The following is a 230,686-nucleotide window of genomic DNA, read 5'->3' as shown; positions in this document are numbered from 1 at the left end:
TTTATCTTTTAAAAAAAACACCAAAAACTAAATTAAATATAAAGGTAAATAGAAATATAATGAGACATACTACCTCCAAGAACGAAAAAATGAAAAATTGCATGATTGTAAGGAATCTTTTTTATAGAATATAATACTGCACCAATTGTATAAAATACACCGCCAGCAAATAACCAAAATAACCCTTCTGAAGATAGTTTTTCTAATAAAGGAGAAATTGCAAAAACAATTTGCCAACCCATTAACACATACATTATTGTAGATAATTTATCGAATTTTCCAGTAAAAAAAAGTTTTAAAATAATTCCTGTTAAGGCAAATAACCATGTTAGTCCAAAAATGATCCAGCCTGTTTCTCCTTCTAATGTAATAATTGTAAAAGGTGTGTAAGTTCCTGCTATCAAAACATAGATTGCTGCATGGTCAAAAATGTTTAATCTTCTTCTTAATTTTGGTTTTGTAGCAGAATGATAAAATGTTGACGCAGCATACAAAATAATTAAACTCATTCCGAAAATTAGCAAACTAAAAGGTTTCCAAAAGCCTTCAAAATACAATGATTTTAAAACTAAAAAAGGAAATGCAATGATGCTTAAAATCAATCCAAAAGCATGCGATGCAATATTAATTTTTTCTTCTTTCTGACTGTATTTATGGTTGATTTTACTCATGAATTAATCTATTTGTATCTTTCATATATTCCGCGTCATTAGATAATTCATTAAACAAAACAGCAAATGTTTGTTGTTTGATAGTTTTTACACTTTTTTTATCTAATCCTTTGGTAACTATAGGTTTGTGCTGTTTAATTCTTATTGTTCCTGGTCTTCCTTTAAAATATGTCCAAGAAAAGAAACGTTTACAATCGTAATATGTTGCGGGTACAATCGGAATTTGATGTTCAATTGCTAAAGAAAATGCGCCGTTTTTAAACGGACTCAAAATAACATCTTCTGCTGGTACTAATCCTTCAGGAAAAATTGCCACACTAGTTCCGTTTTTTAATCTTCGTTTGGCACTAAAATAAACTTCTTTTCTACTTTTTTGACTACTTCTATCAACCAAAATACAAATTCGTTTGTAAAAAAAACCAAATACAGGAATTTTTTTAAGCTCCGCTTTTCCAACAAATACAATCGGATTTTTGTTCATACTTACTAAAATAAACGGATCTAACATTGAAGTATGGTTTGGACAAAACATATAGCTTTTTGTTTTGTCTAAAGGTTCTTCTATTTGTTTTTGTAACCGAAAACCCATCACAAAAATAAGCGTCTTAGAAAACGCTCTAATAATTTTATATAAAGTAGGATATTGATTTTCGTTAAAGGTTAAAATGAATAAAAAGGGTATCATTAAAAGTAACGATGCTCCAAAAAAAACGTAAAACCAAACGCGCCAAATAGCACGTAAACTATTTTTAAAGAATTCCATAGTCGCCAAATGTAGTAATTAATATTCTTATTGGGTTTTCTTTATTAAAACTGTATTTTTGCTTTAGATTTAAAAATTATTTAAACACAAATTAATGTCGAGAGTTTTAACTGGCGTACAAAGTACAGGAACACCACATTTAGGAAATTTACTAGGTGCAATTTTACCTGCAATTCAAATGGCGAAAGAAGCTAAAGAAGAAACCTTTTTATTTATTGCAGACATGCATTCTTTAACACAAATAAAAGATGCAAAAACCTTAAAAGAAAATACATACAGTGTTGCTGCAACGTGGCTTGCTTGTGGATTGGATGTAAATTCTACAGTCTTTTACAGACAAAGCGATGTGCCAGAGGTAACCGAATTATCGTGGTATTTGAGTTGTTTTTTCCCATTTCAACGTTTAACATTGGCGCATAGTTTTAAAGATAAATCTGATAGATTGGCCGATGTAAACGCTGGATTATTTACATATCCAATGTTAATGGCGGCAGATATTTTATTGTATGATGCAGAGATTGTTCCTGTTGGGAAAGATCAGTTACAGCATATAGAAATGACTAGAGATGTTGCAAGCAGGTTTAACAATATTGTTGGTGAAACCTTAATTTTACCTAATGCTAAAATTAGTGAAGACACAAAACTAATTCCTGGTACAGACGGAGAAAAAATGAGTAAATCGCGTAATAATTTTATCAATATCTTTTTAAATGATAAAAAATTACGCAAACAGATTATGGCAATTCAAACAGATAGCACTCCACTTGAAGAACCTAAAAACCCAGAAACAGACAATGTGTTTGCTTTATATAAATTGCTAGCTTCTGAAGCAGAAATTGCAAAAATGAGAGCAAATTATATAGGCGGAAATTATGGTTATGGTCATGCAAAACAAGCTTTGTACGAATTGATTGTAGAAAAATTTGCTACAGAAAGAGAAAAGTACAATCATTATATGAATAACTTACATGAACTTGATGAAGCTTTAGCAATTGGGGCAGAAAAAGCTAGAAAAGTTGCAGCTGGAGTTTTAAAAAGAGTTCGTTCTAAAATAGGATACTAAAAAAAAGAGGTTGCAAAAACAACCTCTTTTTTTTGTTATGGTGCCGGATTTGGCATTATTTTATGAATTTCATTTATTTCATTTATAATTTCTTCTGACAAATCAATATTGATGCTGTTGATGTTTTCTTTTAACTGACTCATTTTTGTAGCGCCAATAATATTACTTGTAACAAAAGGTAATTGATTTACAAAAGCCAATGACATTTCTACCAACGATAAACCATGTTTCTTAGCAATTTTTTGATATTCAATTACTGCTTTTTCAGATTGCGGAGAAGAGTATCTATTGTAATTTGGAAATAAAATGGCACGAGCATCCACAGGTTTTTTTCCGTTTAAATATTTTCCAGATAAAACTCCAAAAGCAAGTGGAGAATACACTAATAAACCAATATTTTCTCTCAAAGAAACTTCAGACATTCCGTATTCATAAGCTCTGTGAATTAATGAATATGAATTTTGAATGGTAGACATTCTTGGTAGATTATGATCTTTTGCAGTTTGTAAATATTGCATTGTTCCCCAAGGAGTTTCATTAGACAACCCTATTTTAAGAATTTTTCCTTCTTTGATAAGGCTCTCTAATGTTTCTAAAATTTCTAAATGGTTTTCGTGTCGCTCAGTGTGGTTTTTATAAGGATAATCTCGAACACCAAAACAGTTTGCAGCTCTTTCTGGCCAATGCAATTGATACAAATCAATATAATCTGTTTGCAATCTTTTTAAACTGTTTTCAACCGCTTCTTTAATGCCTCTTTTACTAAAACCATCTTTTCTAATATGAGCCGTATAAGCGCCCCAACCAGCAATTTTAGATGCCAACACAACTTTGTCTCTATTTCCTGTTTTTTGAAACCAAGTACCAATAATTTTTTCAGTAGATCCGTAGGTTTCTGCTCTTGCCGGAATTGGATATAATTCTGCAACATCAAAGAAATTAATTCCTTTTTCTAACGCATAATCCATTTGTTCGTGACCTTCTTTTTCTGTGTTTTGCTGACCCCAAGTCATGGTTCCTAAACAAATTTTAGAAACTCTTATATCTGAATTTGGTACTGTTGTGTATTTCATTGTAATAATGTAAAAATGAATTTTATGTAGCAATGAAACAATAAATTGAGACATTGTTACATTAAAAAATTGTTTAATTAAGAATCGCTACAATTCCTGGTAATGTTTTTCCTTCTAACATTTCTAACATTGCGCCTCCACCAGTTGAAACATAACTTACTTTATCTTCAAAACCAAACTGTTTAACTGCAGCAACAGAATCGCCACCACCAACTAAAGAAAAGGCACCGTTTTTAGTTGCTTCTGCAATAGCATTTCCTAGCTCAATCGTTCCTTTAGCAAATTTTTCCATTTCAAAAACACCTAATGGACCATTCCATAATATGGTTTTTGATTTTGCAATTACTTCTGCAAATTTCTGAGTTGTTTTTGGCCCAGCATCTAACCCCATCCAACCATCAGGAATCTTATTTGTATCAACTTCTTGTGTATTTGAATCATTAGAAAAACTATCTGCAATAATGGCATCAACTGGTAAATGAATTGCTACATTTTTTGCTTTTGCTTTTTCTAAAATAGCCAACGCCAATTCTTGTTTGTCATCTTCTACTAAAGAGTTTCCTATTTTCCCTCCAAGTGCTTTTACAAAAGTAAAAGTCATTCCACCACCAATAATAATATGATCTACTTTGTCTAAAATATTTTCAATAACTCCTATTTTTGAAGACACTTTTGCACCTCCTAAAATGGCTGTAACAGGTTTTTCGTTATCGTTTAAAACTTTGTTGATGCTTTCTATTTCTCTTGCTAATAAGTTTCCAAAACATTTATTTTCTGTAAAAAATTGAGCAATAATTGCTGTTGATGCGTGTGCTCTGTGTGCTGTACCAAAAGCATCATTTACATAAATATCTCCCAATTTAGAAAGTTGTTCTGCAAACTTTTTATCACCCGCTTTTTCTTCATTATAAAAACGTAAATTTTCTAATAATAAAATTTCTCCAGGCTCTAATTCTAAAACTGCTTGGGTTACTTTATCGCCAACACAATCGTCAATAAATTTAATTTGAAAGCCTAAAATTTCGGTTGCTTTTTCTACAATATGGCGCAAAGAAAATTGATCTTCTTTTCCTTTTGGTCTTCCTAAATGCGACATTAATATTGCAGAACCACCATCTTCTAAAACTTTGATTATGGTTGATTTAGCAGCGTGAATTCTTGTTGCGTCTGTCACCATAAATTCATCATTTAAAGGCACATTAAAATCAACTCGTATCAGTGCTTTTTTATTCTCGAAATTAAAATCGTTTAGTGTTGGCATTGCTCTTTTATTTTTTTACAAATGTACTTATTTAAGAAGGTTCCAAAAAATAACTCATCAAAAAAGACGAATGCTGTTTTCGATGCTTTAAATTTATATATTTGTGCTATGTTTTTCAAAGATGTAATTGGTCAAGATCATATTAAAAATCACCTAAAATCTACTACAGAAAATGGTAGAATTCCGCATGCACAATTGTTTGTTGGAAAAGAAGGTTTTGGTGCATTACCAATGGCAATTGCTTATGCACAATACTTACTTTGTGCAACTAGTATTGACGAAGATTCTTGTAGGATTAAATGTGAAAAACTAACACATCCAGATTTGCATTTTGCATTTCCAGTAACTTCAAATGATAAAGTAAAAAAACATCCTGTAAGTGATTTGTTTTTAGAAGATTGGAGAACTTTTGTAAAAGAACAACCGTACGGAAGTTTATACAATTGGTTGCAATTTATTGGTGCAGAAAACAAGCAAGGTTTAATTGGTGTTGATGAAGCAGAAAATATTGTAAAATCCTTAAAACTAAAATCTTACGAAGGTGGTTTTAAAGTGATGATTATTTGGATGGCAGAAAAAATGAACATGTCTGCAGCAAATAAGCTGTTAAAACTTATTGAAGAGCCGCCAGAAAAAACCCTTTTTATTTTGTGCACAGAAGACGAAGAGCAAATTATAAATACCATAAAATCTCGTTGTCAAACCATTCATTTTCAGGCCTTATCCGAAGAAGAAATTGCGCAATCTTTGATTACGAATGAACATATTTCTGAAAGTGCTGCATATAAGATTGCACATCAAACAGAAGGAAATTACAACAAAGCGCTGCATTTATTAGTACATGATTCTAGCGATACCATTTTTGAACAATGGTTTATTACTTGGGTTAGAACTGCTTTTAGAGCCAAAGGAAACGCAACTATTATCCAACAATTAATTTCTTGGAGCGATGAAATTGCAAAAAGCGGAAGAGAAACTCAGAAGCGTTTTTTACACTATTGTTTGCAGTTTTTTAGACAAGCAATGTTGTTAAATTACAACTCGGAAGCAATTGTTTTTTTAGAAACCGAAACTGCCGGATTTGACTTAAAAAAGTTTGCTCCGTTTGTACACAGCGGCAATGTCTTAGAAATTAGTGACGAAATTAGCTCAGCAATATATCATATTGAGAGAAATGGAAATGCAAAAATTATCTTGTTAGATTTATCAATAAAGCTAACTCGTTTATTACATACAAAAGAAGCGGTTATCAATTAATTAAAAGGTAAGTCTAAACACCAGGTTTGGAGTAAAACCTAACGAAATTCTATCGGTTTTTACCAATTTTTGTTCTTCAACATTTCCTTGAGAATTCACAAATTTAAGTTCGTAGGTTCTGTCTAAAATATTCTTTTTATTAAAAATGTTTGTTAGCGATACTCCTATTTTTCCTTCCACTTTTTTCTTTTTAGAAAAGTTGAATTTATAGGTTGATGAAAAATCGAATTTCTGATAATTTGGCAATCTTTTTTCATTTACACTTCCGTAAGTAACTCGTAAGTTATTATTTTGATCTTTATGGGTTCCTGTTGCCTCTGTATATGGAATTCCGGAACGCAATTTCCATCCTAAAGAAAACTCAAATTGATTTAATTTATATGTATGAGACCACGTAAAAGAATGTGGAATTCCGTTTATTCCGTCAAAAGAATTTCCGTTATTTAACTCTTTAAATTGCTGTTTTGTAGCTGCGTACGAATAGCTAATCCAAGAACGATAATTACCAAATCTTTTTTTTAGTAGTATATCAATTCCTGTAATATCACTTTCTCCAGAAATATAAAAAGGAACTTGACTCGTTTTTGTATTGCTTGCAATATCGTCGGTCATTAACGTTTGTCCTTTTACCTTTTTTTTATAGAAATCTACATCCAAATTCCAGCCGTTTTTTTGATATAAAAATCCAACAGCCAATTGTTTGCTATTTAAAATCGGAATCGCATTATTTGCTACTGCCCAAATATCATTATCTAAGCCAATTCCGTTATTTCTATATTCAATAATTTGACTTACGGCTTGGTTTTTTATTTCGGCGGATGTTTTAAGTGTAAACGTTTCAGAAAATTTTGTGGAAGCAAAAATTCTCGGTTCAAAAAACCATTCTTTTGCAGCAGAAAAATGATTGACTCTAACACCAAAACTAATAAACGAGTTAGCGTTGTTATACTTTAATTCAGAAAATAAAGCGTTGGTAGTATTCGTACTATTTTCTGCGTTTAACAATTGGTTATTTGGAGTAGAAAAATTAGTGTTATACGTATATAAAATGTTTGTTTTAGAAAACTGATACCCTCCGTTCAATTGAAAATTAGGATTCAAGTTATACGTAAAATCATAATTAATTCCGTTGTCTTTTACATGATTAACTATTTCAAATTCTCTATTTCTATTATCGTTTGCATTATTTCTTGTTTCTTCTCGATTTCCAAAATAATCAAACTCGTATTCTGATGTGTGAAAATCGATGTTTTGTATAAAAAACTCCGACGTTTTTTGATTCCAAAGAAATCTAGTTCCTTTATTTTGATAGGTAATATTATCAACTATTTTCTCCCTAAATCGTTCGTTTTCTGAAGAAAACTCTAATTGATTTTTATTAAATAAATTACTGATTGATAGCTTGCTTTTTTCAGATATATCTGCAACTATTTTCAGGTTGTAATCTTGAAAATAAAAATCGTTGTTTACATTAGATAATTTATTTGGATTATTAACCGCTTCTTCTAAAATTCGTGTATTCTGAAAGACACTTTCAGAAAAGTTTTTATAGGTAATTGTTTCAACAACATCTGTAATTGATCTTCTCACAGAAAAAACCAAACCTACTTTATTATTGAACAAAGGTGTTTTTACAAAAGCATCTGCGTGTGTAAAATTTATTCCAAAACCTGTTTCTAAAGTAGGAACCTCATCGCCAGAAGAAATGTCTAAAACGCCACCAATTCTATCGCCATATTTTGCATTGGTTCCGTTTCTATACAAGGTAATTTTTTTAGTAACGTATGGATTAAAAGAAGAAATCAGTCCAAAAAAATGTCCGCTTTGATACATTTTAATTCCATCAAACAATACCAAGTTTTGATCTGGAGAACTTCCTCTAATTTGTAAACCAGAAGCGGTTTCTGACGGACTTTGAATTCCGGGTAATAATTGCAAACTCAATAAAACATCAGGTTCAATTAGTCCAGGTAAAATTCCTAATTTTTTTGGAGAAACTTCTATAGCGCCATCTTGTTTTTTTGAAATTCCTTGTGTTATATAATCGCTAATTAAGACTTCTTCTAAATGTATATTTTCCTCAACCAATTCAATTGTTATGTTCGGTTGATTTAAAAATTGATAGACTGGAATTGTAACTGAAGTAAAACCAATACTTTGAATTATAATTTGCTGATTTGAAGAAACATTCTCGAGTATAAATTTTCCGTTTTCATCTGCGGTTGTTCCACGTGTAGTTCCTTTAATTATTACGGATGAAAAAGAAGCAACTTCTTTGTTTTTAGCATTGATTAATATTCCACTAATTGTATGGTTTTTTGTGATTTGTTTTTCTGCAATCACAATATACCTTGCATCAATTTGATTGAAGTTTAAATAGGTTTGTTTGCTTAAACTTTCTAATTTTTCTTTTAGTGTTTTTTCATTCTTAAAAGGAAAACACAACACGTTTTTTATCAAGTTAGAACTGTATGAAAACTTTACATCGTATTGCTTTTCAATAGATGTTAAAATTTCTGCTAAAGAAAATTTTTGAGTTTGATTTTGCGCAAAAACAACTCCGACCATAAAAAGAAAACAGCAAGAAAAAAAGGTTTTTTTAAGCATCCTTATTTTTTGGAAAGCACTACAGTAGCATCATTAATTGTAAACTGAATCGCTAAAGGAGCACAAATTGTTTGTAATGCTAAATGTAAGTTTTTATTTGTAAAAGTTCCTGTAAACAACGTATTTACATCAATATTTGTAGAAGTTATTTTTATTTGATATTGTTTTTCTAACTCTTTTAAAACAAATTGTAAAGGCGTGTTGTTAAAACTACTTTCTCCGTCGATCCAATTTGGTTTTGAATTTAAGAAAGTTCCTTTTTCTGGATTCCTTTTTTCTATTTTCCTAAAGGACAAACCTTGAGTTAAAATTGCCGTTTCTTGGTTGTTTTTAACTTGTACTTTTCCTTCGTAACACAGCACTTCAAAATAAGAAGGGTTTGTTTTTACATTAAATTGTGTTCCTAAAACATTTACGCTTCCGTTATCAGAATAAACACTAAAAGTAGCTCCTTTTTTAACTTTAAAATAACCTTCTCCTTTTAATTCTAAAGTTCTTTTCCCATCAAACCAATCGCTCTTTTTATAGGTAATTGAAGATTTTGAGTTTAATAAAACTTCTGATCCATCAGGTAAAACCAACGCTAATTGTTCGCCGAAAGACGTTGAAAAAGTTTCATTAGATTCTGTTAAATAATATACGGTACTTAATAATATTACAACAGAAGCTGCAGCGGCATACATCCAATTCGGAATTAACTTTCTTACATTTTTATCAATCTTTTTTTGGGTAATTTTTTCGAAAACTTTCTGTTTATCAAAATGGGGTGCATTGAAATTTTCTGTAGCGTCAATAATTTTTTGATATTCTTTATACTCTTTGGTTTTTTGAAAAGAAACCAATTCATCATTCGTTAAATCGTTATCTAACCAACGTGATAAAAATGTATCGTCTGTATGTTCGTTTTTCATTTTTAGTTCCTTTGTAAGTATAACAGTTTGATTACCAAATACCCTACTTTTTATTTTTGATGATTAAATGTTTCCTATGGTTTCTCTTAATTGTTTTAATGCTAAATGCATTCTTTTTTCTACAGCTTTTACAGAGATGGATAACATTTCTGCAATTTCTTTATAGGTTTTTTTATCAATTCTATTTAATAAAAAGACTTCTCTTTGTCCTTCTTTTAAATCGGAAATGGCATTCTGGAGCTTGTCCATAAACTCTTTTTCTTCCATTAAAAACTCTGGACTTTCGTTTGTAGCTTCTTTTCCGCCAATCAAAGTATAATTTAATACTACTTTTTGATGTGCAACCTGATTTAAAAATAAATTATTAACTACTGTTAAAAGATATGATTTTGCTTTTTCAAAAATTATTTTTGCACAATTGTTCCACATTTTAATAAATGCTTCTTGTACTAAATCTTCTGATTTTGCTGAGTTTCCTGTTTTATAAAATGCAAAATTGTACACAGATTTTGAGTGCTCTGCGTACAATTCTTCAAATACTTTTGACTCACAAACCGATTTTTTTTCTGACATGAAACCCTTATTATTTCTCAAAAATAGGAGATTTTTTTATTTTTTTAGATTTTTCGGTAGGGTATTCTTTTAATTACCTGTTTTATTAGTGAACATTAAAAAACAAAAATCATGAAAGTATTCGTAAAAAAATTAATAGCGCTAACAATAATAGTCAGCTCAATGGTTGCCTGTCAAGATGCAACAACAGAAGATGCGGAAATTTTTGAAGCTCAAAACTCACTTAATAAAGAAGAAGTTATAAGCATGGTAGAAACTATGATTATCACATATCCTGTTACTGCAATAACTAATACAGAAGCAACTACTACAATTAATAGTGATTATGATATGGAAGATTATGCATCAAAAACAAACAAACCTAAACTTACTTTTCCTTTTGAAATTACAGTTGATAATGAAGTAATTACTGTGAACGATATGAGACAATTAAAAATGTTGATTAAAAGAACCAGGGGAAGAAAAAAACCTGAATTTATTTTTCCTATTTCTGTTGAATTAACAGATGGAAGTCCAAAAGAGATTGCTGATAAAGAGGCATTAAGAGCCTATTTAGATGCTTTAGATGAAGGTGTTAAGCCAGTATTTGTATTTCCTTTATCAATTTTAGTAAACGGAAAAACAATAGAGGTTTCTGACGAAAATGAATTAAAAGCGTTGATGGGAAAACCAGCAAAAGGAAGAAGACCACATTTACTATTTCCTTTATCGGTTGTTTTAGAAGATTCAACTACCTTAGAAATTGCCAATAAAGACGAGTTTAAAGCTTATTTAGATACGTTAGCTGATGGTGTAAAACCAGTGTTTGTATTTCCTATTTCTGTTAAAAGAAACGGAGAAACAATTATTGTAAACACTCAAGAAGAGTTTGATGCATTGGTAAAAAAACCTAAAAAGGGAAAAAGACCAGAATTTGTATTTCCTATTTCTGTAACGTTAGAAGATAACACAACTAAAGAAATTGCAAATAAAGATGAATTAAAAACATATTACAAAAGCTTAGCAAAAGGTGTTAGACCAGTTTATGTGTTTCCTTTATCAATAATTAAAGACGGAACAACAATGGTAATAAATAGCCAAGAAGAATTAGACGCATTGTGTAGTAAATAATAGTTAAAAAATTTGTTTGGAGATTGGATAAGATGCGAGTAATAATATATTGCTCGCATCTTTCTTTTTAGTAGTTTTGCTAGGTAACAAATCTATTTTATGGAAGTATTAAAAAATTACCCAACAGAAATATTAATTCTACTTTTTTTAATTGTCACTTTTTTACAATCTGGAATTGATAAACTTTTAGATTGGAATGGAAATTTATCTTTTATTAAAGAACACTTTTCTAATTCACCATTAAAAAATATGGTTCCTTTATTATTGGCTGTAATTTTAATTGTAGAAATTATTGCTAGTCTTTTTATGATAATTGGAATTTATCAATTAGCGACAAAAGGAATTAAAACGTACGCACTTTTAGGAACAGAATTAGCTGCTTTAACGTTGGTCTTTTTATTAATCGGTCAAAGGTTGGCAAAAGATTATGCTGGCGCGATGACATTAGCCGTTTATTTTGCAACCACAATATTTGGAGTGTATTTATTGAGTAGATAAAGTGTATCAATAATATTGATTACTACCAATACCTTAAATAAATAGAACCTATTAAAAAACGCCTTAAAACATCGCTTTTAAGACGTTTTTTTAATTTTAAAAACAAAGACTACTCTTGAGTTGTTTTTCGTTTCTAAAAGGGCTTTTAAATGCTGTTTTTTGTGTTTTTAATCACATAAATAAGCGAAGAATACTCTGAAGTTGATTTGGCTTTCAAGTTTGAAAGAAATCCGATGTAAAGTGCTTTTATAAAATTAGTTCTTCCAGATTTATATTTTTCACTCAACATAGAAACATAATAGGAATCGTATTTCATCGGAATTGTTTTTTCTACCTTCATAGAAACCTTGGCAAATAATTTTTGTATTGAAGTTTGAGAAAAATGCCAAAGATGCCTTGGAACATCAAAAGCCGCCCAAAACTCTTTATAATATTTTGCATCAAAACTTTTATAATTTGGAACCGCAATTATTAAAACTCCGTTTGGTTTTAATTTCGATTTTAAAACTTCTATATATTCTAATAGATTTTCTACATGTTCTAAAACATGCCAAAGTGTAATTACATCAAAATTATTTTCTTTTAAGAATGAAATATCATTAATAGAATTTATTCCATTTTTTTTTGAAATCGTTCTTGCATCTTCATTTGGTTCAACCCCAAAAACATTCCAATTGTCTTTTTTACAAGTAGCTAAAAAATCCCCTGTTCCAGATCCAACATCTAAGATTTTTTTATCCGAAAATTTAAATGAATTTAAAATTCCTAATTTATTTTGTAAAGTACGTTTTCTTACTTTTTGATAAATTTTATCAACAAGACTTTTACTCGCATTTGTATGAGATATATATGCTTCACTTTTGTAGTAATTTTCTAAATCCGACGGAACAGGCAAAGTAACCATCATATCGAAATCTTCATTCAACAAAAGCTCATACGATTCTTTTGAAACGGTATGATCTACACAACTCATAAAAGGTTTTAATCCTTTGTATAGTTCTTTTTCTCTTTTCATAATAAAGCAATAATTACAATGTTCCACATGGAACTTACGTTTTTTACCTTCCCATATACACCAATAAAACAGAGACATCACTAGGTGAAACTCCACTAATTCTACTCGCTTGTGAAATAGAAGTTGGTTTTATTTTATTCAATTTTTCTCTAGCTTCAAAAGAAAGAGATTTTACTTTCGAATAATCAAAAGCATGAGGAATTGTAACGTTTTCAAGTCTATTTAACTTGTCTGCATTGTTCTTTTCTTTTTCTATATAACCAGAATATTTTAGATATATTTCTACTTGCTCAATAACTTCAGCATCTATATTGTGCTCAGAAATAAAACTACTTAATTGATCAAGATGTACAAAATCTGAAAAGGCTAATTGTGGTCTTGCAGCAACTTTAAAAAGCTTCATCGATTGAGAAACCAATGCTAAATTTTTCTTTTCTAAAATACTATTTAGCGCTTCTTTTTTAACACTTAAATTAGTTAAAAAAGCAATTAATAATGCGGTTTTTTCTCGCTTTTCTAAAACGCGTTTCATACGTTCTTCAGAAGCCAAACCTAATTCGTAAGACCTAGGTGTTAATCTTAAATCGGCATTATCTTGTCTTAATAAAGTTCTATATTCTGCTCTAGAAGTAAACATTCTATATGGTTCTTCTGTGCCTTTTGTAATTAAATCGTCAATTAAAACTCCGATATAAGCTTCGTTTCTTTTTAATATAAATGGTTCTTTATTGTTGATTTTTAAAACCGCATTAATTCCCGCCATTAATCCTTGAGAAGCTGCTTCTTCATACCCTGTTGTTCCGTTAATTTGTCCAGCAAAAAACAAATTTTCTACCAACTTTGTTTCTAAAGAATGTTTTAATTGTGTTGGAGGAAAATAATCGTATTCAATTGCGTAACCATAACGTAGAAACTTAACATTTTCAAAACCCGCTACAGCACGAATTGCTTTGTCCTGAATATCCTCTGGCAAAGATGTAGAAAATCCGTTTACATAGATTTCAACGGTATCCCAACCTTCTGGCTCAATAAACATTTGGTGTCTATCTTTTGAAGCAAAACGATCCACTTTATCTTCAACAGACGGACAATATCTTGGACCGGTAGATTGAATTCTACCATTAAACATTGGTGATCTATCAAAACCTTCTCTTAGCAGCGCATGCACTTCTGGATTTGTATACGTCAAATAACAAGAACGTTGTTTTGTTAATGGTTTTGTAATTGGTAAAAATGAAAATTTTTCAGGATTTTCATCACCAGGCTGTTCTATCATTTTAGAAAAATCTAAGGAACGTGCATCTACTCTTGGAGGTGTTCCTGTTTTCATTCTACCAGATTCGAATCCTATCTTAACTAAATCTTCTGTAATTCCGGTTGAAGCTCCTTCACCCGCTCTTCCTCCTCCAAATGTTTTATCTCCAATATGAATCAATCCATTTAAAAAAGTTCCTGCTGTAATAATTACCGTTGTTGATTTTATTTCTAAACCCAAAACTGTTTTGACACCTACAATTCTATTGCCATCAAACAACAATCCATTCACAGAATCTTGATAAAAATCTAAATTATCTGTTTGTTCTAAAACTTTTCTCCACTCTTCAGAAAAGCGCATTCTATCTGATTGTGCTCTAGGACTCCACATTGCAGGGCCTTTTGATTTGTTCAGCATTTTAAACTGAATAGCAGTTTTGTCTGTAACAATTCCGCTAAATCCGCCAAGCGCATCAATTTCTCTAACAATTTGTCCTTTTGCAATTCCACCCATTGCAGGATTACAACTCATTTGTGCTATGGTTTGCAAACTCATTGTTATTAGCAAAGTATGTGCGCCCATATTTGCGCTTGCTGCCGCTGCTTCACTTCCTGCGTGACCACCGCCAACTACAATTACATCATATGTTGTTGAAAAAAGACTCATTATGCATGTTTCACGTGAAACTATTTTTTTATTTAATTGATTTTCAGCTTTTTAAATTGTTTAAGCACTGATTTTCTTTATTTCTCATTATTAATTTCTCATCTGTTGTTTTATCTTTAAAACCCATGTAATGCAAAATTCCATGAATAATTACGCGATGTAATTCTACATCAAAAGTAGAATTATAGGTTATAGCGTTTTCTGCGACTCTTTCTACAGAGATAAAAACATCTCCACTTATAATTTTACCTAACGAATTGTCAAAGCTAATTATATCTGTATAGGTGTCGTGTTGTAAAAACTCAATATTTAATTTATGTAAATACGCATCGTCACAGAAAATATAATTAATTTCTCCTACTTTAAAGTCGTCTTTTTCAATACAGCTTACAATCCAATCGGTAAGTTCCTTTTCGTTTGATAATTTAAAATCTGTTTCGTAATTAAACTCAATCACTATTATTTTTACTTTTTGAATTACTAAAATACTCTTGTACTTTCTTTTTGTAATTTTTTTGCAAAGGTAATGATTGTCTGTTTAATATTTCTGTTTGATTGTAAAACAGTTTTTTAATCAAAAATTTAGCATTATTTGAGTTGTATATTTGTTGATTAGAATTCGATTTTCTTTTGGTGTCTTTCTCTTGTTCAAACGCTGCTTTATCTAATTTTAAAAGGTTGTACTTAAGCTGCTGCATTTTTTGAAGCGTTGTGGAATTAAATCCTTTTTCTAGAATTTCGTTCTCCAATTCTTCCATTGATTTTAGCACTTTTTTTGCTTCTGGACTATTTCCTAATCCCTTTTTTTGAAGTGCTTCCTGCAATTCTTGTCGTAATTGAGATTGCTGTTGATAGGTTTTATACAATTCTCCATCCAAATCATTATTGCTATTTCCTTTGCTTTCTCCATTTTGATCTCCTTGCTTTTGTCCGTTTTGTTGTTCTCCTTTTTTCTTCCCTTGCTGCATTTTCTTTACAATATCTTCTTGCTTCTGAATAATATCTGGCAAGCTAAACGACTTTCCTCCTTTTTTTCCTTTTCCTGATTTAGACATTTTTGGTTGCTGCATATTGTCTAAAATATCACTTAAAAAATCTGCTAAATTATTCACCGAAGTCATAACATATTGTTGATTTGACAATGCATTATTAAATCTGTTTTCTGCAAAATTTTCTAAAGATTGATCTAAATTATAATGTGCACTTGTAAGATCTTTTTGCACAATTGGCGATATTTCTGTCAATCGCATAGACAAGACATATAAACTATCATCAATATGTTCAAAATAGGTTTTTAAGGTGTTCTGACTTTTTAATTCTTTACCAAAATCTGGATGTTCTACACTTAGTTTGGAAAACGTATTCATCAGGTTTTCTTGTTTAAAAGAAAAATTTAAAAGGTTTTCTAAAATGATTCGTAACGATTTCTCATTCGCTTCTTTCATTTCTCCTTCCATGTCAGACATTGCTTGTTGCATTTTCTGACTCATTTCTTGCATTTTTTGAGATGCTTTTTTCTGATTTTTTTGTTGTTGATTTTTATCCAACGAATTATTTTCTTCTGCTTTATTTAATTGATTGTTCACTTCCTTTTGGTCTTCTTTTGTATCGGGAAGTTGCATTGGTTCTTTCAACGCTGTATTGTCTTTCTCTAAATCATTCAGTTCTTTTTCTATTTCTTTAAAGTCTTTCTTTATCTCTTTTTGTTGGTTTAAATCTGATGTTGGAGATGTAGCAATACTATCTTGTTTCTTTGAAAGTTCTTCTAATTTATTCGCAATTTGCATGGTTTTTTGCTCAACATAAAATCGTTTTGTAAGTTCTAATATTCTTTCTAAACTTCGTTCTTGTTGTTTATTTTGCTCTGTTAATTGCTTTACTTTTTTAAGCAATTCATCTTTATTTAATTTTTCTGCTAATTTTTTTAATTCTTCTAACAATTTTTGTTCTTTTTCTAATTTTTTAAGCTCTTCTATTCTTTTTTTAAGTTGCGCTTTCTTTTCTTTTATTGTTTCAGAGTCTTTTGGTAAATCTTTAATGTTTTCTTGCAGTTTGTCTGTTTGACGATGCATCATTTGTTTGTATTGTTCTTGATGCTTTATATAATTGTCAATCTTTTTTTTATCATTCCAGTTTACATTTTTATTGTTCTGTAAATTTTGCTTTATTTCTTCTAATTCCTTTTTTTGATCATTCTTTTGTTGCAGCGCATTTTCTATCGATTTAATTTGTTTGCGCTGTTGTAAAACCGATTCTTCTTCAATTTCGTTATCTGTTTTATTTCTAAAACGAAACTTTTTGCTTTCACTTTTTTTACTTCCGTTTACAGCATCATTATCAAAAACCTGAAAATAAACTTCGTAATTAATGCCTTTATTGATTTCTAAATCGCCCGGAAAATTATAATAGAACGTTTGGTTTTGTTCTTTATCAAACATTATTTTTTGAGTTCTTTTTTCTGTCGGATTTTCCTCATCATAAAAAACAACTTCTAGTCTTTTAATTCCATAATCATCAGAAAATTTTCCAGCAAATTGCGCTGAATTATTTAAACTATCAATATCAGACAACACTTCTATTTCTGGGAATTCATCTTTTACAACATCAATTGTAAAATAGAGTTTTTCAAACTCTTTTAATTCAGAATTTGATGTTGCAATTTGATACCTCAGCGGTTTTAAAATCCGTTTAGAAAAAGTGAAAAAGTTGTTTTTAGATTCGTTAAAAAATATTTTGTTTTTCGCTGAAATAAAAGCAACAGAATCTGTTTGATTTGTAGCTACGTTCCACGTAGTTTTTGTGCCTTCCGGAATTAAAATTGTTCCCGTATTGTTAATTTTTTCGTTCTTTTTACCAATATATTTCGGATACTTTAAATCAATAGAAATATGCTGAATTGTTGGTGTTTTAATCACATTCAATTCGTAATTTTCTGAAGTAATTCCGTTTGCTTCTACATAAAAATTAATATCATTTCTGGTGTCAGTAAACGTGTACGAAAAGATTCCGTTTTGATGTTGTAAAAAATAACTTTGATTGTTGTAGAAAATAGTAACATCTGACGGTGTCACTTTTCCTTTCGTTTCAATTTCTAGCGTGAATGGTTTACCTTGAATTACTTTTAGATTTTGATTTATTACATAAAACGAAAACGGCGCTGGCGGAACGAATGCAGTTCTGTAATGTACAACTCGTTTAAAAGATGCATTAAACATGTTAAAATTGCCTGTAATGGTAATAATTATCCAAATTAAAACCGGAATTGCAGCGTATTTTAAATAGGTTGTATTTGTTTTAAAATTAACTGCTTTTGTAAACGGAATTGGTTGTAATTCCTTAGATTTTTGCTCGATACTTGCAATTAATAAATCCGATTGATCATTAGATTCTTTAAGTTGTAAAACGTTGATTAACTTATCGCCTACTTTCGGAAAATGATTTCCAATAATTTTTGAAGATTCTGCAAATGAAATTCCTTTTTTTAAACCAATCAATTTAAAAATTGGCGTTAAAATAAATCGGAATGCTAAATACGATTCTACCAAAATAAAAAGCCAAAACAAAATAGTTCTAGCTGTTGGTTGTAACCATAAAAAATACTCGATAAAAAGTGTGAAAAAAAAGTATAGAAATCCTAACGAAAGAAACAAAATAGTTCCTTTTATGAGTTCGTTTGTGTAAAATTTACGCACAAACTGATGTAGTTTTTCTTCTATGTTTTTATACGAATCCATTCTCTAACCAATAAAAATAGTGTTTTTAAAAGATTTTGTTAGAAAGAAAGTGTTAAACCTTACTAAAAACCATTCTTTTTTCTTTTATCTTTTTTCTCTTCTCATCTAATAAAAAGTATCTTTGCGGCATCAAAAAAAGAAAAAATGGAATCTACAGTTCGCGTTCGTTTTGCGCCAAGTCCAACCGGACCTTTACATATTGGTGGTGTAAGAACCGCTTTATTTAATTATTTATTTGCTAAAAAACATGGCGGAACTTTTGTGTTACGTATCGAAGACACTGACCAAACTCGTTATGTTGCAAACGCAGAACAGTACATTATTGATGCACTAAATTGGTGTAATATTCCTTTTGATGAAGGTCCAGGGAAGAACGAAAAATTTGGTCCTTACAGACAGTCAGAACGTAAAGATTTGTATAAAAAATATGCTGATACTTTAATTGAAAAAGGTTGGGCATATTATGCTTTTGATGCTGCAGAAGAATTAGATTTTCACAGAAAAGATCACGAAGAAAAAGGGAAAACTTTTATCTACAATTGGCACAACAGATTAAAGCTAAACAATTCGTTAAGTTTATCTAAAGAAGAAATTCTTGCAAAATTAAATGCTGGCGATAAATATGTCATCCGATTTAAAACACCACAAGACGAAACATTAATCATGAATGATGAAATTCGTGGAACGATAAAAATTGATACAAATACTTTGGATGATAAAGTATTGTTTAAATCAGACGGAATGCCAACCTATCATTTAGCAAATATTGTAGATGATCATTTGATGGAAATTACACACGTAATTCGCGGTGAAGAATGGTTGCCATCGATGCCATTACACCTTTTATTATACAAAGCTTTTGGTTGGGAATCTCCAAAATTTGCACATTTACCGCTGATTTTAAAACCTGTCGGAAAAGGAAAATTAAGCAAACGTGATGGCGATAAATTAGGGTTTCCTGTGTTTCCTTTAGCATACACCAACAAACAAACTGGCGAAGTTTCTCGTGGATACAAAGAAGATGGATATTTTGCTGACGCATTTATAAATATGTTGGCGTTATTGGGTTGGAATCCAGGAACAGAACAAGAAATTTTTTCGTTAGAAGAATTGATTAAAGTATTTGATTTACAAAGAGTGAGTAAATCTGGAGCAAAGTTTAGCCCAGAAAAAACAAACTGGTTCAATCAGCAATACATGCAAACAAAATCTGATGCAGAATTAACTGAATTGTTTTTACCAATTCTATTAGAAAAAGGAATTTCTAAAGATAATAATTACGTTCAAAAAGTAGTTTCATTAATTAAAGAACGCGCTGTTTTTGTGGCAGATTTTTGGAATTTATCAGATTTCTTTTTCCAATCTCCAACAGAATATGATGCAAAAGCTAGTAAGAAAAATTGGAAAGAAGAAACACCAGAGTTAATGAAAGAATTAATTTCTATGATTTCAGATATTCAAGATTTTTCATCAGCAAATACAGAAACTGTAATTAAAGAATGGATTACTGTTAAAGAAATTGGTTTTGGTAAAGTAATGCAACCGCTTCGTTTAAGTTTGGTTGGTGCTTTAAAAGGACCACATTTGTTTGATATTATAGAAATGATCGGCAAAGAAGAAACAGTAAAAAGAATTGAAAATGCTGTTCAAAATTTATAATAATACATCAAAATTACAATTCAAAGCCACTCAAATTGAGTGGTTTTTTTATTTCTATTCTGTAACGTTTCTGCATTTCTCCGTCTTATTATTAAGAGATATTTATTTGTATCTTTAATAAAAATTTCTAACCGTAAAACAAAAAACCATGAATCCAACCTTTATTATATTAATAGTAATTACTTTTTTAATACTATTCGCGTCATTTTTTACCGTTAAACAGCAAACATCAGCGGTTATTGAGCGCTTTGGAAGATTTCAAAGTATCCGTCAATCTGGTTTACAACTAAAAATTCCTATTGTGGATAGAATTGCTGGTAGAATAAGTTTAAAAATTCAACAATTAGATGTAATTATAGAAACTAAAACCTTGGATGATGTTTTTGTAAAATTGAAAGTTTCTGTTCAGTTTATGGTGATAAAAGATAAAGTATATGATGCTTTTTACAAGTTAGATTATCCGCACGATCAAATTACTTCTTATGTGTTTGATGTGGTTAGAGCTGAAGTTCCAAAGATGAAATTAGACGATGTTTTTGTAAAGAAAGATGATATTGCAATTGCTGTAAAAACAGAATTAAACGATGCAATGTCTAATTACGGGTATGATATAATTAAAACTTTAGTAACAGATATTGATCCAGATTCGCAAGTAAAAGCTGCAATGAACAGAATTAATGCTGCAGATAGAGAAAAAACTGCTGCTCAATATGAAGGAGACGCACAACGTATTTTAATTGTAGAACGCGCAAAAGCAGAAGCAGAAAGCAAACGCTTACAAGGAAAAGGTATTGCAGATCAACGAAGAGAAATTGCACGTGGTTTAGAAGAATCTGTTGATGTTTTAAACAATGCAGGAATTAATTCTCAGGAAGCCTCTGCCTTAATTGTAATTACGCAACACTACGACACTTTACAATCTATTGGCGCAGATACAAATAGTAATTTAATATTATTACCTAACAACCCTACTGCGGCGAGTAATATGTTAAATGATATGGTAACAAGTTTGGTTGCTGCAAATAAAATAAACGAAAGTTCTTCTACTCCTAAAACCAAAAAAAGTTAATAGAAATGATTGTATCCACAACAAACACATTAGAAACACATGAGATCAAACAATATTTAGGTATTGTTACAGGTGAAACCATTATTGGAGCAAATTTATTTAAAGATATTTTTGCTGGAATTAGAGATATTGTTGGCGGCAGATCTGGTTCTTATGAAAAAGTATTGCGGGAAGCAAAAGATATTGCATTAAAAGAGATGCAAGATGAGGCAATACGTTTAGGTGCAGATGCCGTAATTGGTGTTGATTTAGATTATGAAACTGTTGGTGCTTCTGGCGGAATGTTAATGGTAACAGCTTCTGGAACAGCAGTAAAACTTTAAAAATAAATTGTATTATGAAATCCATATTTTCTTGGCTTTCTACTCCATATTATTTCAATCCATCAATTAAATTTAAATTAAAAGTTAGTTTTTGTTTTGGTTTTTTTGTGTTTATTTTTTTAAACATTTTTAAACCGTTTAATATAAATACATTAGTAAATTTAATTTTAGAATACACAATTTTTTTAGGGGTTTCTACTACTTTTGGTGTATTTTTTATGTTATATATACCACCTTTATTTTTTAAAAATTATTTTGATGAAGATAAATGGACTGTTGGAAGAAACCTTTTTGTAATACTTATAGGTTTATTTTTAAATGGATCTTTTTTATGGTTTTTTAGTAATTTATTTAAAAACTCTTTTGGTATAGAAAGTTTAAAGTATTTTAATTTTTTGTCTTATACTTTTTTAGTTGGAACCATTCCGTTACTCTTTTTTGTTTTTATAAATGAAAAAAGTGTGCGAGAAAAAAGAAAAAAAAAAGCAAATGAAATTAACACTTATAACAAAGAAAAATTAGTTGAAAAGATTTTAAAAAAAGATGTTACTATTTATTCTGATAACAAGAAAGAAAAAATTGTTTTTAAAGTAGATGATTTAGTATATATATCATCTCAAGGTAATTATGCTAGTTTTTTTATTAGGAAGAATAGCGATTTAAAAGAAATGATATTAAGAGTTACTCTAACTAAAATAGACGAAGAATTACAAGATTATACTTCAATTATACGTTGTCATAAATCATATATTATAAATGTTAACTTTATTACTGATATTAGTGGTAACGCAAGAGGATATTTATTAAAATCAGATGTAATTCCTTTTGATATACCAGTTTCTAGGAATTTTAGTAAGCAATCTTTAAAGGGGTTATTAAGTTAATTACCTTCCTTTTTATCCCAAAAAATAAAAATTTATTCCCTTTTATAACAAAATTAAAAAAAATAGAGAATGCTGTATTTTTCAAATATATATTTGTGATAGTATAATTAAAAACATTGGGGGATATTTTTAATTTGATCAAAAAGAAAAAGCTCAACTATATAGTTGAGCTTTTTTTTATCTTATTTAAGATATGTGTTTATTTTTTATCATCTATTTTATCATTCTCTTCATCTTCTTCTTTAGATGCTTTTTTAAATTCTTTAATTCCGCCACCTAAGCCTTTCATTAATTCAGGAATTTTTTTACCTCCAAAAAGTAATACCACTAATACAACTACGATAGCTATTTGCCATGGACCTGCAAATAAAAATATATTTTGTGAAATCATTTATTTTAAATTTTAAAACAAAGATACAAAAAGCTTTTAATTAATTGTTTGCTTCTTTGTTTTACGTTAAGAACTTTTTAATAATCGTATATTAAATTATTCTTCGATTAATGTAAAATCTAAATGTTTGCGTTCTAAATCGGTCTTTTTAACCTTTACAATTACATTATCTCCTAATTGGTAGAGTTGTTTAGTAGATTGACCAACAATAGCATATTGTTTTTCATCAAAAATATAATAATCACTTTTTATGTCTCTAATTCTAACCATTCCTTCACATTTGTTTTCTTTAATTTCTACATAAATTCCCCATTCTGTAACTCCAGAAATTACACCTTCAAATTCTTGATCTTTATGATCTTGCATGTATTTTACTTGCATGTATTTGATAGAATCTCGTTCTGCTCTTGAAGCTAAATATTCCATTTCAGAAGAATGTTTACATTTTTCTTCATAAATAGCTGCTGTAGGTGAATTTCCGCCATCTAAATAATGTTGTAGTAATCGATGTGTCATCACATCAGGATAACGTCTAATTGGTGATGTAAAATGACTGTAATAATCAAAAGCTAATCCGTAGTGACCAATATTTTGAGTTGTGTATTCTGCTTTACTCATCGTTCTAATCGCTAAGGTTTCTACCATATTCGATTCTGCTTTCCCATGAACATCAAAAAGTAATTTATTTAAAGATTGAGAAATCACTTCTTTAGAATCTGTTTGTAAAGAATAGCCAAACTTACTTACAATACCTTGTAAAGCGTTTAATTTATCAATATTTGGTTCGTCGTGTACACGATAAATAAAAGTTTTTTTACTTGGTTTTCCGTGTTCTTGTCCAACAAATTCTGCTACTTTTCTATTTGCTAATAACATAAATTCTTCAATTAATTTATTAGCATCTTTTGCTTCTTTAAAGTAAACTCCTAATGGATTCGCATTTTCATCTAAGTTAAATTTTACTTCTACTCTATCAAATGAAATTGCACCAGCTTTCATACGTTTTTTACGCATTTTTTTAGCTAATTCATCTAGCTTTAAAGTTGCTTCAACAATTTCTTTTGTTACGGTATATTCTTTATCTGTGATAGAAATATCCGCAGGCATTGTATATTCTTTTATAGCTGATAAAGTACAGTTTTCTATAATATTTTGTGCTTCTTCATATGCAAAACGTTGATCAGAATACGTTACTGTTCTACCAAACCATTTATGTACAACTTGTGCTTTTTCATTGATTTCAAAAACAGCAGAAAAAGTTAATTTTTCTTCGTTTGGTCTTAAAGAACAAACTCCGTTTGATAACATTTCTGGTAACATTGGTACTACTCTATCAACCAAATAAACTGATGTTGCTCTTTCATAAGCTTCATCATCTAAGATGGTTTTTTCTTGTAAATAATGCGAAACATCTGCAATATGAATTCCTATTTCATAATTTCCATTTTCTAATTTTGTAAACGACAACGCATCGTCAAAATCTTTTGCATCTTTCGGATCAATAGTAAACGTTAAATCGCTACGCATATCTCTACGTTTTACAATTTCTTCTTTAGTTATTTCTATAGGAAGATTTTTAGCTTCGTCTTCTACTTCTTTTGGAAATTCGTACGGTAAACCATATTCTACTAAAATAGAATGCATTTCTGTATTATGATCTCCTGGTTTTCCTAAAACTTGTTTTATTTTTCCGAACGGATTTTTAGAATTAGATGGCCAATCTGTTAAAGTTACAACCACTTTATCTCCGTCTTCTGCACCATTAATTTTGTTTTGAGAAACAAAAAGATCTGCATACATTTTATTGTCATCCGGAATTACAAATCCGAAGTTTTTATTGAGTTGTAACACACCCACAAATTCGTTTTTTGCTCTTTCTAATACTTCAACAACATCGGCTTCTAGTTTTTTACTTCCACGTTTATTATACGTGTAAACTTTAACGGTATCTTTATGTAAACCTTTATTTAAATTGATTGATGGAATAAAAATATCTTCTTCAAAATCATCAGAAATAAAATAAGCATTTCCGTTAGATGTAACATCTAAAGTTCCTATATTGTATTTTCTATCTTGATTTATTGAAAATTTTCCTCTATCAATTTCTTTAATTTTTTTAGTAGCTGTAAGCTCAGCTAATTTTTTTAAAACTTGTGTTTTTCCATCGGTATCAGAAATACCTATTTTAGACGCAATTTGTTTATAATTATAAGATGATGTAACATCTTCATTTAATATTCTAAATATATTTTTGGTTAAATCTTTAATGATTCTTCCTTTCTTTTTATAAAATTTCTTCTTTTTAGACATCTGTCTTTTATTGTTTTTATTGATAGCAAATTACATAATTTAAATCGTATTCTTTATTAATTTATTGTTACGAATGCAATTTTTGTATTTTGCTCTTTTATTAATTTTTTATTTTATGAAAACGGACTGGTTTTTAATTATGAATCCAACTTCTGGAAACGGAAAATCTAAAAAAATTTGGCGAGAAATTTCAGCTGAATTAAAAAAACAACACATTTCGTTTTCATTTGCTTTTACTGATTATTCTAAACATGAAGAACAATTAGTAGAAACTGCTATTAAAAATGGTTTTACTAAAATAATTTCTGTTGGTGGAGATGGAACTTTACATCATGTTGTAAACGGAATAATGAAGCAAAAATTAGTAGAAACTAACATTATACAACTTGCTGTAATACCAATTGGTACTGGAAATGATTGGGTAAAAACTTATAATATTCCTGCAAAGATAGAGAATTCTATTGCAATAATCAGTAAAGAAAAAACAATACTGCAAGATATTGGTAAATTAGAAACAGAAAATAACACGATAACGTACTTTAATAATGTAGCAGGAATCGGTTATGACGGTTATGTTGTAAATAAATTAAAAAACTTAAAACGTTTTGGCGGAATTGCATATTTATTAAGTGGTTTAGCTGGTTTATTGTTATATAAACCTGTTGATTTTAGTATAGAAATTAATGGAAATAAATTAAAGGAAAAATGTTTAATGGTGGTTTTTGGAATCTGTAAATTTTCTGGCGGCGGAATGCAGTTTACGAAAGATGTTAATACTTCAGATGGTTTATTAGATATTACTATTGCTAAAAATTTAAACTTATTAGATATGATTTTAAATTTACCAAAACTCTACAACGGTAAAATTGTACATCATAAAAAAGTGGAAACTTATAAAACAACTTCTTTAAAAATTACGTCAATTTCAAAAATAGAAAAACCTTTTATTCAAGCGGATGGTGAATTAATTGGAACAGAATCTATTTCTGTATCTATTATAGAAAAAGCAATTCAATTTATTATTCCTTAAATGTAAAAAGTTAAGGAAATCTTAAATTTTTTGTAACATTTTTAAAAAACTCACGTCTTTAAAGTGTAAGAAGTGTATATGAATGAAACAATTTCCTAAAATAATAGCCTTATTTTTCTTTATATTTATAGCAGGTATTTTTATATCTGTTGTAAAGATAAATACTTCTTTAAATTTAAATACTTCTCCTGAATCAGTAAAAATTCAAAAAGACTCAATTTATTTAAAACAATTAAATACTAAAACTATTTAATTTCTTTTTTTGAGTTATCAACACATTATATAATTATAATCATATTCTTTAATTAAATTTAAAAAAAGATGATGTTAATGATATAGTGTTAACAGCTACAATAACTATTTTATAAATTATTTTTTTATATCACTTATTAAAATTAATAAACATTCTATATATTTTTTAAAAGCTTATAAATCAATTCATTTTTTAGTTTATTAACAATTTTTATAAACAGTTATACATACTTTTTCTTTATTGTTTACTAAAAGTAGAATGTAAAGAAGGTGATAATTTTATGTTGATAAATTGCTATTAGAAAATTAAAAAAAAAGTTGGTAGTTTCATTTACATTCTTGTATTGTAATAATTATTGAAACCATCAAAAAAAGTTTTAAAAAAATAAGAATACTTCTTAACATTTAAAGAAACTAGTTAAAACTCTTATATTTAAAAGGTTATTAAGATTTGTAAAAATTTAATTATTTATACCTGTTGATAACCATCTTTATACTTATTTTTGTGTACTTAATCCTATTAAAAACAACATATTATGACAATTGCAATTGGTAACGATCACGCAGGAACATATTATAAATTTGAAATTATTAAAAAATTAGAAGCTGCTGGTTATACGGTTTTAAATTTTGGTACCGATACAAATAGTTCTATGGATTATCCTGATGCAATTCATCCTACAGCGGAAGCAGTTGAAACAGGTAAAGCTACATTTGGAATTATTCTTTGTGGCTCTGGAAACGGTGCTCAAATGACCGCAAATAAACATCAAGGAATTAGAGCTGCGTTGTGTTGGAATAACGAATTAGTTGCGTTAACTCGTCAACATAACAATGCAAATATTTTAACCATTCCTGCTCGTTTTGTTTCTTTACAACAAGCGTTGGGGTTTGTAGATATTTTTCTTGATACAGAATTTGAAGGTGGTCGTCATGCTACTAGAGTAGCTAAAATTTCTTGCTCTTAAAATGGAATTTTTTATTAAAGAATTTTACCAACTATCTTTAGATGAATTGTATCGTATTTTACAATTACGATCAGAAATTTTTGTAGTTGAGCAAGATTGTGTGTATCAAGATTTAGATTTTAAAGATCAAAAATCTTTACATGTTTTTGGTAAGAAAAATAATTCAATTATAGCGTACACAAGAATTTTTAAACCAGGAGATTATTTTAAAGAAGCAAGTATTGGCAGAGTTGTAGTTGATGCTAAAGAACGTAAGTTTGGTTACGGGCACGATTTAATGAAAGCTTCAATAAAAGCAATTCAAGAACAATTTAATACTTCAGAAATCACAATTTCTGCACAAGTATATCTTCAAAAATTTTACGAAACTCATGGATTTAAAAAAGTAGGAGAAGAATATTTAGAAGACGGAATTCCACATATTGAAATGCTAAAAAACTAAGTTTAAAAAGAAACTCTAAAACTTAAATTAGGAGTAAAAGGTAAAGAATAGCTATTTATTCTTTTTACATTGTTAGTACTATTAGTATCTATAATATAGTAAGAATCTATAGTGTTTTTTCTATCTGTTATGTTTGTAAAACCAAGACGGATTGTAGATTTTACAGCATCAGAAAATTTAAATTTATAACTTCCTGAAACATCAATTCTAAAAAAGTTATCTAATCTTTCTGTATTAGGATTGTTATAATTAACTATTGTTTTATTTCCATTTTGTATGGTTTCATTTCCTTCTACTGGTTTTGTAAATGGTTTTCCAGAACGTAAAACACCCCCAACAGAAACATGTAAATCTTTGGTGAAATTATAATTAAATGCAGCGCTAAGAGAATGTGTTACATCTAAACTATTAGAAAATGTAGCAGGATGAAAAGCAGTAAAAGTATACTCGTTTTTTGAATAAGTATAACTTAACCAAGTACTAATTGTATTTGTTTTTTTATTGATCAAAAATTCTACACCTTTTGTTGCGTAATTTCCAATAGAATTTAAAGTTTGAGTATTGTTATAAAACCCTTGATTTGCAGCAGTAATTCCGTTTACTTTTTTATAAAATCCAGTAATATCTATATATAATTTATCTTTAGAATACTCTGTACCAAAAGAAACTTGTTTGCTTTTTACAATAGGTGTGTTTTTATCATCAGAGAGAATCCATCTTCTTTTTTCGATTCCTAAAAAATTATCTTCAAAATCTATTTTTTGCGCTGTAGTTTGGTTTTTAAACTCGGCCTCTAGTTTTAAAAAGAAATCAGAATTTAACTTTTGTCTGATGTTAATTCTAGGTTCTATTACAAATTTTTGAAACTTATGAAAGTAATTTGCACGCATTCCAAACCGAACATAGGTAGTGTTTTTATTGTATTCGATTTCAGAAAAATAAGCGCTTTTTAACAACACATTTTTAACCGTTTTAGAAAAGGTTGGTGCATTTACAGTTGTGGTATTTCTAATTCCTATTTCATTAAAAACGAGTCCATTTAAAAAATATAAAACATCCGAAAATTCATATTTAGAATTCAGTTTTATTTCTGTTTCTAATACATTATTAAACTGTGTTTGAAACTGATCTGTATCTTTATTATAATCTGAAGAATTTATTTTATAATCAGAAAAAAAAGCAAATAAAGAAGTAGAAAATTTAGCATTCCAGTTTGTATCCCAACTAATTTTAGCTCCTAAATTTTCTTGTTTTAAAGCACTATTTTCTACTGTTGTAGTAGTGTTAGAAGTATATTTTTCTTGATATTCTAAATTATTTTTTATGTGAATAAAATTAGCTCTAACAGCATGTTTGTAATTAATATCGTATAAAAACTTAAAAGAATAATCGTAAAAATAAAAATTTGATTCTGCATTATTTACAGTGTTTGATGCTACAGAATTATCTTGAAAACTTCGCGAAAAATAATTATTATAAGTGGCTGTATTTAAAACATCTGTAAAAGATCTTCTAGCAGAAATATGTAGTTCTAAATTTTCTTTAATTGGCACCTGTACGAAAGCATCGGCACTTAATAAATTAAAACCACTACCCCCAGAAAAACGATTGGTTATTTTATTTGAGGTTTGCATGTTTATGGTTGATGAAACTCCGTCTGAAAAAGCACTACTTGTTCCGTTTTTAGTAACCGTAACTTTTTTTGTTAAATAAGGATTGTAAGCGGAAATTAAACCAAAAAAATGTCCAGAATGATACATTTTAATTCCATCCCAAAGCATTAAATTTTGATCATTTGTTCCACCTCTAACATTGATATTAGAAACTGTTTCGTTAACACTTTCTATTCCTGGTAGAATTTTAATTGTTTTTAAAATATCGGGCGCTATCAATCCAGGAAGAATTCCAAATTTATCTGTGTTTAAAACAGTACTTCCATCTATGCTTTTTTGCAAACCAGATGTTAAATATTGAGGAATTGTAATTTCTAATAATTTTTCAGCTTTTTCTTCTAAAAATAATTGTTTACAATTAGAATCATAAAATAACTCTTTAGCAGTAATTGACAACGTATTAAAGCCAATATAAGAGATGTTTATGATTGAATTAACAGGAACATTTTTTAAATAAAAAACACCTACATTATCGGTAGTGGCGCCTAATTTTAGACCATTAATTTTAACAGAAGCTAAGAGTAAAGGTTCTAAAGACATTTCATTTAAAACAGTACCACAAATATCAATAGTTTTATTTAAAAAAGAGATGGTAATATATCTGTTATCTAATGTTTTAAAATGTAAAAATGTTTTTTCATTTAAATAAGAGATAAGTTTCTCTATAGGAGTTCCTTTTTCAGGTTGTTCTATATAAATGTTTTTCACATCATTATCAGAATAAGAAAATTTAATGTCATAGGTTTTTTCAAGCTCTAATATTAAAGAAGAGAGTGCTACTTTAGTGCTCGAAGTTTGAGTTAAAGCAACATTTACGGATAATAATAAAAAGATGATACTAATATATGTTTTATTCACCATAATTAAATATAGTAATTTTTTTTCCGTCTATTTTATATGATAATTGTTGTGGTATTGTTACAGATTGTAGTGCCATATTTATATCTGTATGACTAAAGCCACCAGAATATAATTTATTTAAATCAATATTTTTTGTTTCAATTTTATAATCAAACTGATTTTCTATTTCTTCTAAAACAAAACGCAATGGGATACTTTTAAAGTTAGATTCTTTTTGTAACCAAGATTTCTCATTTACATCAAAAGTATTTTTTGTATTAATAACTCCATTTATTACTTTAAAAACAGTTCCCTTAGGTAATTTTACAAGCGTATCTTTATACGCAACACTAACTAAACCTTCATAGGTTTTAACCTCAAAATAATTAGCTCTTTCTTTAACATTAAACTGAGTTCCAAGCACTGTTACTTCACCAATTTCTGTATTAACAGTAAATTTTTTTCCTTTTTCTACTTTAAAATAAGCTTCTCCTTTTAGGGTTAAATTTCTATTTACATTCCAATCTTTTTTAGCATAGGTAATTATAGAATTTGCATTTAAAACTACTTCAGAATTGTCTGGTAAATGAAAGTTTTTTGTTTGTGCAAACTCAGTTTTAAAACTAGATGTATTGTTAAAAAATAAGTAATAAGAAGTTGTTAATAAAACAACAATTGCAGCTGCATATTTATAAAAATGCTTAAAATTAAAGGAAACTACTTTGCCTTTTTTTGATTTATTTTGAGTCTTATTTTTTAAATTAGCAAGTGCTTTTTCAACGTCTACTTTTGGTGTTTCTATTTGAGAAGCATAAAAGGCTATTTTTTCTAAAGTTTTAAAATCTCCTGCATTTTTTAAACGCAGTAATTCTTCTTCAGAAATTTCTCTGTTAAGCCAATTAAGTATGTCTTTTTTGTTTTCCATTTTTACACTTCTATATATATAACAACTAAAAGGTTTTTTACCCTACCTAGATACCATCCACCTTATTTCTTAATTTTTTTAAAGCAGAAGACATTCTTTTTTCAACTGCTTTTTGAGAAATTTCTAAGAGTTCTGCAATTTCTCTATATTTTTTGCCATCAACTCTATTCATTAAAAAAACTTCTCGTTCTGCTTCGGTTAAATCTTGTATCGCTCTTTTTAATTTTTCTTTAAATTCTTCTTCTTCCAGTAAATATTCTGGATTTTGATTGTTCACATCTAAATATGGACTACTTTTTGCATATTCAAAAACTACCTTTTTGTGTTTTACTTGATTTAAAAAAAGGTTATTTACCAAAGTAAATAAATATGATTTTGCTTTAGAAAAATCTATTTTTGCACAGTTCTCCCAAATTTTTATAAATGCCTCTTGTGCTAAATCTAAAGAGGTATCTGAATTGCCAGATTTATAATATGCAAAGTTTGTAGCAGACTGTATATGAGAAGCATAAAACTCATTAAAATAAATTTCATCACAAAGAGATTTATTAGGCATAATAGGGTTTTTGAAAAGATAAAATTAAAAAAAATTAAAGACAAAGGTAGGGTAAATTAATGTTTAGTTGTCTTACTCATACAAACAAGAAACATTAATTATTAAAATTTATTTAAAATGAAAACATTAAAATTAATTACAGTAATTGCTTTAACAGCAGTATTAGGTTTTACTTCATGTCAGACCGAAGAGAATTCTGAAGTAGGAACAAACCCTAACACAAACTCTTCAAGTTCTAAAACTACAGAAAATTACAAACGTAGTTCAATGAATGATGGATCTGAAGATGATTTCTTAGACGGAAATTCGTGTACCGAATTATTATTTCCTTTAACAGCAACTGTAAACGGACAAAGAGTTACCTTATTAAGTCAATTAGATTTTTCTACGGTTTTAAACATAATGGGACAATATAATGACGATAGTGATTTAGTAACTTTTGATTTTCCAATTTCTGTTAAATTAAGCAACTATACAGAGGTTGTTGTAAATAATCAAGTAGAATTAAATGCTTTAAAAGCAGAATGTGAAAATGCTGAAGCAACAGGTAAAGACGCAATCTCTTGTGTAGATATTGATTTCCCAATTACCATTTTAACCTACAATATTAGTTTAGAGCAAACAGGAAGCGTAGTGATACAATCTAAACAACAACTGTACTCTTTTATGAACGGATTAGATGCTAATGAACTTTTTGCAGTAAACTATCCTTTTACAGCAACATTAAGTAATGGCACAACTGTACAAATTGGTAGCGATGCAGATTTTAAAAATGCCCTATCAGAATGTGTTCAGTATGAAGATGAAAAAGATCAAGCAGATGAAAATGCAGCAGAAGTAGAAGCAATCTTATCAAAATCAAAGTTTAAAGTAGAGAGCTTTATAACTGCAGGTGTAAATAAAGCGAATGATTATGTTAACTGGTCAATTGATTTTACGAACGATTTAAAATTAGTCGCTAAAAACACCGTAAATACTACATTAGGTGAAGTAGAAGGAACCTATAGTGTAAGTTCAGAAACAGAAGTTTTATTAAACATTGCTTTTACTAATAATACAGCTGTTAGTGCTCTTAATAATGAATGGATCGTTGATACTTATACAACTACCTTAATTACTTTAAAAAGTAAAACAGATGCTTCTACAACACTAACTTTTAAGAAGCTATAAAAAGCAAAAATATTAAGTAACAATTAAAGTTAATTGATGATAACTTTACAACTATTACAAATTTTTGTAATAGTTGTAAAGTTTTAAATAAAGTAAAATGATAAAACATTTTTTTAAGGGAATTTTATTTTGTAGTATTCTTTTTTCCTGCACATTAGAGGTCGAAGAAAATTTTAGAACTATAAATGTTGTAGCTAATAGACAAGCAACAGGAACTGCTGCTAACGATTTACTCTCTGATGTTAATTATAAAAAAATGATTATTGAAATAGGGTATTTACGTGGGTTTAAACCTACAGAAACTGCCTTAAATAATCTAAAAAGTTTTATTGAAAAAAGAACTTATAAACCAGAAGGTTTGGAGTTTGTAACAAAAGAAATTCCATCAACCGGAAAAACAGTTTATACTTTAGACGAAATTGTTAACATAGAAAAAGAATATAGAACAAAATACAATACCAATACCACAATTGCTGTTTGGGCTTTATTTGTAAATGGAAAATCTTCTAGAGACAATAATTCAAGTTCAATTTTAGGAACTGCATATTGGAACACTTCTTTTGTAATATATGAAGAAACTATACACGGATTAAGTGATAGTGCTTTTGAACCCAAAAGAAGTATATTAGAATCAACAGTAATTAATCACGAATTTGGGCATCTTTTAGGATTAACAAATTTAGGAACCAATTTACAAAGTGATCATGAAGATATAGATCACCCTAAACATTGTTCTGAAGAAGATTGTTTAATGTATTGGTCAGCAGAATCTAGTCAAGGAATTGGAAATTTATTTTCTAGTGGACAAGTTCCAACATTAGACGCACAGTGTTTAGCAGATTTAAAAGCAAATGGAGGAGAATAAAATAATTAATCAATAAAAAATCAATAAAAATGAAAACAACGTATACAACAATAGTGTTAATGATTATGACGATTATTTCATTAAACGCGCAAGACCGAAAAAACACATCGACAGCAGGTATAAAAGGAGGTTATAATTTATCTTCTGTAAGTTTTGATGGAACATCAGAAACAGCACAATTACATGGATATCATCTAGGTTTTTATGTAGAATCTTATATTGGTAAACATTTTTCTATTCAACCAGAAATTTTATACTCAAAGCAAGGTTATAAAATTATGGATAACAACGGAACGTATACTCAAAAGTTAGATTATATAAACATTCCTTTGATGTTAAAATTATATCCTGCAAATAGTTTCTTTATAGAAGCTGGGCCACAAATAGGTTTTTCTATTTCACACAAAGAAACTTTTGATTCTGGTTTTGTTTTATATGATACTTCAAAAGAGTTTGAGCCAAGCAACTTTGATTGGGGTGTAAACCTTGGAGCAGGTTTTAAAAGTGATGAAGGAGTAAGTTTAGGAGCAAGGTACCATATTGGTCAAAGTGATATTTATGATCAAGACAAACCAAAAAATAGAGTTTTACAAGTGTATTTAGGATTTGAGTTTTAAAAACAGTAGACTAAAAAAAGAGAAGTAATTTTACTTCTCTTTTTTTATTAAATTGTCTATTTCTTTAACGTCACCAACTTTTAAATCGCCTAGTTTTATAGCGCCAATTCTAACTCTTATTAAACGTAAAGTAGGAAAACCAACTGCCGCTGTCATTTTTCTCACCTGCCTAAATTTACCTTCGTTTATTGTAATTGAAATCCAACTTGTTGGTCCGTGTCTTTCATCACGAATTTTTTGAGTTCTATTCGGAAAGTCTGGCGGTGAAATAATAGATGCTTTACACGGATTTGTTGTATAATTTTTTCCTTCAATACTAATTTCTACACCTTTTTTTAAGATTTCTATTTCTTTTTGAGTGATGCTTCCATCAACTTGAACATAATATTCTTTTTCTACTTTTTTACTTCTAATATGTTCGCTTACTTTTCCGTCTGTTGTTAATAATAACAAACCTTCAGAGTTTACATCCAATCGTCCAATTGCCATGGTTCCTTTAGGAAAATCATACAATTCTCCCAACATTTTTTTCTTTCTTTTTGTTTGATTATTGATAAACTGGGACAAGTATCCATAAGGTTTGTGAAGTATAAAATGTTGGTGAGTTTTCAAAAGTTATTGTTTAAGAATTTTAGAGTTTATTATAGTTCCTTTTTCTGTAAATACTTTGAGTAAATATAATCCAGAAATAAAGTTTTCTAAATTAATTTTATTTTTAAAATAAGTATTTAAAAGTTGACCATTAATAGAGTATAATTCAATTTTCTTAATAGAATTATTAATTAGGTCAATTGTAAAAATATTAGATGTTGGATTAGGAAAAACTTTTATTATTTCTTTATTATTAAAGAAGTTAATGTCTTCTAAATTTAAAGTTGAATTATATATATATATTGACAATAATCCACGTGTCCAAGAGTATGAAAACTCAAAACCATTACCCAAAGTACTTAAACTTACTAAATTATTATCTTTATCAAATTTATAGTTTTTTTCGAATAAATTTTTAAATGAAAATTCACTAACAACATCTAAATTTTCATTTAAAAAAGCTGAATTATTACCATTAGGGTTTGACCACTGTATAAAAAAAGTATTATTTACTAAAGAAAAATCAAAACCACTACAACAATCATTGTACTTAAAGTCGCCTTTTTTTATTAATTTAAAGTTTTCATCATAAAAGTTTATATAACCTCCTTTATCTATGGAGTAAATTTTATCATTAAAGCTTAATAATTTATTTAATTGTTCATTTATTTGAGTAAAAGAATAATTATTATCTAAAGTTAATTTATGGAGTTTTCTTTGAGAAAAATCACTTGATGAATAACTACTAAAAATAAGAGTTCCATCATTTTTGACAATAGAAGAATAAGGATTTATACCCGCATCATATTTTAAATCAATTAAACGTTCAAAAACAAACAAATCTTCTTTAAAAAGACTTAAAGTATGATTTTCATAATAATGACCTTTAGATAAAAAAACAAATAAGTAATCATTATAAATAATATGATTAAAAAAATATTTATTTTCAAATTTCTTTTTTTTAATAAAATCACCATTCTTTAAATTAAGAATCCATAATTCAGACCAATTAAATGTTTCCCATGTTGATGTGTCAGTATATGAAATACCATCAGTCAATAAATATATTTTATTACTATTTTCATTAATTATAACCTCCTTTGATTTAATACTTTCTTTTTTATAAACTAATTTTCCGTCAGAAGAAATTTTGTATAAATAACCTTTGTTTCTTTCTTTATTTTCTAGGTTTAAATAAATATTATTACTAGAGTCGATTTTCAAATTTTCCCCATTATAATTTGAAGTGATATTATTTACTTGACCTGTTAAATCAAACTCCCATAACTTTATTAAATTAGAATTATATTTAATTATTCTATCTCCAGTTGGAGATCCACCACAATTATTAAAAGCACACTTAGGAGACAGGTACTCTCTAGATAAAACAATATAATCATTATTGTTATCTACTTCAATTATATGTTGAAAACTAGCAGAAGTTCCTTCTCCAGAAAAAGTATATCTGTTCAGGATGTTTGTTTTATTAATTTTTTCTGCTACTAGATTCAAATCTGCAGTAAATTTAGAATCTGAATATGTTTTTTTTTCTTCAACCCCAAAAGAAATGATGGTGTTATCATCAATTTTAGAAAAATCCACCAAATTGTAAGTATCAGAGTTATTAAAAGAATTAATTTCATTTAACGTATCAGAAAATAATCTAATATTAGAATTACTAGTGGTGATAAAAAACGTACCATCTTTATTTAATTTATAATCGATAGCTTTCAAAGAAGTAATTTCTTTTTCCTTTATTAACGTGCTGTTTTCATCAATAGATAAAAACAACAAGCTATTGTTAGTTAAGCTATTAACAATTAAAATTAATTTATTTAATGAGTTAATAAATGACCCAATTAAAAAATAATTGTTTTCAGAAGATGTTGAGAAATTGTATTTAAATAAATTATCTGCACCTATTAATGTTATATTAATTTTTTCTTTAGTATCATTATAATGTAAATTTTGAGCAGTTAAATAGATGTTCTGATTAACATCAATATTTATTTTTAAGTTCTCAGTTAGGTTTGTGTTAATAAAATAATCATGAAAATTTCGGTTATCTAACGTGGTATACTTTTCATTACCTTTATCATCAATATTTAAGAAATAATGTAAGAACCCTTCATTTTCATTGTCAGGGTTATTATATTTTTTAAGAATAAAATAAAATTTATCTTCTAATACCTTTCCACTAATTCCATTGTTTATAATCGTTTTATTAAAGAGTTTTGTTGTATTGCCATTAGTATTAATTTTTAAAAAGCGATATTCATTAGTATCATTTTGATAGTTAATAAAAGGAGCATAAATTACATTAAAAGTATCATCATTATTTAATTTTACATCAAAATAAACAAAGCTTTTATAATCAGAACCATCTGTACTACCAATTGTTTTACTGTAAACCTCATCACCATCTTTATTATATTTAATGTAAAAAAGAAGGCCTCTGTAAACAGAATTTTTAAAACCACTACTTCCAAAAATAATAACATCATTAGTAGAACTTATAAAAGCTTTTAAGGGAATATCGTAAGATAAATCAGTTGGCACAGAGTGTCTTTTTTGCCACACTAGTTGATGATTTTGATCTAATTTTGTAACTAAAATATCAGTAAGGGTTGAGTCTCTTTCTGTCGTTCCAACAAGAATAATATTTTTATCATTATCAACAATAGAAATATAGGCATCATCTCTATTGGAAAATTGATTTAACCCAAAAGAAGTACTCTTCGTTAAAGAAAAAGGGTTTTGACTTATGGAAAAAAAAGAAATAAAACAAAAAACAAGTAGCAATATTTTTTTAAACATAAGAGTTGTTATTTTTATCAAAAATAAATAAAAAACATTTAGTTATAACATTCTTATTTTATTAACTTAGTCGTTCTTATTTTTAAAAAAATTTATAGCAAAAAGATATGTCAGCAGATAAAGAAAAAACAGCAAAATTAAAAGCATTACAACTAACCTTAGATAAGATGGATAAGGCTTATGGAAAAGGAGCTGTAATGAAAATGGGCGATAGTAAAGTAGAAGATATTGAAGCGATTTCTTCAGGATCTTTAGGATTAGATTTAGCATTAGGCGTTGGTGGATATCCAAGAGGAAGAGTGATAGAAATTTACGGACCAGAATCTTCTGGTAAAACAACGTTAACGCTTCATGCAATTGCAGAAGCACAAAAAGCAGGCGGAATAGCAGCATTTATTGATGCTGAACATGCTTTTGACCGTTATTACGCAGAAAATTTAGGTGTAGATATCGAGAATTTAATTATATCTCAACCAGATTATGGTGAGCAAGCATTAGAAATTGCAGATAATTTAATTAGCTCTGGAGCTATTGATATAGTTGTGATTGATTCTGTTGCTGCGTTAACTCCTAAATCAGAAATTGAAGGCGAAATGGGTGACTCTAAAATGGGGTTACACGCTCGTTTAATGTCGCAAGCATTACGTAAACTAACAGGAACCATTTCTAAAACAAAATGTACGGTAATTTTTATCAACCAATTAAGAGAAAAAATTGGCGTGATGTTCGGTAATCCAGAAACAACAACTGGTGGAAATGCATTAAAATTTTACGCTTCTGTTCGTTTAGATATTCGTCGAAGAACTCAACTTAAAGATGGCGATCGTGTGATTGGAAACAGTACCAAAGTAAAAGTAGTGAAGAACAAAGTTGCACCGCCGTTTCAAATTGCAGAATTTGATATTATGTACGGACAAGGAATTTCTAAAGTTGGAGAAATTTTAGATATTGGAGTAGAATTAGGAATTGTAAAGAAAAGTGGTTCTTGGTTTAGTTACGGAGAAACAAAATTAGGTCAAGGTAGAGATGCTGTTAAAGGATTGATAAAAGACAATCCAGAATTAGCAGAAGAATTAGAAGCTAAAATTAAAGACGCTATAAATAATCAAGAGTAAGTATTTTTAAAAGTTCTACTTATTTAAAAAGCTATTTCAATTATTCGAAATAGCTTTTTTACATTTACATCATGATACAAGTTACACCTCAAATTTCTTTACAACTTATACAAAACACAGATTGTAAATTGTTGTTTTCTTTAATGAAAGAAATTTATCCACCAGCATATTCTCATTTTTGGAAAGATTATGGAAGTTGGTATGTGGCTTCTCAATATTCAAAATCTGCTGTTTTAAAAGATTTGTTAGAAGTAAAAAGCGATTATTATTTCATCCTATTTAAGAATGAAGTTGTTGGAAATTTTAGAATTGTTTGGGATAAAAAACTAGATGGCTTAACAGCGGAAAAGCAGGTTAAATTGCATCGTATTTACATCCATCCAAAAACCCAAGGAAACGGAATTGGAAAAAAACTCCTTTTTTGGTTGGAAGAAAAAGCAAGAGAAAAGAACTATAAAGTGATTTGGTTAGATGCAATGAATAAGCAACCACAAGCTTTTGAGTTTTATAAAAAACGCGGATTTAAATACCATTCACACGAATTTTTAAACTTTGACTTATTACATGATGACGTTCGTAAAATGAGTCAATTATATAAAAATATTGAGTAGTTTTCTATTTAGAAAACATTTTTACGAGCCACAAAATTAAATACAAACCAATACCAAAACCCGCGAATAAAACACATACAACAAAAGCAATTCTTATGTTTTGTACTTTCCATCCTAATTTACCACTTAACCATTCTGATACTCCTAAAATCATAATTCTACTATTTTAATTGATATTAATTTTTACATTCCTGTACTTCCGAATCCGCCAGCACCACGTTCTGTTTCGTTTAAAACGTCAACTTCTTGCCAGTTTACACGTTCGTGTTTTGCAATGACCAATTGTGCTATTCGCTCTCCATCATTAATAACAAAATCTTCGTTTGATAAATTCACTAAAATTACACCAATTTCCCCACGATAATCTGCATCAACAGTTCCAGGAGAATTCAATACTGTAATTCCTTTTTTAGCAGCCAAACCACTTCTTGGTCTAACTTGCGCTTCAAAACCAATTGGTAAAGCGATAAATAAACCTGTTTTTACAATAGTTCTTTCTAAAGGTTTTAGTGTGATAGCTTCTTCAATATTTGCACGCAAATCCATTCCTGCAGAACCTTCGGTTTCGTATGTTGGTGTTTGGTGTTTTGATGTATTGATAATTTGTACGTTCATAATTTAGCGTTTCAAAAATTGTTTTATGGTTGATTTTTCTATCAAAAAGACAAGCCCAAAGTAACTAAAAATTGTTGAAATTGAAAACCAAATATTCCCTCTAAACAAACTAAATGAAGCCCAACATAAAGCTGTTGCGAAAAGCACATAAAATCCAACTTTTTTTAATTGATACGGAACCGGATAATGTTTTTTACCAACAAAATAAGATAGTATCATCATAAATCCGTAGGTAATTAAGGTTGCCCAAGCAGAAGCCATAAATCCAATTCTAGGAATCATTAAAACATTAAAGATGATAGTAATAATTGCTCCTAAAACAGAAAAATACATTCCGAATTTTGTTTTATCTGTTAGTTTGTACCAAATAGATAAGTTGTTGTAAATTCCTAAAAATAAGTTTGCTAATAAAATGATTGGTACAATTTGTAAGGCTTCAAAATATTCTGGTTTTCCTAATAAAATATGGGCAAAAACATCAATAAAAACTACAACGATTACCATAAATAACGCACCTAATATGGTAAACCAAGTGAGTATTTTAGCATAGGTTTCTTTGGCGTTTTTTTTACCCGCTTGATTAAAGAAAAAGGGTTCTGCTCCTAATCGAAAAGCCATAATATACAAGGTCATAAAAACCCCTAATTTATAACAAGCCGCATAAATTCCCATTTGAGATTCTCCAATTAAATCACCCAACAATAATTTGTCTAAATTTTCATTGGTTACAAAAGCCAAACTTCCCACCATTATTGGCAAACTGTACCGTAACATTTTCTTTAAAAGCTGAAAATCAAAATCGGTTTTAAACTTAAAAACAATCGGAAATAAAAGTAAAAATGTAGTGGCACTTGCAACCGTTCCTGCAACAAAAATATGCATCACTTTTGGGTACGAATGGTAATATTCTACGATAAAATTTGGCAAACTAATTTGATGTTTTATCGCATACGGAACAAACCATAAAAAGAACACATTTAACAGTGCAAAAATTAAAATATTTAAGATCTTATAAATGGTAAAACGCATCGGTTTGTTTGCAACACGTAAATATGCGTACGGAATTACAATAAAAGTATCTAAAGTAATTGTCCAAACTAATAATTTAAAAAATAACGGGTTTTTAAATCCGAAGAAATCAGAAATAGCTGTACTAAAAAACAACATTGCAATTAAAAACAATAAGCTTGTAATCAGCAAACTAATAAAAGAAGTTGAAACAATTTTTCCCTTGTCTTTCTCTTTGGAAAAAAAACGAAAAAAAGCCGTTTCCATTCCGTACGTGAGTAATGCGTTAAAATAAGCTGCATAGACGTAATAATCTGTGTTTACTGCGTATTTATCAGCCTCTAATGTTGAGGTGTGTAGTTTTACCAAAAAGATATTTATAGCTCTTGGCAAAACAGCCGCAATACCATAAATTATGGTGTCTTTAAAAAAGCGTTTTAAGTTACTCAAAAGAAAAAGTCTTGTACAAATATAATAATTAACGCAAGGTTTGTGCGATAGAACTTTGTTTTATTACATTTGACCACTATAATTAATGTAAATATGAATTCAAATCCTAAAATAGCAGTTTTTGGCGGTGGAAGTTGGGCAACAGCAATTGTTAAAATGTTAACCGAAAATTTAGAAAATGTTGGTTGGTATATGCGCAATGTTTCTGCAATTGAACACATTAAGAAATTCCATAATAATCCAAATTATTTAAGTTCTGCTGAACTAATACCAGAAAAATTAGACATATCTAACGATATAAATTATTTTGTAAGTAATTATGATGTTTTAATATTTGTAATTCCGTCTGCTTTTTTAAAAACAGAACTAGAAAAAATTACAGTTTCTTTAGAAGGAAAAACAATATTTTCTGCCATTAAAGGAATTGTTCCAGAAACAGGATTAATTATTGGTGAACATTTTCATAAAACCTATAACATTCCTTTAGAAAATATTGGGGTAATAACAGGTCCTTGTCATGCAGAAGAAGTCGCAATGGAACGTTTATCGTATTTAACATTGGCGTGTTTAGACCAAGAAAAAGCCATCATGTTAAGTAAATTTATTGCGAGTAGTTATATAAAAACGAAGATTTCTGACGATATTATTGGTACAGAATATGCGGCAATGCTAAAAAACATTTATGCAATTGCTGCCGGAATTGCGCATGGTTTAGGATATGGAGATAATTTTCAGTCGGTGTTAATGAGCAATGCCATTAGAGAAATGAAACGCTTTATTAAAAAAGTTCATAAAATGAAGCGAAACATAAATAATTCTGCTTATTTAGGCGATTTGTTAGTAACAGGATATTCTACTTTTAGTAGAAACAGAATGTTTGGAAACATGATTGGAAAAGGATATACTGTAAAATCTGCGCAAATGGAAATGAGTATGGTTGCAGAAGGATATTATGCTACAAAAAGTGCTTTTGAAATCAATCAAAAAAATAACGCAAAAACTCCTATTATTGATGCCGTTTATAATGTTTTATATAACGGAAAAGAAGCAAAAGATCAGTTTGAAAAACTAACACATAAGTTGAATTAGTTGTTTGTTACATTTAATAACTGAATAAAAATTTACGTTTTTAATTTAGCATTCAAACGTCCCGATTGCTTCCGACAACAAATATTTTTCTTTAAATAATTCGTTATTTAACAAGTTTAATGCTGCTATTTTATCGGTTGTTTTTACCAAAAGCGAAATGTTATAATCACTTCCTCCGTAAGAAATCATTCTAACAGGAATATTTTTTAATGCATTAAAAACCAATGCACTAATTCCTTCTTTTTTCTGGGAAAAATCACCAGCAACACAAATTATACTTAAATCAGAATCCACATTTATTTTACCAAATGGTTCTAGTTCCGAAATTATTTCCGAAAGATAAGAAATATCATCGACAGTTAAAGAAATTGCAACTTCAGATGTTGTAATCATATCAATTGCTGTTTTGTTGTTTTCAAAAACTTCAAAAACTTTTTTTAAGAAACCATACGCCATTAACATTCTATACGATTTTATTTTAATCGCTGTAATTCCGTCTTTTGCCGCAATTGCAGTAAAACCACTATTTGCTGATTTATTTTTAATGATGGTTCCTTTAGAAAACGGGCTAAATGTGTTTTTTAACAAGACAGGAATATTGTTTTCTTTTGCGGGAATTAAACTCTGTGGATGTAAAATTTTTGCTCCGAAATAGGCTAACTCAGCAGCTTCATCAAAAGAAATTTCTTCTAAAGAAAAAGTATTTTCTACAAAACGCGGATCATTATTATGCATTCCATCAATATCTGTCCAAATCTGAATTTCTTCAGCACCAATTGCTGCTCCAATTAACGAAGCTGTATAATCGCTTCCACCACGTTGTAAATTTGAAATTTCTTCTGCGTTATCTTTACAGATAAAACCTTGAGTAATCCAAAGTTTTTCTGTTGGATTTTGATTTAGTATTGCGGTTAATTGCGCTTTTATTTTTGAAGTATTTGGTTCATTGTTTTTATGAACTTCCATAAAGGCGAGTGCAGAAATTAATGAAGAGGAAATATTTGACTCTTCTAAATACATCGAAACTAAATTGGTAGATAAAATTTCTCCTTGTGCAACAATTGTGTTTTCTAAATTTAAATCAGTACTTGATAAATTTCTAAGAAAATGAAACTTTCCGAATAGAAATGAAAGTGCTTTGTTTTTATATTGCTTTGAAATAAAAAGGTCACTTATTAAATCCAGATACTCATTTTCTAAACGTTTTATTAATTCTAAAGACTCTTTTAATTGCTTATTTTTGATTGCTTTAGAAATAGCCAATAAAGAGTTTGTTGTACCAGAAACAGCTGATAAAACAACAATTTTTTGAGTTTTACAAGCTGTAATAATTTCAACTACTTTTTTAATGTTTTCTGAGCTCCCAACAGAAGTGCCTCCAAATTTTAAAACAATCATTTTATTCATTTTTGCACAAAAAAACAACGAAATACAAGCAGTAACAATTTTATTTAATATTTTTACATATTATAACACTGTGTTTAAAATTAAACAGAAATGAAAACAATCCAAGAAGCAGTAGAGAGCACCATTCGTAAAACGCCTTTTATAGAAGAAGCGTTGAACGAAAAATTAATTAATGTTTCGTCTTTAGCAAGAATAATATTGCCAGAAGTTACAGAATTATTAAAAAAAGAAATAAAAATTGGTGCTGTAATGATGGCCATAAATCGCTTATCACCAGCAAACGAATTACGAATCAGAAAGAACATAAAAAAGCTCGCTGCCAATCTAGGAGATTTTATCGTTCGATCAGACTTGTGTGATTTTACCTTTAAAAATACTCCTTCTTTATTAAAAGAAATAGCAAAATTACTAAGCAAAGCTTCAGATGATAACGATTATTTTTTAACAGTTTCTCAAGGTATTTTTGAAAGCAATATTGTAATTAGTAAAAATTTAAAAAAATACGTAGAAGATATTTTTAACAAAGAAACATTAATCCATAATGTGTTAGATTTAGCTTCTATAACTATTAAATTACCAAAGGATAATTTAGATCAATCAGGAATTTATTATTTTATTTTAAAACAATTAGCTTGGGCCAATATTCCGCTTCAAGAAATAATTTCTACAACCCACGAAATGACAATTGTGGTTAAAGAAAAAGACGTTAATGAAACCTTTGCTATTTTAATGGATTTAAAATTAAATTAAAGCTTTGAAAAAAACAAAAAAAGATCCTTATGCTGCATTGCGAATAAAAGAATTCAATATTTTTTTATTGGTTCGTTTTGCGCTGGTTTTTGCATGGTCAATGCAATTTATTATTATAGAATGGCAAGTTTATAGCATCACCAAAGATCCATTATCATTAGGAATTATTGGCTTAATGGAAGTGATTCCTGCGGTTTCTATGGCGCTTTTTGCAGGTCATATTGTAGATCAAAAAGAAAAACGAAATTTACTTGCAATTTGTACTGCTGCTTTTTCATTGATTAGTTTAGGGTTGTTTTTCTTAACCTTGCCCAGCTTTGTAGAAGATTGGTCGCAAAAAACAGTATTGTTTTCAATCTATGCATTGGTATTTTTTGGCGGATTTTTACGTTCTTTTTTCGGCCCAACAATTTTTTCTTTAATTGCATTAATTGTTCCTAAAAAACTCTATCCAAATGCAGCAACTTGGAGCAGTTCTACTTGGCAAATGGCATCGGTTTTAGGACCTGCTTTTGCAGGATTTACAATTGCTTGGATTGGTGTACACTGGTCTTTAAGTATTGTCTTTTTCTTAGTTTTACTTTCTTTCTTTTTGGTGTTTTTAATCAAAAAGAAACCAATATTAAATCCGAAGATTGGCGAACCTATTTTTCAAAGTTTAAAAGAAGGAATTCAGTTTGTTTATAAAACAAAAGCAATTTTAGGAGCCATTACTTTAGACATGATTTCTGTTCTTTTTGGTGGCGCCATCGCATTATTACCAATCTACGCTCAAGATATTTTAAAAGTTGGACCTGAGGGATTTGGAGCATTACGAGCAGCTCCTGCAGTTGGCGCGTTTTTAACCATGTTGATCACTGCATATATTCCAATCAGTAAAAATGCAGGAATGAAATTATTAGCAGCTATTTTTGGATTTGGACTTTGTATTATCGTATTCGGGTTGTCTTCCGTTTTTTGGATTTCAATTATTGCATTATTCTTTAGTGGTGTAACAGACGGAATTTCGATGGTTATCAGGCAAACAATTTTACAATTAAAAACGCCAGATAATATGAGAGGAAGAGTTGCTTCTGTAAACTCAATGTTTGTAGGTTCCTCTAATGAGTTAGGTGCTTTTGAAAGCGGATTAACAGCAAGATTAATGGGAACGGTTACAGCAGTTGTCTTTGGGGGAACCATGACTTTAATTACTGTAGTAACAACAGGTTTTGTGAACCCTACGTTAAGAAAATTAGACTTAACTAAAGATTTAGAAGCACATGAAAATTCAACACAATAAAAAATAGCTTACTATGAAAAAAATTATTTTAGTTTTTTTATTAAGTTTTGCAACCTCGTTAATTTACTGTCAAACTTTTGTTGTAAAAGTATTAGATAGTGAAACAAACTTACCAATTGCAGAGGCGCATCTTAAATTTGGAAAAGCAATTTTTTTAACGAATGTTGACGGACTTGCAACAATTTCTGGAATTACATCTACTTATTTAGAAGCTACACATATTCAATACCACAGTAAATTTATCCAATTAAAAAACAGAAAAGATCTCACTATTTATCTTACTGAAAAAAATCAAAAATTAGCAGAGGTTACCATCACATCAAAAAGAGAATTAAAGAAGTACATTCAGTATACAAAACTTCCAGAATTACCTAAAACAATTCACTCTTTTGGAGCTGTTTTAATAGATGATAAATTATATACATTTGGTGGCGATGCTTCTGATGTTCAGTTTTCTAATCAAAAAGGGTTAAGCGAATTAACGGATAGTAGTGGTGGAAGTATAATGGCGTTTTTAACAAAAAACAAACCAAGTAATTTTTATAAATATAGAGAAAAAGTGTTTTTCTATGATTTTAAAAGTAAAACTTGGCAAACAAGTTCTTTAAAACTAAAAGCGAGAGCTTATCATAAAGCCGTTGCGTACAAAGATGAAGTGTATTTACTTGGCGGCAAACAACTTACTTTAAGTAAAATGAAAGAAATGTTAATGCCTCAAATTGAGGTTTTAAATATTAAAAATGATTCAATTTCAATTGATGAAATGAATCCACATCAAGGAGTAAATTTTGAAGCTTTGGTTTTTGAAGATAAACTACTTGTTATTGGGGGATCAATAAAATTACAAGAGAATTTACTTAAAAAATATACTGATAAAATTCACCTTTATGATTTTAAAACAGGCTATTGGTACTTATTAACTACAATGTCTAAAGGAAAAGAAACAAGCGGAATAATTGTTGAAAAAAAGCTGTATTTATTTGGTGGAAACGAAAATAGAAACCTAACAGAAATAGAAAGTTTTAATCTAATTACTGGTAAATGGGAAAAAGAAGGAGAGTTGTTTACCGCAATGGAAAAACCAGCAATTACTAAAAATAAAAACACCATTTACCTTTTTGAGAAAGATTTAATAGTAACATATAATACAATAACAAAAGAGCTAAAAGAATTCAGAATTGATTTAGAATTGTTCTTTTCGCAAATCCAATATAGAAATGATAAATTGTATATTGTTGGAGGAACAAAAACTAAAAACTATCAAAATAGACCACAAAGAAGCTTTTTAGAAATTTCTTTAGACGAGTTTGAAAACACTAGAATTAAGAAAGTTAAAACGTTGTAATTATAGATAAATTAGTTTAAAAGATTTGTTGGCAAACCATCAATACTGGTTTGGTTTTTTTCTTTCCAATACTCTTTAATTCCTGCTGCTCCTTTTTCAGAAGCCCAATTATTTAGTTCGTCTCGCTCGCCTTTATATTCAAAAAACGGAATCGACATTCCGCAAGAAGTTTGGGCGCTTTCAATATCAATCTCAAAAATTTGACGTGTTCCTGGAGTTTTCGGAAACAAAGAAATTACTTCGTTCCAATCAGCATCGTTTGGTTTAATTTCTTTCCCTTTTCCGTACAAACGCAAAATATTTGGCGCACCTTTAAAAGAGCAAAACATAATTGTAATTCTATTATTTTCTTGCAAATGTGCAGCTGTTTCGTTTCCGCTTCCAGTCACATTTAACCACAAAACCTTGTTTTCGTTTACAACTCTAAAAGAATCCATTCCTTTAGGCGATAAATTTATTCTACCATTTGTTGGTGCTGTTGCAACAAAAAACAACTGCTGTTTTTCAATAAAACCTTGCAGTCGTTTTGTAATTGATGTATAAAATTTTGACATATTTTAGAATTAGAGAATAAAAATAGGAATAAACTTCAAAAGAACTTAGATTTTGTTTTAATTAGTATCTTTAAAAAAAAATAAAAACTTTCTTTTATGGATTATGGTTTCTTGTCGGTAGTACCGCCAATTGTTGCAATTATTTTAGCATTAAGAACAAAACAAGTGTATATCGCTTTAATATTCGGAATTTGGTTTTCCTGGTTGATTATTAAAGGCTGGAATCCTTTGGATGGAACCTTAGCAATGATTGAAGGATTGGTCAATGTTTTTAAATCCGAAGGGAACACAAGAACCATTATGTTTAGTGCATTGGTTGGAGCTTTATTAATTTTTATTCAATTTTCTAGAGGTGTAGAAGGGTTTATCAACATTTTAAATAAACTGATTGTAAAAGTTGAAAAAAAACAAGCAGGTTATAGTAGAGTTATGGTACAGCTTTTAGCAACCGTAACGGGTTTATTATTGTTTGTAGAAACAAGTATAAGTTCATTAACTGTCGGAACTTTATACCGTCCAATTTTTGATAAATTAAAAATTCCAAGAGAAAAACTAGCATATATTGCAGATTCTAGTTCTGCGCCATCATCCATTTTAATTCCGTTTAATGCCTGGGGTGCATTTATCATGGGGTTATTATTAACACAAGGAATCGACAAACCTTTTTCTGTGATGATGAGCTCAATTAAATACAACTTTTATCCGCTTTTAGCCATTGCAATTGTGTTCATTATCATTTTTACAAAGAAAGATTGGGGCGCCATGAAAAAGGCCGAAAAAAGAACCAAAGACACAGGTTTATTGATGAACGAAGGTTCTACACCAATGGTTTCTGATGCAGTAACTTCTTTTCCTCCAAAAGAAGGAATCGAAGCAAAAGCATATAATATGATTGTTCCGTTAGCAGTAATGGTTTTTATGATGCCAATCAACTTAATATATACAGGTTGGGCCGCAGTAAAAACATCTACTTCTTTTTTAGATCACGCATCACAAGCAATTGGGAATGGATCAGGTTCTTCTTCAGTTTTATACGCAGTAATTACTTCTTTAATAGTGGCAATGGTTATGTATTTTATTCAAGGAATTATGAAACCAAAAGAAGCGGTAGATTTAACATTAAAAGGAATTAGCGAATTAATGCCATTAGCGTTGTTAATGTTATTGGCTTTTGCAATTGGTGATGCTTGTAAAGCGTTAGAAACAGGTGTTTATGTGGCCAATGCAACTAAAGAATGGTTGTCGCCAGAATTATTGCCAGCAGTTGTTTTTGTAATTAGTTCGTTTATTGCGTTTTCTACAGGAACTTCTTGGGGAACATTTGCAATTATGATGGCAATTTCAATTCCAATGGCAAACATTCATGGAGCAGAAATTCCGTTAATTGTTGCAGCAACGTTGGGTGGTGGAATTTTTGGAGATCATTGTTCGCCAATTTCAGATACTTCCATAATTTCATCCATGGCTTCTGCGAGTGATCATATAGATCACGTAAAAACACAAATGCCGTATGCTTTAGTTGGTGGTGTAATTACTACGCTGTTGTATTTAGCGCTTGGATTTTTGGGATAATTATTCAGCTAAAATTCCACGTTTTTTCAACTCAGGAATCATGCGTAAAGCACCTTCTTTAACGGTGTCTTTTTGAAAGAGAAACGTTTTTTCATGTAAAGTATTTCCTTCAAAAAAAGTTACGTGAAAACGGTTGTGAAGTTTGAATAATTCTGGTTGAATAAACTCCACTTTAGCAAAAGAGTTTGCGGGTAATTTATCGAGTTTTTTTCTCAATATTGATGTAGCTTTTGTCTCGTTAAATCCTTGAGAAACAATAACAACCAGTTCTAAATCAACCTTTTTTTTGTTGATGATGTAAATATTCCAATCATCGGTTTTATATTCATTGTTGAACTCATAAACAACAGCGATTTCTACATCAGTAACTTCTGGAATTTGAATGTCTTTTTTCACTTGTGCTGAACTTATTTCAGTATCTTTTAGAGACACTAATTTAAAAATGTTTATGAGAACCTAAAATAAATTCAGGCTAAATCACCGACTTAAACTGCTCTAAGAAACGCTTATCATTTTCGTAAAACATTCTAATATCAGGAATTTGATATAACAACATGGCAATACGTTCAATTCCCATTCCGAATGCATAACCAGAATATACTGTTGGATCAATATTTGCGTTTTTTAAGACATTTGGATCTACCATTCCGCAACCCATAATTTCTAACCAACCTGTTCCTTTTGTAATTCTGTAATCAGTTTCTGTTTCTAATCCCCAATAAATATCTACTTCTGCACTTGGCTCTGTAAATGGAAAATAAGAAGGACGTAAACGAATCTTAGATTTACCGAACATTTCTTTTGTAAAGTATAAAAGTGTTTGTTTTAAATCGGCAAATGAAACATCAGTATCTATATACAAGCCTTCTACTTGGTGAAAAATACAATGTGCACGCGCAGAAATATCTTCATTTCTAAAAACTCTTCCCGGAGAAATTGTTCTTATTGGCGGCGTATTGTTTTCCATGTAGCGAACTTGCACGGAAGAAGTATGTGTTCTTAATAAAATATCTGGATTTTGTTCAATAAAAAAAGTATCCTGCATGTCTCTTGCTGGGTGATATTCTGGCAAGTTTAATGCGGTAAAATTATGCCAATCATCTTCAATTTCTGGACCTTCAGAAACGGTAAAACCAATTCGGTTAAACACTTCAATAATTTGGTTTCTTACCAATGATATTGGATGACGAGAACCTAATTCTATTGGCTCTGAAGGACGAGATAAATCGCCATAAATATTTTTTTCTTCAGATGAGTTATCTAGGTTTTCGTTTAATTCAGCTACTTTTTCTTCAGCAGATTTTTTAAGTGTGTTTAACGCTTGACCAAAATCCTTACGCATCGTTGCGTCTACATTTTTAAATTCGGCAAACAAACCCTTTAACAAACCTTTGCTTCCTAAATATTTTATTCTGAAAGCTTCAACCTCTTCTTTAGAAGTAGCCTTAAAAGCTTTTACATCACCAATCAGTTCTTTTACTTTATCTAACATTTTCTTTTTTTAAATAAGTAGGTTGCAAATTTATGATTTTTAAACGAAACAAAACACAGCAAAGAGAAAGAGTTCAATATAAGCAAAATAAAATTCAGTTTTAAATTTAAAGATTTGAAAAAGAGTTATATTTGCCCCTATAAATTAATTAAATTTCAAATTAAAATAGATTTAAAACCTATGGAATCTAAAATAAATGCCTTTATGAATTACGTAAAAGAACGTAATTCTAACGAACCAGAATTTTTACAAGCTGTACATGAAGTTGCAGAAACTGTAATTCCATTTATAGAAAAGAACCCTAAATATCAAGGGAAAAAACTGTTAGAAAGAATGGTAGAACCAGAAAGGACAATCTTATTTAGAGTTCCTTGGGTTGATGATAATGGAGAAATACAAGTAAATAGAGGATATAGAGTTGAGTTTAATTCAGCAATTGGACCTTATAAAGGAGGTTTACGTTTTCATCCATCAGTAAATTTATCAATTTTAAAATTCTTAGGATTTGAGCAAGTATTTAAAAACTCTTTAACAACGTTACCAATGGGTGGTGGAAAAGGAGGTTCAGATTTTAATCCAAAAGGAAAATCAGACAGAGAAGTAATGGCGTTTTGTCAATCTTTTATGTCAGAATTATTTCGTCATATCGGAGCAAACACAGATGTTCCTGCTGGAGATATTGGAGTTGGAGGAAGAGAAATCGGATTTATGTTCGGTCAATATAAAAAGTTACGTAACGAGTTTGTTGGAGTTTTAACCGGAAAAGGAGCATCTTGGGGTGGCTCTTTAATTAGACCAGAAGCAACAGGATACGGAAATGTGTATTTTGCACAAAATATGTTAAAAACAAAAGGAGATTCTTTTGAAGGAAAAACAGTAGTTGTTTCTGGATCTGGTAATGTCGCACAATACGCAACTGAAAAAGCAACTGAGTTAGGTGCAAAAGTAGTTACCATGTCAGATTCTTCTGGATATATTTATGATGCAGACGGAATAGATGCTGAGAAATTAGCACACATTATGGAAATTAAAAATGTTCGTAGAGGTAGAATCAACGAATATGTAGAGAAATATCCAAATGCAAAATTCTTTGCAGGAGAAAGACCTTGGTCTGTATCTTGTGATGTTGCTTTACCTTGTGCAACTCAAAATGAATTGAATGGAGAAGAAGCAAAAATATTATTAGCAAACGGATGTATTTGTGTTTCTGAAGGAGCAAACATGCCTTCTACACCAGAAGCGATTGAAGCATTTCAAGCTGCGAATATTTTATTTGCTCCAGGAAAAGCATCAAATGCTGGTGGAGTTGCAACTTCTGGTTTAGAAATGAGCCAAAACTCTTTACGTTTTAACTGGACAAGAGAAGAAGTTGATGCAAAATTACATCAAATTATGAACGATATTCACGCTTCTTGTGTTGAGTATGGAACGCAGGCTGATGGTTATGTAGATTACGTAAAAGGAGCAAATGTTGCTGGTTTTGTAAAAGTTGCTGACGCAATGTTAGATCAAGGAGTGGTTTAAAAACCGACACTATATTTTATAAAAAACGCATCAAATTTTGATGCGTTTTTTGTTTTCACAAAATTAAACGCAATCTTTGGCAATATAATCGAGCAATCAAACTTTATAAATTATGAGTATTCTTTTGCACTTTCTTTTCGGTTTTCTTTCCTCGTTTATAGGTTCTATAACACCCAGTATGTTAAATATGACTACGTTAAAAATTAGCCTAGAAAAGAATAAAAATGAAGCTAATTATTATTCGCTAGGTGTTTCTTTAGTTGTTTTTATACAAGCATATATTGCTGTTTTATTTACGAAATACATTTATGAAAACCCCAGTTTTTTAGAAAGTTTGGAAAAAGCAGGAGTTGTTATTTTTTTTATACTGACAATTTATTTTTTCAAACAATCTAAAAGTAAAAAGGTAAAAGCAAGTAAAGATAGGAAAGGGAATTCGTTTCTATCAGGTGTTTTGCTGTCTTTACTAAACATGTTTGCTATTCCTTTTTTTTGCGGAATAATAGCAACTTTAGAGATGTTTAATTTGATGAGTTTCGATAGGTTTCCGGTTGCTTTTTTTATCATTGGATCTACAATTGGTACTTTTTGTATTTTGTTTTTATATGGAAAATTTGCAAAGAGTATTCAGAAGAAAACAGGTAAATTAACAAAAGATATTAGTTTGATATTAAGCATTATAACAGGATTAGTCGCTGTTTTTATGTTGATAAAAACTGTTGTTTTAAATTGATAGATGATGAAGGTAATTAATAATTTAGTTCTTGAAGGAAAACACAATAAACCCATTTTGGTTGATGTTTTTTATGAAGAAACAAATCAACAAAAACCAGTTGTTATTTTTTGCCATGGTTACAAAGGGTTTAAAGATTGGGGCGCATGGAATGTGATGGCAAAAGCTTTTGCTGAAGCGGGATTTTTCTTTGTTAAATTCAATTTTTCTCACAATGGCGGAACGATAAATCAACCCATTGATTTTCCAGACTTAGAGGCATTCGGAAATAATAATTACACCAAAGAATTAGATGATTTAGAAACAGTTGTTGATTGGATTTCTTCAACTAATGAGTATCAAAATGAAGTTGATGTAAACAATATTTCATTAATTGGACATAGTAGAGCGGGCGGAATTGTAACGATAAAATCGGAAGAAGATGCAAGGATTTCTAAGGTGATTTCTTTGGCTGGAGTTTGCGATTTTGCCAAAAGAACAGCCACTTCTGGTGACTTAGAACAATGGAAAAAAGACGACGTAAAATATGTTGAAAATGGAAGAACAAAACAACAAATGCCACATTTTTATCAGTTTTATGAAGATTTTAAACAAAACGAAGAACGATTAACCATAAAGAGAGCTGTTGAAAATTTAAGAATTCCATATTTAATTATTCATGGAGATAAGGATACCTCTGTTTTTATAGATGAAGCAAAAAACCTATATTCTTGGAATTCAAAAAATCAAATAGAAATTATTGAAAATTCGAACCATGTTTTTAACACTTCTCATCCATGGGAAAAAGAAAATTTATCCGAAGAATTAAAGAAAGTTGTTGAAAAAAGTATTATTTTTTTAAAATGAGCGGAGAGAAAAACCTAAGAATACTGATTAAAAAAATGAAACCAATACAAAATAGTGGAGATTTCGTTTTTGTGACTGTTTCTAATGTTGATGCAATTCCACGGTCAGCGACTATTTTTGAATTTAAAGAAAAAGAAGGAATTACCTTAGTGTTGGAAAAAACAAAAGCAGAAGAATTGGGTTTATCGTATCAATATGTTGCCTCTTGGATTACATTAAAAGTGCACTCAGCGCTGGACGCTGTTGGATTAACAGCTGCATTCTCTAACGAATTAGCGAAATACAACATCAGCAGCAATGTGATTGCAGGTTTTTACCACGATCATATTTTTGTAGATAAAAAAGATGGAGAAAAGACCGTAAAAGTACTAACAGCTTTTTCTGAAAATTATTAATGGAACTTGAGCCGCCTTTTAGAAAAATTATTCATGTTGATATGGATGCATTTTATGCGTCGGTAGAACAATTGGATAATCCAGATTTAAGAGGAAAACCGTTGGCGGTTGGCGGAAATGAAATTCGTGGAGTGGTTTCTGCGGCAAGTTATGAAGCTAGAAAATTTGGAGTAAGATCTGCAATGAGCGGCGTGTTGGCAAAACAAAAATGCCCACATTTACTATTTGTTCCACCTCGTTTTGCTCGATATAAAGAAATCTCAGCAAAAATTAGAGCTATTTTTTATGATTACACAGATTTGGTAGAACCACTTTCTTTAGATGAAGCGTATCTAGATGTTACCGAAAACAAAAAAGGAAATCCGTCTGCAAGTTTAATCGCTCAAGAAATTAGACAACGTATTTGGGACGAATTAGAATTACGAGCTTCTGCAGGAATTTCTATCAATAAATTTATTGCAAAAGTAGCTTCAGATATCAACAAACCAAACGGACAAAAAACAGTAAACCCAGAAGAGGTCATTTCGTTTTTAGAAGAATTATCGATCAACAAGTTTTATGGAATTGGAAAAGTTACCGCAGCAAAAATGCACAATCACGGAATTTTCAACGGATTTGATTTAAAACGAAAAACAAAAGAAGAATTGGTAACATTGTTTGGTAAATCTGGCGGGCGCTATTATCATATTGTAAGGGGAATTCACAATAGCGAAGTGAAAGTAAATCGCGTTCAAAAATCAATTGCTGCAGAACGCACATTTAATGAAAATATTTCTTCAGAAGTTTTTGTGTTAGAGCGATTAGACAACATAGCAAAAGAACTAGAACGACGAATGTTGAAATCAAATACCAAAGGAAAAACCATCACGTTAAAGATAAAATATAGCGATTTTACACAGCAAACAAGAAGCAAAACAGTTGGGTCTTTTATGCAAAAAAAAGAGGAGTTTTTTCCGGTTGTAAAAGAATTATTATATCAAGAAAAGTTAAAAAATTCGGTTCGATTATTAGGATTATCTTTCGGAAATTTAAACACTGAAAAAACAGCACCAGTATTCGTGCAATTAAAATTTGATTTTTGAGACGCATAGCGTCATTGCGAGGAAGCATGACGAAGTAATCTGCCAAGAAATAATGAGATTGCTTCGTACCTCGCAATGACAGAATAGAACGAGAATATGAACATAAAAATTACAAGAACAAATTCGCAAAACAAAGATTTTATCAACCTGATAAAAGAGCTTGATGCATACCTAAAAATTACAGATGGAGAAGATCATGATTTTTACAATCAGTATAACCATATTGATGTGATTAAACATGTTGCTGTGGTTTATGTAGATGCTATTCCTGTTGGTTGTGGCGCAATCAAACATTTTGATGCTGAAACTGTTGAGGTAAAAAGAATGTTTGTAGATGCGAAACAAAGAGGTTTGGGAATTGCACCTAAAATTTTGAACGAATTAGAAAATTGGGCAAAAGAATTAGGATATAAAAAGTGTATTTTAGAAACTGGAGAACGTCAAGTTGAAGCGGTAAAATTATATCAAAAATGCAATTACAAACGAATGAACATCAATTACGGACAATACGAAGGTGTTGTAAATAGTTTGTGTTTTGAGAAAAACATTTAAAATGAATTATAGTTATTGGGAAATAAAAGAGTGGTTTACCAGCGTTGATTTTACAATTGTAGGTAGCGGAATTGTGGGTTTAAATTGTGCTTTAGAATTAAAGAAAAAGCATCCAAAATCTAAAATTTTAGTGCTAGAAAAAGGCATGTTGCCACAAGGAGCAAGTACAAAAAACGCAGGTTTTGCTTGCTTTGGAAGTTTATCAGAATTGGTAGATGATTTAAAAACACACACCGAAGAGGAAGTTTTTAATTTGGTTAAAAAACGCTGGGAAGGTTTGCGGTTGTTGCGAGAAAATTTAGGAGATACAAATATCGATTTTCAACAAAACAAAGGATTTGAATTATTTTTAAATAACGAATTATTTGAAGCATGTGCTTCAAAGAAAAATCAGATAAACAAACTGATTTTTCCAATATTTAAAGGCGATGTTTTTTCAGAATCAGCAAATAGGTTCAATTTTAAAAATATTAAACCAACCTATAGCGTCAATCAGTTTGAAGGACAAATTGATACCGGAAAAATGGTGACACAACTACTTTTAAAAGTTCAAAAAGCAGGAATCAAAATTCTGAACAATATTACAGTTGAATGTTTTACTGAGCAGAATGATACAGTTTCTGTAAAAACCAATCAAATTACCTTTACAACCAACAAACTATTTATTGCAACCAACGGATTTGCAAAACAGTTGTTACAAGAAAATGTGCAACCAGCTCGAGCACAAGTAATCATTACAAAACCGATAAAAAATCTACACATAAAAGGAACATTTCATTTAGACAAAGGCTATTATTATTTTAGAAATATTGACAATCGGATTTTATTTGGCGGCGGAAGAAATCTCGATTTTAAAACCGAAGAAACCACCGAATTTGGACAAACAGCAATCATTCAAAATCAGTTAAAAACCATTTTAAAAGAAACTATTTTACCCAATACAAAATTTGAAATTGAACATTCCTGGAGCGGAATTATGGGCGTTGGAAATCAGAAAAAAGCCATTGTAAAACCAATTTCTACACATGTTTTTTGCGGAGTTCGTTTGGGCGGAATGGGCATTGCCATTGGTAGTTTGGTTGGCAAAGAATTAGCAGAATTAATAGATTAATGTCATTTCGAGCTGAGTCGAGAAATCTTATGAAACTAAAACAAGAACTTTTTAAGCAATGTGAAAAATTTGTAAACAACCGCTTACAAACCATTCAAGAGATTATTTCTTCCAATCAAAAAGCATTGCAATCTGAAACCAAAAGCTCTGCTGGCGATAAACACGAAACCGGACGTGCCATGTTGCAATTAGAAATGGAAAAAGCAGGACAACAACTGCAAGGTGTTTTGCAAATGAAAGAAACTTTGGCTAAGATTGATGTATCTAAAAACTCAACCATTGCACATCTAGGAAGTTTGGTAAAAACCAACCAAGCAACCTATTTTTTAAGTATTAGCGCCGGGCAATTGGTTGTTGCAAACGAACAGTATTTTGCAGTTTCGGTTTCTTCTCCGATTGGTAACTTATTGTTGGGTAAAAAAGGAAAAGACAGCTTTGTTTTTAGTGGAAAACAGATTACAATTACTTGTGTAAATTAGATTTTGTAAAGTTTTTACTTCATTAATTCAATTTGAAATTTTGTTGCATTAAAAGCAACTTCTAATCCTTTTAAATTTGTCTTGGATGTATTGGCTTCGAATAACTCATTCAGATACTTGACTTGTTTATTTACATTATCGTTATTTCTCAAGAATATGAGATATTTTAAAAGAATTAAATTGGTCATTATAGTATCTTTTATAGCTTGATTTTTTTCTTTCATTGCTTCATCAATAGTGCTTTTTATCTTTGAATCATTTTCTGTTAATTCATCAAACAAATAAGAATTTGCTAAGTCAGTTTTATTCATGTTGGAATAATCATTTTGATCGGACATATCTTTTCTGTATGTCATTTTGTTACCATTCAGAAAATACCACCTTGTATATGAATCATTCTCCACTTTAATTTCTTTCTCAAACTTCCTTTTTTTTACACTCCAATTTGTAAATGCAATTAATAACTTGGTTCCGTCACCTTTCTCTAAAATTGTAACTTTGATTTTATAATTTCTATTGCCAGGTTTTTCAATCTCAATTTCCAAAGGTGTTTCAACAGAAACATACTTTTTTATAGCTTTTGTTATAGAGGAAACATCCTCAGAATTTGCACCTGGAAATAAATTTTCTCTTAAGAATAAATCGATATATAAATAATGAGTCAAATAAAAATCATCCACTTTAAGATAATTTGATTCATTAAGGTTATCGGATTTTATTTTTATTTTATCAGATTGAGCATAACCTAAACCTGTTATTAAAATTAATAATGAAACTATAAACTTTCTTTTACTCATTTTCCTCGTTTTATATAATACATAATTAAAGAATTTCGTTCCATTTTATTGAACTAAATTCCGAGTTAGCCAAGTTACCCAAAAACAATTTTAGAAACAAGTAAAAGTAAAAAGCACACTTTTAATTTAATAAGAACTCTAAATTTACTTTTGCCCTCTTTTCTAACTCAGAAGTATGGTTTACAAAGATTTTTTCTTCATCAAAATCAGCTTCAATCAACCAAAAAGAGCCTTTGTAATAACTTTGTAAAACGGTTGCCTTTAAAACTTGTGCTGAACTTGTTTCAGTATCAGATTTTTCAATAACTTTTATTTGATGCGGATAGCATAATTGTGTTTTATGATTGATGGTAATTTCACTTACATCATCAAACAAAGCAGCAATGTATTTTTCTTTTGGATTGTTGTAAATATCTTTTGGTGCGTCGTTTACCAAGATGGTATGATTGCGAATAATCAATAAAGAATCTGCAAAAGAAAGTGCATCATTTTTGTCGTGCGTTGCAACAATACACGCAATATTTTTTTCTTTTAAATAACTAAAAAGCTTTCTTCGAAGCGAGTTTTTCTTAAAATTATCAATCTGACTAAAAGGTTCGTCTAATAAAATCAATTTTGGCTCTTTTGCCAAAGCTCTTGCAATGGCAACACGTTGTTGTTGTCCGCCGCTTAAGGTTTTTACTTTTACGTTTGCAAAAGCAGTCATTTCAATAACTTCTAATAATTCTTGGGTTCTTTTTTGGGCTTCTTCAGGATAAAAACGCGACAAGAATTTCTTGATATTTTCTGAAACAGAAGTGTACGGCATCAAATCGAAATCTTGAGCAACGTGTTTCATAAAATCCATTCCAGGAACCAAATGATGTTTTGGACCCAACACTTCTGTGTCGTCCCAAAAAATGGTTCCTTTATTTAGATCTAACAGTCCATAAATCGCTTTTAATAAAGTAGATTTTCCGCAACCACTTTCTCCCATCACACATAAATGTTCACCTTTTTCAAGTTGAAAAGAGATGTCTTTTAAAACAGGTTTTTTAGATTGATATCGAAAAGAAAGATTGTTTACTGAAAGCATAATACATTTAGATTTTTCATTAGAAAAACAAGCACAAATGTACTATTTTTTAGAGTGTAATTTGGTTTAAAAAAATACGTCTAACTTTGTAAATAAAATGACAGAAAATTTATCAAAAGCAACCTTTTTGGAAAAGGTTTTTAATTTCGAAGAAAACAAAGAATGGAACTTTGAAGGAAACGTTCCTGTACTTATAGATTTTTACGCAGATTGGTGCGGACCTTGTAAAATGATTGCTCCGATTTTAGAAGAATTAAGTGAAGAATATGGCGATAAAATCAACATTTATAAAGTAGATACAGAAGCAGAACAAGAATTGTCTGCTGCATTCGGAATAAGAAGTATTCCGTCGATGTTATTTTGCCCGATGGATGGAGAACCACAAATGGCAAATGGCGCTTTGCCAAAAGCAGAATTAGAACGCATTATTGCAGACGTTTTAAAAGTAACGAAGTAAAAAAAACCCGAGTTGTAGCTCGGGATTTTTTTTTGTGAAAAATGCCACATCTAGCGCTGTCGAGAATTTTTGAAAACCTTTCGACTCCGCTCGAACAGACAATTAAACTGTTTAAGCAGTAATTGTTGCTTAAACCAAATGATTAGCCACCAAATATTCTGCAATTTGAACCGTATTTGTAGCAGCACCTTTTCGTAAGTTGTCGGCAACAATCCATAAATTCAACGTGTTTTCTTGCGATTCATCTCTTCGGATTCTCCCCACAAAAACCTCGTCTTTATCGTGTGCAGTAATTGGCATTGGATACACATTGTTCGCCAAATCATCTTGCACAATAATTCCGCTAGTATTTCTTAAAATTTCACGAACTTCATGTAGGTCAAAATCGTTTTCAAACTGTACATTTACCGCTTCTGAATGTCCGCCTGCTGTCGGAATTCTAACCGCAGTTGCTGTTACAGAAAAAGAATCGTCACGTAAAATTTTCTTTGGTTCTTTTACCAGTTTCATTTCTTCTTTGGTGTAACCATTTTCTAAAAAAACATCACAATGTGGTAAGGCATTTCTTCCAATTTTATGAGGATATGCCATTTCGCCTTCAATTCCGGCTTCTTCGTTATCAAGTTGCTGAACTGCTTTTACACCCGTTCCAGAAACAGATTGGTAGGTAGAAATTACCACACGTTTCATTTTATATTTTAAATGCAAAGGCGCTAATGCCATTACCAATTGAATGGTAGAACAATTTGGATTTGCAATAATTTTATCAGCAACAGTTAACACATCACCATTTATCTCTGGTACAACCAATTTTTTTGTTGAATCCATTCTCCAAGCAGAAGAATTATCAATAACCGTTGTACCAACTTCAGCAAATTTTGGAGCCCATTCTAAAGAGGTTTCTCCGCCAGCAGAAAACAACGCAATATCTGGTTTCATAGTTAATGCATCTTGTAAAGTTACAATGGTATATTCTGTACCTTTATAAGATAATTTTTTTCCTGCAGATCTTTCTGAAGCAACAGGAATTAATTCTGTAATCGAAAAATTTCGTTCGGCTAATACTTTTAACATTACATTCCCTACCATTCCGGTAGCGCCAACAATAGCAACTCTCATTTTGTTTTATTTTTTATAAATGATAAGTGCAAAGATTATGAAAAAACCAATTACTTGTATTTTAATTTTACGATAAATTGACACGTTGTTTGAATAGTTACAAAAAAGGCAGATCTGTTAAGTATTAAACGTTGTAGATTTTCGTAATTACGAGGAAGTATGACGAAGTAATCTGTTTATATTTTATTTCTAATTGAGAAATTGCTTCGTTCCTCGTAATGACGGATTTTAAGATAAAAACAGTAACTTTGCAGTGATTTTACAATCAAAATTTTATAATAACAGAAACTGAATCAAGTTCAGCTTAAAAAAAGTATAGCATGCAACTGTACAACAAGTTAAGCGCAAAAGAACGCGCTGTATTAATTGACGAAGCCGGAAAGGATCGTTTAACCATTTCATTCTATCAATATCACAAGATAGAAGACCCACAAACTTTTAGAGATAAATTATTCCTTGAATGGAATGCATTGGATGTTTTAGGACGTATTTACGTTTCTTACGAAGGCATTAACGCGCAATTGTCAGTTCCTTCGGATAGAATGCTAGAACTGAAAGAGCAATTAGATGCCATTCCGTTTTTAAAAGACATCCGATTAAATGTTGCGATTGAGCAAGACAATAAATCGTTTTTAAAACTGAAAGTAAAAGTTAGAAACAAAATTGTTGCTGATGGTTTAAATGATGACACCTTTGATGTTACTGATAAAGGAATTCATTTAAACGCAAAAGAATTCAACGAAATGTTGGCAAATCCAAACACGGTTTGTGTGGATATGCGAAATCATTACGAAAGCGAAATTGGGCATTTTGATGGCGCTGTAACTCCAGATGTGGATACCTTTAGAGATTCGTTGGATATTATTGAAGAAGATTTAAAAGACAATAAAGAAGATAAAAACTTATTGATGTATTGTACGGGCGGAATCCGTTGCGAAAAAGCATCAGCCTATTACAAGCACAAAGGATTTAAAAATGTTTTTCAGTTGGAAGGCGGAATTATTGAATATACACGTCAAGTAAAATCTGAAGGCATTGAGAACAAGTTTTTAGGAAAGAATTTTGTGTTTGATCACCGACGTGCAGAAAAAATATCTGACGATGTAGTTTCTAATTGTCATCAATGTGGTGCACCTTGTGATGAGCATGTAAATTGCGATAATGAAGCCTGTCATCTGTTATTTATTCAATGCAAATCTTGTCAAGAAAAAATGAATACATGTTGTTCTGATGAATGTAAAGAAATTGCTGCGTTGCCTTTTGAAGTTCAAAAAGAACTCCGAAAAGGAAAAGGAAATAGCAATAAAATTTTCAAAAAAGGACGGTCAGAAGTATTGACTTTTAAGAAGTAAATAGTTCAAATTTTAATCATAGAAAAGACTTCAACACTGAGGTCTTTTTTTATACTCAAAAAACAACTTTTTTACGAATTCTAATTCTATTTGTACGAATTCTAAAGTGCTAATAATTATAACAAACGATGAAACTATATTTGATATAGTATCAAATAAAAAAGTAGATGAGAGAACTTTCATTATCCTGTTTTATGATTCTTTGAGAATCCGTATATTTACAGACTCATCAACTTAAAGTTGATTTTCAAATTATTTAAGAACCCAATAAAAACAAGAGTTGCCACAAAAAGCACATTTGTTTTTTTAAAATATATACATACTATGAGCTGTACAAGTTGCTCAACAAAAGACGGCGGCGTTCCAAAAGGCTGTAAAAGTAACGGAAATTGTGGAACCGGTGGATCTTGCGGAAGCGGAAGTAAATTAGCCGTTTTTGATTGGTTATCAAACATGACTTTGCCAAATGGCGAAGCTCCTTTTAATATTTACGAAGTTCGATTTAAAAACGGACGGAAACATTTCTTTAAAAATACAGAAAACCTAACACTTTCTATGGGCGATGTTGTTGCTGTAGAAAGTTCTCCAGGTCACGATATTGGAACCATTTCTTTAGGAGGAGAATTGGTGAAGGTGCAATTAAAAAAGAAAAACCTTAAAGAAGATAGCGAAGAAATTTTAAAAATTTACAGAAAAGCGTCTCAAAAAGACATTGATATTTGGCAATCTTACAGAGAAAAAGAACAAGAAACACAACGTAGAGGAAGAGAAATAATAAGTCGTTTAAACTTAAAAATGAAACTTTCTGATGTAGAATATCAAGGCGATGGAAACAAAGCAACTTTTTATTATACAGCCGATGAACGTGTAGATTTTAGACAATTAATTAGAGATTTAGCAAGTGCATTTTCTATTAGAGTAGAAATGAAACAAGTTGGTTTGCGTCAAGAAGCAGCGCGTTTAGGTGGTGTTGGATCTTGTGGTAGAGAACTGTGTTGCTCTACCTGGTTAACAGATTTTAGAAAAGTAAACACTGCAGCGGCGAGATATCAACAATTATCGTTAAATCCGTTAAAGTTAGCTGGGCAATGTGGTAAATTAAAATGTTGTTTAAACTTTGAATTAGATACGTATTTAGATGCATTAAAAGCGTTTCCGAAGCAAGATAAAGTATTGAAAACAGAAAATGGCGATGCTGTTTTTGTAAAAATGGACATCTTTAAAAAAGCACTTTGGTACACCTATAAAGACAATAGTTTTAAATGGTTTCAGTTAACGCTAGAGCAAGTAAATGAAATAATTGAATTGAATAAAAACAACGAAGATGCTGCTCCGCTAGAAGATTACGAATCGGATGTTGTTGTTGAGACTAAAGTAGATTTCGAAAATGTTGTTGGTCAAGATAGTTTAACGCGTTTTGATGCTCCTAAACAGAAAAAAGGACGTAGAAAAAACAACAGAAATAAAAAGAGACCAGCGGCAAAAACTCAAAATACAAATCAACCAAACAAAACGAAACAAAAGAGAAATCCGAATCAAAATAAAAAGGCTACAACACCTAATGTTGCAGAAAATAAACAAACTAAAAAACCGTTTCGTAAGAACAATAATAGAAACAAAAATCAAAATAGAAACAAACCAAATGAAAACAAACAAGAGTAAAATTATTGTATTTGTTTTGGTTGCTTTTAGTATCCTTTCGTGCGATTCTAAAAGAGAATATGATTCTATTGTTACAATTGCTGATAGTTCTTGGAAAAGTACAAATACAGTTTCTTTTAATTTTGATGTTAAAGACACAATCAACAAAAAAGACCTGTTTTTAACGATTAGAAACAATCAAAAATATAGTTACAGCAATTTGTTTTTAATAACAACGTTAAATTTTCCGAATGGCAAGAAAATTGTAGACACGTTAGAATACGAAATGGCAGATAGTTCTGGCCGTTTTTTGGGAAAAGGATTTACTGGAATAAAAGAAAATAAACTGTTTTATAAAGAAAATGTTGTTTTTCCAATGTCGGGAGAATATGCTGTCTTAATAAATCAAGCAATGCGTAAAAACGGAGCAATAACCGGAATAGAAAGTTTAGAAGGAATTACAGAAGTAGGGTTTAGAATAGAAAAGAAGTAAAAATGACTAAGAAAAAAGTAATAGATTTTAAAAAATATAAAAAATGGTTCTGGGGAATTGTAATTGGTGGATTTACATCAATTTTTCTTTTATTTTTATTTGCTTCTTGGGGTGTTTTTGGAGTTTTACCAACCTTTGAAGAATTAGAAAACCCAGAAAACAATTTGGCTACAGAAATTATTTCTTCTGACGGTAAAACGCTAGGTAAATATGCTTATGAAAACAGAACACCAATACACTTTAAAGATTTACCAAAAAATTTAGTTGAAGCTTTAATTGCTACAGAAGATGAACGCTTCTTTGAACATTCTGGTGTCGATTTTAAAGCCACAGCACGTGCCATTGCTAAGTTAGGAAAAGATGGTGGAGGAAGTACAATTACACAACAGTTTGCAAAAATATTGGTTCACGGAGAAGGTTCTAAAAACATTGTTCAAAGAGTGCTTCAAAAATTTCAAGAATATGTGATTGCTGTTCGTTTAGAGCGTCAATACACCAAACAAGAAATTTTAACAATGTACTTAAATAAGTACGATTTTTTAAATCAAGCAGTCGGAATTCGTTCTGCGGCAAGGATTTATTTTGGAAAAGAACCTAATGAATTAAAAATTGAAGAATCTGCAATGCTGGTAGGAATGCTTAAAAACTCTTCTTATTTTAATCCTTTAAGAAGAGAAAAATTAGTACACCAACGTAGAAATGTAGTATTAAAACAAATGGAAAAGAATGGGTTTTTAACACTACAAGAAAAAGATTCTTTGCAAAAATTTCCATTAGAACTTAACTACACTCCAGAAAGTCACAGCGATGGTTATGCTACTTATTTTAGAGAGCATTTAAGAGATTATTTAAAACAATGGGTAAAGACAAATCCAAAGCCTAACGGAGAAAAATATAATATTTATGCAGATGGTTTAAAGGTGTACGTTACGATAGATTCTCGTATGCAAAAATATGCAGAAGAAGCTGTACAAGAACATATCGCAAATTTACAATCCTATTTTACTACTGAACAAAAGAGCAACAAAACCGCTCCCTTTTATGATTTAGAGCCAGAACAAATAGAAATGATTTTAACCAGAGCTAAGAAAAACTCTGACCGATGGAGAGAAATGAAGAGACTGGGCACTCCAGAAAAAGAAATAGAAGCTTCTTTTCTTAGAAAAACAAAGATGAAAATATTTACTTGGAAAGGAGATCGAGATACTTTAATGACACCAGCTGATTCAATAAGATATTACAAATACTTTTTACACTCTGGATTGATGTCAATGGAGCCACAAACAGGTCATATAAAAGCGTGGGTTGGCGGAATTAACAACAAACATTTTAAATACGATCATGTTGAACAAGGGAGAAGACAAGTAGGTTCTACATTCAAACCATTTGTATACGCAACAGCTATAAATCAGTTAAAATTATCTCCTTGTGATACGTATCCGAATACTCCATATACAATTAGTAAAGGAAAATATGGAATTCCAGAACCTTGGACTCCAAGAAATTCTGGCGAAGAATACGGAGGTGTTTTAACATTAAAAGAAGCATTAGCAAAATCAATTAACGTTGTTTCAGCGAGATTGATTGACATGGTTGGTCCAAGAAATGTTGCAAATTTAGCGCAAATAGCAACAGGTACTAATACTTCCATTCCGAAAGCTCCAGCAATTGCACTTGGCTCGGTAGAATTATCTCTTTACGAAATGGTAAGTGCATATGCAATGTTTGCCAATAAAGGTTTGCGAGTTGAACCAATGATTATAACTAGAATTGAAGATAAAAACGGAACAGTTTTAACGCAATTTACACCCAAAACTCAAGAAGTATTGAGCGAAGAATCTGCATATGTTGTGTTAGATTTACTAAAAGGAGTTACAACTGCAGGATCTGGAATTCGATTGAGAACCACAAATGAAAGACCAGGCTATGTAACTGGTTATCCGTACGGATTTCAAAACCCGATTGCAGGAAAAACAGGAACGACACAGAATCATACAGATGGTTGGTTTATGGGAGTTGTACCAAACTTAGCAACAGGAGTTTGGACTGGAGGAGAAGACAATGCAATCCATTTTGAGAAAATTGGAAAAGGGCAAGGAGCATCAATGTCGTTACCAACTTGGGCAATTTTTATGAGAAAATGTTATGAAGATTCAACATTAAACATCAGTAAAGAAGATTTTGAAAAACCAGAAAATCCAATTTCTATTCGGTTAGATTGTTCTGACAAAGACCCATTAGAAGAAAAAGACGATAAAAAACCTGTTATTAAAAAAGGAGATATAGATTTTTAAGAAAAATAAAAATGATAAATAAAGTAGTAAAAAACGTAGCAGAAGCTTTACACGGAGTTGAAAACGGAATGACATTTATGTTAGGAGGTTTTGGATTGTGCGGAATTCCAGAAAATTGCATTTCAGAATTGGTACGATTAGGAATCACAGATTTAACATGTATTTCTAATAACGCAGGTGTAGATGATTTTGGATTAGGATTGTTATTGCAAAAACGTCAAATAAAAAAAATGATTTCTTCTTATGTTGGAGAAAACGATGAGTTTGAGCGCCAAATGTTATCAGGCGAATTAGAAGTAGATTTAATTCCGCAAGGAACATTAGCCGAACGCTGTAGAGCAACAGGAGCAGGAATTCCGGCTTTTTATACGCCAGCGGGCTATGGAACCGAAGTAGCTGAAGGAAAGGAAACAAGAGAATTTAATGGAAAAATGTATGTTTTAGAACATGCTTTTGATGCACAATTTGCTTTTGTCAAAGCATGGAAAGGAGATACAGCAGGAAATTTAATATTTAAAGGAACAGCGCGTAATTTCAACCCAATGATGGCAATGGCAGGGAAAATAACTGTTGTAGAAGTGGAAGAGTTAGTTGAGGCAGGAGAATTGGACCCAAATCAAATTCATATCCCTGGAATTTTCGTACAACGTATTTTTCAAGGAAAAAATTACGAAAAGAGAATTGAACAAAGAACAGTTCGAAAACGCTGATAATTAAAATATTGTAGCAATTAATCAATGTAATAATGAAGAATGTAGTTGTAGAAAAATCAATTGAAGTTTCATTATTAGTTATAGAATATTGTGAAATTTTACAAACAGAGAAAAAGTATGTTATTTCTAGACAATTGTTAAAATCTGGAACAAGCATTGGAGCAAATGTACATGAAGCTCAAAATGCAGAAAGCAAAGCAGATTTTATTCATAAAATAAAAATAGCAACGAAAGAATTAGAAGAAACAAAGTATTGGTTAATTCTTTGCGAAAAATCTAAAAGTTATCCTTCAAATACCATTTTACAAGAAAAAGTAAAAGAATTGGGGTTGATTTTATATAAAATACTAAGCACAAGTATTAAATCTCGTAATCAGAATTGATACATTGATAAATTATTAAATTGATACATCATTAAAATGTTAACAAAAGAACAAATAGCGCAAAGAATTGCTCAGGAAATTGAAGATAAATGGTATGTAAACTTAGGAATTGGAATTCCAACTTTAGTTGCAAACTATGTTCCTAATGATATTGAAGTTGAGTTTCAATCAGAAAATGGATTGCTCGGAATGGGCCCATTTCCGGTTGAAGGAACAGAAGATGCTGATTTAATCAATGCAGGAAAACAAACGGTTACTATTTTAAAAGGAGGTTCTTTATTTGATTCTGCAATGAGTTTTGGAATGATTCGCGGACAACACGTTCAATTAACTGTTCTTGGCGCCATGGAAGTAGCACAAAACGGAGATATCGCCAATTGGAAAATACCAGGTAAAATGGTAAAAGGAATGGGCGGCGCAATGGATTTAGTGGCATCCGCAGAAAACATTATTGTTGCCATGATGCACACCAATAAAAAAGGAGAATCGAAGTTGTTAAAACAATGTTCTTTGCCACTAACCGGAGTTGGTTGTGTTAAAAAAGTAGTTACAAACCTGGCTGTTTTAGAAATAAAAAATGGTGCTTTTCATTTGTTAGAAAGAGCTCCTGGAGTTTCTGTAGAGGAAATTAAAAATGCCACAGAAGGAACTTTAATTGTTGAAGGAGAAATTCCAGAAATGAAATTTTAAGAATGAAAATAATCTCATACAACGTAAACGGAATTAGAGCTGCTTTAAAAAAAGGCTTTTTAGACTGGTTGCAAGCTGCAAGTCCAGATGTAATCTGTATTCAAGAAACCAAAGCACATAAAGAACAATTAGATTTGTCGGAATTTGAAGCTGCTGGATATCCATATCATTATTGGTTTTCGGCAGAAAAAAAAGGCTATTCATCTGTAGCGGTTTTATGTAAAGAAAAACCAAATCATGTTGAGTACGGAACTGGAATTGAGTCGATGGATTTTGAAGGAAGAAATCTTCGTGTAGATTTTGATGAAGTTTCTGTAATGAGCATGTATTTACCTTCTGGAACAAACGATGCTCGACTTGATTTTAAGTTTAAGTATATGGATGAAATTCAAGAATATGTCGATGAATTGAAAAAGGAAATTCCGAATTTAGTAATTTGTGGAGACTATAATATTTGTCACGAAGAAATTGATATTCACAACCCAAAAATGAAAGGCGTTTCTGGATTTTTACCAGAAGAAAGAGAATGGCTTGGTAATTTTATAAAAAGCGGATTTATTGATAGTTTTCGTTATTTACATCCAGAGAAACAAGAATTTTCTTGGTGGAGTTATAGAGCAAATTCTAGAGCAAACAACAAAGGTTGGCGCTTAGATTATGCAATGGTATCTGATCCCATAAAATCAACGATTTCTAGAGCCTATATTTTACCAGAAGCAAAACACTCAGATCATTGCCCGATTGTTGTTGAATTAGATTTTTAAAATATGAATTACAAAAAAATTACATTTTTATTTCTTTTTTTATCTTTTTCCTTATCAGCACAAATTAAACAAGATAGCATTGCAAACGATTCGCTAAAAAATGCTACAAAAAAAGGTTTTTTTAGTGACAAAGACCTGTCTTTAATAGACAGTTTGGTTGTAGAAACACAATACAGATCTCCTTTAACTGCCAACATCAATTATGTAATTAAAGGGCTAGAAGCCAAAGAAAAACCAGAAATAAAAATCCCTACAAATGTTTTAAAAGAGCGATTGAAGCATTTAGATAATTCATCTCCATTTTTTATTGAATACAATCCTATTTTAGAAAATGTAATCAATTCTTATTTAAAATATCGCAAGAAATATTACCCTGCATTAATGGCAAAAGCAGAATATTATTTCCCGATGTTCGAAAAATATTTAGATCAGTTTAACATTCCGTTAGAAATGAAATACCTGGCAATTGTAGAATCTACTTTAAATCCAAGGGCAAGATCTAGAGTTGGCGCAAGTGGACTTTGGCAATTTATGTATTTAACCGGAAAACAATATAAATTAAACGTAAGTTCTTATGTTGATGAACGTCAAGATCCAGTTAAAGCAACCATTGCAGCTTGTCAATATTTAAGTGATTTGTATGATATTTTTGGCGATTGGGATTTAGCATTAGCAGCTTATAATTCTGGACCAGGAAATGTTTCTAAAGCGATTAAACGTTCTGGGGGATATCAAAATTATTGGAATCTGCGTCAGTATTTACCAGCAGAAACCGCGGGATATGTTCCTGCGTTTTATGCAACGTTATATATTTTTAAATATGCTAAAGAACATGGATTGGCACCTGAAAATCCGCCAATTTATCACTTTGCAACAGATACAATCCGAGTTAAAAAAACAGTTTCTTTTGATCAAATTACAGAAGTTACAGGAATAGAAACAGCAATGTTACAATTTTTAAACCCCGAATATAAACTAGACATCATCCCGTTTGTAAAAGGGAAAAACTATGTAGTAACAATCCCTAAAAATGCAACGATTAAATTCTTAGAAAAAGAAGAAGAATTGTATACTTTAGTTGATGAAGATAATGCAAAAAGAGAAAAGCCTTTACCAAAATATTTAGAGTTAAATCAGCGGATAAGATATAAAGTTCGAAGTGGAGATTATTTAGGAAAAATAGCTAAAAAATTCGGTGTTCGAGTAAGTGAAATTAAAAAATGGAACCGACTTAGAAGTACTAATTTAAAAATAGGACAGCGGTTAACTATTTATCCAAAAAGATTATAAGCAAAAAACAAATCGATTTTCCTAAAAGTGGAATAATATTTGAAGGAGAAAAGGAAACAACTAAAACGTTAAATAAACAAATATGAAAAAAGGATTCACAATAGTTGCGCTATTACTTTTTTTTACTTCATGTAAAAACCCAAAAGACACTTTTGTTTTAAGTGGTTCAGTTGGTAAATCTAATCATCTTCTTGTTGTAACCGAAGCAACCGACTGGTCTGGTAAAATAGGAGACAATCTTAGAGAATTTTTAGGAGAACTGGTGGTTGGTTTACCTCAGCCAGAAACAACATTTAGTGTTACTCAAATTGCTCCAAAAGGTTTTGGTAGCATGATGAATAAATATAGAAACATTTTATTTGTTCAGGTTGGAGAAACAGCATCTTTTAGAGTTCAAAACGATTTTTATGCAAGACCTCAAACTTTAGTTTATGTTACCGCAAAAGATAAAGAAGAATTAAATAAACAGCTAGAAAAACACAAGAAGGAAATCGTTAAAATTTTTAGAGATTCAGATATTAAGCATGTTCAACAGCGTTTTTATTCTAAACGAGTTGATGATTCTAAATATAAAACATTAGATAAGTTAGGAATATCTTTAGTGATACCAACAGACTTTAGAACTGTTGAAGATACTGGAGATTTTTTATGGTTAAGACAGCACTTAATGAGCGGAATAGCTCAGGGCGATGGTACAAACAATATTTTAGTGTATTCAGTTCCTTTATCGGAAGAATTTGAATTTGATGCAGCCAATGCTATTATTAACAACAGAAATTTTATTGGTGAAAAACATATACCTGGATCTAAAGAAGGAATGTATATGATTACAGAAGCAGCTTTTGTCCCACAAACATTAGATGCAGTAATTGACAACAAAAAAGCATATGAAACAAGAGGGAAATGGGAAGTAAAAAACGACTTTATGGCTGGACCTTTTTTAAATTACACTGTAATAGATGAAAAAAATAATAGATTAATTGTTTTTGAAGGCTTTACGTATGCACCATCAGTTGATAAAAGAGATTTTATTTTTGAGTTAGAAGCAATTGGTAAATCCTTAAAAATTAAATAGTAAAACTTCAATCTTAAAAAGGCTAAAACATTATGTTTTAGCCTTTTTTTGTTTTAAATAATTAAAAATCAAAAAGTTAATTGTTATATTTGAGAGAATCAAAAAACTAAAACATCATGGAATTTAATTTTTTAACAACAGCACTAGCAGCTTTAATGCCTTTAGTTATGGGCTTTATTTGGTATGGACCAATACTTTTTCAAAAGGCTTGGATGAAAGAAATGGGTTTTACCGAAGAATCTTTAAAAGGAGGTAATATGGCTTTAATTTTTGTACTAAGCTATGTGCTGAGTTTTTTAATGGCTTTTATACTTCAAACATTGGTAATTCATCAGTTTGGAGCACAATCTGTATTAATGGGAGAACCTGGTTTTGTGGAAGGAACAGGAGAAGCATTTACATATTTTCAAAATTTTATGGCTCAATATGGCGATCGTTTTAGAACCTTCGGACATGGAGCTTTACATGGTACAATGATTGGTTTGTTAATTGTGTTACCAGTGATGGGAACAAACGCAATGTTTGAAAGAAAATCATTTAAGTACGTGATGATTAATGCTGGATATTGGACAGTAACATTGGCTTTAATGGGCGGAATTTTATGTCAAACAGCTTTTTAAAAAAATAAATAGAAATACAAAAAGACCGCAATTTTGCGGTCTTTTTGTATTTAAAAAAGGTTTTAAACTAATTTTTATTTGTCCAGCTATCTCTTAAACCAACAGTTTTGTTAAAAATTAGGTTTTCTGAAGTTGAATCATTGTCAACATTAAAATAACCTAAACGTTGAAACTGAAAACGTTCTCCAATTTTAGCAGATTGCAAACTTGGCTCTACAAATGCATTAATAATTTCTAAAGAATTTGGGTTGATAAACGCCATAAAATCTTTGTCTTTATGTGCATCTGGAGCTTCATCTAAAAACAATCTATCATAAGCTCTAACTTCTGCCCTTACAGCATGTTTTACAGAAACCCAATGCAAGGTTCCTTTCACTTTACGCTTGCTTTCTTCTGTTCCACTACCAGATTTTGTTAACGGATCATAGGTACAATGAATCACAGTAATTTCTCCGTTTTCATCTTTTTCACAACTTGTTGCAGTAATAAAATAAGCATTTTTTAAACGGACTTCTTTTCCTAATTTAAGTCTAAAGAATTTTTTATTTGCTTCTTCTCTAAAATCTTCACGTTCTATATAAATTTCTCTAGAAAAAGGCACTTCTCTAGAACCAGCATTCTCGTCTTCCTGATTGTTTTCGGCAATTAAAATTTCTTCTTTTCCTTCAGGATAATTATCAATAATTACTTTTACAGGATCTAAAACCGCCATAACTCTATCGGCAGTTTTATTTAAATCTTCTCTAATTTTAAATTCTAAAAGTGCTACATCAATAACATTTTCGCGTTTAGAAACTCCAACTGTTTCAATAAAATTTTTGATAGAATTTGGTGTATAACCACGCCTTCTTAATCCAGAAATTGTTGGCATTCTTGGATCGTCCCAACCATTAACAATTCCTTTTTCTACCAATGTCAATAACTTACGCTTACTCATAATAGTATAACTTAAGTTTAAGCGAGAAAATTCACGTTGTTTAGGTGGGTTTGGATATGTAGATTTACCATATTCATATACATTGTCACGAAACCAATCGTACAATTCTCTATGAGGTTTAAACTCTAATGAACATAAAGAATGTGATATTTGTTCAATATAATCGCTTTCTCCATGTGTCCAATCGTACATTGGGTAAATACACCAATCGTTACCAGTTCTGTGATGTTCTTTGTACATGATTCTGTACATCAACGGGTCGCGCATTAACATATTTGGACTCGCCATATCAATTTTTGCACGCAATGTATGTTGTCCTTCTTTAAACCTACCTTCTTTCATTCCTCGAAATAATTCCAAGTTTTCTTCTACAGAACGAGATCTAAATGGACTATTTGTACCAGCTTCAGTTGGCGTACCTTTTTGCACACGCATTTCTTCGGATGTTTGCGAATCTACATAGGCTTTCCCGTCTTTAATCAACAGAATAGCCCAATCGTATAATTGTTGAAAATAATCTGAAGAATACAATTCATTTGCCCATTGATAGCCCAACCAAGAAATATCCTCTTTAATTGCGTCTACATACTCTTGTTCTTCTTTTGCAGGATTTGTATCATCAAAACGCAAATTTACTGGCGCATTGTATTTTAATCCCAAACCAAAACTAATTCCGATCGCTTTGGTATGACCAATATGTAAATATCCATTAGGTTCTGGCGGAAAACGGAAGCGCAAATTTTCTTTTGACATTCCATTCGCCAAATCTTCTTCAATAATTTGCTCTAGAAAGTTGAGCGATACTTTTTCTTCTGACATATTCTCTTAAGATTGAAGCTACAAAATTAAGCAAAATAGTTGAGGTTGGTTCTATTAAAAAAGAAACCCTTTCATATAATTTGAAAGGGTTTTAATGAGAATATAGTCTTAATGTTTGTAGGTTCCGTCTGGCAAAGTTGAAGGCAGCTTATAAGTTGAGTTTGAAAAAATTGCCCAAGCTTTAACGTCGTCTGACTGAACTTTTGCGCTTGTGTTTAAGGTCCATTCATTTTGAATATCTGTTAAGCGATTTTCATTTGCTCCTAAGATTGAAGAAAGCACCCAAAAATTATATTTAGTTACTTGGCATGAAAAATCACAATTTATGTCAGAATTTGTAAACCATGCTCCAGCTGGATATGATGCAGGCGGATTTTGAAAAACTCCACCACGAGCAGTGTTCATTGCGTCACTAATTTCAGAATTTGACTGACTGCTAAATATTGAAGGATACGAAACTTCATGTCCGTTTTTAGAAATAAATTTCCAAACAGATTCAATAGATCCATCAAAATCACCTGTATGGCCATTTGAGTGCCAAATACTATTTACAGAATCTGCACTAATATCATTTACGTTATATCCACTTGGCGGGATAACAGCATCTCTTTCTGCTGTAGTTTTCCACACATAAATAAGAGATTTATTGGTTTTAAGTTGAGCGTGAATGGTTGTGTTGTCCACGACACCATCTTCATCATTGTCTAAATATTGTGCTAAAACATTGGCGATATGAATTAATTTAGAATCTTCAACAGATTTAAATGCAAAAATTGGGATATCAAATACAACAACTTTTCTATTAAAATCTTTAAATTGAGTATCTGTATTTACAACAATTCTGAAATTAGGGTCTGTTCCGGGGTCAATTAAAACAGAAGTGTCTTTAATATTATCATTAATAATACAAGAAGAAAAACTTAGAATTGCAATAGTAAAAAGCAATAGTTTGGATACATTTTTTATGTCGTTCATTTTTTTATTTTTAGTTATCTAAACTCAAATTTTCCTTAACTTTTAATACTTTTGTAGCATGGGAAAAATTCAAGTAAACAATATCAAAATTTATGCCTTTCATGGATGTTTAGATGAAGAGGCCAAAATAGGCTCTGAATACAGAGTTGATATTGAAATCAAAGCAAATTTACGAAAATCTTCAAAAACAGACGAATTAATTGATACCGTAGATTATGTGCATCTAAATTCTATTGTAAAAGTAGAAATGGCAATTAGATCAAAATTACTTGAACATGTTGCCCAAAGAATTATTGATCGGATTTTTACTGAACTTAGAATGGTTAAAAAAGCAACGATTAGTGTGGCAAAAATAAACCCACCAATTGGCGGTAATGTAGAAGATGTGAAAATTATTCTCACTCAAAAAAGGAAAGCGTAAAAAAACCTTGTCTAAATAGGAATTTTGCGTAAATTTGCCAACTCAAAAGGTGTCGTGGCCGAGTGGCTAGGCAGTGGTCTGCAACACCATCTACAGCGGTTCGAATCCGCTCGACACCTCTAAAAAGCGCATTGATTTTCAATGCGTTTTTTGTTTTATTTAACAAAAAAGTCCTGTTTTTTCTGCATCTTTGTTTCTATGAAAATTTATCCAATAGAAACAGGAAATTTTAAGTTAGATGGCGGCGCTATGTTTGGCGTTGTTCCCAAAACTATTTGGCAAAAAACCAATCCAGCAGATGCTAATAACTTAATTTCTATGAGTATGCGCTGTATGCTTATTGAAGATGGAGAGAAATTAACGTTGATTGATACAGGTTTAGGAGCAAAACAATCAGAAAAGTTTTTTGGATATTATTACTTGTTTGGAGATTTTTCGTTGGATACTTCTTTGGCTAAATTAGGGTTTCATAGAGATGATATTACCGACGTTTTTTTAACACATTTGCACTTTGATCATTGTGGTGGTGTTATTCAATGGAATAACGATAAAACTGGGTTTATGCCTGCGTTTAAAAATGCAAAAGTTTGGTCTAATGAAGACCATTGGCAATGGGCAACAGTTCCGAATCCAAGAGAAAAAGCTTCTTTTTTAACAGAAAACATTCAACCAATTAAAGAAAACGGACAGTTAAACTTTATTAAAAACGGCATTAAAGATGTTGGTTTTAATGTGTTGTATATGGACGGACATACAGAAAAGCAAATGCTTCCTAAAATAGAATATCAAGGAAAAACTGTTGTTTTTATGGCCGATTTATTACCAACAACAGGGCACATTCCGTTGCCATATGTTATGGGTTATGATACAAGACCGTTATTAACGATTAAAGAAAAAGCGCAATTTTTAAATGAAGCTGCAGACAACGAGTATTTTTTGTTTTTAGAACACGATGCAGCTACAGAACTATGTACTTTAAAACAGACAGAAAAAGGAGTGCGATTAAAAGAAACATTTAAGTTTACAGATATATTTAATTAATAAAAGAGATGAAGAGTATGAAAATTTTTAAACCACTTTATATAACTGGTGTAATTTCAATTGCTTTAGTAGGATGTAAATCAGTGAATACAATTCCTGTTCCGACAGGAGAAAATAATATTGTTGTTATATCAGCAAAGAAAGCACCACTTACCAAAATTCAAAAAGAAACTTGGGGTCATGCAGATTTAGCTACAGACACCATTCCAGGAATGAGTGTAGATAAAGCGTACACATTTTTAAAAGGAAAAAAAGGTGTTGAAGTTGTTGTTGGAGTTGTAGATTCTGGAACAGATTTAAAACACGAAGATTTAAGCGCTGTTGCTTGGGTTAACAAAAAAGAAATTCCGAATAACGGAATCGATGACGATAACAACGGATATGTTGATGATATAAATGGATGGAATTTCTTAGGACCAATCTATAAAGAAAATGCAGAGGTAGAAAGAATTCTTAAAAATCCAAAGTTGGTTGATGTAGCTACTTATAAAATCATTAAAGAAGCTCAGGATAAAAAAGTAAAAGAAGCATCAACAAATAAATTTAGATTTAACCAAATGTTACAAGCTGTTCAGTTTGCAGATAAAACTATTGGAGATCATTTAAAAAAGAAAGACTATACAAAAGATGATGTAGAATCAATAAAATCAGAAGATAATGCTGTCATGCAAAGTGTAAATATTGCAAAACAAATGTTTGGCTTCGGTCTAAGCTCTTTGACACAGGCAATTACAGAAATAAAAAAAGAAATTCAAAAAGCAGATGATTTAGTTAGCGGAGACAACCTAAAAACAGATTATAGAAAAGCATTAGGAGACAACGCCCAAGATTTTTCTACAAAATTTTATGGCGATAATAAAATAGGCCATTCTACAAAAGACGAAGCTCACGGAACGCACGTATCTGGAATTATTGGAGCAGTAAGAAATAACGGAATTGGAATGAACGGCGTTACCAACAATGTAAAAATAATGGCAGTAAGAACGGTTCCTGACGGAGATGAATATGATAAAGATGTTGCATTAGCTATCCGTTATGCAGTAGATAATGGTGCAAAAGTAATCAACGCAAGTTTCGGAAAAGCATATTCTCCAAATAAAGAATGGGTTTATGACGCGATAAAATATGCAGCAGAAAAAGACGTCTTAATTGTTCATGCTGCTGGAAATGATGGAAAAAATATAGATGTTGAAAATAATTTTCCAAATGATTCAAAACTACCTAATACAGAAATATCAGATAATTATATTTCTATTGGTGCGATGAGTTCTAATTATAATGAGAATTTAGTTGCAGATTTTTCTAATTATGGAAAAAGAAATGTTGATATTTTTGCTCCTGGAGTTCAAATATATTCTACAATTCCAGAAAATGAATACGAATTTTTTAACGGAACATCAATGGCGGCACCATCAACTGCCGGAGTTGCTGCATTAATTCGTTCTTATTATCCAAAATTAACAGCAAAGCAAGTAAAACATATCATTATGAATTCTGGAACTAAAATAGATTTAGAAGTTATAAAACCAGGTTCATTTTCTCAAGACAATCCAAAGGGAGTAAAAGTTCCTTTTTCAGAATTATCAGTTACTGGGAGAATTGTTAATGCTTATAATGCTTTAAAAATGGCAGACAGAATGGTAAATGGTAAATAATACAATTTTATCGAATTAGCATATCTAAAAAAAGAATTCTAAATTTACAGAAGTTCTTTATTAATAAGAGATCACAAACCAAATAAAATTAATACTATCATGAAAAAAGTTTTATTCATTGCACTATCATTTTCACTAATGATTTCTTGTGCACAAAACTCAAAAAATTCAACAACATCTAAAAATGGATATTGGCAACAACATGTTGATTACACAATGGATGTTGATGTAGATGTAGAAAAGTTTCAATACAGCGGAACTCAAAAATTAGTCTATACAAACAACTCCCCAGATGATTTAAATAACGTGTATTATCACTTATACTACAATGCATTTCAACCAGGAAGCGAAATGGATGCACGTTTACAAAGTATTGCAGATCCAGACGGCAGGATGATTGTACGTGAAAATGGTGAAGTAAAAAGTAGAATTGCCATGTTAAAACCTAGTGAAATTGGGTATTTAAAAGTAAAATCATTAAAACAGAACGGTAAAGATGTAAAGTTTGAAGTTGCAGGAACTGTTTTAGAAGTTACTTTAAACGAACCTATTAAAGCCGGATCAAAAGTTACTTTTGAAATGGAATTTGACGGACAGTTACCAGTTCACATTCGTAGAGCAGGAAGAAATAGTAGAGATGATATTGCAATGTCTATGGCGCAATGGTATCCTAAAATGGCAGAATATGATTTTGAAGGATGGCAAGCTCACGCATATATTGCTAGAGAATTTCAAGGAGTTTGGGGAGATTTTGATGTAACTCTTAGAATTGATAGAAATTATACAATTGGAGGAACAGGAAACTTACAAAATCCACAAGAAATTGGGCATGGTTACGAAGACAAAACGAAACCTTTAAATGTTCCAGATACTCCAAAATTAGCGTGGCATTTTAAAGCAGAAAGAGTACATGATTTTACGTGGGCCGCTGATGACGAATATGTACACGATATTTACAAAATGGAAAACGGTCCAGATTTACACTTTTTCTATAAAGACAGAGATTATAATAAAGAAAATTGGACAAAAAATCAGGCTTTAACTGCAAAAGCGATGGAATATTTTAGCGAAACAGTTGGTCCTTACCCGTGGAAACAATATTCAGTGATTCAAGCTGGAGATGGTGGTATGGAATACGCTATGTGTACATTTGTTGCTGGTGGTGGAAAAAGAAGCAATATGGGAACAATTATTCATGAATTGGCTCATACTTGGTTTCAACAAATTTTAGCCAATAATGAAAGTAAACATTCTTGGATGGATGAAGGCTTTGGATCTTACGTAACAGGATTAGCAGCAAATAAAATTCTACGTGGCGGAGAAGGAAAACCATCGCCAGGAAGCTATAGAGGTTATTTTAATCTTGTAAAAAACGGAATGGAAGAAAACTTAACTACACATGCTGATAGATTTAACACAAACAGAGCTTTTAGTACTGGAAGTTACACAAAAGGAAGTATTTTCTTAACGCAATTAAATTATATAATTGGAGAAGAAAATGTACAAAAAACATTAAAAAAATACTACGACGATTTTAGTTTTAAACACCCAGTTCCAAATGATATTAAAAGAACTGCAGAAAAAGTATCAGGATTGCATTTAGATTGGTATTTAAATGAGTGGACACAAACTACACACACAATTGATTACGGTATCCAAAGTGTTGATGGTAAAAAAATAACATTAGAAAGAATTGGACAAATGCCAATGCCAATTGATGTTACTGTTACTTATGCAGACGGTACAACAGAAGATTTTAATATTCCGTTAAGAATGATGAGAGGAAACAAGCCAACAAGCGCAACAGTTATTGAAGACTGGACTTGGGCACATCCTTCATATTCTTTTTCTGTATCTAAAGACATTAAAAAAGTGGAGATAGACACTTCTAAATTAATGGCTGATATCAACAGAGATAATAATGTGTATGAAAAACGTTAATTAAAAAACGAATTACAGTTTAGTAAATAAAAGAAAAGCGAGGTAAAAACCTCGCTTTTTTATTTTTCAACCTGTTCAATAAAGTTGTCTAAATTTAATTTTTCTTTTGGGATAAATCCTTTTAGAATTAAGCCAAAGCCAAAAATAATTAATAGAACACCCATGGTTTTTTTAATCTTGTAAATCACATTTGATGTTAGTTTCTTTTTTAATTTTTTTGCCAGTACTATCTTCCCTAAATCGGTAATAAAATAGCTAATAATAATTGTGGTAAAGTACCAAAAAATATGATTTGGATTCATGTCTAACGTTGGTCCAATAACAACAATTAGACCTAACCAAAACCCTAAAACACCAATATTAATAAAGTTTAGAAAGAACCCTTTTAGTAATAATTTTAAATAATTATTACTAACCGGAATTTCTATCAACGGTGTGTCTTCTGCTTCCTTTTTGTTAGATTTATCAAAGTATGTTATCAATCCATAAACTACAAGAATTAATCCGCCAATAAAAAATAATCTTGGATCGTCTTTAATTCTTTCTAATAAATGTCTACTTCCTAAATAAGCAATAATTATAAACGCAATATCACCTAAAATTACGCCAAGATTAAACATAATTGCAGCTCTTGCACCTTTTAAAATACTGGTTTGTATCAACATAAAAAACACGGGTCCGATCATAAAAGAAAGAAAGAAACCAAAAAGTATTGCGTTTTTTATATCGTAGATATCCATTTTTTAAAGATACAATTTGTTATTAAACATCGTCAAAATCGATTGTTATTTTTGGAGTTGTTGGATGCGCTTGACAAGCTAAAACAAATCCTTCTTCCACTTCGCCATCCGTTAAAATGCTATTTTTGGTCATTACCGCTTTTCCTTCTGTAATTTTACACAAACAACTACTACAAACTCCACCTTGACAAGAATACGGCGCATCTAAATTATTACGTAAAGAAGCCGCTAAAATATTGTCGGTTTTGCTCATTGTAAAAGTTGTTTCTTCATCATCTAACAATACCGTAATTTCTGTTTTTCCTTCTTCAATTTCTACATCATTTTCTTCTGTAGAAGCCGTAAACAATTCAAAATGAATTGCATTTTCTGGAAAGTTATTCCCTTTTAAAGTTTCTGAAACAATGTTAATCATTTCTTCTGGACCACATAAAAAAGCAGCATCAAAAGCTGTTTCTTTGTAAATATTTTTAACAAAATAATTTGTAATTCCTTTATTGATTCTTCCGAATTGAGAACCAGCATTATTTTCTTTACTAAAAATATAATGTACTTTAAAACTGTTTGGATTTTCTTCTAAAAGCGCATCTAGTTCACTTTTAAAAATAGTTCTATCTGTTGTTTTATTTCCATAAATCAACGTAAAAGTTGAAGATTTTTCAGTTTCTAAAACTGTTTTCACCATAGATAAAACAGGTGTAATTCCGCTACCAGCTGCAAAAGCAATATAATTTTTATTTGCTTCAGGAGATAAAATAAATTTTCCATCAGGAGCTGAAACCTCAAGAACATCGCCATCTTTTAAAACTGAAGTTGCAAAAGTAGAAAACACGCCATTTTCAACTGCTTTTATAGCAACTTTTAATTGGTTGCTATTTGGAGAAGCGCAAATAGAATACGCCCTTCGCACTTCATTATTGTTAATGGTTGCTTTTAACGTAATATATTGTCCGGCTTTAAAAGTAAATTCTTCTTTTAAATTTGCAGGAACATTAAACAAAATAGAAACAGCATTGGCTGTTTCTTTAATGATTTTTTGAATTGTTAATTTGTGAAATTTCGACATCAATCTTTATTTAAGAATGCAAAAATAAGAAACAAATCATGAACAGTTTGTTAGAGTTTCTATAAATTAATTACCTAAGAGTTTTATACATAAGAAAATTATGTATAAATTTGATACATAGAAAAAGTCATTGCGAGTTTGCGAAGCAATCTTAAAAAAGAGATTCCTTCACTTCGTTCGGAATGACGATTACACATCAAAACATGGGAAATCAAAAACTATTTAAAGGCTCATTACAAACCATCATTTTAAAATTGTTGGCGCAGAATGATAAAATGTACGGTTATGAAATTACTCAAAAAGTAAAAGAATTAACAAACGGAGAATTAAAAATTACAGAAGGTGCATTGTATCCAGCATTGCATAAATTAGAAGCTGATGGTTTGTTAGATGTTGAGGTTGCAAAAATAGGGAATCGTTTGCGTAAATATTACAAACTTACCGAACACGGAACCAAAGAAACCGCAAATAAATTGGCAGAAATGCAAGAGTTTTTAAAAACGATGCAGCATTTGGTAAATCCTAAACTTAGTTTGAAGTAAGATGAAAATAACAGAAACTCAAATAGAAGAACTCTACAAATTTACAAGAGAACATTTTGTGTATCATTACGATGTACAAACCGAATTGGTAGATCATTTAGCAAATGATATTGAACAAATTTGGGAAGCACAACCAAAATTAACATTTAGAGAAGCAAGAGATATATCGTTTAAAAAGTTTGGTGTTTTTGGCTTTATGGATGTTGTGGAACAAAAGCAAAAAGCGATGAATAAACGCTATTGGAAAATATTATTACGTTTTGTAAAAGAGTGGTTTACATTGCCAAAAATAATTTTAACAAGTTTAATTTTTATGCTGTTTTTTACTGTTCTTCAATCAAAGTACGCCGAAGAAATAATTATTGCATCCATTTTTATTTTAGTAATTGTTGATTTGTATTACTTCTTTAAAAGCAGAGGTAAAAAGAAAAAACAGCAAGCAAAAATATTTTTATTAGAATCTATGATTGGAGAAACAAGAAATGGTTTTTCTGTACTGGTGTTTATCAATATTTTTAACATCATTAATTTATCAGATGTAAATTTTAATACAATGGCTCTTTATTTACTCTTTTTAGTTGCTGCTTTTGCAACCTTAATGTGTATCGTTTTTTATATTACAGCGTTTGTAATGCCATCAAAAGCAGAAGAATTATTGGCAGAAACTTATCCAGAATATACAATGGTGTAATTTTTTTGTAACAAAAAGGACATTTTAGATACCTATAACCATTAAACAATTAACCAAGTAATTATGTTTAGAAGATTTTTAAAATTAGAATGGAAACAATATTTCCGTTCTTCGTATTGGCAAAAAGGAATCGCATTAAAAATTATTATGGGCTTTTTCGCCTTATACATGATGGTTTCTTTCCTCGCATTAGGAATTGGTAGTTTCTTTATCATTAGAGAAACAATGCCAGATGCAGATCCGTTACAAGTAGTTAATTCTTATTTGCTTTTTGCAATTATTGGAGATTTAATTTTTAGGTATTTAATGCAAAAACTACCAGTAATGAATGTAAAACCATTACTTGTTCTTCCTATAAAAAAGAACAAATTGGTGCATTATGTATTAGGAAAATCGATGTTTTCTGCATTTAACATTTTCTCATTGTTTTTTTACATTCCGTTTTCAATAGTATTGATGGCAGAAAACTATAGTGTTTCTGGAGCGTTGGGTTGGTTGTTTTCTATGATTTTAATCACACAATGTGCAAACTTCTTAAACTTTATTATCAATAAAAACAATGTTGCATTTTGGACTTTAGCAGTTGTTTTAATGGGAACGATAGCTTTACAATATTTTAATATTTACGAGGTAACAATTCATAGTCAAGCAATTTTTGATGGTGTTTTTGCAAATCCAATTTATGTGCTTATTCCGGTTGCATTATTAGCAGTTTTATACAGCGTAAATCAAAAAATATTAAGACAACAATTGTATTTAGATGATGCGGTAAAAGTAAAAGTAAAAGAAGCAAGCACGGCAGATTTATCTTGGGCAAACAGATTCGGAGAAATGGCGCCGTTTATTAAAAACGAAATCAGATTGATTTGGAGAAACAAAAGAACAAAAACGGTTTTCTTAATGTCTTTCGCTTTTGTTTTATATGGATTGATATTTTTTACAAATCCCATTTATGAAGAAAAGATGCCAGGATTTTTAATTTTTGCATCGTTATTTGTTACTGGTGGATTTGTTTTAAACTACGGTCAGTTTATCCCAGCTTGGGAAAGCGCTTACTATAAAATGCTAATGACTCAAAACCTTTCTTACAGAAAATATTTAGAATCTAAATGGTATTTAATGGTTGTAGTAACTTCTGTATTATTCATTTTAGCAACGCCATATATATACTTTGGATTAAAATTTTATTTAATGATTGGCGCTGGAGCACTTTTTAATATTGGCTTTAACACGCTGGTTTTATTATATGCAGGTTCATTTAACAGAAAACAAATCGATTTAAACGCAAGCGGATTTGGAAACACACAAGGAACAAGTGCAAAACAATTTATTGTTATTATACCGGTCATGTTAATTCCTATCGGATTGTTTTACGCATTTAGTTTGCCATTTGGTTTTAACGCCGGAATTGCTGCTATCGCAGGATTCGGAATTTTAGGATTGGTAACAAAAAATTATTTTATGAATTTGATTGCTAAAAAGTATATTCAAGAAAAATATGCAGCAATTCACGCATTCGATCAAAAAGCATAAGCAACAAAATTAAGACACAAAAAATTATGATACATTCAAAAAATATCACAAAAAAATACGGTACAACTCAAGTACTAAATATAGAAGAATTAGAAATTCCAAAGGGACAAAGTTTTGGATTAGTGGGGAATAACGGAGCAGGAAAAACAACGTTTTTTAATATTCTGTTAGATTTAATTAGACCAACAACTGGCGAAGTTATAAATCACGATGTAACCGTAAATAAAAGTGAAGCTTGGAAATCTTTTACAGGTTCTTTTATTGATGAAACTTTTTTAATTGGTTATTTAACTCCAGAAGAATATTTCGATTTTATTGGCGATTTACGCGGAATGAACAAAGCAGATATTACAAGCTTTTTAAGTCAGTTCGAAGAAATATTTAACGGAGAAATTCTTGGAGGAAAGAAATATTTAAGAGATTTAAGTAAAGGAAATCAGAAAAAAGCAGGAATTGTTGCGGCACTTTTAGGGAATCCGCAAGTGGTAATTTTAGACGAACCTTTTGCAAATTTAGATCCAACAACACAAATCAGATTAAAAAAGATGTTGAAAGAATTAACAGACAACAACGAAGTTACCGTGTTGGTTTCTAGCCACGATTTAAGTCATGTAACAGAAGTGTGCGAGCGTATTGTGGTTTTAGATAAAGGAAACGTTGTAAAAGACATCAAAACATCTACAGAAACTTTAAAAGAATTAGAAAGCTATTTCGCGGTGTAAATTCTTACTTTTTTTATTCTTATTTTTACAGCTTCTATTCACAATATTTTTACAGAAAATATGTTTGTGAATAGGAGCTTTTTTAGTTTTGATGTTGAATCTATTTTATGAAAAACAAAAACACAATCGTACTTTTTTTGATCGCCATAGTGGCTTTTATTTCTTGTAGCACAAAAAAAGATGCTTTTGTAAACAGAGCTTACAATTCAATTACCACCAAATACAATATTTTGTACAATGGTAATTTGGCTTTTCAAGAAGGATTAGATCAAATCAACCAACAACACAAAGATAATTTTTGGGAACAACTTTCTATAGAACCCATTACTTTTGAAGAAAAATCAACTTCAATTGCTTCTTTTGGTGGAAACCCAGGATTTCCTGATGCAAACGATGAAGAAGAAAAACCACTCACCACTTTTGATAAAGCCGAAGAAAAAGCGGTAAAAGCAATTCAGTTGCATTCTATGAATATTGGTGGGCGAGAACGCAATAATCAAATTGATGATGCGTATTTATTACTAGGGAAATCTAGGTATTATACTCAAAGATTTATTCCAGCAATTGAAGCGTTTAATTACGTGATTATAAATTATCCGTATGCAGATTTAATAGATGAAACAAGAATTTGGAGAGCAAAAACAAATATCAGATTAGACAATGATCAGTTTGCAATTGAAACATTAAAAATTGTTTTAAAAAACGAAGAATTAGACCCAAGAATAAAAGAAGAAGCGCACACGGCTTTGGCAATGGCCTATGTTAAAAATGATAGTATCCAACGTGCAATTGAGCATTTAACATTAGCAACTGCAACGCAAACAAACACAGAACAAGCTGCAAGAAATCTATTTGTGTTGGGACAAATTTACAGTTCAGAAAATAAAAAAGATTCTGCAGCAATTGTTTTTAATCGATTGATCAATTTTAAAAAAGCGCCGTATAAATTTAAAATTTATGCCAACATCGATTTAGCAAAAGCAAGCACATCAGATTCTGCAGTTTCTAGTTTAATAACAAAGTTTAAAACACTTATAAAAGATAGAGAAAACAGAGGATATTTAGATGCGTTGTATTATCAAAAAGGCTTGTTAGAAGAGAAAAGAGATAGTTTACATATTGCGTTAAAAGATTTTAAAACCTCGCTTAGAATTCCAGACGGAGATCTTGTTCAGAAAACCTACACATACGAGAAATTAGGAAATATTTCGTTTGACTATTCATTGTTTGTTCAAGCAAGTGCGTATTACGATAGTGTGATTCAGATTTCAAAAAATAGCACAGATTTACGCATCAGACAAATTAGAAGAAAACATAAAAATTTAGCAGCTTTAACGGCATTTGAGGCCACATTAAAAACAAACGATAGTGTTTTAAAAATAGCCAATTTATCTAAGTTAGAACAAATCACATTTTTTAAGAAACATATAGAAAGTCTTAAAAAAGCAGATGAAAAAGCAGCAAAAGCACAGTTGAAAAATATTTCATTTGGTAGTTCTTTTAGTGGAGGTTCTTCGATAAAATCAACCAAAAAAGGCAAATGGTATTTTTACAATGTACAATCTTTAAATTTTGGCAAAAACGAATTTGAAAAAGTGTGGGGAAACAGACCGTTAGAGGATAATTGGAGAATTTCTGACAAGCAACAAGCGCAAGTTGTAACAACAACAACTTCAACTAAAAAGGAAGCAACGGTATGGTTACCAAAGTATAATTTAAAGACCTATTTAGATGCCTTACCGCAAACTAAATCTGCCATTGATTCTTTAATTTATAATAGAAACGAGGCGCTATATCAAACCGGAATTATTTATAAAGAGCAATTTAAAGATGTAGATTTAGCAATTTTTAGGCTTGAAAGATTGTTAAAAGAGAAACCAGATAAAATGTTGTTATTGCCAACAAAATATCACTTGTACCAATTGTATTCAGAATTAAAAAGCAGTAAGGCAGCAGAATACAAAGCGTTAATTATTAAAGAGTATCCAGCATCTAGGTATGCTGAGATATTACAGAACAAACCTAAAAAACAAGACGAGAAAAAGATAGGTCAAACCGAAGCAATTTATAAAGAATTGTATTACATCTACAAAGATGATAAATTTGAAGATGTGGTTTCTCAAATCATAGAATTAGCACCAGAAATTAAAGATTCAAATTTAATTGCTAAATTTGAATTGCTTAAAGCCATGGCAATTGGTAAATATCAATCGAAAGAAGCGTATAAAAAAGCATTAGAATATGTGTTGTTTAATTACGGAAACACCAAAGAAGGGCAGCGAGCAAAAGAAATCATAAAGCAGTTAAATTAAAACATTCCCCAATGTTTAATAAAGAAAATAATCAGAAGAAACCAAACGCAATGGAAAGAAATATCTTAGCCAAACACACAAAAATTGTTGGCGATTTAAGTTCTGAAGGAGATTTTAGGATTGACGGAATTTTAGAAGGAACTTTAGAAACAAAAGGAAGAGTAATTATTGGATTAGAAGGATCTGTTCAAGGAAAAGTTTTATGCGACAATGCTGATATTGAAGGTAAATTTTCTGGCGAATTAAAAGTGAACAAAATGCTGACTATAAAAGCATCGGCATCTATTTCTGGAGAAGTAGTTTTAGGTAAATTATCAGTAGAACCAGGAGCAGCTTTTAACGCATCTTGTACAATGAAAGGAGCATTAAAAGAACTCAACGCAAATGAACAACAATCAAAATCCGAAGAAAAAACCGCTTAACAAGTTTATTAGACTTAGTGGAGTTGGATTGCAAATGGGAATTACCATTTACTTTGCCGCTTACTTTGGAAAAAAAATTGATGCTCATTATCAATTTGAAAAAAACTACGTCACATTAATTTTTATACTTTTCGGATTTGTAGGCTCGTTAATTAGCTTAATGATTCAGTTAAAAAAAATAAATGAAAAAGAAGAATAGTACTCAAAAGGTAGTAGTTAATTTTTTTACTCAATTAATTATTGGTCTGTTACTGGTTTTTTTTGTTCATACTTTTATTTTAGAAAACTACAACTTGCTAATTTATGATGCTAAGATCGTTTTAGCCTATTTTATTAATGGTTTGTTAGCCATCATTATTTTTTTGGTGTTATTTTTTTTAAGAGTAAGGCAAAAAAATCAATTAGGTTTTCTTTTTATGTTTGGCAGTTTTTTAAAATTTGCTGTATTTTTTATCTTTTTTTATCCTTCTTATCATTCAGATGGCACTATTTCAAGATTAGAGTTTATGGCGTTTTTTATACCTTATATTTATGCACTACTAATAGAAACTTTGGCATTAATTAAGCTTTTAAATCTTCCAGAAAAAGAAGGATAATAACTGTGAAATTTTAGCACTTAAAATAAAGTTATAAATAGTTTTTATTTTTAAGAGAAAAACCTACCTTTGCACCGATTTTAAAGACACTATTATCCGAGTGATATGCGAAGAAAATTTTCAATAAAAAAGATTACGTTTTTACTATTTTTAGTTTCGTTTGTTTCTGTGGCTCAACACAGTGACAGTACAACTGTTGAAAACCAACCAAAAGAAGAAAAGAATTTAAAAGCTTCTATTAAAGAATACATCAACCATCACTTGTTAGATTCATATGATTTTGGTTTGTTCTCTTATACAGATGATAATAAGGAAGTTCATCATATTGGAGCCCCGTTACCTATTATTTTATGGGACAATGGTTTAAAAGTGTTTTTGTCATCTAAGTTTCATCATGGTGAAACGGTTGCAGAAGTTGGAGGAAACTACTATAAGGTATATCACAACAAAATTTACAAAACGGATGCCGAAGGAACCATCACTTATGATGCAGAAAAGCATCCAACAAATGCAAAGCCACTAGATTTTTCTATCACTAAAAACGTGGTATTTATATTTTTAGTTGGTTTGTTAATGTTCTTTGTTTTTACAAGAATGGCAAAAAATTACCAAAAAAATGCTTTACCAAAAGGTGTTGGTCGTTTATTAGAGCCAATTATTTTATATATTAGAGACGATATTGCAATTCCGAATATTGGAGAAAAGCATTATAGAAAATACATGAGTTATTTATTAACGGTATTTTTCTTTGTGTGGATTATTAACTTGTTAGGATTAACTCCATTAGGTGTAAACGTAACAAATAATATTGCTGTAACTTTAGTGTTGGCATTAATTACATTTATATTGACAAATGTTACTGCAAACAAAAATTATTGGGGACATATTTTCTGGATGCCAGGAGTTCCTAAATTAATGAGAATTGTTTTAGCTCCGATAGAGTTATTAGGATTGGTTATCAAGCCATTTTCATTGATGATTCGTTTGTATGCAAACATTACAGCAGGTCATATTGTATTAATGAGTATTATTGGTTTAATGTTTATTTTTAAAAGCTGGATTGGTAGCCCATTATCATTTGGATTGGCATTTGCTTTATCATTATTAGAATTATTAGTAGCAGCGCTACAAGCTTATATTTTCACTATGTTATCTGCACTGTACTTTGGTTCAGCAGTAGAAGAACATGATGATCACTAAAATTGAATGTTTAATAATTAAATATATATATAATGGAAGGATTAAATTTTATTGGAGCAGGATTGATCGTTATCGGAGCTGGTTTAGGTATCGGTAAGATTGGTGGTTCTGCAATGGACGCTATAGCACGTCAACCAGAAGCTTCTGGAAAAATCCAAACAGCAATGTTAATTGCTGCTGCCTTAATTGAAGGTATCGGATTTGCTGCTTTATTTGCAGCTTAAAACAACTAACAAAAGCTATAACGGTTGGTTATAGCTTTTGTTTACTATTAAACAAGAGATAAAAATTATATAGATATAATAATATGGATAAGTTAATAAACGATTTTTCTTTAGGGCTATTTGTATGGATGGGCGTTTTGTTTGTGCTATTGGTTTTGTTGTTAAAGAAATTTGCTTGGAAACCAATTTTAGATGCTGTAAATGACAGAGAAGAAGGTATTAAAAAAGCTTTAGCATCTGCAGAAGAAGCTAAAAAAGAAATGCAAAACTTAACAGCGAATAACGAAAAGCTAGTTAAAGAAGCAAGAGCGGAAAGAGACGCAATGATGAAAGAAGCTAGAGAAATCAAAGAAAAAATGATTTCAGAAGCCAAAGAAGATGCAAAAGAACAAGCTGCTAAATTAATTGAAGGAGCAATCGTTGCAATAGGTCAAGAAAAGCAAGCTGCAATTGCACATTTAAAAAAGGAAGTTGGTGATTTATCAATTATTATTGCCGAAGCAGTAATTAAAAAGGAATTAACTTCTCAAGAAGACCAAATTAAATTGGTAGAAGGAATGCTTAAAGACGTTACTTTAAACTAATAATTGTATGAAAGGAGCAAGACCAGCATTACGTTACGCAAAAGCTATTTTAAATTTAGCAAAAGAATCGTCTTTAGAAAGTGAAGTAAATTTAGACATGCAACTTATTTACGAAACTATTTCTGGTAGTGATGATTTTCAAACAATGTTGAAAAGTCCAATAATAAAAGCATCAAATAAAAAGAAAGTATTAGATGCTCTTTTTGCAGGTAAAGTAAATGCAATCACTTTAGGTTTATTTAACCTTTTAGAAGAAAATAAAAGAATGATTATGTTGGCACAAATTGCGCAACAATATACAATCATTTATGATTTCTTAAAAAACATGGATACAGCTAAAGTTACCACAGCTGTTCCATTAACAAAAAGTTTAGAGGATAAAATATTACAGAAAATAATAGAACTTACAGGAAATAAAACGAATATAGAAAACAAAATTGATCCAGCTATTTTAGGAGGATTTATATTACGTGTTGGAGATATGCAGTATGACGCAAGTATTTCTAGCAACCTGAATGAGTTAAGAAAAGAATTTGACAACAGTCAATATATACCAAAAATTTAATTTTACATCAAATTATAAAAGATGGCAGCAATTAAACCAGCTGAAGTTTCAGCAATATTAAAGCAACAATTAACAAATTTCGAAGCAAAAGCTTCGTTAAACGAAGTAGGTACTGTATTACAAGTAGGTGATGGTATTGCTCGTGTTTATGGATTATCTAATGTTCAATACGGAGAATTAGTTGAATTCGAAAGTGGATTAGAAGGAATTGTATTAAACCTTGAAGAAGACAACGTAGGAGTTGTATTATTAGGAGACCCAACATCTGTTGTAGAAGGTTCTGTAGTAAAAAGAACTGAAAGAATTGCTTCTTTAAAAGCCGGAGAAGGTATTATTGGTCGTGTAGTTGATACTTTAGGAAGCCCAATTGACGGTAAAGGTCCGATTGAAGGAAAAACTTATGAAATGCCTCTAGAGCGTAGAGCTCCAGGAGTTATTTATAGAGAACCTGTAACGGAACCATTACAAACAGGAATTAAATCTATTGATGCAATGATTCCAGTTGGACGTGGACAACGTGAGTTAATCATTGGAGATCGTCAAACAGGTAAATCTACAGTTGCTTTAGATACGATTTTAAATCAAAAAGAATTTTACGATGCTGGTGAGCCAGTTTATTGTATTTATGTAGCTATTGGTCAAAAAGCTTCTACAGTTGCAGCAATTGCAAATATGTTAGAAGAAAAAGGAGCTATGGCGTATACTACAATTGTAGCAGCAAATGCATCAGATCCTGCAGCAATGCAAGTATATGCACCGTTTGCTGGAGCAGCAATTGGAGAGTATTTTAGAGATTCTGGAAGACCAGCTTTAATTATTTATGATGATTTATCTAAACAAGCTGTTGCATACCGTGAGATTTCTTTATTATTAAGAAGACCACCGGGACGTGAGGCATATCCTGGTGATGTATTTTACTTACACTCAAGGTTATTAGAACGTGCGGCAAAAGTGATCAATGATGATAAAATTGCTAGTGAAATGAACGATTTACCAGATTCTTTAAAAGGAATTGTAAAAGGTGGAGGTTCTTTAACTGCATTGCCAATTATTGAAACACAAGCAGGAGACGTATCAGCATATATTCCAACAAACGTAATTTCGATTACGGATGGACAAATTTTCTTAGACGGAGATTTATTTAACTCTGGTGTACGTCCAGCAATTAACGTAGGTATTTCTGTATCTCGTGTTGGAGGTAACGCACAGATTAAATCAATGAAGAAAGTATCTGGAACATTAAAATTAGATCAAGCAGCATACCGTGAATTAGAAGCGTTTGCAAAATTTGGTTCTGATTTAGATGCCGCAACAATGAGTGTAATTTCTAAAGGACAACGTAATGTTGAAATTTTAAAGCAAGCACAAAACGATCCTTACTCAGTTGAAGATCAGGTTGCAATTATTTATGCAGGTTCTAAAAACTTGTTAAGTAAAGTTCCAGTAGAAAAAGTTAAAGAATTTGAAGCAGATTATATTTCATATTTAAACGCTAAGCACAGAGATGTGTTAGATACTATTAAATCTGGAAAATTAACTGATGAAGTTATTGCTTCGTTAGAAGACGCTGCAAAAGAGATTTCAAGCAAATATTAAGCTTAATATAGTTGTAATTCTTACGAAAGTGAGAATTTCATCATTCAAATAACAAAGAATGGCAAACTTAAAAGAAATACGTAATAGGATAACATCGATTGGTTCTACCATGCAGATTACAAGTGCCATGAAAATGGTATCTGCTGCTAAGTTGAAAAAAGCGCAAGATGCAATTACTGCAATGCGTCCATATTCATCTAAGTTAACCGAATTGTTACAAAGTTTAAGCGCTACTTTAGATGGTGACGCTGGAGGTGCATATTCTAATCAGAAAGAAGTTTCTAAAGTATTAATTGTGGTTGTTACTTCTAATAGAGGTTTATGTGGTGGATTTAATTCTTATGTAATCAAAGAAACTTTAAAAACAATTGAGGATAATTATAACAATTGTACCGTAGATTTGCTTACTATTGGTAAAAAAGGACATGGAATCTTATCAAAAAAATACAATGTTATTGATAATAATAACGATATTTTTGATGACCTAAATTTTGATAATGTTTCTGTAATTGCTGAAAAATTAATGAGTTTATTTGTTGACGGTAGCTATGATAAAATAGAAATTGTTTACAATAGGTTTAAAAATGCAGCAACTCAAATACCAACTGTAGAGCAATTTTTACCAATAAAACCTGTGGAAGGAGAAAACGTAAATGCAAATTTAGACTACATTTTTGAACCTTCTAAAGAAGAAATTGTTTTAGAGTTAATTCCGAAGTCATTAAAAACACAATTGTACAAATCTATTAGAGATAGTTTTGCCGCAGAACACGGTGCTCGAATGACAGCGATGCATAAAGCAACAGATAATGCTACAGATTTACGTGACGATTTATTGTTAACGTACAACAAAGCACGTCAAGCTGCAATTACCAACGAAATTCTTGAAATCGTTGGAGGTGCTGAGGCATTAAACAATTAGATATAATTTTACAAGTATATTTAAAAGAGCTTATCAATTTTGATAAGCTCTTTTTTTTGTAAATTGGCATAACAATTGAAATAGAATATAAAAAGACATTTATGAAATCAATAAAATTACTTCTCTTCTTCTGCGTAGCTGTTAGTTTTTCAAGTTGTAGCACATTAAAGTTAACTAAATCGGCACCTTTTAGAGTTTTTGGAGCAACGTATCACAATTGGGTTGGCGGGCAACCTGGTGTAAGCGGAACAAATTTAATTATTGGTGTAGAAAACGATGCAAACATTACTTTTAAGAAAATATATTTTCACAATAAAGTTGTAGATGCGAGTACCACAGAGAGGAAAGGAAAAAAATATGTGATAGCCAACATAAGCACTTCAGCAGAAATGGTTCTAGAAACTAGAACAAAAACTACTGTAAATGGAGGAGTGGTAATGAGTGATGAACGTAATAATCCAAAAATTAAAAGAGAAACAATTCCATTTAATTTAGAACCAAATGAAGCAGTAGTTAGCTACATTTCTGGTAAAAAAACTTACTATTATAAAGTATCAAAAATTAAAAAAACAGACACTGTTTTTTATCCATAAGAAAATACCATTTATAAGTATATAAGGCAACCAGCATCTGGTTGCCTTTTCTTTTTGGCACGTAATTTGAAATTACAACAGCATAACCATAAAACTAATGCTTATGAAATCAGTAAAACTACTTTTAATACTTCTTATTACTGGAGCTATATTTACATCATGTACACTTTTAGATGATGATTATATATACGAAATTCCACTTGAAGAAGTAATGACAGAATATGATTTGTGGTATGTAGATTATCATAAAACGACAGGAAATGGAGATGTTCCGTTTTTATCTAAAGCATTTACAGTTTCTTTTTTTAACGGACAATTCTATGCAAATAATAATATTGCTGATATAGGAATCACTGGAAATGGCTTAGGAATTAAAGTAGGAAACTATAATACATACAAAGGCTATTTAGAAATAGATCACACTTTAGACGGAAGCTATGATTTTGATGTATTTGTTATTTCTGCAAACGAAATACGAATAGACGATACATATAATGATGTTTCCTATTATTTAACTGGATATCAAAGAAACAATTTTGATTATGATAAATTGTTTTATGAAAACATCGAATATTTTCTGCAAGAATATGTTGCTTGGGAAAAAATAAGCACTAGTAATTCAGGAACTATAAATGCTTTTGACGAAGAAATGTTTTTACAATTTACACCAGAAAATAACACCACTTTCTATTCGTCAAAAGATCCTTTTGGCACAGATATTGATATTATTAATTGGAATTTTGTAGGTAGTTATAACATATATGATGTGCAGAATTATAACAACCTAAAGATTTTAACACTTAATTATGATGGCGGAGACAATGAAGAATTTGAGTTAAGCGTTATTAATGATAGTAAAGTAAGTTTATACCACATAAGTTCGCAAACAACTTATGAATTTAATGGACGAGGTTTTATACAATTCTTAAAAGGAGGAAAAGCAAAACCAACTGTAAGGAACAGCGGTAGAAAACGAACTAAGATACAAAGAGAAACAAAAGTTAGAAGACATTTAAAATAAAGTTTGGTTAGTTGATTTTTAGTTGGTTGTGTAAACAACCAATTAAAGTAAACCGCTCTAGAGGTAGAGCGGTTTTTTCATGCGGTTTAGTTTTGATTTTTAAACCAACTCAAGTATCTTTAACAAAAAGAAAATCAATGAGTTTAACTGCACTTATAACCGGAGCAACATCTGGAATCGGAAAAGCAACTGCAGAACTGTTTGCTAAAAACCAAATTCGTTTAATCCTTTGTGGAAGAAGAAAAGAACGATTAGAAGAACTTCAAAAAGAATTAGGAAAACTTACCGACGTGACAATTTTACAATTTGATGTTCGTAACAAAGAAGATGTTTTTTTAGCAATCAATTCTTTACCAGAAAATTTTAGTGATGTAGATATTTTAATCAACAACGCTGGTAATGCTCATGGATTGAGTACCATTCAAGATGGAGATATTGATGACTGGGACGCTATGTTAGACATCAACGTAAAAGGATTGCTATATGTTTCTAAAGCAATCATTCCTAAAATGACAGCAAAAAATAGTGGATTTATTGTAAATATTGGCTCAATTGCAGGAAAAGAAGTCTATCCAAATGGAAATGTGTATTGTGCTTCTAAATATGCTGTAAATGCGTTAAACAAAGGAATGAGAATCGATTTAAACAAACAAAACATTCGAGTTTGTGCAATTCATCCAGGAGCAGTAGAAACTGAGTTTTCTGATGTTCGTTTTAAAGGTGATACAGAAAAAGCAAAATCAGTCTATTCTGGCTATAAAGCGTTGCAAGCAGAAGATATTGCAGATATTATTTATTTTGTGATAACAAGACCTTATCATGTAAATATTGAAGATTTAATTGTGTATCCAACAGCACAAGCTAGCGCAACAATTATAAATAGAAGCTAACAACATGATTAACAAACGCCTTTTGATTAAAAATTTATTGTCTCATAATGATGAGAATAGCTTTTATGACAAAAAGCAAAAGTTATCATTACATAATAAAGAAGGAAAAGCAAAATTTATAAAACACGTTTGTGCGTTGTCAAATTCGAATCCAGCAAACAACTCTTATATCGTTATTGGCATTGAAGACGAAGAAAATAAAATTATTGGTGTCGATTTTTTTGATGATAGTAAAATTCAGAATCTTGCAAATGCATATTTAACAAATCCTCCAAAAATACAATACGAAAACGTTCCTTTTCCAACTTTACCGCGTCATAAAGTAATTGGGTTGGTTACCATTTCACCTAATAATAAAGTTACATCGCTTGCAAAAAACGCTTGGAAATACAAACAAGGTTCGGTTTTTTTTAGACGAGGAAGCAATTCAATGTCATCAAAAGGAAGTTTTGAACTCAAAAACACCAATCAAGAAATTGTTGAAGCAATAGAGAAAAATGCAAGAAATAATATTGAATTAACACTAAACGGAGTTTTTGATTTTATCACCAACCATAAAAAAGAGTACAATCCACAGTACAAGGTTTTTAACGAGCAATTTGTGTTGTGTTGGGCAGGAAAAAAATCGATTATAAACGGAGAGGAATTTTTTTCTAGAGTTGATATCGAATTGATAAACGAACAAGTTCAGTTGTTTTTTTCTGCACTAGATGAAGTTCAAATTAGTTACAATTCGCACTCATTTATTATCACAGAATATATTTTACTAGGCATTGATAAAAACGAAACACATTATCCGTTAGAAAAAACGATTATCCATTTTAAAGATAACGGAAAGCACGATATTGTAAATGAATTAATATTTAAACCACCAGCTTTTGATGATGAAATAATTAAGCATATTTATCAGAACAGCAATGCAATAGTAAAAAAGATAATTTCTGGAGCAGCGCTTTCTGTTACCGAACACGAAGATGTTCTCCGACTTCCAACAAACTATTTAATTTGTTATTTACACGGTCATTTAGACGCACAAAATTACTTACGAAAAGCAAAAGAATACATTAAAAATATTGCAGATAAAACTACTTATATCAAATATAAAGAAGCCATGCGTGTATTGCGAAAAGTTAAATACAATTAAAAAACCAGCTCAATTGAGCTGGTTTTAATTAATTAATTACCTCCACGTCGACCTCTTTGTCTAGGGGGATTGTCTTTTTTCCATTTTTCGTACATTACCCATTGAGCATCAGTAAATATTGCTTTCAATCCTTTATCTGTGTCTGCTTGAAGTTTTGTAAAAGCTTCGCGCATTCCTTCTCGATCACCACTTGCTCTTAATTCAGCCATTTTCTTAGTTCTGTCTTCTGAAGACTTTATAAGAAGGTCATACACTTTTGTTCTTTGTTCATCAGATAAACTAAATTCTTTTTGCCAAGTATCAGCACTTGTTTTTGCTTGTACTTTTGGATCAGGTCGCTCACCTCTTTGAGCCTGTACTGTTAATGCTCCAATAAAAAATAGGATTGTAAATACGAAGTGTTTTGTTTTCATTTTATAATTGTTTTAAGTTTTTTAAAATTTGACAACCAGTTATACGAATAAATTATTTTTAGCTGGGACATCTATGCTTAGACTATTTTTTTTTAATTTGGTTTAATCTAATACTTATTTTATTTGTATTCCTTCTGGATATATCTTTTCTAACTCAGATACTTTCATTTTAATCATATTTACATCTAGCGAAATATCTGAAAGTGGTTTATTGGTAGAATCGCGTTCTATATTTGTTATTGTATTTACTACATCCATACCTTTAATAACTTTTCCAAAAATGGTGTATTTATCATCTAGTCTACTTAAGCCATTTTTATTTTGAACAATATAAAACTGACATCTAGCAGAAAGCATTTTTGGGTTATCATCACGACCAGCACCAACAGCACCATAAACATGGCGTAAGTTTTTATCAAACTCTGGTTCTAATAAATATTCTGGATCATTAAATCCTTCTGGTGTATCAGGGCAACCACCTTGAGCAACAAAATTTGGTATAACACGGTTAAACGTATAGTTATCCCAATAACCATCATTTGCTAATTGTGTAAAACTTGCTTTGTGTTTTGGTGTTTCTTCATGCAGCCAAATTAAGATTTCACCTTTAGGAGTTATAATTTGTCCAACATTGTATGTTTTTTCTGATTTGCATGAAACCATGGCAATAATAATACAGAAGTAAATAATTTTTTTCATCAATAGTTCATTTTTGTTTAGATAAAAATAGACATTATTGTTTAATTGCGCGTTTTAAACAAAAAACCCACTCAATTGAGTGGGTTTTTATTCTATACTATTAAAAACTATAAGTCAAATTTAATTCCTTGTGCTAATGGCAATTCGTCTGAATAATTGATGGTATTTGTTTGTCTTCTCATATACACTTTCCAAGCATCAGAACCAGATTCGCGTCCGCCACCAGTTTCTTTTTCACCACCAAAAGCGCCACCAATTTCTGCACCAGAAGTTCCGATATTTACATTGGCAATTCCACAATCAGAACCCGCATAAGACAAGAATTTTTCAGCTTCTTTTAATTCGTTTGTCATAATTGCAGAAGACAACCCTTGAGCGACTCCATTTTGTTTATCGATTGCATTTTCTACATCTCCAGCATATTTCATCAAATATAAAATCGGAGCAAATGTCTCATGTTGAACAATTTCAAAGTGGTTTTCAGCTTCAATAATTGCTGGTTTTACGTAGCAACCACTTTCGTAACCTTTACCTTCTAAAACACCACCTTCAACCAGTACATTTCCACCTTCTGCTTTTGCTTTTTCTATGGCAGCTAAATAGGTGTTTACTGCATCTTTATCGATTAACGGACCAATATGATTTTTTTCATCCAAAGGATTTCCAATTGTTAATTGTCCGTAAGCGCCAACTATGGCATCTCTTACTTTATCGTACACCGATTCGTGAATAATTAATCTTCTTGTAGAAGTACAACGTTGTCCACAAGTTCCAACAGCGCCAAATACAGCACCAGGAACCACTACTTTTAAATCGGCAGTTGGTGTAATAATAATGGCATTGTTTCCACCTAATTCTAATAATGATTTTCCGAAACGTTTTGCAACAGTTGCTCCAACGATTCTTCCCATTCTTGTTGATCCTGTAGCAGAAACCAATGGAATTCTAGGATCTGTTGTCATCATTTCGCCAACTTTATAATCTCCGTTAATAATAGAAGAAATTCCTTCTGGTAAATTATTTTCTTTTAAAATTGATGCAATAATATTTTGACAAGCAATGGTACATAACGGTGCTTTTTCAGAACCTTTCCACACGCAAACATCACCACAAATCCAAGCTAGCGCCGTGTTCCAAGCCCAAACTGCAACAGGAAAATTAAATGCAGAGATAATACCAACAACTCCAATTGGATGCCATTGTTCTCTCATTACGTGACCTGGTCTTTCAGACGGAATGGTTTGTCCGTTTAATTGCCTTGATAATCCAACTGCAAAATCACAGATGTCAATCATTTCTTGAACTTCTCCGTAACCTTCTTGCAAAGATTTTCCCATTTCATAAGAAACCAATTTTCCTAATGGCTCTTTTAAGTCTCTTAATTTATTTCCGAATTGACGTACGATTTCTCCTCTTTGTGGAGCTGGCATATTTCTAAAAGATAGAAATGCTTCAGTTGCAGTTTTCATGACAACTTCGTAATCTTCTTTTGTAGTGGTTTTTACTTTACCAATTAATTTTCCGTCAACAGGAGAATAACTCTCTATAATTTCTCCGTTAGAAAAATTGTTTGAACCTGTAGAAGTTCCGTTATTTATATCTTTTACACCTAATTGTTGTAAGGCTTCTTTTATGCCAAATTCGCTCATTTTGTCGTTCTTTTTTAATTATTAAAATAGAACCTCAAAAATACAAATAATTTAATAGATAATAAATTAAACAAAATTTAAATGATTGTTTAAAATTAAACATTAAAAATGCAACCATTCTTCTGGTAAGGGTTGTAAATCTAGTTCTTTAATTTCAGATTTTATTTCTATTTCAAGAAGTGGTGGTGTTTCTAGAGTAAGTTTTATTTTTTTCTTTTTCTTAATCTTATTAAGTACATCATCAATGGTGTTTCTTTCGCTAAGAATTAAATTATTAAGTATTAAGTTCGACTCTTCTTTAAAATCAAAACAGTCTACAAAGTAGGTAGGCTCATCGTTTTTATAAAGAATCCATTGACCTGATTTTTTATTTGGTATTTCAAGAATATCTTTAGAACCTGTTATAGTTCTGTACGTAGTAAGTTTGTATTTTTTCATACAAAATTAATTTAGGGGATTAATAAAAACAATACTTCTTTAAAGAAAGAAGAGCTATTGATAATGTTTTAGCAATACAAAAATAATACCAAATTCAAATTAAAAAAACAATTTTAACAATATTAACAAATCTTCTATAAAGATATTTTTATCAACTATTTTTGCAATATATGAAGGACATAATTTTTAATATAAATAGCTCAAAAAACTTTAGTGAAGTTGCTTTAACTATTTTTAAACATCAGTTTAAGAATAATAAAGTATATCGCTCTTTTTGTGATTTATTATACATTCATCCTTCTGATGTTACCGAAATAAAAGACATTCCGTTTTTGCCAATTCAGTTTTTTAAATCTCGAAAAATACTTTCTTCTTTAGATGAAATTGTGGAAACTTTTTCAAGCTCTGGAACTACAGGAAGCCTAACAAGTAAACATTTTGTAACCGATATTTCTTTGTATGAAGAAAGTTATTTAAAAGGCTTTCATCATTTTTATGGCAATATAAAAGAATATACGGTTTTGGCATTGTTGCCCAATTATTTAGAACGAAAAGGTTCGTCTTTGGTGTATATGGTTAATGATTTGATTAAAAAATCTGATCAACCAGAAAGCGGATTTTACCTAAACAATTTAAAAGAATTGTCTGAGGAGTTACTTCGCTTAAATCATTCAGACAAAAAAGTGTTGTTAATTGGTGTTTCTTTTGCCTTGTTAGATTTGATTGAACAACATCAATTCGATTTAAAAAACACCATCGTTATGGAAACTGGCGGAATGAAAGGAAGACGAAAAGAATTGATTCGTGAAGAATTGCACACCATTCTTAAAAACGGATTTGGCGTTTCTCAAATTCATTCAGAATACGGAATGACAGAATTATTAAGTCAAGCGTATTCTAAAGAAAACGGAGTTTTCGATTGTCCGCCTTGGATGAAAATCTTAACACGCGATACGGAAGACGCATTAACAATTCAACAACCAAATAAAACAGGCGGAATTAACGTCATCGATTTAGCCAATTACAATTCGTGTTCTTTTATTGCAACGCAAGATTTAGGAAAAGTACATCAAAACGGAAGTTTCGAAATTATTGGACGCTTTGATAATTCGGATATTAGAGGTTGTAATTTGATGGTGTTGTAGCAGATTTAAGTTTGTTTCTAACCTTTGCAACAACTTGTTAACATTGAATATAGTTTATTAAAACAGAAACATATTCGTAAATTAGTTGCAATGTAAAAATCGGTAATTAAAACTAAGTTTTTCCCAAAAACGAGATACAAATTTAAATACCCAATTATATAACTCATTTGAGAATATAATGTGTATATTCCATAAAAATGGAACATCAGAGTAGTAGTCTTAGTAAAAAAATCTTCTTAACTACTGAGAAAATTCAAGAAGAATTTCCTGAGTTGATGAAATACTTGGATGAAATACCAATAAATTTATTGAACACCGAAAAGGGTGTGAGTCAGAAAGATTTGAAAGATTATTTAGATTCTATAAATGATTTATTAAAAACTTATGCTAAAGATCATTAAAAAAGGGTATTCAAATAAATGCTGACAAAGCTTTGACAATAGAAAACTTCTATTGAAAATATTCTTGGAGAAATTCAAAAAACACCAAAACTTAACATTATGAAAAACAGTAACAATTTAGGTATCTGGATGGATCATTCATCGGCAAATTTGATTGATATCAGTTCAAAAAACGAATGCCGTTCTATTGTGTCAAAATTTACATCAAAAACAAAGCAAGAGGCCTTGATTCGAAGCGAAAATCTTATGCACAATAAAAGACAACAAATGCATGAAAAATTTTACGACAAAATTGGAGCACAAATTTTAAAATATGAACATGTACTATTATTTGGGCCAACTAACGCAAAAGTAGAACTACACAATTACTTGAATAAAGATTTACGTTTTAAAAATATCAAAATAGATATAGAATCAGCAGATAATATTACGGATAATGAACAGGTTGCTTTTGTGAAAAAATATTTTGAAATCATATAAAAAAGTACTTTAGGAATGTATAAATTTAATTGCTAGCCAAACTCAGCTAATCTATATACGTATTCCAATATCAAATCATAATAAACCCTCGTTGTAATTTACGAACCTTTTCATCGACTATTTTCAAAACTACTTTCGATGAAACAATTTATCACACTACTATTTATTACGATTTCAACCCCTTTTTTTGCCCAACTAGATTATAATACTAAAAAAGATTTTATCGCCGAAGGCTATGATGTTGTAGAGTATTTTAACAACAAAGCAGAAAAAGGAAATAAGAAATTTCAAACTACTTTTGATGGTGTAAAACTTATGTTCTCTAATAAAGAAAATTTAGAAACCTTTAAAAAAGCACCAAAAAAATATATGCCACAATACGGAGGATATTGCGCATACGCAATTGGTAAAAACGGAGAAAAAGTCGCTATCAATCCAAAAACATTTGAAATTAGAGACGGAAAATTATACTTGTTTTACAATTCTTGGGGAACAAATACTTTAAAACTTTGGACCAAAGAAGGCGCAGAAGATTTGAAAACATTGGCTGATAAAAACTGGGAAAAGTTAAAAAAGAATTAACGTTTGTCATTCCTGTGGAAACAGAAATCCATAGAAAGGGTTGTTTAGATTCCTGCCTACGCAGGAATGACATTTAACTCAAAAAAAACACCAAATGTCATTTCGAAAAGAGCTTTTTTAAGCGATTGAGAAATCTTATAAAATAGAAGTATAATTTATGAGATTACTCTTTCAAAATGACAGTATTATAATAAATTACTCAACGTTTAATAAAAAATAACTTTTCTTACCACGCTGTAATAACACATATTTATTTGCAATTAAATCAGTAGAAGTAATTGTATAATCTTCTTTTACCTTTTCTTTATTTACAGAAATTGCATTTTCTTTTAAGGCTCTTCGAGCATCAGAATTTGAAGCTAAAAAGTTTGTTTTTGCTGCCAAAGCACCAATCATATCTAAACCATTTTCTACATCTTCTTTGCTAACAGTTGCTTGCGGAACACCTTCAAAAACATCTAAAAATGTTTGTTCGTCTAAGGATTTAATATCCTCAGAAGTAGATTTTCCAAACAAAATAGTTGAAGCTTTTATAGCATTTTCATACGCTTCTTGTCCGTGAGTCATTACCGTAACCTCTTCTCCAATTTTCTTTTGCAACAAACGCAAATGTGGATTTTCTTTATGCTCAGCAATTAAAACATCAATTTCTTCTTTAGATAAAAAAGTAAATATTTTAATGTATTTCTCAGAATCTTCATCCGAAGAATTTAACCAATATTGGTAAAATTTATAAGGCGATGTTCTTTTGGCGTCTAACCAAACATTTCCACCTTCGGTTTTTCCAAATTTTGTTCCGTCTGCTTTTGTAACCAAAGGAACTGTAATTGCATACGCTTTTCCTTTCGCTTTTCTTCTTATTAATTCTGTTCCGGTTGTAATATTCCCCCATTGATCAGAACCACCCATTTGCAGTTTACAATTTTTCTCTTTGTATAAATGATAAAAATCGTATCCTTGAAAAAGTTGGTATGTAAATTCTGTAAAACTCATGCCTTCTGCAAACTCTCCGTTCAAACGCTTTTTTACAGAATCCTTGGCCATCATGTAATTTACGGTGATGTGTTTTCCAGTATCTCTAACAAAATCGATTAACGAAATATCTTTCATCCAATCGTAATTGTTTACCAATTCTGCCGGATTCTCAGAAGTAGTTTCATCAAAATCTAAATAACGCTCTAAGTTTTCTCTAACACCTGCAATATTTTTTGCTAAGGTTTCTTCATCTAGTAAATTACGTTCTGCTGATTTCCCTGAAGGATCACCAACCATTCCGGTTGCACCACCAACTAAAGCGATAGAAGAGTGTCCGGCTTTTTGAAAATGCATTAAAATAATAATCTGCACTAAACTACCAATATGTAAAGAATCTGCTGTTGGATCGAAGCCAATATAACCAGCAGTTTTATTTTTTAATAAATATTCTTCGGTGTCTGGCATGATATCATGCAATAATCCACGCCAACGTAATTCTTCTACAAAATTTGTCATCAGTAATAATTTATGAGAGTGCAAAGATACTTTTATCCTACAAAAAAAACTATTTTAGCATATAGGATTTTTAGAATTTAGCAATGATTTTAGTAACAGGAGGCACAGGTTTAGTTGGTTCGCATTTATTATATCAATTAACGGTAAAAAACGAGAATATTAAAGCAATTTACAGAACCGAAACAAGTTTTGTAACTGTAAAAAAAATCTTTTCTTATTTTACAGATGATGTAGATTCGCACTTTTCTAAAATTGATTGGATACAAGCTGATATTACGGACATTCCATCATTAACCGAAGCTTTTAAAGACGTTTCAATTGTGTATCATGCAGCTGCATTGGTATCTTTTGATGCCAAAGAGTACAGAAAAATGCGTCAAATAAATATTGAAGGAACAGCAAATATTGTAAATAAATGCATTAGCAATTCTGTAAAAAAATTGTGTTATGTAAGCTCTATTGCTGCTATTGGAAATGCTATTAATAACGAAATTGTAACCGAAGAAAACGAATGGAACAAAGAATCAAATAATAACGGTTACGCAATTACAAAACACGGCGCAGAAATGGAAGTTTGGCGCGGAAGTCAAGAAGGAATTGATGTTATCATTGTAAACCCAGGAGTAATTTTAGGAGCTGGTTTTTGGGACCTAAACACCGGACAATTATTTTCTAAAGTTGCTAAAGGGTTTTCTTTGTATTCGGATGGAGTTACAGGTTTTGTAGGCGTAAAAGATGTTGCAAAAGCAATGATTCAATTAACCCAAAGTTCGGTAAAAAATGAGCAATTTGTTTTAGTTGCAGAAAACAATTCCTTTCGAGAAATTTTTACACTCATTGCCAATCAGTTTGGTAAAAAACCACCAACAATTCGAGTTTCTAAAACGCTTTCAAATTTTTTGAGAAGGGCAGATGCTGTGGTTACTTTTATCACTAGAAAAAAACGCTTAATTACCAAAGATTCTGTGAAGTCTTTACACGGAAAAACATATTATTCTTCAGAAAAAATTATAAAAAAAATCGGATTTAATTTCAAATCAACAGAAGAGGTAATTGAAGAAGTTTGTGCTATTTATAAAAAAGAAAATAAGGTCAAATAAACTACTCTGGTTTGTTTTTTAGAACTTCTTCTAACTCCGCTTTTTTTGCAAGCAATTTGTCATTTACAGCTTGATAAATCAACTCATATTCTTCGAGCTTAGAAGTATAATAAAAGTTGCTACTCCCAAAACGAGTACTATCAATTTTATATTTATTATACACCAAAGGCATGTAATTTACCTTGCGATTATTTTGTTTGTTTTTTTCAATAAAAGCACTTTTTGCTATAAATAAATCGGTCAATAAAAGCACCATTGTATCCTTCGGAATTAAATCTTTAGGTTTTTCTAAAATGGTATTACTTGTACAAGAAGTAACTATAATTCCAATAAAAAAGAATACAATTTTCTTCATAACTATCGATTAAAAACTAAGCGTTCTCCTTTTATTTCTTCGTTAAATTTTCCGTTATCATACATCAAATTACCGTTTACAAAAGTATGTGTAATTGTTGATGAAAATGTCGTTCCTTCAAACGGAGACCAACCACATTTGTATAAAAGAGTATCTTTAGAGACCGTATTAGAAAGCTTGGAATTTACCAAAACTAAATCGGCATAAAAACCCTCTTTTATAAAACCACGTTTTTCAATTTTAAAAATTTTAGCTGGATTATGACTCATTTTTTCTACTGCTTTTTCAATAGAAATTGTTCCGTCTTTTACTTTTTCTAAAATAGCATTTAATGCGTGTTGCACTAAAGGTCCGCCACTCGGAGCTTTTGTATATATATTATTTTTTTCTTCAATTGTGTGTGGTGCATGGTCGGTTGCAATCACATCAATTCTGTCGTCTAACAACGCTTTCCATAACCCCGTTCTGTCATTTGCCGTTTTTACTGCCGGATTCCATTTGATCAACGTTCCTTTTTCATCATAATCTTTATCAGTAAACCATAAATGATGCACACAAACTTCGGCAGTAATTTGTTTTTCTTCTAAAGGAATATCATTTCTAAATAAATGTGTTTCTTTTTCTGTTGATAAATGAAAAATATGCAATCTTGCTCCGGTTTTTTTAGCCAATTCAATTGCTCTTGAAGAGGATAAATAACACGCTTCTTCGCTTCTTATTATTGGATGAAATTTTAACGGAATATCATCGCCATAAATCGCTTTGTAATGTTCTGTATTTTTTTTGATGGTTGCTTCGTCTTCGCAATGCACAGAAATTAACATTTTTGTGGATGAAAATATTTTTTCTAAAACTACTTCATTATCCACCAACATATTTCCGGTTGATGAACCTAAGAATAGTTTTATTCCGGCTACATTTTTAGGATTTGTTTTTAGCAATTCTTCTAAATTATCGTTGGTGCCGCCAAACATAAATGAATAATTTGCATACGAAGTTTTTGAAGCAATTTTAAATTTATCTTCAAGTAATTCTTGCGTTGTAGCTTGCGGAACCGTATTTGGCATTTCTATAAAAGAAGTAATTCCGCCAGCAATTGCCGCTTTACTTTCTGTAGCAATATTTGCTTTATGTGTTAAGCCTGGCTCGCGAAAATGCACTTGATCGTCTATAAAACCCGGCAATAAATAACTGCCGTTTGCATCAATAATTTTGGTATTTTCTGTTGCAGAAATATGTTCAGAAATTTCTTTGATAATGTTATTTTCGATTAACAAATCGCCTTTAAAAACAACATTTTCGTTTACTATTTGAGCATTTTTTATTAACGTTCTATTCATTTTATTTTGGGATACCTTTTAGTCTTAATTTTAATACGCCAAACAATGCTTCATATACAATTGAGCCGCTCATTTTAGATTCGCCTAAAGTTCTATCTGTAAAAATTACAGAAACTTCTTTGATGTTAAACTTGTGTTTCCAAGCTTTAAATTTCATTTCTATTTGAAACGCATAACCAACAAACCTAATTTTATCAAGTTGAATTTTTTCTAGCACTTTTCTTTTATAACACACAAAACCGGCAGTGGTATCATGAACTGGAATTCCGGTTATAAGACGCACATATTTAGAGGCAAAATACGAAAGTAAAACGCGCTTCATTGGCCAATTTACTACGTTTACACCTTTAGAATATCTAGAACCAATTGATAAATCTGCTCCGTTTTTAGCACAGGCATTGTACAACCTAATCAAGTCTTTTGGATCATGAGAAAAATCTGCGTCCATTTCTATAATGTATTCATATTTTTTTTCAATTGCCCACTTAAATCCGTGAATATATGCAGTTCCAATTCCGTTTTTTTCAGTTCTATTTTCGATAAATAATCTATCGGAAAACTCGTTGATAAGATGTGTTACAATTGATGAAGTTTCGTCTGGTGAATTATCATCAACGACTAAAATATGAAATGCTTTTTTTTGTTTAAATACAGTTCTAATAATCGCTTCGATATTTTCTTTTTCGTTGTATGTAGGAATGATTACTAAAGCGTCAGACATTTTTTTACTAATAAAAAATAAGTGTAACAAATATACGCTATTTTATCACTAATTTTGTGTTATATTTTTCATAAAAACAATTTAATGCAGGCTTTAGAACGGATAGATTTCTCTAATAATTGGTTAACGCTTGTCTATGTATTGGGCTTGTTTTTATTAGTGGTTCTAAAAATGCTAAACCATCAAAAACTCTTTGAATATTCTAGGGCCTTTTTTTTAAAAGGATTTATAGAAAAAAAAGTTGAAGAAAGAGGGTCTTTTTTTAACGGTTTTAACATCATTTTATTTTTGTTCTCTGTAGTAGTATATGCACTTTTTTTTACCCACTTAGCAACGTATTTCTTTACTGAAATGGAGTTTAATATTCAATTATATTTAAAAATTACGGCTTTGGTTTTTGGTTACTTTACGGTATTTATTTCTTTAGATGCAATTTTGTGTAATTTATTTGAAATAAGAGCAGAATTAGCGCAACTTATTGCAGCAAAATTGGGATATTTATATACAATTGCATTGCTTCTTTTTCCTTTTTTAATCTTTACAAGTTATAGCTTTTTAACTATTTACGCATTATTAATAGTCTTTGCTGTGTTATTTATGCTGAGCGTGGTCTTAACGTTTATTAATAACAAAAACTTGATTATTAATAAGTTGTTTTATTTTATTTTGTACCTTTGCGCACTTGAAATAGCACCGTTATTAATTATTTATAAAATAACTGTTTAATAAAAAAGGGGATATATGAAAGTGAAAACAATATTGGTCTCACAACCAGCTCCAAAAACGGAAACTTCACCTTATTTTGACTTATCTGAAAAGCAGAAAGTAAAAATTGATTTCAGATCTTTTATACATGTAGAAGGTGTTGAGGTAAAAGAAGTTAGAGCTCAGAAAGTTGACTTAAATCAACATACTGCAATTATATTAACAAGTAGAAATGCAGTAGATAACTTTTTCAGAGTTGCTGAAGAAATGCGTTTTAAAGTGCCAGATTCTATGAAATATTTTTGCCAGTCTGAAGCAGTTGCTTACTATTTGCAAAAATATGTTGTGTACAGAAAACGTAAAATTTATGTTGGAAATAGAACTTTTCCTGAATTGTGTAAATTGATTAAAAAACACAAAGACGAAAAATTTTTATTACCAGCTTCTGATAAATTAAAAGATTTAATTCCTGAAGAATTAAACGCTTTAGGTGTTGATTGGAAACCAGCAACTTTGTATAGAACTGTGGTAAGTGATTTGTCTGATTTAGAAGACGTGTTTTACGATATTTTAGTGTTTTTCAGTCCATCTGGAATTGATTCTTTATTTCAAAACTTTCCAGACTTCAAACAAAATAATACGCGTATTGCTGCTTTTGGAAATACCACAATTAAAGCGGTAACTGATGCTGGTTTAAAATGTGATATTATGGCGCCAGCACCAGAAACACCATCAATGACGATGGCATTAGAAAAGTACATTAAAGAAGTAAATAAAAAATAGGTTTCGACTGTGCTCAACCTGCACAACTTTGGTTTGAGTATAAATTATTAAGTTGATGAAATCCGAGCAGAAATGTTCGGTTTTTTTATGCAAACAACGTTGCAAAAGCTTCTTCAACTTTTCCAACAAGAATCAATTGAATCTTACGATTTTTGGTAGTTATTTTATTGTATTTGGATGCAACAAATTTCGTGTAACCCAATTTTTCTGCTTCGCTAATCCGTTGATCTATTTTAGAAACTGGTCTAATTTCTCCTGCCAAACCAACTTCTGCAGCAAAACAAACTTGAGGCGAAATTGCAATGTCTTCATTTGAAGATAAAATAGAAGCAACAACAGCCAAATCTATTGCCGGATCATCAACATGTATGCCGCCAGTGACATTTAGAAATACATCTTTTGCGCCTAATTTAAATCCTGCTCTTTTTTCTAAAACAGCCAAAATCATGTGCAATCTTTTTAAATTATATCCAGTTGTTGAGCGCTGTGGAGTTCCGTAAACGGCTGTGCTAACTAAGGCTTGAATTTCTATCATTAAAGGACGAATTCCTTCTAAAGTTGACGCAATTGCCGTTCCGCTTAAATCAGCATCTTTTTTAGAAATTAATATTTCAGACGGATTTGAAATTTCTCGCAAACCGTCAGATAACATTTCGTAAATTCCTAATTCTGCTGTAGATCCAAAGCGATTTTTTTGTGCTCTTAAAATTCTGTAGGTGTGATTTCTATCTCCTTCAAATTGCAAGACAACATCAACCATGTGTTCTAAAATTTTTGGTCCAGCAATTTGTCCTTCTTTGTTGATATGACCAATTAATAAAACCGGAGTTGCGGTTTCTTTAGCAAATTTGATCAATTCTGCGGTGGTTTCTCTAATTTGAGAAATACTTCCAGGAGTTGCATCGATAGATTCTGTGTGTAATGTTTGGATAGAATCTATGATTAAAAATTCTGGCTGAACTTCTTCTATGTTTTTAAAGATTTGTTGTGTATTGGTTTCGGTTAAAATTAGGCAGTTAGATGTTGAAACATCAATTCTTTCTGCTCTCATTTTTATTTGTGATTGACTTTCTTCGCCAGAAACGTACAATACTTTTTGCGAAATTGATAGGGCAACTTGTAACAATAAAGTTGATTTACCAATTCCGGGTTCACCTCCTAAAAGTGTTACAGAACCTTTTACCAAACCGCCGCCTAAAACCGTATCTAATTCGTTATTGTTGGTTTTAATTCGCTCTTCTGGATTTAGCTGAATTTCATCAATTCGTAATGGTTTTGCTTTTTGTTTTAAAGAGGTAGATTGTTTCCAACTTCTTTTGTCTTCTTTTTGGATTACTTCTTCAACAATCGTATTCCATTCGTTACAAGTAGAGCATTGACCTGTCCATTTTGGAGTTTGTGCTCCACAGTTTTGACAAAAAAAAGAAGTTTTTACTTTAGCCATTTAAAAAGAGTTTCAAAGTTGTAAAGTTACAAAGTTTATGAGTTGATAACTTTTAAAAATAAAAATTTCTTAAAGTTGATAAAAAGTTGCGTTAGCGATTGAATGGTCTGTTTGAGCTCTACCACTTTTTTGTGGTAAGCGAGTAACCTTTCGGCTACGCTCAAGATAAATTCCAGCGCGACCTTGGTGCTGAACGCCTTCAGGATAGAGGAACGCCAAAAAACTATTTATTCTTATTGTAAATAGGAAGCACTAAAAAAGACAATCCGCCAAAAATGATAATCATTCCTGTTTGTGCAGTCCACATAATCCAACCAAAAGCTGTTGCAGGTTCTTCAGAAATACCAAATAAAGCCAAAGCTCCAGCTACTGCAACAGGATATAAACCAATTCCGCCATTTGTTGCAGCAATACTAAATGCGCCAGCAATAAAGCCAATTAAAACACCACCAAAAGGAACATGTAAATCTTCAATTGCAGGGATTGTTGCCCAAAACATGGCAACATACATTGCCCAAATAAACACCGTATGAAATATAAATGCCCATTTGTTTTTCATTTTAAAAATGCTTGTAACCCCTTCAACTAAACCAGAAACAAAGGTTTTAATTTTTAGTAGAAATCCTTTTTTTGCTTTTTTTACAAAGGATGTAAAAACATAAAAACCAATACTTAAAAACACAATTAAAAGGATAATTTTTGTAGGATCAAAATTTTTGGTAAGCAAATCGTAAATAAAATCGAATTGTACAAAAAGTGTAATTAAAATGATGATTAACATCATGATTAAATCAGCAATTCGTTCTGCTACAATGGTTCCAAAACCTTTTTCAAACGGAACGTTTTCGTAATTTGTTAATACTGCAGCTCTAGAAACTTCACCAGCTCTTGGAATTGCTAAATTGACTAAATATCCCACTAAAACAGCCAAAATGCTATTTCCTAATTTTGGTTTGTACCCAATTGGTTCTAGCATAAATTTCCAACGATATGCTCTAGACAAATGACTTAGAATTCCGAAAAATAACCCTAAACCAATCCACCAATAATTAGCATTTTGAAAATAAGAAACTAATGTTGCAATTGAAATATTTGATAAAGAATACCACACTAAAAATCCTCCTAAAATAAGAGGTAATATAATTTTTAGTGTTTTTTTTAGTGATTTGTTCAAACTTAGTTAAGTGTGTTTGTTTTTTCGTTTGGAAAGACCAAAGATGGTTTAAATTCTTTCGCTTCTTCTAAATCCATAAATGCATATGCAATTAAAATAAGCACATCGCCAACAGCAACTCTTCTTGCGGCAGCTCCGTTTAGCGTAATTTCTCCGCTTCCTCTTTTACCTGGTATAGCATAAGTTTCTAAGCGCTCTCCGTTATTATTGTTAACAATTTGCACTTTTTCTCCTTCAATTATATTGGCAGCTTCCATTAAATCTAAATCAATGGTAATACTTCCTATATAATTTAAATCTGCACCCGTTACTTTAACTCGGTGAATTTTAGATTTTACTACTTGCACTAACATGCGGCAAAAATAAAACTTTTAAATGTAATTGTATCTTAAAAAAAACAAAAAGGGAAAAGACGATTTTTTTATAAAGAAATGTTGTCGATTAATCGAATTCCGCCAATATTAACAGCTATAAACGCTCTAGGTTTTTTATCGAAATTAATTTCTGATACTTCTGCTAGCGTATTTTCTTCTGCAATCGTAAAATATTCTAACTCCAATGAAGTTGTGGCGAATTCATTTTTTACGAATTCATACATCTCTTTTATTGATTTAGTTTTAGCAAAATCAACTACTTTTTTTAAGGTTTGATAGATAAAAGGAGCTTCATTTCTTTGTGCTTTAGATAGGCGAATATTTCTAGAACTCATGGCCAAGCCATCGTTTTCTCTATAAATTGGACAGCCAATAACTTTTACAGGGATATTTTCTTTTTCTGCTAGCTTTTTTACAACCTGTAATTGCTGAAAATCTTTTTCTCCAAAATATGCATTATCTGGTTGTATGATTTCAAAAAATGTTTGTACAATTGTTGCCACACCATCAAAATGCCCTTTTCTAAATTTTCCTTCCATTTGATTTTCAATTCCGTCAAAAGAATAAGATTTAGAAACCACTGTTTGTGCGTAAATTTCTTCAACAGTTGGAATAAAAACAATATCACAACCAATATTTTCAAGTAATTGTAGGTCTTCTTTTAATGTTTTAGGGTATTTTTTTAAATCATCAGCATTGTTAAATTGAGTAGGATTTACAAAGATACTAACAACAGTATAATCATTATTTTCTATTGATTCCTCTACCAAAGATTGATGCCCTTTATGCAATGCGCCCATAGTTGGGACAAAACCAATTTGCTTGTTTTTTTCCTTAAGCAAAGATAAACAAGGAATTAAAGTGCTCTTTTTTTTGAAAATTTGCATAAACGGTACTTGTAAAATGTGTGCAAACTTAGCATTTTAACATGAAATTAGCATAAAAAAGTGTATTTTTGCACTTCTTATAAAGGGATAGATTTAAATGAAAGATAAGAGAATATTATACGTTTCATCTGAAGTAGTACCATATTTACCAGAAACAGAAATGGCATCAACAGCTTTTAACGCGGCTAGAAATGCACATTCAAATGGAGTTCAGACACGAATTTTTATGCCAAGATTTGGTGTAATTAACGAAAGAAGACATCAATTACACGAAGTAATTAGATTATCAGGAATGAATTTGATTATTAACGACATGGATATGCCGTTAATTATTAAAGTTGCATCAATTCCGAAAGAAAGAATGCAAGTTTATTTTATTGATAACGAAGAATACTTTAAGCGTAAAGCCATTTTTACTGATGAAGACGATCAATTATTTGACGACAATGATGAAAGAGCTATCTTTTTTGCAAAAGGAGTTATAGAAACGGTAAAAAAATTAAATTGGGCACCAGACATTATTCATATCCATGGATGGATGGCCTCTTTATTGCCTTTGTATTTAAAAGAGTTCTACAAAGAAGAGCCTTTGTTTACAGAGAGTAAAATTGTAACATCTATTTACAATAACGACTTTGAAGGAGCGTTAAACGCTACATTAGCAGATAAAATTAAATTTGACAAAATTGATGCAAGTAAAATTGCTGTATTAAAAACACCTAACCATACAAACATCCTTAAAAGTGCAATCGAAAATTCTGATGCAGTTATTAAAGGAAGCGAAAGTATTTCTGATGAATTAAATAGTTTTATTGAGACCAATAATAAACCAATTTTAGAGTATCAAACAGAAGAAAACCTAACCGAAGCTTATTTAAATTTTTATGCTAACGAAGTTTTAGCAAAATAACCCATTATTTTAAAGGAAGAATGATTAAAAAGAGTGCATATATTAGCGTGTTTATATTGTTTATAACAATGGTAGTTTCTTGTGAAAAAGATTTTCAAGATATTGCAACTTCAGTAGTAAGTAACACCAAGTTTGAGACTAAAGATACTATTATTGATATTGTAATCACAAACAAACAAATTACAAGTGTTAGAGCCGATGGTTTAACTATTGGAGGGGCACTTAGTCAATACCTTTTGGGAGTTTATAACAATCCAAATTACGAAAAAATTGAAGCATCAATTGTTTCTCAATTAGCTTTAGATACTGGAATTGAGTTTAAAGACAATGCCGAAAGAGTATACGGAAATGACACAACTGTTGTAACAACTATTGATACGGTATTTTTGAAATTGCCATATCAAGCAACTTTAAAAACAGGAACAACTTCAGAATATACTTTAGATTCTATCATCGGTGATCAAACAAGACCATTTACTCTTAATTTGTATAGAACAGATACTTATATGAGTAGGCTAGATCCTGTAGATCCATCAAAAGCAAGCAATTTTCAATCAGACAAAACCTATCAGATTCTTCCTGGAGAATTAAACGCTCAAGTAAACTATTTATTTGTGCCGAACCCAACGGATACCTTAATGGTTCTTAAAAGAAGATTGAGTAATGGAACTATATACAAAACAGACACTCTTAGGTTGTCTAGCAACAATCCTTTTGCAAGAATTACGCTAGATGAAGCTAAAATAAAACAGATTTTTGTTGATGAATACGACACTCCTAAATTTAAGACTCAAGATGCTTTAGAGCAATATTTCAAAGGGCTTTATATTCAGGCAAGTGGAAACGAAGGTTCTTTACTATCATTTAAAATTAATGAACCAGACCTTAGTTTAAGACCATCCATTGAGATTAGATATACAAAAACAGTGTTAAAAGGAGGAACTACGGTGTTAGATACTATTGAAAAATCAAGCTCCTTTTTGCTTTCTAATTTTAGTACAAGTGTTTACAAAATGGATGAAAAAGCATATCCAAATAACGGAAACATTGTTTTACAAGGAACAGCAGGAAACATGGCTCAGGTAGAATTACTTGCTGCTAACGAACTAACAGCTTTAAGAAGTAAAAACTGGTTGGTTAATGATGCTGCTTTAACTTTTTATGTAAACCAAAATATAGTAGGAACAGATACCCTTGTAACTCCTTATAGATTGTTCTTGTATAAAGATGGTAGCCCAAAATCTCAAATTAAAGATGTAATCACAGAAGGTGTAGGATCTTTTGATGGGAAATTAGTTATTAACAATGATAAGCCAGATTATTATACTTTTAAAATTACAGATTATATTTCTGATTTATTAACTGGAGAATCAAATTATAATCCGATTTTAGGACTTAGAGTATATAATTCATCAGATTTTCCAACTTCGGCAGCAGATACTTTAGTTGCTAATTATAATTGGAACCCAAAAGTGGTTACATTGTTAAATCATTCAAATATTAATGGAGCTAGAAAAGCTCAGCTGAAAATAACCTACTCAAAGAAAAAATAAAAACAATAATGCTATGTGTGGAATAACAGGATACATTGGCTATAGAGAAGCCTACCCAATTGTTGTAAACGGATTACAAAGATTAGAATACAGAGGTTACGATAGTGCCGGTATTATGATGTTTGATGGAGAAAAAATTCATGTTTCTAAAACAAAAGGAAAAGTTGCTGATTTAAAACAAATAGCTGATAAAAATCCACACACTAAAAAAGGAAATATTGGAATTGGTCATACAAGATGGGCAACACACGGGGTTCCTAACGATGTAAATTCTCACCCACATACATCAATGTCTGGCGAACTTGTAATTGTTCATAACGGGATTATTGAAAATTATGACACCATAAAAAAAGAATTAATCACAAGAGGATATACTTTTAAAAGTGACACAGATACAGAAGTTTTAGTAAACTTAATAGAAGAAGTAAAAAAACAAGAAGGGTGTAAGTTAGGAAAAGCTGTTCAATTGGCATTAACACAAGTAATTGGTGCGTATGCAATTGCTGTATTTGATAAATCAAAAACCAACGAAATAGTTGTAGCCCGCTTAGGAAGTCCGATTGCCATTGGAGTAGGAAAAGACAACAAAGAATTTTTTGTAGCTTCAGATGCTTCTCCTTTTCTAGAATATACTAAAGATGCGATCTATTTAGAAGACGAACAATTAGCTATTATAAAGCTTGATAAAGGAATTAAAGTTCGTAAAATTCATGATGATTCTATAGCAGTTGCTAAAATTCATGAATTAAAAATGAGTTTAGAACAGATAGAAAAAGGCGGTTACGAGCACTTTATGTTGAAAGAAATTCACGAACAACCTAAAGCTATTATAGATACATATCGTGGTAGAATGCTTCCTGATGAAGGAATTATTAGAATGGCTGGTGTTGATGACAACCTTGAAAGATTTTTAAACGCAAATAGAATCATTATTGTTGCTTGCGGTACTTCTTGGCACGCAGGTTTAGTTGCAGAATATTTATTTGAAGATTTAGCAAGGATTCCTGTTGAAGTTGAATACGCATCAGAGTTTAGATACAGAAATCCGATTATTACTGAAAAAGATGTAGTTATTGCAATTTCTCAATCAGGAGAAACAGCAGATACTTTAGCAGCTATTAAATTGGCGAAAGAAAAAGGAGCTTTTGTTTTTGGAGTTTGTAATGTAGTTGGTTCATCAATTGCTAGAGAAACGCATGCAGGAGCCTACACCCACGCAGGCCCAGAAATTGGAGTTGCATCTACAAAAGCATTTACAACACAAATTACGGTGTTGTCTTTAATTGCATTAAAACTTGGAAAAGCAAAAGGTGCTATATCTATTCCTACTTTTCAATCTTACTTACAAACCTTACAATTAATTCCAGGTAAAGTAGAAGAATTATTAAAAATTGATGACGAAGTAAGACACATTGCTTCTGTTTATAAAGATGCAAAAAACTGTTTGTATTTAGGAAGAGGATTTAACTTTCCTGTTGCTTTAGAAGGCGCTCTAAAACTGAAAGAAATCTCTTACATCCATGCAGAAGGTTATCCGGCAGCAGAAATGAAACACGGCCCAATTGCATTGATTGATGAAAATATGCCAATTTTTGTCATTGCAACAAGCAAAGGACATTACGAAAAAGTTGTAAGCAATATTCAAGAAATTAAATCAAGAGCAGGAAAAATTATTGCTGTAGTAACTGAAGGTGATACAACAGTAAAAGAAATAGCAGATCATGTAATTGAAATCCCTGATACTGAAGAAGCTTTTACACCTTTATTGACAACAATTCCGTTACAATTATTATCGTATCATATTGCGGTACTATTAGGAAGAAACGTTGATCAACCTAGAAACTTAGCAAAATCGGTTACTGTAGAGTAATTGATTTTAGAAATAATTATATTAAAAATCCAGCTAATTAGCTGGATTTTTTTATTCCAAAAATTCATTTTAAATAATTAATAGAGCTTTAATTTAGAGGGATTTCACTTTTTTCATCAACAGAAAGTTGGTTTAAAGACCTTCCTAATCTTGAATTAAATCAAATAAATATATTGTTTTTTACAAAGGTTTTGGCATGCCTTTATAATACTTTTTAATTTCGATTTTGAAAAAAATTAGATATTGGTGTAGAATTTACTATCTTTAAGTTCACTGTTATTTCTTGTACAACAACGATAATGATGAGTTTGGCTAATTATAGTTTAAGGAACAATTTTTTACATTTTGTCAATAACATATTCAAAAGTCAAGTTTTTTGCATGATTAGAACTTAAGATAATACAAGTAGAGAGATTGAAAAATAAAATAATCTTTTAGATTTAAAACAGCGAATTTAGTATGGAAATTATAGCTCTAAAATTTAATCTTTAGTGAGCTATATGAGAAAAAGACAATAATTAATGAGAATTGGAATAAAAAAATTCAAAAAGACTTTTATTTTAACCTCTATTGTACTTGGGGTAAGTATAATAAGTGCCATCTATTTTACTTTGTCGAATAATTTTGAACTAAAAGAAGGAAATCGACTTAATGTGATCCTAAGGAACTCTGCAAAAGATATAGATAATTTTATGTTTACTAGAGTTGCAGACTTTAATGTTTTAAGCAATAACCCGTTGTTTAGTTCAAGCTCTAACGAAATTACATCTCAATATCTAGAAAGAGTAGTAGAACAATATCCTTTTTATAACAACCTCTTTTTTGTAAATAAGAAAGGAATTATCCTATCCTCATCAGACGAAAAACTTATTGGAGAAGACCTTTTGCAGTTGGAGCCTGGTTTGCAAGATGAATTAACCAAAACAATTAATGGAGGAAATGAAGATGTGTTTATTTCAGACTTATCCTTAACTTCGAAAAACGAGATAAATAGCAATCAGTTATTAGAGCTTAAAATATTGAGTGATGTAATTGATTTAGAGGGAAATGTAGTTGGTGTATTAGTAGGTTTTATGAATATGAAACTTTTAAAGGAATTAATATTTTTTACAGATAACAACACAGTCGATAACAAACATGTTTATTTATTAAATAACAAAGGAGTTGTTCTTTTTTCTGGAAATAAAGAAGTAAAGATTTTTCAACAACACTCTGATGTATCAATAAATAAATTGCAAGAACAACTTAAGGTTGGAGAAAATGGCTTTTATTTTAATGAAAATTCTAAAGGTGTAAAAGTTCTCTTTGAGTATGCAATGCTTTCAAAACACGGATCCGGAGGAGTTGGTAATTGGTTTCTAATCAGTATAGTTCCTTATAACGAAATAATGAAGCCGTTTTATGAAACAGTTTACAAAACGGTTTTCATTTTTTTATTAAGTATATCATTATTAATAATATTTGTTTTTTATTCAAATTCAAAAAGAGTTAAAAACGCTCTATTACTAGCAGAAAATAGGGAAAACTCCTTAAAAGAGGCGAGTAAGCTGGCTAAAATAGGTTTTTTTGAAGATGATATTGCAACAGGAACTCGTATATGGTCTGAATATTTGTATCATATCTTTGGATTAGATTTAGAAAAACCAATTCCACCACGAACAGAACTTTTAGCTTTACTTGATGAAGAGTCTCAACAGAAAATGATAAAAGTTACTCAAGATCTAGATTTAAAAGGCATTTCGTATGATATTGAGTTAAGATTAATCAACTTTAAAAACGAAGAGGTTTGGATAAGAGATGTAACGCAACCTATTTACAATCAACAAAAAGAAGTTATTGGAAGAAAAGGGGTAACGCTAGATATTACCGAATCTAAAAATGCACAATTGCAAATAGAATTTTCTAATCGAGAGATTCAGAATTCTTTTCATCTTTTAGAGAAAAGAGATTTCTCTATGAATGAAGCGAGTAAAATAGCCAAAATAGGGTATTTGGAAGACGATTTTGTATCAGAAACTCGTATATGGTCTGATAATATGTATCATATTTTCGGACTCGACCCAAAAGACAAAGTGCTATCAGGTGAAGAAACTTTGGCTCTTATGGACGAGGAGTCTAAACAGAAAGCGATAGAGGGTGGTTTAAAACTTGACTCTGAGGGGATTCCTATTGATATAGAGATAAAATTAACGAACCTAAGAGAAGAAGAGATTTGGTTAAGGCTTGTAGTTCATCCTGTATACAACAACCAAAAAGATATCGTTGGAAGAAGAGGTGTTGTGCAGGATATTACAGATTCTAAAAAAGCGCAATTTGAGTTAGAACACTCAAAGCAAAATCTTGAAACTATTTTAGAGGCGGTTCAAGAAAATGAGTACTCGTTAAAAGAAGCGGGTAGAATGGCAAAAATTGGTTATTGGAAATACGATACGATAAACGATACAATTATTTGGTCCGAAGCAATTCATCAAATATATGGTAATGATATTGAGAAAGGTGTGCCAGGAATTGAAATAATTCTGGGATCTTTTACTGATAAATCTAGAAAAAAGCTAATAGAGGCAACAGTAACCCTTGCTAGTGATGGCGTTCCTTTCGATATTGAATTAGAAATGATCAATTTTAAAAACGAAAAACGTTGGATACGAAACATGGGAGAGCCCATATACAATGATAAAAATGAAATTATTGGTAGAAGAGGAGTGTCTCAAGATATTACTATGCAAAAAAGAATCACAGATAAAATTAAAAAGGCTGAAGAGCTGTATCGTGTATTGACGGATAATTCTAATGACTTAATTTGTTTGCAAGAACCGGATAGTACATTTAAATATATCAGCCCTTCTATAAAAAACTTATTGGGTTATGAGCAATCCCAGCTTATAGGTAAAAAAGTATTTAACTTAGTTCATAGTGATGACATACAGCTTTTATATAGAGCAATTAGGCAAAAGGAATTTCGTGGTTTAAACCCTGAAGCTATTTCTATTAGAGTTCGTCATAAGGAGGGGCATTTTGTATGGTTAGAGTTTTTAACATCGCCTGTTTATAAAGAGAAAGAGATTAGTTATTTTGTAACATCTGCTAGAGACATCACTCAATGGGTGAAAGCAAGGGAGGAGATTCAAGAATATCAAGTAGTTCTTCAAAAAATGACTACAGAAATGACCTTGATAGAAGAAAAACAGAAAAAAGAAATCGCAGCAAACATACACGATCACTTAAGTCAATCTTTGGTTATTTCTAATATGAGAATCAATGAGTTAAAGAAAAAAGCAGAATTAAAATTCATAGATGAAGACTTAAATTTTATTAAAAAAAATATTACTGAAGCTTTAGAAAATAGTCGTAAGATCACCTATGAACTTTCTCCTCCTGTTTTGTATCAGTTAGGCATAATTGATGCATTAAATTGGCTGTTTGAAGAAACAGAAGCTACTCATAAAATTGAATGTAGAATTAACAGTAATATAGAGAGTATTGAAATGATTGATATAAAAGCGATTTTATTGTACAGATCTATACAAGAACTGATTAAAAATGCAGTGAAATATGCCAAAGCAACTTTATTTACACTAGATCTTAATAAAAATGAACTTGGGTTTCATATACTTTTTACCGATAACGGCGTTGGTTTTAATACATCTAAATTAAATAATTATAAAAACCATTCAGGGTCTGGCTTTGGCTTATTTGCAGTGCAGGAACGTATTCGAAATATACAAGGTGAATTTTTGATTACATCTAAAATAAACGCAGGAACATCTATAGAAATACTTATACCTTAACCTATATGATTCATACAGATGAAATTAAAATACTATTAGCCGATGATCATAAGTTTCTTAGAGATGGTCTAAGAAACATTATAGAGCAAAGATCTAATATGCTAATAATTGGTGAGGCTTCCGATGGAATAGAAGCCATAGAAGCAGCTTCAAAATTACAGCCAAATGTTATTATTATGGATGTTTCAATGCCAGGTTTAAATGGTATTGAAGCGGCAAAACGAATCCATAAAGCCCAGCCAGAGATAAAAATAATTGGTCTTTCTATGCATTCTGGCAAACAATTTATTCAAGGAATGTTTAAGGCGGGTGCTTTTGGATACTTGTTAAAAGATGGAGATGCGGATGAATTAATTATAGCGATTTCTACAGTAATGCAAAACAAAAAATATCTTTCAAGAAATATCAATCAAGAATTCCTTACACTACTTAAAAGGACGAAGTTCTAAAAAAAGCATCACTAAGTTCTAGAGGAAAAGGAGTAATACTGTTTATTGCGAAAGGTGTTTTTTCTAAAGAATTAGGAATATTATTGTTTTTAAGTTCAAAAACTGTTGACGCTCATAAAAACAATGCTATTAATAAAGCAGAATTATACAGCACCCAAGAATTGACAAAATAAGCGATTCTAAAAGGGTTAATTAAGTTAGATTTTTAATAACAGTAATAAGTTCCTTTGTTAAAAAATTAAGAATTTTGCTTATATAGACAGATAATAGAAGACTTTATATTTGTTATCCCCTTCAGTTAACTTTGTACCTAAAAAATTAAATTTTTAATTTGAAAAACACATCAAATAATCTACTAATAGTAGAGGATAATTCTTTTATAGGAAAAAAAATCCTTAAGGCAACTAAAGAACTTAATACTATAGTAGATATACGGTTAGCTGAATCTATACAAGAAGCAATTGCTTTTTTGAATGAGATGAAATTTAAATTTTTAATACTCGATTTAAAATTGCCAGACGGGAATGGCATTGAAATATTAAAACATTTTAAAGAAAAAAAAATAGAAAAAAAAGTTTTTGTTTTTTCTATTAGCACAGAGCTAAAGAACATTTGCTTAAAATATGGAGCATCTGCCTTTTTTGATAAATCTAAAGATTTTGATAAATTAATAGAGGCAATAAAAAAAGCCTAACTTAAAAGAGAAGTTATTTTGTGTTAAACAATTCTAATAGTTTCTGAATACCCATTTTCCCCTTGTTTAATTTTTACAGTAAAAAAAGCTAAACTATGTTGCTAGTTTAGCTTCTTTTTAAAAAATATCTTGGGGGATAGATTTTTTTTGGGGGGTATGTATTAATTTGTTATTAGATTGATTTAATGTTCATTAAACATTACTTTACAAATATATATAACAGCATAATACTATTCAATAAGCGATTTTCTTATTTTAGGGTAACTTTTTTTATTGTGCTTTATCATGAACTTTAGTGTGATTTCCATGATTCCAAAGTGTTAAAATATCTGTCGCTACAATTGCTCCGCTTCCAGCTGCAATGGCAAACTGACTTCTAATTCCTGCAATTGTACCACAAACATACAATCCTTCTTTTATTAAAAAATCTTTGTTTTGTAACTGAACTCTATCTTTTTTTGGATTTGCTCTTTGGTGCGGAATTATATAATTGTCTAACCCTTTTATTAAAAAAGGTTTAGAATAATTTAAAGCAACAACAACAATTTTACTTTGATAATTATTTTTGTTTGTTACTATTTTAAAAGTACCGTCAATCAAATCAACAACAGAAATCACTTTTTCGTTTGTAATTTGATGTACATCAGGATACAATTCTGTCAATTGTTTTTTACCAACTTCTAAAATGTCCTTGCCTAATGTTTTTGGACTCAACCCCAATACATTATTAAATAAGGCATTTTGCAAATGCGATGCTTTTTGATTGATGATAATTCCTATATTTTTATCAGCAGCAAAGGATTTGTTTTTAGCAGAACCCAACACCAAAGCACATTGCATTCCTGCAACACCACCTCCAATAATAAGTGAATCAAAAATCATTTTAAATAAATAATGCTTTAATATTTGCAGCAAAAAGTTTTACGGCAATTGCCAATAAAATAACTCCGAATACTTTTCTAATAATACTAATTCCGTTTTGACCAATAATACGCTCAATTTTAGACGAAGTTTTTAAGACAATATAAATTACAACAACATTTAAAAGTACTGCAACAATAATGTTTTCTATGCTAAATTCTGCTCGTAAAGAAAGCAAAGTTGTTAAACTCCCCGGGCCAGCAATTAATGGAAATGCTAGCGGAAAAACAGATGCAGTAATAGGAGAAGCTTCTCCATCATCTTTGTATAAGGTAATTCCTAAAATCATTTCTAAAGCGATAAAAAACAAAATAAAAGCACCTGCAACCGCAAAAGAATTTACATCAATTCCAATTAAACTTAATAAGCTTTTACCAAGAAACAAGAAAAGAATCATTAAAATACCTGCAATAATTGAGGCTTTTTCTGATTGAATATGACCTACTTTTTTACGTAAGTCAATAATGATAGGAATGTTTCCAATAATATCAATTACAGCAAACAAAACCATAAAGGCTGTGAAAATTTCTTTAAAATCTAAATTCATTTTGGTTGATTTTATAATTGGCAAAATTAGGTAAGTTAGATTGATTTAAAGTGAATAATTGTAAAATAAATGTATTTTTGCGATATGTTTCAACTAGGAAAAACAATTGTTTCGGAAGACGTTATTCAAAAAGATTTTGTCTGTAATTTATCTGCATGTAAAGGTGCTTGCTGTATTGATGGTGATGCTGGCGCACCATTAGAAAAAGAAGAAACCAAAATTTTAGAAGAGATTTATCCGAAGGTAAAACCTTTTTTACGCCAAGAAGGAATTGACGTAATAGAAAGCCAAGGAACTTGGGTAACAAGCGAATTTGGAGAATTAGAAACACCGTTAATTAACAATGCAGATTGTGCATATGTAATTTTTGATGAAAATAAAACAGCATTATGTGCAATTGAAGAAGCTTATAATCAGGGAATTATCGATTGGAAAAAGCCCGTTTCTTGTCATTTATACCCAATACGAGTTAGAGATTATGCAGAGTTTTCTGCTGTAAATTATCACAAATGGGAAATTTGTGATGACGCTTGTTCTTTAGGAAAAGAATTACAAGTGCCAGTATATAAGTTTGTTAAACAGGCGTTAGTTCGTAAATTTGGAGAAGACTGGTATGCCGAATTAGAAAAAGTAGCAGAGAAGCAATTAAAAAACTAAATTGTATTTTTACAAAAAACCAAGAATCATGAAAAAAATAATAGTATTCGTGTTGTTAGCAACAATAACAATTTCTTGTGGTAGTTTATTTGAGCTGTTAGAATTAAAGGTTGATAACGATTTAACAGAAAGCATCGATGTAAATGTACCTCAAACCGCAGGAACAACCGGAACATTTGATTTGACCGAAACAATAGATCTTAGATCAGGAGATTTTGCGGAATATGTAGATAAAATAACTGCTGTAAAAATCAATTCATTTACGTATAAGTTTAAAGACTTTTCTGGAAATACAGAAGGTACAATTCCGTCTGGAGTTTTAAAATTTGATGATACTGAAGTTGGTACAATTACCAACCTAAATATTTCTCAAGCCGTAACTGATGAAACTATTTTTACAGTTTCTGATGCTGCTGTTTTAAGCAAATTAGAAGATGCTTTTGTAAATAATACCTCAACAGTAATAACTTTATCTGGAAATGCACTTTCTGATGCGGGACCAATGGATTTTAAAGTTGAAGTAAGTATTAGCTTAACAGCAACAATAAAAGAATAAAATACACCACTTTTTTAATAAAATGACTCCAAATTTAGGAGTCATTTTTTTTTGACAAAAAAGCAACATAAAAAAATAAAAATAGCATTGTCCTATTTTCAAAAAAGTAAAATTAAGTTTTTTGAAGAAGTCAATAAAATCAGGGTGTTGTAAAAAAAACAAAAATTAATTTATTGATAATCAATAAGTTGAACTTATTTTTTTTAAGTCAAAAAAAACACAAATGTGAAGATTTTGTTAAAAACTTCAACTTTTTGTGAATAAGTATAGCTTCATTTTTCAGTCAAATTTTTCAATCTTTGTTAACGTCTTTTTCGACAAAAACCCTGATTTTCAAAACAACTAAAATTTTTATACAAGAATGTCTGCTATAGAACCAATTTTACAACCTAATGATAATAGATTCGTAATTTTTCCAATTCAACATACCGATTTGTGGGATTGGTACAAAAAACAACAAGCGTGTTTTTGGACAGCAGAAGAAATTGACTTGCATGCAGATATTGTAGATTGGAACGATAAATTAACCGATGATGAACGTTATTTTATCAAACATATTTTAGCTTTTTTTGCTGCTTCTGATGGTATTGTAAACGAAAATCTTGCAGAAAATTTTGTAAATGAAGTGCAATTTTCTGAAGCGAAATTTTTCTACGGATTTCAAATAATGATGGAAAACATCCACTCAGAAACCTACTCTTTATTAATAGATACCTACGTAAAAGACGAAACAGAAAAAGACAAGTTGTTTAATGCAATAGAAAATTTCCCTGCAATTAAAAAGAAAGCAGATTGGGCGTTAAAATGGATTGAATCTGATTCTTTTGCTGAACGATTAATAGCTTTTGCAGCTGTTGAAGGGATTTTCTTTTCAGGTGCTTTTTGCTCTATTTTTTGGTTGAAGAAAAGAGGATTATTACCAGGATTAACATTTTCTAACGAGTTAATTTCTAGAGATGAAGGAATGCATTGCGATTTTGCTGTGCACTTACATAACAATCACATTATAAATAAAGTTCCTAAAGATCGTATTAGAGAAATTATTGTTGATGCACTAAATATTGAACGCGAATTTATTACAGAATCTTTACCAGTAAGTTTAATTGGTATGAATGCTAAATTAATGACACAATATTTAGAATTTGTAACAGATAGATTGCTTGAAGAATTCAATTGTGAAAAAGAATACAATGCAACAAACCCATTTGATTTTATGGAAATGATTTCTTTAGAAGGAAAAACAAATTTCTTTGAAAAAAGAGTATCAGAATATCAAAAGGCTGGGGTAAAATCTGGAGGAACAGGAAGTATTAGTTTCGATTCAGATTTCTAACAATTTACGATTTTAGATAAATAAAAAATAATTGTCAAAAAGTGGATGTTTTGACAAAACAAACAACCAAAAAAAACCTTAAATAATTATGTTCGTACTAAAAAGAGATGGCAAAAAAGAGCCAGTAATGTTTGATAAAATTACTGCTAGAGTAAAAAAAATGTGCTATGGATTAAACAAAATTGTTGATCCGGTAAAAGTTGCGATGCGTGTTATTGAAGGTTTATATGATGGAGTTACCACTTCAGAATTAGACAATTTAGCTGCAGAAACTGCTGCAACAATGACAACTGCTCATCCAGATTATGCAAAATTAGCTGCAAGAATTGCCGTTTCTAACTTACATAAAAACACCAAGAAATCGTTCTCTGAAACTATGGACGATTTGTATTACTATGTAAATCCACGTACTGGTAAAAAAGCACCGTTGTTGGCAGATGATGTATATCAAATCATCAAAGACAATGCAGAAAAATTAGATTCTACGATCATTTACAATAGAGATTTTAATTACGATTATTTTGGTTTTAAAACATTAGAACGTTCGTATTTATTAAAATTAAACGGGCAAATTGCAGAACGTCCACAGCACATGTTAATGCGTGTTTCTATTGGTATTCATAAAAATGATATAGACGAAGCAATTGAAACATATGAGTTGATGAGTAAAAAATATTTTACACATGCAACACCAACTTTATTTAATGCTGGTACACCAAAACCACAAATGTCTTCTTGTTTTTTATTACAAATGCAAGATGATAGTATTGGCGGAATTTATGACACCTTAAAACAAACTGCTAAAATTTCTCAATCTGCTGGCGGAATCGGTTTGTCGATTCATAATGTTAGAGCAACAGGTTCTTATATTAGAGGAACAAATGGTACATCAAACGGAATTGTACCAATGTTAAAAGTATTTAATGATACAGCGCGTTATGTAGATCAAGGTGGAGGAAAACGTAAAGGTTCTTTCGCTATGTATTTAGAACCTTGGCATGCAGATATTTTCGACTTTTTAGATTTAAAGAAAAATCACGGAAAAGAAGAAATGCGTGCAAGAGATTTATTCTACGCAATGTGGATTCCAGATTTGTTTATGAAACGTGTGCAAGAAGATGGAAACTGGACTTTAATGTGTCCAAATGAATGTCCGCATTTATTTGATTCATATGGCGATGAATTCGAAAGATTATATGAAGGATACGAAGCTGCAGCAAAAGGAAGAAAAACAATTAAAGCAAGAGAACTTTGGGAGAAAATATTAGAATCTCAAATTGAAACAGGAACTCCGTACATGTTGTACAAAGATGCTGTAAACCGTAAAACGAATCATAAGAACTTAGGAACAATCCGTTCTTCAAACTTATGTACAGAAATTATGGAATACACTGCAAATGATGAAGTTGCTGTGTGTAACTTAGCATCTATTGCATTGCCAATGTTTGTGACAGAAAAAGAAAACGGAGAAAAATTCTTTAATCATAAAAAATTATTTGAAGTAACTAAAAAAGTAACTCGTAATTTAGATACGGTGATTGATATGAATTACTATCCTGTGAAAGAGGCAGAAAATTCAAACTTCCGTCACAGACCCGTTGGATTAGGAATTCAAGGTTTAGCAGATACTTTTATCAATTTACGTTTGCCTTTTACATCCGAAGAAGCAAAAAAACTGAATCAAGAAATTTTTGAAACCATGTATTTTGCAGCTGTTACATCGTCAATGGAAATTGCAAAAGCAAAAGAACCTTATTCTACATTTAAAGGTTCGCCAATGTCTGAAGGAGAATTCCAATTTAACATGTGGGGAATTAAAGATGACGAATTAAGCGGAAACTGGGATTGGGGGAAATTGCGTAAGCAAGTAATGAAACACGGAGTTAGAAACTCGTTATTAGTTGCACCGATGCCAACAGCATCAACCTCTCAAATTTTAGGAAACAACGAAGCATTTGAACCATATACTTCTAACATTTATACGCGTAGAGTTTTATCGGGCGAATTTATTGTTGTAAACAAACATTTACTAGAAGATTTAGTAGAGTTAGGCTTGTGGGACAACGATATGAAAGAAGATATTATGCGTGCAAACGGATCGATACAACATATCGAAAAAATTCCTGCAGAATTAAGAGAATTGTACAAAACAGTTTGGGAAATGAGTATGAAAGATATTATTGATATGGCGCGCCATAGAGGATATTTTATTGATCAATCGCAATCGTTAAACTTGTTTATGCAAGATCCAGATTTTGGAAAATTAACATCGATGCATTTCTACGGATGGAAATCTGGATTAAAAACAGGAATGTATTACTTAAGAACAAAATCGGCAGTAAACGCCATTCAGTTTACCTTATCAAAAGAGAAAAAAGAAGAGGAGAAACCAATGTCTCCAGAAGAATTTAAAGCAATGGTAGAGGCATCTAAAAATGCCGGACCAGACGATTGCTTAATGTGTGGATCATAATCAAATCCAAAATCTGTGAACTGCTATGAAAATAGTTTTTCATAAAAATTAAATTAAAGGGGAAAAAGAGAAGCTGAAATGCTTCTCTTTTTTTTGTCATTTCGAGCGGAGTCGAGAAATCTATTTTGTAGATTTACAAATCAATTAATAATTCAACAATGAACTGGGAACAATTACTATCGTTAAAACGATTTGGCGACACAGAAAAACGCCATAGAGCACAACAAGACGAAACACGTTTGGGTTTTGATGTAGATTTTGATAGAATTATATTTTCATCTGCATTTAGAAGTTTGCAAGACAAAACACAAGTAATTCCGTTGTCAGAAACCGATTTTGTACACACCCGTTTAACGCACAGTTTAGAAGTTTCTGTGGTTGGTAGAAGTATTGGAAGACGCGTTGGAAAAGTGTTGTTAGAACGTCATCCAAACTTAGCTAAATTAGGCTATACTTTTAACGATTTTGGCGCTATTGTAGCCGCTGCTTCTGTTACTCATGATATTGGAAATCCGCCTTTTGGACATTCGGGAGAAAAAGCCATCGGAGAATATTTTAAAACAGGAAACGGCGCAAAATATAAAACAGAACTTACCGAAAAAGAATATCAAGATCTCATAGATTTTGAAGGCAATGCCAACGGATTTAAAATATTAACAGAAACAAGAAAAGGCATTTCTGGCGGTTTGCGGTTATCGTACGCAACCTTGGGTACGTTTTTAAAATATCCGAAAGAATCGTTGCCAAAAAAACCAACAAAACATATTGTCGATAAAAAATATGGCTTTTTTCAATCAGAAAAAGAGGCTTTTTTAGATGTAGCAAACGAATTGGGTTTGCTGCGTAAATCTACCACAAACGATGTTTCTTTTTACAGACATCCGTTGGCGTATTTAGTAGAAGCTGCTGATGATATTTGTTATACCATTATCGATTTTGAAGACGGAATAAATTTAGGTTTAATCGATGAAGATTTTGCGTTAGAGTTTATGATTAAGTTGGTAAAAGATACGATTGACACGAAGAAATATCATTCTTTACAACACAAAAAAGACAGAGTTAGTTATTTACGCGCATTGGCAATTGGTGTATTAGTAAATGAAACGGTGGATATCTTTTTAGCAAATGAAGAAGCTATTTTAAAAGGAGAATTTGACAAAGGTTTGTTAGATAGATGTAAGTATGAGGCACAAATAAACGACATCCTAAAAATAAGTGTAGATAAAATTTACAAAAGCAACGATGTTGTAGAAAAAGAAGTTGCTGGCTATAAAATTATTGCCGATGTACTAGATGTTTTTGTAAATGCATTAAATAACAACTATTTAGGAACAGCATCAAATTATGATAAACTAGTCTTAAACTTATTGCCCAACGAATACAAAAACACCACAGATAATTTATACAACAGAATTATGAAAATTTGTAGTTATGTTTCTAAAATGTCTGATAGTTACGCAATACGATTGCATAAAAAATTAAATGGAAATTTAATATAAAATCATTTCATTAACTTTGAGAACATTAAAATAAATTAATTATGAAGAAAAAACTACTATTCGTTTTTGCAATTGTAGCTGTAGCTTTCACAACTTATCTAGTTTTAGATACAGATTCAGCAGCAGAAAAGGCAAGAGAAAATTATGCAAAATTCTTAAAGAATCATCCATATAATAACACACTAAAACTTACTAAGAAAGAGAGAAAAGCAGAAGGAATGCCACCAAATAAATATTTTGAACAAGAATATTTATTGGAAATGAACCCAAATACTGGTAGAACACATCCAGAAAATGTATTTAAAGTTCAACAAGAATTAAAAGCACAAAGAAAATTACAAAGAGTTCCTGGAGACGCTTCAGATAATATGTGGGTAGAAAGAGGACCCAACAATGTTGGTGGTAGAACTAGAGTGGTACTATTCGACCCGAATGACGCAACACACAAGCGAGTTTTTGCTGGTGGCGTTTCTGGAGGTTTATGGGTAAATAATGACATTACTGATGCCAATTCTTCTTGGACACAAGTAGGTATTGATGAAAATTTATCGGTAAGTTGTATGACAGTTGACCCAAACAATTCACAAATTATGTATGTGGGAACTGGTGAAGGACAAGCAAACCCGAGTTCTATAGGAAATGGAGTTTGGAAATCTACAGATGGTGGTGCTTCTTGGATAAATGTGTATAGTGAAAATTCAAACCCAGATTATGAAAAAAGACTATTTTTTATTAATGATGTTATTGCTTGGAATAATAATGGTAAAACAGAAGTTTTTATTGGTGTTGGAGGAGCATATGTAGGATCATATTCAGGGAGTAATCAGTTTGCAGGATTAGATAAAACAGGGTTGTATAAAAGTGTGGACGATGGATCAACTTGGAACATGGTAACGTTACCTACAATTCCTGGACAATCTCAAGGAGCTGTACATTCTTTTTATGAACCAAACGATTTTGAAATTGGAGCAGATAATACACTTTGGGTAGGTTCAGATAGTAATGCCTGGGGACTTGGTGGCGGTACTATTTTAAAATCGATTGACGGAATTTCATTTTCTGTTACACATTCAGTCGCTAATGCTAAAAGAACTGAAATAGCAGTTTCTAAAACAAATAAAGATAAAATGTATGCTTTGTACCACATTAGTGGTGCTCCAAAAATAGAAGTAACAACAGATGGTTTTGCAAATACAACAAATATTATAACACCAGCAGATGCAGACACAGGAATTCCAAATAATGATTTTACAAGAGGACAAGCTTATTACGATTTGGTAATTGAAGTAGACCCAACAAATGACAACACACTTTATGTTGGTGGAATTGATTTGTTTAGAAGTACAAATTCAGGTAGTTCTTGGAAACAAATTTCTAAATGGTCTAACAACAACAATCTGGCAGCAATGACAATCCCAACGGTTCATGCAGATCAACATGGTTGGGCATTTCATCCAACAGATGCTAACAAAGCACTTATTGGTAATGATGGTGGTGTTTATTATGCAACTTCTTTATCTGGTGCAGAAACCTCTACTACTGCAATAGAAGCTAGAATTAAAGATTATAATATAACACAGTTTTATCATGGAGAAATAGGTCAAAGTACAAACCAAAAGCTATTATTAGCTGGCGCACAAGACAACGGCACACAGTTTATCAATGGAGCTAGTAATGGTATTAATAGTACAGTGAGAATGAGAGGTGGTGATGGTGCTTACTCATTTATAGATAAAGATGGTGCTTATGCCATTGCATCTTATGTGTATAACAATTACAACAGATACAATTTGCCTTATACAAGTTCTGGAGTAGTAATTTCTTCTGACAGTAGTCCGTATTCAGGAAATTTTATCAATCCAGCAGACTTAGATGATAATTTAGATATATTATATACAAATTATTCTAAAGGAAGTTCTTATGTGATAGCAAAATTTGCTAATTTATTAGGATCACCAATAAAAACAGAACTTACAAACGACTTGTTAACAGGAGAACCAACTGCTTTTAAAGTATCTCCTTTTACTACAAATTCTACAAAACTTTTTGTTGGTACAAATAATGGAAAGTTATTAAAAATAGAAAGTGCTAATTCAGCCGGTCCGGCATGGACAAGTATTGGAGACCCTAACTTTTTAGGAAGCATTTCTGACATTGCATTTGGAGCATCAGAAAACGAAATCTTAGTTTCTTTTCATAATTACGGTATTACAAGTGTTTGGTTTAGCGCAGATGGTGGTGCTAACTGGGAAGAAAAAGAAGGTAATTTTCCAGATATTCCTGTAAAAGCAATCATGATGAATCCTTTAAATAATGATGAAGTTATTATTGGTAGTGAATTAGGTGTTTGGAGAACAAGTAATTTTAAAGATGCTTCACCAAGTTGGTCACAATCCTTTAACGGAATGTCTAATGTAAAAGTAACTTCTTTTAGTTTTAGAACTGCTGATAATACGGTTATGGCAACCACTTATGGTAGAGGAATGTTTACTGGACAATTTGCTGCAGGGGTTGTTTCTGTTGATGATGTAATAAAAGAAAACAAAGTTTTTACAATGTATCCAACGGTTTCTAACGGAGACTTTACCATTTTTGCAAAAAACACTTTAGGAAAAGCTAATTTATTGCTATTTGATATCAACGGAAAACAAGTATTTTCTAAGCAGGTAGATTTTACACAACAAGAAAAACAGCCTGTTTCTGTAAACTTACCTTCTGGTGTGTATGTTGTTAACTTAATAGATGCTAACAATAAAAAAGCAACAGGAAAAGTAATTATCAAGTAAAAAAAGATAGAATTTTAAAAAAGCAGCATTATTTTAATGCTGCTTTTTTTATTATGTTAAAGATAGATTCAGCATCTATTTTTGCAATTTTATGCAGTTCTTCTACAGTTCCTTGATGAATAAATACATCTGGAACTCCAAGTATTGTAATGGTATTTTTATAGTTGTTTTTTACAGCAAACTCCGCGATTGCAGATCCAAATCCGCCAGAAATGGTTCCGTCTTCAACGGTAATTACTTTTTGAAAAGAATTAAAAATGGTATGCAATAATTTTTCATCCAATGGTTTTACAAAACGCATATCGTAATGTGCAACAGCAATTTCTTGATTTGTTTTTTCAATGGCAAGAGTTACATTTTTTGCAATGCTACCAATAGATAGTACAGCAATACCTTTTCCTTCTTTTACGCAAATTCCTGTTCCGATTTCTATTTTAGAAAAAGGTTGTTTCCAATCTATCAAAACCCCTTTTCCTCTCGGATATCTTATTGCAATCGGATTCTCTAATCCTAATTGCGCTGTGTACATGATATTGCGAAGTTCAACTTCGTTTCTTGGCGCAAAGAGTATCAAATTCGGAATTGCACGTAAATACGCCAAATCAAAAACTCCGTGATGTGTTGCACCATCTTCGCCCACCAAACCAGCTCTGTCTAAACAGAAAATTACGGATAAATTTTGCAAGGCAACATCGTGAATAATTTGATCGTAAGCACGTTGTAAAAAGGTAGAGTAAATATTGCAAAAAGGCATCATTCCTTGTGTTGCCATTCCTGCTGCTAATGTTACTGCGTGTTGTTCTGCAATGCCAACATCAAACATTCTTTCAGGATATTTTTCTAATAAGAAAGTTAATGAACTTCCTGTAATCATTGCCGGAGTAATGCCTACAATTTTATCATTTTTATCGGCTAATTCTACCAAGGTTTTTCCAAATACATCTTGGTATTTTAGAGGTTCTATTTTTTGTTCCTTAGGGATAATTTCACCTGTTTTACTGTCAAATTTTCCAGGCGCATGATATTGCACTTGATTTTCTTCTGCTTGTTGTAATCCTTTTCCTTTGGTGGTAATTATATGTAAGAATTTTGGGCCTTTTACTTTTTTTAATCGAGATAACTCGGCTAATAATTCATCTAAATTATGACCATCAATTGGACCAGAATAATTAAAATTCAAGGCTTTTATAATATTGTTTTGCGCGGCAAGCCTTTTATCGGTTTTTACTTTGGTTAAATATTCTTTTAATGCGCCAACAGAAGGATCAATTCCAATTGCATTGTCATTTAAAATAACCAATATATTTGCATCCGTTACACCAGCATGATTCAACGCTTCAAAAGCCATTCCGCTTGCAATAGAAGCATCTCCAATAACGGCAATATGTTGTTTTTCGGTTTCTCCTTTTAATTTTGATGCGATTGCCATTCCTAAAATGGCAGAAATAGACGTTGAAGAATGTCCAACTCCAAAAGCATCATAAATACTTTCGCTTCTTTTCGGAAAACCTGAAATTCCGTTTAATCGCCTGTTAGTATCAAAAACTTCTTTTCTTCCGGTAAGAATCTTATGTCCGTAGGCTTGATGCCCAACATCCCAAACCAATAAATCAGTTGGCGTGTCAAATAAATAATGCAAAGCGATTGTGAGCTCTACCACACCTAAACTTGCGCCTAAATGTCCTTCTTTAGTGGCAACAATATCAATAATAAAGGCACGCAATTCTTTTGCTAAAACCGGTAATTGCTCCGGATTTAGTTTTCGTACATCTTTAGGATTGTAAATTGTATCTAAAAGTTTTGTTGACATGCAACAAAAGTACGAGTTTTACATCTGATTTGCTTTTTGTATTATTGAAAAAATATTTTTTAAATGATAAATCCTTTTGACGACGTTTATTTTATGAAAAAAGCTTTAGATGAAGCAACAACTGCTTTTGATAAAGGTGAAGTTCCTGTCGGAGCAATCATTGTTTTTAAGGAACAAATTATTGCAAGAGCACACAACTTAACAGAAACGTTAAATGATGTAACTGCACACGCAGAAATGCAAGCATTTACGGCTGCAGCAGATTATTTAGGAGGTAAATATTTAAAAGATTGTACCTTGTATGTTACGTTAGAACCTTGCCAAATGTGTGCTGGCGCAAGTTATTGGACACAACTAGGCAAAATCGTTTACGGAGCTTCTGAATTAGAACGCGGATTTTTAACACTAAAAACAACCATTCATCCAAAAACAAAAGTTGTTGGCGGAATTTTAGAAAACGAATGTTCGCAAATATTAAAACGCTTTTTTATTGAAAAACGGAATTTAAACTAATAAAAAAGATACCTACAAGGTCTTTTTTTTGACCTTGTAGGATACAATGAATTGCTATTAGTCTCCTGTAATTTTCACATTATCTATTTGTACCGTTGTAGAAACTGCACCATCGCCACCAAAATATTGAAAAGCAATATGTACATTTCCTGACAAACAAGACAAACTAATATCGCCAGATTTGGTAAAGAAGTTTGAGTAATCACTGCTTGGACCTTCAGATAAATTGGCATTAATTTGAGTCCAAGTTGCTGTTTTTACATTTCCAGAAAAATCAGAGGAAACAAAAACTTTTAAAGCTTTTCCATTGTCATAACCATTATTAGTTTCAAAAGTTAAGGTTTCGTTTGTAGTTGCATCTAAATTAATTGTTGGAGAAATCAACCAGATTTCTAACGGATTTTCTGCTGTGTTGTAAGCAGACATTTCCATTACTCTATTCCCGTTTTTTGTTTTAGACTTAAATACATTTTTACCGCCATTTGTATTGGTATTTGACCAACCTGCATTAAGTAAATGCGAATTTGTCTTAATGTTTTCAAAGTCTTCATTAATTAAAATAATAGTTCTGGCACTTGTGTTTGCGTCACAATTTAAAAAATCAGGATCACATCTTGTAGCATTTGTAAAATCAATTGTTGAAGGAGAATTTACAATGGCAACTAAAAACTCTGATTTAAAATCTTTGGATAAAATAAAGTCAATTTTTCCTTGTCCGTCTGGAATCAAGGTCGATTTAAAACTAGAAAAAGTACTGGTTTGTAATCTTAATTCGTGTTCTGATCCGCATTCAAATACATATCGAAATCCGTCGTATTCATCATATTTTTCACCAGAAAAGGTTTTTCCAATTTCAGAAATATCAAACTGAGCATTTTCTAACTGAACAAAGGTATTTATGGTTGCATCTGTGATCGTTTCTATCGTAATTTTTTGAGGAATAATTGTTGCAATTGTTGCCGTTCTAAAAAGATGATTCTTAATTGCCGTTGCAGGAATTTTACCAGCTCTATCTCCTTCTAAAAAACCTAACGAATATTTTCCGGGCGCTAAATTAATTGGGTTTACTTCGCTTTGTCCGTCGTCATACGAAACCGACAAACCATCTAATTTGATATAAATTTTTTGCCCGATTGTAAACACATCACTCAATGCAGATTTGTTGATTAAAATTTCAATTCCTGCAGTTGGATTATCTGGTTTGTCTTGCACAATAAGTTTGTTGTAAAAATTACCTGTTGCATCTGATGAAATTACGTACGCTTCAATAAACGTTGGGCTATTTTCGTTTACAGGAAATGTAAACACCAACTTTTGGTTAGAAAAGTACTCTTGTTGTAAAGCTGTTTTTACTTTTCCTAAATCTGAATTTGCAGTAATAGTTGGATCTGTAATCGTAATATCTGGCACTTCAAAAGCGTTGTCTTGCACGCAAGAAAGAATAATAAAAAGTAACAGAAATAAGGTTTTTGGATATAATTTATATGTTTTCATAATCAATATTTTTTTAAGTTTTTAAAATCTAAAGCTGACATTCAAAAAGTAAGTTGCTCCTCTTCCAAACCAATATTTTGGGCCAAAAATAGGCTTGTCTAACGCTTTATCATCTCGTAATTCTCTGTAATTTGCATTTCTGCCTTGCTCAAAACCACCCGTTTTATATTTGGTGTTTTGTAGATTGCTAATACTTGCAAAAAGGCTGATATAATAGTCGTTAATTTTCCAAGATTTTCCTCCAACCAAATTGATGACATTATAACTGTCAAATTTTTCTTGTTGCAATAATGTTTTTGCTAATTCTGGGTCGTAATCGTTAAAAGGAATTCCGCCATTATCCGTAAAATTGCTTGTTCTTGTTAATGGAGCAACATCTACATAAGCATTTGCAAAAAAGTTTATCGTTGCTCCAAACCACCAATAATCTGGATCTCTATATTCAAATCCAACAGAATATGCTTGTTGAGGTCCAGCAGCTAATTTGTAGTTTTTTAAGTTGGATGCTCTTGATGCAAATTGAAATCCATCAATTTCAGATTTTAGCGTTAAAGTTGGATTGCTATCATAGATATATTGACCCATATTTGCAGCTCCTTTTAATTTGATTGATGCTGTAACTTGTGCTTCTAAACCTAGTTCTATACCAATGTTTTTCTTATCGATTTCGGTTAAAATTTCTTGTACAAAAGCGGTGTAATCAGACCCGCTTCCTCCAACTCCGTCTGCATAATAAAAGGAAACTTCTGTAGCGCCTTTAATTTTTGCATAATAACCAGTTGCTTTTGCCTGTAAATTTGGACTTCTAAAAATGTAACTCGCATCCGCAGAAAAGATTTTTTCGCTAGTTAAATTTTCAACAACATCATTATTTATTCTTGCGTTAGAAAAGGCGTTTCGTAATGTTGGTGCTTTTGTCAAATAACCAGCATTTGCGTCAACTAAATGACGACCAGTAAATTTATAGGTTGCGCCACCTTTAAATCCGTAATTTGTAAAAGTAGGTTTATCAGATTTCCCTAAAGAAGCATTTCCTGTAGCAAATTTTCCGTTTTTATATAATCCATTTCTTTGATGCGTTGTATTAGAAATACTTGCAGCAGTATAAAAATCAATTTTATTGTATTTAAACTGCGCTTGTGCAAATCCGTTTAAAATATTGGTGGTTAAATTATAGTTGTATTTAAACTTGTCACCAACTGTAACTTCTCTGTTCGGATGTTGTAAATCATTTTGTTTTAAAGTGTTTGTATTTGCAAAAGAATCTACATCTAAAAATTTTGTTCCTCCAAATAAATCGGTTACTTGTGCAAAATTATCTGAACTTAAATTCCTGTATTGAATAGAAGCGTTTAAAGTGATGTTTTCATTTATTTCTGCCTCAAAAATTGAATTTACAGAAAACTGTTTGTCGTCATTTCTGTCATCATATAAAACATAGGCAGCATATCCATTATCTATTGGATTTGAGTTTTTTTGATAGAGATTTGTCCAATCTAATTGACCATTTTCAATAAATGTTTTTTCCATTTCATACACATTGGGATAGCCTTTTTTTAAACCATAACTTGGTAGTTTTTGATAATAGGTTGGATCTGGATTTGCACCACCCAAACTTACAATTGTTGGAATGCCATTTATAGAACCATCAATTTTACTTCCGTTATAATCAATTCTACTATTTGCAACTTCTCCAAATTGATACGCAACATTGGTGTTTAAAGTTGTGGATTTATTTATTATCCAATAATGATTCAACATTACAATTGGTTCTACAATTCTTTTTTGACGAGCATTTCGCATTCGTCCGTTTTGCATTCCCCAATACGAATTGTATTGAATGCCTTTTAAATCATAAACTTCTTGTGTATTTGCAGACGATTTTCCTCTTTTATTTGGCGTATAAATAGCAGTAAAATTAATACTGTGAGAAGAGTTGATTTTTTTCTCAACAGAAGCAAAAAAAGAATTTGCATCATAGAAAGTACCTTCATTAAAACCTTCTTTTCCTGCTCTTCTACTTACAGAAATTGTATATGCCCAATTATTTTGCGTTAAACCGGAAGAATAGGTTGCCATAATTCTGTGCTCGTAACTTCTGTTTGCAGATGCATATGAAATTCTTCCTCCAGGTTTTGCATCCGAAGCTCTAACATTGATGTTTGTAGCACCTAAAACACCACCAAAAGTATAGTTAGACGGAGCTAAGCCTGAACTAAATTCTTGATTCCGAGTTGCATCATTTAAGCCGCCCCAATTACTCCATTGTGGTCTTCCAGAATATATTTTATTCATTTCAATTCCGTTTATCAACAACAAAGCATTGTCAGAATCCAACCCTTTAATTCTAAAAAAAGAAGCGCTAAATTCAAATGCAGCAGATCTTAAATAAATATCTTTTGAAGATTGTAATAACCCAGAAATATGATCGGCAGTACTATTATCATCATTCAACTCATCATCTGCAATGGTAATTGTACTTAAATCTTCATTTACAGAACTATCTTCATAAAAGAAAACAGTGCCTAAATCTATTGGATTTCCTTCTAATTGAATCGGGAAATTTTGGGTTTCATAACCTTTAAGTTTTAGCGTTACAATAAATTTCCCGTTGGGGAGATTTTCTAAAATAAAGGTTCCGTTTGATTTTGTTTTAACTGTGGATGACTGTAAGATAATAGAAACGCCTTCGATGGGTTTTTCAGAATTGCTATCAACCACAGTTCCTTTTACAAGGTTCTGAGCAGCCATTTTCGGGTAGAAAATAACCGTCAAGAACATCGTTAAGATGAACTTTTTCATAGCTTTCAATTTTTAACCTAAAGATATAAAAATATTTAACAACCGTCAAATCAGGCTTTTAAGTGGCTTTTGAAATTGTTTATATTTGTAATAAAAACTTGCAAAATGAAAAGATTACTTCTCTTGGGGAGCTTTTTGTGTATTTCGGTACTCGTAAAAGCCCAATCCAAAATAAATCAATATTCTATTAGAACGATTGCTTTTTATAATGTTGAAAATTTATTTGATACGATAAACGATCCAACAAAAAACGATGAGGCAAGTCCGATGATGGAATTAAAAGTCAATAAATCCAACATATATTGGGATAAAATAGATAAAATTGGAAATGTCATTTCTCAGATTGGATTTGAAAAAACCAAAACTGGTCCGGCTATAATTGGCATTTCAGAAGTTGAAAACAGGGCGGTTTTAGAAGATTTGGTTAAATCAAAATTTCTAAAAAAAATGAATTATGAGATTATTCATTACGAATCGCCAGACAAAAGAGGAATTGACGTAGCATTATTGTATCAAAAAAGATATTTTAAACCAATACATCACGAGTCCTATACACCTACTATTTTTAGAAATAATTTTAAGGTGTATACAAGAGATCAATTATTGGTTTCTGGTTATTTAGATGATGAATTGATTCATGTACTTGTAAATCATTGGCCATCTAGAAGTGGTGGCGAAGCTGCAAGCAGAACTTTGCGAGAAAAAGCGGCATATCAAAATGTAAAAATCATAGAAAAAATTAGAGAAACAGAACCTAACGCTAAAATTTTTAGTATTGGAGATTTTAATGATAATCCAACGAATTCTAGTTTTAAGAAGGTGTTAAAAACAAAAGGTAAAAAGGAAAATGTAAACGCTGGCGATTTATACAATCCGTTTGAAGAAATGCATAAACGCGGTTTTAACACGGTTGGTTATCGAGATAATATTAGTTTGTTTGATCAGATATATTTTACTTCATCAGTTCTAGACAAAGGCGAAAAAGATTTTTCATCATATAAAATGTATAAAGCCATGATTTTTAATAAACGTTTTTTAACCACTAAAAAAGGACGTTATAAAGGATATCCGTTTAGAAGTTTTTCTGATGGCGGTTATACTGGCGGATATAGCGATCATTATCCGGTGTATATTTACTTGATTAAAGAGAAGAATTAATGAACGTATTTTATAATTTTTTAATAACACTAGTTACAATTCCCCAAATAATAAAATCGTTTTCTTCTGTAATTTTTATAATCGGATAATCAGGGTTTTCTGGTTGTAACCAAACTTCATCATTTTTTACTCGCAAACGTTTTACAGTAAATTCACCGTCTAAAAAACAAACCGCAATTTTATTATTAGTAGGTTCTATACTTCTGTCAATTACCAACAAATCATTATCATTTAAACCAGCACCAATCATAGATTGTCCGCTAACTTTGGCAAAAAAAGTAGCTTCTTTATTGGTAATTAATTCTTCGTCTAAAGAAATGCGCGTTTCTCTAAAATCATCTGCAGGCGAAGGAAAACCCGCAGAAATTCCTGTATCAATAAAAATAGCTCCATTGCTATCAGAAATTTTAGGAGTAAAAAAAGTTAGGTTTTTTGATGTTTTTGCGCTCATGTTTTTATGTAACAATTAAAATGTCGTTAATATTTGTGGTGTATTTTGGTGATAATCGTTCTTGACGCATTTTCCAAGTGCGTTTTAAATCTTGGTTTCCTAATTTAATTTTATCAGCTTTAAACTTAGTGTTTATAAAATCAATAGCAGACATTAAATGTTTGTGTTTTGGATTTTCGTGTACAAATAAGTTCAATTGATGATTGTCTGTTGGCACTAAACCAGTAACAATTACGCCAGCTCGTTTGTATTTAATTCCTTTTTTAAACATCGCTTTTGCTACATTTACTGCGGTGTTACTAATAACTAGAGTAGAATCTGTAGGATACGGAAAAACAACAGTTCTGCTTGTTCTGTGTTGTTCGCTATCTTTTTTATGACGATCGCTACTTAGCAACACCATAATCATGTGGCAACTAGATTGTTGTTTGCGTAGTTTTTCTGCACAGCTTACGGCAAAAGTTGATACGCGTTCTTTAATGTTATCGATGTCAGAAAAAGTGTGTTCGAAACTTCTTGTGGTTGCAATCATTTTTTTTGATGAAACTTCTTCTAAAGGAATTTTAGAAATTCCTTGTAATTCTTTTTTTAATTTCCATTCTGTGATAGAGAAATTTTTTAAAATCCAAGCATCAGAAAGTTGTGTAAAATCAAACGCATTTTTACATCCTTTTTCGGCTAAACGTTTGTGTAAACGTCTTCCGATACCCCACACATCTTTAAGCGGAATCCATTTTAACGCTTTGATGCGTTTCTCATCAGAATCAATTACATGAGTTCCGCCAGTTTCTTTTGGAAATTTACGCGCTATTTTATTGGCAACTTTACTCAAGGCTTTTGTTGGAGCAACACCAACAGAAGTCGGAATACCTGTCCATTTTAAAACTCGATTTCTAATTTGCGTTCCGTAATCGGTAAAATTGTAATTTTCAAAACCGTTAAACTGTAAAAAAGCTTCATCAATAGAATAGATTTCTATGTCTGGCGAAAATTGAGAAAGAATGTTCATTACTCTTGCGCTCATGTCTCCATACAATGGATAATTAGACGACAAAACAGCAATGTTATTTGCTTTGCAAAAATGCTCCCACTTAAAAATTGGTGCGCCAAAAGGCAATTGTAATTTTTTAGCTTCATCGCTCATAGAAATTACACAACCATCGTTATTGCTTAAAATAGCAACAGGTTTTTTTTGCAAATTAGGATTAAAAACCCGTTCGCAAGAAGCATAAAAATTATTACAATCTACCAAAGCATACATGTCTATAAAAATATCAAAAAATAGAAAGCAAAAAGACATTGTTAATATCTTAATATGTTAAAAAACACTTTCTTTTACGATAGAATTATATAAACAGCTTATTGTAAGCGCTTTTTAATTTTTTAATTACAGTTTCTATTTCTTCTTCATTTAAATGCCCAAAACCAAAACGAATTGCACAGGTATTTTTATCTTGATAAAGTACAGTTTTGGGTATAAATAAATCTTTTTTTTCTGCTTCTTCTGATAATTTCACTAAAGATATTTTAGATTGAAATTTTAACCAAATTGCTAATCCGCCAGAAGGTATTTTCCATTGTGCTATTTCTGAAAAGTATTGAGATAAGAGTTTGCATAAACAATCTTGTCTTTGTTTATATATGATAATATTTTTTTTCATTAGACGATAAATTTCACCCTCGCTAATTAATTCCGACAACATTTGTTCCTGAATTAAATCTCCTTGTTTGTCTAGTAATTCTAAATAATTTTTTGCTTCCGAAATTAAGTTTTCAGGTGCTACCACAAATCCTGTTTGAAAACTTGGAAATAATGATTGTCCCAATTTCCCTAAATATATAACCATTCCATCAGCATCTGAACTAGCCATGGGTAACATTGCAGAACCTTCAAACTGAAAATCGTAATCGTAATCATCTTCAATAATTGAAAATCCATATTCTTTAGCAAGTTGTAACAACTGCAAACGGCGTTCTGCACTTAATGTTACTATCGTTGGATAATCTCTATGAGCACATACATAAACACACCTAATGCTTCCTTTTACAAAATGCTTTTTTATGTATTCAACATCTAAACCATTTTTATCGACAGGAATAGTTTTAATGTTTGCACCAGCTTGTTGAAAAATCATATTAGAAGCATAATTACTTAAACTTCCGACCAATACTACTTCGTTTTGTTTTATTAACAGTTGCGAAACGATGTACAAGCTCATTTCTGTACTACGTGTACTTACTAGATTATTTGGATTTATATGAAAACCTCTAGTTGCATTTAAATAATTACAAAGTTGCGTTTGGAATAATGAATAGGAAGATTCGTTTGGTCTGTTCCATTTTTTTATTAACGTTTTTCGTTTCATGGCAGCACTATACCACCTTGTAAATTGATGAACAGGATGCAAACGTAAATCTGGACTTCCTTCGTTAATGGAATACTTTGAATTTGTTAACTGAATAGTTGATGCTAAATGAAATGATTTTTGAAAAGGAAATCCTGTTGTTTTTGCATATGTATATGCCTCATTTATTTTTTGTGAAGTTGCTTTTATTTTTGCTGTCTTTTGTTCTGGCTCCAAAACAAAAGTTCCTTTATTGGGTATAATTTCTACCCAACCTTGAGAAGCTAACTCTTCGTAGATAGCAACAGCAGTATTTCTATGAATACTTAATAACTGACTAAACATACGAGTTCCTGGTAACTTTGTCCCTTTAGCTAAATACCTACGTTGTATTGCATTTATAATTTGCTGTGAAACCTGTATGTATAAAGGTTGAGATAGATTTTTATCAAAACCTATTAACTGTTTCAAAATATTATTAACCGGACTACCTTTCATTTTAACACTGGACTATTCTAATCGTCCGGAAAATTACGAATTTTGCATCTTATTTAAATAACTATTTATGAAATTAAAAATTACATTAATAATTGCCATATTCTTTTATACAGTTCAGGTAAAAGCACAAATTGATCCTGTAAAAAGAGATACTTTAAAAGAAGTTGTTATTACTTCTAGTAGAATTGATTTGCCTTTTAAGCAAAACTCTCGAACAATTTTAGTAATTACCGCGAAACAAATAAAGGAAAGCGCTGTTACAAATATTGCAGATTTATTGCAACAAGTTGCTGGTATAGATGTTAGAAGAAGAGGTGCAAGCGGAATGCAATCTGACTTGTATATTCGTGGTGGTAGTTTTGATCAAACATTGTTGTTAATTGACGGAATTAAAGTTGAAGATCCACAAACAGGACATCACACCATGAACATGGCATTGCCACTTGATGTGATTGAAAGAGTTGAAATTATCAAAGGAGCAGCAGCGCGTATTTTTGGGCAGAATGCATTTACTGGAGCAATTAATATTGTTACTAAAAAAGACGCAAGCAATGTAAATTCAGCTGAAATTCAAGCAGGATCTTTTGGTCAGAAAAATGCAGCAATAACCGTTGGTAAAAACCTTGATAATAGTTCTATTATTGTTCACGCATCTTTAAATTCATCTGATGGTTATCGACACAATACAGATTTTAAAAATCAGAATTATTTTATAAAAAATACATTTAATAAAAACAATACGCCAATTGATTTTATTGGATATTTTACAGAAAGAAATTTTGGTGCAAACGGATTTTATGCTTCCCCTTCGGCAAAAGATCAGTACGAAGAAACACAGTCTAGTTTGGTAGGTTTATCAACAACAATTAAAAAGAATAAACTTACTTTAAAACCGCGGATGTATTGGAAAAGAAACCAAGATATGTATGTTTATATTCGTCATAATCCATCAGTATACAGAAATTTACATATTTCTAATAAGGTTGGCGCTGAGTTAAATGCATCGTACAATTCTTCAGCTGGTATTACGGGTTTTGGCATTGACATTGCACAAGTGTTTTTAACGAGTAATAATTTAGGTTCTAGAGATCGATTTATGGCAAATTTATTTTTAGAACATCGCTTTAAATTATTTAATGATAAAATGGATATTACGCCAGGTGTTGCCATTAATTATTTTTCAGATTTTAAATTTCATGCTTTTCCAGGAATTGATGTTGGATATACAATAAGCGATAACTTTAAAGTGTACGCAAATGCTGGATATACATATAGAATTCCGACGTACACAGATTTATTTTATAGTGATCCAACTACTTTAGGAAACGCGAATTTAAATCCAGAAGAAGCAATTTCTGAAGAATTAGGAATTAAATATACATCTTTAAAAGTCGATTTTTCTGCGGCTATTTTTAACAGAGATTCTAATAATTTAATAGATTATGTAAAGGCAAATGCCAACGATAAATGGCAAGCAACAAACATTCAGGATTTAAACTCATTTGGAATTGAATTTAATGGATCGTTTCGTTATAAAGTAAAAGATTTCACTCAAAACCTTGCTTTTGGTTATACCTATTTAGATGAAAATTTAGCATCGGTAAATGCTGCTTTTTCTAGATATTCTATCAACTCTTTAAAACATCATTTTACAACCACATTTAGATCTCAATTTTTTAAAAATATAAGTCAAAGTATAGTTTATAAATTTTCTGAAAGATCAACCGGAGAAAGTTATGGGATTGTAGATCTTATGTTTACGTTAAACTTAAACCGTTTTGATGTATCGCTAATTGGAAACAATATTTTTGATACTGTTTATACAGAAACAAACCTTGTTCCGATGCCAAAATCAAACTTTTTAATCGCATTAAACTATAAGTTTTAATTACTTGGTTACACAATTGGTTTTTCCTTTTATTTATCTGCAAATACGTATTACCACTTATTTGCATTAGAACAATTATCTGTAATTTTACTTAAATATTTGTTCCCCGATTATGAAATTTTGTCCAAGCTGTAAATCGTTCTCAAGACATAGACTAAAGCGTTATGGTATTTATAAATATATCTACGGGTTTAGGTGTTATGAATGCGATAAATGTAGTCAGATTTATGTATGGCACTCCTTTTTTAAGAAATCTTTAAAGTTGAGTGCAAAAAAAAGCTCTTGAAAACTCAAGAGCTTTTTTAGTTTCTAAAAGCAGGTTTATTTATTTAAAAAGCCACCTGTAAATATCGTTTCCGTTTGCAAATAGTAACAGTGCAATTAATAATACAAAACCTATTATTTGTGCGTATTCTAAAAATTTATCACCAGGTTTTTTACCAGTTATCATTTCCCAAAGTGTAAATACCACATGGCCACCATCTAAAGCCGGAATTGGCAATAAGTTCATAAATCCTAACATGATAGATAAGAAGGCAGTAATGTTCCAGAAGGTTTGCCAGCTAAATTCTGATGGAAAAATACTTCCAATAGAAATAAACCCTCCTAAACCTTTATAAGCACCAGTATTTGGATTAAATATTTTCTTTAGTTGTTTTACATATCCTGTTAAAGTGCTCCAAGATTTATGTAATCCGGCAGGAATTGCTTCTGTAAAAGAATATTGAATATTTTCTAAATCGTAATATCCTAATTTCGAAATATCTGTAACAGACAAGTTTGCTAAAACAACTCCAATTGTTCCTTCATTTGTTGTTTTTACAGAAATGTCTTTTGTTTCATTTCCTCTTCTAATTGTTAAAGAAATATCTTGATTTTTATAATTAGCAAGAATAGCTGCTGCTTCATCATAATAGGTAATTGGTGTTCCATTTATTCCAACAACAATATCTTTTACTTTTAATTCTCCGTTCACATTAGGTGAATCTGCAGAAACTTTTCCAATCATAAAAGGATATCTAGGCAATAAAAAAGAACCTTCATTTTTACCTCTTTCAATTAACTTAGATATAAAGTCAATCGGAATTTCCTTTTCTAAAACTTTGCCATCTCTTTCAATTGTATAGTTGTTTCCGTTGATAAATTCGATCGGTAAATTGGCAAATTTTCTTACTTCATTTCCATCAATTGTTAACACTTTATCCCCTGTTTTTAAACCTAAGGATGTTCCTAAAGAATCTTGTACCCAAACACCACCTTTTACATTTTTATTTGGCAAATAGTTTTCGCCATACGAGTACATTAACATAATGTAAATAAAAATACCTAAGATAAAGTTTACAATTACTCCACCCAACATAATAATTAAACGTTGCCAAGCTGGTTTAGACCTAAACTCCCATGGTTGTGGCGGTAAAGCCATTTGTTCGGTATCCATACTTTCATCAATCATTCCAGATATTTTTACATATCCACCAAGAGGAATCCAACCAATCCCGTAAACCGTTTCTCCAACTTTCTTTTTAAGAATCGAAAATTTATAATCAAAAAACAAGTAGAATTTCTCTACTCTTGTTTTAAATATTTTTGCTGGTATAAAGTGCCCTAATTCATGCAAAACAATCAACAATGACAAACTAAGTATAAATTGAGAAGCTTTAATTAATATTTCCATGTAGTATTTTTTCTTTTTTAATCGGACAAATGTACGTTTTTAATAAGAGTTGTAAAATAGCAAAAGAGTTCAATTGTTCTTTTTTAACAAAGTTTTATTTTAAATTATTTGATTTGGCTTTATTTTCAGTAGAATAACACGTAATTTTGTTATATCAAAACAAGCCTAAAATGAGTTTTTTTTCAGTTAAAAAATCGCTTTCATTTCTAATTATTTTTGGGGTTTTCTCTTTAATTGCATTAACCGTTTTTTACAATTTATTATCAGTAGATAAAAGGTTGCCAGTGTATAGTCCATCGGATGTAAATCCAAAATTGGTAGATGCTTCTGTAAAACACATACAAAACAATCATACAATTGCCGATTTTAGTTTGACAAATCAAAACGGAGAAACCATTACCAACGCTACGTATAAAGACAAAATTTATATTGCCGATTTCTTTTTTACGCGATGTAAAACAATCTGTATTGCAATGGCGTATAATATGAGCGAATTACAAGAATACTATAAAGACGATGCCGATATTATGTTCTTGTCTCACTCTGTAACTCCGGTGATGGATAGCGTTCCTGTTTTAAAATCTTATGCAGAAAATAAAGGGGTTATCGACGGAAAATGGAATGTAACAACAGGTGCTAAAAAACACATTTACGAACTAGCTCGAAAAAGTTATTTCGCAGTGTTGGATGAAGGTAATGGAGATGAAAATGATTTTATTCATACAGAGCAGTTTGTCTTGGTTGATAAAGAAAGAAGAATCCGTGGATATTATGACGGAACAGAGAAAGAAGACATGCAAAAAGTGATTGCAGACATCGCTATGTTAAAAGAGGAATACAAACGCAAAGAATAAAGCCTTTTTATTGTTTAGAATCATTCTAAATTCCTATCTTTGTCCTCTTAAAAACAAGGATTCTTGAACACAATAGCAACTTTAGTTAAGGGAGAAACCGGAATTATTTCTGAAGAATCGTTAGATGTCATTCCGCTTAAATTATTGGAAATGGGATGTTTACCTGGAGTTGAGGTAGAGTTATTACAAGTTGCACCCTTAAAAGATCCGTTATATATCTGTGTAAACGGAAGTCATTTAGCCATCAGAAAAGAAATGGCTGCACAGATAAAAATCATTAAAAGCTAAATATATGGAGACTATTAAACCCATAAAAGTAGCTTTAATTGGTAATCCAAATACAGGAAAAACATCGCTGTTTAATCAACTTACTGGATTAACACAAAAAGTAGGAAATTACCCTGGAGTAACAGTAGATAAAAAGTTAGGAACTTGTAAATTATCTAACAACAAAACTGCAATAATTACAGATTTACCAGGAACTTACAGTATTAATCCAACGTCTGTAGACGAAAGTATTGTACTTACATCATTACTAAACACAACAGATAAAGATTTTCCTGATATTATTGTTGTGGTTGCAGATATCGAAAATTTAAAACGTAATCTTTTTTTATTCTCTCAAGTAAAAGATTTAGAAATTCCAATTATTTTGGCAATTAACATGTCAGATCAAATGGATAGAAAAGGGATTTCATTAGATGTTGAAACCTTACAAAAAGAGCTTCAAACAGAAGTTGTACTTATTAGTGCAAGAAAAAATATCGGTATAGATAATGTAAAAAAAGCCATAGAGAGTTGTGCAGAAGTTTCTACAACACATCCTTTATGTTCAATCAATCATAAAATTGATGGAGACTACTTTAAACAATTAAAAGCCGTAAGTCCAAACCATACTTTGTACGAATTATGGTTAATGATTACTCAAAATAATTTCCCTGCTTCCATTACAGAAGAAGAAAAAAACAAGCTTTTAGAATTTACACAAGATGTTTCTAGAGTAAAAAGATATCAGCACAAAGAAACCATTCATCGATATAAACAAATCAATGAAATCTTAAAAAGAACTTATATCTTAGATCGTACAAAAGCAAAAGATTTAAGAGGAAGGTTAGACAAGGTTTTTACGCATAAAATATTTGGCTATGTAATTTTCTTCGGAATTTTATTGTTGATTTTTCAATCAATTTTTGATTGGTCTACTGTTCCAATGGACTTTATCGATGCTCAGTTTGCAAATTTAAGTGAGTTTGTTTCCAAACAAATGAGTGCCGGAGTTTTAAGAGATTTAATTACAGACGGAATCATTCCTGGAATTGGCGGAGTCGTAATTTTTATTCCGCAAATTGCCATTTTATTTTTATTTGTTGCCATTTTAGAAGAAACCGGTTATATGAGTCGTGTGGTTTTTCTGATGGATAAAATTATGCGTCGTTACGGAATGAGCGGAAAAAGTGTAATTCCGTTAATTTCTGGAACCGCATGTGCAATTCCGGCTGTTATGGCAACAAGAACAATTTCTGGTTGGAAAGAACGCTTAATAACAATTTTAGTTACACCATTTACAACCTGTTCTGCAAGATTACCCGTGTATGCAATTTTAATTTCGTTGGTAATTCCTGATAAAAAACTCTTTGGTTTTTTTAGTTTGCAAGGTTTTACTTTGTTGTGTTTGTATGTTTTAGGATTTGGAATAGCCATTGTTTCTGCCTTTATGTTACACAAATTATTAAAAGTAAAAAGCACTTCGTTTTTTGTTGCAGAAATGCCAAATTATAAACTGCCATCCATAAAAAATGTGGTATTTGATGTGATAGAAAAAACAAAAGCATTTGTTTTTGGAGCTGGAAAAATAATTTTAGCAATTTCTATTGTACTGTGGTTTTTGGCATCAAACGGACCAGATTCTTTTAACAATGTAGAAAAAAATATCACCAATAATGTTGAAAGCAGTAATTTATCACCAGCAGAAATTCAGCATAAAATTTCTTCAGAGAAATTAAAAAATTCGTATATCGGAATTATGGGTAAAGCCATAGAACCAGCAATTAAACCTTTAGGGTACGATTGGAAAATAGGAATTGCATTGATAAGTTCTTTTGCAGCAAGAGAAGTTTTTGTTGGAACTTTAGCAACCATTTATAGTGTAGAAAGCGACGACGAAAATACGAGCACTATAAAACAACGGATGCGAGCAGAGATCAACCCAGAAACTGGAGAAAAAAGGTTTAATCTTGCAGTTGGTATGTCGTTATTAATTTTTTATGCATTTGCCATGCAATGTATGGGAACTTTGGCTGTTGTAAAAAGAGAAACAAAATCTTGGAAATGGCCAATGGCACAGCTAATTGGTATGGGAATATTAGCTTATGTAGCATCATTTATAACCTTTTCAATTTTTAGTTAATGCAACAAATCATCGTATATATAATTCTTGCCGCAGCCGTTTATTTTTTAGCAAAAAAATTTATTTTTAAGTCTAAAAAAGAAGATGCTTCTTGTGGTTCTGGTTGTGGAAAATGCTAATTGCTTACTCCAACATTTTATGCTTAACAAAAAAGTAATTGATTGTTAATGTAAGAAAATGTATTTTTGGAGACATAGATACAAGCTAATCAAAATATAATATCATGAAGAAAAATGTTTTAGTAATTGCATTATTTACAATTGCAGTATTGTTTTCAAACGAATCTACTGCACAAAAATTTGAACCATTGGATAAAAGCCCAATGGATGCAGCTGCATTTCCATCAGACTATAAAAACTCAAATAAAATAGTAAAGGTTGTATATAGCCGACCTCAACTAAATGGTAGAAGTATCACAAAATTAGTTCCTGAAGGGAAAATGTGGAGAACAGGTGCAAATCAAGCAACTGAAATTACTTTTTATAAAGATGTAAAATTTGGAGGAAAATCTGTGAGTGCAGGAACCTATTCTTTATTTACAATTCCAAGTGAAAAAGAATGGACCATTGTCTTAAGTTCAGCCAAAAATGTTTGGGGAGCTTATTTTTATAAAGAAGCAGAAGATGTTGTTAGGGTTAAAGGAAAAGTAATGCCAAGCATGGCGCCTATAGAAGCTTTTTCTATGACATTTGATGATGACATGAATTTATACATGGGCTGGGGATATACAGTTGTTAAAGTAACTATTAAATAAGATAAAGATGAAAAAAAATGTTTTAGTAATTGCATTATTTGCAATAGCAGTATTATTCTCAAATGAAACAACTGCTCAAAAATTTCCTGGATTAGATAAAAGTCCAGCGGATATTGCAATAAAAAGAGAAAGCAGAAATGCACCACCTATAGTGAAAGTAATATACGGTAGACCACAATTAAAAGGAAGAAGTCTTTCAAAATTAGCTCCACAAGGAAAAGTTTGGAGATTAGGGGCAAATGAAGCAACAGAAATTATATTTTATAAAGATGTAACTTTTGGCGGAAAATCTGTTAGTGCAGGAACCTACTCAATGTTTGCTATTCCTGGTGAAACAGAATGGACAATTATCTTAAACAAAGACGTAAATGTTTGGGGTCATTTTTCTTATAAAGAAAGCCAAGATGTAGTGAGAGTAGCAGGAAAAGTAACAAAAGGTTCTAGTACTGTAGAGGCATTAGCGATTACTTTTTCAAAAGAAAATATGTATATTGGATGGGGAGATACAGTAGTAACTGTTCCAGTAAAATAAGTTATTTTACATAAATTTATAAATCCGAAAACATTGTTTCGGATTTTTTTTATGCTTTATATTTCGATTTTTTACTAACTAAATACACGCCAAAAATCACTAAAAAACAACTTGTAATTTTTACAGGATTTATATCTTGTGCATATTCGGTTTGACCAAAAGCATACGCATACACACTTACCATTATAAAACTAATTGCGGGTTGTAAGTACACATAACTTCCGTTTACAGAAGGCGACACATAATTTAATGCGTAAATATTAAAAAGATAGGCTAAAAATGTTGTTCCGATAACAACAAAAGCAATAGTTGCGTAGGTTTCTGCTGTAAATGCCGTAAAGTCTGTTTGTAAAATATCAGGAACTCCGAATGGTAACATACATAAAAACCCAAATAAAAAGATCCAGCTAATTACCGTAAGAGAATTGTATTTTTTCATCAATGGTTTTACCAATACTAAATACAACCCATAAGAACAAGCATTTAAAAAAATCAAGAGATTTCCTAAAAAAGAACTTGTTCCTTCGGCTTTGTTTCCATACCAAACTAATAAAACGGCACCAATTCCGCCAATTGTAATTCCGATAATTTTATTGGGTGTAATTTTTTCTTTTAAGAGAATTGCGCTAAAAACCAATACAACAATCGGAATTGCCGTAATAATAATAGAAGCATCAATGGGCGAAGTTAAATTTAATCCATGAAAAAACAACAATTGATTGGTAGCAACACCTAACAATCCACATAAAATTAAAAGCGGAAAATCTTTCTTATTTATTTTCTCTTTGATAAAAGATTTGATAATCCAGAATAAAATTCCGGCACCAACAATTCGTAAAAAAATAAAGGCAGATGGACCAATTTTATTGGGCATAATGCCTTTTGCAATGATATAATTTGCTCCGTAAATAAGATTAGCACCTAATAAAGCCAGATGGGCTTTTGCAATATTGTTTTTCAAAATGGTAAAAATTTGCACTACAAATAACGAACATTTTTACCGATTTTATTTCACAAGTATTTTACTTTAATCTTTTAGTAATAAACTGTAACTTTGGCGCTTCTAAAAAGCAGAAAATCACATGCAATACAATCATATTGAGATAGAAAAGAAATGGCAAGAGATTTGGGATAAAAACCAAACTTTTAAAGCCAGTAATGAATCAGAGAAACCAAAATATTATGTGTTAGATATGTTTCCGTATCCGTCTGGAGCAGGTTTGCATGTTGGGCATCCGTTAGGGTATATTGCAAGTGATATTTATGCGCGTTACAAACGTCATAAAGGTTTTAATGTGTTGCATCCGCAAGGATATGATTCTTTTGGCTTGCCAGCAGAACAATATGCAATTCAGACAGGGCAACATCCAGCAAAAACTACAGAAGAAAACATAAAAACATACAGAAGACAATTAGATAGAATCGGTTTTTCGTTTGATTGGTCTCGTGAGGTTAGAACTTCAGACCCCGCATATTACAAATGGACTCAGTGGATTTTTATCCAACTGTTCAACTCTTGGTACAACAAAGATACTGACAAAGCAGAAGATGTTTCTACCTTGGTTAAAATCTTTAAAAAAGACGGAAATAAAACAGTAAATGCTGTTTGTGATGAAGATATAAAAACTTTTTCTGCGGATGAATGGAAAGCATTTACAAAAGCAGAACAAGAAGCAGTTTTATTGCAATACAGATTAACCTATTTGTCAGATACAGAAGTAAACTGGTGTCCAGCTTTGGGAACCGTGTTGGCAAATGACGAAATTGTAAACGGAGTTTCAGAACGTGGAGGTCATCCTGTTGTTCGTAAAAAAATGACACAATGGTCGATGCGAATTTCTGCATACGCACAACGTTTGTTAGACGGATTAGAAACTATAGATTGGCCGCAACCTTTAAAAGATTCTCAAACCAATTGGATTGGAAAATCGGTTGGAGCCATGGTTACTTTCGATGTCCTAAACGATTCTAAAAAAACAAATTCTGAAGTAAAATTATCGTACAAAGAAATAGAAGCCTTAAAGGAATTGCGTTTGAATTTAACAAAAGCAGAAACATTGCTTTGGGATGAATTAAAAAATAAAAAAGGCGCAGCAAAATTTAGAAAAAAATATACCATTGGTACATTTTTAGTAGATTATGTGTGCTTGGCAAAAAATATAATTGTGGAATTTTCTGGTAAAGAAGATGAAGCAGAAAGAGACATTTTATTTGCAAACGAAGGATTTAATGTCATCCGTTTTACAAATGAAGAAGTTGTAGAAAACGTGTTAAGTGTTGTTTCTAAAATTAACAATGCAATTCAATTTTTAAAACCAATCGAAAAAACTGCTGTTACTTCAAGCGAGTTATCTCGAGCGGAGTCGAGAGACGAAAAACCTTACAAAATATCGATTTTTACAACACGTCCAGATACTATTTTCGGAGTATCATTTATGACTCTTGCTCCAGAACATGAATTGGTTTCTAAAATTACCACAGACGCTCAAAAAGCAGAAGTTGAAGCCTATATAAAAGCAACGGCAAAGCGTTCTGAACGCGATAGAATGGCAGATGTAAAAACCATTTCTGGTGCTTTTACTGGCGCGTATGCAATTCATCCGTTTACGGGAAAACAAATTCCGATTTGGATTGGAGATTACGTCTTAGCAAATTACGGAACAGGAGCAGTGATGGCAGTTCCTTGTGGAGATCAACGTGATTATGATTTCGCAAAACATTTTGATATTGCCATTCCGAATATTTTTGAAAATGTAGATATTTCTGAAGCGGCACATGCAGATAAAGACGGAACTAAAATTGCAAATTCTGATTTCTTAAATGGGTTGTCTTACAAAAAAGCGATGAAATTAGCCATTTACGAACTAGAAAAACGTGGATTTGGCGAAGGAAAAATAAACTATCGATTGCGTGATGCTGTGTTTAGCAGACAACGGTATTGGGGAGAACCTTTTCCTGTTTATTATAAAGACGGAATGCCGCAAATGATTGACGAGAAGCACTTGCCAATTGTATTGCCAGAAGTAGAAAAGTATTTGCCAACTGAAGACGGAAAACCACCTTTAGGAAACGCAACTGAATGGGCTTGGGATTCTCGTGCTAAGAAAGTTGTACCCAACGATAAGTTAAAAAATAAAACGGTGTATCCGTTAGAATTAAACACCATGCCAGGTTGGGCAGGAAGTTCTTGGTATTTTAACCGGTATATGGATTCGCAAAATTCTGAGGAATTTGCAAGCAAAGAAGCGTTGAAGTATTGGAAAGAAGTTGATTTATATATTGGTGGTTCTGAACACGCAACCGGACATTTATTGTACGCGCGTTTTTGGCAAAAATTCTTGTTTGATAAAGGAATTGTTCCTGTGGATGAGTTTGCAAAAAAACTGATCAACCAAGGAATGATTTTGGGAACGAGTGCTTTTGTAAATCGTTTAGATGGATATTCATATAAATTTAATGATACAGAGGGCGAAACTACTTTTTTAGGTAATGAAGGAACCTACTTTTCAAAAGATATATCAAACAATAAGCAGAAAATAAATGAATATTTAGTTGAACTTTTATCAAAAAATCAAAAGAGTCATCCAATTGATGTAGAAGAATTAAAATTAGATTTTGATAAATTTAATATTAATTATAAATTCACAAAAATTCATGTTGATGTAAGTTGTTTAAAAGGAGAAACAGAAATTGATTTAAGTAAATTAAAAAACTGGAGAGAAGAGTTTAAAAACTCTAAGTTTTTTAGCGAGGACGATGGAAGTTTTCATTCTTTTAGAGAAGTCGAAAAAATGTCAAAATCGAAATACAATGTTGTAAATCCAGATGCTATTTGCGATGATTATGGCGCGGACAGCCTTAGGCTGTTCGAAATGTTTTTAGGTCCGTTAGAACAAGCAAAACCTTGGAAAACTTCTGGTATTTCTGGAGTTTCATCCTTCTTAAAGAAATTATGGAAGTTGTATTTTAACGGAGAAACCTTTGAAGTTTCTGACGCAGCACCAACAAAAGACGAATTAAAAGTTTTACATAAAACCATTAAAAAAGTAGAAGAAGATATTGAGAATTTCTCTTTTAATACGTCGGTTTCTACCTTTATGATTGCAGTAAACGAGTTCACTGCATTAAAATGTAACAAACGTGCAATCTTAGAACCCTTGGCAATTTTAGTTTCGCCCTACGCGCCACATATTGCAGAAGAATTGTGGAGTTTATTAGGAAATAAAAAATCTATTGCTACGGCAGAATTTCCTGTTTTTGATGCAAAACATTTGGTAGAGAGTACAAAAACATATCCGGTTTCGTTTAACGGAAAAATGCGTTTTACGTTAGAACTTTCTTTAGATTTATCGAAAGATGAAATCGAAAAAATTGTAATGGCACACGAAAAAACTATCGCGCAACTTTCAGGGAGAGAGCCTAAGAAGGTGATTATTGTTCCAGGAAAAATCATCAATATCGTTGGCTAAAACACGTAGTGTTCTTTTTGGCATTTAGTTTGTTTGTGGAGAAAAAAATGAAAGTCATTACGCTATTTGTAATGGCTTTTTTATTTGAGTATCTTGTACACTTAAAAATTATCTAAAATGAAAATGAAATTGCTTTTATTTATTGGCGTTTTCGGAATGCTTTTTGCAAGTTGTTCTCATGAAAAATCAATCAAAGAATATATGGTAGATTCTTGGGAAACTTCTTATTTAAAAATTGAGATGAGTACTTTCCAGAAATCAGATTCTACATTTGTTTTCGAAGATGATTTTAAAAACAATCCACCGAGAAGAGCACAATCTAAATATAATAAAGATGGCACTTTTTCTGCTTGGTTTATCAATCCAGAAGGAGAAAAAAAAGAAGAATCAACAGGAAAATGGAAAGTAAAAAATGATTCTTTATATATTGAGTATTTTTACGGCGGTAGAGATGTAAAGGTTTCTTATCACATTAAAAAAACAGCAGAAGGATTTATAGGAAAAAGTAAATTTGATTGGGATAACGATGGTTCTTTTGATGATTTTTTAACAATGAAAACTAAACGTATTCAAACTCTAAAATAGTGTCTATTTTTAAAAACATATCCTTACGAATTCGTATTTTCTTAGCGATGATTTTATTGGTGTTATTGGCATCAATTTTAATTGCTGGGGTTACTATTTATCAATACAACGAACAAACCATAGATTATAATATTTCTCGTTTTGGTAGAAAAGAGCAGTCTGTTTTATCGAGTATCGATTTTGAACTTAAAAGAGAAACTAGAGAGCCGTTAACTACAGAAAATTTAACTAAAATTTTTCAACATAGAATCTATGAAATTTCTACCACGCACAAATTAAACATTTCTATTTTTGATTTAGAAGGAAACTTATTAATTACATCAAACACCATCAATTCTTTCGACGTTGCAAAAGAAAAACAAGTATTGTCTGCACAGGTTTTAGAAGATTTAGAAACCTTTCCATCTCACAGAGTTTTTAGCAATGTGGTTGTTAATAGTATTAGTAACGAGACGTCTTATACTTATATTACCGATTTAAAATTTAAACGAATTGGTGTCCTAGAATTAAAGTTTTCTCAAGATAATCATGAAGAAGAAAAAGAACTGAGAGAGTTTATGATGCGATTGGCATATGTGTATCTATTTATGTTTATAATAGCCATTGCGTTGGCGTATTTTTTATCGAGTTATATTACAAGATCGATCAAAACAATTTCTGATAAGATTCATAAAACCAAATTAAATAAACGAAACGAAAAGATAGAATTTAGTTCTGCAGGAACAGAAATTAGCACGTTGGTTAATGCTTACAATAGAATGATTGACGAGTTGCAAGAAAGTGCATCAAAACTAGCACAAAGTGAACGTGAACAGGCTTGGCGAGAAATGGCAAAACAGGTAGCACACGAAATTAAAAACCCGTTAACTCCAATGCGACTATCGGTACAAAGTTTTGAGCGAAAATTTGATCCAGCAGATCCTAAAATCAAAGAAAAACTAACTGAATTTAGCCAGACGTTAATTCAGCAAATAGATGTTATGAGTTCTATTGCATCAGCATTTTCTGATTTTGCAAAAATGCCAAAACAAAATAAAGAAGAAATCAATGTTATTGAAGTTGTAAAATTGGCGTTAGATATTTTTAATGAAGAGTATATTTCTTATTCTTTTACAGAAGATAGATTAATTGCAAATCTTGATAAATCGCAGTTAATTAGAGTCATCACAAATTTAATTACAAATGCTACTCAAGCTGTAGAGCAAATAGAAACCCCAAAAATAACGGTTTATGTTTCATCGGATAGTAACACCATAAAAATTGCTGTTACAGATAATGGGAAAGGAATAGATGACGCTGTAAAAGAACTCATATTTGAACCAAAATTTACGACTAAATCTAGCGGAATGGGATTAGGTTTGGCAATTATAAAAAAGATTATTGAAGCAAATAACGGAACCATTAATTTTGTTTCTTCTAAAGGAAAAGGAACAACATTTACCGTAAGGCTTCCAAAAAATTAAAATTATGCAGTACGAAAATTTACGAATTACTATTGAAAACGGTTGTGCAATTATTACAATCAATCGACCAAAAAAATTAAATGCATTAAACATCGAAACGATAAAAGAATTACACGATGCTTTTAGCGAGTTGGACGCCAACAATGCTGTAAAAACAATTGTAGTTACTGGTAGCGGAGAAAAAGCTTTTGTGGCTGGAGCAGATATTTCTGAGTTTGCTCATTTTTCTATTGAAGAAGGCGAAAATTTAGCTAGAAACGGACAAGAAATTTTGTTTGATTTTGTAGAAAATTTATCAACTCCGGTTATTGCCGCAGTTAACGGTTTTGCACTTGGTGGCGGATTAGAATTGGCAATGGCAAGTCATTTTAGAATTGCTTCAGACAACGCAAAAATGGGATTGCCAGAAGTTTCTTTAGGGGTGATTCCTGGTTATGGAGGCACACAGAGGTTGGCGCAATTAGTTGGTAAAGGAAGAGCTATGGAAATGGTGATGACAGCTGGAATGATTTCTGCTGAAGAAGCTAATAACTTCGGATTGGTAAATCATGTTACAACGCAAGAAGAATTGTTGCCTTTAGCAATGAAGTTAGCTAATAAAATTTCAAGAAATTCTACGGTTGCTATTAGCTCAGCAATCAAAGCAATAAATGATAATTATAAAGATGGTGTAAACGGATTTGAAACAGAAATTACTGAATTCGGAAATTGTTTTGGAACCGAAGATTTTAAAGAAGGAACAACGGCATTTTTAGAAAAAAGAAGAGCAGATTTTCCTGGGAAATAGAATCTTAAAAAATTGAACTGTTGTCATTCCTGCTTTGGCAGGAGTGACAAAGAATAACTTATTTTTCTCCATTCCATTCGGCATAAAATTGCTCTAAAAACTGCTCCATATATAAATGCCTATCAGCGGCGATTCGTCGTCCTGTAGCAGTATTCATTTTATCTTTTAATAGCAACAATTTTTCATAAAAATGATTGATTGTTGGCGAATCAGAATTCTTATATTCCTCTTTTGTCATTGTTAAATTTGGCTTTATTTCTGGATTGTATAAAACTCTGTTTTTAAATCCGCCATAATTAAAACAACGTGCAATTCCGACTGCTCCGATAGCATCTAATCGATCAGCATCTTGAACAACATCCAATTCTGGAGAAATAAATTTTTCTCCTTTTTCTAAACTAGATTTGTAAGAAATATAATTGATAATATTTTCTATATGAAGAATCACTGATTCTTCTACCTTTTGTTTTTCTAAGAATTCTCTTGCTATTTTTGGGCCTACAGTTTCATCGCCATCGTAAAATTTTGCATCGGCAATATCATGTAATAAGGCACCTAGAGAAACAATAAATTCATCAACATTTTCCTCTTTTGAAATCAACAAAGCATTTTTATAAACACGTTCTATATGAAACCAATCGTGCCCGCCTTCAGCGCCTTTCAATGTTTCTTTTACAAAAGCAATGGTGTTTTCTATAATTTGAGATTTGTTCATCGTATAAAAATAAAAAAACCACGTTCATCAACGTGGTTTTTATCTAATAATCTTTTTTGTCTAAAAGTTTATCAATCGAAATCAGATTAACAAAACTCGTCGTATGCTTGTGCTAAATTTTGTGCTATCATTTGAGCAGATCTTCCTTCAATGTGATGACGCTCTAACATATGCACTAAATTACCATCTTTAAACAATGCAATTGCTGGAGAAGACGGAGGAAAAGGAATCATATATTCTCTTGCTTTTTGCGTAGATTCTTTTTCTACACCTGCAAAAACAGTAGTTAAGTTTGTAGGAACTTTATCGGCTCCTAAAGAAGCAATAGCTCCAGGTCTTGCTGTTCCGGCAGCACAACCACAAACTGAGTTTACCATTACTAAAGTGGTTCCTTCTTTTGCCAAAGCAGTATCAACATCTTCAGCCGTATATAAAGCTTTAAAACCAGCGTTTACTAATTCGTCGCGCATTGGTTTTACTAATTCTTCTGGGTACATAATCTATAAATTTTAAGGTACAAAGATACAGATAAAAATTAGGAAACAAAACAAACAGAAACTAACAAACTGTTAACTTTTATAGAAAGCAATTATATGTATCTTTGAGGCATTTTAAAACGATAATTGAATGGGAAATTTTACCAAATGGTTAGGTGCAGGATTGGGGTTTACGTTGGGCGGACCGATTGGAAGCATAATTGGATTTGCAGTAGGAAGTTTTGTTGATGGCTTTTCTAAAGAAGATATTTTAAAAGAATTTCAAGAAAGTCAATCAGGGAGAACTTCTGGAAACACACAATCTGGAGATTTTGAAATTAGTTTACTGATTTTAGCATCTGTAGTTATTAAAGCAGACGGAAAAGTAGATCAACGTGAATTGGATTTTGTGCGTTCACAGTTTGTTGGAATGTATGGAAAAGAACGTGCAAACCGTGCGTTTAAGTTATTTAGTGGAATTATAAAGAACGAAGTATCTGCGCATCAAGTTTGTGTGCAAATTCGCCAACATATGCCGCATGCTTCAAGATTGCAATTGATTCATTTTTTATTCGGAATTGCAAAAGCAGATCAATTTGTAACAGGTTCTGAAGTAGAGGAAATCAAAAAAATTGCAGGCTATTTAAACATCAATCAGTACGATTATGAGTCTATCAAAGCCATGTTTTATGATGAATCTGATAGTGCATATAAAATATTAGAAATCACAAAAAAATCTTCTGATGATGAGCTTAAAAAAGCCTATAGAAAAATGGCAAAGAAATATCACCCAGATAAATTACAAGATTTAGGGCCAGAACACATCAAAGGTGCAGAAGAAAAGTTTTTACAGATTCAGAATGCCTATGAGAAGATTAAAAAAGAACGCGGGATTTAATAAGGAGCCATTTTCAATTATCAGTAACAGTATTCAGTAGCAGATTACAGTTAGGATGCATTTATTATTGTCTCAATCATTTTGCAACTTTACCACTTTGAGCCTTTGAAGCAATACAATTTTTCAAACTTTCAGACAATCAAACGTATAACAAGTAACTTTTAGTCTTTTCAACTATTAAAAATTAGAGGAAAATCCTTAATTTCGCACTTCCAATAAAGAGCACAAAATAATGAGCGCAAAATTTGCTGAATATAAAGGACTTGACTTACCAAAAGTTGCAGACGAAATCTTACAATCTTGGGAAGAAAATAACATTTTCGAAAAGAGTATCACTTCACGTGAAGGAAATGAACCATTTGTGTTTTTTGAAGGGCCACCTTCTGCAAACGGTTTGCCTGGTGTACACCACGTTTTAGCAAGAGCTATTAAAGATATTTTTCCGCGTTATAAAACCATGAAAGGTTTTCAAGTTAAACGTAAAGCTGGTTGGGATACGCACGGTTTACCAGTAGAATTAGGCGTAGAAAAAGAATTGGGAATTACCAAAGAAGATATTGGAACCAAAATTACTGTTGAAGAATACAACGAAGCGTGTAAAAAAGCAGTAATGCGTTATACGGATATTTGGAATGACATGACCAAAAAGGTTGGTTATTGGGTAGATATGGAAGATCCATATATAACCTATAAATCAAAATACATGGAATCTGTTTGGTGGTTGTTAAAGCAAATTTACAGCAAAAAATTGATGTACAAAGGCTATACAATTCAGCCGTATTCTCCAAAAGCAGGAACAGGATTAAGTTCTCACGAATTAAATCAACCCGGAACCTATCAAGATGTTACAGATACAACAGTTGTAGCGCAATTTAAAACGATAAAAAACACATTGCCAGCATTTTTACAAGTTGATGGCGATGTACACTTTTTAGCTTGGACAACAACTCCTTGGACCTTGCCGAGTAATACAGCTTTAACAGTTGGATCAAAGATTGATTATGTGTTAGTTGATACTTTTAATCAATATACATTTGAGCCTACAAAAGTGGTGTTGGCAAAAAATTTAGTAGGAAAACAATTTAGCGGAAAATTTAAAGCTGCTGAAAGTGTTGAAGAGTTAAACAATTATAAAGAAGGTGATAAGAAAATTCCATATTTAGTTTTAAACGAATTCAAAGGAAAAGATTTAGTCGGAATTAAATACGAGCAACTATTAAAATATGCGTTGCCATACGAAAATCCAGAAAACGCTTTTAGAGTAATTTCTGGAGATTTTGTTACCACAGAAGACGGAACAGGAATTGTACATACAGCACCAACTTTTGGAGCAGATGATGCCATGGTTGCTAAACAAGCAACACCAGAAATTCCGCCTTTATTAGTTTTAGACGATAATGGAAATCCAGTTCCGTTAGTAGATTTGCAAGGAAAATTTAGACCAGAATTGGGTGAGTTTGCTGGTAAATATGTAAAAAATGAATATTACAATGATGGCGAAGCGCCAGAAAGATCAATAGATGTTGAGCTTGCCATTAAATTAAAAGAAGAAAACAAAGCCTTTAAGGTTGAAAAATATGTGCATAGTTATCCAAATTGTTGGAGAACCGACAAGCCAATTTTATATTATCCGTTAGATTCTTGGTTCATTAAAGTAACTGACGTAAAAGACAGAATGCACGAATTGAACGAAACGATCAATTGGAAACCAGAATCAACAGGAACAGGTCGTTTTGGAAATTGGTTAAAGAATGCGAATGATTGGAATTTATCTCGTTCTCGTTTTTGGGGAATTCCGTTGCCAATTTGGAGAACAGAAGATGGTAAAGAAGAAATTATCATTGGCTCTGTTGAAGAATTAAAATCGGAGATGGCAAAATCTGTTCAAGCAGGTATGATGTCTGAGGATATTTTTGCTGAGTTTGAAGTTGGAAATATGTCTGAAGAAAACTATGATAAAATCGATTTACATAAAAATGTAGTTGATAAAATCACCTTAGTTTCTGCATCAGGAAAACCAATGAAACGTGAAAGTGATTTAATTGATGTTTGGTTCGATTCAGGATCTATGCCGTATGCACAATGGCATTATCCGTTTGAAAACAAAGAATTAATTGACAATAAAGAGTTTTATCCAGCAGATTTTATTGCAGAAGGAGTAGATCAAACAAGAGGTTGGTTTTACACATTACATGCAATCGGAACGATGGTTTTTGATTCTGTTGCTTATAAAAATGTAGTTTCAAACGGTTTGGTTTTGGATAAAAACGGACAAAAAATGTCGAAACGTTTAGGAAATGCAACAGATCCATTTGAAACGTTGAAAACTTACGGAGCAGACGCAACGCGTTGGTATATGATTAGCAATGCAAATCCGTGGGATAATTTAAAATTTGATTTAGAAGGAATTGCTGAGGTGCGTCGTAAATTCTTCGGAACGTTATACAACACGTATTCGTTTTTTACGTTGTATGCAAATATTGATAATTTCACCTATGCAGAAGCAGATGTTCCGTTAAATGAACGACCAGAAATTGATCGTTGGATTTTATCAGAATTACATTCACTTACAAAAAGAGTAGATGCATTTTATGCAGAGTACGAACCAACAAAAGCAACCAGAGCAATTTCTGATTTTGTGCAAGAGTATTTAAGTAATTGGTACGTAAGATTGTGTAGAAGACGTTTTTGGAAAGGCGACTATGAACAAGATAAAATTTCCGCATATCAAACATTATACACGTGTATGTTAACTGTCGCAAAATTAAGTGCTCCAGTTGCGCCATTTTTTATGGATAGATTGTACACAGATTTAACACATACAACTCAAAAAGAGCATTTCGAATCGGTACATTTAGCAGAATTTCCAACATATGACGCATCATTTATTGATGCTTCTCTAGAACGAAAAATGGAAAATGCGCAAACAATTTCGTCTTTAGTATTATCATTAAGAGCAAAAGAAAAAATAAAAGTGCGTCAACCACTACAAAAAATTATGATTCCGGTTTTGGATGCACAACAGAAAGAAGAGATTTTAGCCGTTTCTGATTTGATAAAACACGAAGTAAACGTAAAAGAAATTGAGTTGTTAGACGATGCTTCAGGTATTTTGGTGAAGCAAATTAAGCCAAACTTTAAAACATTAGGGCCGAAATTTGGACGCGATATGAAATCGATTTCTAACGCAATTCAAAACTTTAGTCAAGAAGATATTATCAACATCGAAAAAGATGGTGAACTTTCTATCAAAATTGACGAAAAATTGATACATTTGGAAATCTCAGATGTAGAAATTTCATCTAAAGATATTGAAGGTTGGTTAGTTGCAAATGCACACGGATTAACCGTTGCTTTAGATGTAACTATTTCTGAGGATTTACGCAAAGAAGGAATTGCCAGAGAATTGGTCAATAGAATTCAGAATTTACGTAAAGATTCAGGTTTTGAAGTTACAGATAAGATACAACTTACCGTGTTAAATTATCAAAATTTACAAGAATCAGTACTAGAAAATAAAGCGTATATTATGAGTGAAACATTAACCCAAGAGATGGTTTTTGTGGATTCATTAAACGATGGACTAGAAGTTGAATTCGACAACATCAAAAGTAGAATATTAATTAATAAAATGTAAGAGTTATGTCAAATAACATCGTTAGATATTCAGATGATGACTTACAAGAGTTTAGGGAAATTATTGAAAAGAAAATTGCAAGAGCAAAAGAAGATTTAGCTTTATTAGAAAGCTCGTACAAAAACAATGCAGACAACGGGACAAATGATACGTCTCCGTCATTTAAATCTTTTGATGAAGGCTCAGACACCATGTCTAAAGAAGCGAATGTACAGCTGGCAATTCGTCAAGAAAAATTTATAAGAGATTTAAACAACGCACTACAACGCATAGAAAATAAAACATACGGAGTTTGTAGAGTAACCGGTAAGTTAATTCAGAAAGAACGCTTAAAGTTAGTCCCGCATGCTACACTTAGCATCGAAGCTAAAAGAAAACAATAACTAAAAAAGCTTCCAAATATTGGAAGCTTTTTTTAAGTCTAATATATAGAGTATCCATGTCCAAAAAAGCCATCGCAATTACTACCGTTTTTTTAGCATTACTTATAGATCAAGTAAGTAAAATTTATATCAAAACAAATTTTGAAATTCAAGAAAGTGTTCGTGTTTTCGATTGGTTTAGAATTCATTTTACCGAAAATAACGGAATGGCCTGGGGATTTGAATTTGGCGGAAAAGCAGGTAAATTGTTTTTAACGTTATTTAGAGTAGTTGCTGTAGTTGGAATTATTTATTGGTTGCGAAATACCATTAAAAGAAACGCGCCAACTGTTGTTGTTTTAGCAATTGCTTTAGTGCTTTCTGGTGCATTTGGTAATATTATAGATTCTGTTTTTTATGGAGTAATATTTGATGCTCCTGCTCATGGAACGGCAACACTTTTTGCAGAAAATCCGTACGGAGAATTATTTCATGGAAGAGTAGTTGATATGTTATATTTTCCAATTTACGTAGGTGAGAAGTTCACTTTTTTCAACGCTATTTTTAATGGTGCAGATTCTTTTATCACAATTGGTGTAATCTTATTATTCATTTTTAATAAACAAGCTTTTCCACCTGAAGAAAAAGAGAAAAAGCCGGTACTATAATTCTATTGCCAGTTCTATTAATCTTTTTTGAATTCCGTAAATAACCAAACCAGCAACATTTTTAGAGGCTGTTTTTTGCAATAAATTATTTCGATGCCCTTCTACAGTTCTTTTACTTATAAATAATTTTTTTGCAATTTCAGCAGTAGTAAATTGTGCGCAGATTAATTCTAAAATTTGACGCTCTCGCTTTGAAAGTAGCTTTTTATCTAAATCGCTTTTTATCTTTTTACCACTTGAAGAATGTATCGTTCCTTGTATTGTTTTTAGTACTTTTTCATCATAATAAAAGCCTTTTTCAAACACTTGATTTATGGTGTGAACTACCACTTTAGGACTTGTGTTTTTTAATAAATAGGACGATGCTCCAACATCAATCATATTTGTAATAAAAGAGTTACCATCGTAACTGGTAAGTGCAATAATTTTTATTGATGGATACTTTTTATGGATGATTTTTGTGGTTTCTATACCATTTAGAATAGGCATTTTTAGATCCATTAAAATAACATCAGGTATATTTTTAACATCAAGAGCGTCTATTAATTCTTGACCATTTTTTGCTTCAAAAAGAACCTCAAAATTCTTTTCTCTTTGCAAGAGAAATGAAATTCCTTCTCTAAAAAGTTGTTCATCATCTGCTAAGGCGATCTTTATTTTCATAATCTTAGGGGATTAAATATGTATTATAAATGTTGCGCCACTTTTATTTTCACTGCTAATTTTTAATATTCCATTTAATAATTCAACTCTACTTTCTATGTTTTTTAGACCTAAACCTTTTTTAAGCTGAGACTTTTTTGTGTCAAAACCAACACCATCATCAGAGTAGTTTAAATATAATTTTGAATTACTTGTTTCAAGCACTAAATTAATGTTTTTTGCTTTACCGTGTCTAATAGAGTTGTTAATCAGTTCTTGTAAGATTCTAAAAAGATGTAATTCTTTGGTTTTGTTTAGATAATCTTTTTGGTATTTTAATTGATAGCTAACCACTACTTTTTTACTTGTATTATAATCGTCTGCCAATTCTTCAATAGCAGATTGCAACCCAAATTTATCAAGAATAGGCGGTAATAAATCATGTGCAATTTTACGAGCACTTTGTAAAGTTCTGTTGGTTATATTTATGTTGCTTTTAACAACTTCTGAATATTCTTTTACTGATAAACCGCCATCTAAAAGTAAATTAGAATTAAGATGAATTACATTTAATTTAGAGCTAATATCGTCGTGTAAATCTTGAGCGATACGTTTTCGTTCATTTTCTTGAGTAAGAATTGTTGCATGAATTAACTCTTTTTGGTGTTTGATTTCTGCAGACTTTTTTTCAAGTTCTTTTTCAACAATTTTTTTACGTGAAATAAAGAAAAAGAAAAATAGCGCAACCGCCATTAATAAAAGTAATAATACACCAATAAGAACAATGGTAATTATTTGATTCTCTTGAGAAAACAATTCCTCCATTTTTTTAAATCTTTTAGGTTAAAGCAGCTTTTGTTCTAAAATGTTTATACCAGTCTACAAAAATCAATAATTGATATAATATGTATAAAACTGCATTTGTATTCCAAATTAACATCTTTGTCGAGCCTTTAATATTTCCAGCTGTAAAGAGTAAAAGACTACACAAAAAATATAAAAACATCCCAGAAACAATAAAAATAAATCTACTGTCTGAACCTTCAATTTTTTGAATAAAAAATAAAAAACAAAAGATAATTAATGGGATTGATGTTGAAACAATTTCAAAAATATTAAATTTATCATAGCTTGTAGGATCTACAATATAATAGATGCTAAGCGCTACTAATACAATTAGTATAACGATTGAAATTATTTTTTTAAGAATTCTTTTCTTTAAAATTTCTCTAAAAAAGAAACTTAACAAAACAAACTTCCCAATAAAAAAATAATGGGATAAAAAAAGATTATTTATGCTATAATGACTAAGATAACTTGAATATAATTGAAGAATTAAACTGCCAATTAGATATAGTGTAAAAATTTTTATAGGTGTTGACCTTAATCGGTAATTCCTTAAAAATAAGACTGTATTTAATGCCAATAAAAAATAGCCAATATAAACTATTGTAATTTGTATACTCATTAAAATAAATTATCCATTTAAAGGACTATCTGGGTCGCAATAATCTGGACAAGGTTGAGTCATATCATAAATATCATCATCACCATCACCTAATTTACTTGGATTTACAGTCGAAATCATATCTTTATTATTTTTATCAACACCAACAATCATTAATTTTTCTTCGTAAGTGATTTCCTTTGTTTTTGGATTCACAGTTTCTTTAACACCTAAATACGCTCTAACACTCTTAACTCCGTCTTCAGCTAAGACTTCTTGTAAATCAATTTTAGGAATATTAAAAGCTCTACACTCGTTATATTTATTGTATGTAGACTCTAAATTTCTCCAATTTTTTGCCCATGTCATTGCTGTTTTTAAAGTGATTGTGTTCTTTTTTTTCATGATAATAAGTCTTGGGTTAATAATAACCATAAATGTAGTAATTATTTTAAAGATAGTTTTAAAAAGCAGCAGTAAAAATGGTATTTTCGTAGTATGTCTAATGCCATTGAAATTCAAATAAAGTCGTTACCAAACTCTCCAGGTGTATATCAATATTTTGATATAAACGATGTTATTATTTATGTTGGTAAAGCAAAAAACTTAAAAAAAAGAGTTGCTTCTTACTTTACCAAAAACCACGAAAATGGTAAAACCAGAGTTTTAGTAAAGAAAATTGCAAGCATTAAACACATTGTTGTAGATACAGAAACAGATGCATTGTTATTAGAAAATAACCTGATAAAAAAGTATCAACCAAAGTACAATGTGATGCTAAAGGATGATAAAACCTATCCGTGGATTTGTATCAAAAAAGAACGTTTTCCAAGAATTTTTTTAACTCGAAATGTTGTTAAAGATGGATCAGAATATTTTGGTCCATACACATCCGTTAGAACAGTAAAAGCACTATTAGATTTAATAAAAGAATTGTACACATTAAGAACTTGCAAGTACGATTTAAGCAAAGAAAAAATTGCTGCAAAAAAATATAAAGTTTGTTTAGAATACCACTTAGGAAACTGCAAAGCGCCTTGTGAAGATTTACAGTCAGAAGAAAATTACCAGTTAGATATTTCTGCTATCAGAAATATTATAAAAGGAAACTTCAAAGAATCTTTAGAGAAATTTTCTGAGTTGATGCAAGATTTCGCTGCTAAAATGGAGTTTGAGGAAGCGCAGAAAATAAAAGTAAAATTAGAACAATTATCAAATTACCAAGCAAAATCTACCGTTGTAAATCCGACTATAAATAATGTAGATGTGTTTTCTGTTATTTCTGATGAAAGCTTCGGGTATGTTAACTTTTTTAAGATAGCAAACGGCTCCATCATTCAATCTCATACATCAGAAATTAAGAAAAAACTTGACGAAACAGACAAGACTTTGTTAGAATTGTCAATTATAGAAATCCGTCAACGATTTCATTCGCAATCTAAAGAAATTTACGTTCCGTTTGCTGTTGATGTTGGTGACGATATAAAAGTAACCATTCCAAAAACTGGCGATAAAAAAAGAATTGTAGAACTGTCGATAAGAAATGCGCGCTATTTTAGACAAGATCGATTTAAGCAACTAAAAATTGTAGATCCAGACCGGCATGCAAACCGAATTATGTCTCAAATGAAAACAGATTTACGCTTAAAAGCAGCACCAAGACATATTGAGTGTTTCGATAATTCTAATATACAGGGAACGCATCCTGTTGCTGCTTGTGTAGTTTTTAGAAATGGAAAACCAAGTAAAAAAGAATACAGACATTACAATATTAAAACCGTGGTTGGTCCAGATGATTTTGCATCGATGGAAGAAGTAGTTTTTAGACGCTATAAACGGCTATTAGCAGAGAATGAATCGTTGCCCCAACTCATTATTATTGATGGAGGAAAAGGACAGTTATCATCTGCATTAAAAAGCTTAGATGTTTTAGGATTAAGAGGGAAAATTGCCATTATTGGTATTGCAAAAAGATTGGAAGAAATTTATTACCCAGGAGATTCTGTTCCGTTGTATTTAGATAAAAAATCGGAGAGTTTAAAAATAATTCAGTTTTTAAGAAACGAAGCACATCGATTTGGAATAACACTTCATAGAAATAAGAGAAGCAAAAGCGCAATTCAATCAGAATTAGAGCAAATACCTAGTATTGGTAAGCAAACAATTACAAGATTATTACGTAAATTTAAGTCGGCAAAAAGAGTAAAAAGTGCAACTTTAGAAGAGTTAGAATTGGAAGTTGGAAGCTCAAGAGCTAAAATTATAGTTGAATATTTCAATAATAAATCATAATGAAAAAGTTATTTTTTATATTTCTAATGACATCAATGCTTGTTTTTTCACAAAAAAAGCAACCAAAAATTGGTTTGGTTTTAAGTGGTGGAGGCGCAAAAGGATTTGCACATGTTGGAGTTTTAAAAGAAATAGAAAAAGCAGGAATTCAAATAGATTATATTGGCGGTACAAGTATGGGTGCTATTGTTGGTGGTCTGTACGCTGCAGGTTATAGCGCTAGTCAAATAGAAAAAATTGTTATTGAAACCGATTTTTATAATTTATTACGAGATTTGAATACTCGAAAATCCAAACCTTTTTTTGAAAAAGAACATGGAGAAAAATATTCGTTAGTTTTACCTATAAATAAAGGTAAAATTGGCTTGCCACAAGGAGTCTCTAAAGGCCAAAATGTATTGAGTTTTTTAACACAGTTATTGTCACCCGTAGATTCTATTACAGATTTTTCTAAATTACCAATTCCGTTTTTTTGCATTGCTACAGACGTAGAAACCGGAGATCAAGTAAAACTTACCAGTGGCTCTTTGCCTTTGGCATTAAGAGCAAGTGGCTCGTTTCCTACATTGTTAAACCCAATAGAAATTAATAATAAATTATTGATTGATGGTGGAATTGCTAATAATTTTCCTGTTGATGAAATGAAAAAAACAGGCGTTGATATTATCATTGGTGTTGATGTGCAATCAAAGTTGTTTCATAAAGAAAATATTAAATCTGCGTTAGATGTTTTAAATCAAATTTCTAGCTATCAGATGTATAAAAAAAATCCAGAAAAAATTGCAATTACAGATGTTTATATTCATCCAGATATTTTTGAATACAGTGTTGTTTCTTTTGATAAATCAAAGGAAATTTTAGCAAAAGGAACTAAAATTGCCAAAAATTTTTCTAAAACGTTTGATAGCATTGCTAAGCTTCAATTGGTAAAAAGAAAACCAATAAATTTGGTTCATAAAGACTCTAAATTTATTGTTCATAAAATAGAAATTAATGGAAATAAAAATCATACTAGAGCGTATGTTCTTGGTAAATTAAAACTTCAAGAAGGAGATAAAATCAACTATAAAGAGTTAGCGACTAAAGTGAGTAACTTGTCTGCTACAGATAATTTTAAGATGATTAACTTTAGTGTAAAAAATACTTCGGATGGACAAATAGTACAATTAAACATTATAGAAAAGAAGCTAAGTGCAAGTTTAAGATTAGGTGTGCATTACGATTTAGTATACAAATCTGGAGTTTTAATTAATGTAAACAAAAAAAACATTTTATCAAAAAACGATGCTGTTTCCTTAGATTTTGTTGTTGGAGACAAGCCAAGGTATGATTTGCAATATTTTGTAGATAATGGATTTTATTATAGTTATGGGTTTAGTTCTAGATATAATAGTTTTCAAACCACTATTAAATCGAATGTTCCAGGCATCAATTTAATTAATTTGCAATACAGAGATTTTACAAACAGAGCGTATATTCAAACAACTTTTGAAAGAAAATTTGCAATAGGGTTGGGGTTAGAACATCAAAAATTACTTTCTCAAACAAAAACAATTTCTACAAGTACAAACGAACCTTTTGTTTTTGATGACAGCGATTACTTGAACCTTTATTCGTTTTTAAAGTTAGATACTTATGATGACAAGTATTATCCTAAAAGAGGATTTTTATTAGATGCAAGATTTAAATGGTATATGACTTCTACAGATTACAATAAAGATTTTATTCAATTTTCTCAAGTAAAAGGGAAAATAGGTTTTGCAAAAAGCTTTAAAAAGAACTTTACGTTTCTATTCGAATCTGAAGCAGGATTTACTCTTGGCGATGTAACTTCAAAAACCTTCGATTTTTTATTAGGTGGATATAACCAAAATTTCATCAATAATTTTATTCCTTTTTATGGATATGATATCAATGCATTGTCAGAACAATCATTTTTAAAATCTACTTTTAATGTAAGATTTGGTGTAACAGACAAACAATTTATTCATTTTTTAGCAAATTATGCAAGAGTAGATAATAGTGTTTTAAAAGGGGGTGATTTATTTAATGATACAAAATCTGGGTATGCTTTTGGATATAGTATCAATTCTATTATTGGTCCAATCGACTTAAAATACTCTTGGTCTCCAGACACAAAAAAATATTACTGGTATTTTAATTTAGGATTTTGGTTCTAAAGAATAACAACAAAAAAACCGCATCGTTTTAAAACGATGCGGTTTTTTATTTTGATAAAAGTAATGCCTTACTTGCTTTTTTTATAAAATTTATATTGCAAGTATTGGTAAGCATCTCTAGGTAATATATCAATCCACTTTTTGTATTTAATAAACCATTTAAATCGGATAGAAGAAACACCTTTTGTAAGGTACGCGGCTACAAACGGATGCGCATTAAGCGTAATCTTTTTGTAGTTTTTTCCGCTAGATATAATTCTTTCTAACTCAATTTCGATTTTATCAATTAAAACAATTGGAGCTTCCACTTCTCCATTTACATTAGGATTTGGTTCTCTTGTTTTAATTTCTAACTCTGGTCTTACTCTTTGACGAGTGATTTGCACTAAACCAAATTTACTTGGTGGTAAAATTTTGTGTTTTGTTCTATCATAAGACATTTCATCTTTCATATATTGATAGAGTTTTTGTCTATTTTCTGCACTTTGCATATCAATAAAATCAACCACAATAATTCCACCCATATCACGTAACTGTAATTGTCTTGCAATTTCTTTTGCAGCAATCATGTTTACTTCTAAAGCAGTATCTTCTTGAGAATTTGCTTTATTAGATCTGTTTCCGCTATTTACATCTATAACGTGCAGTGCTTCGGTATGTTCAATTACCAAATATGCACCTTTACTCATAGATACTGTTTTACCAAAAGAAGTTTTTATTTGGCGTTCAATACCATACTTCTCAAATATTGGAGTTTTTGATTTGTGTAGGTTCACAATATTTACCTTTTCAGGATAAATTTCTTGTAAATAATCTTTAATTTCTACAACTAAAGTCTCGTCATTTGTAACAATGTTTGTAAAAGAATCATTCATTACATCTCTTAATATAGATGATGCTCTGTTTAATTCACTCAATATTTTTGTTGGAGTGTTTGTGTTTGCAATGCTTTTACACATGCCTTTCCAACGATCTAAAGAGTTTTGTAAATCCCGATCTAACTCTGCTACTTTTTTATCTTGAGCAACAGTTCTTAGAATTACACCAAAACCTTTTGGTTTTATGCTTTGGGCCAATCTTTTTAAACGTTCTTTTTCTTTTGGATCTGCAATTTTTTGTGATACAGAAACTCTATTAGAAAAAGGAACTAAAACTAAAAATCTACCAGCTATAGATAGCTCAGAACTAATTCTTGGTCCTTTGGTAGAAATAGGTTCTTTTACAATTTGTACTAATGTGTTTTGTCCTGTTTTAAGGACGTCGTTAATGCTTCCGTCTTTGTGTATATCTTTCTCAAAGTCGAAATTTTTTAAAGTGTATTCTTTATAATTACCTGTGCTTACTTTCTTAAGGAATTTTGATAATGAGTTTACTTGTGCACCTAAATCATGATAATGTAAAAAGCCATCTTTAGGATAACCAACATTTACAAAAGCAGCATTTAAGCCTGATAAAACTTTTCCGATTTTAGCAATAAAAATATCGCCTACAGAAAACTTGTTATCGTTTGTCTCTTTATTTAATTCTATAAGTTTACCATCTCTTAGTAAGGCAAAATCAATATCAGATGAACTTGAACGAATAATTAATTCTGTTTTCATTCTGAATTTGGTTTTATACTACACTTAATTGTGTAGATGGATTAAAATAATGTTACAGGGTTTTTGCCTGTATGAAGTGTTTAAACTTCTTGTCAATGAACGTTGTTAAGCTTTTAATGCAAATGCAGAAAAAGTAAGCGATGCTTACTTTTTCTTATGTCTGTTTGCTCTTGCTCTTTTCTTACGTTTGTGTGTAGAGATTTTTGCTCTCTTTCTTTTTTTACCACTTGGCATAATTAGATTGTTTTGTTAAGCCCCAAAAAAGGGTTAGATTAATACTTTTATTATTTTACTAATACGTTCTTTTTTACTCTTTCAGTAAATGTTTTCGCTGGCTTAAATGCAGGAATATTGTGTGCAGGAATCTTAATTGTTGTGTTTTTAGAAATATTTCTACCTGTTTTTTCAGCTCTAGTTTTAATAATAAAGCTTCCAAAACCTCTTAAATATACATTATCTCCTTGCTCTAATGCGCCTTTAACCTCTGTCATAAATGCTTCAACTGTTGCTAAAACATCTGCCTTTTCAATTCCAGATTTATCCGAAATTTTTGATACGATATCTGCTTTCGTCATGTTAATATATTTGTATGTTTGTTTTTAATTTTAAGCCTGCAAATATATGATAATTAATCTATTCCAAAAACTTAATCCATTAAATTTATGTGAATATTATGATGTAATTTTGCCATAGCAATTTATAAAATGAAATTTTCTAACCAATTAATTTACTGGTATTTACAAAATGATAGAGATTTGCCTTGGCGAAAAATCAAAAATCCATATTTTATTTGGCTATCAGAAATAATGCTACAACAAACCCGAGTTAACCAAGGTTTGTCTTATTATCATACGTTTACAAAAGAGTTTCCTACGGTTTTTGATTTGGCAAATGCAAGCGAATCTAAAGTTTTAAAGCTTTGGCAAGGTTTGGGATATTATTCTAGAGCCAGGAACTTACATTATTCCGCAAAATATATTGCGAACGAATTAAATGGCGAATTTCCATCAACCTACGAAGAAATAAAAAAATTAAAAGGCGTTGGAGATTATACAGCTTCTGCAATTTCGTCCATTTGTTTTGATGAATCACAAGCTGTTGTAGATGGAAACGTATACAGAGTTTTGGCTCGATATTTTGGTATTAAAATACCAATTAATTCATCCGCAGGAATTAAAGAATTTAAAGAATTAGCGCAAACATTAATTGACCCAAAACAACCAGGAACACACAACCAAGCAATTATGGATTTTGGCGCGTTGCATTGCAAACCTCAAAATCCGCTCTGCGAAACCTGTCCGTTAAATGATAGTTGTGTTGCTTTAGAAACCAAAACCATTAAAGAACTACCAGTTAAGGAGAAGAAAATAAAAGTCAGAAAAAGATATTTTAATTATTTGGTTTTTATTTCGAATGATCACAAAACCATGTTGTCTGAAAGAAAAGGAAAAGGAATTTGGCAAGGTTTGTTTCAGTTTCCTTTAATTGAATCAGAAAAAAGCATTTCAATAAAAGAATTGTGCTTAGAACTTGAAACAAAAGAGATACCTATTGAAGGTGTTGTATTGTTTAATAAAAAAGAAATAGTTCATAAACTCTCTCATCAACATTTATACACGAAGTTTTGGGTTGTTAAAAAAGATAAACTACATGATAATCAGGTAGATTGGAAAACAATAAAAAAATATCCTGTACCAATCCTAATCGCTAATTTTTTAGAAAACTTCAATCCTATAAACGGATATTTTTAGTACATTTGACTATAAATTAGTTTGTTAATTCGTCCAATTTATTGAATTGACAAAAAAAGTAAAAACAGTATAAACATGGCTGGAACATTAAATAAAGTAATGCTTATTGGGCATTTAGGAGACGAAGTTAAAATGCATTATTTTGAAGGCGGAAATTCTATTGGACGCTTTCCTGTTGCAACAAACGAAACTTACACAAATAAGCAAACTGGCGAAAAAGTAACCAATACAGATTGGCATAATATTGTGGTTAGAAATAAATTGGCAGAAATTTGCGAAAAATATTTATCTAAAGGAGATAAAATTTATTGTGAAGGAAGACTTAAAAACCGTCAATGGGAACAAGATGGCCAAAAAAGATATGCTACCGAAGTTCATGTTACAGAGATGACTTTTTTAACCACTAAAAAAGAAACGGTAAAGCAAGAAGCTACAGCAGAGAAAAAGCCAGAAGCAAATACTCATGTTGAAGAAAACGACGATTTACCATTTTAGTAACTAAACCTTTAAAACTTGGATCCAGAACCCGCAAGTATATTTTTATTTTTAGCATTAAAACTCGATTTTATCATCGCAATTAATAGTATTGTGCTACTCTTTTTATTGCTTTGTTCTGCGTTAATTTCTGGATCAGAAATTGCATTTTTTTCACTTTCACAAACACAATTAGACGACCAAACAGAACAAACGAAAGGAAGTAGTTTAGTAGTGAAATTGCTCGAAAAGCCAAAAAAATTACTCGCAACTATTTTAATTACCAACAACTTTATCAACATTCTTATTGTATTATTATTTGCTGGTTTAAGCGAAATGATTTTAGGAGATAAAGATTTTTCTATTAATTGGGGAATTATTTCTATTTCTAGTTACATCGTAAAGTTTACCATAGAAGTAGTTTTAGTTACTTTCTTAATCTTATTGTTTGGAGAAGTTTTACCAAAAGTGTACGCCTCTAGAAACTCATTAAAGTTTTCTAATATTATGGCAAAACCAGTACATGTTTTAAGTACAGTATTGACTGTTTTTAGTTTGCCATTAATTCGGTTAACAGGCATTGTAGAAAAGCGTTTAGGTGGTAGAAATTCTGACTTTTCTGTAGAAAAATTATCACAAGCATTAGAGCTTACATCAGACGAAACCACTACAAAAGAAGAAAAGAAAATTTTACAAGGAATTGTAACTTTCGGAAATACAGAAACGGTTCAAATAATGAAACCTAGAATAGATATTTTTGCTATTTCTGATGAAGAAGAATATAGTGATATTCTAGATAAAATAGTAAAAAGAGGGTATTCTAGAAATCCTGTTTATCATGAATCTATAGACAATATTATTGGCGTTTTATATGCTAAAGATTTATTAGCGCATTTAGACAAAACCAAGTTTAAATGGCAAGATTTATTGCGCGACCCATTTTTTGTTCCAGAAAACAAAAAGTTAGATGATCTATTAAGTGAGTTTCAGGACAAGAAAAATCATTTAGCAATTGTGGTTGATGAATATGGAGGAACAAGTGGAATCGTAACTTTAGAAGATGTTATTGAAGAAATTGTTGGAGATATTAATGATGAGTTTGATGAAGAAGATTTAGCCTATTCTAAATTAGACGCTAACAATTATGTGTTTGATGGAAAAACAACCATTAAAGATTTTTGTAAAGTAGTAGATATTGATGATGAATCTATCTTTGAAGAAGAAAAAGGCGAATCTGAAACCTTAGCAGGATTTATTTTAGAAATCTCTGGAAAATTTCCAAGAAAAGGAGAAAAAATAAACTTCCATAATTTTTCGTTTACTGTTGAAGCGCTTGATAAAAGGCGAATTAAACAAATTAAAGTAACCAGATTACATGCGTAATTTTTATATCCTTTTTTTAATAGTGATTCTTTTTTCTTCCTGTAAAGAAGATGTTTTACCAAAGCCAAAAGCCTATTTAAGTTTGCAATATCCAACAGTAACCTATAAAAAAGTTGTGGTTGCAAAACCGTATAGTTTTGAGCTTTCCTCTAATGCAGAAATACTTGAACAACCAAATTTTTGGAGACAAATAAAGTATCCGAAGTTAAAAGCATCTATAGACATTACGTACAGACCAGTTAAAAATAATTTAAGAGAGCTGCTAACAGAATCAGAAAAATTGGTGTATAAACACGCGGTTAAAGCTGAAGAAATTAGTACTACAAATTTCGAAAATTTTGATCGCCGAGTTTTTAGTAGTATGCAAGAAATCTCTGGGAACGCTGCTTCACAAATCCAGTTTCATATAACAGATAGTACCGCTAATTTTATAAAAGGAGCTTTGTATTTTTATGCAAAACCAAATTATGATTCTATTTTACCAGCGGTAGATTATATTAAAAAAGACATTATGCGTTTAATAGAAACACTTGAGTGGCAGAATAGATCGAAATACGAGTAAAACAATTTTAAAAACACTAACGGAAAAGAATTAAGTCTTGACTTTTCTGCTTTGCAGCCACAAATAAAATTGCAGCCCAAATAAAACTGCTCCGGCTAATAAATGTGTTGCTTGGGTTCCTATCGGAAATTCTGCATAATACATTAACATGCCTGTAATGGTTTCTAAAAAGATTAAAAACACTATCCAATTCACCAATTTATAGCCTAGATTTTTCATCTGATTTAGATAAAATAAACCAAGATTTACTAATACAATTGCAATGGTAAAAGATCTGTGAAAGTAAAATTTAAAACTAGGGTTTAGCAAACTATAATTTTTATTTTCGAAACCAAAGAGCTTTACTTGTTCATCTATAAACTGACGAACTTGTGTTCCTACGGCAATTTGTATCAAACTAAAAATAGCAGAAATAATTAATAATTTACTAAATATAGAATGGTGTTTGTGAGTTTTTTTACTTTGTGATGAATCAAGAGTGGTGTCAGAGGTAATAGATAGCAATCGTAATAATAGTGCAATAATAATTAAACCACCAACCATATGAATGGTAATAAGTGTTGGTTTTAAATTAGAATCTACAACTAGTTTTCCCATCCAAGCTTCTACCAACATTAAGAAAAAAGCCAACCATGCCAAGATGGTGATTTCTTTATTTTCTTTCCAATATTTAAAGGCAGAAACGATTAAAAATAAGAAGAAAATTCCTGCAACAGCAGAAGATAGTCGGTTGATGTATTCTGTCCAAGTATGAAATTTATTAAAAGTTGCATACTCGTGTTTTGTGTATTTTTCCCAGTTATTTGTGGTAAAAGTTAGGTAGGTTTTTACATCTTTTTGAGCAACATAGAGTGTTTCGTCTTTAATGATGATTATTCCTTTTTTGTAATTTGTATTTGGTTGCCAAGTAATTTGTTCTTCGGATGTTGGCGGAATGTAGTATCCAAAACATTTTGGCCAATCTGGACACCCCATTCCAGAACCGGTCATTCTAACAACAGAACCAGCTAAGAAAATAACGTAGACGGAGACTAAAGAAAGTTTTACAAATAAAGGAAATCTTTTTTTCACGCTACTTATTTTTCAACTTCATTAAAACTGGCAACTTGTTTAGAACTTTTTACCGTGTACAAATCTCCACCTGCAATTCCGTTTATAAAACTATTTATATCTTCAACAGAAATAGTATTTGCATCGTATTCTACTAGCCCTAAACTATCTTTGAAGATTACTTTTGCAGAGGTAATTCCTGCTTTTTTAGACAATTTAGATTGTATGGTTTTTGCGCAACCAATTTCGCAAGTCATTCCAGAAATATCAATCGCTACTTTTTGTAACTTAGGTAATTTTGCAATCGTTATTTCAGGTGTTTTTTTGGTTTCTGTGTTGCAAGCTGCAAGAGTAAAAACAGCTATTAATACTACTGATATAATTCGTTGAAGTTTCATTATAAATTTAAGTTATTTGATAATGTTACAAATTTATCAATTAATTGTTTCATATCAGTAGAATTAAACGATTTTTGTGAAAGATAAAAGGTTGATAAATGGATTCTAAGAATCAAAAATGGATTTATTTAAGTATTTTGGCATTAGTTTGGGGAAGTTCTTTTATACTAATGAAAAAGGCTTTAATTGGGTTAACGCCAATTCAGTTAGGGGCTTTAAGAATTTTAATTGCTAGTGTTTTTTTATTGCTGATTGGTTTTAAAAGTATTAAAAAAATCCAAAGAAAACATTGGAAATATATTGTGTATACCGCCATTTTAGGAACCTTTATTCCTGTGTTTTTGTTTGCATATGCGGTTAACGGATTAGACAGTTCTATTGCTTCAATCTTAAACTCTTTAACACCTTTTAATACCTTTATTTTTGGTGCTTTGGCATTCGGATTTACGTTTAAGAAACAACAATTAATCGGAATTTTTATCGGATTGATTGGAACAATAATCCTTATTTTAAAAGGCGCAGATTTAAATCCAAATCAGAATTATTGGTTTTCTATTTTAATAATTATTGCTTCAATTGGGTATGCGTTTAATGTAAATATTGTAAAAAAATATTTACATGATATTAGCGCATTAAGTATTGTTTCAGGTAATTTTTTACTGTTGATTATTCCGTCGTTATTAGTTTTATTATCGACTGATTTCTTTGCGACTTTTGAAATGGATGAAACTAACATTAGCTCTTTAGGATACACAACTGTTTTGGCCATTGTAGGAACAGGATTGGCAAAGGTTTTATATAATAAAATGGTGCATTTAGCAACACCAATTTTTGCATCTTCGGTTACCTATTTAATCCCGATTGTTGCCGTTTTTTGGGGAATTTTAGATGGAGAAAAATTAAGTTTAATCCAGTTACTGGCAGCTTCAATTATTTTGTTTGGGGTGTATTTGGTTAATAAGAAGAAATAAAAAAATCCATAGCAGAAACTATGGATTTTTAAAACGTTGTTTTTTTATTTTATTTAAAATCAGCGTCAGAAATTCCTTCGTTAATTTTAATTTCAGCAACTACAAACTCTAACTTCATTGGTCCCATAGACATTGAAGTTTTATGCGGAAACTTAATTCCGTTTACTTCTTTGTAATCAGAAAATAATGTTGGTGTTTTTGTTTCTTTTCCGTTTACTTCATTGGTAACAACTTCTTTAAGTTTTAAACCCGTTTCTACATCATAAAACACTTCTGTTTTGCCAGAAATAATTACAAATACGTTTACTCCGTCTAGGTTTGCAATTCTATCTAGTTTTCCGTTTTTATAAGCTTCATCTTTAAAAAGAGTGTTTGTTTTTGCTTCAGCAATTTGCTCAGCATTTAAATCAACTCTTCTTCCTTGTTGTTCTGCGTACCCTTTTTTTCCGTCAAAAACTTGTTTGGAAAATGTCTGACCCATTCCAGAAACAATAGCAGAAACTTTATTTGGCGCTGCCATTTTTGTGGTTAAATTAATTGCCATTCCTTGCACAGTTGCATTAGAACTTGTTAGAATTGTTTTTACTGTTTTTGTTCTATCAAAACCACCAATAGCTGTAAAATATTTATCAACGACGTTTGCTGCAGTCATTCCTGCAGGAATGGGCATATCCATTTTTGGTTTTGTAGTAGGATTGGCATTTTTATCAAAATAACTAATTGGATAATTTAACTTTTCTAAGTTTTTTAAAACATCTACACCTTTACCTGTTACAACGATTCTTGCTTTATTTCCTTTAAAATATTTATAAGCAGCATTTTGCACATCTTCTACGGTTACGGCATTTAAGTTTTTTAAATAATTTGTATAAAAATCTTTATCTAAACCTAAGCGTTCAATATTTAAAGCATAATTAGCAATTGTAAAAGGACTTTCTAATGCTCTAACAAAACTACCAGTATAACTAGCTTTTGCAGTTTCTAATTCTTCTTCGGTTACGGGTTGAAATCTAATGGTATTTATTTCTCTCATCATTTCAACAACAGTGCTATCTGTAACCATATTTCTTACAGATGCAGAAGTTCTAAACCTTGAAACATATTTGCTTGTACCAATAGCAGAACCTGCACCATACGTATAGCCTTTATCTTCTCTAATGTTACTGTTTAAACGAGAGCTAGCACCACCACCAATAATATAATTTGCTAATAACACACTAAAATAATCTTTGTCTTTTAATGTTAGTTTTATGGTGTTTATTACTGATACTTCTGATTGTACAGCGTTAGGCATATCAATAAAATTGATTTGAGAATAGTCTACGTTTTTAACTTCTGGAAGTGTACTCACAGGAATTTCTCCTTTTTGCCAAACACTAAATAATTTTGTTACTTGTTTTTTTATGGATTTAAAATCAACATCACCAATAATGACTAAATATGCATTGTTTGGTTTGTAATAAGTAGCATATACCTCTTTTACATCTTGTAGCGTAATATTGTTTAAAGTTTCTTCGGTTGTAAATTCTCCAAAAGGATGATTTTTGCCATAACTTAAAGCAGTTTGAACTCTTCTTGCGATTCCTGCTACATTTTTTTCAGAATTCTTAATTCCAGTTAAATTTTGTTTTACTAATTTATCAAATTCTTCTTGCGAAAACACTGGATTAAAAGCAGCATCGGTCATTAATTCTAAAACTCTTGGAAAATATTTAGTTAAAGAACTTGCGCTACCACCGCCACTATTAAATGAAATATTTGCCCCTAAATAATCTACTTCTTTGTCAAATTCACTTTTTTCAATTGTAGTACTTCCTGTTCCTAAAAGTCCGCCCATTAAACCATCAACTCCTTTTTTATTTCCAAATAATTTAGGTGGATTGTCTATTAATAATGTTGCAGATATTCTAGGTAATTTATGATTTTCTACGACCATAACTTTTAAACCATTTTCAAGTATAAACGTACTTGGAGTTCCTAAGTTAATTGTTGGCGCTGGTCCTGGTTTTGGTTGTTTTGTTCTGTCTATTTGCGCTGTTGCTGTATGTGATAATAAGAAAACAGCTAGTATAGAAAATATATGTTTTTTCATGATAAGTTTTTTTCTGAGTTAGTTTTTCTTTTGAGATTCTGGTAAGTATTCTATAACAACTCGCTTGTTTTTGTCTAAGTATTTTTTAGCAACTCTTCTAACATCTTCTTTAGTAATTGAGTTAATAATACTTAATTCTTTATTGATGTAATTTGTGTCGCCAACTAACATATAATTTCTAGCTAGTGTGCTTGCAATTCCTTCTATGCTCGAATTTGCATTTACAAAACTATTTTCGAAAATATTTCTTACTTTTTGTAAATCTTCATCAGAAATTAACTCGGTTTGTAGTTTTAAAATTTCCTCATCCATACTTTTCTGAAGTGTATTTAAAGAAGTTTTTCCAACCGGAATAGCAAGAATGCTATAAACACTATAATCTTCTAGGGGTCTAGCAAATGAAGCTACTTGAAGCGCTTCTTTATTAGTATCCACCATTTTTTTATACAATCTAGAACTTTTACCAGCACTTAGAATTGTAGAAATTACGTCCAATACTTTTGCGTCTCTTTCGCTCATAGACGGAGTTTTATGAGCAAGAATTAAAGCGGGTAATTGAATGTTAGAATCGTATTCTTTAACATGTTTTTCAGTTGTTCTTCCTGCTTCAACAATCTTTTCTCTAACAGGTTTTGCTCTCTTAGGAATAGGCTCAAAATATGCTTTAATTAATTCTTTTGTTTCTGAAGTTTTAAAATCACCAGCAACAACTAAAACCGCATTATTTGGCATATACCATTTTTTGTAAAAATCTTTAAAATCTTCTAGTTTGGCTGCATCTAAATCTTTGATGTAGCCAATCATTGGTCTACCATAGTTGTGTTTATCAAAAATATGATTGTAAATATCTCCATAAATAAATTTACCATACGGAGCATTATCCATTCTTGTTCTCTTTTCTTCTTTTATGACTTCATTTTGAGTATCAACTCCTTTTTGATCAATTACTGGGTGTAATAATCTTTCAGATTCTAACCATAAACCAAGTTTTAAATTGTTTGAAGGAAAGGTTTCAAAATAGTAGGTTCTATCCCAATCTGTATTTGCATTATTTCTTCCTCCGTTTGCAGCAACAATTTTAAAAAACTCACCTTTTCCAATATTTTTTGTTCCTTCAAATAATAGATGCTCAAAGAAATGAGCCATTCCTGTTTTTCCGTTTTCTTCATCTTTTGCGCCAACATGATACATTACTCCAATTGTTACTACGGGTGCTGTGTTATCTTGATGTAAAATTACATGCAGTCCGTTTTTTAAGGTATATTCTTCAAATTCAACCTTTTGGGCTTTAATTGTTGTTGTAGTAAGCAATAACAAAGTTAAAGTTAAGACACTTTTTTTCATTGAGTTATTTTTAATAGATTTAACTGTTATTATAGTTTGACGCATAAAGACTAGCTGTGTTACATTAAAAGTAATTTAATTTTTTGTTTTAAAAGGCTTAAAATTAGGTTAAAAATCTATCTAAACACACCTTGTGATATTATAAATAAAAATGTATATTTGCACCCGCATTTTCACTAAGAAGGTGTTTCATTTAAGTATAAATACGCAAAACTAATAGTATGTACGCAATCGTAGAGATAGCAGGGCAGCAATTTAAAGTAGCAAAAGACCAAAAAGTTTACGTTCATCGTTTACAGGGAGAGGAAGGATCAAAAGTTTCTTTTGATAATGTTCTTTTAGTAGAAGATAAAGGAAATGTAACTATTGGCGCCCCAGCTATAGAAGGAGCCACAGTAACGGCAAAAATCTTAGGTCACTTAAAAGGTGATAAAGTAATCGTTTTCAAAAAGAAAAGAAGAAAAGGTTACAAAAAGAAAAATGGACATCGTCAGTATTTAAGCGAGATTCAAATTGAATCTATCGCTGCATCTGGTGCTAAAAAAACAGCTAAAAAAGAAGCTGCTCCTAAAAAGGAAGCTGCTCCTAAAAAAGCTGAGGTAAAAGAATCAGCAGCAACTGTTGATTATAGTTCAATGACAGTAGCAGAATTAAAAGCAGCAGCTAAAGAAGCAGGAATTAAAGGATATACTTCTTTAAAGAAAGCTGAATTAATTGAAGCTTTAACTAAATAAATAACCAATTTTAAAACCATACAATCATGGCACATAAAAAAGGAGTAGGTAGTTCGAAGAATGGTAGAGAATCAGAATCGAAACGTTTAGGAGTTAAAATTTTTGGAGGACAAGCTGCAATTGCAGGGAATATCATCATCCGTCAAAGAGGAACAACACATTATCCAGGAGAAAATGTATATATGGGAAAAGACCATACTTTACATGCTAAAGTGGATGGGGTTGTACAATTTCAAAAGAAAAGAGACAACAGATCTTATGTTTCTGTTGAACCATTCGAGGTTTAAGACTTCATAAATAAAATTATAAACTCCCAAACACATGTTTGGGAGTTTTTTTTGGTATAATATTTCTATATTTGGGATAAGGTTATAATATTTCTATGAAAAACATAAAATACCTTTTCTTTTTAGTTTCATTTATAAGCACAATATCTTTTGCACAAAGTCAAAGCGATCAATTAAAAGATATTAATAAAGTGGAAGAGTTTATTTTAGCTAAAAAATTAGACTCAGCATTATTTATTTTAAAAGATTTAGATCCATCTAAACGAGTGCAAAGATTAAAAAAAATAGCATTAAATGAAACGCTTTCATATGCAGATTATTTCACATTTGTAGCTCAAACTGGAAACAAACCAGGAAGAGATTATACATTGGTTTCTAATTTTATTAACGAAAATATCTCTGAACCAACGAGTAAAAACATCAATTTAGACTATGTAAAAATTAAATGGGTACAAGCAGGTAAGCTAAGAGACGAGAAAACAATTGCAGCAGCAAATATAGAAAACGAAAAGCTTAAAAAATATATAGAAAAATTCGATCCAAAAGAAAAAGATGTTCAGAAAGCTCTCATTTATTTAAATATTCATAGAATTGTTCTTTACACAATAGAAAGAGATTTGCCTAATGGGAAAAAACTAGCATTAGAGAACTTAAAGAAATCAAGAGAGTTACAAGACATAGCATTAATTATAGCGTCACTATATCACCTGAATGATTTTATTATTTTAGAAGGTAAACTACAAGAATATATTGATATCTGTGAAGAAGGTTTAGCACTAGAAAAAAAACTACCGAGCACAAGCGATTATTATTACGGAACGATAACCCATGCTTTAGACGCTTATATTTATAAAGGCGGTCATGGAAAAAGAGTAGAAGAACTGTTAAAAATTCTTTATAATGAAGACAATACAAGGCATTTGAGTTATTCTCTTTATTCAAAATACCTTGGTACTATTGACTTAAAATCACCTTTTGCGAAAAATATTTTCAAAAAATTTAACGCTTCAAATCTGGTTGATTATTGCCAGAAGATAACTTTAGAAGGAGAAAAAGTATTGAATCCAAATGATTTTTTTCATTTAGTAAATGAGAATTCTAGAACCTTAGAAAGACACAATTTTTTAAAGGAAGCAATTTTATATAATAAAAAATCTGTTGACCTGATTCGAAAAATTTATTCAAATGATTTAGCAAACTCTTTATCTGACGCAAAATCTAAATATGCCATTCAAGAAAAAGAATTAGAAGTTACACTAGAAAAAGAACGCTCTAAATTATATAGCATCATAGCATCATTGGCAGGTTTCTTTTTGGTGATTTCTATTTTTATTATAATCCGTATTGTAAAACAACGAAAAGAGTTGTCGCGCAGAAATAATAAAATTAAAAAACAACGAGACGATTTAGATAAAGCTTATAAAGAAAAAGAGTTGTTGGTTAGAGAAGTACATCATCGCGTAAAAAATAACTTTCAAATTGTATCGAGTTTACTAGAATTACAGAGTAAAGGAATTGAAGATGAAAAAGCGCTTGAATTGGCTAATGAAGGAAAAAACAGGGTAAAATCGATGGCTTTAATTCATCAAAAATTGTATCAAAATGAAAGCGGCTTGGTAGATTTTGATGAATACATAAAATTATTAGTTAAAGAGTTGGCATCTTTAAATACTTCTGGTAAAAAAGTAACAACAAAAATCGCTTCAGAAAACATGTTTTTTGATGTTGATACTGCAATTCCGTTAGGTTTAATTATTAATGAAATAATAACAAACTCCTATAAATATGCTTTTTCTAATGATAAAAAACACGAGTTAGTAATTTCTATTAGTAAAGAAGAGAACGAAGAATATACATTGATTGTTAAAGATAACGGTCCAGGTTTAGATGCTTCTTACGACATTAAAAAAGCAAAAAGTTTAGGACTGCGTTTGGTAACAAGGTTGGTGAAACAACTACAGGGAACTTTAATACAAACCAACGAAAATGGTGCAAAATTCGAAATTCACTTTAAAGACATTCACTCTAGACTTTTAACAGACTAAGTTTTTAAAATGCTAAAAAAGACATGAATAAAGTAAAAATTTTAGTGGTTGAAGACGAAGTAATTATTGCAGATCATATTTGTGATTCTCTTGAAGAGTTAGGATATGAGCCTTTAGAACCAGCGATAAGTTATACTGAAGCCATTGAAACTATTGAAGCAGAAAAACCAGATATTGCCATCCTAGATGTTCAATTAGCTGGAAAAAGAACAGGAATTGATTTGGCAAAAACCATTAAAGAAAAGTACGACTTTCCTTTTATTTTTTTAACATCTAATGCAGATGCGGCAACCGTTAATTTGGCTAAAGAAGTAATGCCGCCAGCATATTTAATAAAACCTTTTACAAAAGATGATCTTTTTTCATCCATCGAGATTGCTTTGCATAATTTTTCTAAAAAAATTGGAGAGGCAACAGAAAGTAATCTTATTTTTAAAGATTCGCTGTTTGTTAAAGAGAAAGGGTTTTTTACAAAAGTACTTTTTGATGATATTTTGTACATAGAAAGTTCTCATGTTTATGTTGAAGTTTTTCTTAAAAACCAGCAAAAATTATTGGTAAGAACTAGTTTAACTGAAATCTTAAGCAATTTAAGCCCTAACTTTATTCGTGTTCACAGAGGTTTTATTGTAAATATTAAGTACTTAAGCCAGATAAATACTAGTGTAGTAATTATTGGAAATAAAAACATTCCGATTGGTAAAAAATATAAAGAGGATGTCTTAAAGTTGATTAATACAATCTAAAACTAGTGTTTAGAACAATATTTAATTGTTTAAGAACATTTTGTTAGCAGTCAATTACTTAATCATATATTTTTAATGAAGAATTTAACAGTTTAAAAAGAATCGGGGGAATCTATTTTAAATTTGTTTAGAAAATTTTTAATGAAAAAGCTATCTAAATTTAGATAGCTTTTTCTATTTCTATCAATTACTATTATTTCTACTCCTTACTATTTTGTACATTTACCAGTATGAAATTCATCTATAATTTAATCATACAAACAGCAACCTTTTTTCTTGCTATTGTTGCCTTATTTAATAAGAAAATAAGCCTTTTTGTTGCAGGAAGAAAAGAGACATTTTACAAATTATCTTTTTTAAAAAATGCTGAAAAAGTGATTTGGATTCATGCTGCTTCTTTGGGGGAATTTGAACAAGGAAGACCCATTATAAAAAAAATAAAGAAACAATATCCATTGTATAAAATTGTACTGACTTTTTTTTCTCCTTCGGGATATGAAATTCGCAAAGATTACAAACATGCCGATGTTGTTTGTTATTTGCCAATGGATTCAAGAAAAAATGTTCGTAAATTTTTAGAAATTGTAAATCCGTCGATGGCAGTTTTTATAAAATATGAGTTTTGGCCAAATTATTTATTTGGATTAAAAGAAAGAAATATTCCAACCATTTTAGTTTCTGGAATCTTTAGAAAAAAGCAAATTTTCTTTAAATCATTTGGTGGTTTTATGAGAAAATCATTAAAAGCCTTCAATCACTTTTTTGTACAAGATGAAACGTCAAAAGATTTACTAAAAAGCATCAATATAGAAAATGTAACTATTAGCGGCGACACACGTTTTGATAGAGTCTATGAAATTTTACAACAAGACAATTCGTTAGATTTTATTACGGAGTTTAAAAACAATCAATATACAGTTGTTGCGGGAAGTACTTGGAAAGAAGATGAAGAATTATTGGTGAGTTATATCAATCAATCAGAAGGTGAAAAATTTATAATTGCTCCACATAACATCAATGCAAAAGAGATTGAATTGTTAAAAAAAGCCATCAACAAGAAAGTTGTTTTATATTCAGAGTACATAAAAAATGTCGGGTCGAGCGGAGTCGAGACAACTAAAAAACAAAACCTCTCGACGGAGCTAGTCTTGAGCGAAGACGAAAGGCTCGAGGAGACAAAATTAGTATTAAAAGAGTATCATGTTTTTATTGTGGATACCATCGGAATTTTAACCAAAATATATGCAGCTGCAGATGCTGCTTATGTTGGTGGCGGATTGGCAAAAAACGGCGTTCATAATGTGTTAGAACCCGCAACTTTTGGGACGCCAATTGTTATTGGACCAGAGTATAAAAAATACAAAGAAGTTGTAGATTTGATTGCTTTAAAAGGCTGTAAAGTAATTGCAAATCAAAACGAATTTTCAACTATTTTTACAAAATTAAAGTCAGGCAAAGACTACAGAGAGCAATTAGGAAAAATTAATCAGAACTTCATAAAAAACAATATTGGAGCAACAGATTCAATCCTAACATTTATCAACCAAAAAATAACTAATTAATGGAATTTATATCACAACCATGGGCTTGGTACGTTGCTGGTCCGATGATAGCAATTGTTTTGTTACTGATGAATTACTTCGGACGAGGTTTTGGAGTATCAACAAATTTAGAAACATTTTGTACCATTGGCGGAGCAGGAAAAAGGTCTAATTATTTTAAAAAAGATTGGAAAGAACAAAGTTGGAGCTTGGTTTTTGTGTTGGGAATTATTCTTGGTGGATACCTTTCTTCTCAGTTTTTAATGCCTTCAGAAAGTATTGCTTTAAATACTGAAACAGTTTCTGAATTAGCAGAATTAGGTTTTGCAAATGCCGGACAATCGTATTTGCCTGCAGAAATTTTTAACACAGAAAATATCTTTTCTTTAAAAGGATTTGCCATTTTAATTGGCGCAGGATTTCTCATTGGTTTCGGGTCGCGTTATGCTGGCGGATGTACTTCTGGACACGCAATTACAGGATTGAGTAGTTTACAATTGCCATCATTATTGGCGGTAATTGGCTTTTTTATTGGTGGTGTAATTATGACTTGGTTTTTAATTCCTTTGATTTTTTAGCTAGTACAAATGTCAGGTCGAGCGGAGTCGAGACCTAATTGAAAAAATAAATACAATGAAAAACATCAAATTTTTAGCAATAGGAACACTTTTCGGAATTATCTTAAGCAAATCAGAAGTGGTTTCTTGGTACAGAATTTACGAAATGTTTAAATTTCAATCATTCCATATGTTCGGAATTATCGGAAGCGCAGTGGTTATATCAATGGTTTTAATGCAATTGTTTGAAAAGGAAAAAATCAAGAATTTTAATGGTGAAAAGATTATCACGAAAGAAAAGAAAAAAGGATTGATAAGAACCTTAGTTGGCGGAACCATCTTTGGATTAGGTTGGGCATTAGCTGGCGCGTGTCCGGGCCCAATGTTTGTGTTAATTGGACACGGAATTACAAGTATTTTTATTGTACTTTTAGGTGCAACAATCGGCGCTTTTGTTTATGGATTATTAAGTGAAAAGTTGCCAAATTAATTGATACAATGAGCAAATTAATAGACAGTTTTGGACGACAAATAAATTACGTTCGGTTAGCAGTAACCGACCGATGTAACTTGCGTTGTCAATATTGTATGCCTGCTCACGGAATTGAAATTGTGCCAAGAAAAGAATTATTAACCTACAAAGAAATGTATCGTGTAATTCGTGTGCTTACAGAATTAGGCGTCAATAAAATTCGATTAACAGGTGGAGAACCCTTTGTTCGAAAAGATTTTATCGGATTTTTAGAAATGTTGTCGTTCAATGATTTGTTAGACGATATCAATATCACAACAAATGGCGCGTTGATTTCTAATCATATTGAAACCATTGAAAACCTTAAAAAAGTAAAAAACATCAACTTAAGTATTGATAGTTTACAGGCTGATAAATTCAACGAAATTACACGCAGAAATGTGTTTGATGAAGTGTATAAAACCATGGAAGCGTTAGAAAAAAGCAGCATGAATTTAAAATTAAATGTTGTTGTGCAATCTGGAATGAACACCAATGAAATTACAGATTTTGTTCGGTTGACAAAAGACAAAGATATTGCCGTTCGTTTTATAGAAGAAATGCCTTTTAACGGAAAAGGACAACGTGAAATGCAAGAAGCGTGGAATTACAACAAAATTTTAAACGAGATAAAATCGGAGTTTGATATTACAGAAATTCAGTCAGAGAAGTCATCAACATCACGTAATTTTTCGATAGAAAATCACAAAGGTTCTGTCGGAATTATTCCGGCTTTTACCAGAACTATTTGTGGCGATTGCAATCGAATTAGAATTACATCCACCGGAACATTTAAAAACTGTTTGTTTGATGATGGCGTTTTTAATTTAAGAGATTTTATTAGAAATGGAGCGAGTAATGACGATTTAAAAGAACTTTTTTTATCCTTGGTAAAAGAGAAACCAGAAAATGGTTTTATAGCAGAAGCAAACCGGACAAAAGGAAATGTTTCTGAAAGTATGAGTACCATTGGAGGATAGTTCAATGTAAAAATGAATTAATTGAATAATGTAACAATGTCACCTCGAGAGGAGTCGAGAGGACTTAATTAGGATGATTTCAGTAGAACAAGCCTTACAAACCGTTTTAAACTCAGCCCAAGATTTTGGTGTTGAGGAAATTCCGTTTATCAAATCGGTTGGTAGAATTTTAAAAGAAGATATAAAAGCCGATAGAGATTTTCCGCCATTTAATAGAGTTTCTATGGATGGAATTGCCATTGATTTTAAAGAGTTTAGTTCTCGACTCCGCTCGAACAGACATTTGCAGTTTACAATTGAAGGAATTCAAGCTGCTGGAAGTGAACAAATAACACTGCAAAACCCAGAAAATTGTATTGAAGTTATGACTGGCGCAGTATTGCCAAAAAATTGCAATACGGTTATTCGATATGAAGATGTTGTTATAAAAAATGGTATTGCAATAATTAATAAAGAAGGCATTAATCACGCTCAGAATGTTCATAAAAAAGGAAAAGACGGAAAAGCAGGAGATGTATTAATCAAACAAAATACCATCATTTCTGCGGCAGAAATTGGTGTTTTAGCTACGGTCGGAAAATCAATTGTAAAAGTTGCAAAACAACCCAAAGTAATGATCGTTTCTACTGGCGATGAACTAGTTGGTGTTGATGAAATTCCGTTAGCACATCAAATTAGAAGAAGCAATGTGTTTACCTTAGTTTCATTATTAGAAAAAGTACACATTCCATCAGAGACAGCACATCTTACGGATGATAAAGCAATATTGAAAGAGAAAATCAAATCGTTTTTAGAAAACTACGACGTATTACTTTTTAGCGGTGCAGTGAGTAAAGGGAAATTCGATTTTTTACCAGAAGTTTTTGAAGACTTGGGCGTTGAAAAATTATTTCATAAAGTTGCTCAAAGGCCAGGAAAACCATTCTGGTTTGGAAGCACAGCTTCTTTTAGTTTGAGTGAGCAGGATGAAGAAAACTATATATTACAATCAAATAAACGTACTGAGAATAAATGCCAAAAGAAGACAATTGTCTTCGGATTTCCCGGAAATCCAATTTCTACATTTGTCAATTGTTTGGCGTATTTTTATCCTTGGTATTACAAATCTGTTGGAGTTGATCAGCAAGAAGAAAATGCAATTTTAAATGAAGATGTAACTTTTAAACCCAATTTAACTTATTTTTTACAAGTAAAATTAACATATAGATTTGGACATTTAATTGCAACTCCAATTATAGGAAATGGTTCTGGAGATTTGGCAAGTTTGGTAAATGCAGATGCATTTATTCAGTTGCCAGCGAACCAAACTGAATTTAAAAAAGGAGAAGTTTTTAAGATAATTCGCTATCGCGAATTATAGTTTTTAATGCTTAGTTTTGAGTATTCTGATGTCAGTTCGAGTGAATTTTGAGGCACGAAAAATTTGTATCGAGAACTTTTCAATTATAAAAGGCATCATGAAAAAAAAGGCATTATGAAAATCTACTATGTTTACATTCTAAAATGTTCAGATAAAACATATTATACAGGATTTACTTCAGATCTAGAAAAGAGAATTATAGAACATCAAGAAGGGAAGCATCTAGAAAGTTATACGTATAAAAGAAGACCTCTGAAATTGGTTTTTTATGCTGAATTCACAAATGTAGGATTTGCAATTGATACAGAAAAACAGATAAAAAAGTGGTCAAAAGTTAAAAAGGAAGCATTAATCAATGATGAATATGAAAAACTCCCTAATTTAGCAAAGAAGAAGTTTAAATAGCTTCTCGATACAATTTTCTCATAAAATCGAAAATCACTCGAAGTGACAATACGCACTGTCAGTTCGAGTGTCATGCCAAAGATTGATGTTTCGAGAACACTTAAACTAAAAACTAAACATTTAAACTAAAAATTATTTAAATGGATTTTACACATTTAAATTCCAAAAACAACCCTAAAATGGTAAACGTTTCTGATAAGAAAATTACCAAAAGAACCGCAACTGCAAAAGCAACGATGTTTTTAGGAACAGTAATTATTTCTCATTTTACAAATGATGAATTGATGACCAAAAAAGGCCCCGTTTTTCAAACGGCAATTATTGCGGGAATTCAAGCTGTGAAAAAAACCTCAGAATTAATTCCGATGTGTCATCCGTTATTAATTAACGGAGTAGATATTGATATCGAAATTGTGGATGCAGAAAATATTGAAGTTTTTTGTAAAGTGACTATTGAAGGAAAAACTGGAGTTGAAATGGAAGCTTTAACTGGCGCAAATATTGCTTGTTTAACGATTTATGATATGTGTAAAAGCATTTCACAAAAAATGATAATTAAAGAGGTAAAACTTGTAGAAAAAACAGGCGGAAAATCAGATATAAAAGCTCAATAAATGGATGTCATTTTGAGCGGAATGAAATGAAGTAGAAAAATCTAATATGATAAAATTTCTAAGATCTCTCCATAAAGTCGAGATGACAAAGAGCCTTATAGAAAGTTCAGCATAAAATGAAAACACACACAAAACATACAAATTTAACACGAAGAGAAAACGGAAATTTCGCCCCAAATGAAATTGCTGTTTTAGGAACAACATGTGGTGTAATTGCAGATTTGGTAAATCAAGTTTCTAAAAAATTATCAAATTATAAATTGGCGTATTTTGATGCTTCACATGCAAAATCTCTCGACTCCGCTCGAGATGACAAAAATTTGTCAGAATTTGTGTTTCATCACGAAGGAAGTTTACAAATAACTACTTCTGGAAACATTAATAAATTTGAACAACGTTTGCAATTTGCACAATACGATTTTGTGTTTATCAATGGGAATCATTACGAAGGTTCAAAACAAATCGTGTTTTTAGATCCAGCAAAAGAAGCATCCATTAATAAACGAATTGATGAAATTTCTGACATTCAGTTTTTTGTGAAATTAACGAAAGATGTAGCCGTTTTCCAATCGTTAGAAGATAAGTTTTTGAATTGGGAAGAGATTCCACAATATGAAATTGATGATGTAAAAAATATCACAAATCATATTACGAAAATAGTTAAAAAAACAATTCCGAATGTAAAAGGCTTAGTATTGGTTGGCGGGAAAAGTACTCGAATGGGAACAGACAAATCTCAATTAAATTACTTTGGAAAACCACAAAAAGAAATCGCGAAAGAATTGCTAGAAAATCACAGATTAGAAACGTTTTTTTCTGTGCAAAATTCATCAGGAAATAAAGATGAAATTCATGATACATTTTTAAATTTAGGTCCGTTTGGAGGAATCTGTTCTGCGTTTCAAAAAGATCCAAATTCGGCTTGGTTAGTCTTGGCAACAGACCTACCTTTTGTAAATAATGAATTGATAAAATTATTATTAGAAAAAAGAAATCCAGTAAAAGTTGCCACCGCAATTAAAGGAAAAGGAAAGGAATTTGTAGAGCCATTAATTACCATTTACGAGCCAAAAGCATATCCAATTTTACTGCAATATTTAGCACAAGGGTATTCTTGCCCGCGTAAAATGTTAATCAATTCTGATGTTGAAATTGTTGAAGTTTCTGATGCTTTTATCAGAAATGTAAATACGCCAGAAGAGTTTGAAACAGCAAAAAAAGAGATAAATAATTAAGATGTCACCTCGAGCGGAGTCGAGAGGTTTTAAGTAGTTCTCGACTCAGCTCAAACTGACATAAAAAGATACTGAAACAAGTTCAGCATAAAATGAAACCTAAAAAAGAAGAACTTTTTAAACGTCAAATCACCTTATCAGAAATTGGTGAAGTTGGACAACAAAAACTACAAAACGCAAGTGTTTTGGTTGTTGGTTGTGGCGGTTTGGGAAGCCCGATTGCGGTACATTTGGCAACAAGCGGAATTGGAAAACTTCATTTGGTAGATTTTGACACCATTGATGTGAGTAATTTGCACAGACAAGTGTATTTTTCTTTGGATGATGTTGGGAAATCAAAAGCAGAAATAGCAGCAAATTTCATAGAAAAAAGAGCGCCATTTACAAACGTGAGTTTTTCTACTGAACCCATCACAAAATCGAATGTTTTTGAGTTGATTGAAAATGTTGATATTGTTGTTGACGGAACAGATTCTTTACCAACAAAATATTTGCTAAACGACGCTTGTGTCATCAAAAATAAACCATTGGTTTATGGTTCTTTGTATAAGTTTGATGGTTATGTTGCCAGTTTTAATGTAAAGCAAGAAGATGGAAAATATTCTGCGAATTTGAGAGATGCTTTTCCGAAGATGGCATCTGATATTCCGAATTGCGAAGAAGCAGGAACCTTAAATTCTATTGTAAGTTTAATCGCTGCGCAACAAGTAAATGAGGTTTTAAAATTAGTTACAGGAATTGGAAAACCACTAACAAATGAGTTGTTAATTTATAATTCTTTGCAAAATTCTCAACTGAAAATGAAGTTACAAAAGGCAGTTTCAAAATCAGCTATTGAAACTATTTTTAAAAAAGAAACGTATTTTGATGCCAGTTGCGAAATTCAAAACCCAGATTGGTTGATTTCTGCTCAAGATTTAAAAGAAATTATTTTGGACACTGAGCGTAGTCGAAGTGTAGAAATTATTTCTGTTTTAGAAAACCTACAAATACCATTCAAAGTTGATAAAACACTTTCAATTTCTAATTTTAATGTTGAAGAATTTCAAATAGATGTATCAAAAAAATATGTTTTGGTCTGCCAAAAAGGAATCACAAGTTATAGAGCAACAGCGCTTTTAAAAGAAAGATTCCCAAGTGTAACTATGTTAAGTTTAGCTGGCGGAGTTACAAACTATTAAGGATGCGCATTTACCCAAACTTCACCGTCAGAAAAATGTTCTTTTTTCCAAATAGGAACGGTTTCTTTTAACGTATCAATTGCAAACTGACAAGCATCAAAAGCGGCATTTCTATGTTTTGCAGAAGCAGTAATAATTACAGGAATATCTCCAATTTGCAACATGCCTTCTGCATGATGAATGGCCATTTTTACAATTGGAAATTTATCTAAAGCCAAATCTGCAATTTTTTGCATTTCTTTCATTGCCATTGGTTTGTATGTAGAGAAATCTAACTGTTTTACTTCTTTTCCCTTTGTGTCGTTTCTAACAGTTCCTACAAAGGCTGAAATTCCGCCACAAGAAGCATCCGTTACAAAATCGTAGCATTCTTGTAAGTCTAATTTATCAGAAGTAATTTTTATTGATGTTTTGCTCATATCTGTTACAAAAATAGGAAATCAAAATGTATCTTTGTGTTGCTAGTTATAGAAGTTTAAAAAATGAAAAAAATATTTAGAATTGTTAGTTTTTTAGAAGGTATTTCTTACTTATTGTTGCTTTTTATTGCAACTCCAATAAAATATTTTGGAGACGATGAAAGCTACGTAAAAATGCTTGGAATGCCACACGGAATTCTATTTATGGTATATGTTGTTTTGGCATTTATGCTAAAACCAGAAGAAAAATGGAACGGAAAAACTTTTGGAATTGTATTGGTAGCTTCTATTTTACCTTTCGGAACTTTTTATGTTGATAGAAAATATTTACAAGATTAACCTCCACTAACCGGCGGAATAATTGCTACAACATCATTTTCTTTTAACACAGTTTCGTTAGAAGCATAAGCTTCATTTACGGCAATTGCATAGGAATTGATATTTTCTAACTGCGGATATTTGGTTTTTATTTCTGTTTTAAAATCAGCAATTGTACAATTTTCTAACACTTCAAACTCTACCGAAGAAGTTTGGAGTAAATCTGTTGCAATTCCGAAAAGTAAGACTTGTATCTTCATGCTATGACATCCATAAATTTAATTCTGTTAAAAAAGTCCACTTTCCATTTTTCTTTTCCATAAAAATTAAGCTCCCAGAACCACATAAGCTACCACAATGATATGAATAATAAAAACAAGCATATTTTTCTTTATAACTTATTTTTGAAAGTTCTATAACAATGTTTGAATTGTATTTTTTTTGAATTTTATCCCAAGACCTATCAATGTTTTTACCTCTTTTATTAAAAAATGAGTAGAATTTTCTAGAAGAAATAATATTGATATTTGAAACTTGATTTACTTTTATTTTTTCTCTATTTATACTTGGATGATTATTGAAGTTATCAATTAAATTACTTAAAGCAATTTTTAATGATTTTTCAGTTGAAATTTTTTTAATAAAATTTTTATTATTGATTGAAGAAGTTTGAACTCTTAACATAGCAAAATCTTGAATGCTATCTTTAGTATATTCTTTTTCTATTGAAAAGTCTTGTTTATATTTTTCAACATACTTTTCTATTAAAATAATTGAATTTGTTTTATCAAAAAAGTTATTAATTTGCCTATTTATAGCAAAATTATATATTTCATAATTATCTTCTTGAGTTTGAGAGAAACTAAAGTTAGAAGAAATAAAAAACAATAAACAAAGAAAATATTTCATCAATCAAATTTAATCAAACAAACTCAAACTAAAAACAAATCCTTGTTGTTTTTGGTTGATGCCTCCTTTAGAGATTACATAATCTACTCGTAAAAAACGCCATTTTCCAAAACCAATATTATCTAAACCGATAGAAGCTTCCGTGTACGGTTTTCTATCGCCAGTAAACAATCCTTTGGCACCAGCAACAACATGAAAATTTAAAGCGTTTATCAGAGGAATTTTTCCTAATAAAAATCCTTTAAAATTATGTTCGCCATGAAATTCCGCAAATTTATTATTGGTGCTATACGCGTAATAATCTAACAAATTAAAATGATTTGTTGTTCCGCCACTTGGAGAAATAGCTAATTTATTTCCGTTAAAATGTGCATAATCCATAAAGGCAATATTTTTTTGCTCTAAAAACATTCCTGCTTTTATACGATATTTTGTATTTCCTAAATTACCTAAAGAAAAATTTTGACGAAGTTGCGTAAAGACATAATCAGAATTATGTTGATTATTGTCTGCGCCAAAAGTTTTTCTGTAACCTACATAAATGGACGGATAACTATTATTGTAAACCGTAAATTTTCTATCTGGATACGATAAATATTTTGTCCCAAAATTGATGGTTGTACCAAGATTTAATGTCCAAATTTTATGTGGTGTAAAAGATGAAGAAAAATTTGTAGGACTCTGTGGATCGTTTGATGCATATTCTCTATTTGCAATATTTTTAGCACTATAATTTGTTGTGTTTACCAAGGCTTTTCTATCAGCAAATTCAAGAGATCCGTTAAATCGAAATCCATTTGTGATTTCTCTTGAAAAAGAAACATTCGCAAATGTTTTTTCATAAATTTTCATGTAATTTCTTTCAAAATAAATTGAATTTATGGTGTTCCAAAAAGGTGAAATAGGGTTTGCGCCATTAAATTGTCTTGTTGTAATTCCCCCAGAAAAACGCAAAACAGGTCGACTTATATTGTTCCATTTATAACCAAAAGATGCTGTTGGTCTTAACTTTTTATCAGAAAAGCCGTAATTAAAATTTGTTCCAATATTTATCCATTTTCCGGATTCATTTAGTTCTTTAAAATAACGCATTTCTAGTGTAGAATTCCAGCCTTGAACTGTATTAAAGTTAAGATCAGTAATCGGAGAACTAATGTTAAAATTCCATTTTTCGTAACTGTTGTTGTAAGAATAACCAGATAAAGGGAGTGACCAAGAAAGCTTGTTGTTTTTTGTATCTACAGAATCTAAATATTTTTTAGAACTTCTTATTGTTTTTATACTGTCTTTAACCACATAATCGGTTACTTCTTCTTTGGTTAAAGGAACAGGTCTTAACAATTTCCAATACACAGAATCTTTTTTTGTTGCTTCTTTTTCAAAGGATAAAATTTCCTTCCCGAAGGTATTTTCATCAAAAGTTGGATTGAAATTATAGTTGCTGTACGCAGAAGAAAATCGTCCATTTATGTTAATTCCGAACAAACCAATTTTAAAATCAATAGTTTGAGAAATTACAACCCAAGCATTATTTTTTGCTGATTTATTAAATGTTTGTTTTAAACGCAACACATCTACCATTGGTAAATTTACTTGCACTCCAGTTACAGAAACTTCTGAACCATACAGCGCCCAATCATCTTCTACAACGTATAAAAAACCATTAAAAACCCGATCGTTTTTCCGCTTTGGTAAAATGGCAATTTTGCTAATTAATTGTCCATTTTTATCATAAAATGTTCCAACTAATTTATAATCGTAATAACCAAAAGCATAATTAGAAATTGGAGAAATAATTTCGTTTCCTAATTCAATAGTGTTTTTATACAGGTTAAAATTTACATCTTCGGCTCTGTTAAAACTTACGCCATTATCTCTTCCGCTAACTTTAGACGCAACAATATGTTCTTTAAAACTATTCGGTTTTTGATGCGAAATTTTAGAAACAGTTTCTGATAAATAAATAATTCCGCTTCTTGTAGAATCTAATCCGCCACCTAAATCGCCTAATTCTTGTCCTAAAATTTTCTTCGGTGCATTTTTAATTTTGTACAAACCTCTTGAATAAAAATCGGCAGTAAATTTTTGAATTTTACTTTCATTTTTCTTCTTGTTAGCAATTACATTTCTAATAATTTTATTGGCTGGATTTTCATTACTACTAATCTCAACTTCGTTTAACGTGATTTGCTCTTCAATCAATTTTGCGTTTAATTGAAAAGGAAAAGAAGTAATTTTAACAGCTTTTTTTACTGTTTTAAAACCTAAAAACTGAAATACAACGGTATAGTTTCCTGTTTTTTTAAGGGGTAATTCATATTCGCCATCATTATTAGAAGTTGTTCCAGTAATTGTTCCTTCTAAATAAATACTTACAAAAGATAACGGAGAATTATTGTTGTCAACAATTCTCCCTTTTATTTGAGAAAAAGCTGAAAACGAGACAAATAAAATAATAAATGTGAAAGTTTTTTTCATAGTTTTTTAAAGTTGAACTGTACAAACTTATCAGTTGTAAAATTAAATTGTACTTTTTATTTTGTTAAAGTAGATACAATTATTTCTTAAAAATAAGTTTTCTTTTTTAATAGACGCTTTGAGTTCCTTTTTTGTTACCACACCAAGCTCTTTTTTTAGTAAAAACACGTTTAAAAAAGAGTATATTTGTTGGTTCATAGAAACAACAACATCATGAGTGAATCTAGGAAAAGACACGAAGCTTTATTATATCATGCAAAACCTAAGCCAGGAAAAATTGAGGTAATTCCTACTAAAAAGTACGCTTCACAACACGATTTATCGTTAGCATATTCTCCAGGAGTTGCAGAACCGTGTTTAGAAATAGAAAAAGATCCAAATAACGCATATAAATATACAGCAAAAGGAAATCTAGTTGCTGTAATTACGAACGGAACCGCGGTTTTAGGACTTGGTGATATTGGTGCATTAGCGTCAAAACCAGTAATGGAAGGAAAAGCATTATTGTTTAAAATATTTGCTGATATTGACGTTTTTGATATTGAAGTTGATGCAACAGATGTAGATAAATTTGTAGAAACCGTAAAAGCAATTGCTCCTACTTTTGGAGGAATTAACTTAGAGGATATTAAAGCTCCAGAAGCTTTTGAAATAGAAAGAAGATTAAAAGAAGAGTTGGATATTCCTGTGATGCACGATGACCAACACGGAACCGCAATTATTTCTGCCGCAGCGTTAAAAAACGCTATTGAAATCACAGAAAAAAATATAGAAGAAGTTCAAATTGTTGTAAACGGAGCAGGAGCTGCGGCAATTTCTTGTACAAGATTGTATTTAGCATTAGGTGCTAAAAGAGAACACATTGTAATGTGCGACAGTAAAGGTGTTATCAGAAAAGATAGAACTGATTTAACATCGCAAAAAGCCGAGTTTGCCACTGATAAAAAGGATGTTTTTACTTTAGAAGAGGCAATGCATAATGCGGATGTTTTTATTGGATTGTCTAAAGGAAATGTGGTTTCTCCAGAGATGTTATTATCGATGGCTAAAAACCCAATTGTATTTGCAATGGCAAATCCAGTTCCAGAAATAGAGTACGATTTAGCGATCAGAACTAGAGAAGATATTATTATGGCAACAGGAAGATCTGATCATCCTAACCAAGTAAATAATGTACTTGGGTTTCCATTTATATTTAGAGGAGCTTTAGATGTTAGAGCAACAAAAATTAACGAGGAAATGAAAATGGCAGCCGTTCACGCCTTAGCAGATTTAGCCAAAAAAACCGTGCCAGAACAAGTGAATATTGTATACGATGAAATTAGCTTGTCTTTTGGTAAAGAATATATCATTCCAAAGCCTTTTGATCCACGTTTAATTTATGAAATTCCGCCAGCAATTGCAAAAGCCGCAATAGATTCTGGAGTGGCATTAGAACCCATTACAGATTGGGAAAAATACCAAGGAGAATTGATGGAGCGCTCTGGTACAGGAAGTAAAGAAATCAGATTGTTACACAACAGAGCAAAGAACAATCCTAAAAGTATTGTTTTTGCAGAAGCAGATCATTTAGATGTTTTAAAAGCTGCACAAAGAGTTTATGACGAGAAAATTGGAAACCCTATCTTATTAGGAAAAAAAGAAGTTATCTTAGAGTTAAAAGAAGAGATAGGTTTTAACGCTGATGTACCAATTATAGATCCAAAAACAGATGAAGAAAGCGAACGTAGAAATCGTTTTGGAGAAATTTATTGGAAAACTCGTCAACGAAAAGGAATAACATTATCTCAGGCTCAAAAAATGATGCGAGAGCGTAATTATTTTGCAGCAATGATGGTAAATGCAGGCGAAGCAGATTCGTTAATTACCGGATATTCTAGGTCGTATCCATCGGTGGTAAAACCAATGTTAGAATTGATAGAGAAAGACCATGGAATTACAAGAGTTGCTGCTGCAAATTTAATGTTGACCAAACAAGGACCAATGTTTTTAGCCGATACAACCATTAACATCAACCCAAATGCAAAAGATTTGGCAAAAATATCGCAATTAACGTATTCTTTAGCGAGAATGTTTGGTGTAAAACCCAATATAGCCATGTTGTCATTTTCTAACTTTGGATCATCAGAATCTGAAAGTGCTCTAAAAATTAGAGAAGCTGTTTCGTATATTCATAGACATTTCCCGCAAGTTGTAATTGACGGAGAATTACAAGCAGATTTTGCTTTAAATAGAGAAATGTTGGCTAAAGAATTTCCGTTTTCTAAATTAAATGGGAAAAAGGTAAATGTGCTTATTTTTCCTAATTTAGACGCTGCAAACATTACTTATAAATTAATGAAACAGGTTGATGAAGTTGAATCTATTGGTCCAATTATGATGGGATTAAAAAAACCTGTTCATATTTTACAATTGGGTGCTAGTGTAGATGAAATGGTTAATATGGCTGCAGTTGCTGTTGTTGATGCGCAACAAAAAGAAAAAAGAAATTCTGAAAAACACTAAATGATTACACAAATAAAAGGAAGATTAGTAGAGAAAAACCCAACGTATGTTGTGATAGATTGTGCTGGAGTTGGCTATTTACTACACATTTCTTTAAATACATTTTCTACTTTACCAGATAGCGAAGCAATTACATTATTTACGCATCTATCAGTTAAAGAAGATTCTCATACGTTGTTTGGTTTTATTGATAAAACGGAAAGAGAAATTTTTAGATTGTTAATCTCTGTTTCTGGAGTTGGACCAAGCATTGCTAGAACCATGTTATCTTCAATGTCATCTCAAGAAATACAACAAGCAATAGCATCAGAAAACATCCCTTTAATTCAGTCGGTAAAAGGCATTGGAGCAAAAACAGCACAACGTGTAATTATTGATTTAAAGGATAAAATTTTAAAAACGTTTGATTTAGACACAATTTCTGTTATTAAAAACAATACGAATAAAGATGAAGCGTTATCTGCATTAGAAGTATTAGGTTTTAACAGAAAACAATCAGATAAAGTATTAAATACAATTTTAAAAGAACAACCAGAAGCTACTGTAGAATTGTTGATTAAAGGTGCATTAAAAAGTTTATAATTACATTGAGTAGGACGTATTTTCATAGATTATTAATATGTGTAGTTGCTATATTAGCAACTACAACTGTTTTTTCTCAAACCGTAAAAACAAAGAATGATTCTATTAAAAAAGACACGATTCCAGCGCTTAAATACAAGTTTAAAGCACATCAAAAAGGAAGCATCTTTTTAAACCCACCAACAACCTATTCCGTTACTTTTGATAAAAAATTAAATAAATATATTGTTGTAGAATTTTTGGATGATTTTAAAGTTGGTAATCCAATTTTTATGTCTCCGGAAGAATATCAGAAATATCGCTTAAAAAAAGATATTAAAGAGTATTTCAAAGAAAAGAACGATGCCTTAAGTAAAAAGAAAGGAAATAAAGCTGCACAAAAAAACTTACTACCAACTTACTATGTAAATTCAACGTTTTTTGAATCTATTTTTGGAGGAAACACCGTTGAAGTTATTCCGAGCGGAAATTTAAATATAAAGTTAGGTGGAATTTACCAAAATGTTGATAATCCACAATTATCAGAAAATAATAGAAGTAGTTTTACGTTTGATTTTGATCAGCAAATAACAGCAAGTATTGTTGCAAATGTTGGAAAAAGATTAAAAGTTACTGCTGATTACGATACACAATCTACATTCGATTTTCAAAATTTAATTAAGCTAGAATATACGCCAACAGAAGATGATATTATCAGAAAAATTGAAGCTGGTAATGTTTCGATGCCGATAAAAAACACATTGATAAACGGAGCACAAAGTTTGTTTGGTTTAAAAACCGAATTGCAATTTGGTAAAACAATGGTAACCGCCGTTTTTTCTCAACAAAACTCTGAGAGTAAAGTTGTAACCGCCGAAGCAGGAGCATCCATTAACCCTTTTGAGTTAAGAGCAACAGATTACGACGATAATAGACACTTTTTTTTATCGCAATATTTTAGAGAAAATTACAAGAATTCTCTTCAAAACTACCCACTAATTAGTAGTCCAATTAATGTTACTAGAATAGAAGTTTGGATTACCAATAGAAACTCAAACACAGAAAACTTTAGAAGCATTGTTGCTTTAGCAGATATTGGTGAGCCAAACAAGCCAGATTATGTTGGTTCTGGTGTAAATCCAACTTCTCCATCACAAGTTCAAGGTAAAAACATACCATCGAATAAAGCAAATAATTTATCTAATTTATTAACTGAAACTAGTGGAATTAGAGATATAACAACGGTAGAAAGCACACTTTTAAATTATGGTTTAAGTCAAGGAACTGGGTATTCTATGTTGCAAAATGCTAGAAAGTTAGAAGAGAACGAATATACGTTGAATCCGCAACTAGGATTTATTTCTTTAAACAGAAAACTCTCTGACGGAGAAGTTTTAGCGGTTGCTTATGAATATACAGTTGTTGGTAGTTCAGAAACTTCTTTTAAAGTTGGAGAATTATCTAATGACGGGATTGTAGCCCCAAGTAATTTAGCAGTAAAATTATTACGCAGCGAAATAATCACCACAAAAAGAACAGTTGCAGGGAACGAAGAACAGTTTCCTACTTGGAAATTGATGATGAAAAATGTGTACCCTTTAGGTGTTTTTCCATTAACACAAGATGGTTTTAGATTCGAAATTTTATATAGAGATGATCAAACAGGAATTCCGTCTAACACCTTACAAAACGCTTCAACACCCGGAATAGCAAATAAAACATTATTAAATGTTTTAAATTTAGACAAGTTAGATCAGAGTTCATATGCAGTTGCAAACGGAGATGGGTTTTTTGATTATGTAGAAAATGTCACTGTAAATTCTAACAGAGGATTTATCATTTTTCCAGAAACAGAACCTTTTGGTTCAGACTTATCAAGTTCGTTAACAACACCATCAGATAAAAACGATTATGTGTTCAATGAATTATATATCAACACAAAATCTCAAGCAAAAAATAACCATCAGAATAAAGATAAATTTATTTTAAAAGGGTATGCAAAAACAGAAAACAGTAACGGAATTCCGTTAAACGCATTTAATGTTCCAAGAGGTTCTGTAAAAGTTACTGCTGGTGGTAGACAATTAGTAGAAGGAGTAGATTTTGTTGTAGATTATAATTTTGGTAGAGTTCAAATTATTGACCCAGGATTGCAATCTTCTGGAGTTCCAATAAACGTTTCAACAGAAAACAATTCGGTTTTTAACCAACAGCAAAAAACCTTTATGGGTTTAGAAGTTGAACATCGGTTTTCAGATGATTTTATACTTGGAGGAACACTGTTAAACGTCAATGAAAAACCAATCACTCAAAAAGTAAATTTTGGTAGCGACCCTATTAACAACACCATGTTTGGGTTGAATGTAGAATACACAACAGAAATGCCAATTTTTACAAAATGGGTAAATAAAATTCCGTTTGTAGATACAGATGTTCCATCAAATGTGTCTGTTAGAGCAGATTTGGCCTATTTACTTCCTGGAACTCCAAGTGGCGTTGATGTTAATGGAGCCGCAACAACGTATGTAGATGATTTTGAAGCATCACAAATTCCGATTGATTTATTATCGCCTTTAAATTGGTTTACAGCAAGTACACCACTTACTCAAAATTTAAATGGAGACGCCAACGATTTAAGTTATAACGATAAACGAGCAAAATTAGCGTGGTATTCAATCGATCAATTGTTTTATGGAAACGGTGCTAAACCTGCAAATATTGATAATATAGAATTGTCTAGAACAGAAGTTCGTCAAATTGGTTATTCAGAATTGTTTCCAAATACAGAATTAGATTTAACGCAAAACATTTTAGTAAGAACTTTAGATTTAGCGTATTTTCCATCAGAAAGAGGAACCTATAATTTTGATACCGGAGCAACTGTTAATGCAGATGGAACTTTTTCGAATCCGCAAGATCGTTGGGGCGGAATTATGCGACCATTAACCACCAATAATTTTGATCAAGCAAATGTAGAATATATTCAGTTTTGGATTAAAGATCCGTATCAAGATTATTCGATTACAAATACAGAAGGTTTGCCAACAGGAATTGATCCAAAAAATCCTGTAAATCAAGTCGGAGAATTGTATTTTAACTTAGGAAACATTTCTGAAGACATCTTAAAAGATAATAGAAAGATGTACGAAAACGGAATGCCAGCAGACGGAACGAACACAAACATTACGGCATCAACTTGGGGAAATGTGCCAACAAATCAATCTATTTTATACGCCTTTGATGTTGATGATGCGGCCAGAAAAAATCAAGATATTGGTTTAGATGGATTGAAAAACGAAGATGAATTGAGTTTCTATCAACCAAAAGTTTTTGACATTAGTAAGTTAAATAAGAATGATATTTCATCAGATAATTTTCAATATTTTAGAAGTACCAATTTTGATAACACAAACGCGTCTGTAATTACCAGATATAAAAATTTTAACAATACAGAAGGAAATTCGCCAACGGCAAATCAATCAACTGAATCATATCCAACTTCGTCTTCATCATACCCAGATGTAGAAGATATTAACAAAGATCAAACCATGAATACGGTTGAAAGTTACTTTGAATACAAAGTGTCTTTAAACAAAAATGATTTGGTAAAAGGAAGTAATAATATTGTTGATGAAAAAGAAACGTCGGTAACGTTGGCAGACGGAACTTCTAGAAAAACAAAATGGTATCAATTTAGAATTCCTGTTAGAAGCGGAACGCCAGTAAACGGAATTACAGATTTTAATAGCATTCGGTTTATTAGAATGTTTATGACCAAATTTAAAATGCCAGTTGTACTGCGTTTTGGTCAGTTAGAATTGGTAAGAGGAGATTATAGACGCTATACAAAAACATTAAATCCAGCTGTTAATCCTCCACAAGATTTAACAAATCAAGATTTAAATAATTTTGAAGTTGGTGTTGTAAATATTGAACAAAACGAAGGAAGATATGTATTGCCTCCAGGAATTATTAGAGAGCAATTACAGGGAAGTTCTACCATACAACAACAAAACGAGCAATCGGTTTCTTTAAAAGTAAAAGACCTAAAGCAAAACGAAACCAGGGCAATATATAAAAACGTAAGTGTAGATTTAAGAATGTATAAAAATTTAAAAATGTTTATACATGCAGAACCAATTGTTACAGGAAGTGTTGCTGATAATGATTTGGTTGCTATCATTAGATTAGGAACAGATTTAGATGATAACTTTTATCAAATAGAAGTGCCTTTAAAAGTTTCTGCAAGCGGAAGTTTAGAGCCAACAAATGTATGGCCAGAAGCAAATAATTTAGATGTACTTTTAGAAGAATTAGGAAGGATAAAACTTAAAAGAGATGGAGAAATTCCAAATTCTGGCGGAACATTATCTATCAACAAAATATACCCGTTTCCAACAAATTCGCCTGTGCATTCTGTCGTGTTAAGAGTAAAAGGAAATCCGACTTTAGGATCAATTAGAACCTTAATGCTAGGAGTAAAAAACACAAGACCAACACAAAAAAGTGCAGAAATTTGGTTTAATGAATTGCGCTCTTCTGGGTTTGACAACAAAGGTGGTTGGGCAGCAGTTGTAAATGCAGATGCAAATTTTGCTGATTTAGCAGATGTTTCTGTTACAGGAAGAATGCAAACCATTGGTTTTGGAAATGTAGAAGACAGAGTAAACCAAAGAAGTATAGAAGAAACAAAACAATACGATATTTCTACAAATATTAATTTAGGCAAAATGATGCCAAAAAACTGGGGCGTACAGTTGCCTATGAGTTATAGTGTTGGAGAAGAGTTTAGAGACCCAAAGTACGATCCGCAATATCAAGATGTAAAATTTGCTGAAGCAAAAGAGGTAAACCCAAATAGTGCTAATTCTCAAGATTATACGTTGCGAAAAAGCATTAGTTTTAATAATGTTAAGAAAAACCGAAACCCAGAATCTACACAAAAGCCAAAACCCTACGATATAGAAAATTTTTCGATTTCATACGCTTTTTCTGAAGAATACCATAAAGATTATAATATAGAAAAGTATTTAAATCAGAATTTAAGAGCTGGTGCAAGTTATAATTTTACATTTCAACCAAAGTTTATTGAACCTTTTAAAGATTCAGAATTTTTTAGTAAAAGTAAGTATTGGCAAATCATTAGAGATATCAATATCAATTTATTGCCAAAATCTATTGGATTAAATTCTAGAATTACAAGAAATTTTGTTCAACAAAAATCTAGAAACTTAATTGAAGGATTAAGTCCGCAACCAACATTAACGCAACGTAGATTTATGTTTGATTGGGATTATACTATCGGATTTGACATTACTAAATCGTTGAGTGTAAACTTTAATGCAAACAACAGTTATTTGTATGATAATTTTGGCAACGGAGAAGAGCTAGAAATTTTTGATCAGTTTTTTAATATGGGACGACCAGATCATTACAATCAAAAGTTAACAGCCAATTATAAATTACCAATTGATAAGCTTCCATATCTAGGTTTTGTAACTGCAGATTACAGTTATACAGCAAATTTTGATTGGAAAGCGGCATCAAAAAGTTATGTAGATAAAATTGGAAATTTATTACAAAACTCAAACACACATAACTTTAATACAACTTTTAGTTTTTCTAAATTATATGAAGATACAGGGTTTAAAAAATTATTTATTAGTGATGGAAAAGCTGCAACTAACAAAAACTCAAATCCATTTCAAGCACCACAATTACCCAATGTAAACCAAGTAAAGGTAAAAAAAGCAACGTTAAAAGATAAACTATTATTAGGTGTTTATGATTTTGTTACAGCGGTTAAAACAGTAAAAATTAGTAATGCATCCAACAACGGAACATTATTACCAGGTTATTTAGGAAGTTCTGGGTTTTTAGGAAGAGATCAGGTAAACGGAGGTTTTGCGCCAACATTAGGTTTTGTTTTTGGTAGTCAAATAGACATCAGGAATAAAGCCTTTGAAAAAGGTTGGTTAGTAGATAGAGCCGTTGGTTCTGAATATTATAGTAAAACATATAGTAGAACACATTACAATAAATTAGACTATACCATTTCATTAAAACCATTTAATGATTTAAATATAGAATTGACGGGTAATAAAATTGAAACAAATAATATTTCGCAACAATTAGATGTAGAAGGTGGCGTTTTAAATACATCAACACCAATTACAGAAACCGGAAACTTTAGTACAAGTTTTTCTATGTTATCTACAGTATTTTTAGATTCTGATGAATTATTTAATTCATTTTTAGCAAACAGAACCATTCTTTCTCAGAGACTATCTTCAGAAACTGGGTTGCCAAACACAGCAAACGCTGCTTTTAAAGAAGCAGGGCAACAAGTTTTACTGCCAGCGTTTATTGCTGCTTATTCGGGTGATGAAGCAAATTCGGTTGGATTAGGCTTGTTTAAAAATATTCCGATTCCCAATTGGACGTTGCGTTATAACGGATTAATGAAAATAGGTTGGTTTAAAGATAACTTTACTAGTTTTACAGTAACAAACGGATATAAATCGTCATACACAATTTCTAATTATACCAACAACTTGCAATACGATCAAGCAGATTTAACAAAAGTAAATGCAACTGGAAATTATCAACCAAAATTATTAATTTCGGCAGCAAGTTTAATTGATGAGTTTTCTCCGCTTATTAAAATTGACATGAAAATGAAAAACTCATTTTCATTCAAAGGCGAAATTAGAAAAGACAGAACTCTTACTTTGAATTTTGACAATAGTACATTAACAGATATAAAAGGAACAGAGTATATATTTGGTGTTGGATACAGATTAAAAAACATTGCATTTAATACTCGTTTTGCTGGTAAAAGACAAAAGTTAAAAGGAGATATTAATATGAGAGCAGATATCTCTTTAAGAGATAACTTAACAATGATTAGATCTGTAGATATAGAAAATAATCAAATAAGTGGTGGTCAAAAACTTTTATCTATTAAATTTGCAGCAGACTATAAATTAAGTAGAAACATAACAACATCATTTTATTACAATCACACCATGTCTAAATATGCAATCTCAACCACATTTCCAAGACTGTCTATTAATGCTGGTTTCAATTTAATTTATAACTTAGGCAATTAAAAATTAATCAATAATAATAAAACAATTATAATGAACATTCCATCAGAATTAAAGTACACAAAAGACCACGAATGGATTAAGGTAGAAGGAGATACAGCTACAATTGGTATCACAGATTTTGCACAAGGAGAACTTGGAGACATCGTATATGTAGATGTAGACACTATTGATGATACCGTAGAAAGAGATGAGGTCTTTGGATCTGTAGAAGCTGTAAAAACCGTATCAGATTTATTTATGCCATTAACCGGAGAAGTTACCGAATTTAATGAAAACCTAGAAGACGAACCAGAATTAGTAAACAAAGACCCTTATGGTAAAGGTTGGATGATTAAAGTAACAATAGCTGATGCTTCTCAATTAGATGATTTATTAGATGCGCAAGCTTATCAAGATCTTATTAAAGGATAAAATTATTTTTATTGCACTTATTGTTGCCATAACAATTGGTTTTTTAAGTTTGATAAAAACAGCTAGGTCACCAATTAATTTACCTAATTCAGATAAGATATATCATACGATTGCATATTTTACATTGGCGCTAACATGGTTGCTTAGTTTTCCTGAATCTAGGAGAAATAACCTTGTGAAATATGCAATCGCTTTAGGATGTGTTTTTTATGGCATAATTATTGAAGTTTTACAAACAACTCTTACAACTTATAGAACAGCAAGTTTACTTGATGTTGTTGCAAATTGTGTTGGGGTTTTTATAGCATTGTTAATTTTTAATTCAATTTATAAAAAAATTGATGCTATTTAACTTTAATACTTGCATAAGTCATAAGAATTTAATTAAATTAGCGAACTATTAAAAAAACATTAGGATGGAAATTAAGAAAAATCCAAAATCAAACTTAGAGAATTACTCAAAATTGTTTATTCAATTAGGTTTGGTTTTAGCACTTTTTGTTACATATGTAGCAATGGAAAACAAGACCTATGATAGAGCAATCGATGCATTTGGTGATGCAAACATGCAAGATTTAATGGAAGAAGACATTCCGATTACTGAACGTATAGAAGAAGTTAAACCTAAAGCTCCACCACCACCAGCTCCAGAAAAGATCGAAATCGTAGAAGACGAAAAAGAAGTTGAAGAGACTGTAATCGAAACTACAGAAACTGATGAAACTGAAGCTGTTGAAGTAGAAGAAATTGTAGAAGTAGAAGAAGTTGAGAGTATTGTAGAAGATGTTCCTTTTGCAGTAATTGAGGAAGTACCTGTTTTTCCTGGATGTACTGGAACCAGAAAAGAAAAAGGTGATTGTTTAAATGAGAAGATAAGAAAACATATAGCTAGAAGGTTTAATGGTGATTTAGCAGGTGAATTAGGTTTATCTCCAGGGAAAAAGAAAATCTGGGTTCAGTTTAGAATTGATCCAAAAGGAAACATTACAGAAATTAATGCTTTTAGAACACCACACCCAAGATTAGGGCAAGAAGCTGAGAGAGTTGTAAAAACACTTCCTAAAATGATTCCTGGTAGACAAAGAGGAGTTCCGGTAGGGATGAAATACACACTTCCAATTTCATTTAATGTTGAGTAACATCTAGTTGAAAATAAAGTTAAAAAAGAGCAACCAATTGGTTGCTCTTTTTTATTGGCATCTTTTTTGAATTCATCATCATAACTTAAAACTATAAACTTATGAAAAATGAAAAAAAGCATCCCAAAAAGCAATTAGAAAAGTACACCAACATTTTTATGCAATTATCACTTGTGTTGGTCTTGTTTGTTGTATATCAGTTAATCGAATTTAAAACAATAGAAAAAAAGGTTGGTATTGTTATGCCAGACTCAAATTTTGATTATGAACTATTATTAGAAGAAAATCCATCAAATTTTGTGAAAGAACAAAAAAGAAGTATAAAAAAAGCAACACCAAGAGTTTTAATTCTTGACGAAATAGATCCTAAAAAAGAAGAAGATGCTTTCATCGAAGATTTATTACCAGATTTAGAGCCTTTAGATAAAATAGATGCAAATATTGGAAAAGCTTTGAATGATTATGTACCAGAGGATCTAATAATAATTGATGATGTTCCATTTATTGTTATAGAAGATGCACCTGTTTTTAAAGGATGTGAAGGATTGTCTCAAGAAGAAAACAAAAAATGTTTTATTTCATCAATTCAAAAGTTTGTGTCTAAGAGATTTGATGTAGATTTAGCTCAAAACTTAAGTTTAAGATCAGGAACATATAAAATATTTGCACAATTTGTGATATCTAAAACAGGGAATATAAGTGAGATTAAAATTAAAGCACCACATCCAAAGTTAGAAAAAGAAGCATTTAGGGTCATTGAAAAGCTACCACAATTCACTCCCGGAATGCAACGTAAAGTTCCGGTTAATGTAAAATTTACATTACCAATTACTTTTAGAGTTCAGTAATAATTATAAGATAGAAATATAAAGAGTAATCAATTAGGTTGCTCTTTTTTAATGCGCTTAATATTTACTATTTTTGTTTGTATAAATCAACGGTAAATGAAGTTAGTCCAATACTTAGATTCTACTTATTTAAAAACTCCAGCACAAGCTAATATTTCTGAAAAAGAAACGAAAGAAATTATTATTAAGCTAGTTGAAGATGCCATTGCTTACAATTTTAAATTGGTAATGATAAGAGCCAATTATATTTCGTTGGCAAAAGAGATGATAAGCAAAGCTACATCAAATGTTATGGTTGGTACAGTAATTGGGTTTCATGAAGGATCATATGCTATTGAGGAAAAATTAAATGAAGCGCAAAAAGCCATCAATTTAGGTGTTGATGATTTAGATTTTGTTGTAAATTATGAAGCATTTAAAAAAGGAGAAACTTCTTTGATTAAAGAAGAAATATTAAAAGGGACAGCTTTAGGTCTAAAAAACAACAAAACTGTAAAGTGGATTATTGAAGTTGCCGCTTTAAATAATGAAGAAATTGCTGTTATTTCTAAGTTGATAAAAAAAGTTATACTTGATAATTTTGGTGAAGAGAATGCTAAATACGTATTTGTGAAATCATCAACAGGGTTTTATAAAACAGAAAACAATAAGCCAAACGGAGCAACATTTGAGAGCATTAAAATAATGTCAGAGAATGCAAAGCCATTAAAAATAAAAGCAGCAGGTGGTGTTAAAACAAAGAATGATGCTTTAAAAATGATTACTTTAGGGGTTGAAAGAATTGGAACTTCATCAGCTAGAGAAATAATTGATGCAACAAACATTAATTCAGATTATTAAAAATGAGTAAATATAAAGCACACGAAACAGCTGTAATTGATAAAGGTTGTGAAATTGGAGAGGGGACTAGTATTTGGCACTTTAGTCATATTATGCCAAATTGTAAAATCGGAAAAAATTGCAACATCGGTCAAAATGTTGTGATTTCTCCAGAAGTAGTTTTAGGGAACAATGTTAAAGTTCAAAATAATGTTTCTATTTATACGGGTGTTATTTGCGAAGACGATGTTTTTTTAGGTCCATCTATGGTTTTTACAAACGTTATCAACCCAAGAAGTGCTGTAAATAGAAAAAATCAGTATTTAAAAACCACTGTTAAAAAAGGCGCAAGTATTGGCGCCAATGCAACCATAGTTTGTGGAAATGATATTGGTAAATATTCTTTTATTGGAGCTGGTGCAGTTGTTGTAAAAGAAATTTTACCTTACGCTTTGGTGGTTGGAAACCCGTCTAAACAGATTGGTTGGATCAGTGAATTTGGACATCGATTAAGCTTTAATGAAGGTGGAGTTGCAGAGTGTTTAGAGAGTAAAGAAAAATATCAATTAAAAAATAATAGAGTTACTAAACTGTAAGAACAATAATGAAAAACTATCTTTTTTTATACTTCTTTTTAATTCCAATATTTTTATCTGCTCAAGCAGAACGCCATCCTGTGTTTAAAAATTGTGAAAACCAAAGCATCGATAAAATAGAATCATGCTTTTACAAAACAACAAAAGAGTTGTTTTTTAAAGAATTTAATTCTCCAGTTATTTTAGAAAATGAAAAGTTTAAAGGAACGGTAAATGTTGTCTTTGTAGTTACAAATACAGGTACTTTTAAAGTAATTTACATTAATTCGCTCTATGCAGAATTGCAAGAAGAGGTAAAAAGGGTTTTTAAAACCTTGCCCGTAATTTCTCCAGCAAAATACAATAACAATAATGTAGAAATGCGTTTCGCTTTACCATTAAACTTTCCATTACAAATTGATAATGATATTACGGAGGAAATAATTGAAGAAGTTGTTGAGGTAAAACCTAAAGAAGTAAAAAACATTCCACTTGATGAACGTAAAAAAGCACCATTTATAGAACATAAAAGTCAGTTAAACATTCCGTTTACCCATCAAAGATATATTAATTATGATTATGCTTTAAATAAAAACAGCAACGCTCACACTGCAGTTAAGCCTTATGTGTATAATAACGTTAATGCTGTTTATGATTTAGATGCAGAAAAAAGTCAGTTTTTAAAACCAGAAGAAACAACTTGGTTAAAAAGAAAACTTTGGAACGAACATTTATTAGAAGTTAGAGGCGATGGATATTGGTTCAACGTAGATTTTTTATTAGATGTGCAATTAGGGAAAGACAACTCTGATGTTTCTTATACTTTTAATAATTCTAGAAATTTAACAGTCAACGGAGGATTAGGAAACGATTTTTCCTTCTCAGCAACAATTTATGAGAGTCAAGGTAGATTTGCAGGCTACATAAATGATTTTATTTCAAACCCATCAAATACGTTTAAGCCAGCATTTTCTGAAGGATTAGTTCCAGGAAGAGGAAAAGCAAAAGGGTTTAAAGCGGATGCTTTCGATTATCCGGTAGCCGAAGGATATTTGGCATATACACCAAATAAATTTTTGCAATTTCAGTTTGGTAATGGAAAGAATTTTATTGGAGACGGATATAGATCTCTTTTACTTTCTGATGTTTCATCACCAATGCCATATTTAAAAATGAGTGTAAATTTTTGGAAATTAAATTACACAAATATTTGGCTTTGGGGAACAGATGTAAGGCATCCAGTAGTTGTAAACAATGAACATCCAAGAAAATATATTGCCATACATTATTTAAGTCTAAACCTTACAGATAAATTAAATATAGGGTTTTTTGAAACAGCTGTTTCTAAAGGAGATCAAGGTTTTGATATCGGTTTTATGAATCCATTAATGTTTTATAGAGCTGTAGAGTTTAGTAGAGGAGAAGATGCAGGAAACGCAATGTTAGGATTAACAGCAAAATACAAACTAAAAGAAAACCTCGTTTTATATTCTCAATTGGTTGTAGATGAATTTTCTTTCGGAAAAATTAGCGATTTAGGATATTGGGGAAACAAATTTGGATTTCAATTTGGAGCTAAATATTTTGATGCATTTAATGTAAAAGATTTGTATGTGCAAGCAGAATTAAACACTGTAAGACCATATACGTTTGCACATAAAGACCCCCTCTTAAATTATGGTAATTATAGCCAACCATTAAGTCATGCTTGGGGAGCCAATTTTTGGGAAGCAATTTTGATTGGAAATTATAAATTTGATAGATGGACAACAAGTGCTAAAGTAATTATAGGGCAGAAAGGTTTTGATGAATTTGCTTCTGTAAGTAATGGTGGAGATATTTATAAGTCGTACGATTTAAGAAAAGGAAATTATGACAATGAAGTTGGTCAAGGTAACAAAGCGGCTATATTTATTGCAGATTTTCAAGGAAGGTATTTATTAAACACATCAAATAATTTAAGTTTATTTGGCGGATTTACATTTAGAAATTTTTCTTTAGAGAGAAACCCCTCTAATACTCAAAGTGTTGCATTGTGGTTTTCAGTTGGAATAAAAGCAGATTTATTTAACTGGTATTTTGATTTTTAAAAAACAGTAAAATTTTTAAAAAAAATAGTAGAATTTATTAAAAACTTGTATATTTGTTATGTGGTGTAAAAACCACTTTCTTTTTCATAGCAATTTTCCCACTCTAACTTAGAGTGGGTTTTTTTATTTCTAAAAGTTGTGTAATTTTTTCATAAAAAAAAGCCTTAACAAATTAATGTTAAGACTTTCTTGTACTCAAGATGGGACTTGAACCCATACGGGCATTACTGCCCACTGGATTTTAAGTCCAGCGTGTCTACCAATTCCACCACTTGAGCATTGGTATTATATAAAAGAATAGAGCGAAAGACGGGATTTGAACCCGCGACCCTCACCTTGGCAAGGTGATGCTCTACCCCTGAGCTACTTTCGCGCAGTATATTTTAAAGAACTTGCATATCTTTCAATGCGGGTGCAAAGTTAAAACAAAAAAGCAATTACCAAAGTTTTTTTTGAAATATTTTAAATAGAAATCTAATTCATTTTTTATAGCAGAAAAAGCAAGAAATTAGCACAGAATAAAATATCTTTGCAAAAGGTTTGAAAACAAATAAATGAGCTCGATTTCTAGCATAGAAGATAAATCAATAATTAAAAAGTTTATAACAGATTTTAAGCAACTTACAAAAGTCGGTTTGTCTTTAAGTGTAGTCTTTTCTTCCATTGCTGGCTATTTATTAGCGGCCGAAATTGTTGATACTTTTATCATCATTCAATTAGCTATTGGTGGGTATTTTATGGTTGGTGCATCAAATGCATTTAATCAAGTGATAGAAAAAGATACAGATGCTTTAATGAAAAGAACGATGAATAGACCTTTGCCAACTGGCAGAATGACCGTTTCTACTGCATTGATAATAGCATTTTCTTTCACAGTTTTAGGAATTGCAATTTTATATAACATCAACGAAAAATCTGCATTGTTTGGAGCGATATCAATTTTTTTATACACGAGTGTTTATACTCCGTTAAAATCTGTAACTCCATTAACTGTTTTTGTAGGAGCAATTCCTGGAGCAATTCCTTTTATGTTAGGTTGGGTTGCAGCAACAAATCAATTTGGTATTGAAGCTGGGTTTTTATTTTTAATTCAGTTTTTTTGGCAATTTCCACACTTTTGGGCAATTGGTTGGTTACAATTTGAGGAATATCAAAAAGCAGGATTTAACATGCTGCCAATGAATAAAAAAGATAAAGGGGCAATAAAGCAAATTATCTTTTATACTTTTATCATGATTTTAGTTTCTGTAGCACCAGTATTAAAGGTAACAGGAGCATTTTATATTTATCCTGCAACTGCAATAGTTATAGCTTTAGCAGGTTGTTCGATGTTGTACTATGGAATACAATTACACAGAACAGAATCTAATACCGAAGCAAGAAAATTAATGTTATCAAGTGTAATTTATATTACACTAGTTCAAATAATATACGTAATAGATAAATTTTTACATTAAATACAATGAGTCAAGAAAGTTTAAAGGCAGAATTAAATGTAGCCAAAAAGAGTTCAGCAAAACCAATGTTGTGGATTTCTATGATTAGCATGACAATGTTTTTTGCCGGATTAACAAGTGCTTATGTAGTAAGTAGAAAAAGAGAAGATTGGGTGTCGTTTGATTTACCTATGTCTTTTTATATAAGTACAGCATTAATTATTTTTAGCAGCTTAACATTTATTATAGCACAGAGATTACTTAAAAAAGACAAAACAAAAGGAAGTTTTTTACTCCTTTTAGTTACTTTAGTTCTAGGTGTTGGATTTATTTATTATCAATACGAAGGGTTCATTGAATTAAGAAATGTTGGGTTGTTTTTTACCGGACCAAACAGTACAGTTTCAACTTCATTTATAATTGGTATTACTTTTATGCACGTTTTACATCTAGTGGCAGGGTTAATTGTGCTACTAGTAGTAATTTATAATCATTTTAAATCTAAGTATAATTCCGCAGAAATGCTTGGTTTTGAGCTTGGTGCAATTTTTTGGCACTTTGTAGGAGTACTTTGGATGTATCTATTTTTCTTTTTCTATTTTATTAGATGATGAAAATTATGTAATTTTGACAAACTATTTTAAAAAATAATTAATATAGCTATTTATGGGAGCAACTATTGCTGTAAATTCTGAAGACAAAACTGCCTGGAACGGTGGCGGGAAAAAACCTTTTGGAGCGAGTTACGGAAAAATGATGATGTGGTTTTTTATCGTATCAGATGCATTAACTTTTTCTGGGTTTTTAGCCGCATACGGTTTAACAAGATTTAAATTTATAGACTCTTGGCCAATTGCCGATGAAGTTTTTACACACTTTCCGTTTTTACATGGAGTACATGCACCGATGTACTATGTAGCTTTAATGACATTTATTTTAATCTTTTCTTCTGTAACAATGGTGTTAGCTGTTGATGCTGGTCATCAAATGAAAAAGAAGAAAGTAGCTTGGTACATGTTATTTACGATTATTGGAGGTTTAATATTCTTAGGATCACAAGCTTGGGAGTGGAAAAACTTTATCAAAGGTTCTTACGGAGCTGTACAAACTACAGATGGTAAAATTTTACAATTTGTTAAAGATGGTCATCAAATCGCTTTGTCAGATTTTGTAGTTGATGCACATGAAGAAAGAGTAGAACATACAAGAAAAAATGGAATATGGAATGTTTCAGAAGCAACTCTACCAAGTTATTCTGTTAATGAAGTTGTAAATTCTTACAAGAATAATCCAGATGTTTTAATTAGAACTGAGAAAATAGACCTATCAACAAAACAAAAAACAATACTTTCTAGAGAGGAAGGAGCTCGTTATTTGTTAAATGCAAAACAAGTTGTTGAAGGGGCAAACCTTCAAGTAAATGAATATGGAAATCCAATTTTTGCAGACTTCTTTTTCTTTATAACTGGTTTTCACGGGTTTCACGTATTCACCGGGGTTCTTATAAATATTATTATATTTTTTAATGTTATTATTGGTACTTACGAGCGCCGCGGACATTATGAAATGGTAGAAAAAGTAGGATTATATTGGCACTTTGTAGATTTAGTTTGGGTATTTGTATTTACATTCTTCTACTTAGTTTAATTATAAAAAAATTATAAAAATGGCACACGCGCACGAGTCAAATACAAAAAGAATATGGATGGTTTTTGGAATACTATCTGTAATAACAATAGTAGAAGTTATTTTTGGTATTATTAAACCAGCTAGTTTACATTTAACAAGCTTTTTAGGAACAAGCCCTTTAAATTGGATTTTCATCATTTTAACAATAGCGAAAGCTTATGGTATTACTTGGGCATTTATGCACATGGAGGGTGAAAAAAAATGGTTTAGAAGAGCTGTAGTTTGGACATCAGTATTTTTAATATGCTATCTTGTTACTTTGCTATTAATAGAAGGAGGATATATATTTGATGTATTGTCTCCTTTGACAAAATGGAATTACTAATTTGTATTAAAAAATAAAAAGGTGGTTTTAACCACCTTTTTTTTTGCCACATGATAAAAAATAGAAAAACAAAAGCTCTCGCTTTATCTGCATTATTTTTAGGGCCGTTAATCTTTTATATTTTCTTGTCTTTAGGAATTTATCACCATGCTAATTTACCAATTCTAACCAAAAATGTAGAAAATGTAAAAGGAGAAGTTTCATTTAAAGATCATTTTTCTGTAGTTAGTTTTTTAGGTACGGATATCGAAAAAAATAAAGGTGGACTCTTTAACTTAAACGAAGTTATTTATAAAAGATATCGTAAAAGTATGTTTTTTCAATCTGTATTAATTGCTCCAGAAGGAACAGAAATACAAGTAAACGCTTTAAAGAAAAAGTTAAGCTCTTATACAGATATTAACAACTGGAAGTTTGTTTTTATGAGTGCTGATGATATTAAAAAGGTGTTTAATAGTTTTGATTCTCCCTATACAATCAACCAAGATTTAAGTTCAGAATACGTTTTTATTGTTGATAGAGAATTGCGTTTACGTGGAAGAAAAGACGATGAGGATACAGACAATGGAAGATTATATGGGTACGATATGAATTCTGTAAATGATCTTAAAAATAAAATGAAAAAGGATATTGAAATTATATACTATCAATTAAAAAAATCGTTAGAAAAGGAGAAACGCTTTAAACGTAAAATATAAAGTAAAATGAAAAAAAAGTATTCTTATATCGGTATCTCATTTGTGATCTTACTCTTCGGAATTTATGTAGTACCAAAAGTAGTAAAGAAATTTCAAAAATCTGATTTGGTTACTTTTAATAAAGTTCCTGAATTCGAATTTATCAACCACAATGGAAATACAATTACCAATAAAAACTTTGAAGGAAAAGTATTTGTAGTTGAATTTTTCTTTACAACATGTCCGTCTATTTGCCCTATTATGAATCAAAAAATGATTGATGTACAAAATAAATTTTATGGAAATCCAAACTTCGGCATTGCTTCTTTTTCCATCACACCAAATATTGATACTCCAGAAGTTTTAAATCAATACAGAAAAGAACATAATATTACAAGTGCTAATTGGCAAATGTTAACAGGCAAAAGTCAAGAATATGTATATGATTTATCTAACAAAGGATTTAAATTATACGCTGGAAATGGCGATGGTGAACATGGTGGATTTGAACATTCTGGTTTGTTTGCATTAATTGATAAAGAAGGTAACATTCGCTCTAGAAGAGATCCTCACGGAAACCCAATAATGTATTATAGAGCTTTAGAAGAAAATGGTTTTGCCGATCAAATAGCAGAACTAAAAGAAGATATAAAGATTTTGTTAAATGAGTAAGAAAATATCTAATCAAGAAAAAAAGTACAATAGAATAATTGTTTTTTTATCAATAAGTATTCCTTTAGTTGTTGCTCTTTTATTTGGCGTAAACCTAAGAAAATTAGGCTTTGACGTAGCCCCTTTAACATTTTTGCCGCCAATTTATGCCACAATAAATGGAGTTACAGCCATTCTTCTTGTCGGTTCAGTTATCGCAATTAAAAAAGGAAACAGAAAGCTACACCAGCAATTAAACACAACTGCAATTATTTGTTCTGCATTGTTTTTGTTGATGTATGTTGCTTATCATATGACTTCTGAATCTACTAAATTTGGAGGAGAAGGAGTGATAAAGTATATGTATTATTTTATTTTGATTACACATATTTTGCTATCAATAGTAGTCATCCCTTTTGTGTTAATTACCTTTGTAAGAGCAAGATTGGGAAAATTTTCTGAACACAAAAAAGTTGCAAAAATCACCTTCCCTTTATGGTTGTATGTTGCAATAACGGGTGTTTTAGTTTACATAATGATTTCTCCTTATTATTTATAATTATGAAAAAAAGTATTGTTTTAGTTGTTGTTCTATTTTTTGCAATTGATGCAAATGCACAGTGTGCAATGTGTAAAGCTGTTGTAGAAAATGGTGATCAAGAAATGGCAGAAGGAATAAATACAGGCATTACTTATTTAATGGCTTTTCCATATCTTTTAGTTGCACTTTTAGGCTATGTTTTATACAGATATAAAAAAAGAATAAAAAATTAACTCTTCAATAAGGTAAAAAAACCTGTAACAAATTCTGTTTTCACTCGTCATATAAACACCATCAAATAAATTTATGTTTGATTATAATTAATAGTGTTCATTATCAAACACTTGCATTTAATTACGTTTTTTTAAATTGCAGTAAAACAGATACTTATAGACTTATTTGTTTTGGCTTGACTATTGAATTATACTATAAAGAGTAAATAGAAACTAACAAAATATCATTAATGAAAACAAAATTTTTAGTAGTTATAGCATTCATTGCTTTTTCCTTCTCAGGAATGTCGCAAAAAAAATGGGACTTAAAAGAAGCGGTAGAGTATGCATTAAAAAATAATATCAGTATTAAAAAAGGTGAGTTAACTATAGAAAAAGCAAACCAAAATATTATTGGGGCAAAAGGAAATTTTTTACCAAATTTAAACGCTTCTTCTGGGGCCAATTTAAATTTTGGTTCCACCATTGACCCTGTAAGTAATGGTAGAATTTCTTCTACTAGTTTTAGCTCTTCTTATCGTATAAACAGTGGTGTTACAGTTTTTAACGGCTTTAGGTTATTAAATACCTATAAAAGTAATCAATTGAATCTTTTAGGTAATCAATTAGATTTACAAAGGATTAAAGATGATATTTCTTTAAATGTTGTCAACTCTTATTTAAATATATTGTTTGCTAAAGAAAATTTAGCAGTAGCAAAAGTGCAAGCAGAAATAAGTAAAAAGCAAATTGAAGTAGCCAAAAACCAAGTAGATGCGGGTTCTAAACCTAAAGGCGAATTATTAAACGCTCAGTCTGCTTATGCAAATGATTTACAAACTGTTGTTTCTTTAGAAAACACGTTAGATATTGCATTATTAGGACTTGCTCAATTATTACAAGTGGATCCAAATAATTTTGATGTTGCAAAAATAGATGTTGGAGCTCCTTCTGCTTCTTTAATGTTTAAAAGCCCAGATGCTGTTTATAAAAAAGCAGTAGAAACTAGACCTGAAATACTGAGTGCAAAATTACAGGGTGAGTACGGAGACTTACAAATTGCAATTGCTAAAAGTGGATTTTTACCTAGTGTAACTGCTTCTGCAAGTGCAGGAACTAATTTTAGTCACAGGTTCACTATTTTTCAAGGGCAACAAAATGATTATTTTTTCAAACAATTAAATGATAACTTTGGATATGGTATAGGTTTATCAGTGAATATCCCTATTTTTAATCGATTTCAGAACAAAGTCAATCTTAACAGAGCAATAATTGATAAAGAAGACTCCAAATTAAATCTTGAAAATGCAAAGTTAAGCTTACAACAAACAATTCAACGAGCTTTTTTAGATGCTAAAGCAGCGTTAAAAAGTTATGAAGCAGCCAGGTTATCTTTAGATGCACAGCAAGAAGCATTTAAAAATGCACAACAGAGATATACTTTTGAAGCAATTACATCCTTTGAATTTGACCAAGTAAGAAATAGATTGGTAAACGCAGAGTCAACTTTGATTAGAGCAAAATATGATTATGTATTTAAATCAAAAGTGTTGAAATTTTATAATGGAGAATCTGTTTTAGATTAAAATGTAATTTAAAAACCATAAAAAATCCCTGAGAAAACTCTCAGGGATTTTTTGTGAAATAAGTTTTTGCTAAGACTCAAAATTATTCTCAACAATATTCCGAATCTTTTTATTTAAATAATCTATTGACCGGTAGCTTGTATGCTCTAAAATAATAACTACTAAGTCATCTTCTCGATACTGAGTAATTCCGGTACTAAATCCGTTCCATTTCCCATAATGATAAACAACCTTTTCATCATTTTTAGTATTTATTCTAAAACCGAAACCATAAGGAATTTCACGTCCATATTTATTCTTTCCTTTCGTGTACATAAGCTCCAAAGACTCTTTAGAAATTAGTTTTCCACTATTCAATCCGTTTACCCATTTTAATAAATCTTCGTTTGTGGCATAAATATTTTTATCACCAACTATTGCGTCATTAATTGTATTTGGTATTGTTCTGTGTCTCCAACCTCTATATAATCTATAACCAATTAATTGATTTGCTCTTAAAGTGTCGTTTTCAAAACTAAAAGCAAAAGAATTATTCATTTGTAGCGGTTTAAAAATAGTAGTTTCTAAGAAATTAGAATAACTCATTTTTGATATTTTCTCGATAAGCGATGCTAAAACAAAATAACCAGTATTTGAATAATCAAATCTTCTGCCAGGACTAAAAAATGTTGAAACATTAGTTGTTTCTAAAAACTCCATCATTTCATTATTATTTGGAGCTTTATCTTTTTCCCACAGATTTTCTGCAACCCAAAAGTATTTTGGTAAGCCAGATGTATGGTTTAGTAAATGTTGAATTGTAATATTCTTAAAAGGAAATTTCGGGAAGTATTTGGTAATTGTATCTGATAATTGTAATTGATTTCGTTCTTTTAAAATCATAATTGAAGCAGCTGTAAATTGTTTGCTTACAGAAGCTAATTGAAAAATGGATTCCTCATTTAGTTTGCTTTTCTTTCTAAAATCTGCATATCCAATTTGATTTTGATAAATTAACTTTCCTTCTTTAGCCACAAGAATAGAACCATGAAAATCGTGTCTTTTATTTATTCTTTTTAACAAAGAGTCTAATTTATGACTGACTTTTTCTGTTTCTTTTTTTGAAAATTTTTCTAAAACAATAGTTGGTTCTTTAACTATAATTGAATCTTTCACAACTTCTTTCACTGCAATTTTTGGGGCCGCCTTTACAGTTTTAGTGCTTAGCACAAAACTGCTTAAAAGAAGAATAAAGAGGCCAATAAAGTATTTTAACTTAATTTTCAAAAGTGAATCATATTGTGTTTCAATGCTAAAAGTAACAATGCTACACGTACTTTCAAAATTTTATTTCATTTTAAGGAATTATACTAATCTATATGTGTTTTTTTGAAGCTTAATGTATCTTTGCAAAAAACAATTCAATTGGCGTATATTTTAAATATTGAAACTTCAACAAAAAACTGTTCGGTAAGTATTTCTAAAGACGGAAAGCTTATTGCAGTTAAAGAATTAAACAATGGTAGTTATTCCCATGCTGAAGTTTTACATCCTTATATAAATGATGTAATTAGTGATGCTAATATCACTTCAGACAAACTAAGAGCTATTGCAGTTAGTAAAGGACCAGGTTCTTATACAGGATTGCGAATTGGTGTTTCTGCAGCAAAAGGACTATGTTTTGCACTGAATATTCCGTTAATTTCTGTAAACACGTTACAGTCGCTTGCAAAGTCTATTTCAGTTGATAATAGTCTTATTGCACCAATGTTAGATGCTAGAAGAATGGAAGTGTATTCTGCAATTTTTGATTCAGATTATAATCAAATCAGAGAAATTAAAGCAGAAATCATTAATGAAAACTCTTTTCTTCAATATTTAGAATCCTCTAAAGTTTATTTTTTGGGTGATGGAGCAGAAAAGTGTAAATCTTTAATAACGCATTCAAATGCCATATTTATTGATTCTAAGTTTCCGTCAGCAAAAGAAATGAGTGTATTGTCGTATGTCAAATACAAAAAAAACGACATCGAAGATGTCGCTTATTTTGAACCTTTTTATCTAAAAGATTTTATTGTTGTTCCTCAAAAAAAGAACTTATAATTATTTTAGTGAAGTATAAAAATTAAAGATTTTAATTAAATCTTCCTCTTTTTTGATACCTAATCTTTCTTTTTTAATGAAATTCTTAATCGCATTAGCTTTTGATTTAAATACTTTTAAAAATTTACTTTTCCTCGTTGGTAACTCAATAACAATATCTTGATCACTTAATTTTATAAAATAAGTGTCTTTTTTTCTTTCAAATTTTGCTGGTTTAGCAATTTCAAAATTGCTTTTAGGCTTAACTTTATCACTGAATTTTATAAATTGTTTGCTAAGTAAAAAAGCTTTGTCTTTTTTTGCTAATATTTTATAGAAACCAAATTTTAAGTTTTCATATTCAAATGCTCTGTAGGTTGTATTTTCATCGGTAAAAACAACGTCATATCTATGTTGCATTGTTGGTACAAAGAAAATTACTTCACCTTTGTTATCTACTTCGATATAATCTAGATTGGCATTATACCTGCCTTTCATTGCAACACCCTTAATTTTTATGTTTTGATATTCAGAATGTATAAAAGGAGAACCTTTAATACTTGGATCATTTTGACGATTATACCTAGCGTCAACATCATTTTTTAACGTAAAAACATCTTGTAAATTGTTTATCTGGTCTACTTGAGAAAAGGCACCTGTAGAAATAAAAAGTAATGTTATTAGAATAGATTTCATAATTTTTTTGTTTTAAAGTTAGTAGCAATTTTTATTAATTATCGTGTTTGATTATCATATAGTTTTAACAACTGAATAAAATCATTTTCTTTTTTAACATTCAATTTGTTCTTTTTAATTAAAGAAGAAATTGTTTTAGAATCGTTACCAAAAAACTTGATAACATCTTTTTTTCTCAGTCTAATTTCACTTAAAGCATCAGCTCCATTTATTCTTAAATAATAAGTGTCTTTTACTCTTTTTAACTCAGGGTTTTTATATTTTTCGTAAGGTGTTTTAGGCTTCTTTTCTTCAACATAAACGATCTTTTCTTTTACGACAAAATCATAATTTTTGCCTATACTTTTTATAACAAAAAAACCAGCTTTTAAGTCATCTTTGTATAAGTAGTTATAGATTTTATAAGTTTTGTTAGACTCTATAAAAAGTACCTGCACTTTACTTTCTAAAGAGGGAACAATATATTTTGTTTTCCCCATATGCTTTACTTCAAAATTATCTGTATACCCATTATATCTTGCAGGATATTGAATTGGGATATCATCAATTTTTACAGTTTCAAAATTTTTGTTGATAAATAAACTTCCTTTTATTTTTGCGTCAAATTTTTGTTTAATGGTTAAAAAAGAGTTTCCTCCTTCTAGTGCGAAAGCTGCTTCGTTTTGACCATTTACAAAAAGTCCTAATGATAAAAACAAAAGTGTTACTGAGTATTTTAAATGTTTCATTTTGTTATATTTACGTGTTATTTTTTTATGTGTACTTGATGTGGATAAGGAATATCAATATTGGCTTTATCTAAAGCTTCTTTAGTTTGTTCTAGAACCTCCGTGTAAACCTTCCAATAATCGCCAGATTTCACCCAAGATCGAACAGCAAAATTAATCGAACTATCACCTAATTCTGTTAATAAAATTACTGGAGCAGGATCTTTTAAAATTAATGGATGATTGTTTACAATAGATGCAAAAACATTTTTAGTTTCTTTTATATCTGCATCATATGTAACACCAAATTTTAAATCAACTCTACGTTTTTCTTCGGTGGAAAAATTAACAATATTGCTGTTTGATAAAGCTCCATTCGGAATAATAATTTCTTTATTATCTACAGTATTTAATTTAGTGGTAAATATTTCAATGCTTTTTACTGTACCGGATTCTCCTTGAGCCGAGATGAAATCTCCAATTTTAAAAGGTTTAAAAATCATTATTAAAGCACCACCTGCAAAATTAGCTAAAGAACCTTGTAATGCTAAACCTACAGCTAGCCCTGCAGCACCAATGATTGCAACAAAAGATGTAGTAGGCACGCCAAGTTTAGAAATTACTGTAATAATTAATAATGCTTTTAAAATCCAGCTTAATAAATCACTTAAAAATTTTTGTAACGTAAGTTCAATGTTACTTTTTGTCATGATCTTTTTTGATACTTTTACAAGTATGTTTATGAAAAATAAACCAATTAGTAAAATTAATAAAGCAGTTAGCACATCTGGCCCGTATTTTATTAAAAAAGCTTCAGCTATTTCTAAATATCTATCCATTTTAAATTAATTTAAGAGTATAATTGTTACTGCTAAAATAGCGGGAATTGATTGGATATAAAAGAGTCTTATCTTTTTTGTTGAGTATGCTCCATAAACACCAGCAATAATTACACAACTTAGAAAGAAAACACTCACATTTAAATCATTGGTTAGTAAAGACCAAAATAAACCAGCACTAAGAAAACCATTGTATAATCCTTGGTTTGCTGCCAATACTTTTGTTTCTTCCGCAAATTCTTTAGATTTTAATCCAAAAATTTTAATGCCTTTGGGCTTTGTCCATAAAAACATTTCTAAAACTAAAAAACAGAAATGTTCAAAAGCTACCAACGCAATAAGAAATGTAATTAATAGTGTCATCCTTTAAAGTTTCTTAGTTGATAAATTGCATCTTCTGTATTTTCTGTTGGTAAGTTACATGTTTTATTTTGACAAACATATACTAGTGTTTTGTCTTTTATAAACCTATTTTTTAACAAGTGTAGATTACTTTTAGTTAGACTGCCACAAATTAATTTATTAGGAATGTATTCTTTATGTATTTCTATTAATTTTTCTTTTGCTTTAGCACCATTGATTGCAATTTCAAAATAATTATCAGTGAAATTACTATATGCATCTAACCAATTTGAATATGCTGAACCAAAATTTTGCATTGTACTTGTCATATTATTCAACATCTGATTACTAGTTTTTAAATAGTATTCATTTTTAAAATAATGACTCAACTTGAATAAATTTTTAGCCATCATTGAATTTGATGAAGGCATAACATTGTCTTCAGTTTCGGTTTTTCTGGTAATTAATTCTAAATCTTTATTTGATGTAAAATAAAACATACTCGTTGATGTATTAAAGAAATAGTCAAAACAAGTATCAGTTAGGTTTTTAGAAAGCATCAGCCACTTTTCATCTAAAGTTACTTCGTATAACGAAATGAAAGCATCAATAACCGTTCCATAATCTTCAAGGTAACCATTTATGGTTGCTTGTTTATTTTTATAATTGCGATATAGAGTTCCGTCTTCTTTAAGCATTTTTAACTCTAAAAAGTGGGCATTTTTTAAAGCAATTTCTAAGAAATGAGCATCATTAAAAACGCGATATGCATCAACATATCCTTTTAACATAATGCCGTTCCAAGAAGTTAATATTTTATCGTCTAACCTTGGGTGCTTTCTTTTAGTTCTTTCTTTTAGTAAAATCGATTTCCATTTAATAATTGTATTTTTAAGTTCAATTATTAACAAATTGTGCTTTTTTGCAAAAGCTTCATCAGAACTATTTTTAATTAAATGATAGTTGTTGTGTTCCCAGAATCCGTAAGAATTTATATTATAATACTCAGAAAACAGATTGAAATCTTCTTTTAAGAGAATTTGTAATTCCTCTTTTTTCCAAACATAAAAAGCTCCTTCTTCCAATTTATTTTTAGCATTTAAACTATCGGCATCAATTGCTGTATAAAAACC

215 protein-coding genes, 3 tRNA genes and 2 pseudogenes (1 of these 220 cut by a window edge) are annotated in these 230,686 nt (G+C 30.8%); 143 read left to right on the top strand and 77 right to left on the bottom strand.

Annotated elements, in window-relative coordinates:
• Positions 1-32: 32 nt before the first annotated feature.
• Positions 33-671, bottom strand: a complete 639-nt coding sequence (gene trhA / locus ACEWL1_RS03220; RefSeq protein WP_409231840.1) for a PAQR family membrane homeostasis protein TrhA — start codon at positions 669-671, stop codon at positions 33-35.
• Positions 664-1,434: a lysophospholipid acyltransferase family protein gene (locus ACEWL1_RS03215; RefSeq protein ID WP_409231839.1), complete on the bottom strand. Its 771-nt coding sequence runs from the start codon at positions 1,432-1,434 to the stop codon at positions 664-666. Before ACEWL1_RS03215 ends, trhA begins: the two co-directional genes overlap by 8 nt.
• A 94-nt stretch (positions 1,435-1,528) precedes the next feature.
• On the opposite strand from ACEWL1_RS03215, the gene trpS reads away from it, so the two are divergent.
• Positions 1,529-2,497 carry a tryptophan--tRNA ligase gene (gene trpS, locus ACEWL1_RS03210; protein WP_409231838.1) on the top strand — a complete coding sequence of 323 codons (969 nt, stop codon included), beginning with the start codon at positions 1,529-1,531 and terminating at the stop codon, positions 2,495-2,497.
• Between the two features lie 35 nt (positions 2,498-2,532).
• On the opposite strand, the gene ACEWL1_RS03205 is transcribed toward trpS, so the two are convergent.
• Together ACEWL1_RS03205 and ACEWL1_RS03200 are read right to left on the bottom strand one after the other, a co-directional pair.
• A complete protein-coding gene (locus tag ACEWL1_RS03205) occupies positions 2,533-3,570 on the bottom strand; it encodes an NADP(H)-dependent aldo-keto reductase (protein ID WP_409231837.1) in 1,038 nt (345 codons plus the stop codon).
• Between the two features lie 73 nt (positions 3,571-3,643).
• The gene (locus ACEWL1_RS03200; protein ID WP_409231836.1) at positions 3,644-4,831 is read right to left on the bottom strand and encodes a phosphoglycerate kinase; all 1,188 of its coding nucleotides are present in this window, start codon (positions 4,829-4,831) and stop codon (positions 3,644-3,646) included.
• Positions 4,832-4,939: 108 nt separating this feature from the next.
• Between ACEWL1_RS03200 and ACEWL1_RS03195 the strand changes: the two genes are divergently transcribed.
• A complete protein-coding gene (locus ACEWL1_RS03195) occupies positions 4,940-6,088 on the top strand; it encodes a DNA polymerase III subunit (RefSeq protein ID WP_409231835.1) in 1,149 nt (382 codons plus the stop codon).
• On the opposite strand, the gene ACEWL1_RS03190 is transcribed toward ACEWL1_RS03195, so the two are convergent.
• The 3 genes from ACEWL1_RS03190 to ACEWL1_RS03180 all read right to left on the bottom strand — a co-directional run bounded on the left by ACEWL1_RS03190 (position 6,089) and on the right by ACEWL1_RS03180 (position 10,179).
• Positions 6,089-8,656 carry a TonB-dependent receptor gene (locus tag ACEWL1_RS03190; protein WP_409231834.1) on the bottom strand — a complete coding sequence of 856 codons (2,568 nt, stop codon included), beginning with the start codon at positions 8,654-8,656 and terminating at the stop codon, positions 6,089-6,091.
• A gap of 41 nt (positions 8,657-8,697) precedes the next feature.
• Positions 8,698-9,606 (bottom strand): FecR family protein, encoded by a 909-nt coding sequence (locus ACEWL1_RS03185; protein WP_409231833.1) that lies wholly within the window; start codon positions 9,604-9,606, stop codon positions 8,698-8,700.
• A gap of 63 nt (positions 9,607-9,669) precedes the next feature.
• A complete protein-coding gene (locus ACEWL1_RS03180) occupies positions 9,670-10,179 on the bottom strand; it encodes an RNA polymerase sigma factor (RefSeq protein WP_409231832.1) in 510 nt (169 codons plus the stop codon).
• Between the two features lie 111 nt (positions 10,180-10,290).
• On the opposite strand from ACEWL1_RS03180, the gene ACEWL1_RS03175 reads away from it, so the two are divergent.
• Together ACEWL1_RS03175 and ACEWL1_RS03170 are read left to right on the top strand one after the other, a co-directional pair.
• Entirely contained in the window at positions 10,291-11,289 is a 999-nt protein-coding gene (locus ACEWL1_RS03175) for a hypothetical protein (protein ID WP_409231831.1), read from the top strand.
• A gap of 99 nt (positions 11,290-11,388) precedes the next feature.
• Positions 11,389-11,787 carry a DoxX family protein gene (locus ACEWL1_RS03170; protein ID WP_409231830.1) on the top strand — a complete coding sequence of 133 codons (399 nt, stop codon included), beginning with the start codon at positions 11,389-11,391 and terminating at the stop codon, positions 11,785-11,787.
• A 145-nt stretch (positions 11,788-11,932) separates the two neighbouring features.
• Here the strand turns inward: ACEWL1_RS03170 and ACEWL1_RS03165 are convergent, their stop codons facing one another.
• From ACEWL1_RS03165 to ACEWL1_RS03150, 4 genes are read right to left on the bottom strand one after another with little or no spacing between them, the layout of a single operon-like run.
• Positions 11,933-12,802, bottom strand: a complete 870-nt coding sequence (locus tag ACEWL1_RS03165; protein WP_409231829.1) for a class I SAM-dependent methyltransferase — start codon at positions 12,800-12,802, stop codon at positions 11,933-11,935.
• 43 nt (positions 12,803-12,845) lie between these two features.
• Complete coding sequence (gene mnmG / locus ACEWL1_RS03160) at positions 12,846-14,723, bottom strand: tRNA uridine-5-carboxymethylaminomethyl(34) synthesis enzyme MnmG (RefSeq protein ID WP_409231828.1); 1,878 nt, start codon at positions 14,721-14,723, stop codon at positions 12,846-12,848.
• A gap of 43 nt (positions 14,724-14,766) precedes the next feature.
• Positions 14,767-15,180 carry an rRNA maturation RNase YbeY gene (gene ybeY, locus ACEWL1_RS03155; RefSeq protein WP_409231827.1) on the bottom strand — a complete coding sequence of 138 codons (414 nt, stop codon included), beginning with the start codon at positions 15,178-15,180 and terminating at the stop codon, positions 14,767-14,769.
• The gene (locus tag ACEWL1_RS03150; protein WP_409231826.1) at positions 15,173-18,457 is read right to left on the bottom strand and encodes a hypothetical protein; all 3,285 of its coding nucleotides are present in this window, start codon (positions 18,455-18,457) and stop codon (positions 15,173-15,175) included. The genes ybeY and ACEWL1_RS03150 overlap by 8 nt, the downstream gene beginning before the upstream one ends.
• Positions 18,458-18,601: 144 nt before the next feature.
• On the opposite strand from ACEWL1_RS03150, the gene gltX reads away from it, so the two are divergent.
• From gltX to ACEWL1_RS03130, 4 genes are all read left to right on the top strand, one after another.
• A complete protein-coding gene (gene gltX, locus ACEWL1_RS03145; protein WP_409231825.1) occupies positions 18,602-20,116 on the top strand; it encodes a glutamate--tRNA ligase in 1,515 nt (504 codons plus the stop codon).
• A gap of 148 nt (positions 20,117-20,264) precedes the next feature.
• Complete coding sequence (locus ACEWL1_RS03140) at positions 20,265-21,185, top strand: SPFH domain-containing protein (RefSeq protein WP_409231824.1); 921 nt, start codon at positions 20,265-20,267, stop codon at positions 21,183-21,185.
• Positions 21,186-21,190: 5 nt separating this feature from the next.
• A complete protein-coding gene (locus ACEWL1_RS03135; protein ID WP_409231823.1) occupies positions 21,191-21,508 on the top strand; it encodes a heavy metal-binding domain-containing protein in 318 nt (105 codons plus the stop codon).
• A 14-nt stretch (positions 21,509-21,522) separates the two neighbouring features.
• On the top strand, positions 21,523-22,392 hold the full coding sequence (locus ACEWL1_RS03130) for a LytR/AlgR family response regulator transcription factor (protein ID WP_409231822.1): 870 nt from the start codon (positions 21,523-21,525) through the stop codon (positions 22,390-22,392).
• 199 nt (positions 22,393-22,591) lie between these two features.
• Here the strand turns inward: ACEWL1_RS03130 and tatA are convergent, their stop codons facing one another.
• Positions 22,592-22,783, bottom strand: coding sequence for a twin-arginine translocase TatA/TatE family subunit (gene tatA, locus ACEWL1_RS03125; RefSeq protein ID WP_409231821.1), 192 nt, complete (start codon positions 22,781-22,783; stop codon positions 22,592-22,594).
• A 96-nt stretch (positions 22,784-22,879) separates the two neighbouring features.
• Positions 22,880-25,093, bottom strand: a complete 2,214-nt coding sequence (rnr, locus tag ACEWL1_RS03120; RefSeq protein ID WP_409231820.1) for a ribonuclease R — start codon at positions 25,091-25,093, stop codon at positions 22,880-22,882.
• A 115-nt stretch (positions 25,094-25,208) separates the two neighbouring features.
• On the opposite strand from rnr, the gene ACEWL1_RS03115 reads away from it, so the two are divergent.
• The 4 genes from ACEWL1_RS03115 to ACEWL1_RS03100 all read left to right on the top strand — a co-directional run bounded on the left by ACEWL1_RS03115 (position 25,209) and on the right by ACEWL1_RS03100 (position 27,785).
• A complete protein-coding gene (locus tag ACEWL1_RS03115) occupies positions 25,209-26,123 on the top strand; it encodes a diacylglycerol/lipid kinase family protein (protein WP_409231819.1) in 915 nt (304 codons plus the stop codon).
• An 82-nt stretch (positions 26,124-26,205) separates the two neighbouring features.
• Complete coding sequence (locus tag ACEWL1_RS03110) at positions 26,206-26,376, top strand: hypothetical protein (protein ID WP_409231818.1); 171 nt, start codon at positions 26,206-26,208, stop codon at positions 26,374-26,376.
• A gap of 535 nt (positions 26,377-26,911) precedes the next feature.
• Entirely contained in the window at positions 26,912-27,343 is a 432-nt protein-coding gene (locus tag ACEWL1_RS03105) for an RpiB/LacA/LacB family sugar-phosphate isomerase (protein WP_409231817.1), read from the top strand.
• A gap of 1 nt (position 27,344) precedes the next feature.
• Positions 27,345-27,785: a GNAT family N-acetyltransferase gene (locus ACEWL1_RS03100; protein ID WP_409231816.1), complete on the top strand. Its 441-nt coding sequence runs from the start codon at positions 27,345-27,347 to the stop codon at positions 27,783-27,785.
• Positions 27,786-27,787: 2 nt separating this feature from the next.
• Here ACEWL1_RS03100 and ACEWL1_RS03095 read toward each other — a convergent pair whose 3' ends face one another.
• From ACEWL1_RS03095 to ACEWL1_RS03085, 3 genes are read right to left on the bottom strand one after another with little or no spacing between them, the layout of a single operon-like run.
• Positions 27,788-30,319, bottom strand: coding sequence for a TonB-dependent receptor (locus ACEWL1_RS03095; protein ID WP_409231815.1), 2,532 nt, complete (start codon positions 30,317-30,319; stop codon positions 27,788-27,790).
• Entirely contained in the window at positions 30,309-31,223 is a 915-nt protein-coding gene (locus tag ACEWL1_RS03090; protein WP_409231814.1) for a FecR family protein, read from the bottom strand. Before ACEWL1_RS03090 ends, ACEWL1_RS03095 begins: the two co-directional genes overlap by 11 nt.
• A gap of 46 nt (positions 31,224-31,269) precedes the next feature.
• A complete protein-coding gene (locus tag ACEWL1_RS03085) occupies positions 31,270-31,779 on the bottom strand; it encodes an RNA polymerase sigma factor (RefSeq protein WP_409231813.1) in 510 nt (169 codons plus the stop codon).
• A 117-nt stretch (positions 31,780-31,896) separates the two neighbouring features.
• Between ACEWL1_RS03085 and ACEWL1_RS03080 the strand changes: the two genes are divergently transcribed.
• From ACEWL1_RS03080 to ACEWL1_RS03070, 3 genes are all read left to right on the top strand, one after another.
• Entirely contained in the window at positions 31,897-32,949 is a 1,053-nt protein-coding gene (locus ACEWL1_RS03080; RefSeq protein ID WP_409231812.1) for a hypothetical protein, read from the top strand.
• A 97-nt stretch (positions 32,950-33,046) separates the two neighbouring features.
• Positions 33,047-33,814 (top strand): membrane metalloprotease, encoded by a 768-nt coding sequence (locus ACEWL1_RS03075; RefSeq protein ID WP_409231811.1) that lies wholly within the window; start codon positions 33,047-33,049, stop codon positions 33,812-33,814.
• 29 nt (positions 33,815-33,843) lie between these two features.
• Positions 33,844-34,431: a porin family protein gene (locus ACEWL1_RS03070; protein WP_409231810.1), complete on the top strand. Its 588-nt coding sequence runs from the start codon at positions 33,844-33,846 to the stop codon at positions 34,429-34,431.
• A gap of 30 nt (positions 34,432-34,461) precedes the next feature.
• Here ACEWL1_RS03070 and ACEWL1_RS03065 read toward each other — a convergent pair whose 3' ends face one another.
• Entirely contained in the window at positions 34,462-35,043 is a 582-nt protein-coding gene (locus ACEWL1_RS03065) for a pseudouridine synthase (protein WP_409231809.1), read from the bottom strand.
• Between the two features lie 3 nt (positions 35,044-35,046).
• Complete coding sequence (locus ACEWL1_RS03060) at positions 35,047-37,839, bottom strand: T9SS type A sorting domain-containing protein (protein ID WP_409231808.1); 2,793 nt, start codon at positions 37,837-37,839, stop codon at positions 35,047-35,049.
• Positions 37,840-37,946: 107 nt separating this feature from the next.
• Here ACEWL1_RS03060 and recA point away from each other — a divergent pair, with 107 nt between their 5' ends.
• Together recA and ACEWL1_RS03050 are read left to right on the top strand one after the other, a co-directional pair.
• On the top strand, positions 37,947-38,954 hold the full coding sequence (recA, locus tag ACEWL1_RS03055; protein WP_409231807.1) for a recombinase RecA: 1,008 nt from the start codon (positions 37,947-37,949) through the stop codon (positions 38,952-38,954).
• Between the two features lie 71 nt (positions 38,955-39,025).
• Positions 39,026-39,565, top strand: coding sequence for a GNAT family N-acetyltransferase (locus tag ACEWL1_RS03050; protein ID WP_409231806.1), 540 nt, complete (start codon positions 39,026-39,028; stop codon positions 39,563-39,565).
• A gap of 4 nt (positions 39,566-39,569) precedes the next feature.
• Here ACEWL1_RS03050 and ACEWL1_RS03045 read toward each other — a convergent pair whose 3' ends face one another.
• From ACEWL1_RS03045 to ACEWL1_RS03035, 3 genes are read right to left on the bottom strand one after another with little or no spacing between them, the layout of a single operon-like run.
• Positions 39,570-39,719, bottom strand: a complete 150-nt coding sequence (locus ACEWL1_RS03045; protein WP_347173088.1) for a PspC domain-containing protein — start codon at positions 39,717-39,719, stop codon at positions 39,570-39,572.
• Between the two features lie 29 nt (positions 39,720-39,748).
• Positions 39,749-40,180 (bottom strand): dUTP diphosphatase, encoded by a 432-nt coding sequence (dut, locus tag ACEWL1_RS03040; protein WP_409231805.1) that lies wholly within the window; start codon positions 40,178-40,180, stop codon positions 39,749-39,751.
• A gap of 3 nt (positions 40,181-40,183) precedes the next feature.
• Positions 40,184-41,638: an MATE family efflux transporter gene (locus ACEWL1_RS03035; RefSeq protein ID WP_409231804.1), complete on the bottom strand. Its 1,455-nt coding sequence runs from the start codon at positions 41,636-41,638 to the stop codon at positions 40,184-40,186.
• Between the two features lie 93 nt (positions 41,639-41,731).
• Between ACEWL1_RS03035 and ACEWL1_RS03030 the strand changes: the two genes are divergently transcribed.
• Positions 41,732-42,727: an NAD(P)H-dependent glycerol-3-phosphate dehydrogenase gene (locus tag ACEWL1_RS03030; RefSeq protein ID WP_409231803.1), complete on the top strand. Its 996-nt coding sequence runs from the start codon at positions 41,732-41,734 to the stop codon at positions 42,725-42,727.
• Positions 42,728-42,772: 45 nt separating this feature from the next.
• Here the strand turns inward: ACEWL1_RS03030 and ACEWL1_RS03025 are convergent, their stop codons facing one another.
• Complete coding sequence (locus ACEWL1_RS03025; protein ID WP_409231802.1) at positions 42,773-44,125, bottom strand: aspartate kinase; 1,353 nt, start codon at positions 44,123-44,125, stop codon at positions 42,773-42,775.
• 99 nt (positions 44,126-44,224) lie between these two features.
• On the opposite strand from ACEWL1_RS03025, the gene ACEWL1_RS03020 reads away from it, so the two are divergent.
• The 3 genes from ACEWL1_RS03020 to ACEWL1_RS03010 are packed head-to-tail and all read left to right on the top strand — an operon-like array spanning position 44,225 to position 47,511.
• Positions 44,225-44,884 (top strand): hypothetical protein, encoded by a 660-nt coding sequence (locus ACEWL1_RS03020; RefSeq protein WP_409231801.1) that lies wholly within the window; start codon positions 44,225-44,227, stop codon positions 44,882-44,884.
• Between the two features lie 4 nt (positions 44,885-44,888).
• On the top strand, positions 44,889-46,166 hold the full coding sequence (locus tag ACEWL1_RS03015; protein WP_409231800.1) for an MFS transporter: 1,278 nt from the start codon (positions 44,889-44,891) through the stop codon (positions 46,164-46,166).
• A 13-nt stretch (positions 46,167-46,179) separates the two neighbouring features.
• Positions 46,180-47,511 carry a Kelch repeat-containing protein gene (locus tag ACEWL1_RS03010; RefSeq protein ID WP_409231799.1) on the top strand — a complete coding sequence of 444 codons (1,332 nt, stop codon included), beginning with the start codon at positions 46,180-46,182 and terminating at the stop codon, positions 47,509-47,511.
• Positions 47,512-47,522: 11 nt separating this feature from the next.
• Here the strand turns inward: ACEWL1_RS03010 and ACEWL1_RS03005 are convergent, their stop codons facing one another.
• Positions 47,523-48,065, bottom strand: a complete 543-nt coding sequence (locus tag ACEWL1_RS03005) for a pyridoxamine 5'-phosphate oxidase family protein (protein ID WP_409231798.1) — start codon at positions 48,063-48,065, stop codon at positions 47,523-47,525.
• A 96-nt stretch (positions 48,066-48,161) separates the two neighbouring features.
• On the opposite strand from ACEWL1_RS03005, the gene ACEWL1_RS03000 reads away from it, so the two are divergent.
• Entirely contained in the window at positions 48,162-49,637 is a 1,476-nt protein-coding gene (locus tag ACEWL1_RS03000; protein ID WP_409231797.1) for a Na+/H+ antiporter NhaC family protein, read from the top strand.
• On the opposite strand, the gene ACEWL1_RS02995 is transcribed toward ACEWL1_RS03000, so the two are convergent.
• Both ACEWL1_RS02995 and pheS read right to left on the bottom strand, forming a co-directional pair.
• The gene (locus ACEWL1_RS02995) at positions 49,638-50,033 is read right to left on the bottom strand and encodes a hypothetical protein (protein WP_409232258.1); all 396 of its coding nucleotides are present in this window, start codon (positions 50,031-50,033) and stop codon (positions 49,638-49,640) included.
• Between the two features lie 76 nt (positions 50,034-50,109).
• Positions 50,110-51,129, bottom strand: a complete 1,020-nt coding sequence (pheS, locus tag ACEWL1_RS02990; protein ID WP_409231796.1) for a phenylalanine--tRNA ligase subunit alpha — start codon at positions 51,127-51,129, stop codon at positions 50,110-50,112.
• Positions 51,130-51,309: 180 nt separating this feature from the next.
• On the opposite strand from pheS, the gene gdhA reads away from it, so the two are divergent.
• The 8 genes from gdhA to ACEWL1_RS02950 all read left to right on the top strand — a co-directional run bounded on the left by gdhA (position 51,310) and on the right by ACEWL1_RS02950 (position 57,851).
• On the top strand, positions 51,310-52,653 hold the full coding sequence (gene gdhA / locus ACEWL1_RS02985; protein ID WP_409231795.1) for an NADP-specific glutamate dehydrogenase: 1,344 nt from the start codon (positions 51,310-51,312) through the stop codon (positions 52,651-52,653).
• A 112-nt stretch (positions 52,654-52,765) separates the two neighbouring features.
• Positions 52,766-53,386 carry a LysE family transporter gene (locus ACEWL1_RS02980; protein WP_409231794.1) on the top strand — a complete coding sequence of 207 codons (621 nt, stop codon included), beginning with the start codon at positions 52,766-52,768 and terminating at the stop codon, positions 53,384-53,386.
• Between the two features lie 6 nt (positions 53,387-53,392).
• The gene (locus ACEWL1_RS02975) at positions 53,393-54,232 is read left to right on the top strand and encodes an alpha/beta hydrolase family protein (RefSeq protein ID WP_409231793.1); all 840 of its coding nucleotides are present in this window, start codon (positions 53,393-53,395) and stop codon (positions 54,230-54,232) included.
• Entirely contained in the window at positions 54,229-54,627 is a 399-nt protein-coding gene (locus ACEWL1_RS02970) for an ACT domain-containing protein (RefSeq protein WP_409231792.1), read from the top strand. The genes ACEWL1_RS02975 and ACEWL1_RS02970 overlap by 4 nt, the downstream gene beginning before the upstream one ends.
• Positions 54,627-55,709 (top strand): DNA polymerase IV, encoded by a 1,083-nt coding sequence (gene dinB / locus ACEWL1_RS02965; RefSeq protein ID WP_409231791.1) that lies wholly within the window; start codon positions 54,627-54,629, stop codon positions 55,707-55,709. The genes ACEWL1_RS02970 and dinB overlap by 1 nt, the downstream gene beginning before the upstream one ends.
• 96 nt (positions 55,710-55,805) lie before the next feature.
• Positions 55,806-56,261, top strand: a complete 456-nt coding sequence (locus tag ACEWL1_RS02960) for a GNAT family N-acetyltransferase (RefSeq protein WP_409231790.1) — start codon at positions 55,806-55,808, stop codon at positions 56,259-56,261.
• A 1-nt stretch (position 56,262) separates the two neighbouring features.
• Positions 56,263-57,372 carry an NAD(P)/FAD-dependent oxidoreductase gene (locus tag ACEWL1_RS02955; RefSeq protein ID WP_409231789.1) on the top strand — a complete coding sequence of 370 codons (1,110 nt, stop codon included), beginning with the start codon at positions 56,263-56,265 and terminating at the stop codon, positions 57,370-57,372.
• 29 nt (positions 57,373-57,401) lie between these two features.
• Positions 57,402-57,851, top strand: coding sequence for a 3-oxoacyl-ACP synthase (locus ACEWL1_RS02950; RefSeq protein WP_409231788.1), 450 nt, complete (start codon positions 57,402-57,404; stop codon positions 57,849-57,851).
• Positions 57,852-57,865: 14 nt separating this feature from the next.
• Here the strand turns inward: ACEWL1_RS02950 and ACEWL1_RS02945 are convergent, their stop codons facing one another.
• On the bottom strand, positions 57,866-58,648 hold the full coding sequence (locus ACEWL1_RS02945; RefSeq protein ID WP_409231787.1) for a hypothetical protein: 783 nt from the start codon (positions 58,646-58,648) through the stop codon (positions 57,866-57,868).
• Between the two features lie 121 nt (positions 58,649-58,769).
• A complete protein-coding gene (locus tag ACEWL1_RS02940; RefSeq protein ID WP_409231786.1) occupies positions 58,770-59,723 on the bottom strand; it encodes an ABC transporter ATP-binding protein in 954 nt (317 codons plus the stop codon).
• Between the two features lie 88 nt (positions 59,724-59,811).
• Here ACEWL1_RS02940 and trxA point away from each other — a divergent pair.
• A pseudogene (gene trxA / locus ACEWL1_RS02935) lies at positions 59,812-60,180 on the top strand (thioredoxin); the annotation flags it as partial.
• A 129-nt stretch (positions 60,181-60,309) separates the two neighbouring features.
• On the opposite strand, the gene ACEWL1_RS02930 reads toward trxA, so the two are convergent.
• The gene (locus tag ACEWL1_RS02930; RefSeq protein WP_409231785.1) at positions 60,310-61,299 is read right to left on the bottom strand and encodes an aspartate-semialdehyde dehydrogenase; all 990 of its coding nucleotides are present in this window, start codon (positions 61,297-61,299) and stop codon (positions 60,310-60,312) included.
• A 320-nt stretch (positions 61,300-61,619) separates the two neighbouring features.
• Between ACEWL1_RS02930 and trhO the strand changes: the two genes are divergently transcribed.
• The 11 genes from trhO (at position 61,620) to ACEWL1_RS02875 (ending at position 72,614) form a co-directional block, all read left to right on the top strand.
• Positions 61,620-62,651 carry an oxygen-dependent tRNA uridine(34) hydroxylase TrhO gene (trhO, locus tag ACEWL1_RS02925; RefSeq protein ID WP_409231784.1) on the top strand — a complete coding sequence of 344 codons (1,032 nt, stop codon included), beginning with the start codon at positions 61,620-61,622 and terminating at the stop codon, positions 62,649-62,651.
• A 324-nt stretch (positions 62,652-62,975) separates the two neighbouring features.
• Positions 62,976-64,313, top strand: a complete 1,338-nt coding sequence (locus ACEWL1_RS02920) for a PSP1 domain-containing protein (RefSeq protein ID WP_409231783.1) — start codon at positions 62,976-62,978, stop codon at positions 64,311-64,313.
• Complete coding sequence (locus ACEWL1_RS02915) at positions 64,294-64,785, top strand: gliding motility lipoprotein GldH (RefSeq protein ID WP_409231782.1); 492 nt, start codon at positions 64,294-64,296, stop codon at positions 64,783-64,785. The genes ACEWL1_RS02920 and ACEWL1_RS02915 overlap by 20 nt, the downstream gene beginning before the upstream one ends.
• A 2-nt stretch (positions 64,786-64,787) precedes the next feature.
• Positions 64,788-67,079, top strand: a complete 2,292-nt coding sequence (locus ACEWL1_RS02910; protein WP_409231781.1) for a penicillin-binding protein 1A — start codon at positions 64,788-64,790, stop codon at positions 67,077-67,079.
• A gap of 11 nt (positions 67,080-67,090) precedes the next feature.
• On the top strand, positions 67,091-67,789 hold the full coding sequence (locus ACEWL1_RS02905; RefSeq protein WP_409231780.1) for a CoA transferase subunit A: 699 nt from the start codon (positions 67,091-67,093) through the stop codon (positions 67,787-67,789).
• A 35-nt stretch (positions 67,790-67,824) separates the two neighbouring features.
• Positions 67,825-68,175 carry a four helix bundle protein gene (locus ACEWL1_RS02900; protein WP_409231779.1) on the top strand — a complete coding sequence of 117 codons (351 nt, stop codon included), beginning with the start codon at positions 67,825-67,827 and terminating at the stop codon, positions 68,173-68,175.
• A gap of 36 nt (positions 68,176-68,211) precedes the next feature.
• Positions 68,212-68,865, top strand: a complete 654-nt coding sequence (locus ACEWL1_RS02895) for a 3-oxoacid CoA-transferase subunit B (protein WP_409231778.1) — start codon at positions 68,212-68,214, stop codon at positions 68,863-68,865.
• 2 nt (positions 68,866-68,867) lie between these two features.
• Positions 68,868-69,629: an exodeoxyribonuclease III gene (locus tag ACEWL1_RS02890; protein WP_409231777.1), complete on the top strand. Its 762-nt coding sequence runs from the start codon at positions 68,868-68,870 to the stop codon at positions 69,627-69,629.
• A gap of 3 nt (positions 69,630-69,632) precedes the next feature.
• On the top strand, positions 69,633-70,919 hold the full coding sequence (locus ACEWL1_RS02885; protein WP_409231776.1) for a lytic transglycosylase domain-containing protein: 1,287 nt from the start codon (positions 69,633-69,635) through the stop codon (positions 70,917-70,919).
• 82 nt (positions 70,920-71,001) lie between these two features.
• On the top strand, positions 71,002-71,994 hold the full coding sequence (locus tag ACEWL1_RS02880; protein ID WP_409231775.1) for a DUF4837 family protein: 993 nt from the start codon (positions 71,002-71,004) through the stop codon (positions 71,992-71,994).
• A 116-nt stretch (positions 71,995-72,110) separates the two neighbouring features.
• On the top strand, positions 72,111-72,614 hold the full coding sequence (locus tag ACEWL1_RS02875; protein ID WP_409231774.1) for a DUF1761 domain-containing protein: 504 nt from the start codon (positions 72,111-72,113) through the stop codon (positions 72,612-72,614).
• A 67-nt stretch (positions 72,615-72,681) separates the two neighbouring features.
• Here ACEWL1_RS02875 and ACEWL1_RS02870 read toward each other — a convergent pair whose 3' ends face one another.
• Positions 72,682-74,370, bottom strand: a complete 1,689-nt coding sequence (locus tag ACEWL1_RS02870) for a glutamine--tRNA ligase/YqeY domain fusion protein (protein WP_409231773.1) — start codon at positions 74,368-74,370, stop codon at positions 72,682-72,684.
• Positions 74,371-74,478: 108 nt separating this feature from the next.
• On the bottom strand, positions 74,479-75,345 hold the full coding sequence (locus tag ACEWL1_RS02865; RefSeq protein ID WP_409231772.1) for a hypothetical protein: 867 nt from the start codon (positions 75,343-75,345) through the stop codon (positions 74,479-74,481).
• Between the two features lie 58 nt (positions 75,346-75,403).
• Between ACEWL1_RS02865 and folB the strand changes: the two genes are divergently transcribed.
• The 5 genes from folB to ACEWL1_RS02840 all read left to right on the top strand — a co-directional run bounded on the left by folB (position 75,404) and on the right by ACEWL1_RS02840 (position 80,403).
• On the top strand, positions 75,404-75,766 hold the full coding sequence (gene folB, locus ACEWL1_RS02860) for a dihydroneopterin aldolase (protein ID WP_409231771.1): 363 nt from the start codon (positions 75,404-75,406) through the stop codon (positions 75,764-75,766).
• A 48-nt stretch (positions 75,767-75,814) separates the two neighbouring features.
• A tRNA-Cys gene (locus ACEWL1_RS02855) sits at positions 75,815-75,885 on the top strand.
• Positions 75,886-75,964: 79 nt separating this feature from the next.
• Positions 75,965-76,807 (top strand): MBL fold metallo-hydrolase, encoded by an 843-nt coding sequence (locus ACEWL1_RS02850; protein ID WP_409231770.1) that lies wholly within the window; start codon positions 75,965-75,967, stop codon positions 76,805-76,807.
• A gap of 17 nt (positions 76,808-76,824) precedes the next feature.
• Entirely contained in the window at positions 76,825-78,462 is a 1,638-nt protein-coding gene (locus ACEWL1_RS02845; RefSeq protein ID WP_409231769.1) for a S8 family peptidase, read from the top strand.
• Positions 78,463-78,561: 99 nt separating this feature from the next.
• On the top strand, positions 78,562-80,403 hold the full coding sequence (locus ACEWL1_RS02840; protein WP_409231768.1) for a M1 family metallopeptidase: 1,842 nt from the start codon (positions 78,562-78,564) through the stop codon (positions 80,401-80,403).
• A 59-nt stretch (positions 80,404-80,462) separates the two neighbouring features.
• On the opposite strand, the gene ACEWL1_RS02835 is transcribed toward ACEWL1_RS02840, so the two are convergent.
• Together ACEWL1_RS02835 and ACEWL1_RS02830 are read right to left on the bottom strand one after the other, a co-directional pair.
• The gene (locus ACEWL1_RS02835) at positions 80,463-81,143 is read right to left on the bottom strand and encodes a LysE family translocator (RefSeq protein WP_409231767.1); all 681 of its coding nucleotides are present in this window, start codon (positions 81,141-81,143) and stop codon (positions 80,463-80,465) included.
• Between the two features lie 22 nt (positions 81,144-81,165).
• Positions 81,166-82,209 carry a 2Fe-2S iron-sulfur cluster-binding protein gene (locus tag ACEWL1_RS02830; protein ID WP_409231766.1) on the bottom strand — a complete coding sequence of 348 codons (1,044 nt, stop codon included), beginning with the start codon at positions 82,207-82,209 and terminating at the stop codon, positions 81,166-81,168.
• 203 nt (positions 82,210-82,412) lie between these two features.
• Here ACEWL1_RS02830 and ACEWL1_RS02825 point away from each other — a divergent pair, with 203 nt between their 5' ends.
• The 18 genes from ACEWL1_RS02825 to ACEWL1_RS02740 all read left to right on the top strand — a co-directional run bounded on the left by ACEWL1_RS02825 (position 82,413) and on the right by ACEWL1_RS02740 (position 97,766).
• Complete coding sequence (locus ACEWL1_RS02825) at positions 82,413-82,751, top strand: PadR family transcriptional regulator (protein WP_409232257.1); 339 nt, start codon at positions 82,413-82,415, stop codon at positions 82,749-82,751.
• 1 nt (position 82,752) lies between these two features.
• Positions 82,753-83,442, top strand: a complete 690-nt coding sequence (locus ACEWL1_RS02820) for a hypothetical protein (protein WP_409231765.1) — start codon at positions 82,753-82,755, stop codon at positions 83,440-83,442.
• A gap of 63 nt (positions 83,443-83,505) precedes the next feature.
• The gene (locus ACEWL1_RS02815; RefSeq protein WP_409231764.1) at positions 83,506-84,975 is read left to right on the top strand and encodes a DUF5687 family protein; all 1,470 of its coding nucleotides are present in this window, start codon (positions 83,506-83,508) and stop codon (positions 84,973-84,975) included.
• A 26-nt stretch (positions 84,976-85,001) separates the two neighbouring features.
• Complete coding sequence (locus tag ACEWL1_RS02810) at positions 85,002-85,697, top strand: ABC transporter ATP-binding protein (protein WP_409231763.1); 696 nt, start codon at positions 85,002-85,004, stop codon at positions 85,695-85,697.
• A 107-nt stretch (positions 85,698-85,804) separates the two neighbouring features.
• Positions 85,805-88,009 (top strand): type IX secretion system periplasmic lipoprotein PorW/SprE, encoded by a 2,205-nt coding sequence (porW, locus tag ACEWL1_RS02805; RefSeq protein ID WP_409231762.1) that lies wholly within the window; start codon positions 85,805-85,807, stop codon positions 88,007-88,009.
• A gap of 11 nt (positions 88,010-88,020) precedes the next feature.
• Positions 88,021-88,431, top strand: coding sequence for a bactofilin family protein (locus ACEWL1_RS02800; protein ID WP_409231761.1), 411 nt, complete (start codon positions 88,021-88,023; stop codon positions 88,429-88,431).
• The gene (locus ACEWL1_RS02795) at positions 88,394-88,630 is read left to right on the top strand and encodes an AtpZ/AtpI family protein (RefSeq protein WP_409231760.1); all 237 of its coding nucleotides are present in this window, start codon (positions 88,394-88,396) and stop codon (positions 88,628-88,630) included. Before ACEWL1_RS02800 ends, ACEWL1_RS02795 begins: the two co-directional genes overlap by 38 nt.
• Complete coding sequence (locus ACEWL1_RS02790) at positions 88,614-89,027, top strand: DUF6168 family protein (RefSeq protein ID WP_409231759.1); 414 nt, start codon at positions 88,614-88,616, stop codon at positions 89,025-89,027. Before ACEWL1_RS02795 ends, ACEWL1_RS02790 begins: the two co-directional genes overlap by 17 nt.
• 105 nt (positions 89,028-89,132) lie before the next feature.
• Entirely contained in the window at positions 89,133-90,227 is a 1,095-nt protein-coding gene (gene atpB, locus ACEWL1_RS02785; RefSeq protein ID WP_409231758.1) for a F0F1 ATP synthase subunit A, read from the top strand.
• A gap of 32 nt (positions 90,228-90,259) precedes the next feature.
• The gene (gene atpE / locus ACEWL1_RS02780; RefSeq protein WP_188597916.1) at positions 90,260-90,451 is read left to right on the top strand and encodes an ATP synthase F0 subunit C; all 192 of its coding nucleotides are present in this window, start codon (positions 90,260-90,262) and stop codon (positions 90,449-90,451) included.
• A gap of 83 nt (positions 90,452-90,534) precedes the next feature.
• Positions 90,535-91,035: a F0F1 ATP synthase subunit B gene (locus tag ACEWL1_RS02775; RefSeq protein WP_409231757.1), complete on the top strand. Its 501-nt coding sequence runs from the start codon at positions 90,535-90,537 to the stop codon at positions 91,033-91,035.
• A 7-nt stretch (positions 91,036-91,042) separates the two neighbouring features.
• A complete protein-coding gene (gene atpH / locus ACEWL1_RS02770) occupies positions 91,043-91,600 on the top strand; it encodes an ATP synthase F1 subunit delta (RefSeq protein WP_409231756.1) in 558 nt (185 codons plus the stop codon).
• A 21-nt stretch (positions 91,601-91,621) separates the two neighbouring features.
• Complete coding sequence (atpA, locus tag ACEWL1_RS02765; protein WP_409231755.1) at positions 91,622-93,196, top strand: F0F1 ATP synthase subunit alpha; 1,575 nt, start codon at positions 91,622-91,624, stop codon at positions 93,194-93,196.
• Between the two features lie 58 nt (positions 93,197-93,254).
• Positions 93,255-94,118 carry an ATP synthase F1 subunit gamma gene (gene atpG, locus ACEWL1_RS02760; protein WP_409231754.1) on the top strand — a complete coding sequence of 288 codons (864 nt, stop codon included), beginning with the start codon at positions 93,255-93,257 and terminating at the stop codon, positions 94,116-94,118.
• A 101-nt stretch (positions 94,119-94,219) separates the two neighbouring features.
• On the top strand, positions 94,220-94,711 hold the full coding sequence (locus tag ACEWL1_RS02755; protein ID WP_409231753.1) for a hypothetical protein: 492 nt from the start codon (positions 94,220-94,222) through the stop codon (positions 94,709-94,711).
• 103 nt (positions 94,712-94,814) lie between these two features.
• The gene (locus tag ACEWL1_RS02750; RefSeq protein WP_409231752.1) at positions 94,815-95,732 is read left to right on the top strand and encodes a hypothetical protein; all 918 of its coding nucleotides are present in this window, start codon (positions 94,815-94,817) and stop codon (positions 95,730-95,732) included.
• Positions 95,733-95,869: 137 nt separating this feature from the next.
• Entirely contained in the window at positions 95,870-96,622 is a 753-nt protein-coding gene (locus tag ACEWL1_RS02745; RefSeq protein WP_409231751.1) for an SDR family NAD(P)-dependent oxidoreductase, read from the top strand.
• A 4-nt stretch (positions 96,623-96,626) separates the two neighbouring features.
• Positions 96,627-97,766, top strand: a complete 1,140-nt coding sequence (locus ACEWL1_RS02740; RefSeq protein WP_409231750.1) for an ATP-binding protein — start codon at positions 96,627-96,629, stop codon at positions 97,764-97,766.
• A gap of 32 nt (positions 97,767-97,798) precedes the next feature.
• Here ACEWL1_RS02740 and ACEWL1_RS02735 read toward each other — a convergent pair whose 3' ends face one another.
• From ACEWL1_RS02735 to ACEWL1_RS02720, 4 genes are all read right to left on the bottom strand, one after another.
• Entirely contained in the window at positions 97,799-98,179 is a 381-nt protein-coding gene (locus ACEWL1_RS02735; protein ID WP_409231749.1) for a hypothetical protein, read from the bottom strand.
• A gap of 114 nt (positions 98,180-98,293) precedes the next feature.
• On the bottom strand, positions 98,294-98,878 hold the full coding sequence (locus ACEWL1_RS02730) for a peptidylprolyl isomerase (RefSeq protein ID WP_409231748.1): 585 nt from the start codon (positions 98,876-98,878) through the stop codon (positions 98,294-98,296).
• Positions 98,879-98,985: 107 nt separating this feature from the next.
• Positions 98,986-100,527, bottom strand: a complete 1,542-nt coding sequence (amaB, locus tag ACEWL1_RS02725) for an L-piperidine-6-carboxylate dehydrogenase (protein ID WP_409231747.1) — start codon at positions 100,525-100,527, stop codon at positions 98,986-98,988.
• A 102-nt stretch (positions 100,528-100,629) separates the two neighbouring features.
• Positions 100,630-100,965, bottom strand: a complete 336-nt coding sequence (locus ACEWL1_RS02720; RefSeq protein WP_409231746.1) for a hypothetical protein — start codon at positions 100,963-100,965, stop codon at positions 100,630-100,632.
• Between the two features lie 170 nt (positions 100,966-101,135).
• Here ACEWL1_RS02720 and ACEWL1_RS02715 point away from each other — a divergent pair, with 170 nt between their 5' ends.
• The 4 genes from ACEWL1_RS02715 to ACEWL1_RS02700 all read left to right on the top strand — a co-directional run bounded on the left by ACEWL1_RS02715 (position 101,136) and on the right by ACEWL1_RS02700 (position 103,573).
• Positions 101,136-102,110, top strand: a complete 975-nt coding sequence (locus ACEWL1_RS02715) for a LuxE/PaaK family acyltransferase (RefSeq protein ID WP_409231745.1) — start codon at positions 101,136-101,138, stop codon at positions 102,108-102,110.
• 197 nt (positions 102,111-102,307) lie between these two features.
• Positions 102,308-102,511, top strand: a complete 204-nt coding sequence (locus ACEWL1_RS02710) for a hypothetical protein (protein WP_409231744.1) — start codon at positions 102,308-102,310, stop codon at positions 102,509-102,511.
• A gap of 99 nt (positions 102,512-102,610) precedes the next feature.
• Complete coding sequence (locus tag ACEWL1_RS02705; RefSeq protein WP_409231743.1) at positions 102,611-102,991, top strand: hypothetical protein; 381 nt, start codon at positions 102,611-102,613, stop codon at positions 102,989-102,991.
• A 138-nt stretch (positions 102,992-103,129) separates the two neighbouring features.
• A complete protein-coding gene (locus tag ACEWL1_RS02700; protein ID WP_409231742.1) occupies positions 103,130-103,573 on the top strand; it encodes a YHS domain-containing (seleno)protein in 444 nt (147 codons plus the stop codon).
• Between the two features lie 195 nt (positions 103,574-103,768).
• Here the strand turns inward: ACEWL1_RS02700 and tyrS are convergent, their stop codons facing one another.
• The gene (gene tyrS / locus ACEWL1_RS02695; RefSeq protein WP_409231741.1) at positions 103,769-105,064 is read right to left on the bottom strand and encodes a tyrosine--tRNA ligase; all 1,296 of its coding nucleotides are present in this window, start codon (positions 105,062-105,064) and stop codon (positions 103,769-103,771) included.
• A gap of 83 nt (positions 105,065-105,147) precedes the next feature.
• On the opposite strand from tyrS, the gene ACEWL1_RS02690 reads away from it, so the two are divergent.
• On the top strand, positions 105,148-106,164 hold the full coding sequence (locus ACEWL1_RS02690; RefSeq protein ID WP_409231740.1) for an NAD-dependent epimerase/dehydratase family protein: 1,017 nt from the start codon (positions 105,148-105,150) through the stop codon (positions 106,162-106,164).
• A gap of 1 nt (position 106,165) precedes the next feature.
• Here ACEWL1_RS02690 and ACEWL1_RS02685 read toward each other — a convergent pair whose 3' ends face one another.
• Genes ACEWL1_RS02685 through ACEWL1_RS02675 form a run of 3 tightly spaced genes read right to left on the bottom strand, consistent with a single transcriptional unit; the run spans position 106,166 to position 108,580 of the window.
• Positions 106,166-106,519 carry a DUF4296 domain-containing protein gene (locus ACEWL1_RS02685; RefSeq protein WP_409231739.1) on the bottom strand — a complete coding sequence of 118 codons (354 nt, stop codon included), beginning with the start codon at positions 106,517-106,519 and terminating at the stop codon, positions 106,166-106,168.
• 2 nt (positions 106,520-106,521) lie between these two features.
• Positions 106,522-107,859, bottom strand: coding sequence for a dihydroorotase (locus tag ACEWL1_RS02680; protein ID WP_409231738.1), 1,338 nt, complete (start codon positions 107,857-107,859; stop codon positions 106,522-106,524).
• Between the two features lies 1 nt (position 107,860).
• Positions 107,861-108,580 (bottom strand): polyprenol monophosphomannose synthase, encoded by a 720-nt coding sequence (locus tag ACEWL1_RS02675; RefSeq protein WP_409231737.1) that lies wholly within the window; start codon positions 108,578-108,580, stop codon positions 107,861-107,863.
• Positions 108,581-108,664: 84 nt separating this feature from the next.
• Between ACEWL1_RS02675 and ACEWL1_RS02670 the strand changes: the two genes are divergently transcribed.
• Positions 108,665-109,306, top strand: a complete 642-nt coding sequence (locus tag ACEWL1_RS02670; RefSeq protein ID WP_409231736.1) for a DUF4271 domain-containing protein — start codon at positions 108,665-108,667, stop codon at positions 109,304-109,306.
• 15 nt (positions 109,307-109,321) lie between these two features.
• Positions 109,322-110,068 carry a uroporphyrinogen-III synthase gene (locus ACEWL1_RS02665; protein ID WP_409231735.1) on the top strand — a complete coding sequence of 249 codons (747 nt, stop codon included), beginning with the start codon at positions 109,322-109,324 and terminating at the stop codon, positions 110,066-110,068.
• A gap of 85 nt (positions 110,069-110,153) precedes the next feature.
• Here the strand turns inward: ACEWL1_RS02665 and radA are convergent, their stop codons facing one another.
• The 4 genes from radA to panC all read right to left on the bottom strand — a co-directional run bounded on the left by radA (position 110,154) and on the right by panC (position 113,947).
• The gene (gene radA, locus ACEWL1_RS02660) at positions 110,154-111,512 is read right to left on the bottom strand and encodes a DNA repair protein RadA (RefSeq protein ID WP_409231734.1); all 1,359 of its coding nucleotides are present in this window, start codon (positions 111,510-111,512) and stop codon (positions 110,154-110,156) included.
• A gap of 223 nt (positions 111,513-111,735) precedes the next feature.
• Positions 111,736-112,686, bottom strand: a complete 951-nt coding sequence (locus ACEWL1_RS02655) for a lysylphosphatidylglycerol synthase transmembrane domain-containing protein (RefSeq protein ID WP_409231733.1) — start codon at positions 112,684-112,686, stop codon at positions 111,736-111,738.
• Positions 112,687-112,688: 2 nt separating this feature from the next.
• On the bottom strand, positions 112,689-113,039 hold the full coding sequence (panD, locus tag ACEWL1_RS02650) for an aspartate 1-decarboxylase (RefSeq protein ID WP_409231732.1): 351 nt from the start codon (positions 113,037-113,039) through the stop codon (positions 112,689-112,691).
• Positions 113,040-113,107: 68 nt separating this feature from the next.
• The gene (panC, locus tag ACEWL1_RS02645; protein WP_409231731.1) at positions 113,108-113,947 is read right to left on the bottom strand and encodes a pantoate--beta-alanine ligase; all 840 of its coding nucleotides are present in this window, start codon (positions 113,945-113,947) and stop codon (positions 113,108-113,110) included.
• A gap of 97 nt (positions 113,948-114,044) precedes the next feature.
• Between panC and ACEWL1_RS02640 the strand changes: the two genes are divergently transcribed.
• The 7 genes and pseudogenes from ACEWL1_RS02640 (at position 114,045) to ACEWL1_RS02610 (ending at position 123,211) form a co-directional block, all read left to right on the top strand.
• On the top strand, positions 114,045-114,857 hold the full coding sequence (locus ACEWL1_RS02640; protein ID WP_409231730.1) for a glycogen/starch synthase: 813 nt from the start codon (positions 114,045-114,047) through the stop codon (positions 114,855-114,857).
• Positions 114,858-114,877: 20 nt separating this feature from the next.
• Positions 114,878-116,410, top strand: coding sequence for a DUF4270 family protein (locus ACEWL1_RS02635; protein ID WP_409231729.1), 1,533 nt, complete (start codon positions 114,878-114,880; stop codon positions 116,408-116,410).
• A gap of 13 nt (positions 116,411-116,423) precedes the next feature.
• On the top strand, positions 116,424-118,280 hold the full coding sequence (gene glmS, locus ACEWL1_RS02630) for a glutamine--fructose-6-phosphate transaminase (isomerizing) (protein WP_409231728.1): 1,857 nt from the start codon (positions 116,424-116,426) through the stop codon (positions 118,278-118,280).
• A 521-nt stretch (positions 118,281-118,801) separates the two neighbouring features.
• Positions 118,802-122,068 carry a sensor histidine kinase gene (locus tag ACEWL1_RS02625; protein WP_409231727.1) on the top strand — a complete coding sequence of 1,089 codons (3,267 nt, stop codon included), beginning with the start codon at positions 118,802-118,804 and terminating at the stop codon, positions 122,066-122,068.
• Positions 122,069-122,073: 5 nt separating this feature from the next.
• The gene (locus tag ACEWL1_RS02620; RefSeq protein ID WP_409231726.1) at positions 122,074-122,517 is read left to right on the top strand and encodes a response regulator; all 444 of its coding nucleotides are present in this window, start codon (positions 122,074-122,076) and stop codon (positions 122,515-122,517) included.
• Positions 122,518-122,537: 20 nt separating this feature from the next.
• Positions 122,538-122,690 (top strand): annotated as a pseudogene (locus tag ACEWL1_RS02615) (LuxR C-terminal-related transcriptional regulator); the annotation flags it as partial.
• Positions 122,691-122,848: 158 nt separating this feature from the next.
• Positions 122,849-123,211: a response regulator gene (locus ACEWL1_RS02610; RefSeq protein ID WP_409231725.1), complete on the top strand. Its 363-nt coding sequence runs from the start codon at positions 122,849-122,851 to the stop codon at positions 123,209-123,211.
• A 270-nt stretch (positions 123,212-123,481) separates the two neighbouring features.
• On the opposite strand, the gene ACEWL1_RS02605 is transcribed toward ACEWL1_RS02610, so the two are convergent.
• Both ACEWL1_RS02605 and ACEWL1_RS02600 read right to left on the bottom strand, forming a co-directional pair.
• Positions 123,482-124,093, bottom strand: a complete 612-nt coding sequence (locus ACEWL1_RS02605; protein ID WP_409231724.1) for an FAD-dependent oxidoreductase — start codon at positions 124,091-124,093, stop codon at positions 123,482-123,484.
• Between the two features lies 1 nt (position 124,094).
• A complete protein-coding gene (locus tag ACEWL1_RS02600) occupies positions 124,095-124,679 on the bottom strand; it encodes a MarC family protein (RefSeq protein WP_409231723.1) in 585 nt (194 codons plus the stop codon).
• Positions 124,680-124,763: 84 nt separating this feature from the next.
• On the opposite strand from ACEWL1_RS02600, the gene ACEWL1_RS02595 reads away from it, so the two are divergent.
• The 6 genes from ACEWL1_RS02595 to ACEWL1_RS02570 all read left to right on the top strand — a co-directional run bounded on the left by ACEWL1_RS02595 (position 124,764) and on the right by ACEWL1_RS02570 (position 133,983).
• A complete protein-coding gene (locus ACEWL1_RS02595; RefSeq protein ID WP_409231722.1) occupies positions 124,764-125,336 on the top strand; it encodes a DUF3109 family protein in 573 nt (190 codons plus the stop codon).
• Positions 125,337-125,364: 28 nt separating this feature from the next.
• A complete protein-coding gene (locus ACEWL1_RS02590) occupies positions 125,365-125,892 on the top strand; it encodes a hypothetical protein (RefSeq protein WP_409231721.1) in 528 nt (175 codons plus the stop codon).
• A 361-nt stretch (positions 125,893-126,253) separates the two neighbouring features.
• Positions 126,254-127,225, top strand: coding sequence for a ribonucleotide-diphosphate reductase subunit beta (locus ACEWL1_RS02585; RefSeq protein WP_409231720.1), 972 nt, complete (start codon positions 126,254-126,256; stop codon positions 127,223-127,225).
• Positions 127,226-127,313: 88 nt separating this feature from the next.
• Positions 127,314-129,698 carry a ribonucleoside-diphosphate reductase subunit alpha gene (locus ACEWL1_RS02580; RefSeq protein WP_409231719.1) on the top strand — a complete coding sequence of 795 codons (2,385 nt, stop codon included), beginning with the start codon at positions 127,314-127,316 and terminating at the stop codon, positions 129,696-129,698.
• 158 nt (positions 129,699-129,856) lie between these two features.
• Complete coding sequence (locus tag ACEWL1_RS02575; protein ID WP_409231718.1) at positions 129,857-131,197, top strand: deoxyguanosinetriphosphate triphosphohydrolase; 1,341 nt, start codon at positions 129,857-129,859, stop codon at positions 131,195-131,197.
• Between the two features lie 41 nt (positions 131,198-131,238).
• Positions 131,239-133,983: a WD40/YVTN/BNR-like repeat-containing protein gene (locus ACEWL1_RS02570; protein WP_409231717.1), complete on the top strand. Its 2,745-nt coding sequence runs from the start codon at positions 131,239-131,241 to the stop codon at positions 133,981-133,983.
• Positions 133,984-134,011: 28 nt separating this feature from the next.
• On the opposite strand, the gene dxs is transcribed toward ACEWL1_RS02570, so the two are convergent.
• The gene (gene dxs / locus ACEWL1_RS02565) at positions 134,012-135,793 is read right to left on the bottom strand and encodes a 1-deoxy-D-xylulose-5-phosphate synthase (RefSeq protein ID WP_409231716.1); all 1,782 of its coding nucleotides are present in this window, start codon (positions 135,791-135,793) and stop codon (positions 134,012-134,014) included.
• A gap of 63 nt (positions 135,794-135,856) precedes the next feature.
• Between dxs and ACEWL1_RS02560 the strand changes: the two genes are divergently transcribed.
• Complete coding sequence (locus ACEWL1_RS02560; protein WP_409231715.1) at positions 135,857-136,306, top strand: nucleoside deaminase; 450 nt, start codon at positions 135,857-135,859, stop codon at positions 136,304-136,306.
• Positions 136,307-136,363: 57 nt separating this feature from the next.
• On the opposite strand, the gene ACEWL1_RS02555 is transcribed toward ACEWL1_RS02560, so the two are convergent.
• Both ACEWL1_RS02555 and ACEWL1_RS02550 read right to left on the bottom strand, forming a co-directional pair.
• Positions 136,364-137,800 carry a DUF5689 domain-containing protein gene (locus tag ACEWL1_RS02555; RefSeq protein WP_409231714.1) on the bottom strand — a complete coding sequence of 479 codons (1,437 nt, stop codon included), beginning with the start codon at positions 137,798-137,800 and terminating at the stop codon, positions 136,364-136,366.
• Between the two features lie 21 nt (positions 137,801-137,821).
• On the bottom strand, positions 137,822-140,602 hold the full coding sequence (locus ACEWL1_RS02550; protein WP_409231713.1) for a carboxypeptidase-like regulatory domain-containing protein: 2,781 nt from the start codon (positions 140,600-140,602) through the stop codon (positions 137,822-137,824).
• A gap of 105 nt (positions 140,603-140,707) precedes the next feature.
• Between ACEWL1_RS02550 and ACEWL1_RS02545 the strand changes: the two genes are divergently transcribed.
• A complete protein-coding gene (locus ACEWL1_RS02545) occupies positions 140,708-141,760 on the top strand; it encodes an endonuclease/exonuclease/phosphatase family protein (RefSeq protein WP_409231712.1) in 1,053 nt (350 codons plus the stop codon).
• 10 nt (positions 141,761-141,770) lie between these two features.
• On the opposite strand, the gene ACEWL1_RS02540 is transcribed toward ACEWL1_RS02545, so the two are convergent.
• The 3 genes from ACEWL1_RS02540 to ACEWL1_RS02530 all read right to left on the bottom strand — a co-directional run bounded on the left by ACEWL1_RS02540 (position 141,771) and on the right by ACEWL1_RS02530 (position 145,054).
• Positions 141,771-142,211 (bottom strand): LexA family protein, encoded by a 441-nt coding sequence (locus ACEWL1_RS02540; protein WP_409231711.1) that lies wholly within the window; start codon positions 142,209-142,211, stop codon positions 141,771-141,773.
• 4 nt (positions 142,212-142,215) lie between these two features.
• A complete protein-coding gene (locus ACEWL1_RS02535; RefSeq protein ID WP_409232256.1) occupies positions 142,216-143,472 on the bottom strand; it encodes a Y-family DNA polymerase in 1,257 nt (418 codons plus the stop codon).
• A gap of 85 nt (positions 143,473-143,557) precedes the next feature.
• The gene (locus tag ACEWL1_RS02530) at positions 143,558-145,054 is read right to left on the bottom strand and encodes an aminotransferase-like domain-containing protein (RefSeq protein WP_409231710.1); all 1,497 of its coding nucleotides are present in this window, start codon (positions 145,052-145,054) and stop codon (positions 143,558-143,560) included.
• A gap of 67 nt (positions 145,055-145,121) precedes the next feature.
• On the opposite strand from ACEWL1_RS02530, the gene ACEWL1_RS02525 reads away from it, so the two are divergent.
• Positions 145,122-146,942: a TonB-dependent receptor plug domain-containing protein gene (locus ACEWL1_RS02525; RefSeq protein WP_409231709.1), complete on the top strand. Its 1,821-nt coding sequence runs from the start codon at positions 145,122-145,124 to the stop codon at positions 146,940-146,942.
• A 325-nt stretch (positions 146,943-147,267) separates the two neighbouring features.
• Here ACEWL1_RS02525 and rseP read toward each other — a convergent pair whose 3' ends face one another.
• Entirely contained in the window at positions 147,268-148,617 is a 1,350-nt protein-coding gene (gene rseP, locus ACEWL1_RS02520) for an RIP metalloprotease RseP (protein ID WP_409231708.1), read from the bottom strand.
• A gap of 170 nt (positions 148,618-148,787) precedes the next feature.
• On the opposite strand from rseP, the gene ACEWL1_RS02515 reads away from it, so the two are divergent.
• The 6 genes from ACEWL1_RS02515 (at position 148,788) to ACEWL1_RS02490 (ending at position 153,164) form a co-directional block, all read left to right on the top strand.
• A complete protein-coding gene (locus ACEWL1_RS02515) occupies positions 148,788-149,471 on the top strand; it encodes an SCO family protein (protein WP_409231707.1) in 684 nt (227 codons plus the stop codon).
• 63 nt (positions 149,472-149,534) lie between these two features.
• Complete coding sequence (locus ACEWL1_RS02510) at positions 149,535-149,759, top strand: FeoA family protein (protein WP_409231706.1); 225 nt, start codon at positions 149,535-149,537, stop codon at positions 149,757-149,759.
• A 4-nt stretch (positions 149,760-149,763) separates the two neighbouring features.
• A complete protein-coding gene (gene feoB / locus ACEWL1_RS02505; protein WP_409231705.1) occupies positions 149,764-151,878 on the top strand; it encodes a ferrous iron transport protein B in 2,115 nt (704 codons plus the stop codon).
• Positions 151,878-151,997: a FeoB-associated Cys-rich membrane protein gene (locus ACEWL1_RS02500; RefSeq protein ID WP_409231704.1), complete on the top strand. Its 120-nt coding sequence runs from the start codon at positions 151,878-151,880 to the stop codon at positions 151,995-151,997. The genes feoB and ACEWL1_RS02500 overlap by 1 nt, the downstream gene beginning before the upstream one ends.
• 104 nt (positions 151,998-152,101) lie before the next feature.
• Positions 152,102-152,632 (top strand): DUF2911 domain-containing protein, encoded by a 531-nt coding sequence (locus ACEWL1_RS02495; protein ID WP_409231703.1) that lies wholly within the window; start codon positions 152,102-152,104, stop codon positions 152,630-152,632.
• Positions 152,633-152,639: 7 nt separating this feature from the next.
• On the top strand, positions 152,640-153,164 hold the full coding sequence (locus ACEWL1_RS02490) for a DUF2911 domain-containing protein (RefSeq protein ID WP_409231702.1): 525 nt from the start codon (positions 152,640-152,642) through the stop codon (positions 153,162-153,164).
• Between the two features lie 49 nt (positions 153,165-153,213).
• Here the strand turns inward: ACEWL1_RS02490 and ACEWL1_RS02485 are convergent, their stop codons facing one another.
• Positions 153,214-154,125, bottom strand: coding sequence for a DMT family transporter (locus ACEWL1_RS02485; RefSeq protein WP_409231701.1), 912 nt, complete (start codon positions 154,123-154,125; stop codon positions 153,214-153,216).
• A 121-nt stretch (positions 154,126-154,246) separates the two neighbouring features.
• On the opposite strand from ACEWL1_RS02485, the gene ACEWL1_RS02480 reads away from it, so the two are divergent.
• From ACEWL1_RS02480 to ACEWL1_RS02465, 4 genes are all read left to right on the top strand, one after another.
• Positions 154,247-157,633, top strand: coding sequence for a leucine--tRNA ligase (locus ACEWL1_RS02480; protein WP_409231700.1), 3,387 nt, complete (start codon positions 154,247-154,249; stop codon positions 157,631-157,633).
• A gap of 117 nt (positions 157,634-157,750) precedes the next feature.
• Positions 157,751-158,218, top strand: coding sequence for a hypothetical protein (locus tag ACEWL1_RS02475; RefSeq protein ID WP_409231699.1), 468 nt, complete (start codon positions 157,751-157,753; stop codon positions 158,216-158,218).
• Between the two features lie 47 nt (positions 158,219-158,265).
• Complete coding sequence (locus tag ACEWL1_RS02470) at positions 158,266-159,681, top strand: sensor histidine kinase (protein ID WP_409232255.1); 1,416 nt, start codon at positions 158,266-158,268, stop codon at positions 159,679-159,681.
• A 4-nt stretch (positions 159,682-159,685) separates the two neighbouring features.
• A complete protein-coding gene (locus ACEWL1_RS02465) occupies positions 159,686-160,468 on the top strand; it encodes an enoyl-CoA hydratase/isomerase family protein (RefSeq protein ID WP_409231698.1) in 783 nt (260 codons plus the stop codon).
• 58 nt (positions 160,469-160,526) lie between these two features.
• Here the strand turns inward: ACEWL1_RS02465 and ACEWL1_RS02460 are convergent, their stop codons facing one another.
• Both ACEWL1_RS02460 and ACEWL1_RS02455 read right to left on the bottom strand, forming a co-directional pair.
• Positions 160,527-161,183: an HD domain-containing protein gene (locus ACEWL1_RS02460; protein WP_409231697.1), complete on the bottom strand. Its 657-nt coding sequence runs from the start codon at positions 161,181-161,183 to the stop codon at positions 160,527-160,529.
• Positions 161,184-161,269: 86 nt separating this feature from the next.
• Positions 161,270-161,680, bottom strand: coding sequence for a BrxA/BrxB family bacilliredoxin (locus ACEWL1_RS02455; RefSeq protein ID WP_409231696.1), 411 nt, complete (start codon positions 161,678-161,680; stop codon positions 161,270-161,272).
• 130 nt (positions 161,681-161,810) lie between these two features.
• Between ACEWL1_RS02455 and ACEWL1_RS02450 the strand changes: the two genes are divergently transcribed.
• The 4 genes from ACEWL1_RS02450 (at position 161,811) to ACEWL1_RS02435 (ending at position 167,224) form a co-directional block, all read left to right on the top strand.
• Positions 161,811-162,557 (top strand): TerB family tellurite resistance protein, encoded by a 747-nt coding sequence (locus ACEWL1_RS02450; protein WP_409231695.1) that lies wholly within the window; start codon positions 161,811-161,813, stop codon positions 162,555-162,557.
• A gap of 232 nt (positions 162,558-162,789) precedes the next feature.
• The gene (ileS, locus tag ACEWL1_RS02445) at positions 162,790-166,194 is read left to right on the top strand and encodes an isoleucine--tRNA ligase (protein ID WP_409231694.1); all 3,405 of its coding nucleotides are present in this window, start codon (positions 162,790-162,792) and stop codon (positions 166,192-166,194) included.
• Positions 166,195-166,199: 5 nt separating this feature from the next.
• The gene (locus tag ACEWL1_RS02440; RefSeq protein WP_409231693.1) at positions 166,200-166,577 is read left to right on the top strand and encodes a TraR/DksA family transcriptional regulator; all 378 of its coding nucleotides are present in this window, start codon (positions 166,200-166,202) and stop codon (positions 166,575-166,577) included.
• Between the two features lie 56 nt (positions 166,578-166,633).
• On the top strand, positions 166,634-167,224 hold the full coding sequence (locus ACEWL1_RS02435; protein WP_409231692.1) for a lipoprotein signal peptidase: 591 nt from the start codon (positions 166,634-166,636) through the stop codon (positions 167,222-167,224).
• Here the strand turns inward: ACEWL1_RS02435 and ACEWL1_RS02430 are convergent.
• The 3 genes from ACEWL1_RS02430 to ACEWL1_RS02420 all read right to left on the bottom strand — a co-directional run bounded on the left by ACEWL1_RS02430 (position 167,219) and on the right by ACEWL1_RS02420 (position 169,718).
• Positions 167,219-167,887, bottom strand: a complete 669-nt coding sequence (locus ACEWL1_RS02430; protein ID WP_409231691.1) for a response regulator — start codon at positions 167,885-167,887, stop codon at positions 167,219-167,221. The genes ACEWL1_RS02435 and ACEWL1_RS02430 overlap by 6 nt on opposite strands.
• 12 nt (positions 167,888-167,899) lie before the next feature.
• Entirely contained in the window at positions 167,900-168,691 is a 792-nt protein-coding gene (locus ACEWL1_RS02425) for a sensor histidine kinase (protein ID WP_409231690.1), read from the bottom strand.
• 652 nt (positions 168,692-169,343) lie between these two features.
• Complete coding sequence (locus tag ACEWL1_RS02420; RefSeq protein WP_409231689.1) at positions 169,344-169,718, bottom strand: hypothetical protein; 375 nt, start codon at positions 169,716-169,718, stop codon at positions 169,344-169,346.
• A 93-nt stretch (positions 169,719-169,811) separates the two neighbouring features.
• Here ACEWL1_RS02420 and uvrC point away from each other — a divergent pair, with 93 nt between their 5' ends.
• Complete coding sequence (gene uvrC / locus ACEWL1_RS02415) at positions 169,812-171,605, top strand: excinuclease ABC subunit UvrC (protein WP_409231688.1); 1,794 nt, start codon at positions 169,812-169,814, stop codon at positions 171,603-171,605.
• Positions 171,605-173,785 carry a patatin-like phospholipase family protein gene (locus ACEWL1_RS02410; protein WP_409231687.1) on the top strand — a complete coding sequence of 727 codons (2,181 nt, stop codon included), beginning with the start codon at positions 171,605-171,607 and terminating at the stop codon, positions 173,783-173,785. Before uvrC ends, ACEWL1_RS02410 begins: the two co-directional genes overlap by 1 nt.
• Positions 173,786-173,853: 68 nt before the next feature.
• Here the strand turns inward: ACEWL1_RS02410 and ACEWL1_RS02405 are convergent, their stop codons facing one another.
• Together ACEWL1_RS02405 and ACEWL1_RS02400 are read right to left on the bottom strand one after the other, a co-directional pair.
• Positions 173,854-175,386, bottom strand: a complete 1,533-nt coding sequence (locus ACEWL1_RS02405) for an Rne/Rng family ribonuclease (RefSeq protein ID WP_409231686.1) — start codon at positions 175,384-175,386, stop codon at positions 173,854-173,856.
• A gap of 284 nt (positions 175,387-175,670) precedes the next feature.
• Positions 175,671-175,961 (bottom strand): HU family DNA-binding protein, encoded by a 291-nt coding sequence (locus ACEWL1_RS02400; RefSeq protein ID WP_409231685.1) that lies wholly within the window; start codon positions 175,959-175,961, stop codon positions 175,671-175,673.
• 129 nt (positions 175,962-176,090) lie between these two features.
• On the opposite strand from ACEWL1_RS02400, the gene mutY reads away from it, so the two are divergent.
• From mutY to gldD, 4 genes are all read left to right on the top strand, one after another.
• The gene (mutY, locus tag ACEWL1_RS02395) at positions 176,091-177,137 is read left to right on the top strand and encodes an A/G-specific adenine glycosylase (protein ID WP_409231684.1); all 1,047 of its coding nucleotides are present in this window, start codon (positions 176,091-176,093) and stop codon (positions 177,135-177,137) included.
• A 75-nt stretch (positions 177,138-177,212) separates the two neighbouring features.
• Positions 177,213-177,632 (top strand): single-stranded DNA-binding protein, encoded by a 420-nt coding sequence (locus ACEWL1_RS02390; RefSeq protein WP_409231683.1) that lies wholly within the window; start codon positions 177,213-177,215, stop codon positions 177,630-177,632.
• 18 nt (positions 177,633-177,650) lie between these two features.
• Positions 177,651-178,994, top strand: a complete 1,344-nt coding sequence (gldE, locus tag ACEWL1_RS02385; protein ID WP_409231682.1) for a gliding motility-associated protein GldE — start codon at positions 177,651-177,653, stop codon at positions 178,992-178,994.
• Positions 178,987-179,556, top strand: coding sequence for a gliding motility lipoprotein GldD (gldD, locus tag ACEWL1_RS02380; protein ID WP_409231681.1), 570 nt, complete (start codon positions 178,987-178,989; stop codon positions 179,554-179,556). Before gldE ends, gldD begins: the two co-directional genes overlap by 8 nt.
• A 30-nt stretch (positions 179,557-179,586) precedes the next feature.
• Here the strand turns inward: gldD and ACEWL1_RS02375 are convergent, their stop codons facing one another.
• Both ACEWL1_RS02375 and ACEWL1_RS02370 read right to left on the bottom strand, forming a co-directional pair.
• Positions 179,587-180,627: a COX15/CtaA family protein gene (locus tag ACEWL1_RS02375; protein WP_409231680.1), complete on the bottom strand. Its 1,041-nt coding sequence runs from the start codon at positions 180,625-180,627 to the stop codon at positions 179,587-179,589.
• Between the two features lie 5 nt (positions 180,628-180,632).
• Positions 180,633-181,004, bottom strand: a complete 372-nt coding sequence (locus tag ACEWL1_RS02370) for a heavy-metal-associated domain-containing protein (protein ID WP_409231679.1) — start codon at positions 181,002-181,004, stop codon at positions 180,633-180,635.
• A gap of 98 nt (positions 181,005-181,102) precedes the next feature.
• Here ACEWL1_RS02370 and ACEWL1_RS02365 point away from each other — a divergent pair, with 98 nt between their 5' ends.
• On the top strand, positions 181,103-181,975 hold the full coding sequence (locus ACEWL1_RS02365) for a DMT family transporter (protein WP_409231678.1): 873 nt from the start codon (positions 181,103-181,105) through the stop codon (positions 181,973-181,975).
• Between the two features lie 49 nt (positions 181,976-182,024).
• On the opposite strand, the gene ACEWL1_RS02360 is transcribed toward ACEWL1_RS02365, so the two are convergent.
• Entirely contained in the window at positions 182,025-184,067 is a 2,043-nt protein-coding gene (locus ACEWL1_RS02360; protein WP_409231677.1) for an insulinase family protein, read from the bottom strand.
• Between the two features lie 18 nt (positions 184,068-184,085).
• Positions 184,086-185,411, bottom strand: a complete 1,326-nt coding sequence (locus ACEWL1_RS02355; protein WP_409231676.1) for a M16 family metallopeptidase — start codon at positions 185,409-185,411, stop codon at positions 184,086-184,088.
• A 221-nt stretch (positions 185,412-185,632) separates the two neighbouring features.
• Here ACEWL1_RS02355 and rplU point away from each other — a divergent pair, with 221 nt between their 5' ends.
• The 13 genes from rplU (at position 185,633) to ACEWL1_RS02290 (ending at position 197,607) form a co-directional block, all read left to right on the top strand.
• Positions 185,633-186,145, top strand: a complete 513-nt coding sequence (gene rplU / locus ACEWL1_RS02350; RefSeq protein ID WP_347173311.1) for a 50S ribosomal protein L21 — start codon at positions 185,633-185,635, stop codon at positions 186,143-186,145.
• 26 nt (positions 186,146-186,171) lie between these two features.
• Positions 186,172-186,432 (top strand): 50S ribosomal protein L27, encoded by a 261-nt coding sequence (gene rpmA, locus ACEWL1_RS02345; RefSeq protein ID WP_409231675.1) that lies wholly within the window; start codon positions 186,172-186,174, stop codon positions 186,430-186,432.
• Positions 186,433-186,527: 95 nt separating this feature from the next.
• Entirely contained in the window at positions 186,528-188,477 is a 1,950-nt protein-coding gene (locus tag ACEWL1_RS02340; RefSeq protein ID WP_409231674.1) for a sensor histidine kinase, read from the top strand.
• Positions 188,478-188,500: 23 nt separating this feature from the next.
• Entirely contained in the window at positions 188,501-189,223 is a 723-nt protein-coding gene (locus ACEWL1_RS02335) for a LytR/AlgR family response regulator transcription factor (RefSeq protein ID WP_409231673.1), read from the top strand.
• A gap of 230 nt (positions 189,224-189,453) precedes the next feature.
• Positions 189,454-190,785 (top strand): 3-deoxy-D-manno-octulosonic acid transferase, encoded by a 1,332-nt coding sequence (locus ACEWL1_RS02330; protein ID WP_409231672.1) that lies wholly within the window; start codon positions 189,454-189,456, stop codon positions 190,783-190,785.
• Complete coding sequence (locus ACEWL1_RS02325) at positions 190,785-191,342, top strand: YeeE/YedE family protein (RefSeq protein ID WP_409231671.1); 558 nt, start codon at positions 190,785-190,787, stop codon at positions 191,340-191,342. Before ACEWL1_RS02330 ends, ACEWL1_RS02325 begins: the two co-directional genes overlap by 1 nt.
• 55 nt (positions 191,343-191,397) lie before the next feature.
• A complete protein-coding gene (locus tag ACEWL1_RS02320; protein ID WP_409231670.1) occupies positions 191,398-191,811 on the top strand; it encodes a DUF6691 family protein in 414 nt (137 codons plus the stop codon).
• Between the two features lie 8 nt (positions 191,812-191,819).
• On the top strand, positions 191,820-192,812 hold the full coding sequence (gene moaA / locus ACEWL1_RS02315) for a GTP 3',8-cyclase MoaA (RefSeq protein ID WP_409231669.1): 993 nt from the start codon (positions 191,820-191,822) through the stop codon (positions 192,810-192,812).
• 73 nt (positions 192,813-192,885) lie between these two features.
• Positions 192,886-194,172, top strand: a complete 1,287-nt coding sequence (locus ACEWL1_RS02310) for a molybdopterin molybdotransferase MoeA (RefSeq protein ID WP_409231668.1) — start codon at positions 192,886-192,888, stop codon at positions 194,170-194,172.
• Between the two features lie 114 nt (positions 194,173-194,286).
• On the top strand, positions 194,287-194,577 hold the full coding sequence (locus ACEWL1_RS02305) for a GIY-YIG nuclease family protein (protein WP_409231667.1): 291 nt from the start codon (positions 194,287-194,289) through the stop codon (positions 194,575-194,577).
• A gap of 140 nt (positions 194,578-194,717) precedes the next feature.
• Positions 194,718-195,191, top strand: coding sequence for a cyclic pyranopterin monophosphate synthase MoaC (moaC, locus tag ACEWL1_RS02300; RefSeq protein ID WP_409231666.1), 474 nt, complete (start codon positions 194,718-194,720; stop codon positions 195,189-195,191).
• A gap of 116 nt (positions 195,192-195,307) precedes the next feature.
• A complete protein-coding gene (locus ACEWL1_RS02295) occupies positions 195,308-196,426 on the top strand; it encodes an NTP transferase domain-containing protein (protein ID WP_409231665.1) in 1,119 nt (372 codons plus the stop codon).
• Positions 196,427-196,518: 92 nt separating this feature from the next.
• Positions 196,519-197,607 carry a HesA/MoeB/ThiF family protein gene (locus tag ACEWL1_RS02290; protein WP_409231664.1) on the top strand — a complete coding sequence of 363 codons (1,089 nt, stop codon included), beginning with the start codon at positions 196,519-196,521 and terminating at the stop codon, positions 197,605-197,607.
• On the opposite strand, the gene ACEWL1_RS02285 is transcribed toward ACEWL1_RS02290, so the two are convergent.
• Entirely contained in the window at positions 197,604-198,026 is a 423-nt protein-coding gene (locus ACEWL1_RS02285; RefSeq protein ID WP_409231663.1) for a molybdenum cofactor biosynthesis protein MoaE, read from the bottom strand. The genes ACEWL1_RS02290 and ACEWL1_RS02285 overlap by 4 nt on opposite strands.
• Positions 198,027-198,089: 63 nt before the next feature.
• Here ACEWL1_RS02285 and ACEWL1_RS02280 point away from each other — a divergent pair, with 63 nt between their 5' ends.
• On the top strand, positions 198,090-198,365 hold the full coding sequence (locus ACEWL1_RS02280; protein ID WP_409231662.1) for a DUF3817 domain-containing protein: 276 nt from the start codon (positions 198,090-198,092) through the stop codon (positions 198,363-198,365).
• On the opposite strand, the gene ACEWL1_RS02275 is transcribed toward ACEWL1_RS02280, so the two are convergent.
• Genes ACEWL1_RS02275 through ACEWL1_RS02265 form a run of 3 tightly spaced genes read right to left on the bottom strand, consistent with a single transcriptional unit; the run spans position 198,362 to position 201,731 of the window.
• On the bottom strand, positions 198,362-198,604 hold the full coding sequence (locus ACEWL1_RS02275; protein WP_409231661.1) for a MoaD/ThiS family protein: 243 nt from the start codon (positions 198,602-198,604) through the stop codon (positions 198,362-198,364). The two genes, ACEWL1_RS02280 and ACEWL1_RS02275, sit on opposite strands and share 4 nt — an antisense overlap.
• A 1-nt stretch (position 198,605) precedes the next feature.
• Positions 198,606-199,253, bottom strand: coding sequence for a hypothetical protein (locus tag ACEWL1_RS02270; RefSeq protein WP_409231660.1), 648 nt, complete (start codon positions 199,251-199,253; stop codon positions 198,606-198,608).
• 9 nt (positions 199,254-199,262) lie between these two features.
• Positions 199,263-201,731 carry a DUF5686 and carboxypeptidase regulatory-like domain-containing protein gene (locus tag ACEWL1_RS02265; protein ID WP_409231659.1) on the bottom strand — a complete coding sequence of 823 codons (2,469 nt, stop codon included), beginning with the start codon at positions 201,729-201,731 and terminating at the stop codon, positions 199,263-199,265.
• 213 nt (positions 201,732-201,944) lie between these two features.
• Here ACEWL1_RS02265 and ACEWL1_RS02260 point away from each other — a divergent pair, with 213 nt between their 5' ends.
• The 10 genes from ACEWL1_RS02260 to ACEWL1_RS02215 all read left to right on the top strand — a co-directional run bounded on the left by ACEWL1_RS02260 (position 201,945) and on the right by ACEWL1_RS02215 (position 217,791).
• On the top strand, positions 201,945-204,236 hold the full coding sequence (locus ACEWL1_RS02260) for an NADP-dependent malic enzyme (protein WP_409231658.1): 2,292 nt from the start codon (positions 201,945-201,947) through the stop codon (positions 204,234-204,236).
• Positions 204,237-204,818, top strand: a complete 582-nt coding sequence (ruvA, locus tag ACEWL1_RS02255; protein ID WP_409231657.1) for a Holliday junction branch migration protein RuvA — start codon at positions 204,237-204,239, stop codon at positions 204,816-204,818.
• A 5-nt stretch (positions 204,819-204,823) separates the two neighbouring features.
• Positions 204,824-211,909 (top strand): T9SS outer membrane translocon Sov/SprA, encoded by a 7,086-nt coding sequence (gene sov, locus ACEWL1_RS02250; protein ID WP_409231656.1) that lies wholly within the window; start codon positions 204,824-204,826, stop codon positions 211,907-211,909.
• 30 nt (positions 211,910-211,939) lie between these two features.
• Entirely contained in the window at positions 211,940-212,320 is a 381-nt protein-coding gene (gene gcvH / locus ACEWL1_RS02245) for a glycine cleavage system protein GcvH (protein WP_409231655.1), read from the top strand.
• A complete protein-coding gene (locus ACEWL1_RS02240) occupies positions 212,286-212,672 on the top strand; it encodes a VanZ family protein (protein ID WP_409231654.1) in 387 nt (128 codons plus the stop codon). The genes gcvH and ACEWL1_RS02240 overlap by 35 nt, the downstream gene beginning before the upstream one ends.
• Before the next feature lie 64 nt (positions 212,673-212,736).
• Positions 212,737-213,459, top strand: coding sequence for an energy transducer TonB (locus ACEWL1_RS02235; protein ID WP_409231653.1), 723 nt, complete (start codon positions 212,737-212,739; stop codon positions 213,457-213,459).
• A 101-nt stretch (positions 213,460-213,560) separates the two neighbouring features.
• Positions 213,561-214,307, top strand: coding sequence for an energy transducer TonB (locus tag ACEWL1_RS02230; RefSeq protein ID WP_409231652.1), 747 nt, complete (start codon positions 213,561-213,563; stop codon positions 214,305-214,307).
• Positions 214,308-214,403: 96 nt separating this feature from the next.
• Positions 214,404-215,147 (top strand): deoxyribose-phosphate aldolase, encoded by a 744-nt coding sequence (gene deoC / locus ACEWL1_RS02225; protein WP_409231651.1) that lies wholly within the window; start codon positions 214,404-214,406, stop codon positions 215,145-215,147.
• A 2-nt stretch (positions 215,148-215,149) separates the two neighbouring features.
• Entirely contained in the window at positions 215,150-215,722 is a 573-nt protein-coding gene (locus ACEWL1_RS02220; protein ID WP_409231650.1) for an acyltransferase, read from the top strand.
• A gap of 8 nt (positions 215,723-215,730) precedes the next feature.
• Entirely contained in the window at positions 215,731-217,791 is a 2,061-nt protein-coding gene (locus ACEWL1_RS02215) for a gliding motility protein RemB (protein WP_409231649.1), read from the top strand.
• Positions 217,792-217,983: 192 nt separating this feature from the next.
• Here the strand turns inward: ACEWL1_RS02215 and ACEWL1_RS02210 are convergent.
• Both ACEWL1_RS02210 and ACEWL1_RS02205 read right to left on the bottom strand, forming a co-directional pair.
• Positions 217,984-218,069 (bottom strand) — tRNA-Leu (locus ACEWL1_RS02210).
• Positions 218,070-218,092: 23 nt separating this feature from the next.
• A tRNA-Gly gene (locus ACEWL1_RS02205) sits at positions 218,093-218,164 on the bottom strand.
• A 181-nt stretch (positions 218,165-218,345) separates the two neighbouring features.
• Here ACEWL1_RS02205 and cyoE point away from each other — a divergent pair.
• The 9 genes from cyoE to ACEWL1_RS02160 all read left to right on the top strand — a co-directional run bounded on the left by cyoE (position 218,346) and on the right by ACEWL1_RS02160 (position 224,908).
• Complete coding sequence (gene cyoE / locus ACEWL1_RS02200) at positions 218,346-219,248, top strand: heme o synthase (protein ID WP_409231648.1); 903 nt, start codon at positions 218,346-218,348, stop codon at positions 219,246-219,248.
• Positions 219,249-219,253: 5 nt separating this feature from the next.
• Entirely contained in the window at positions 219,254-219,838 is a 585-nt protein-coding gene (locus ACEWL1_RS02195) for a cytochrome c oxidase subunit 3 (RefSeq protein WP_409231647.1), read from the top strand.
• 55 nt (positions 219,839-219,893) lie between these two features.
• Entirely contained in the window at positions 219,894-220,874 is a 981-nt protein-coding gene (locus tag ACEWL1_RS02190; RefSeq protein ID WP_409231646.1) for a cytochrome c oxidase subunit 3, read from the top strand.
• 19 nt (positions 220,875-220,893) lie between these two features.
• Positions 220,894-221,241, top strand: a complete 348-nt coding sequence (locus ACEWL1_RS02185; protein ID WP_409231645.1) for a cytochrome C oxidase subunit IV family protein — start codon at positions 220,894-220,896, stop codon at positions 221,239-221,241.
• A gap of 50 nt (positions 221,242-221,291) precedes the next feature.
• Entirely contained in the window at positions 221,292-221,939 is a 648-nt protein-coding gene (locus tag ACEWL1_RS02180; protein WP_409231644.1) for a hypothetical protein, read from the top strand.
• Between the two features lie 6 nt (positions 221,940-221,945).
• Entirely contained in the window at positions 221,946-222,590 is a 645-nt protein-coding gene (locus ACEWL1_RS02175; protein ID WP_409231643.1) for an SCO family protein, read from the top strand.
• Positions 222,583-223,128 carry a DUF420 domain-containing protein gene (locus tag ACEWL1_RS02170; protein ID WP_409231642.1) on the top strand — a complete coding sequence of 182 codons (546 nt, stop codon included), beginning with the start codon at positions 222,583-222,585 and terminating at the stop codon, positions 223,126-223,128. The genes ACEWL1_RS02175 and ACEWL1_RS02170 overlap by 8 nt, the downstream gene beginning before the upstream one ends.
• 2 nt (positions 223,129-223,130) lie before the next feature.
• Positions 223,131-223,343 carry a hypothetical protein gene (locus ACEWL1_RS02165; RefSeq protein ID WP_409231641.1) on the top strand — a complete coding sequence of 71 codons (213 nt, stop codon included), beginning with the start codon at positions 223,131-223,133 and terminating at the stop codon, positions 223,341-223,343.
• A 230-nt stretch (positions 223,344-223,573) separates the two neighbouring features.
• Positions 223,574-224,908 carry a TolC family protein gene (locus ACEWL1_RS02160; RefSeq protein ID WP_409231640.1) on the top strand — a complete coding sequence of 445 codons (1,335 nt, stop codon included), beginning with the start codon at positions 223,574-223,576 and terminating at the stop codon, positions 224,906-224,908.
• Positions 224,909-224,977: 69 nt separating this feature from the next.
• On the opposite strand, the gene ACEWL1_RS02155 is transcribed toward ACEWL1_RS02160, so the two are convergent.
• On the bottom strand, positions 224,978-226,174 hold the full coding sequence (locus ACEWL1_RS02155; RefSeq protein WP_409231639.1) for a serine hydrolase domain-containing protein: 1,197 nt from the start codon (positions 226,172-226,174) through the stop codon (positions 224,978-224,980).
• Positions 226,175-226,312: 138 nt separating this feature from the next.
• On the opposite strand from ACEWL1_RS02155, the gene tsaB reads away from it, so the two are divergent.
• The gene (tsaB, locus tag ACEWL1_RS02150) at positions 226,313-226,990 is read left to right on the top strand and encodes a tRNA (adenosine(37)-N6)-threonylcarbamoyltransferase complex dimerization subunit type 1 TsaB (protein ID WP_409232254.1); all 678 of its coding nucleotides are present in this window, start codon (positions 226,313-226,315) and stop codon (positions 226,988-226,990) included.
• On the opposite strand, the gene ACEWL1_RS02145 is transcribed toward tsaB, so the two are convergent.
• The 5 genes in view from ACEWL1_RS02145 to ACEWL1_RS02125 are tightly spaced (at most 38 nt apart) and all read right to left on the bottom strand, a layout consistent with a single transcriptional unit that may run on beyond the window.
• Positions 226,991-227,665, bottom strand: a complete 675-nt coding sequence (locus ACEWL1_RS02145; RefSeq protein ID WP_409231638.1) for a hypothetical protein — start codon at positions 227,663-227,665, stop codon at positions 226,991-226,993. It lies immediately after the preceding gene.
• Positions 227,666-227,703: 38 nt separating this feature from the next.
• Entirely contained in the window at positions 227,704-228,393 is a 690-nt protein-coding gene (locus tag ACEWL1_RS02140) for a hypothetical protein (protein WP_409231637.1), read from the bottom strand.
• A 17-nt stretch (positions 228,394-228,410) separates the two neighbouring features.
• Positions 228,411-229,211, bottom strand: a complete 801-nt coding sequence (locus tag ACEWL1_RS02135; RefSeq protein WP_409231636.1) for a mechanosensitive ion channel family protein — start codon at positions 229,209-229,211, stop codon at positions 228,411-228,413.
• A 6-nt stretch (positions 229,212-229,217) separates the two neighbouring features.
• Positions 229,218-229,574: a DUF1304 domain-containing protein gene (locus ACEWL1_RS02130; RefSeq protein WP_409231635.1), complete on the bottom strand. Its 357-nt coding sequence runs from the start codon at positions 229,572-229,574 to the stop codon at positions 229,218-229,220.
• On the bottom strand, positions 229,571-230,686 hold the 3' portion of the coding sequence (locus tag ACEWL1_RS02125; RefSeq protein ID WP_409231634.1) for a thioredoxin domain-containing protein. It continues 927 nt past the right edge of the window; the window shows 1,116 of its 2,043 coding nt (coding positions 928-2,043); its start codon lies beyond the right edge, outside the window; it ends in the stop codon at positions 229,571-229,573. Before ACEWL1_RS02125 ends, ACEWL1_RS02130 begins: the two co-directional genes overlap by 4 nt.

Origin of the sequence: Polaribacter gochangensis, assembly GCF_046224025.1 — a bacterium.
GTDB classification, from domain to species: domain Bacteria; phylum Bacteroidota; class Bacteroidia; order Flavobacteriales; family Flavobacteriaceae; genus Polaribacter; species Polaribacter gochangensis.
The sequence above is the reverse complement of the archived record's forward strand: the minus strand, read 5'-3'. Positions and strand labels throughout refer to the sequence as shown.

Coding starts and splice junctions, on each gene's coding strand:
- gcvH (WP_409231655.1), top strand. CDS start 211,940: ATGAACATTCCATCAGAATTAAAGTACACAAAAGACCACGAATGGATT.
- ACEWL1_RS02575 (WP_409231718.1), top strand. CDS start 129,857: ATGAACTGGGAACAATTACTATCGTTAAAACGATTTGGCGACACAGAA.
- ACEWL1_RS03165 (WP_409231829.1), bottom strand. CDS start 12,802: ATGAAAAGAGAAAAAGAACTATACAAAGGATTAAAACCTTTTATGAGT.
- ACEWL1_RS03020 (WP_409231801.1), top strand. CDS start 44,225: ATGAAAACAATCCAAGAAGCAGTAGAGAGCACCATTCGTAAAACGCCT.
- ACEWL1_RS02495 (WP_409231703.1), top strand. CDS start 152,102: ATGAAGAAAAATGTTTTAGTAATTGCATTATTTACAATTGCAGTATTG.
- ACEWL1_RS02490 (WP_409231702.1), top strand. CDS start 152,640: ATGAAAAAAAATGTTTTAGTAATTGCATTATTTGCAATAGCAGTATTA.
- ACEWL1_RS02410 (WP_409231687.1), top strand. CDS start 171,605: ATGAAAAAGTTATTTTTTATATTTCTAATGACATCAATGCTTGTTTTT.
- ACEWL1_RS02180 (WP_409231644.1), top strand. CDS start 221,292: ATGATAAAAAATAGAAAAACAAAAGCTCTCGCTTTATCTGCATTATTT.
- ACEWL1_RS02620 (WP_409231726.1), top strand. CDS start 122,074: ATGATTCATACAGATGAAATTAAAATACTATTAGCCGATGATCATAAG.
- recA (WP_409231807.1), top strand. CDS start 37,947: ATGTCAGCAGATAAAGAAAAAACAGCAAAATTAAAAGCATTACAACTA.
- ACEWL1_RS02590 (WP_409231721.1), top strand. CDS start 125,365: ATGAAAAAAATAATAGTATTCGTGTTGTTAGCAACAATAACAATTTCT.
- pheS (WP_409231796.1), bottom strand. CDS start 51,129: ATGTTAGATAAAGTAAAAGAACTGATTGGTGATGTAAAAGCTTTTAAG.
- ACEWL1_RS02295 (WP_409231665.1), top strand. CDS start 195,308: ATGAAAACACACACAAAACATACAAATTTAACACGAAGAGAAAACGGA.
- ACEWL1_RS02745 (WP_409231751.1), top strand. CDS start 95,870: ATGAGTTTAACTGCACTTATAACCGGAGCAACATCTGGAATCGGAAAA.
- ACEWL1_RS02775 (WP_409231757.1), top strand. CDS start 90,535: ATGGATAAGTTAATAAACGATTTTTCTTTAGGGCTATTTGTATGGATG.
- ACEWL1_RS02895 (WP_409231778.1), top strand. CDS start 68,212: ATGTTAACAAAAGAACAAATAGCGCAAAGAATTGCTCAGGAAATTGAA.
- ACEWL1_RS02530 (WP_409231710.1), bottom strand. CDS start 145,054: ATGAAAGGTAGTCCGGTTAATAATATTTTGAAACAGTTAATAGGTTTT.
- ACEWL1_RS02335 (WP_409231673.1), top strand. CDS start 188,501: ATGAATAAAGTAAAAATTTTAGTGGTTGAAGACGAAGTAATTATTGCA.
- ACEWL1_RS02790 (WP_409231759.1), top strand. CDS start 88,614: ATGAAAAAGAAGAATAGTACTCAAAAGGTAGTAGTTAATTTTTTTACT.
- atpB (WP_409231758.1), top strand. CDS start 89,133: ATGCGAAGAAAATTTTCAATAAAAAAGATTACGTTTTTACTATTTTTA.
- ileS (WP_409231694.1), top strand. CDS start 162,790: ATGAGCGCAAAATTTGCTGAATATAAAGGACTTGACTTACCAAAAGTT.
- moaC (WP_409231666.1), top strand. CDS start 194,718: ATGGATTTTACACATTTAAATTCCAAAAACAACCCTAAAATGGTAAAC.
- ACEWL1_RS02640 (WP_409231730.1), top strand. CDS start 114,045: ATGAAAGATAAGAGAATATTATACGTTTCATCTGAAGTAGTACCATAT.
- ACEWL1_RS02970 (WP_409231792.1), top strand. CDS start 54,229: ATGAGCGGAGAGAAAAACCTAAGAATACTGATTAAAAAAATGAAACCA.
- ACEWL1_RS02635 (WP_409231729.1), top strand. CDS start 114,878: ATGATTAAAAAGAGTGCATATATTAGCGTGTTTATATTGTTTATAACA.
- rplU (WP_347173311.1), top strand. CDS start 185,633: ATGTACGCAATCGTAGAGATAGCAGGGCAGCAATTTAAAGTAGCAAAA.
- ACEWL1_RS02825 (WP_409232257.1), top strand. CDS start 82,413: ATGGGAAATCAAAAACTATTTAAAGGCTCATTACAAACCATCATTTTA.
- ACEWL1_RS03130 (WP_409231822.1), top strand. CDS start 21,523: ATGAAATCCATATTTTCTTGGCTTTCTACTCCATATTATTTCAATCCA.
- ACEWL1_RS02475 (WP_409231699.1), top strand. CDS start 157,751: ATGAAAATGAAATTGCTTTTATTTATTGGCGTTTTCGGAATGCTTTTT.
- ACEWL1_RS02515 (WP_409231707.1), top strand. CDS start 148,788: ATGAGTTTTTTTTCAGTTAAAAAATCGCTTTCATTTCTAATTATTTTT.
- ACEWL1_RS02320 (WP_409231670.1), top strand. CDS start 191,398: ATGAAAAACATCAAATTTTTAGCAATAGGAACACTTTTCGGAATTATC.
- ACEWL1_RS02430 (WP_409231691.1), bottom strand. CDS start 167,887: ATGAAAATAAAGATCGCCTTAGCAGATGATGAACAACTTTTTAGAGAA.
- ACEWL1_RS02665 (WP_409231735.1), top strand. CDS start 109,322: ATGAAAGTGAAAACAATATTGGTCTCACAACCAGCTCCAAAAACGGAA.
- ACEWL1_RS02405 (WP_409231686.1), bottom strand. CDS start 175,386: ATGAAAACAGAATTAATTATTCGTTCAAGTTCATCTGATATTGATTTT.
- tyrS (WP_409231741.1), bottom strand. CDS start 105,064: ATGACAAATTTTGTAGAAGAATTACGTTGGCGTGGATTATTGCATGAT.
- ACEWL1_RS02465 (WP_409231698.1), top strand. CDS start 159,686: ATGCAGTACGAAAATTTACGAATTACTATTGAAAACGGTTGTGCAATT.
- ACEWL1_RS02905 (WP_409231780.1), top strand. CDS start 67,091: ATGATAAATAAAGTAGTAAAAAACGTAGCAGAAGCTTTACACGGAGTT.
- ACEWL1_RS02910 (WP_409231781.1), top strand. CDS start 64,788: ATGACTAAGAAAAAAGTAATAGATTTTAAAAAATATAAAAAATGGTTC.
- ACEWL1_RS02840 (WP_409231768.1), top strand. CDS start 78,562: ATGAAAAAAGTTTTATTCATTGCACTATCATTTTCACTAATGATTTCT.
- glmS (WP_409231728.1), top strand. CDS start 116,424: ATGTGTGGAATAACAGGATACATTGGCTATAGAGAAGCCTACCCAATT.
- amaB (WP_409231747.1), bottom strand. CDS start 100,527: ATGAGCGAATTTGGCATAAAAGAAGCCTTACAACAATTAGGTGTAAAA.
- ACEWL1_RS02570 (WP_409231717.1), top strand. CDS start 131,239: ATGAAGAAAAAACTACTATTCGTTTTTGCAATTGTAGCTGTAGCTTTC.
- ACEWL1_RS02740 (WP_409231750.1), top strand. CDS start 96,627: ATGATTAACAAACGCCTTTTGATTAAAAATTTATTGTCTCATAATGAT.
- ACEWL1_RS02170 (WP_409231642.1), top strand. CDS start 222,583: ATGAGTAAGAAAATATCTAATCAAGAAAAAAAGTACAATAGAATAATT.
- ACEWL1_RS03070 (WP_409231810.1), top strand. CDS start 33,844: ATGAAAACAACGTATACAACAATAGTGTTAATGATTATGACGATTATT.
- ACEWL1_RS02600 (WP_409231723.1), bottom strand. CDS start 124,679: ATGAATTTAGATTTTAAAGAAATTTTCACAGCCTTTATGGTTTTGTTT.
- ACEWL1_RS02715 (WP_409231745.1), top strand. CDS start 101,136: ATGAAGGACATAATTTTTAATATAAATAGCTCAAAAAACTTTAGTGAA.
- ACEWL1_RS02720 (WP_409231746.1), bottom strand. CDS start 100,965: ATGAAAAAATACAAACTTACTACGTACAGAACTATAACAGGTTCTAAA.
- ACEWL1_RS02270 (WP_409231660.1), bottom strand. CDS start 199,253: ATGAAATATTTTCTTTGTTTATTGTTTTTTATTTCTTCTAACTTTAGT.
- ACEWL1_RS02555 (WP_409231714.1), bottom strand. CDS start 137,800: ATGAAAACATATAAATTATATCCAAAAACCTTATTTCTGTTACTTTTT.
- ACEWL1_RS02680 (WP_409231738.1), bottom strand. CDS start 107,859: ATGAATAGAACGTTAATAAAAAATGCTCAAATAGTAAACGAAAATGTT.
- ACEWL1_RS03105 (WP_409231817.1), top strand. CDS start 26,912: ATGACAATTGCAATTGGTAACGATCACGCAGGAACATATTATAAATTT.
- ACEWL1_RS02450 (WP_409231695.1), top strand. CDS start 161,811: ATGGGAAATTTTACCAAATGGTTAGGTGCAGGATTGGGGTTTACGTTG.
- cyoE (WP_409231648.1), top strand. CDS start 218,346: ATGAGCTCGATTTCTAGCATAGAAGATAAATCAATAATTAAAAAGTTT.
- ACEWL1_RS03170 (WP_409231830.1), top strand. CDS start 11,389: ATGGAAGTATTAAAAAATTACCCAACAGAAATATTAATTCTACTTTTT.
- ACEWL1_RS03000 (WP_409231797.1), top strand. CDS start 48,162: ATGGATTATGGTTTCTTGTCGGTAGTACCGCCAATTGTTGCAATTATT.
- ACEWL1_RS02305 (WP_409231667.1), top strand. CDS start 194,287: ATGAAAATCTACTATGTTTACATTCTAAAATGTTCAGATAAAACATAT.
- ACEWL1_RS03085 (WP_409231813.1), bottom strand. CDS start 31,779: ATGCCTAATAAATCTCTTTGTGATGAAATTTATTTTAATGAGTTTTAT.
- ACEWL1_RS02260 (WP_409231658.1), top strand. CDS start 201,945: ATGAGTGAATCTAGGAAAAGACACGAAGCTTTATTATATCATGCAAAA.
- ACEWL1_RS02330 (WP_409231672.1), top strand. CDS start 189,454: ATGAAATTCATCTATAATTTAATCATACAAACAGCAACCTTTTTTCTT.
- rseP (WP_409231708.1), bottom strand. CDS start 148,617: ATGGAAATATTAATTAAAGCTTCTCAATTTATACTTAGTTTGTCATTG.
- ACEWL1_RS02440 (WP_409231693.1), top strand. CDS start 166,200: ATGTCAAATAACATCGTTAGATATTCAGATGATGACTTACAAGAGTTT.
- ACEWL1_RS03010 (WP_409231799.1), top strand. CDS start 46,180: ATGAAAAAAATTATTTTAGTTTTTTTATTAAGTTTTGCAACCTCGTTA.
- moaA (WP_409231669.1), top strand. CDS start 191,820: ATGAGCAAATTAATAGACAGTTTTGGACGACAAATAAATTACGTTCGG.
- ACEWL1_RS02880 (WP_409231775.1), top strand. CDS start 71,002: ATGAAAAAAGGATTCACAATAGTTGCGCTATTACTTTTTTTTACTTCA.
- ACEWL1_RS02545 (WP_409231712.1), top strand. CDS start 140,708: ATGAAAAGATTACTTCTCTTGGGGAGCTTTTTGTGTATTTCGGTACTC.
- ACEWL1_RS02240 (WP_409231654.1), top strand. CDS start 212,286: ATGCGCAAGCTTATCAAGATCTTATTAAAGGATAAAATTATTTTTATT.
- ACEWL1_RS03115 (WP_409231819.1), top strand. CDS start 25,209: ATGAAAACGGACTGGTTTTTAATTATGAATCCAACTTCTGGAAACGGA.
- ACEWL1_RS02625 (WP_409231727.1), top strand. CDS start 118,802: ATGAGAATTGGAATAAAAAAATTCAAAAAGACTTTTATTTTAACCTCT.
- trpS (WP_409231838.1), top strand. CDS start 1,529: ATGTCGAGAGTTTTAACTGGCGTACAAAGTACAGGAACACCACATTTA.
- dut (WP_409231805.1), bottom strand. CDS start 40,180: ATGAACGTACAAATTATCAATACATCAAAACACCAAACACCAACATAC.
- ACEWL1_RS02960 (WP_409231790.1), top strand. CDS start 55,806: ATGAACATAAAAATTACAAGAACAAATTCGCAAAACAAAGATTTTATC.
- ACEWL1_RS03215 (WP_409231839.1), bottom strand. CDS start 1,434: ATGGAATTCTTTAAAAATAGTTTACGTGCTATTTGGCGCGTTTGGTTT.
- ACEWL1_RS02585 (WP_409231720.1), top strand. CDS start 126,254: ATGTCTGCTATAGAACCAATTTTACAACCTAATGATAATAGATTCGTA.
- ACEWL1_RS03005 (WP_409231798.1), bottom strand. CDS start 48,065: ATGTCAAAATTTTATACATCAATTACAAAACGACTGCAAGGTTTTATT.
- ACEWL1_RS03025 (WP_409231802.1), bottom strand. CDS start 44,125: ATGATTGTTTTAAAATTTGGAGGCACTTCTGTTGGGAGCTCAGAAAAC.
- ACEWL1_RS02185 (WP_409231645.1), top strand. CDS start 220,894: ATGGCACACGCGCACGAGTCAAATACAAAAAGAATATGGATGGTTTTT.
- ACEWL1_RS02945 (WP_409231787.1), bottom strand. CDS start 58,648: ATGAGTAAAAGAAAGTTTATAGTTTCATTATTAATTTTAATAACAGGT.
- dxs (WP_409231716.1), bottom strand. CDS start 135,793: ATGTCAACAAAACTTTTAGATACAATTTACAATCCTAAAGATGTACGA.
- ruvA (WP_409231657.1), top strand. CDS start 204,237: ATGATTACACAAATAAAAGGAAGATTAGTAGAGAAAAACCCAACGTAT.
- ACEWL1_RS02930 (WP_409231785.1), bottom strand. CDS start 61,299: ATGAGAGTTGCTATTGTTGGCGCTACCGGAATGGTAGGGAATGTAATG.
- porW (WP_409231762.1), top strand. CDS start 85,805: ATGAAAAACAAAAACACAATCGTACTTTTTTTGATCGCCATAGTGGCT.
- uvrC (WP_409231688.1), top strand. CDS start 169,812: ATGTCTAATGCCATTGAAATTCAAATAAAGTCGTTACCAAACTCTCCA.
- ACEWL1_RS02140 (WP_409231637.1), bottom strand. CDS start 228,393: ATGAAACATTTAAAATACTCAGTAACACTTTTGTTTTTATCATTAGGA.
- ACEWL1_RS02955 (WP_409231789.1), top strand. CDS start 56,263: ATGAATTATAGTTATTGGGAAATAAAAGAGTGGTTTACCAGCGTTGAT.
- ACEWL1_RS03050 (WP_409231806.1), top strand. CDS start 39,026: ATGATACAAGTTACACCTCAAATTTCTTTACAACTTATACAAAACACA.
- ACEWL1_RS02875 (WP_409231774.1), top strand. CDS start 72,111: ATGGAATTTAATTTTTTAACAACAGCACTAGCAGCTTTAATGCCTTTA.
- ACEWL1_RS02835 (WP_409231767.1), bottom strand. CDS start 81,143: ATGGATATCTACGATATAAAAAACGCAATACTTTTTGGTTTCTTTCTT.
- folB (WP_409231771.1), top strand. CDS start 75,404: ATGGGAAAAATTCAAGTAAACAATATCAAAATTTATGCCTTTCATGGA.
- ACEWL1_RS02135 (WP_409231636.1), bottom strand. CDS start 229,211: ATGGATAGATATTTAGAAATAGCTGAAGCTTTTTTAATAAAATACGGG.
- ACEWL1_RS03045 (WP_347173088.1), bottom strand. CDS start 39,719: ATGATTTTAGGAGTATCAGAATGGTTAAGTGGTAAATTAGGATGGAAA.
- ACEWL1_RS03060 (WP_409231808.1), bottom strand. CDS start 37,839: ATGTTTAAAAAAATATTGCTACTTGTTTTTTGTTTTATTTCTTTTTTT.
- ACEWL1_RS02940 (WP_409231786.1), bottom strand. CDS start 59,723: ATGCTTTCAGTAAACAATCTTTCTTTTCGATATCAATCTAAAAAACCT.
- ACEWL1_RS02525 (WP_409231709.1), top strand. CDS start 145,122: ATGAAATTAAAAATTACATTAATAATTGCCATATTCTTTTATACAGTT.
- ACEWL1_RS02670 (WP_409231736.1), top strand. CDS start 108,665: ATGCAGGCTTTAGAACGGATAGATTTCTCTAATAATTGGTTAACGCTT.
- tatA (WP_409231821.1), bottom strand. CDS start 22,783: ATGATTTCACAAAATATATTTTTATTTGCAGGTCCATGGCAAATAGCT.
- ACEWL1_RS02285 (WP_409231663.1), bottom strand. CDS start 198,026: ATGAGCAAAACATCAATAAAAATTACTTCTGATAAATTAGACTTACAA.
- ACEWL1_RS02235 (WP_409231653.1), top strand. CDS start 212,737: ATGGAAATTAAGAAAAATCCAAAATCAAACTTAGAGAATTACTCAAAA.
- ACEWL1_RS02900 (WP_409231779.1), top strand. CDS start 67,825: ATGAAGAATGTAGTTGTAGAAAAATCAATTGAAGTTTCATTATTAGTT.
- mnmG (WP_409231828.1), bottom strand. CDS start 14,723: ATGAGTCTTTTTTCAACAACATATGATGTAATTGTAGTTGGCGGTGGT.
- ACEWL1_RS02400 (WP_409231685.1), bottom strand. CDS start 175,961: ATGACGAAAGCAGATATCGTATCAAAAATTTCGGATAAATCTGGAATT.
- atpE (WP_188597916.1), top strand. CDS start 90,260: ATGGAAGGATTAAATTTTATTGGAGCAGGATTGATCGTTATCGGAGCT.
- ACEWL1_RS02730 (WP_409231748.1), bottom strand. CDS start 98,878: ATGAAAAAAATTATTTACTTCTGTATTATTATTGCCATGGTTTCATGC.
- ACEWL1_RS02455 (WP_409231696.1), bottom strand. CDS start 161,680: ATGTACCCAGAAGAATTAGTAAAACCAATGCGCGACGAATTAGTAAAC.
- feoB (WP_409231705.1), top strand. CDS start 149,764: ATGGAGACTATTAAACCCATAAAAGTAGCTTTAATTGGTAATCCAAAT.
- ACEWL1_RS02460 (WP_409231697.1), bottom strand. CDS start 161,183: ATGAACAAATCTCAAATTATAGAAAACACCATTGCTTTTGTAAAAGAA.
- ACEWL1_RS02365 (WP_409231678.1), top strand. CDS start 181,103: ATGGATTCTAAGAATCAAAAATGGATTTATTTAAGTATTTTGGCATTA.
- ACEWL1_RS02845 (WP_409231769.1), top strand. CDS start 76,825: ATGAAAATTTTTAAACCACTTTATATAACTGGTGTAATTTCAATTGCT.
- ACEWL1_RS02700 (WP_409231742.1), top strand. CDS start 103,130: ATGAAACAATTTATCACACTACTATTTATTACGATTTCAACCCCTTTT.
- dinB (WP_409231791.1), top strand. CDS start 54,627: ATGGAACTTGAGCCGCCTTTTAGAAAAATTATTCATGTTGATATGGAT.
- ACEWL1_RS02685 (WP_409231739.1), bottom strand. CDS start 106,519: ATGAAGAAAATTGTATTCTTTTTTATTGGAATTATAGTTACTTCTTGT.
- ACEWL1_RS02360 (WP_409231677.1), bottom strand. CDS start 184,067: ATGAAAAAACATATATTTTCTATACTAGCTGTTTTCTTATTATCACAT.
- ACEWL1_RS03095 (WP_409231815.1), bottom strand. CDS start 30,319: ATGGTGAATAAAACATATATTAGTATCATCTTTTTATTATTATCCGTA.
- ACEWL1_RS02705 (WP_409231743.1), top strand. CDS start 102,611: ATGAAAAACAGTAACAATTTAGGTATCTGGATGGATCATTCATCGGCA.
- ACEWL1_RS03190 (WP_409231834.1), bottom strand. CDS start 8,656: ATGGTCGGAGTTGTTTTTGCGCAAAATCAAACTCAAAAATTTTCTTTA.
- ACEWL1_RS02915 (WP_409231782.1), top strand. CDS start 64,294: ATGAAAACAAACAAGAGTAAAATTATTGTATTTGTTTTGGTTGCTTTT.
- ACEWL1_RS02605 (WP_409231724.1), bottom strand. CDS start 124,093: ATGATTTTTGATTCACTTATTATTGGAGGTGGTGTTGCAGGAATGCAA.
- ACEWL1_RS02355 (WP_409231676.1), bottom strand. CDS start 185,411: ATGAAAAAAAGTGTCTTAACTTTAACTTTGTTATTGCTTACTACAACA.
- ACEWL1_RS03075 (WP_409231811.1), top strand. CDS start 33,047: ATGATAAAACATTTTTTTAAGGGAATTTTATTTTGTAGTATTCTTTTT.
- ACEWL1_RS02975 (WP_409231793.1), top strand. CDS start 53,393: ATGAAGGTAATTAATAATTTAGTTCTTGAAGGAAAACACAATAAACCC.
- gltX (WP_409231825.1), top strand. CDS start 18,602: ATGGAATCTACAGTTCGCGTTCGTTTTGCGCCAAGTCCAACCGGACCT.
- ACEWL1_RS02480 (WP_409231700.1), top strand. CDS start 154,247: ATGCAATACAATCATATTGAGATAGAAAAGAAATGGCAAGAGATTTGG.
- ACEWL1_RS03175 (WP_409231831.1), top strand. CDS start 10,291: ATGAAAGTATTCGTAAAAAAATTAATAGCGCTAACAATAATAGTCAGC.
- gdhA (WP_409231795.1), top strand. CDS start 51,310: ATGGAATCTAAAATAAATGCCTTTATGAATTACGTAAAAGAACGTAAT.
- ACEWL1_RS02890 (WP_409231777.1), top strand. CDS start 68,868: ATGAAAATAATCTCATACAACGTAAACGGAATTAGAGCTGCTTTAAAA.
- ACEWL1_RS02560 (WP_409231715.1), top strand. CDS start 135,857: ATGATAAATCCTTTTGACGACGTTTATTTTATGAAAAAAGCTTTAGAT.
- ACEWL1_RS02580 (WP_409231719.1), top strand. CDS start 127,314: ATGTTCGTACTAAAAAGAGATGGCAAAAAAGAGCCAGTAATGTTTGAT.
- panD (WP_409231732.1), bottom strand. CDS start 113,039: ATGTTAGTGCAAGTAGTAAAATCTAAAATTCACCGAGTTAAAGTAACG.
- ACEWL1_RS02165 (WP_409231641.1), top strand. CDS start 223,131: ATGAAAAAAAGTATTGTTTTAGTTGTTGTTCTATTTTTTGCAATTGAT.
- ACEWL1_RS02145 (WP_409231638.1), bottom strand. CDS start 227,665: ATGAAATCTATTCTAATAACATTACTTTTTATTTCTACAGGTGCCTTT.
- ACEWL1_RS03110 (WP_409231818.1), top strand. CDS start 26,206: ATGAAACAATTTCCTAAAATAATAGCCTTATTTTTCTTTATATTTATA.
- ACEWL1_RS02595 (WP_409231722.1), top strand. CDS start 124,764: ATGTTTCAACTAGGAAAAACAATTGTTTCGGAAGACGTTATTCAAAAA.
- ACEWL1_RS03100 (WP_409231816.1), top strand. CDS start 27,345: ATGGAATTTTTTATTAAAGAATTTTACCAACTATCTTTAGATGAATTG.
- ACEWL1_RS03140 (WP_409231824.1), top strand. CDS start 20,265: ATGAATCCAACCTTTATTATATTAATAGTAATTACTTTTTTAATACTA.
- ACEWL1_RS03135 (WP_409231823.1), top strand. CDS start 21,191: ATGATTGTATCCACAACAAACACATTAGAAACACATGAGATCAAACAA.
- ACEWL1_RS02735 (WP_409231749.1), bottom strand. CDS start 98,179: ATGAAAACAAAACACTTCGTATTTACAATCCTATTTTTTATTGGAGCA.
- ACEWL1_RS02795 (WP_409231760.1), top strand. CDS start 88,394: ATGAACAACAATCAAAATCCGAAGAAAAAACCGCTTAACAAGTTTATT.
- ACEWL1_RS02435 (WP_409231692.1), top strand. CDS start 166,634: ATGTCCAAAAAAGCCATCGCAATTACTACCGTTTTTTTAGCATTACTT.
- ACEWL1_RS02290 (WP_409231664.1), top strand. CDS start 196,519: ATGAAACCTAAAAAAGAAGAACTTTTTAAACGTCAAATCACCTTATCA.
- ACEWL1_RS02820 (WP_409231765.1), top strand. CDS start 82,753: ATGAAAATAACAGAAACTCAAATAGAAGAACTCTACAAATTTACAAGA.
- atpA (WP_409231755.1), top strand. CDS start 91,622: ATGGCAGCAATTAAACCAGCTGAAGTTTCAGCAATATTAAAGCAACAA.
- ACEWL1_RS02755 (WP_409231753.1), top strand. CDS start 94,220: ATGAAATCAATAAAATTACTTCTCTTCTTCTGCGTAGCTGTTAGTTTT.
- deoC (WP_409231651.1), top strand. CDS start 214,404: ATGAAGTTAGTCCAATACTTAGATTCTACTTATTTAAAAACTCCAGCA.
- ACEWL1_RS02280 (WP_409231662.1), top strand. CDS start 198,090: ATGAAAAAAATATTTAGAATTGTTAGTTTTTTAGAAGGTATTTCTTAC.
- ACEWL1_RS02370 (WP_409231679.1), bottom strand. CDS start 181,004: ATGAAACTTCAACGAATTATATCAGTAGTATTAATAGCTGTTTTTACT.
- ACEWL1_RS02420 (WP_409231689.1), bottom strand. CDS start 169,718: ATGAAAAAAAAGAACACAATCACTTTAAAAACAGCAATGACATGGGCA.
- ACEWL1_RS02130 (WP_409231635.1), bottom strand. CDS start 229,574: ATGACACTATTAATTACATTTCTTATTGCGTTGGTAGCTTTTGAACAT.
- ACEWL1_RS03205 (WP_409231837.1), bottom strand. CDS start 3,570: ATGAAATACACAACAGTACCAAATTCAGATATAAGAGTTTCTAAAATT.
- ACEWL1_RS02885 (WP_409231776.1), top strand. CDS start 69,633: ATGAATTACAAAAAAATTACATTTTTATTTCTTTTTTTATCTTTTTCC.
- ACEWL1_RS02230 (WP_409231652.1), top strand. CDS start 213,561: ATGAAAAATGAAAAAAAGCATCCCAAAAAGCAATTAGAAAAGTACACC.
- trhO (WP_409231784.1), top strand. CDS start 61,620: ATGCAACTGTACAACAAGTTAAGCGCAAAAGAACGCGCTGTATTAATT.
- ACEWL1_RS03030 (WP_409231803.1), top strand. CDS start 41,732: ATGAATTCAAATCCTAAAATAGCAGTTTTTGGCGGTGGAAGTTGGGCA.
- ACEWL1_RS02870 (WP_409231773.1), bottom strand. CDS start 74,370: ATGTCAGAAGAAAAAGTATCGCTCAACTTTCTAGAGCAAATTATTGAA.
- ACEWL1_RS02830 (WP_409231766.1), bottom strand. CDS start 82,209: ATGTCGAAATTTCACAAATTAACAATTCAAAAAATCATTAAAGAAACA.
- ACEWL1_RS02220 (WP_409231650.1), top strand. CDS start 215,150: ATGAGTAAATATAAAGCACACGAAACAGCTGTAATTGATAAAGGTTGT.
- ACEWL1_RS02535 (WP_409232256.1), bottom strand. CDS start 143,472: ATGTATGCTTTGGTAGATTGTAATAATTTTTATGCTTCTTGCGAACGG.
- trhA (WP_409231840.1), bottom strand. CDS start 671: ATGAGTAAAATCAACCATAAATACAGTCAGAAAGAAGAAAAAATTAAT.
- ACEWL1_RS02550 (WP_409231713.1), bottom strand. CDS start 140,602: ATGAAAAAGTTCATCTTAACGATGTTCTTGACGGTTATTTTCTACCCG.
- ACEWL1_RS02920 (WP_409231783.1), top strand. CDS start 62,976: ATGAGCTGTACAAGTTGCTCAACAAAAGACGGCGGCGTTCCAAAAGGC.
- ACEWL1_RS03090 (WP_409231814.1), bottom strand. CDS start 31,223: ATGGAAAACAAAAAAGACATACTTAATTGGCTTAACAGAGAAATTTCT.
- radA (WP_409231734.1), bottom strand. CDS start 111,512: ATGGCTAAAGTAAAAACTTCTTTTTTTTGTCAAAACTGTGGAGCACAA.
- ACEWL1_RS02265 (WP_409231659.1), bottom strand. CDS start 201,731: ATGAAAAAAACTTTCACATTTATTATTTTATTTGTCTCGTTTTCAGCT.
- ACEWL1_RS02690 (WP_409231740.1), top strand. CDS start 105,148: ATGATTTTAGTAACAGGAGGCACAGGTTTAGTTGGTTCGCATTTATTA.
- panC (WP_409231731.1), bottom strand. CDS start 113,947: ATGCAAATTTTCAAAAAAAAGAGCACTTTAATTCCTTGTTTATCTTTG.
- ACEWL1_RS02390 (WP_409231683.1), top strand. CDS start 177,213: ATGGCTGGAACATTAAATAAAGTAATGCTTATTGGGCATTTAGGAGAC.
- ACEWL1_RS02865 (WP_409231772.1), bottom strand. CDS start 75,345: ATGAACGACATAAAAAATGTATCCAAACTATTGCTTTTTACTATTGCA.
- ACEWL1_RS02750 (WP_409231752.1), top strand. CDS start 94,815: ATGAAATCAGTAAAACTACTTTTAATACTTCTTATTACTGGAGCTATA.
- ACEWL1_RS02175 (WP_409231643.1), top strand. CDS start 221,946: ATGAAAAAAAAGTATTCTTATATCGGTATCTCATTTGTGATCTTACTC.
- ACEWL1_RS02425 (WP_409231690.1), bottom strand. CDS start 168,691: ATGGAGGAATTGTTTTCTCAAGAGAATCAAATAATTACCATTGTTCTT.
- ACEWL1_RS02815 (WP_409231764.1), top strand. CDS start 83,506: ATGTTTAGAAGATTTTTAAAATTAGAATGGAAACAATATTTCCGTTCT.
- ACEWL1_RS02190 (WP_409231646.1), top strand. CDS start 219,894: ATGGGAGCAACTATTGCTGTAAATTCTGAAGACAAAACTGCCTGGAAC.
- rnr (WP_409231820.1), bottom strand. CDS start 25,093: ATGTCTAAAAAGAAGAAATTTTATAAAAAGAAAGGAAGAATCATTAAA.
- ACEWL1_RS03180 (WP_409231832.1), bottom strand. CDS start 10,179: ATGTCAGAAAAAAAATCGGTTTGTGAGTCAAAAGTATTTGAAGAATTG.
- ACEWL1_RS03185 (WP_409231833.1), bottom strand. CDS start 9,606: ATGAAAAACGAACATACAGACGATACATTTTTATCACGTTGGTTAGAT.
- ACEWL1_RS02500 (WP_409231704.1), top strand. CDS start 151,878: ATGCAACAAATCATCGTATATATAATTCTTGCCGCAGCCGTTTATTTT.
- ACEWL1_RS02810 (WP_409231763.1), top strand. CDS start 85,002: ATGATACATTCAAAAAATATCACAAAAAAATACGGTACAACTCAAGTA.
- ACEWL1_RS02980 (WP_409231794.1), top strand. CDS start 52,766: ATGAGTATTCTTTTGCACTTTCTTTTCGGTTTTCTTTCCTCGTTTATA.
- ACEWL1_RS02160 (WP_409231640.1), top strand. CDS start 223,574: ATGAAAACAAAATTTTTAGTAGTTATAGCATTCATTGCTTTTTCCTTC.
- gldD (WP_409231681.1), top strand. CDS start 178,987: ATGCGTAATTTTTATATCCTTTTTTTAATAGTGATTCTTTTTTCTTCC.
- ACEWL1_RS03150 (WP_409231826.1), bottom strand. CDS start 18,457: ATGGATTCGTATAAAAACATAGAAGAAAAACTACATCAGTTTGTGCGT.
- atpG (WP_409231754.1), top strand. CDS start 93,255: ATGGCAAACTTAAAAGAAATACGTAATAGGATAACATCGATTGGTTCT.
- ACEWL1_RS02340 (WP_409231674.1), top strand. CDS start 186,528: ATGAAAAACATAAAATACCTTTTCTTTTTAGTTTCATTTATAAGCACA.
- ACEWL1_RS03080 (WP_409231812.1), top strand. CDS start 31,897: ATGAAAACATTAAAATTAATTACAGTAATTGCTTTAACAGCAGTATTA.
- ACEWL1_RS02215 (WP_409231649.1), top strand. CDS start 215,731: ATGAAAAACTATCTTTTTTTATACTTCTTTTTAATTCCAATATTTTTA.
- ACEWL1_RS02800 (WP_409231761.1), top strand. CDS start 88,021: ATGTTTAATAAAGAAAATAATCAGAAGAAACCAAACGCAATGGAAAGA.
- ACEWL1_RS02850 (WP_409231770.1), top strand. CDS start 75,965: ATGAAAATTTATCCAATAGAAACAGGAAATTTTAAGTTAGATGGCGGC.
- ACEWL1_RS02950 (WP_409231788.1), top strand. CDS start 57,402: ATGAAACTAAAACAAGAACTTTTTAAGCAATGTGAAAAATTTGTAAAC.
- ACEWL1_RS02195 (WP_409231647.1), top strand. CDS start 219,254: ATGAGTCAAGAAAGTTTAAAGGCAGAATTAAATGTAGCCAAAAAGAGT.
- ACEWL1_RS02310 (WP_409231668.1), top strand. CDS start 192,886: ATGATTTCAGTAGAACAAGCCTTACAAACCGTTTTAAACTCAGCCCAA.
- mutY (WP_409231684.1), top strand. CDS start 176,091: ATGAAATTTTCTAACCAATTAATTTACTGGTATTTACAAAATGATAGA.
- ACEWL1_RS03195 (WP_409231835.1), top strand. CDS start 4,940: ATGTTTTTCAAAGATGTAATTGGTCAAGATCATATTAAAAATCACCTA.
- ACEWL1_RS02540 (WP_409231711.1), bottom strand. CDS start 142,211: ATGAGCGCAAAAACATCAAAAAACCTAACTTTTTTTACTCCTAAAATT.
- atpH (WP_409231756.1), top strand. CDS start 91,043: ATGAAAGGAGCAAGACCAGCATTACGTTACGCAAAAGCTATTTTAAAT.
- ACEWL1_RS03200 (WP_409231836.1), bottom strand. CDS start 4,831: ATGCCAACACTAAACGATTTTAATTTCGAGAATAAAAAAGCACTGATA.
- ACEWL1_RS02325 (WP_409231671.1), top strand. CDS start 190,785: ATGGAATTTATATCACAACCATGGGCTTGGTACGTTGCTGGTCCGATG.
- ACEWL1_RS02275 (WP_409231661.1), bottom strand. CDS start 198,604: ATGAAGATACAAGTCTTACTTTTCGGAATTGCAACAGATTTACTCCAA.
- rpmA (WP_409231675.1), top strand. CDS start 186,172: ATGGCACATAAAAAAGGAGTAGGTAGTTCGAAGAATGGTAGAGAATCA.
- ACEWL1_RS02710 (WP_409231744.1), top strand. CDS start 102,308: ATGGAACATCAGAGTAGTAGTCTTAGTAAAAAAATCTTCTTAACTACT.
- ACEWL1_RS02470 (WP_409232255.1), top strand. CDS start 158,266: ATGATTTTATTGGTGTTATTGGCATCAATTTTAATTGCTGGGGTTACT.
- ACEWL1_RS02675 (WP_409231737.1), bottom strand. CDS start 108,580: ATGTCTGACGCTTTAGTAATCATTCCTACATACAACGAAAAAGAAAAT.